Origin of the sequence: Williamsia sp. CHRR-6 (genome assembly GCF_018474015.1) — a bacterium.
GTDB lineage: Bacteria > Actinomycetota > Actinomycetes > Mycobacteriales > Mycobacteriaceae > Williamsia_A.
On the sequence record NZ_JAHCSG010000005.1, the window covers coordinates 115,078 to 345,763 of the forward strand.

Sequence of the window (230,686 nt, forward strand, 5' to 3'; positions counted from 1 at the left end):
GCATCGTCGCCGAGGGCGACCGCGCGCGGGCGGCCGGCGCCGCCGGGCACATCGTCAACCTTGGCCATGGGGTGTTGCCTGCCACCGATCCTGATGTGTTGACCCGAGTGGTCGAGCTGGTGCATTCGCTGTGAGTGGGTCGGAGCCGTCGGTGGCGGTGATCGGCGCTGGCATATCCGGGTCGGTGGCGGCCTACCGTGCCCGCGCCGCGTTGGGTCCGGCCGCCACGATCGACGTCTTCGAGGCCGCATCGCATCCGGGTGGCCTGCTCAGCGCTCGGACGGTGGGCGGCCGCACCGTCGACGCGGGCGCGGAGTCGTTCATCGTCCGCCGCCCCGAGGCTGTCGCGCTGATCGCCGAACTCGGGCTCGATACCCATGTGGTCCGTCCCACCGGTCGCCGGCCGGCACTCCTTGCCACCGGTGTTCTGCGTGAGTTGCCGCGACCGACGTTGATGGGCATCCCCGCAACCGTCGACGCGGTGGACGACGTGATCGCCCCCGCCGACCGGGCGCTGATGGCCGACGAATCTCGACGGCCGCTGTCATGGTCGCCGGGCGACGACGTGGCGATCGGGGAGTTGGTCGCGCGACGCTTCGGCCGTTCGGTGGTCGACCGCAGCGTCGACCCGATGCTGTCGGGGGTGTACTCGTGCCACTCCGACGACATCGGCGTGCGCGCGGCGTTGCCGCAGCTGGCTGCCCGCCTCGATGCCGGTGCCCCGAGCCTGGGGGCGGCGATCAGCTCGCTGCTGCCGCCGCCGTCCTCGGCGCCGGTGTTCGGGGCCATCGACGAGGGCTACCGGCTGCTGATCGACACCCTGCTGGAAACCGCCGGGACACGGCTGCACCGCGAGTGTGCGGTATCGGCGGTCCGCCCGTCGGGTGCGCGCTGGGAGGTGCACTCGGCGACCGACACCACCGTTGCCGACGCGGTCCTGGTCTGTGTTCCGGCGTCGGCGGCGGCGTTGATCCTCGCCGATGGGGTGCCAGAGGTGGCCGCGGCGCTGCGGCGGGTGGAGATCGCCGGGTCGGGGCTGGTGCTGCTGGCGTTACGCGACGATCTGCAGCTACCCGATCACTCTGGTGTGTTGGTGGCCACTGGGGAGGCGACGCGAGCCAAGGCCATCACCCTGTCGTCTCAGAAGTGGAGCCATCTGAGCGGGGGACCTGTCTTGGTGCGGGCGTCGTTCGGTCGTCTCGGTGACCCGATCGACACGATCGACGACGAGACGCTGATCACCTCGGCGGTCGCCGACCTCGACTTGATCAGCGGGCTCTCGGGTGGGCCGTCGATCGGCGCCGAGGATGTGATCGACGCGGTGGTGCAACGGTGGCCGGTGGGGTTGCCGCGATATGCCCCAGGGCATCTCGACATCGTGGCTGCGGTGGCGGCGGGCCGCCCGCGCGGACTCGCGTTGTGCGGGTCGGCCTATGACGGCGTGGGTGTCCCGGCGTGTGTGAAGCGGGCCGATGGGGCAGTTGCCCAGATTGTCGGAGACCTTGCCGCGACGGGGTGAACCGCATGGTCGGCGTGCCCGCGACGGTGGCACCATGGAGTCATGACGCGCCTCGACTATGCCGAAATCAACTCCACGGTCCGCTACCTGATGTTCTCGGTGTTCTCTGTCCGCCCGGGCGAGTTGCCCGAGGACCGGGCCGAGGTGATCGCCGAGACCCGGACGTTCTTCGACAAGCTCGAGACCGGTGACGTGGTGGTCCGCGGGCTTTACGACGTGGCCGGGATGCGGGCCGACGCCGACTACATGATCTGGTGGCATGCCGAGCACGTCGAGGATCTGCAGAAGGCGTACGCCGATTTCCGTCGCACCACAGCGTTGGGCAAGGCCAGCAACCCGGTCTGGAGCAACGTCGCCCTGCATCGGCCTGCGGAGTTCAACAAGAGCCACGTACCGGCGTTCCTCGCCGGTGAGGAGGCCGGCGCCTACATCTGCGTGTACCCGTTCGTGCGCTCCTACGAGTGGTACCTGCTGCCCGACGCCGAGCGTCGAAAGATGTTGGCCGATCACGGAATTGCCGCCCGAGCCTACAAAGACGTCCGCGCGAACACCGTTGCCTCGTTCGCCCTCGGCGACTACGAGTGGCTGCTGGCGTTCGAGGCGCCGGAGTTGCACCGCATCGTTGATCTGATGCGAGACCTGCGGGCCACCGAGGCGCGCTTGCACGTGCGCGAGGAGACCCCGTTCTTCACCGGGCCGCGAGTCCCCGTCGAGCAGCTCGTCACCTCGGTGCCCTGAAGCCGCAGCGGCCGGCGGCGGCTCAGGCTTCGTCGAGGGTCAACGAGATCGAGTTGATGCAGTACCGCAGGTCGGTCGGGGTGTCGTAGCCTTCGCCCTCGAACACATGCCCGAGGTGACTGCCGCAGGCCGCGCACAGCACCTCGACTCGACGCATCCCCATCGAACGGTCCTCGCGTTCGATGATGCGTTCTGCAGCAAGGGGACTGAAGAACGACGGCCACCCGCAGTGCGATTCGAACTTCTGCTCGCTGCGGAACAGTTCGGCGTCACACGCACGGCACCGGTAGACGCCGACGGTGGTGGTGTCGGTGTACTCGCCGACGAACGGAGCCTCGGTACCCGCCTCCCGTAGCACGCGGTACTCCTCGGGCGTCAGCTTCTCGCGCCACTGCTCGTCGGTCAGCTCCACCGGGGTGGGCGCGGCGGAGTCGGTGGGCGCGGCGCCGGATGTGTTCGGTTCTGCGGTCATACCGCCACGGTAGCGCGATCTCGCCGAAGGTCGAGGTAGCGGAACAGCAGCGTGCAGAACACGGCGACCATCAGCAGCGACCAACCCCAGGTGACCTTGTTGTACTCCAGGGCTCGTCCGAACGCCTGCCATCGCGTCGACAGATACGAGTCGAACGCCATACATCCGTACACGCCCAGCCACGCCGGCCATGACCGCATCACCGATCCGGGGCGCACCACCGTCATCAGCAGCGGGAACAGCAGCATCGAGTAGTAGCCCTGGCCCAGCGAGAGGACCAGAAACGACGTCGTGAGCAGCACACCTGATGAGGTCGCCATCCACAGCAGCTCGTCGGACTGGCGGTAGTAGCGGTAGAGGAACCACAGCGAGAACGCCGCCATCAGCACGAAGGCGATGCGCAGCAGATACAGCAGCCAGGGCTGGACCCCGAAGTAGGCGCCGTTGCCCGCGATCGAGCTGTTGTAGTAATCGCGTGCCTCACTCAGATACGGCACTGTGCGGGTGAAGAACGAGCGCGGGTCAGCTGACAGCGGCCAGGCCAGGGCCGTCAACAGCAGTGGTATCCCGACTGCGGTGACGAACACCTTCCACTGACGACTCAGCAGCGGTAACAACAGCAACACACCCAACACGGGTTTGACCGCCAGCGTCAGGCCCAGCGGCACCCCCGCCCACAGGTCCTTGCGCGCCAAGGCGAGCGTCATGAAGAGCAATTCGCCCAGCAGCACGAACGAGTTGAAGTTCGTGAAGATCAGGGTGTGCGCGACGGTCTCGGTGATGAAGAACCCGCCGAGCACCGCCGGGAACGCGACCGAGTGAACGCCGTAGCCGAAGAGGCGGACCAGCAGGTACGCGCACGCCACCAACGCGAGCACCGACACCGCGATGAACACCCACCGAGCGCGTTCAGGGTCGATGTAGGCGATCGGTGCCATCAGCAGGGTGCCCGAGGGCGGGTACAGGTAGTGGGGGTCGACGGTGTCGTAGTTCTCGGTGTAGACCGCGCGGCCGTTGAGGAACGCCAAAGCTGCCTGATAGACCGGGGTGAAGTCGTCGGTGCGGTCGCCGTTCACACCGAGAATGACCGAGCGGTGGAAGATCAACATCAGGCTGATCGGCCACAGTGCCATGGATGCCACCCGAGAGGTGTCCATGGTCGGGAACAGGCGTTTGTCGGCAACCGGCACCCGCGAACCGTACTACGGGCGCACCCCGATCAGCGTCGAGGCACCCCGAAACCGACATCGACGCACAAGTGGAGGCCGGCCCGTGCACGACGCCTTGCGGGCGGCTCAGCTCGGGCAGGCGCCGGAATCGGGCACGGTGGCGCCGGTGAGGTATCGCTCGACGATGCCACCCACACATTCCGAGTGCGCAACGGTGGAGAAGCCGGGTCCGTCGTAGGAGACGGTGGCCGAGGTGGCCCGCACCGCGGCCAGCAGTGGGGTCAGGGCTCCTGATCCGCTGCCGCCGACCACGGTGTCGTAGGCGTTGGTGACGATCAGGACCGGGACGTCGAACCCGGCCGGCCGCGGCATCGCCGGGCCCGCGGCCCACCCGGTGCACCGGGCCAACGACAGTGCCTGGGTCACCCCGGTCACCGGATACTGCGAGCGCCAGGATGCGACGAGCCCGCTGATCTCGTTCTGTCCGACCGGTTGTGCGATGTCGTTGCAGCGTGACACCAACTGTCCGTCGGCATCGCGCAGCTCGCGGGCTCGGGTGGCCGTGGCGCGGAGGGCGGCGGTGTCGCCCGCGATGGCCGCCGACAACTGATCGGCCAGCCCGCGCACGGTGGCCGCGCGCTCGCCGGTGGAGACGGCCAGTGCGGTGGCCATGACGCGCACCACGTCGGTGTCGGACAATCCCGGCAGGCCACCGCTGGCGGCGCGGCCGATGAGACCGATCACCGCTGCGGTCGGGTCGGGACCCAGGGAACAGTTGACCGCCCGACAATCTGTGGCGAATCGCGCGAACGCGGTGTCGAGGCCTGAGGTGATCTGCTGGGCCCGCGTCCGAGCGGAGACGAGATAGGGCGCGGGGGTGTCGAGCACGATGCGGGCCAGCCGATTTCGATATAGCCCGGCGTACGCCAGGGCCACGTCGGTACCCGATCCCACGCCCAGCACCGCGATGCGCGAGACCTTCCACTGCACCCGTAGGCGCTCGAGGTCGGCGGCGGCGTTGGCGGCGGTGTAGTCGAGCTGATGGGGAGTGAGGGTGTCGGTGCACCCGTCGGCTGCTTCGGCTGCGGTCCGTTGGATCAGTTGTTGGCGGGTGCCGGGGTCGGCCGCCGCACCGGTCCCGGCTCCGTTGGTCGCCACCACGGCGCGCTCGGACGCGGTCAGGCAGTCGATGGCGCTGCTGGCGCCGATGCCGCGCCGGTCCACCGCGACAAACGGGTGATCGGCAAGGATCTGGCGGGCGGGACCGATGGCTGTCATCAGTGCGGGAATCGCCGAGGGGAGGTCGGAGCCCGCGGTCACCACCACCGGAGATGCCGCGGCAGGCGTGCTCGACAGACGTACCCGCACTGCGGCGATGGTGATCCCGTCACCACCGCTGGTCCCGGGCGCAACCGAGCTGCGGAAGGTGGCGCAGTCGACGACGACATCTGCGGCCGGCGCCGGCAACCCGTAGGCCGCAGCGCTCTGCGAGGCGTCACACCGCCCCCAGTCCAGATCGCTTGTCGGCGCTGTGAACTCCGGTGGCGGCGGCGGCGTGCGGCTCGACGGCCCTGCTCCGCCGCCCCCGCCCCCGTCGAGGACCAACGACGGGCCGGTGTCAGGTCCGACGGCACACCCGGCGGTGATGAGCAGCAGTCCGGCTGCGCACGCGGCGGTGAGCAGACGGTTGCGGGGCATAGGTGTGAGCCTAATCGTTGTCACGAACCCACCGGGTGAACAGGAATCCGTCGTCATCGGCCAGCACGTGCGCGCGGGTCATCCGGTGCGGCTGCGCCTGCGGGCCGCCCACGATGCGGCCACCGTCGCCGCCGACGACGAGGGGACTGATGGTGGTGCACACCTCGTCGATCAACCCGGACGCAGCCATCGCCCCCAGCAGGCTGGGTCCGCCTTCACACAGGATGCGTCGGCGCCCATGCTCGGCGAGGTGAGCTGTCGCCAGGTTCAGGTCCACCTCGCCGTCGCCGCAGTCGACGAGGGTGGCCCCGGCATCGGTCAGGGCCTGCCGCCGAGCCGGCGGGGCCGCAGCGCAGGTGAGGATGACGGTGGCGGCCGATCCCACGGCTCGCTGAGTGGGTTGCAAGTTCAACCCGGCCGAGACGATCGCAAGCGTGGGTGCGCCCGCGTCGGCGTCGGCAGGTTCGATGGGCCGGTAGTCCTCGGCGGTCACGGTGCCCGATCCCACCAGCACAACGTCGGCGAGGGCGCGTAGCTGGGAGAAGACGGCCAGGTCGCCGGGCCCGCCCAGGCCGCCGGACACGCCGTCGACGGCAGCGGCGCCGTCGATGGAGCTGATCATGTTGGCGCGCACCCACCATCGGTTGCCGACGTCGGGATAGGCGTAGAGCGATGCCAGGCCTGCGTCGTCGATTGTGAGCTGGGTCGCTTTCTGGAGGAGGTGCACAAGCTCGTTTCTACGGCGTCGCTAGTGTCGGCGCATGACCGCACGTCTGAGCGACCGAACTCCGCAGGTTCCGCCGGAGGAATTGGTGGGCCAGATGGTGCCGCCGTCGATGTTCGACGATGTGAGTTTCGACAGCTACATCCCCGATCCGGCGGAGCCGTCGCAGGCGGCGGCAGTCGCGGCGTGTCGACAGTTCGTCGACAAGGCGCGCAACTCACGGGGCAAGAAGAAGTTGTTCGGACGCAGGACACCCGCCCACGGGCTGGGGCTGTATCTCGACGGCGGGTTCGGTGTGGGCAAGACCCACCTGCTGGCCTCGGTGTATCACGAGATGAACGAACCCAAGGCATTTGCCACCTTCGTCGAGGTGACCCATGTGGTCGGTGCGCTGGGCTTCATCGCTGCTGTCGAGCGGCTTTCCGACCACAGCGTGCTGTGCATCGACGAGTTCGAACTCGACGACCCCGGTGACACCATGCTGGTGTCGCGGCTACTCACCGAGCTCACCGCGGCCGGGGTCAACATCGTGGCCACCTCCAACACGTTGCCCGGACAGTTGGGTGAAGGGCGTTTTGCCGCACAGGATTTCCTGCGGGAGATCCGCAAGCTGGCCTCGGTGTTCGAGACCATCCGGGTGGACGGACCCGACTACCGGCACCGTGATCTGCCGCCTGCCCCCGAGCCGCACACCGACGCCGAACTGGCGGAGCTGGCCGCGGCCACGCCCGGTGCCACATTGGACGAATTCGATTCCCTCTGTGCGCATCTGAGCACCCTGCATCCCTCCAAGTACAAGGCCTTGGTGGACGGGGTGTCGCTGGTGTGCATCTCGCAGTTGCATCCCGCACCCGATCAGACCGTCGCGCTGCGGATGGTGGTGCTGGCCGATCGGCTCTACGACGCCGGTATCCCGGTGATGGTGTCGGGCAGCAAACTCGACGAGTTGTTCACCGAGGAGATGCTCGGCGGCGGCTACCGCAAGAAGTATCTGCGCGCGACCTCTCGGTTGCTCGCGCTCTCGCGGTTCGCCGAGTCGCACTCCGACCGATAGTCGGCGAACGTCAGGTCAGGACAGTGGGCGGCTCATCACGTAGTCGCGCTGCTCGTCACCGTTGAGCCAGAACGACTTACGACCCACCACCGTGAACCCTGCCTTGCTGTAGAAGGGTTGGGCCCGGGTGTTGACGCTGCTCACGCCCAGCCACGCCACTGCACTGCCCCGGGCGCGCGCGGTGTCGAGTCCACGATCCATGAGTGCAGCTGCCACGCCGCCACCGTGCACATGTTCTGCGACATACATTTTCGACACCTCCGACACCGGCCGGGCCGTGACGACCGCACACACCTCTGGATCGCTCGGCTCGGCGTGGATCATCAGCGCGTACCCCACCAGTTCGCCACCCGCCCGGGCGGTGATGACGTCCTGGTCGGGTGCGCCCAGGAAGCTCTGAAACCGCTGCGCACTGAGGTGGGTGGCGATGTGGGCGTCGGTGTCAGCTTTGGTCGTCCCGGGTGGGCAGGCCAACGGGAAGGTGGCGGCCGCGATGATCGCGAGTTGATCTGCGATGGCTGGGTCGGATTCGATGGCGACCGTCACGTCGGAAAGCACGAGATCGATCTCAACACATCGAGCGCGCACCGATCATCAGTCGGTGGGTCGCAGGCCGGACCGTCAGTGGTCGTGCGGGGTGAACTCCCACGGCGGCAACGGATCGTCGAATCGCCGCCAGTGCTGCTCGCCGAGGGACAGCTCGTCGTCGGTCAACAGCGCCGGGTCGAGGAGGGCTCGCACGCCGTCGTGATCGAGCTTCACGCCGATGAACACGATCTCCTGACCGGGCTGCTCGTCGGGGATGGAGGACCAGTAGGCGGCCGGTTCGATGACGAGGTTCGGTCCGGCTTGCGACCAGATGGCCACCGTCTCCGGTCGCGACGCCAACCAACAGAATCCCTTGCTGCGCAACACTCTTTTCAGTCCGGAGATGGCCTCGGCGAAGCGAGCGGGGTGGAACGGCCGGTCGGATCGGTAGACCATGGAGGAGATGCCGTACTCCTCGGTCTCGGGGGTGTGACCGCCGGCGAGCTCGGTGGCCCAGTCGGGGTGTGCGGCGGCCAGGTCCGGGTTGAACAACCCGGTGTCCAGGACGCGGTCGAGGGCCACGGTGCCCTTGCTGGTGCGGATGACCTCTGCGGTGGGGTTGAGGCGCCGGACCATGGCCTCCACGGCGCCGGCGACCTGCTCGCTGACCAGGTCGGTCTTGTTGACGATGATGAGGTCGGCGAACTCCACCTGGTCGACCAGTAGATCGGAGATGGTGCGGGCATCGCCGTCGGCGGCCTGCATGTCACGCTCGGCGAGGCTGTCGCCGGTGGTGATCTCGGCCAGGAAGGTCGACGCATCGACCACGGTGACCATGGTGTCGAGTCGAGCGACGTCCCCGAGCCGGGTGCCGTTGTCGAACTCCCACTCGAACGTGGCGGCCACCGGCATCGGCTCGGAGATGCCGGTTGACTCGATGATCATCTGATCGAAACGGCCCTGTGCAGCAAGCGCTCCCACAGATTCGACGAGGTCTTCACGCAAGGTGCAGCAGATGCACCCGTTGCTCAACTCGACCAGCTTCTCCTCGGTGCGATCGAGCGCGCTCTTGCCGCGCGGCCCGTCGATCAGTGAGGCGTCGATGTTGATCTCGCTCATGTCGTTGACGATCACCGCCACGCGGCGACCCTCACGGTTGGCCAACACGTGGTTGAGCAGCGTCGTCTTGCCGGCCCCGAGGAAGCCGGAGAGCACGGTCACAGGAAGCAGGGGAGGAGCGGTCATCCCTAGATGATAATCATTGTCAATAAGGTGGTGAGGTGGGGGTCCGCGGGAGACGCACCGTGCCCTCCAACCACAAAGGCCCCCTCGAGAGGGGGCCTGTCTGGTTGGAGTGGAAATGGTGCGCGATACTGGGATTGAACCAGTGACCTCTTCCGTGTCAGGGAAGCGCTCTCCCGCTGAGCTAATCGCGCGGGATCGGTGCCGGTGCAGCGGCAGGCCACTGCGTCGGACCGTGGAGGCGGCGACGGGAATCGAACCCGTGTGCACGGCTTTGCAGGCCGTTGCCTCACCACTCGGCCACACCGCCACGGTGACAACTGTTCCGTCGAGCGGATGACGGGATTCGAACCCGCGACCCTCACCTTGGCAAGGTGATGCGCTACCAACTGCGCTACATCCGCGTGCAGCGAGTGCCTTGTGGGCTCTCGGTGCGAAGCGCAACACTATCCGAACCACTCGTACGTCAACAAATCCGCAGGTCACTCTCCGGACGCGAGAGCGGTTGGGGAGCCCGGTAGGTCGCGTGATAACGTTCTGCGGTCGTGAGGGCAGGCATTGCCCGACACGGTCCCGTGGCTCAGTGGAAGAGCGTCCCGTTCACACCGGGAAGGTCGCTGGTTCGATCCCAGCCGGGACCACCTCTCGCTCCGCCCCAGGCGGTGTTCTCGGCGTCTCACCCGCAAACTTCCTCCCGAAGTCGGTTCTGTAGCAGCGTGTTCTTTCCGTACTCTCAAGCCCATGACTGAGCAGACCGATGGCGTGAGCAGCCCCGCCACGGCCGAGAAGCAGGCACGTCCGACCGGCATCCTGCCCGACAGCCTGCAGGCGCGACGAGACAAGATCGCCACCCGGCCCACTCTGGACCTCGCGTACCGCATAGGCATCGGGGTGCTCGGCCTGGCCGTACTGATCCTGGGCATCGTGCTCATCCCGTACCCCGGACCGGGCTGGTTGGTGGTCTTCGCCGGGCTGGGCATCCTGGCCACCGAGTTCGCCTGGGCGCATCGCACGCTGGTGTTCGCACGCGGCAAGTACGACCAGTGGTTGGAGTGGATGAAGCGCCAGCACTGGAGCGTTCAGGCCGCGTTCGGCATCGCCACCTTCGCCATCGTGCTGGCCACCCTCTGGCTGCTGGGCGCACTGCACCTCGTCGGTGGGTGGTTCGGCTACGACCCCTCCTGGCTCAAGAGCCCGATCTTCGGCTGAGTTCGGGGTTCATCGCGCGGCGCATCTGCGCCGGGTGGACGGGAAATGCGCCAGCCCGGTGTCGATAGCATGGGCGCCACCGCAGTGTTGGCTGCGTCAACGAATGATCCGAGGAGCCCCGCCGTGCCTGAACCTGCCGTCGTCACCAGCCCCGCCACGATTCGTGTGCCGGCCGGGACCACCGCAGGGACCGCACTGCGGGAGGCCGGGGCCGAGAACAAGGGCCCGCAGGCTGTGGTGGTGGTCCGCGACCCCGAGGGCGCCCTGCGTGACCTGTCCTGGGCGCCGGAGGCCGACACCGACGTCGAGGCGGTGATCGCGGCCAGCGAGGACGGCCGCAGCGTGATCCGGCACTCGTGCGCCCACGTGCTGGCCCAAGCCGTGCAAGAACTGTTCCCCGACACCAAGCTCGGTATCGGACCGCCGATCGAGAACGGCTTCTACTACGACTTCGACGTTGCCGAACCCTTCACCCCGGAGGATTTGACCGCGCTGGAGAAGAAGATGAAGCAGATCATCAAAGCGGGGCAACGGTTTTCCCGTCGGGTCTACGCCGATCAGGACCAAGCCCGGGCCGAGTTGGCAGGTGAGCCATACAAATTGGAGTTGATCGACGACAAGGGCGCAGCGGCCGCCAACCCCGAGGTGATGGAGGTAGGCGGTGCCGAGCTGACCGCCTACGACAACCTCAATCCCCGCACCGGCGAACGGATCTGGGGTGATCTGTGCCGCGGACCGCACGTGCCGACCACCAAGTACATCCCAGCGTTCAAGATCACCCGTAGCTCGGCGGCCTACTGGCGTGGCGATCAGAACAACGCCGGCTTGCAGCGCGTCTACGGCACCGCCTGGGAGTCGACCGAGGCGCTAGACGCCTACCTCACGCTGCTGGCCGAGGCCGAACGACGGGACCACCGGCGCCTGGGTGTGGAGCTCGACCTGTTCAGCTTCCCCGACCAGATCGGGTCGGGGCTGGCGGTGTTCCACCCGCGTGGCGGGATCATTCGTAAAGAGCTGGAAGACTATTCGCGTCAGCGCCACGTCGAGGCCGGCTACGACTTCGTCTACTCCCCGCACGCCACCAAGTCGACGCTGTTCGAGATCTCCGGACACCTCGACTGGTACGCCGAGGGCATGTACCCGCCGATGCAGCTCGACGAGGAACGCAACGCCGACGGCACCGTGCGCAAACCTGCGGTCGACTACTACCTCAAACCGATGAACTGCCCCATGCACAACACGATCTTCGCTGCGCGCGGGCGCTCGTATCGTGAACTGCCGCTTCGCCTTTTCGAGTTCGGCACCGTGTATCGCTACGAGAAGTCCGGTGTCATCCACGGGCTCACCCGTGCGCGTGGCTTCACCCAGGACGACGCGCACATCTACTGCACGCGCGAGCAGATGCGTGACGAACTCACCTCCCTGCTGACCTTCGTGCTCGATCTGTTGCGCGACTACGGGCTCGACGACTTCTACCTCGAACTGTCCACCCGCAACCCGGACAAGTCGGTCGGTTCGGACGAGGTGTGGGCCGAGGCCACCGAAACCCTGGCCGCAGTGGCCCATGATTCGGGTCTGGAACTGATCCCCGATCCCGGCGGTGCGGCGTTTTACGGCCCGAAGATCTCGGTGCAGGCCAAGGACGCGCTGGGCCGCAGCTGGCAGATGTCGACCATTCAGCTCGACTTCAACTTGCCCGAGCGGTTCGAACTCGAATACACCGGCAACGACGGCGCCAAGCATCGTCCGGTGATGATCCACCGGGCCCTGTTCGGTTCGATCGAGCGGTTCTTCGGTGTCCTCACCGAGCACTACGGTGGGGCGTTCCCGGCATGGTTGGCTCCGGTGCAGGTGGTGGGTATCCCGGTGGCCGCCGATTACGGCGACCACCTGCAGTCCGTCGTCGACCGGTTGCGGGTGGCGGGGATACGCGCCGAGGTCGACCACTCCGACGACCGGATGCAGAAGAAGATCCGCAATCACACGACCGGTAAGGTCCCGTTCATGATGTTGGCCGGGGAACGCGACGTGGCTGCGGATGCGGTGAGTTTCCGGTTCCGGGACGGGACCCAGGTCAACGGCGTCGCCGTGGATGTCGCCGTGCCCGCCGTCATCGACTGGGTGAGTGCTCGACGCAACGAATCCCCCACCGAGCAGCTGTTCACGCATCTGGCTCCGACCACCGACTCCGGTGACGCATGAGCGCCGACTCGTGAGCGACGACGCGATCCGCGACAGCGGAGCCGGTGAACCCGATCGGCTCTCGCGGCTGTGGAGTCCGCACCGGATGTCCTACATCGCGACATCGGTGAAACCCGCCGGGTCGTCACAGTCCAACCACCCGTTTCTCGACATCCCGCTGATGTCGGACGAAGACGGGCTGATCGTCGCGCGTGGTTCGGCGGTCTATGTGGTGCTCAACCTCTACCCGTACAACCCCGGTCACTCCATGGTGGTGCCCTACCGGCAGGTCGCCGACCTCGAAGACCTCACCGCGGCCGAGAGTGCCGAGCTGATGGCCTTCACCCAGAAGCTGATCCGCGTCATCAAGTCGGTGTCGCGCCCGCACGCATTCAACGTCGGTCTCAACCTTGGTGCCGCCGCCGGCGGATCGCTGGCCGAACACCTGCACCAGCATGTGGTCCCACGGTGGGGCGGCGACGCCAACTTCATCACCGTGATCGGCGAGACCAAGGTGATGCCCCAGCTGCTACGCGACACCCGAGAACTCCTCGCGAACGCCTGGACGAACCTCGAGGACTGACGATGGCGAAGTTTCTCAGCATCCACGGCCGTGCGTCGATGAGCAGGGTGGTCATCCCGATGGGTCGCGGTCTGCTGCGGATAGGTCTCACGCCTGATGCGATGACCCTGGTGGGCACCACCGCATCGGTGGCCGCAGCGGTCACGTTGTTCCCGATGGGTCAGCTGTTCTGGGGCACGATGGTCATCTGGCTGTTTGTGATGTTCGACATGCTCGACGGCGCCATGGCCCGGGTGCGCGGGGGTGGGACGAGTTTCGGTGCGGTACTCGACTCCACCTGTGATCGGATCGCCGACGGCGCCATCTTCGCCGGACTGGCCTGGTGGGCGGCAATCCGCGAGGACCAACACATCCTGTTCATCGGTCTGATGATCTGTCTGGTCACCTCCCAGGTCATCTCCTACGCCAAGGCACGCGCCGAGGCCAGTGGGCTCAACGGCAACGGCGGTCTGATCGAACGACCCGAGCGGCTCATCATCATCCTGGTCGGATCTGGATTCACCGGCCTGGGTGTCGGATGGTCCATCCACGTGGCGGTATGGGTGCTGGCCGTGGGCAGCGTCGTCACCGTGGCCCAGCGGATGGCGTCGATCGCTCGCTCGCCCGGGGCCCGCGATCTCATCCCCTTCGATCATCCGTCGGCCGGTGGCACCGGAACCGGAGAGATGTCCGCCGACGCCGACGCCACGCGATGACGCTGGGTCAACGTATCGCCGACTGGGGATACGGATTGGGGTGGGCACTGGTGCGGCTACTCCCTGAGACGGTGGCCAACCGCATCTTCGAGTTCTTCGGCAACTGGCTCGGTGGTCGCAACGGCGGTCCGAAACAGCTGCGTGCCAACCTTGCCCGCGTTCTCGCGGTACCGCCGCATGAGGTTCCCGACGAGTTGATGCGGGCGTCCATGCGGTCCTATGCGCGCTACTGGCGTGAGGCATTCCAACTGCCGTCGATGGACGGCGACACGGCGGTGGCCCGAATCCAGTTGGATCCACCCGATTTTGCCCGGTACCAAGAGGCCTGCGCGCGCGGCAAAGGCGTGGTGTTCGCGCTGCCGCACTCGGGCAACTGGGACATGGCCGGGGTGTGGCTGGTGGCGCACAACGGGACGTTTTCCACCGTGGCCGAACGGTTGCAGCCGGAGTCGTTGTTCCGGCGGTTCGTGGCCTACCGCGAGAGTCTCGGGTTCGAGATCTTCCCGCTCAGCGGAGGAGAGCAGCCTCCGTTCGAGTTGCTCGCCGAGCGGTTGCGCGCCGGCGGCGTGGTGTGTCTGCTGGGCGAGCGAGATCTGGCAAAGCACGGCGTGCCGGTGACGTTCTTCGGCGAGCGCACCCGCATGCCCGCCGGACCGGTCAAACTAGCCATCGAGACCGGTGCTGCCCTGCTGGCAGTCCATCACCACTTCACCGAGGGTTTCGGCTCGCAGATCACCTGTCGCGACGAGATCGATGTGAGCGTGGGCCTCGAGGCCGCAACCCAGGCGATGGCCGACGTGTTCGCCCGCAACATCGCCGATCACCCGGCCGACTGGCACATGCTGCAACCGCTGTGGGAATCGGACTGGTCCGAGCAACGCCGCGCGCGCATCGACGGCATCGAGCCCACCGACTCATGAAGATCGGGATGATCTGCCCCTATTCGTTCGACACCCCTGGTGGGGTGCAAGCCCACGTGGTGGAGTTGGCGCAGGTGTTCATCGAGCGCGGTCACACCGTGAGCGTGTTGGCGCCCGCGGGCGACGACATGACGTTGCCCGACTACGTGGTGTCCGTCGGTGCTGCCCTTGCCATCCCGTACAACGGATCGGTGTCCCGGGTGAACTTCGGACCCAAAGCCTATGCGCGACTGCGGACCTGGCTGCATGAGGGAAAGTTCGACGTGGTGCACGTACACGAGCCGAACGCGCCCAGCATCTCAATGCTCTCGCTGATGGTCGCGCAGGGTCCCATCGTCGCCACTTTCCACACCTCGACCACGAAGTCGTTGTGGCTCAGCACTTTCCAAGGGATCTTGCGGCCCTACCACGAACGCATCGTGGGCAAGATTGCGGTGTCGGAACTGGCCCGGCGTTGGCAGATGGAGTCGTTGGGATCAGATGCGGTCGAGATCCCCAACGGCATCGACGTGGCCGCCTTTGCCGACGCGACGCCGTTGCCGGGATACCCGCGCCCCGGTCGCACGATCGTGTTCCTCGGGCGCTACGACGAGCCCCGCAAGGGCATCGACATCTTGATGCGCGCGCTGCCGCGGGTGGTCGCGCGGTTTCCGGACGTGTCCGTGGTGGTGGTGGGCACCGGCAACGAGCAGGCGCTGCGGCGACGTGCGGGGGACCTGTCGGATCGGATGACGTTCCTCGGCCAGGTCGACGACGCGACCAAGGCTCGAGCGTTGGCCTCGGCCGACATCTACGTGGCACCCAATCTGGGCGGTGAGAGTTTTGGCATCGTGCTGGTGGAGGCTATGGCGGCCGGGGCTGCGGTGGTGGCCAGCGACCTCGACGCCTTCCGTCGGGTCCTCGACGACGGTTCGACTGGTCGCCTCACCCGAACCGGTGATCCGACCGCGTTGGCCGATGGGATCTGCGAACTGCTCGGCGACGACACTGAACGCGCCGCCCTGGTCGAGCGTGCGCGGGGGCGGGCCGACCGCTATGACTGGTCCCATGTCGCCGATCAGATCATGCAGGTGTACGAATCGGTGACCGTCGGAGCTCAACCGGTGATGGTCACCGACTGATCAGTTGCTCGCCGCACACCACGTGCCCGGCAACCGCGTCGATCGTGCCGAAAACCTGCGTCGATCGTGCCGAAAAGCCGCGTCGATCGTGCCGAAAATCTGCGTCGATCGTGCCGAAAACCTGCGTCGATCGTGCCGCCTTGGACCTCGCACCAGGGTTGGGCACGTTCGACGCCCTGTTTGGGCACGGTCGACGCTCGACTTCGGCACGGTCGACGCCTTGTTTGGGCACGTTCGACGCCCTGTTTGGGCACGCTCGACGCTCGACTTCGGCACGGTCGATGCCTTGTTTGGGCACGGTCGATGCCTTGTTTGGGCACGTTCGACGCCTAACTTCGGCACGCTCGACGCCTTACTTCGGCACGCTCGACGCGGCTGGCCGCATGGCCTGCTGGGACCGCATACCGCTTGCCCGGCAATCGGATCTGGCACGATCAGTTCCTCGACGCCGGTGCAGTCATGTGCGCCGATCATCCCCACCGAACAACGACCTGTAGACGGAGTGCACCTGATGACAGTTTCAGCCCTGACGGTTCTGGTCGCTGCCGTGGTGGTGGTTGTCCTGGTGGTGGTGGCGGGTTGGGCGTATCGGACCGCCAACCGCCTCGATCGGTTGCACGTGCGGGTCGATCTGGCCTGGCAGGCGCTGGACGCGGCGTTGGCCCGACGCGCCGTGGTCGCGCGGACCATCGGGGCGGGCCTGGGCGTCGACGGACGCGAACTGGTCGCCGCAGCCGATCGGGCTGAACGCGCGCCGCGCGAGGAACGAGAGGCGGCCGAGAACGCACTCTCCGCCCACCTCGCCCACGTCGACACCGGCGCCCTGCGGTCGCAATTGGTGGCCGAGCTGGCCGACGCCGAGACCCGGGTGATGATCTCGCGTCGCTTCTACAACGACGCTGTCCGCGACACGCTCGCGTTGCGGCGGCGGCGGCCGGTGCGCTTGCTGCAGCTCGGCGGCACCGCCCCCCAACCGCGCTACCTGGAGATCGTCGAGCGCGTCGTCGCGTGAGGTGTGTCGAGTACCGCACGCCCGGCCGCAGGTCAGGCGGTCATCAGGGCCTAGAATCGCCCCTGGGGCCACACCACCCGGTGCTCGCCCCGTGGTCGTACCGTCCGTGGTCTTGTGGACATCGGAAGTGTCATGACAGCGTCGTCAAGGAGAACACTGTGAACAGCGTGGGAGTACCGAACAACGACCAGCAGCCCAGCGGTGCCGGTACCGCCCGGGTGAAGCGCGGAATGGCCGAGATGCTCAAGGGCGGCGTCATCATGGACGTCGTCAACGCCGAGCAGGCCAAGATCGCCGAGGACGCCGGTGCGGTCGCGGTGATGGCTCTCGAGCGGGTGCCCGCCGACATCCGCGCCGAAGGCGGGGTGTCGCGGATGAGTGACCCCGACATGATCGACGGCATCATTGCCACCGTCTCCATCCCGGTCATGGCCAAGGCGCGCATCGGCCACTTCGTCGAGGCGCAGATCCTGCAGAGCCTGGGCGTGGACTACATCGACGAGTCCGAGGTGCTCACCCCGGCCGACTACAGCCACCACATCGACAAGTGGAAGTTCACCGTTCCCTTCGTGTGCGGGGCAACCGGTCTCGGTGAGGCGCTGCGACGGATCACCGAGGGCGCGGCCATGATTCGGTCGAAAGGGGAGGCTGGCACCGGCGACGTCTCCAACGCCACCACCCACATGCGCACCATTCGCGACGAGATCAAGAAGCTGACCTCGCTGCCCGAGGACGAGCTGTACGTGGCGGCCAAGGAGCTCAGCGCCCCCTACGAGTTGGTCGCCGAGGTGGCCAAGGCCGGCCGACTGCCGGTGACGCTGTTCACCGCCGGTGGGATCGCCACCCCCGCCGACGCGGCGATGATGATGCAACTCGGCGCCGACGGCGTGTTCGTCGGGTCGGGGATCTTCAAATCTGGGAACCCCGCGCAGCGCGCCGCGGCCATCGTGCAGGCCACCACCTTCTACGATGACCCCGACGTACTCGCCAAGGTCTCCCGCGGTCTCGGGGAGGCCATGGTCGGCATCAACGTCGAGTCGCTACCGGTCGATCACCGCCTGGCCGAGCGCGGCTGGTAGTCCGCATGTGGTCGGGGGCAGTGGAACCGACACGGTCACCCGGGGGGGAAGTGTGCTCGTCAACTCGGAGCAGTGTCGCGAGCAGAACCGGGCATGACCATGGAATCGATTCCCACCGTACGTAATTCGGCGGCCTCCGGGGTCCACGACTTCGACGGGTTCCGCGTCGAATGGTCGGCGGTCAGCGACGTCGGTCTGGTGCGTGAGGCCAACGAAGACGCCGCCTTGGTGGCGCGGCAGCGGTACCTGTTGGCCGACGGGATGGGTGGGCATGATCGAGGCGAGATCGCCAGTGAGGCGGTCCTCGCGGCGCTCGGTGCCGTGGTTCCCGGCGATCTGACGTCGACGCGAGCCGCGGTCCTCGACGCCCTCGATGTCGCCGCAGACGAAATCGACCACATCGACTCTCGTAACGGACGACGGGCTGGGACCACGGTCACCGGGGCGATGGTGGTCACCTATGACGGTGTGCCGCACTGGTTGGTGGTCAACATCGGAGACTCACGCACCTATCGGTGGTCGGAGTCCGAACTCGAGCAGGTGACCACCGATCACTCCCAGGTTCAGGAGTTGGTGGAGGCGGGTTTCCTCACCGCCGAGCAGGCCCGCGTCGACCCGCGCCGCAACGTGATCACCCGCGCGGTCGGGGCTGGGATGGACGCCGAGGCTGACTTCTTCGCGTTCCCGGTGGTCGTCGGCGACAAAGTTCTCATCTGTTCCGACGGTCTGACCGGTGAGCTGCCCGACTCCGAGATCTCCGACATCCTCGCCGACGCGCCCGACGCGGCCGCGGCGGCGTCGGAGCTGATCGCCGGAGCGCTGGCCCTCGGAGCCCGCGACAACGTGACGGTGATCGTCGCGGCCGTGAGTCGACTCGACGACGTCTGACCGGCCCGCCTGCGCGTGACCAGGTCCGACCAGCGTGGGCCGGTGCGCTCACCGTGCGCGGTCGCCGAATAGAGTGCGGTGGCGGTATGGCGGATTTGCGACGTAGAGGAGTCAACAGGTGGCGACCATCGAGGAGATCCTGCAGCTCGAACGGATCGACGACGACATCTTCCGCGGCAAGGCCAAGACCAGTCAGTTGCAGCGCACCTTCGGCGGGCAGGTCGCCGGGCAGGCGCTGATCGCCGCGACCCACACCGTGGAGACTCGCTACGAGGTGCATTCGCTGCACGGGTACTTTCTGCGTCCGGGTGACCCGGACGCGCCGACGATCTATCTGGTCGACCGCATCCGCGACGGCCGGTCGTTCACCACGCGGCGGGTGACCGGGGTGCAGTCGGGTGAGGCGATCTTCAGCATGTCGGCGTCGTTCGCGGTGCCGTCGGAGGGGCTGGTGCACCAGGACACCGTGCCTCCCGCGCCCGAACCCGAGACCCTGCCCAACGAGGTGACGCTGCAGGCCTCGGTCTTCCGGGAATGGGAGAACTTCGATCTGCGGCTGGTTCCCGCGACCGACCTGGTGCGGGCTCCTTCCCTGGCCGCCCAGCAGCGGGTGTGGTTCAAGTACCGACATCCGCTGCCCGACGACCAGGTGTTCCACGTGTGCACGCTGGCCTATATGAGCGACATGACGCTGCTGGGTTCGGCGCGGGTGCCCCACCCCGACGTGATCCCGCAGAGCGCCTCCCTCGATCACGCGATGTGGTTCCTGCGGCCGTTCCGGGCCGACGAGTGGCTGCTCTACGACCAGACCTCTCCCTCGGCCGAAAGTGGTCGCGCACTGACCCAGGGCCGCATCTTCGACACCGCCGGGCGGATGGTCGCCGCGGTCACCCAGGAGGGGCTGGCGCGCACCGGACGCCAGATGCCCACCGACCAATTCGCCAAGTCCGAGGGCGCGTGAGCCGCGAGCAACCGACGATCGGCGTGTTGGCCCTGCAGGGTGATGTCCGAGAACACGTTGCGGCACTGAACGATTGCGGTGCCACAGCGGTGGCGGTGCGCCGGCCCAGTGAGCTGCACGCCGTTGACGGGATCGTCATCCCGGGCGGTGAATCGACCACGATGAGCAGGCTGCTGGAGCTGGTCGGGCTGCTAGATCCGCTGCGGGCCCGGCTGGCGCAGGGGCTACCGGCGTATGGCTCGTGCGCCGGGATGATCCTGCTGGCCTCCGACGTCCTCGACACCCGCCCCGACGCCCATCACCTCGACGCGATCGACATCACCGTGCGGCGCAACGCCTTCGGACGCCAAGTGCAGTCGTTCGAGACCGATCTCGACGTGCGCACGATCAACGGCCCGCCGATGCGGGCGGTGTTCATCCGGGCACCCTGGGTGGAGAGGGTGGGGGCAGGAGTGGAGGTGTTGGCCACCGTGCCCGACGGTCCGGCCGCCGGCCGGGTGGTGGCGGTGCGTCAGGGTGCGGTGTTGGCCTCGTCGTTTCACCCCGAGATGACCGGAGACCGACGGTTGCACGAACTCTTCGTGTCCATGGTGCGGGTAGGATCGGGCGGTTGACGGACACGTGTCGGTGAGAAAGGGGCGACCTCGATGAGCGGCCATTCCAAGTGGGCCACCACCAAGCACAAGAAGGCGGTGATCGACGCCAAACGCGGCAAGATGTTCGCGAAGATGATCAAGAACATCGAGGTGGCGGCCCGTACTGGTGGCGGTGACCCTGCGGGCAACCCGACTCTGTTCGACGCCATCCAGAAGGCCAAGAAGTCCTCGGTCCCCAACGACAACATCGAGCGCGCCCGCAAACGCGGCGGCGGCGAAGAAGCCGGTGGCGCCGACTGGCAGACCATCATGTACGAGGGCTACGGCCCCAACGGGGTGGCCGTGCTCATCGAGTGCCTCACCGACAACCGCAACCGCGCAGCCGGCGAGGTGCGCACCGCCATGACCCGCAACGGCGGCAACATGGCCGATCCGGGATCGGTGTCCTACCTGTTCGCCCGCAAGGGCGTGGTGACCTTGGAGAAGGCAGGCCAAACCGAGGACGACATCCTGATGGCTGTGCTCGACGCCGGCGCCGAAGAGGTCAGCGACCTCGGCGACTCCTTCGAGATCATCAGTGAGCCAACCGATCTCATCGCAGTTCGGACCGCGCTGCAGGAGGCCGGGATCGAGTACGACTCCGCCGAGGCCAGCTTCCGGGCGTCGGTCGAGGTGGCTGTCGACGCCGACGGTGCGCGCAAGGTGTTCAAGCTCATCGACGCTCTCGAAGACTCCGACGACGTGCAGAACGTCTACAGCAACGTCGACATCAGCGACGAGGTCCTCGCCGAGCTCGACGCCTGAGCGGATGCCGATGCGTCTCGACGATTCCGAGAGCCCGATCAGTCGTGGCGACCTCGCACCGATCGAGCGCATGTACGAAGCTGCGCTGCCCACCGCCGTCACCGAGTTCTACCTGGCCAACAACGGGGGATACCCGGCGGGCAATCGAGTCCGAGGCGATGAGTTCATCTTCTCCATCAACGGATTCCATCCCATCAAGCACGGCGCGTTACCGATCGAGCAACTCGCCAGGGACTATCTGGAATCAACTCCGAGCCTTGCCGGGATGTTGCCGTTCGCCTACGACGACGGTGGCAACGGGTTCATGCTCTCACTACGCAGCCACGATCGAGGCCACATCTACCTGTGGCTGCACCAAGAGGACCGGCTGATGTCGGTGTGCCGGGACTTCGACACCTTTCTGGCTGGCGTGTATCTGGACGAATGACGTTCTTGCCGCGCAACTGCGCTCGTGTTGATCACCGAGACCGTCGCGCGTCGCCGCTACAATCTCGAACAATTGTTCGTCTGAGGTGGAGGTGGCGTGTGCGCGTGATGGGTGTCGACCCGGGTCTCACCCGATGCGGAATCGCGCTGGTGGAATCGGGGGCCGGTCGCTCGGTGACCGCGCTGGACGTCGACGTGGTGCGCACCCCCGCCGACATGGACCTGTCCGAGCGGTTGTTGGCCATCCACACCGCAGCCGTGCACTGGCTCGACACCCACGCGCCCGAGGTGGTCGCCATCGAGCGAGTCTTCGCTCAGAATCAGGTGAGCACCGCCATGGGGACCGCGCAGGCCGGCGGCGTGATCGCCCTGGCCGCTGCGCAACGTGGCGTGCCGGTGCGATTTCACACGCCCAGCGAGGTGAAAGCGGCGGTCACCGGCAGTGGGCGGGCCGACAAAGCGCAGGTGACGGCCATGGTCACCCGGATCCTGGGGATGCAGACCGCGCCCAAACCCGCCGATGCCGCCGATGCGTTGGCGTTGGCGATCTGCCACTGCTGGCGCGGGCCGATGGTCGAACGGATGGCCGCGGCACAGGCGCAGGCACGGGCGGCGCGGGCCACCCACCTCGCCCGGGTGGCGGCGGCCCGGGGCGCGCGATGATCGCGTCCCTGCGCGGTCCTGTGCTCGACGTGGCCCTCGATCACCTGATCATCGAGTGCGCCGGCGTCGGCTACCGGGTGCTCGCCACACCGTCCACGCTGGCCGGGGTGTCTCGCGGCGCCGAGACGACGCTGCTGACCACGATGATCGTGCGCGAGGACTCGATGACCCTCTACGGGTTCACCGGCTCTGATGCCCGCGACCTGTTCACGCTGCTGCAGACGGTGACCGGGGTGGGTCCGCGTCTGGCGATGGCCACCCTGGCCGTCCTCGAACCCGACGCGCTGCGGCGGGCACTGGCCGACTCCGACGTCAAGGCACTGTGCACGGTGCCCGGTGTCGGCAAGCGGGTCGCCGAGCGCCTCGTGGTGGAGTTGCGCGACAAGGTGAGTCGGCCCTCCGGGGAGGTGGTGGCGGGCGCACCGGTCGGCACCTCGCTGTCGGTGGCCGATCAGGTGGTCGAAGCGCTTGTGGGACTGGGCTTTCCAGCACCGGCCGCCGAGCGTGCCGTGGCCTCGGTCGTCGCCGGTGATCCCGACGCCGACTCGGCGACCGTGCTGCGGGCGGGCCTGGCGTTGCTGGGCAAGGGGGCACGATGACCGACGCCGACCCAGCCGGGTTCGATCCCGAGGAACGTGATGTGAATCCGTATGCGGTCACCTCAGACGGCGAGCTGGACTCCAGCCTGCGGCCGCGGAGTCTTGGTGACTTCATCGGTCAACCGCGCGTGTGCGAACAGCTGGAGCTGGTGTTGGCCGGAGCGCGGGGGCGCGGCGGGACGCCAGATCACATCCTGTTGTCGGGTCCGCCGGGTCTGGGCAAGACCTCGTTGGCCATGATCATCGCCGGGGAGATGGGCTCAGCCATCCGCGTCACCTCGGGTCCCGCGCTCGAACGTGCCGGTGATCTCGCGGCGATGCTGTCGAACCTGGTCGAGGGTGACGTGTTGTTCATCGACGAGATCCACCGCATCGCCCGGCCAGCCGAGGAAATGCTGTATCTCGCGATGGAGGACTACCGGGTGGACGTGGTGGTGGGCAAAGGTCCTGGCGCCACCTCCATACCGCTGGACGTGGCGCCGTTCACCCTGGTCGGCGCCACCACCCGGTCGGGGTCGCTGACCGGGCCGCTGCGTGACCGCTTCGGGTTCACCGCGCACATGGAGTTCTACGAGCCCGCCGAACTCGAGCTGGTGCTCAGCCGTTCGGCGGGCATCCTCGGGGTTCGCATCGAGCCTGATGCAGGCGCCGAGATCGCCCGTCGATCGCGGGGGACACCCCGTATCGCCAACCGCCTGTTGCGCCGGGTCCGCGACTATGCCGAGGTGCGCGGGGACGGTCTGGTCACCCTGGCCGTGGCGCGCGCGGCGCTGGCCGTCTACGACGTCGACGAGCAGGGATTCGACCGACTGGACCGGGCTGTGCTGACCGCGCTGGTCAAGGGTTTCGGCGGGGGACCGGTGGGCGTGTCCACGCTGGCGGTGGCAGTCGGGGAGGAGCCGGCGACCGTCGAGGAAGTGTGTGAACCGTTCCTGGTCCGTGCGGGCATGGTCGCGCGCACCCCACGCGGTCGAGTGGCCACCGCCGCGGCGTGGCGACACCTCGACCTCACCCCGCCCGCGGGCGCGATGCAGGGGGCATTCGGTGTTCGGGTGCGCGACACCGACACCCTTTTCGACCCCGATCTCTGATGCCGATGGGTGACGTAGGTCTCCTGCAGGGGTGATCGCTCTCGCTCGAGCGTGGCACACTGATGGCGCAGGCGTCGTGCACACCATGCCCGACGCCGTGGCCATCGGCCCCGGTCGATGCCGTCCCGTCTCCGTCATCAACACCCCAAGGACTGTTTTCCACCATGGAGTTGCTCTTCCCCATCCTGCTCGTCGTCCTTGCCGTCTTCATGTTCCTGTCGGTCCGGCGGCAGAAGAAGATGGCCGCCGAGATCCAGGAGATGCAGGACTCGCTACAGCCCGGCGCCCGCGTGCAGACCACCTCGGGCACCTACGCCACCGTGGTCGCCGTCGGGGACGGTGTGGTCGACCTCGAGTTGGCCCCGGGTGTCGTCACCCGGTGGAACCGCCTGGCCGTGCGTGAGGTGGTGCACCCTGATGACGTCGCGACCTCGTTCCCCGGCGTCGACACCAGCGATTACGACGACTACGACGAATCCGACGATCACGATGACGTCGATTCGCGCGTCGAACTGGACAAGAAGGCCGAACGCGACAACTGAGGTCCCCGGGGTGACCTGCGGTGCGCAGCGGTGCCGAGGTGACCACGTAGCCTGTCGTGCGGACCGCCGGGACCATCGGTCGGTCGAGCACAAATCCGAGGAGTCGTAACCAGCGTGGCAACGTCCAAGCGTGAGATCCCGCCGTCACGGCCGTTGATCGCGTTCTTCGCCCTGATGATCATCGTGTACGTGTTGGTGTTCTTCACCGGCAATGGCTCTCTCAAACCGAAACTGGGGATCGACCTTCAGGGCGGGACCCAGGTCACCCTGACCGCTCGTACCCCGGACGGGAAAGCGCCGTCGAAGAGCCAGCTCGACAAGGCCAAACAGATCATCGAGCAGCGCGTGAACGGGCTCGGCGTGTCGGGGTCGGAAGTGGTCACCAACGGCGACAACCTGGTGATCACCGTGCCCGGCAAGGACGGTCGACAGGCCCGGGCGTTGGGCCAGACGGCCCGGTTGTACGTGCGACCGGTGGAGCAGGTCGTGGCCGCCACCCCGCAGAAACCGACCACGCCCCCGCCCGGACAAACCGTGGCCCAGGCCATCGCCGAAGCCAAGAAGCTTCGTCAGGCCCCGAAGACCGCCAAGCCTGATGCTCTGGTAGCGCAGCTGGCCAAGACCGACTGCGATCCGAAGACCGTGGACCCGTTGCAGGGCAACGACGATCCCGAGCAGTACCTCGTCGCGTGCTCGGAGGACGGCAAAGAGGTGTACCTGCTGGCGCCGCAGATCATCGACGGCCGCGACATCGGGGACGCGTCGGCGGGTACCAATCCGCAGTCGCTGGGTGAGTGGATCGTCAACGTCTCGTTCAAGAACAAGGCCAAGGACTTCTGGCCCGACTACACCGGCAAGAACGTCGGCAAGCAGACCGCGTTCACCCTCGACTCCCGAGTGGTCAGTGCCCCACAGATCCAGGGCGCCATCACCACGCCCAGCACCGAGGTCAGTGGGAACTTCACCCAGGCCACCGCCAAAGACCTGGCCAACGTCTTGAAGTACGGCTCACTTCCATTGTCGTTCAAGTCATCTGATGCACAGACCATCTCGGCGACCCTGGGCCTGGCGTCGCTACGGGCCGGCTTGATCGCCGGCGCTATCGGGTTGGTGGCGGTGTTGCTCTACGCCCTGCTCTACTACCGGATGCTCGGCTTCTTGACCATGCTGTCGCTGATCGCCTCGGGTGTGATGGTGTACGGGATCCTGGTCCTACTGGGCCGCTCCATCGGCTTCACCCTCGATCTGTCCGGCATCGCCGGTCTCATCATCGGTATCGGCATGACCGCCGACTCGTTCGTCGTCTACTTCGAACGCATCAAGGACGAGATGCGTGAGGGCCGAAGTTTCCGATCGTCGGTGCCTCGCGGCTGGGTGCGAGCACGCCGCACCATCTGGTCGGGTAACGCGGTCAGCTTCATCGCCGCCGCCGCCATCTACTTCCTGGCCATCGGCCAGGTACGTGGCTTCGCGTTCACCCTCGGTCTGACGACCATCCTCGACCTCGTCGTGGTCTTCCTGGTCACCAACCCGTTGGTGGTGTTGGCCAGTCGGTCGAACTTCCTGTCCCGGCCCGAGGTTGTCGGCCTCGGCGGTGTCGCGCAGGTCGCCAAGGAGCGTCGCCTGGCCGCCAACCGCAGCGCCACCCTGGAGAAGGAGAGCGCTCGATGAGCGACGACACCCGTGCCCGCACCGACGACGCGATCGACACCGCCGAGACCGTGGCCGATGACGCGCGCAACCAGGCTGTGGCCCAACGTCATTCATTGCTCTCGCGGCTCTACACCGGCACCGGTGCGTTCGAGATCGTCGGACGTCGCAAGATGTGGTTCGCGATCAGCGCGGCCATCATGATCGTCTGTTTCGCCAGCATCGGTATCCGTGGGTTCACCCTCGGAATCGATTTCGAGGGCGGCACGCAGGTGTCGTTCAAGGCGTCCTCACAGACCACCAACTCGGCCGTCGAGAAGGCGTTCTCCGACGCCTTGGGCAAGTCTCCGCAGACGGTGCAGACCGCCGGATCAGGATCGAGCAAGACGGTGCAGATCCGCACCGAGACGCTCAACCAGGCCGAGACGGAGAAACTGTCGGCGGCACTTGCGCAGCGGTTCGCTCCGTTGAGGGTCGAGGACGTGAACTCCTCGGACGTCAGCTCCACCTGGGGTAGCGAGATCACCGAGAAGGCACTGCTTGCGCTCGGTGTCTTCCTGATCATCGTGCTGGTCTACATCGCGGTTCGATTCGATCGCGAGATGGCGGTGGCCGCGATGGCGTCACTGATCTTCGACATCGGGTGCACCGCAGGCATCTACTCGCTGGTCGGACTGGAGGTGACGCCGGCGACGGTGATCGGCCTGCTCACCATCCTCGGCTTCTCCCTGTACGACACCGTGGTGGTGTTCGACAAGGTGGAGGAGAACGTCAAGGGGGTGCTCGACACCACCCGGCGCACCTACGCAGAACAGGCCAACCTGGCGATCAACCAGACGCTGATGAGATCGATCAACACGACCGTCATCTCGGTACTGCCGATCATCGCGCTGATGGTCATCGCCGTGTGGCTGTTGGGTGTGGGCACCCTCAAGGACCTGGGCCTGATCCAGCTCGTCGGGGTGATCGTGGGCGCGTACTCGTCGATCTTCTTCGCCACACCGCTGCTGGTGTCGATGAAGGAACGCCGCCTGGACATCAAACGCCACACCACCAAGGTCTTGGCGTTGCGCGCCGGTGCCCCGGTCACCGCATCCGTCGGCGCAGGCAAGCGCGCCGGCACCGCGGTGCTCGATCGCGACGAGCCCCGACCCACCGGCAAGCGGCGCCGGAACTGATGATGTCGCCCACCGATGCGGGCGTCGACCGGGCCGAAGTAGGGCATCGACCGTGCCGAACCCGCCGCACCCGATGACCTCGCCCACCGATGCGGGAGCCGAACTCACGGCTGCGCGTACAGCCATCGAACGCCTGACCCGGCTGGTCGACGACTTCCCCGTATCTGGAGTGGCCTTCAAGGACCTCACCCCGGTTCTCGCCGACGCGGCGGGTCTTGCGGCCGTGACGGCTGCCGTGGCCGCGGCCGGTGGCCCAGTCGATCTCGTCGCCGGGATCGACGCCCGGGGGTTCCTCATCGGCGGAGCCGTTGCCGTCCGGTTGGGCGTCGGAGTGCTGGCCGTCCGCAAATCCGGCAAGCTCCCGCCGCCGGTGCACGCAGCCACCTACGACCTCGAGTACGGCTCGGCGACACTGGAGATCCCCGCGGACGGAATCGACCTGCGCGGCGCCCGGGTACTCGTCGTCGACGACGTCCTCGCGACCGGTGGGACGCTCAACGCCACCCTTGATCTGCTGAGTCGGGCAGGTGCCGAGGTGGTCAGCGCCGTGGTGGTCATCGAGATCGACGGACTGCCCGGGCGCAGCCTGGTCGAACAGGCTCACCCGCATCTGGCCCTGACCAGTCTCACCCTCGGCTGAGTACTACCATCGTTTCTGGGGTCGGGTCCTTGTCGATGTCAGCACATCGCTACCCCTGAGGAGGTGGGCGTGACGGATCAGCCGACGACTCGTGATGTGGCGCAGTCGCAACCAGCGCCCGCGCCGATCCCACCCGGCTCCGATCCCGCGCCCCCCGGATCTCTCGACTCGGCTCCTCTCGTCACCGTCGAGAGCGCCGGCTCAGCTGACACCGCGCCGTTTGCCGCCATCGGACGCGACGAACGGGTGGGCAGCTCCACGTCGGCCTCGCGCCGTGTGCGCGCCCGGTTGGCCCGCCGGATGACGGCCACCCGCAACCCCATTCGGCCGGTCCTGGAACCGCTGGTCACACTGCACCGCGATCTGTATCCCAAGGCCGACGTCAGCGTGCTGCAACGCGCCTACGACATCGCCGATCGCCATCACACCGGACAGTTCCGCAAATCCGGGGATCCCTACATCACCCATCCGCTGGCCGTGGCTACCATCCTCGCCGATCTGGGCATGGACACCACCACCCTGGTGGCGGCCCTGCTGCACGACACGGTCGAGGACACCGGCTACGGCCTGGGTGCGCTGGCCACAGATTTCGGCGACGAGGTGGCGCATCTCGTCGACGGGGTGACCAAGCTCGACAAGGTGGCGCTGGGCAACGCCGCCGAAGCCGAGACGATTCGCAAGATGATCATCGCGATGGCCCGTGATCCTCGGGTGCTGGTCATCAAGGTGGCCGACCGCCTGCACAACATGCGCACCATGCGATTCCTGCCACCAGAAAAGCAGGCGCGCAAGGCGCGCGAGACGTTGGAAGTGATTGCGCCCCTGGCGCATCGGCTCGGGATGGCCACGGTCAAGTGGGAGCTCGAGGACCTGTCGTTCGCCATCCTGCACCCCAAACGCTACGAGGAGATCGTGCGGCTGGTCGCCGACCGGGCGCCCTCGCGGGACACCTATCTGGCCAAGGTGCGTACCGAGATCACCAAGGCGCTCAGCGGATCTCAGATAGAGGCCACCGTCGAGGGCCGACCCAAGCACTATTGGTCGATTTATCAGAAGATGATCGTCAAGGGCCGAGAGTTCGACGACATCCACGACCTGGTCGGCATGCGCATCCTGTGTCAGGAGATCCGCGACTGCTACGCCGCGGTAGGCGTGGTGCATTCGCTGTGGCAGCCGATGGCCGGCCGGTTCAAGGACTACATCGCCCAGCCCCGCTTCGGTGTCTACCAGTCGTTGCACACCACGGTGATCGGCCCCGAGGGCAAGCCGCTGGAGGTGCAGATCCGCACCCACGAGATGCACCGCAACGCCGAGTTCGGCATCGCCGCGCACTGGCGGTACAAGGAGACCCGGGGACGCAACAACTCGCGCGATGACGCCGCCGAGATCGACGACATGGCCTGGATGCGACAGCTGTTGGACTGGCAGCGTGAGGCTGCCGATCCGGGCGAGTTCCTGGAGTCGTTGCGCTACGACCTGGCCGTCAAGGAGATCTTCGCCTTCACCCCGAAAGGGGACGTGATCACCCTGCCCGCAGGGTCCACGCCCGTCGACTTCGCCTACGCCGTGCACACCGAGGTGGGGCACCGCTGCATCGGGGCCCGGGTCAACGGTCGGCTGGTGGCGCTGGAGCGGACATTGGAGAACGGCGAGGTGGTGGAGGTCTTCACCTCCAAGGCGCCTACCGCCGGACCGTCGCGGGACTGGCAGAACTTCGTGGTGTCGCCGCGGGCCAAGACCAAGATCCGGCAGTGGTTCGCCAAGGAGCGCCGCGAGGAGGCGCTGGAGAACGGTAAGGACGCGATCACCAAGGAGGTGCGCCGCGGCGGACTTCCGTTGCAACGCTTGATGAGTGCCGAGTCGATGGCCTCCATTGCGCGCGAGCTGCGCTACCTCGACGTGTCTGCGCTTTACACCGCCATCGGTGAGGGCCACGTTTCGGCCCAGCATGTGGTGGGTCGGCTGGTCGCCGCGCTCGGTGGTGTGGAGGAGGCCGAGGAGGAACTGGCCGAACGGTCCACACCCTCGTCGATGCCCACGCGCACCCGGCCCGCCGGTGATGCGGGCGTGCTGGTTCCCGGCGCCGACAACGTGCTGGCGAAACTGGCCAAGTGCTGCACCCCGGTGCCCGGTGACGAGATCCTCGGCTTCGTCACCCGCGGCGGTGGGATCAGTGTGCATCGCACCGACTGCACCAACGCCGGCTCGTTGCAAGAGCAGTCCGAGCGGATCATCGAGGTCACCTGGGCGCCGTCCCCGTCATCGGTCTTCCTCGTCGCCATCCAGGTCGAAGCACTGGATCGCCATCGCCTGTTGTCAGACGTGACCAAGGTGTTGGCCGATGAACGGGTGAACATCCTGTCGGCCTCGGTGACCACCTCGCGTGACCGGGTGGCGATCAGCAAGTTCACCTTCGAGATGGGTGACCCCAAACATCTGGGCCACGTGCTCAACGTGGTGCGTAACGTCGAGGGCGTTTACGACGTCTACCGAGTCACCTCGGCGAGCTGACCGTCGTCGCGATCAGGCGATGCTGACCTTGGTGAAGGTCAACGGCAACTTGGGGGCGCCGTCACCCGGCGTGGTGGCCACGTCGGTGATCGCTCCGTTCTGGTCGGTGGCGTACTGCACGCGCGGGGTCAAACCGGCGGCGAGCACCTTGTCGACCGCGGCCAGCCCCGTGGCGTCGACCTTGCCCACGACGCTGTAGTACGGGGGCAGCTGGCTGTCCTTGATGACGATGAACAACTGGGCGCTACCGGAGTTCTCGCCGCTGGCCGGTCCACCCTGCTGGCCGGGCTGGTAGCTGTTGGCGATCGCTACCGTTCCGCGCGGGTAGACCACGCTGTTCGGCTGACCGCTGGCCGCCTCCTGCTGGGTCTGCGGCACGATCTTGAGACCGGTGGGGAACTCGTCCGGGCTGGACCACCCGGGTGCGCCACCACCGGTGCCGGTCGGGTCGCCGCACTGCAACACGGTCAGTTTGGCCTCGGGGGTGCCGCCGGTCATCCGGTGGCACGTGGTGTTGTCGTAGTACTTGTTGCGGATCAGTGAGGTGATCGCGGCGACGTTGCAGGCAGCCGAGGAACGGTCGAGGGTGATCTCGAAGTCGCCCTGCGAAGTGGCCAGCCGGGCCGTCACGGTGCCCTTCTTGAGTTCCCGCTTGGACGGCAGCGGGGAGGTGCGCTGCGCGGCTTTACCCTTGTTGAACTCATCGACGGCCTGCTGGGCCTGCCCACGCTTGTCCGGGGTCAACGTGGGGGCGATGGTCAACGCTTTACCGAACGGGTTCTGCTCGGCGGGAGTCGCGGTGTAGTCGCAGGTCTTGTACCGGTTGTTGTTGATCTTGATGCCCACGACGGTGCCGACGGCCGCCACCGCAGCGAGCGTGAGGACGGTGGAGATGGAGATGACGATGATCTGGCGGCGTCGCGCGGCTTGCTGCTGGGTCTGAAGCCGCTGCTCGAGCTTGCGTTTGGCTTCCTGCCGTCGTTGCTCGTTGGTGGCCACAGCCGTGATCCCTTTCTTCACCTACTCCGCGGGGCGTCCACCGCCGTGGCCGCACGCGCGTGCGGCGGACCGGTCAGTTATCCGGTGGACGGTTGAAGTGTGCCAGTCCAGCCTGTGAACCGCCGCGAAGGGGTGGCCGACCATCACCGGTACGGTCGTACAGATCACGTGTTTGCCATGATGGACACGTCCCGACCCGATGAGGAGCCCCGATGTTGATCACCGGTTTCGCCGCAGGCATGTTCGCGACGAACTGCTACGTCGTGGCGCCGGAGGCAGGTGCATCCGCGGTCATCATCGATCCGGGCCAGGACGCGGCCCCCTCGGTCCGGTCGGTCGTCGCCGAACACGGATTGGTCCCGGTCGCGGTGTTGCTGACCCACGGTCACCTCGATCACACCTGGAACGCGTTCGAGGTGTGCGAGGAGTTCGACATCCCGGCCTACATTCACGCTGCCGACCGCGGCATGCTCACCGATCCGGCCAGCGGCATCGGACCGGCGATGTCGGCGATGATCGGCGGGATGACGTTCCGGGAGCCCGCCACCGTCATCGAGTTCGTCGATCGGCAGCCGGTGACTGTCGCCGGGATCGAGTTCGAGGTCGATCTGGCGCCCGGGCACACCCGGGGATCTGTCCTGCTGACCACCGACGTGCCCACCGACGACGGCCCGGTCCCGGTGTGTTTCTCCGGCGACGTATTGTTCGCCGGGTCGATCGGGCGGACCGATCTGCCCGGTGGCAACCACCAGCAGTTACTCGACAGCATTGCCGAGCGGCTGCTCACGCGTCCCGACTCCACCCAGGTGCTACCGGGTCATGGCACCCAGACCTCGGTGGGTGCCGAGCGGGCGAGCAACCCGTTCCTGGTCGGTCTGCCCGGCGTCGATCCCGCTGCCGCGGCGGGTCGCAGGAAAGGACGGAACGGACTGTGAGTTCGGTTTTCCAGGCTCCCCGCGGAGTCCCTGACTATGTTCCGCCGACCTCCACCCGGTTCCTCGCCGTGCGCGACGAACTGACCCGGGCGGCGCGACTGGCCGGCTACTCCCACATCGAGCTGCCGATCTTCGAGGACACGGCGCTGTTCGCGCGCGGCGTGGGTGAGTCGACAGATGTGGTGTCCAAGGAGATGTACACCTTCGCCGACCGGGGCGAGCGCTCGGTCACCCTTCGACCCGAAGGCACCGCCGGAGTGATGCGGGCGGTGCTGCAGCACGGGCTCGATCGGGGGGCGCTGCCGGTGAAACTCAGCTACCACGGCCCGTTCTTCCGCTACGAGAAGCCGCAAACCGGCCGCTACCGCCAACTCCAGCAGGTCGGTGTGGAGGCCATCGGCATCGACGACCCGGCGCTAGACGCGGAGGTGATTGCGGTGGCCGACGAAGGGTTTCGGCGGTGTGGCCTCGCCGGGTATCGACTTGAGATCACCACCCTGGGTGACTCGACGTGCAGGCCGCGCTACCGAGAAGCGTTGCAGCAGTTCCTGTTCGGACTCGATCTTGACGAGGAGACCCGTCGGCGAGCCGAGATCAACCCGCTGCGCGTGCTCGACGACAAGCGACCGGAGATCAAGGCGGCCACCGCCGATGCGCCGCTCATGCTCGACTACCTTTCGGACTCGGTGTCGGAGAACTTCGCGGCGGTGCGCGGGCACCTGGACCGCCTCGGTGTGGTCTACGAGATCAACCCGCGGCTGGTGCGAGGGTTGGATTACTACACCAAGACCACCTTCGAGTTCGTCCACGACGGCCTTGGCGCACAGTCGGGGATCGGCGGCGGCGGACGCTACGACGGACTGATGAGTCAGCTCGGGGGCAAACAGGAACTCTCGGGAATCGGGTTCGGACTGGGTGTCGACCGCACCATGCTGGCACAGGAAGTCGAAGGGGTGGGTACCGCCGAGCCGGCTCGGGTGTTGGTCTACGGGGTGCCGATGGGGGAGCGGGCGCTCGACCGGTTGGTCACGGTGGCCGGGGACCTGCGTGCCCGGGGGGTGGCAGTCGACATCGCCTACGGCGGGCGTGGACTCAAAGGTGCGATGAAGGCTGCCGACAAATCCGGGGCTCGGTTCGCGTTGGTCCTCGGCGACCGGGAGCTCGACGCCGATCAGATCGAGATCAAGGACCTCGCCGACGGCTCGCAGGTCACCGTCGGACTCGACGCGGTGGTCGCTGAGATCAGCTCCCGCGTCTTGTCAGGGTGACGTCGAGCCAGGGTGACGTCGAGGGCCAGTCTTGGTCGAAACACGGGTCGTGGTCACCTCAGACGGAGGCGCAGGGGGCCAATCATATTGCGTTCGAATGACACTGGATCGATCTGTCCGAGAGCACTGTGTCGACGGCGCCGGTCAGCCCGATCGGCATTCCTGTGTTGAGCCAGATCGCAGACGGAGATCACGGAGGGGGCACAACCCTCTCAGAGCCAGGCCCCGGCGCCAGGACCGGCAGGAAGCTACCGAGCCGCCCTCCGTGACTCCTCGCCAGGCTAGAACCCGTAGTGTTCGAACACCCGACGTACGTCCCATACAAGTCGCAAGCCATTCGGTCACGACTCGTGCAGCATTCCGTTGCCGAGATGCCAGCGACGAGTGCTGCGGACGGTGTCGAGCATGCGGCGATCGTGGGTGACCAACAACAGGGTTCCGCCGAATGACTCGATGGCCTGTTCCAGCTGTTCGATGGCCGGTAGATCCAGGTGGTTGGTGGGCTCGTCGAGGACCAGCAGGTTGACCCCGCGCGCCTGGAGCAGCGCCAACCCGGCTCGTGTCCGTTCGCCCGCCGACAGCGTGTGCGCTGGACGTAGCGCGTGCGGGCCGCGCAATCCGAACTTGGCCAGCAGGGTCCGTACCTCGGCATCCGACCAGTCGGGGACGTGGCGGTGCACGGCCTGCGCCACCGAGTCCGCCCCGACGAAGGCGCCACGTGCCTGGTCTATCTCACCGATCTCGACTCCCGACCCCAACGAACTCCACCCGCGATCCGGGGTGATCCGCTTCAACAGGAGGCCCAGCAGAGTGGTCTTGCCCGCGCCGTTGGGACCGGTCACCAGGATGCGATCGCCCGCACCGATCTCGGTGGTGATCGGCCCGAGGGTGAAGGCGTCACGGTGCACCACCGCATCGCGCAGCGTGGCCACCACGCTGCCACTGCGTGGTGCCGAGGCGATCTGCATCTGCAGCTCCCATTCCTTGCGAGGCTCGGCCACCACCTCGAGACGCTCGATACGTCGTTGGGTCTGGCGTGCCTTCGCGGCTTGCTTCTCGGTCGACTCGGCGCGGAACTTCCGGCCGATCTTGTCGTTGTCGGTTGCCTTTCGTCGGGCGTTGCGGACCCCGTGCTCCAGCCAGTTGCGTTGTGTCCGAATGCGATCCTCGAGTCCGGCCTTGGTGTCGGCGAACTCCTCGTACTCCTCGCGGGCGTGCCTACGCGCCACCTCGCGCTCCACCAAATAGGCCTCGTATCCGCCGTCGTAGACCGCGATCTGCTGTTGCGCGAGATCGAGTTCGACGATCCCGGTCACCGTTCGGGCCAGGAACTCTCGATCATGGCTCACCACCATCAGGGCGCAGTCGGTCTCGGTGACGAACCGCTCGAGTCGGCCGAGCCCGGCGAGGTCGAGGTCGTTGGTGGGCTCGTCGAGGAGCAGGATGTCGTAACGCGCCAACAGGATTGCGGCCAATCCGGCTCGTGCGGCCTGCCCACCCGAGAGGGTGGTCATCTCTGCGTCGAGGGAGGTGGTGAGCCCCAGGTCGGCGGCCACGGCTGCGGCACGCTCGGTGAGGTCGGCTCCGCCGAGGCTCAGCCACCGCTCCAACGCCGGGGTGTAGGTGTCCTCGTCCGAACCGGAATCCTCGGCGAGCGACTCTGCGGCCCTGTTCATCTCGTCTTCGGCTGCCGACACTCCGGTTCGGCGGGCCAGGAACTGCGCAACCGTCTCGCCGTCGACTCGCGCGATCTCCTGCGGCAGGTGCCCGATGGTGGCATCGGGCGGCGTCACCGAGATCCGCCCGGTGGTTTCCGCGGTCCCGGTGCCCGCCAGCAGCGACAGCAGGGTCGACTTGCCGGCCCCGTTGGCCCCGATCAGACCGATCACCTCGCCGGGGGACATGGTGAGATCCAAGCCGTCGAAGAGCGTGCGATCACCGTGGTGGGCTGACAGATCGTCCACACGCAGCACGGCGCTCATCGCCGCCGCCCACACGGTTCGGTGGCCAGGATCATCCGGCCGCGAACTCCGATCGCAGGACATCGAGCGACACCCCGCCCAGACGCAATGCGCGCGAATGGAACTCGCGAAGGGTGTGCGTCGGATCGGCGGTCAGGAAGGTGTCTCGCGCCTGCTGCCAGACACGTTGGCCAAGGGCATACGACGGTGCCTGACCGGGCCAGCCGAGGTAGCGGTCGAGTTCGAACCGCAGCACCGAACGTTGCATCGCGACCGCGTCGGTGAGATACGTCCAGGCTTTGTCGGCGTCCCAGGTTCCGCCGCCCACCGCCTCGGGCGCAGGCATCGCGCAGTGCACCCCGATGTCGACGATCACCCGGGCGATACGGAGTCGTTGTGAGTCGAGCATCCCCAGCCGATCGCCGGGATCGTCGAGCCAGCCGAGTTCACCCATGAGACGTTCGGAGTACAGGGCCCACCCCTCGCCATGCCCGGAGCTGAACGACGCCAGCTTGCGCCACCGGTTGAGTTCCGGGGAGATCATCGCCTGCCCGATCTGCAGGTGATGTCCCGGTACCCCTTCGTGGAACACCGTGGTGGTCTCCTGCCAGGTGTGGAAGGTCTGTTGCTGCGGCGGAACCGACCACCACATGCGACCCGGGCGGCTCATGTCCTCGCTCGGGGCGGTGTAATAGATGCCGCCTGTGGCGGCCGGAGCGATGCAGCACTCGAGCCGACCCAGCTCGGCGGGGATGTCGAAATGGGTTCCTGCCAATGCGGTCAACGATCGATCCGAGAGTTCCTGCATCCACGCCGCGAACGCCGCACTGCCCTCGATCAGGTACCGCGGGTCGGCGTCGAGGGCGGACAGCGCACCGCGTACTCCGGCACCGGGAGCGACGATCTCGGCGAGCTGCTCCTGCTCGGCGATCACCGCGGCCATCTGCTCCAGTCCCCACGCGTAGGCCTCCTCGGGGTCGATGACGTCGCCGACGAAGTGCGCGGAGTGCAGCGTGTACCGATCGCGTCCGACAGCGTCGTGATCCACTGCGGTCGGGCCGATCTCCTCCACGAGGACCCTGGCCAGGTCGTCGAGGGCGGTGCGCGCGGCGCCCAACGCCGCGGTGCTCGCGGACTCGAGGTCGCCATCCCGGGCCAGGGCCTCGGCCACCTTCGCGGCGATGCCTGTGATCGCCCGGGGAGCCTGTGCGGCAACGGCATCGACCTGCCGGCGGGCCGGTGCCGGCCCTGCGGCAGCACGAGCCCGCAGCCCGGCGATGATGCCGTCGATGCAGCGCGGTACCGCCGCCACCCGATCCACCAGTGCGGTGCGGTCATCGGCCGAGTCCACCGACATCGCGTCGAAAGCGTCGCGCATGGCCTGCAAAGGTGAGGCGATCACGTTGAGCTCGCCCACACGCAGCCCGGCCTCGTCGATCGCGACGGTTCGATTCAGTTGGGCGGAGATGGTCGCGACACTGATCCGGTCGACCTCGTCGGTGATGGGGGCCGCCGCCAACGCCGACAGCGTGTGGCGCGCCGCGTCGGTGCGGGCTGCGCAGCCGGCGGGGGAGTAGTCGGTGAGTCGGTCGTCGCGGCCGCCGACGCCGATCTCGGTGGCGAACACCGGGTCGAGATCGGCCATCGTCTCCAGGTGCGCATCGGCGATCGCGTCGATCGCGCTGGGGCTTCGGGGTGGGTGGGATGGCGGTGGCGTGGTCACAGCGACCGCGCCGAGAAGGTGTCGCACGATCGGGGATCGCCGCTCTGGTACCCGGTGCTGAACCAGCGCACCCGTTGCGCCGACGAGCCGTGGGTCCAGCCCTCGGAGTCGTTGTTGCCCGACAGCGTGTCGTCGCCGATAGCCTTGGCGGTGACGATGACGTCGGAGATCTGTTGCTGCGTCAGCGGTTCGAGCATCGCATCGGGACCCTTGTCGGCGTGGTACGCCCACACCCCGGCGTAGCAGTCGGCCTGCAGTTCCAGGCGCACCGATCCCGAGGTGGGACCCGCCGACCCGAGCCGCTGGGCCTTGTCCATCGTGCCCATCAGGTTCTGCACGTGGTGACCGAACTCGTGCGCCACCACGTACTCCTGCGCCAGCGGGGCATCGCTGCCGCCGAGTCGGTCGGCCAGGGTGGCGAAGAAGGTGGGATCGAAGTAGGCGGTTTGATCGCCCGGACAGTAGAACGGGCCGACATCCGAACTCGCGGTGCCGCATCCATCGGTGGTGACCGACTGGGCGAAAATGCGTGTCTTGGGCTTGACGTAGCCCTCTATCAGCGTGGGCCACACTCGATCCAGGCTGTTGGTGGTTGCCACTATCCGACAGATCGTGTCGGTGTTGGCCTTGGCGATGGTGCAGCTGCGGATCTGGTTGTCGATCTGTTGATCCGATGTCGACTGGCCGGCCACCGAACTGCCCGATCCGCCACCACCGCCGAGGATGTCTCCGGGGTTGACCCCGAAGAGCACCGCCACGATGGCAACGATGATGCCCACGCCGCCGCCGATCGCGATGCGGCCGCCGCCGCCGCTTCCGGACACCCCGGAGGTGTCCAGTGGTCCGTCACCTCGAAAAGTCATCGCCGAACTCCTTCTCCCGCGCGGAGCGGGTGACGTAGGCGCGCGCAGCAAACGCGGTCGCGTCAGGTTTCACACTCTACGTAGGATGACGAGCGGTATTCGACCCAACCGCCCCCCGATCGAGAGGACCTCCGTGCTGCGCACCCACCAGGCCGGATCACTGCGAAGCGACAGTGCCGGTGCGACCGTCACCGTCGCCGGATGGGTTGCGCGTCGTCGTGATCACGGTGGGGTGATCTTCATCGACCTGCGTGACAGCTCCGGGTTGGTTCAGGTGGTCTTCCGGGACGACGAGGTCGCTGCGGCCGCGCATCGGCTGCGCGCCGAGTACTGCATCCAGGTGAGCGGTGTCGTGGAGACGCGGCCGGAGGGTAGTGAGAACCCGAACCTGGCCTCAGGTGGCATCGAGATCAATGCCGCCGCGCTGGTGGTGCTCAACGAGTCCGCGCCGCTGCCGTTTCAACTCGACGAGCAGCCGGGCGAGGAGGCGCGCTTGCGCCACCGCTACCTCGACCTGCGACGTGAGGGCCCTGCGGCCGCCCTGCGGCTGCGTTCGAAGGTCAACGCCGCCGCCCGCGCCGTGCTTGCCGACCACGACTTCGTCGAGATCGAGACCCCGACGCTGACCCGGTCCACCCCCGAGGGCGCGCGGGACTTCCTGGTCCCGGCTCGGCTGCGTCCGGGAACGTTCTACGCGTTGCCCCAGAGCCCACAGCTGTTCAAGCAGCTGCTGATGGTGGCGGGGATGGAGCGCTACTACCAGATCGCCCGGTGCTACCGCGACGAGGATTTCCGCGCCGACCGGCAGCCCGAGTTCACCCAGCTCGACGTGGAGATGAGCTTTGTCGACCAGGACGACGTCCTCGCCCTGACCGAGCAGATCCTGGTGGCGATCTGGGGTCTGATCGGGGTCACCGTGCCCACCCCCATCCCGCGGATGACCTACGCCGAAGCAATGCGCCGCTACGGCAGCGACAAGCCCGATCTGCGGTTCGGCATCGAGCTGGTCGAGTGCGCAGAGTTCTTCTCCGACACGCCGTTTCGCGTGTTCCAGGCCGAGTACGTGGGTGCCGTCGTAATGCCCGGTGGCGCATCACAACCGCGCCGCCAGCTCGACGCGTGGCAGGAGTGGGCCAAGCAGCGCGGCGCCAAGGGGTTGGCCTATGTGCTGATCGGCGACGACGGCACGCTGGGTGGACCGGTGGCCAAGAACCTCTCCGACGCCGAGCGGGCCGGGTTGGCCACGCACGTCGGCGCCCAGCCCGGTGACTGTGTGTTCTTCGCCGCCGGCGCACCCAAGGCCCAGCGGGCCCTGCTCGGTGCCGCGCGTGGGGAGATCGCCACGCGGCTGGGGCTGATCGACCCCGACGCGTGGGCGTTCACCTGGATCGTCGACTTTCCTATGTTCGAGCCCACCGCCGAGGCCACCGCAAGCGGCGACGTGGCGGTGGGGTCGGGGGCCTGGACCGCACTGCACCATGCGTTCACCTCGCCGACCCCCGAGTCGGCCGCCGCCCTCGACACCGATCCCGGCGCGGCTCAGGCCTACGCCTACGACATCGTCTGCAACGGCAACGAGATCGGCGGCGGAAGCATCCGCATCCACCGCCGCGACGTGCAGGAAAAGGTGTTCGCGATCATGGGTATCGACGCCGCGCAGGCGCAGGAGAAGTTTGGATTCCTGTTGGACGCCTTCGCCTTCGGGGCACCACCGCACGGCGGAATCGCGTTCGGGCTGGACCGGATCACCGCGTTGATCGCCGGGGAGTCCTCGATCCGGGAGGTGATCGCCTTTCCCAAGTCCGGTGGTGGCGTCGACCCGCTGACCGACGCACCCGCGGCCATCACGGCCCAGCAACGCAAGGAATCCGGCATCGACGCCACGCCGCCGGTCGCCGGATCCGCTGCGGGCTCAGGCATGTGAAACCGACCGGGGATTGTCGTGCAGCATCTCCGCATCATCGCGCCCGCAGCGGTCAGTGCCGAAGTGATCGCACATCTGCGTTCTGATCGCGGGGTCACCCACCTGGTGATCCATCACGGTGCGGCAGTGCAGCCGCTCGGTGACCTGATCGAGGCCGACGTCACCCGCGAGGCGGTCGACGAGTTGCTCACCGCGTTGGTCAGCATTGGCGTACCGGCCACCGGGTGCATCACGATGGAAGCCCTGGACACCGTGCTCTCGGCGGCCGCCGACAAGGCCGAGCGCGACGTACCCGGCGATCCCGAGGACGCGATCATCTGGGAAGCGCTCGTGCGGCGCACCCGCGAGGACGCCACGCTGACCGCGACCTTCCTCATCTTCTTGACCCTGGCCACCCTGATCGCCGCGGTGGGTGTCATCACCAACTCGGCCGTCACAGTGGTCGGCGCGATGGTGGTGGGCCCCGAGTTCGGTCCGCTGGCCGGCATCGCGGTCGGCCTGGTGCGTCGACGGCTCGATCTCGCGCGCCGCTCGTTCACCGCGTTGATCGTGGGCTTTCCCATCGCCATGGGGGTCACGTTGGCCGCGACCGCCTTGAGCGAGTGGACCGACCTGGTCACCGTCACCGACGTGACCGCCGCCGATCAGGTCGATTTCATCTACCAGGTCGGGGTGTTCTCATTCGTGGTGGCGGCGCTGGCCGGCGCGGCGGGGATGCTCTCGCTGGTCTCGGCCAAGTCGTCGGCGCTGGTCGGGGTGTTCATCTCGGTCACAACCGTGCCCGCCGCAGGGTACGCCGTGGTGGCGGCGACGCTAGGGCAGTGGCGGGTGGCCGCCGAGTCGGCGGCACAACTGGGTGTGAACATGATCGGCATCGTCGTGGCGGGCATGGTGGTGCTGTGGGTGCACCAGTGGGTCGGCACCCGCCGCCGAGCGGCCCGGCGAGAGTCCGAGATCACCCCACCGTCGGACTCCTGAGGCGGGATGTCTGGCCGAGCCGGGCCGGCTGATCTGTGATGGGATTGGCATGTCGGGTCCTCCCGAGCAGCCATCGCCCCGTCACAGTCTGAAAGGGTTGCTTCCGTTGACCATCAAGGTTGCTCTCGAGCACCGCACGAGCTACTCCTTCGACCGTCCGGTCAAGGTGTACCCGCACGTGGTCCGGTTGCGTCCGGCGCCGCACTCGCGAACACCGATCGAGGCCTACACCCTGACCGTCGAACCGGCCGATCACTTCATCAACTGGCAGCTGGACGCCTTCGCCAACTATCAGGCGCGACTGGTGTTCCCCGAACCGACGACCACGCTGAGCATCACCGTGGGTCTGGTGGCCGACCTGACCGCCATCAACCCGTTCGACTTCTTCATCGAGGACTGGGCCGAGGACTACGGGTTCAGCTACCCCGAGGAGATGCGGACCGATCTGGAGGCGTACCTGCGACCGGTCGCCGCCGGCCCCACCGGCCGGCACGCCGCCGCCGTGGACGCCGACAGTCCATTGGCCGCGGCGTGGGTCGAGCGGCATCGCCCCACCGAGACCATCCGGATCATCGACTTCCTGGTGGCGATCAACCAGGCGGTCCGTGACGACGTCGCCTACACCGTCCGACTGGAGGCCGGCGTGCAGTCTCCACAGGTCACGCTGTCCACCGGGGTCGGATCGTGCCGCGACTCGGCGTGGCTGCTGGTGGACATCCTGCGCCGATACGGACTGGCCGCCCGTTTCGTCTCCGGATATCTGGTCCAGCTCACCTCCGACGTACGCGCCCTCGATGGACCGTCGGGTCCCTCAGCCGACTTCACCGACCTGCACGCGTGGACCGAGGTCTACCTGCCGGGGGCCGGATGGGTGGGCATGGACCCCACCTCGGGACTGTTTGCCGGCGAAGGCCACATCCCGCTGGCGGCCACGCCACATCCCGGTGGGGCTGCGCCGATCACCGGGGCGACCGGCAAATGCCATGCCACGATGGACTTCTCGAACACGGTCACCCGGTTCCACGAGGACCCTCGCGTCACGCTGCCCTATACGCCTGACCAGTGGTCGCGCGTGGTCGACCTCGGGGCCGCGGTGGATGCGCGGATGGAACGGCAGGGGGTGGGACTGACGATGGGGGGCGAACCGACGTTCGTCTCCATCGACAACCAGACCGCGCCCGAGTGGACCACCGCGGCCGACGGTGCGCACAAGCGTCTGCTGGCCTCAGCACTGGCGGGTCGGCTGGCCGAGGTCTATGCGCCGACCGGCCTGGTGCAACGCAGTCAGGGCAAGTGGTACCCCGGCGAGCCGCTGCCGCGCTGGCAGATCGCCCTGATGTGGCGGACCGATGGGCAACCGTTGTGGCACAACCGCTCTCTGCTGGCCGATCCGTGGGCTGACGACGCGGGTGCCGCGCGGTCGATGGCGGTGGTGCCCCCGGACCCGACGGCTGAGACCGCTGCGCGCAGTGCGGCGTTCATGTCAGCACTAGCGCAGGCGATCGGTATCCCGGCCCTTGCGGTTCACCCGGTCTACGAGGACCCGCTGCTCAAACTCGCCGAGGTGTTGCGCCGGCCACCGGGAGAACCGACGCCCGACGATGCGCCCGCCGCAGTCGACGACGACGACCCCACCGCCGGGCGGCGGGGTCGCGGATCCGACATCGAGCCCGACATCGACGGTCCCGACGCGCGGTTGGAACTGTTGGCGCGCTTGGATTCTGCGGTCACCGCACCCACTGGACACGTCCTGCCGATCACGCGCACCGACGACGACTCCGCGTGGACCACGGTCGGCTGGTCGACCCGGCGGGGCCGTCTGGTGCTGACCGCTGGTACCTCGCCGGCGGGTCTGCGGCTCCCGCTGGACTCGCTGTCGTGGGCCGATCCGCCCGCCGCGTTCGAGGCCGATCCCACCGCTCCGGTGGCCCCGCTGCGCCCGTCCACACCCCCCACGGGGGCCATCGGCAGCGCGCCTGAACCCACCGAGGTACGCACGGCGCCCGCGCAACCGGCGGGTGCGGCCACCGCGGCCCCGACCGATCCGGGCACTCCGATTCCGCGCACCGCGATCGTCGCCGAGGTCCGCGACGACGTGCTCCATGTGTTCCTGCCGCCCACACAGCGGCTCGAGGAATTCGTCGAGCTGATCGCCGCCGTCGAGGCCGCCGCCGCCACCTGCGATCAGCCGGTGGTGGTGGAAGGCTATGGGCCGCCGTCGGATTCACGGTTGCAATCGTTGACCGTCACCCCCGACCCCGGGGTCATCGAGGTGAACATCCAGCCGACCGGATCGTTTGCCGAACAGTCCGCGCTCCTCGAGACCCTGTACGAGCAGGCGCGGTTGGCGCGCCTGGGTACCGAGTCGTTCGATCTCGACGGCAGCCACGGCGGCACCGGCGGGGGAAACCACATCACCCTCGGCGGCGCCTCGGCGGCGAGTTCTCCGATGCTGCGCCGACCAGACCTGCTGGTGTCGATGCTGCGGTACTGGCAGCGGCACCCGTCCCTGTCGTATCTGTTCTCAGGTCGGTTCATTGGCACCACCTCGCAGGCCCCCCGCGCAGATGAGGGCCGCGAGAGCGCCCTCTACGAGCTCGAGATCGCCTTCGCCGAGATCGACCGACTCACCGGCGAAGACGGTGGCGCGGCGCCGTGGTTGGTCGACCGCGCGCTCCGGCACCTGTTGACCGACATCACGGGCAACACCCATCGGGCCGAGTTCTGTATCGACAAGCTCTACAGTCCCGATTCCGCGCGCGGACGCCTGGGGCTGCTGGAGCTGCGTGCCTTCGAGATGCCGCCGCATCACCAGATGGCCATGGTGCAGTCGCTGCTGGTGCGCAGCCTGGTCGCGTGGTTCTGGGACGAGCCCTATCGCGGCAAGCTGATCCGACACGGGGCCGACCTGCACGGACGGCACCTGCTGCCGCACTACGTGATCAACGACATCGCAGCCGTCGCCGAAGACCTACGCGAGGCCGGTGTCGACTTCGACACCGCCTGGCTCGACCCGTTCACCGAGTTCCGGTTCCCCCGCCTGGGCACGGTGTCCATCCGTGATCAGGAACTGGAACTGCGGGGGGCCATCGAGCCCTGGAACGTGCTGGGGGAGGAGTCGACCGGGGCGGGTACGGCGCGCTACGTCGACTCCTCCGTCGAGCGCGTGCAAGTGCGCGTACAGGGCAGCGATGACGACCGGTTCATGTTGACCTGCAACGGATGTCCGCTGCCGCTTACCCCGACCGGGCGTCCCGGCGAGCGGGTGGCAGGCATCCGGTTCCGGGCGTGGCAGCCGCCGAGCGCACTGCACCCCACGGTGGGCATCGACTCCCCGCTCACCTTCGATCTCGTCGACACCGCCACCGGGCGGTCTGTCGGCGGTGCCACTTACCACGTGGTGCACCCCGGCGGCCGGGCCTACGATCGCCCGCCGGTCAACGCCGTGGAAGCCGAGTCGCGGCGCAACGGACGCTTCGAGGCCATCGGTCACACGCCGGGGCCCGTCGACACCGCGGCGTTGCGGGAGATGGCAGCCCGACTGGCCACCGATCTCGGGGTGCCGACGATCCTCGACCTCCGGCGGGCGCGTACGGTTCTGCGGTGACCTCGGCTCGTCTGACACCCGCCGGAGTTCCCGCACCGGTCATCGACCGGTACCGGGCCGAACGCTTCGCGCTCTTCGACGTCGACCTGGACGATCCGTCTGTCGGCACCTCGACCCATCCGCACGACGAACTCATCGACGCCGCGGGGAACATCCGTTCGCACTGGTCGGAGCTGGCGACAGCGTATTCACTGGTGGGTGATGAGGGTCTGGCACGGTCGGGCACCCGGCTGCGGACGATGGTCGCCGACGAGGGCATCACCTACAACGTCACCGGCGATCAGATGTCCGACCCGGCCCAGACCGCACGGATCTGGCAACTCGACAGCGTGCCGTTGATCCTCGACGACGCCGACTGGGCCGACGTGGAGGCGGCCGTGGCCCAGCGCGCACGCTTGCTCGACGCACTGCTGACCGACATCTACGGCGACCGACGGACCATCGCCGACGGCCTCGTCCCCGCCGAGATGGTCTTCGGTCACCCTGGCTACATCCGCAAGGCCGGACGGGTGGCCACCGCGGGATCACACACACTGTTCCTGCACGCCGCCGACATCGGTCGGCGACCCGACGGCAGTTTCGTCCTCTGGGGCGACTACACGCAGGCGCCTTCGGGCATCGGCTACGCGATCGCTGATCGACGGCTGAGTTCGCGCAACCTGTCCGGATTGTTCGGGGCGGTGGGTCCGCGGCCCATCACCACCTTCGCGGGCACCCTGCGGCTGGCGCTGTTCGATCACGCCCCTGGGGGCGTCGACGATCCCACCGTCGTGGTGCTGAGCCCAGGGTCGTTGTCGGAGACCGCATTCGACCAGGCCTATCTGGCCTCGATGCTGGGGTTCCCGTTGGTGGAGGCCGCCGACCTGCTGGTGCGCAATGGCGCGGTGTTCATGCGGTTGCTGGGCAGCCTCAAACGGGTCGACGTGATCCTGCGCCGCGTCGATTCACAGTTCTGTGATCCGCTGGACTTGCGCACAGATTCTCGGCTGGGCGTGGTGGGGCTGGTGGAGGCGATCGCGCGCGGCAACGTCAGCGTGGTCAACACCCTGGGCAGCGGGGTGCTGGAGAATCCGGCGCTGCACACCGTGATGGGTCGGCTCGCGCCCGCGCTGATCGACGAGCCGCTGATCCTTCCCACCGTCGAGACCTATTGGGGCGGAGACGATCTGCAGCGCAGTGAGCTGATGGCCCGGACATCGGAGCTGGTGTTCGACAACGTACGCACCGGCGAACATCTCCTCGGCCACCACCTCACCACAGCCCAGGCCGACGCGCTGCGCGCGCGGCTGGCCGAGCAGACCTGGCAGTGGGTGGGTCGACGGCCTGAACACTGGTCGGTCGCACCGTCGATGACACCTGCCTTCGCCGGAGCGGTCGGGCGGCTACGGGCGGCGCCGGTCGCGCTGCGCACGTTTGCGGTCGCGCGCACGGGTGGCTACTCGGTGATGCCGGGCGGATTGGGGATGGTGCTCGGCGCCGGTGCCGATGGCGCCGCGATGGGCGCCATCGCGGCCAAGGACGTCTGGATCACCAGCACCGAACCGATCGGCGACGGGTCGCGGGTCACCGAGTCCAGTGGGCGTATCGAGGCCGTCGCCATCGACGTCGGTCTCGGGGACCCCAACCACTCGGCGCAGTCGCCGCGGGTGCTGGCCGACCTGTTCTGGTTGGGGCGCTACGGTGAACGCGCCGAGCTGACCGTTCGGATGGTTGCAGTGGCCCGAGAACGCTTCCAGGCGCGGGATTCTCGACGGCCGCGACAGGGCGATGCGCTGGGGGTGTACCTGTCCGGGGTGGCCGAGGCCACCACGATGACCGCGCACCTCGGGCTCACCACAGGTGAACCGATCGAACAGGTGATGCCGACGTTGGTCCGCCTCACCATGTCCCGCTCGGCACCGGGTTCGGTGGCCCATGCGGTGGACCGGCTCGTCGCAGCCGCGCGAGCGGTCCGCGACCAGATGTCGACCAGTACCTGGATGGTGCTGGGCACCATCGAACGTGCTTTGGCCGACCTCGCCCACTCGGTCGTCGCCGACACCATGGACCGCTCGGCGTCCTACGGCACCGACCCCGGGATCGGTGAGAGTGCGACCGATCTCGACCGGGTGGACGTCGGTGAGTTGGCCCGCGCCCACGAGGGGATGTTGCACGGACTGCTGGCGTTGGCCGGCTTGCAGGCCGAGTCGATGGTGCACGACCCGGGGTGGATGTTCATGGACATCGGTCGACGTCTGGAACGTGCGATCGCTCTGGCTGAGATGACCCGCGCCGTGCTGGTGCCTCGCCACGATCCCGAGATCGAGCAGGGGTTGCTCGAGGCGTTCCTCATGGCCAACGAGTCGTCAGTGATCTACCGGCGGCGCAACCGGGGGCTGATGCGACTGCGGCCGGTGATAATGCTGAGCATGTTCGACGATTCCAACCCGCGCTCGATGATCTACCAGTTGACCCTGCTGCGATCGGATCTGTCCGGACTACCCGATGCGATCCGGACGGCCGCCGCCGAGCGAATCGTCGAAGACCTCATCTCCGAGTTGCGTCGGGTCGATCTGGGCGATCTGGTCAAGCCCGCCGACACCGGTCGCCGTGAGGAACTGTCGACGTTGATGCAGACCATCGCCTCGGGCGCGCGCGAGGTGTCAGATGTGTTGAACCGCACCAGGTTCGCCCCGCCCAGGGACCTGCGCCCACTGTGGGGCGCACGAACGGCGCTGCCGTGAGCCATCCGCTGGTGCCGGCGACCGCCGGTGATCGGCGCCGTTATCGGGTCACCCACCGCACCGTCTACGACTACGACGACGTGGTGAGCTCGTCCTACGGTCGCTGTTTCCTGTTGCCTCGTGACCTGCCCGGACAACGAGTGATCGAGTCGGCGGTGCTGATCGATCCCGAACCCGCCGATCGTTCCACCGGTGTCGACGTTTTCGGCAACAGCGACACCTACTTCCACGTGCGTACCCCGCATCGCCGACTCGAGGTGGTGGGTTCCTCGATCGTCGACGTCGACCCGGTGGACCTCGAGGCCCTGCGGGCCCCCGGTGCTCTGGCGAACTGGGAATCGGCGCGACCCCGGGTTGCGGGGACCCCGGTCGAGGTGGAGTTCACCCTGGATCTGATGCCGCCGGAGATCTCTCCCGCAGTCCGCGACTACGCCGACGAGATCATCGTGGCGGGTCGACCGATGATCGAGGTGGTGGCCGAGCTGACCACACGCATCCATGCCGACTTCGCCTACCGGTCCGGGTCGACGGCCATCAGCACCCGCGTCGACACCGTCATGAGCCGTCGGGAAGGGGTCTGCCAGGACTTCGCCCGGGTCGCCATCGCGTGTCTGCGGTCCAAGGGTCTGGCCGCGCGATACGTCTCGGGTTACCTGGCCACCGATCCGCCGCCGGGCCGTGAACGGGTGGTCGGCGCCGACGCCAGCCACGCATGGTTGCAGGTCTTCGTGCCCGACGTCGGGTGGATCGGGCTGGATCCGACGAACGACAAGTTCGTCGACGAGCGTTACGTCGTGCTGGCCTGGGGTCGCGACTACGACGACGTGCCACCGCTGCGGGGAGTCATCTATACCGATTCGGCATCGAGCACCATCACGGTGTCGGTGGACGTGGCACCCCAGGACGACACGCCGTCGATGCAGGTCGCACGCTCGGGCTGAGCTCGATTCCGACCCGGTGCGGGTCCAGGTGGACACCTGCACGCCTGCGATCAGCGGTGGTCGAAGTGTCCGGGTTGCCGGTTCCCCTCGACAGCGGGCGGCACGGCTTGGGTAGGTTTGTGGAGAAATGACCGTCATCACTCCGAGCCGCCCGGCACAGGCGGTCCGTGTTGCCGAGCGCGTGTTGTCGGCTCGCGCCGGATCTGCGGTCACCCTGGCCGACCCGATCGACCTCGGTGGCAGTGGACGTACCTCGGTGGTGCGAGCCCGGGTGGCGCAGAACCCGCTCTCACTCGATCGCAGCCTGGTGCTCAAGGTGTTTCCCGCCGACGCACACGATGGCGCGTTCGCCCGCGAGCTCGCGTCCTACAAGTACGCCACCGCCCTGCCTTCTGACTCCCGGCCGGGACCACAGCTGATCGCCTCGGACACCGCAGCGCGGTTGTTGGTGCTCAGCGACCTGGGAGACGGTCGATCGATGGTGGAGCTGCTCGGCAGCACCGATTGGTCCGACACCAGTCATGCCATCAGCGCCTGGGGGCAGGCGTTGGGGCGGATGCATGCCGCCACCGTCGGCGGTGAGGCCGACTTCGCGGCCCTGCTTCGGCACGGTCCGGGTCACGAAACCGTCGAGGCGGTCCGGGTGCCTGCGGGTGCGGCGGTTCAGGTGGCCGCCGACCTGATCGCAGCCGCGGTGGGGGTGCGGCTGCACGCCGAGGTCCTCGAGATGCTGCACCAGTGCCCGCATCTGTTCTCCGACGGAGACCACCGGGCGTTCAGCCCGTCGGACGTGGGGCCGCCGAACATCCTGATCAACGACGACGGCGTGCAGTTCATGGACTACGAGTGGGGTGGCTTCCGCGACGCCACCCTCGACATCGCCTACGCGCTGGTCACCTTCGTGCCCGAGCTGGCGCCCCGGTGGATGGCGCGACGCGACGAGTTGGAGACGGCGTTGATCGACGCCTGGCGATCGGAGATCCAGGCGATCTGGCCGGCTCTGGTCCACGACGGGCAGATGCACCGCAAGGTGTTGGCTGCGCGCACGCTGTGGGTGTGGTTGTCGACCGCCTGGATGCTGGACCCCGATCTCGACGTCGATCAGCGCACCCACGGCCTGGCGGTGCGCAGCAACGATCCTGCCGTGCTGGTGGCGCGGTGGCGCGACCTGTCGGCTGCGGGCCGCCGGATCGGACTGGTCGGGATGGGCGACTCGTGCGCTGAGGTGGCCGATGCCCTCGACGCGGCCTGGCATCGCTGAGACCCATGACCCACCCCGAGGGTGATGGCCTCTTCGCCGCGCCTGATGACCCCGAACCGGTCGCTCCACACCACCCGGGCCTGGGCGGGCCGTTGGCGGTGCGCATGCGTCCGCAGACCGTCGACGAGATCGTCGGGCAACGTCATCTGCTGAGCCCCGGATCCCCACTGCGTCGGCTGATCGAGGGCTCCGGTGCAGCATCGGTGCTGCTCTACGGTCCGCCGGGCACCGGAAAGACCACGATGGCGTCGTTGATCTCCACCGCCACCGGCCGCAGGTTCGAGGCGCTTTCAGCGCTGTCGGCCGGGGTGAAGGAGGTGCGTGCGGTGATCGACGCGGCCCGGCGCCGACTGGTGGAGGGCCGCTCGACGGTCTTGTTCATCGATGAGGTGCACCGCTTCTCCAAGACCCAGCAGGATGCACTGCTCGACGCGGTCGAGAACCGGGTGGTGCTGCTGGTGGCCGCCACCACCGAGAATCCGTCGTTTTCGGTGGTGGCCCCGCTGCTCTCGAGATCGCTTGTGCTGCAGCTGCAGCCGCTCTCCGATGCCGACATCGGGGAGGTACTCGACCGCGCGGTCACCGATGATCGGGGACTGGCCGGTGCGGTGACGATCAGCCCCGACGCTCGCGCCCACCTGATCGCACTGTCCGGCGGTGACGCTCGCAAGGCACTGACCGCGCTGGACGTGGCCGCCGATGTGGCACTCGGGCGCGATGGCCCCGACTCGACGGTGGGACTCGCCGACGTCGAGTCGGCCCTGGACACCGCCGCGGTGCGCTACGACCGCGACGGCGATGCCCACTACGACGTCATCAGCGCCTTCATCAAGTCCATCCGAGGGTCCGACGCCGACGCCGCCGTGCACTACCTGGCGCGGATGATCACCGCCGGCGAGGACCCGCGATTCATCGCCCGCCGCTTGATGATCCACGCCAGTGAGGACATCGGCATGGCCGATCCGACGGCGCTGCAGGTGGCCGTGGCCGCGGCCCAGGTGGTGGCGCTGGTGGGGATGCCCGAGGCGCGACTGGCCTTGACCCAGGCCACCATCCACCTGGCCACCGCACCGAAGTCACCTGCGGTGGTCGCGGCGATCGGTGCGGCCATGGGCGACGTGGCGGCGGGCAAGATCGGCCTGGTGCCCCCACATCTGCGCGATGGCCACTACGCCGGGGCGGCAGCATTGGGCAATGCGCAGGGATATCGCTACCCGCACGATGTCACCGACGGCGTGCTGGCACAGCAGTATCCGCCCGACGATCTCGTGGGTGTCGACTACTACCGGCCGACCGACCATGGGCACGAGCGTGAGATCGCGGCCCGGCTACGACGGCTCCGGTCGATCGTCCGTGGCCTGGGAGGCAGGCGGTAGTGTGGTCACACCGTCAGCCACCGCCGGTGGCGTCGTATCGGCAGTGAGGACCACCAGGTGCAGACCCATGAGATCAGGAAGCGATTCCTGGATCACTTCGTCAACGCCGGTCACACCGAGATCCCCAGCGCGTCGCTGATCCTCGACGACCCCAACCAGCTGTTCGTCGTCGCGGGCATGGTGCCGTTCGTTCCCTACTTCCTCGGCGATCAGACCCCGCCGGCAGCGCGCGCCACCAGCATCCAGAAATGCGTGCGCACCCTCGACATCGAAGAGGTGGGAATCACCACCCGGCACAACACCTTCTTTCAGATGGCGGGCAACTTCTCCTTCGGCGACTACTTCAAGCGCGAGGCGATCGGATTCGCCTGGTCCCTGCTGACCAACCCGCTCTCGCAGGGCGGTTTCGGCATCGACCCGACCCGCCTGTGGCCCACGGTCTATCTCGACGACGACGAGGCCGAGGGGATCTGGCGAGACGAGATCGGCGTACCCGCCGAGCGCATCCAACGCCGCGGCCTCAAGGACAACTACTGGTCGATGGGTGTACCCGGTCCGTGCGGTCCGTGTTCGGAGATCTTCTACGACCGCGGACCTGAGTACGGCGTCGAAGGCGGGCCCGAAGCCGACGAAGATCGCTACATCGAGATCTGGAACCTGGTGTTCATGCAGAACGTCCGTGGTCCGGGCGGAGGCAAGGACGCGTTCGAGATCCTCGGGCCGTTGCCGCAGAAGAACATCGACACCGGGATGGGTGTCGAGCGGGTCGCCTGCATCCTGCAGGGCGTCGACAACGTCTACGAGACGGATCTGCTCAAGCCCGTCATCGACGTGGCGCAGCGGTTGACCGGACGCACCTACGGCGCACCCGACGGCAGCGCCGACGACGTCCGGTTCCGGGTGATCGCCGACCACACCCGCACCGCGGTGATGCTGATCGCCGACGGCGTCACCCCGGGCAACGACGGTCGCGGATATGTGTTGCGGCGCTTGCTCCGTCGGATCGTGCGGGCCTCGCGTCTGCTCGGATCGCAAGAGGTGTCGATGGGCGCCTACGTCGAGTCGGTGCTCGCGACCATGGCACCGTCCTACCCCGAGCTGGCCGAACGGGGCGCCGCGATCACCGCGACCGCGGTGGGGGAGGAGACCGCCTTCCTGGCCACCCTGGCCGCCGGGTCGAAACTCTTCGACGACGCCGCTGTCGCCACCACATCGGCAGGCAAGAAACAGATCTCCGGTGCCGACGCCTTCACCCTGCACGACACCTACGGGTTCCCCATCGACCTCACTTTGGAGATGGCGGCCGAGGCCGGCCTGACGGTCGACGAGCAGGGTTTCACCGAGTTGATGGCCGAGCAGCGGGCCCGGGCCAAAGCCGACGCGACCGCGCGCAAGACCGGGCACGCCGATCAGTCGGTGTACCGCGAGTTCCTCGACCGTGGCCCCACCGAGTTCACCGGCTTCGACGAGCTGGTCTCGGAGGCAACGGTTCTCGGCATCATCGGGGCAGGTTCGTCGCAGCCGGTGGCCACGCCTGGCCAGCAGGTCGAAATCATCCTCGACCGCACGCCGCTCTACGCCGAGGCCGGCGGACAGACCGCCGACGTCGGTTCGATCAGCAGCTCGGCCGGTGCCCGCGCGCAGGTGACCGACGTGCAGAAGATCGCCAAGTCTGTGTTCCGGCATGTGGCCACCGTGCAGGCGGGCGAGTTCGCAGTCGGCGATGTGGTTGTCGCACAGGTCGATCCGCGTCATCGCCGCGGCGCCACCCAGGGGCATTCGGGCACCCATCTCATCGGTGCGGCCTTGCGCCAGGTACTCGGCTCCGGGGCCACCCAGGCCGGTTCACTGAACCGACCCGGCTACCTGCGGTTCGACTTTCGCGCGCAAAGCGGTCTGTCCGACACCCAGCGCGGCGAGATCGAGGAGATCGCCAACGACGCGGTCGAGTCGGACTTCCCGGTCAACACCTTCGAGGCCGGCCTCGACGAGGCCAAGGCGATGGGCGCGATGGCGCTGTTCGGCGAGAACTACGGCGAGCGGGTGCGGGTGGTCGAGATCGGTGGACCGTTCTCGATGGAGCTCTGCGGTGGCACCCACGTCACCTCCTCGGCCCAGGTCGGCCCGGTGACCGTACTGGGAGAGGCATCGGTGGGCTCGGGGGTGCGACGCATCGAGGCGTTCGTCGGCCTCGACGCCTACCGTTACCTCAGCCGGGAACGTGCTCTACTCGCGGCGGTGTCGTCGTCGCTGAAGGTGCCCAGTGAGCAGGTCCCCGATCGGGTGGCCGGCATCGTGGAGCGCCTGCGCGAGGCCGAAAAGCAACTGGAGAAGGTCCGGGCCGACGCAGCCCGCGCATCGGCGGCCACCCTGATCGCGCGTGCCCAGCGGTCCGGGTCGACGCTGGTCGTGGCGGCTAGGCTCGACGACGGACTCTCCGCCGGCGATCTGCGCGGCTTGGCCACCGACCTGCGCGGTCGGTTGGGCAGCGAACCAGGCGTGGTCGCGCTGTTCTCAGCGATGGACGGGAAGGTGCCGTTCGTGGTGGCCACCACCGCCGCGGCTCGCGACCTCGGGCTGGCCGCCGGGTCGGTGTTGGGTGAGGTGGCGCCACTCATCGGGGGTCGCGGTGGCGGAAAGCCGGATCTGGCCCAGGGATCGGGGACCGATGCCGACGCCATCGACGTTGCGCTGCAACGGATTCAGGAGTTGGCCGGGGCGGCCGGGTGAACCCAGCCGACGCCCGGTCGTCGAACGCGCCGCCACCTGAGCGTGGACGGCGGATCGCCGTCGATGTCGGAAGCGTGCGCATCGGCGTCGCATCGTGTGATCCTGACGGGGTGCTCGCCACCCCGCTCGAGACGGTCGCCCGGACAGCTGACGGCCGCGACGCCGACCGGATCGCGGCGCTGGTAGACGAATACGAGGCGGTCGAGGTGATCGTCGGACTGCCGACCACGCTGCGTGGCGAGCACGGTCGCGCAGCTGATGCGGTCGAGGCGTTCGTCGCCGTGCTGGCGCCACGGATCGACCCGGTGCCCATCACGTTGCACGACGAGCGACTGACCACCACCGTGGCCACCCAGATGCTGCGCGCCGGTGGTCGATCGGCCAAGAAGCAACGCGCGGTGATCGATCAAGCTGCCGCGGTCGCCATCTTGCAGTCGTGGCTGGATCTGCGGGCCACCCGACGAGCGGCGAGCGCGAGGCAACTCGGTGACTGATGAACCGCGCGCCTCACGGCGCGGCCGCCACGACGCGGGCGATCCGACCGAGACGCTCCGTCTGCGCCGGCTGCTGGAGAACGCCCCGCCCAACGACCGCCCGCATCGACGGGCCCGACGCGACCCTGTCGAGCCCGAGCGCGACACTCCCGCCTGGATGGTGGGTCGTGGCGATCTCGAGGCCACCGGTCCCGTGGGAGACCCGGTCCCAGAAACCCCGGCCGGTGCACCGCCACCGCCCCGGCGGCAGACCGATCGATCCCGACGCGCCGCGCCTGCGGATCCTTCTCGACGCGCGCGGCAGGCCGACCCGCCGACCGGTCCGATCGACCCCCGCCCGATCGACCCCCGACCGATCGACCCCCGACCGATCGACCCCCGCCCCGTCGAGGCATGGCCGGAGCGGGTGGAGAATCCAGCATCCGAGGTGCGAACCGACCCAGACCGCCGGTCGCCGTGGCCCTCCGACCCCACACCGACGGCAGAGGCGTTGCGGGCCCGGCGCCCCCGACAGGTGGGCGCGGTCTCCGATCCTCGCGCCGTTGACGGCGAGGGTGACCCGGGGTCGTCCAGAGCGATCGCGCCGCGTCGCCGTCGCACCTCGACCGGGCGATCTCGCACCCGCCGACGCGTGACCATCGCACTGGTCATGGTGGTGTTGCTCGGGCTCATCGGGGGCGTGGGATACGCGGGACTGAAGTTCACCGGCTACTTCACCGACGACTCCGACTACTCCAACACCGCGGGTACCGGCGACGTGTTGGTGCAGATCCCGCAGGACGCCACCCTGACCAGGTTCGGGGAGATACTGCACGATCGCGGTGTGGTGGCCAGCGTCGCCGCATTCGTCTCCGCCGCCGACAACAAGCCCATCTCCGCGGGGTTCTACAAGCTCCGAACCGGCATCCCCGCCACTCGTGCGGTGGCCATGTTGGGCGGCGACGACAACCGGGTGGGACGCCTGGTCATCCCGGCGGGACGCCAACTCGACACCAAGAAGACCGCCGACGGCAAGAACACCGTCGGCATCTTTGCGATGCTCGCCGACGCGACCACCGTCACCATCAACGGCAAGAAGACCGGCCCCACGCCCGAACAACTGGCTCAGGCGGCGGCCACGGCCAGCCCGGCCGATCTCGGGGTGCCCGAGTGGGCCACCGCCGACGTGGCCAAACTCACCGGCGACCACCGCCGGATCGAGGGCTTGATCGCGCCGATCGCCTGGGAGAGCATCGACCCGGCCCTGTCGCCGACCGCGATGCTCAAGTATCTGATCGTCGGCAGCGCAAGGTACTTCGAGCAGTGGGGGTTGCTGAACAAGAACCCGACCGGGCTCTCTCCGTATCAGGCGCTGGTCTCGGCGTCGGTGGTGGAGCGCGAGGTGTCCATGACCGCCGACTACGGAAAGGTGGCCCGCGTCATCACCAACCGGCTCGGCCGCAACCAGAAGTTGGAGATGGACTCCACCGCGAACTACACCGCAGCGGTGGTCAACATCGACGTGTTCGGCGACGCTTACACCGCCGAGACCAAGTGGAACACCTATCGGGTGTCGGGCCTGCCGGCCACCCCCATCGGTGCGGTGGGGCGCGACGCCCTGACCGCGGCGTTGGATCCGCCCGCAGGCAACTGGGTCTACTTCGTCACCGTCGACGCCAAGGGCACCACCCTGTTCACCCCGGACTACGAGCAGCATCTACGTAACCGGCAGCTGGCGTGTTCCAACAAGATCCTCACCACCGGATGTCAGTGACGTCGATCCCGACCGGCTCTGCGCCGTCGCGGCACGCGGCTGTGCTGGGTTCGCCGATCGGGCATTCCCGCTCACCTGATCTGCACCTGGCGGCCTACCGTGCCCTGGGGCTGGACTGGGACTATCGGCGTATCGAGTGCGATGAGGCGGCCCTGCCGGGAGTGGTTGCAGGACTGGATGATTCCTGGGTCGGCCTGTCGGTGACCATGCCGGGCAAGGTGGCGGCACTCGCGGTGGCCGACACCGCCACCACCCGAGCGCGGCAGGTGGGTTCGGCGAACACACTCGTCCACCGCGACGGTCGCTGGCACGCAGACTGCACCGACATCGACGGTGTCACCGGGGCCCTGGCCCACGTCGGTGCCGGTCGTCTCGACGGCGCTCCGGCGGTGCTTCTCGGGGCCGGCGGTACCGCGCGTCCGGCCCTGGCCGCATTGTTTGCAGCCGGGGTGGGATCGGTGTCGGTGGTGGTACGTGACTCGGCCCGCGCCGGCGACATCTGTTCTCTCGCCGACGAACTGGGGGTGGCGGTGACGGTGCGTGGGTTCGTGGACGGGCCGGAGTTGGCGGGAGCTGCCGCCGCGGCTGCGGTCACGGTGAGCACGGTGCCCGCCGCGGCAGCAGAGCCGCTGGCCCAGACCTTGAGCCGGACCCCGGCGTTGGTCGACGCGATTTATGCGCCCTGGCCCACCCCGCTGGCTGCGGCGGTCACCTCGCGCGGCGGCCGGGTGGCAGGGGGACTGGTGATGCTGCTACATCAGGCGTTCACCCAGGTCGAACTGTTCACGGGGCAGCCCGCGCCGCAGGCGGCCATGGCGGCCGCGCTGGAGCCCCGGTCCTGACGGTGACGGCCGAACACCACACGGCCACCTGACTTCTCGGTGGTGGTCCACAGGAGCAGCCAGAGCGGGGCCGATGTGGACAACCATCCAGATCGTCGCGTGCGGGGTGATCTGTCACCGCATCATGAGCCGATGTACACCCTCGGACATCCCCTGCTCAGCTGGTCGATCGTGATGTGGCTGGCCGTGCTGAGTCGCCACGACCTCGACACCCGGCGGCTGCCCAACCGGCTGACCCTGATACCCATCGTCGCCGTGTTGGCCTCGGTGGTCAGCACACCCGAGGTGATCGGCGCGGTGATCGTGGCCGCGCTCCCGTATCTCGTGGGTCGCATCATCGGCGGGTGTGGCGGTGGCGACCTTAAGCTGGCAGTGGTGCTCGGTGCTCTGGCCGCAGATCCCGCGCGGGCTGCGGTACTGGTTCTCGCGGCGGTCACCCTGACCCTGGTCGGCATGGCCGTGCGCCGATGTCGGGGGCGAGGCCCCGACGCGGTGGCGCACGGCCCGGCGCTGGGGCTGGCCGCGGTGGCGGTGCTCCCGCTGGCGGTGTGAGGCGTCCCAGGGCAGGAGCATCCGATGCGGCGTGGAAGGATGGGGAATCGTGCTGCGCTGGACAACTGCTGGAGAATCCCATGGTCCGGCCCTCGTCGCCCTTGTCGAAGGGATGATCGCGGGGGTCGAGGTCACCTCTGACCACATCGCCACCCAACTGGCGCGACGCCGGCTCGGCTACGGCCGCGGTGCACGGATGAAGTTCGAGGCCGATCAGGTGACGGTGCTGGGTGGGATCCGTCACGGCCTCACCCAGGGCGGGCCGATCGCGGTGCAGATCGCGAACACCGAGTGGCCCAAGTGGGAGACGGTGATGGCGGCCGACCCGGTCGACCCGGCCCTGCTCGCCGACAGCGCTCGCAACGCGCCGCTCACCCGACCGCGCCCCGGCCACGCCGACTACGCGGGCATGCTCAAGTTCGACTTCGACGACGCCCGGCCGGTGCTGGAGCGGGCCAGTGCGCGCGAGACCGCCGCCCGGGTGGCTGCCGGCACCGTGGCCCGAAACTTCCTGCGGCAGGTGCTCGGTGCCGAGGTGCTCTCGCATGTGGTCTCCATCGGGGACTCGGATGTGATCGACGGTCCGCCACCTGGGCCGCAGGACCTCGAACGCATCGACGCCAGCCCTGTGCGTGCGGCCACCGACGCCGCCGAGGCCGCGATGATCGCCGAGATCGAGAACGCCAAACGCGAGGGCGACACCCTCGGCGGAGTGGTGGAGGTGGTGGTGACCGGGCTGCCGGTCGGCATCGGCAGCTACGTCAGCGGCGAGCAACGCCTCGACGCCCGACTGGCCGGCGCGCTCATGGGCATCCAGGCCATGAAGGGGGTGGAGATCGGCGACGGGTTCGCCACCGCGCGACGACGGGGGAGTCAGGCGCACGACGAGATGGTCCCCGGCCCCGACGGGGTGATCCGGTCGACCAACCGGGCCGGTGGCCTCGAGGGCGGCATGACCAACGGCGCCGACCTGCGGGTGCGGGTGGCGATGAAGCCCATCTCGACCGTGCCACGCGCCTTGTCCACCATCGACCTCGCCACCGGCGACGAAGCCACCGCCATCCACCAACGATCCGACGTGTGTGCGGTGCCCGCGGCCGGGGTGGTGGCCGAGGCCATGGTCGCGCTGGTGGTGGCGCAGGCCGCGCTGGAGAAGTTCGGTGGTGACTCGGTGGCCGAGACAGTCGACAACGTCGCGCGGTACCGCCGCCGCATCGCCGACCGGATGGCCGCCGCCCGCGCCACCTCCGCAGCGGCCGACCCACCGGCACCGTGACCGACGGCTCGACCCCGCGCGGCGGGCCCCTCGCCGTGCTGATCGGTCCGATGGGCGCAGGCAAGACCACCGTCGGACACGCCCTCGCCGATCGGCTCGGCGTGACGTTCGTCGACACCGACGACGAGATCGTCACGCGGACCGGTCGCAGCATCCCCGAGATCTTCGCCACCGACGGTGAATCCGGCTTCCGCGCAATCGAATCCGATGTGGTGGCGCACGTGCTCGATCGTCACCGTGGCGTGGTGGCGTTGGGCGGAGGTGCGGTGACGACCGCCGCGATCCGGCATCGGCTGCGCACCGAGTCGGTGGTGGCGCTCTCGGTTGACCCGGCCGTCGGCTACGCCCGTGCGGCCGGCCCGCAGCGGCCGCTGCTCGACCCCGCCGCCGGTGACCCCGAAGATCGCTACCGCGACCTGATGGCCGCGCGCCTGCCGTTGTACGAGCAGGTCGCCGCCGTCACCATCGACACCACCGACTCCTCGCCGAGCGCACTCGCCGAGACCATCTGCCATCGACTGGACCTGACGGTCCGGGGAGGTCGACCGTTGCCCGAGATCACCGAACCCCTTCGTATCCCTGTCACCGGGGCCGCGCCGTACGACGTGGTCATCGGCCGCGGTCTGCTCGGTGATCTCGTGGAGGCGGCGCGGGGGGTGGACCACGCCGCCATCCTGTTCCAGCCGCCGCTGCTGGCGACCGCCGAGGCCATTCGCGCAGCCCTGGCCGACATCGGGATCGACGCCCATCGCGTGGAGATCCCCGACGCCGAGGCCGGAAAGGATCTGGCCGTCGCGTCGTTCTGCTGGGAGGTGTTCGGGCGTATCGGGATGAAACGCAACGACCTCGTCATCGGACTCGGCGGGGGCGCGGCCACCGACCTCGCCGGTTTCGTCGCCGCCACCTGGATGCGTGGTGTCCCGGTGATCCATGTGCCCACCACCCTGCTGGGTATGGTCGACGCGGCCGTCGGCGGTAAGACCGGCATCAACACCGACGCGGGCAAGAACCTGGTCGGGTCGTTCCACGAGCCGCGCGCGGTGTTCGTCGACACCGCGACCCTGGAGACCGTTCCCCCCAACGAGATCATCGCGGGGCTGGCCGAGGTCATCAAGACCGGGTTCATCGCCGACCCGGTGATCCTCGACCTGATCGAGGCCGACCCGCAGGCTGCCTGCGATCCCACCGGATCTGTTCTGCCCGAACTGATCCGGCGATCAATTCAGGTCAAGGCAGATGTCGTCTCGGCCGACCTCAAGGAGTCCTCGCTGCGCGAGATCCTCAACTACGGACACACCCTCGGGCACGCCATCGAGCGTCGCGAGAAGTATCGCTGGCGCCACGGTGCCGCAGTGTCGGTTGGTCTGGTGTACGCCGCAGAGCTCGGTCGGTTGGCCGGGCGCCTCGACGACGCCACCGCCGACCGGCATCGCAACATCCTGGAGTCGGTCGGACTGCCCACCGGATACGACGCCGACGCGTTCTCGGATCTGTTGCAGGGCATGGCCGGCGACAAGAAGAACCGGTCGGGGATGCTGCGCTTCGTCGTCCTCGACGGGTTGGCGCGGCCCGGCCGACTCGAGGCTCCTGACCCCGGACTGTTGGCTGCGGCCTACTCGGCGGTGGCCCGTCAGGCCCCGGCCTCCGGTGGCGGCGTCCTGCTCTGACGGTTGCGGCGGCTCACGCTCGCCGCACGAGACTCAGACGGTTTCGGGCTGTCGGTCGTGGGTCGCGGCCGAGCGGGCCTCGCGGCGCGCCAGGTAGCGGCCCAGGCCGGCTCCGGTGAAGGCTGGGACGAACACCAGCAGCGCGGTGAACGAGGCTCCGGCGATGAGCTCGATGAAGAAGCTGTTCTGACCCATCCCGGCCAACGCAAAGTTGCTCAGCGCCCAGCAGACGACCCCCGAGATCACTCCGGCCACGAGCCCGGCCTTGAGCCACAGCACGGTGAGGTCGCCGTAGTCGTCCGGGTCGTCGTGCGCCCGGCCGTCGGAGATGCCGTCGATCCCGCCCCAGATGACGGCGATGACGATGACCACCGCGACAGCGATCACTTTCCACCAGGTGCCGTGCAGTGGGGCGTTGACGACGGCGACGCCGAGCAGGATGCGGGCCACGATGTGGACCAGTGCCATCGGTACACCGCGGATCAACCAGGAAGCCATGAGGTCAGAGCGTACCCAACCCGCCGCGTCGTGTGTGCGGCACCACACCGCGCGTGCGTCGGTAGCGTGAGGCGGTGACCACCGACACCTCCACCACCACTGTTGACCATGCCGTTCGGCGAGCCGCGCTGCGTACCCACCTGCAGCACATCGGGGCCGATGTCGCCCTGGTCAGCGATCTGACCAACGTCCGTTACCTCTCCGGTTTCACCGGATCGAACGCCGCGGTGCTCGTCGACGCCACCGAGGCCGACGCCGATCGGATCAGCACCGATGGCCGCTACACCACCCAGGTCGCTGAGCAGGCCCCGGATCTTCCGGTGATCCTCGGGCGAAACTGTCCGGCGGTGCTGCTCGAGCACCTCGCCACCCGCGGGCTGACGGTGGCGGTGGAGGAGCACGTGCTGTCGGTGTCGGCGTGGCGGGCGCTCGAGGCCGCCGCCACGGCCGCGGCGCCGCCCACCCGACTCGTCGACCTCGGGTCGGCGGTGGAGCGACTGCGGTCGGTCAAGGACGAGGTTGAGATCGGATTGCTGCGTGCCGCGTGCGCGGTGGCCGACGACGCGCTGGCCGCGATCATCGAGCGGGGCGTCATCGCCCCCGGTGCCACCGAACGTCAGGTGGCACGCACGTTGGAGTGGGAGATGTTCGCGCGTGGGGCGCAGGCCATCTCGTTCGAGACCATCGTCGCCGCGGGCGCCCATTCGGCTGTGCCGCATCACCGCCCCACCGACGCAGTGTTGGTCGAGGGCGATTTCGTCAAGCTCGACTTCGGCGCTGTCGTGGGTGGCTACCACTCGGACATGACACGCACCTTCGTGCTGGGCGCGGCAGCGCAATGGCAACGCGACATCTACGACCTGGTGGCCACGGCGCAGGCCGCGGGGCGGGCGGCGTTGGCGCCCGGTGCCGATCTGGCGGCGGTGGATGCGGCCGCGCGGTCGGTGATCGATGCCGCCGGACACGCCGACCACTACGTCCACGGCCTCGGACACGGGGTGGGACTGCAGATCCACGAAGCGCCGTCGATCGGGAAAACCGCAGTTGGTACACTGCCTTCCGGTGCGGCTGTCACCGTCGAACCCGGTGTGTATCTACCCGGACGAGGCGGGGTCCGCATCGAGGACACCCTGGTGGTGCGGGCGGGATCGCCCGAGCTGCTGACAACCACCGACACATCATTTTCCGTCATCTGAGCGCGCCCGCGCACTCGTCGATGACGCTGCGCCCGGACGCCGGGTGAGAGGAACGAACACGTGGCCAGTACCGCAGACTTCAAGAACGGGCTCGTGCTCCGGATGGACGACCAGCTGTGGCAGATCCAGGAGTTCCAGCACGTCAAGCCCGGCAAGGGACCTGCGTTCGTGCGCACCAAGATCAAGAACGTGCTCTCGGGCAAGATCGTCGACAAGACGTTCAACGCCGGCGTGAAGGTGGAGACCGCGACGGTGGACCGGCGCGACATGACCTTCCTTTACAACGACGGCACCGATTACGTGTTCATGGACTCGGAGAACTACGAACAGGTCTCGATCTCTCCGGAGACACTCGGCGACGGCTCGAAGTTCCTGCTCGAGAACATGAAGGTGCAGGTCGCCATGCACGACGGCACCCCCCTCTACGTCGAGTTGCCGGTCACCGTGGAGGTGCTGGTGGCCCAGACCGATCCAGGTGTGCAGGGGGATCGCTCCACCGGCGGCACCAAGCCCGCCACTCTGGAGACCGGCGCGGAGATCCAGGTCCCGCTGTTCATCAACACCGGTGACAAGCTCAAGGTCGACTCGCGTGACGGGAACTACCTCGGTCGTGTGAACTCGTGAGCCGTCGGTGGAACTGATCGACCGGGGGTGGTTGTGAAACAGCCCGGCACCCGACACAAGGCTCGTCGCCGCGCCGTGGACCTGCTCTTCGAGGCCGAGGCCAGGGGTGTGTCGCCGGCCGAGTTGATCGATCAGCGGCGCGAGCTCTTCCGACACGACGACACCTTCGGCGACATCCACGACTACACCGCGCAGGTGATCGGCGGGATCGTCGCCGACGGTGATCAGGTCGACGCCGTGCTCAGCTCACACCTGCGGGAGTGGACGCTGGTGCGGCTGCCCGCCGTCGACCGCGCCATCCTGCGGCTGGCCACCTGGGAGCTTTTCCACACCGACGACGTACCGCCCGCAGTGGTCGTCGACGAGGCGGTCTCGCTGGCCAAGGAACTCTCCACCGACGACTCCCCGGCCTTCGTCAACGGGGTATTGGGTCGGATGGTGGGCTTGGCCCCGCAGGTCCGAGCAGCGGTGCGCGCCGAGCCGGTCGCCAAACCGGTCACCGACGCCTGAGGGGCTCCGGGGGGTAAGGAGCCAGGTCCATCCGGCTGTTAAGGTTTGACCGGAAAGACATCCTTTAACGATCCGTCCTGTGAGGCGGAGAAGGAGGTCGACGTGTCGGAACCCGAACACCGGGCCGCTACCTCGAGGTCCCTGCTGGACGCCGGCGATGTGCAGCGCACCATCGATCGGATGGCGCATCAGGTCATCGAAAAGACCGCATTGGGTACGCCGGAGGCCCCGCGTGTGGTGATCATCGGTATCCCCACCCGCGGCACCACCCTGGCCCGCCGGCTTGCCGACCGCATCGCTGAGTTCTCCGGAGTCGACGTCGGCGTCGGCTTCCTCGACATCACCCTCTACCGCGACGATCTGCGCGACAAACCCCACCGTGCCCTCGAACGCACGTCGGTTCCTGTCGGCGGGGTCGACTCGGCGTTGGTGATCCTCGTCGACGACGTCCTCTACTCGGGCCGCACCGTGCGCGCTGCGCTGGACGCACTACGCGACCTGGGCCGGCCCGCGTCGGTCCAGCTCGCGGTGTTGGTCGACCGGGGCCACCGCGAACTACCTCTGCGCGCGGACTACGTGGGCAAGAACATCCCGACAGCACGGACCGAGGACGTCTCGGTCCAACTCGTCGAGCACGACGGCGTCGACCAGGTCGTCATCGCCGAGGGGCGGGCGCGCTGATGCGGCATCTGCTCTCGGTCGCCGACCTCGACCTCGACGCCGCCACCGGACTGCTCGATGAGGCCGAGCGGTTCGAGCAGGCATTGACCGGGCGCGAAGTGCGCAAGCTGCCCACGCTGCGAGGTCGCACCGTGATGACGCTGTTCTACGAGAACTCCACCCGCACCCGGGTGTCGTTCGAGGTGGCGGGCAAATGGATGAGCGCCGACGTCATCAACGTCAGCGCCTCGAGTTCATCGGTGGGCAAGGGCGAGTCGCTGCGCGACACCGCCAAGACGTTGCGTGCGGCCGGAGCCGACGCGATCATCGTGCGACACCCGGCGTCCGGTGCGGCGCACCAGATCGCCCGCTGGACCAACGAGGGCGGCACCGGTCCGTCGATCATCAACGCCGGCGACGGTACCCACGAACACCCCACGCAGGCTCTGCTTGACGCGTTGACCATCCGCCAGCGACTGGGAAGTGTTGCCGGACGGCGGATCGCGATCGTCGGCGACGTGCTGCATTCGCGGGTGGCGCGGTCGAATGCCCATCTGTTGGCAACCCTGGGAGCGTCGGTCGTGATCGTCGCCCCACCCACGTTGCTGCCGGTCGGGGTGCGTGACTGGCCGGTGGAGGTCATCACCGACCTCGACGCCGCTCTACCTGGACTCGACGCGGTGATGGTGCTGCGCGTGCAGGCCGAACGCATGAACGGGGGGTTCTTCCCGTCGGCGCGCGAGTACTCGATCCGCTACGGGCTCAACGATTCTCGGCTCGCAGTGCTTGGTGACGACGCGATCGTGTTGCACCCGGGACCGATGCTGCGGGGGATGGAGATCGGGTTCTCGGTGGCAGATTCGTCGAACGCGACGGTGCTGCAACAGGTGAGCAACGGCGTGCACATGCGGATGGCTGTGCTGTTCCGACTTCTGGTCGGTACCGACGAGGAAGGTGGGGCGTGAGCGTCTCCAACCATCAATTGTTGATCACCGACGTGCGCCTCTACGGCGAAGGCGATCCACTCGATGTGCTGATCGACGACGGCGTGATCAGCGCGATCGATACCGATCTGTCCGCCGGCGTCGAGGAGCACATCGACGGGCGCGGCGGTGTACTGCTCCCGGGCTTCGTCGACCTGCACACCCACCTGCGTGAGCCGGGCCGCGAGGACACCGAGACCATCGAGACCGGTTCGGCCGCAGCGGCTTTGGGTGGCTACACCGCGGTGTTCGCCATGGCCAACACCGACCCGGTCGCCGACTCGCCGGTCATCACCGACCACGTGTGGGCACGCGGGCAGGAGATCGGCCTGGTCGACGTACACCCCGTGGGCGCGGTCACCGTCGGGCTCGCGGGCACCCGACTCGCCGAGCTCGGGGCGATGGCAGCGGGAGCCGGGCGGGTGCGGATGTTCAGCGACGACGGCAAATGCGTGCACGATCCGCTGCTGATGCGACGGGCGTTGGAATACGCGACCGGTCTCGGTGTCCTCATCGCCCAGCACGCCGAGGAGCCGCGACTGACCGTCGACGCCATCGCGCACGAGGGCCCTACCGCGGCGCGCCTGGGACTGGCGGGCTGGCCGCGTTCGGCGGAGGAGTCGATCGTGGCGCGCGACGCGATCCTGGCCCGCGACGCCGATGCGCGGGTGCACATCTGTCACGCATCCACCGCCGGCACGGTGGAGCTGCTGCGCTGGGCCAAATCGCACGACATCGCCATCACCGCCGAGGTGACCCCGCATCACCTGCTGCTCGACGATTCCCGCCTCGTCGGCTACGACCCGGTGCACAAGGTCAACCCGCCACTACGCGAGGCATCGGACTGTCAGGCTCTGCGGGCGGCGCTGGCCGAAGGCGTGATCGATTGTGTGGCAACCGATCACGCACCGCACGCCGAACAGGACAAGTGCTGTGAGTTCGCTCAGGCCCGCCCGGGCATGCTCGGGTTGCAGACGGCGCTGTCGGTGGTGGCGGCCACGATGGTCGCCGACGGTCTGCTGGACTGGCGCGGCGTGGCCCGGGTCATGAGTGAGCGGCCGGCCGCGATCGTGGGCCTGCCCGACCAGGGTCGCCCGATCGCGGTGGGGGAGCCGGCGAACCTGGTGGTCATCGACCCCGACGCCGAGTGGACGGTCACCGCCGAGGAGTTGGTCAGCCGCTCCCGCAACACCCCGTTCGAGTCGATGACCCTGCCCGCCCGGGTGCGCGCGACCGTCCTGCGTGGGCGCGTGACCGCAGTCGAGGGAGAGGTGCGTTGGACATGACCGGAGTGGTGGTCGTCGTGGTGGTGTTGATCGCCTGGGGCGGCATCGTCGCGCTGATGGTGCGCGGCTGGCGCAACCGTGGACAACGTCAACACGACGTGATCGGGGTGTTCCCGGAAGTGCCTGCCGACCCCGGCACGCTGCTGCTGGGCCCGGACACCGGCCTGTACGTGGGATCGACGATCGCTCCGCGATGGATGGATCGAGTCGCCGTCGGCGACTATGGCGACCGCGCAAAGTCTCGGTTCTCGCTGTATGACACCGGCGTGTTGATCGATCGGGACGGTGCCAACCCGATCTGGATCCCGCAGGAGTCGACCATCGCGATCCGCACCGAACGCGGTCTCGCGGGCAAGGTGATGTCGGCCGACGGGTTGATCGTCATCCGATGGCGACTGCCCTCGGGTACCGAGATCGACTCCGGATTGCGCGGTGACGACAAGACGCGCTACCCGCTGTGGGTGTCCCATGATCCACGGCTGGACCCAACACCCGACGACACCACCGCGGGTGGTCAATCGTCATCTACCGCAAATGATTCCACCGATCAGGCGCCGAGCCCCCGGGGCGGCGAGACGAGCGAGGACGAAAGATGACTCCAGCTGTGTTGGTGCTCGAGAACGGACAGGTGTTCTCCGGCAGCGCGTTCGGCGCCCACGGCCAGACGCTGGGTGAGGCGGTGTTCTGCACCGCGATGACCGGCTACCAGGAGACGCTCACCGACCCCAGCTACCACCGCCAGATCGTGGTGGCCACCGCCCCACAGATCGGCAACACGGGGTGGAACACCGAGGACGACGAGAGCCGCGACGGCCGCATCTGGGTGGCTGGTTATGCGGTGCGCAATCCCACGCGGCGCGTGTCGAGTTGGCGGGCCACCTCCACGCTCGAGGACGAGTTGATCCGTCAGGGCGTGGTCGGGATCGCCGGCATCGACACCCGGGCAGTGACCCGGGTGCTGCGCGAACACGGCTCGATGCGCGCAGGCATCTTCTCCGGTCCGGCCATCGCTGTCATCGACAAGCTGCTCGAGCGGGTGCGTTCGGCGCCGTCGATGGCCGGTGCCGACCTCGCACAGGAGGTGAGCACGTCGCAGGCCTACATCGTCGAACCCGACGGTGAGCACCGGTTCACCGTGGCCGCCATCGATCTGGGGATCAAGACCAACACCCCCCGGATGTTCGCCCAGCGCGGGATCCGCGTGCATGTTGTGCCGTCCACGGTCTCTCCCGAGGCCATCTCCGCGCTGGCGCCCGACGGCGTCTTCCTGTCCAACGGGCCGGGTGACCCGGCCACCGCCGACGGTGCCGTCGCCCTCACCCGTTCGGTGCTGGCCGCCGAGATCCCCTTGTTCGGAATCTGTTTCGGCAACCAGATCCTCGGGCGGGCGCTGGGTCGTGGGACGTACAAGATGAAGTTCGGCCATCGCGGGATCAACATCCCCGTGATCGATCACGCCACCGGGCTGGTGTCGATCACCGCGCAGAACCACGGCTTCGCGCTCGAAGGCGAGGCGGGCGAGGAGTTCGACTCCGACTTCGGTCGCGCCCGGGTGAGCCACACCTGCGCCAACGACGGCACCGTGGAAGGCGTGGAACTCCTCGACGGTCGCGCCTTCTCGGTGCAGTACCACCCCGAGGCCGCCGCCGGCCCACACGATGCCGCCTACCTGTTCGATCGCTTCACCACATTGATGCAAGGAGCCCGTGTCTGATGCCCCGCCGCACAGATCTGTCGCATGTCCTGGTGATCGGATCCGGTCCGATCGTCATCGGGCAGGCCTGCGAGTTCGACTACTCCGGTACCCAGGCCTGTCGGGTTCTGCGGGCCGAGGGCTTGCGGGTCAGCCTGGTCAACTCCAATCCGGCCACCATCATGACCGACCCGGAGTTCGCCGACGCCACCTACATCGAGCCGATCACGGCCGACTACATCGAGAAGGTGATCATCGCCGAGCGTGACGCCGGGCACCCCATCGACGCGGTACTGGCCACCCTCGGAGGCCAGACCGCGCTCAACGCTGCTGTCGCACTGCATGATCAGGGCATCCTCGAGCGCTACGACATCGAACTGATCGGTGCCGACTTCGATGCCATCCAACGCGGTGAGGACCGCCAGATGTTCAAGGACATCGTGGCCAAGGTCGGCGGTGAGAGCGCGCGATCTCGGGTCTGCTACACCATGTCGGAGTGTCACGACACCGTCGCCGAGCTCGGCTACCCGGTGGTGGTCCGGCCGTCGTTCACCATGGGTGGGCTGGGCTCGGGAATGGCTTATGACGCAGCCGATCTCGAACGCATCGCCGGTGGGGGACTGGCGGCGTCCCCGACGGCCAACGTGCTGATCGAAGAGTCGATCCTGGGGTGGAAGGAGTACGAACTCGAGTTGATGCGCGACGGCCGCGACAACGTGGTGGTCGTGTGCTCCATCGAGAACGTCGACCCGGTCGGTGTGCACACAGGTGACTCGGTGACCGTCGCCCCGGCGATGACGTTGACCGACCGCGAGTACCAGAAGATGCGCGACCTCTCCATCGCCATCCTGCGTGAGGTGGGTGTGGACACCGGCGGCTGCAACATCCAGTTCGCGATGGATCCCACCGACGGCCGACTCGTCGTCATCGAGATGAATCCGCGTGTGTCGCGGTCGTCGGCGCTGGCGTCGAAGGCGACCGGTTTCCCGATCGCCAAGATCGCGGCAAAGCTCGCGGTCGGTTATCGACTCGACGAGATCGTCAACGACATCACCGGCGAGACCCCGGCCTGCTTCGAGCCGACGCTGGACTACGTGGTGGTCAAGGCGCCGCGTTTCGCCTTCGAGAAGTTCCCCGGAGCCGACGACACTCTGACCACCACGATGAAGTCGGTGGGCGAGGCCATGAGCCTGGGGCGCAGCTTTGCCGAGGCGCTGGGCAAGGTGATGCGGTCGTTGGAGACCAAGGCGGCCGGGTTCTGGACCGAGACAACCGAATACGGCAGCCTCGAGGAGATCTTGGAGTCACTGCGGGTGCCCCGGGACGGACGCCTCTACCGGATCATGGCCGCATTCGATGCAGGCGCCTCGGTGCAGGACGTCTTCGACGCCACCAAGATCGACCCCTGGTTCCTCGCCGAGATCGAGGGTGTGTGTGAACTCGGTGCGCGGATCGCCTCGGCGCAGACCCTCGATGCCCACCTGCTGCTGGAGGCCAAGTCCAACGGCATCTCCGATCGTCAGATCGCGGCCCGCCGTACCGATTTCGCCGACGAGGCGGCGGTGGCACGGTGGCGCCACGAGCTCGGGATCAGGCCGGTGTTCAAGACGGTGGACACCTGCGCGGCGGAGTTCGAGGCCAAGACGCCCTATCACTACTCCACCTATGAGATCGACTCTGCGGCCACCGACGAGATCGCCCCGCAGACCGGTCGGCGCAAGGTGCTGATCCTCGGGTCGGGACCCAACCGCATCGGCCAGGGCATCGAGTTCGACTACTCCTGTGTCCATGCCGCACTGACCCTCACCGAAGCCGGCTACGAGACCGTGATGGTCAACTGCAACCCCGAGACCGTTTCCACCGACTACGACACCGCCGACAGGCTCTACTTCGAGCCGTTGACCTTCGAGGACGTGGTGGAGGTCTACCGCGCCGAGGCCGCATCCGGCGACGTGGTCGGGGTGATCGTGCAACTCGGCGGGCAGACCCCGCTGGGCTTGGCGCGTCGACTCGAAGCTGCGGGCATCCCGATCGTCGGCACGTCGCCGTCGGCCATCGATCTCGCCGAGGACCGCGGCGAATTCGGCAAGGTACTGGCCGACGCCGGACTCCCGGCCGCCAAGTACGGCATGGCGACGACGTTCGACGAGGCGCGTTCGATCGCCTCGGGCATCGGCTACCCGGTGTTGGTACGACCGTCCTACGTGCTGGGTGGACGCGGCATGGAGATCGTCTACGACGAGCCGTCACTGGAGGGCTACATCTCCCGGGCCACCGAGCTCACCCCCGAGCACCCTGTGCTCGTCGATCGCTTTCTCGAGGACGCCGTCGAGATCGACGTCGACGCGCTGTGCGACGGCACCGAGGTCTACATCGGCGGGATCATGGAACACATCGAAGAGGCCGGAATCCACTCGGGCGACTCGGCGTGCGCTTTGCCACCGATGGCGTTGGGGCGCTCAGACATCGAGGCGGTTCGTCGGTCCACCGAGGCGTTGGCGAAGGGGATCGGGGTCAGGGGTCTGCTCAACGTCCAGTACGCGCTCAAAGACGACATCCTCTATGTGCTCGAGGCCAATCCGCGCGCCAGCCGCACCGTGCCGTTCGTGTCCAAGGCCACCGCGGTACAACTGGCCAAGGCATGCGCGCGGGTGATGCTCGGTGAGTCGATCGCGCAGCTGCGGGCCCAGGGGCTGCTCCCGGCCACCGGCGACGGCAGCGCACTGCCCCAGGGTGCACCGATCGCGGTCAAGGAAGCGGTGTTGCCGTTCAACCGGTTCCGGCGCGAGGACGGCACCGGTGTGGACTCGCTGCTCAGCCCGGAGATGAAGTCGACCGGTGAGGTGATGGGCATCGATTCGGACTTCGGTCGCTCCTTCGCCAAGTCCCAGACCGCGGCGTATGGATCGCTGCCGACCTCCGGGGCGATCTTCGTGTCGGTGGCCAACAAGGACAAACGCGCCCTGCTGTTCCCGATCAAGCGGTTGGCCGATCTCGGGTTCGAGATCCTGGCCACCGAGGGGACCGCAGACATGCTGCGACGTAACGGGATCACCTGCACCCAGGTGTACAAGCACTCCGACACCGACGTGCCGCCCGGCGAACAGACCATCGTCGACACCATCCGATCGGGTGCGGTGGCCATGGTCATCAACACCCCGTTCGGCAACTCCGGTCCACGCATCGACGGTTACGAGATCCGCAGTGCCGCAGTGTCGGTGAACATCCCGTGCATCACCACGGTGCAGGGGGCGGGTGCCGCCGTGCAGGGTATCGAGGCGGCGATCGTCGGCGACATCGGCGTGCGGTCGCTGCAGTCGCGCCACGCCGCGATGAACCGGTGAGCGATCCCGGGTCGCCGCGCCGTGATCCGGCTGTCCTCGACTTCGCCGCTCGACACCGGGCAGCGGTGGACGCCCGGGGTCGGCTGTGTGCGGGCATCGACCCGCACCCGCAGCTGCTGCAGCGGTGGGGACTGGGTGACGATGCAGACGGGCTGCGCCGATTCGCCGACATCTGTGTCGAGGCTCTCGGGTCGGTGGCGGCGGTGATCAAGCCGCAGGTCGCCTTCTTCGAGCGCTTCGGTTCCCGCGGTCTGGCCGTGCTGGAGGAGACCATCGGTGCCGCCACCGAGGCCGGTGCGTTGGTGCTGGCCGACGCCAAACGCGGGGACATCGGGACCACGATGGCCGCCTACGCGCACGCCTGGCTCGGTGCGACCTCACCGCTGTGCAGTGACGCGGTGACCGTGTCGCCGTATCTGGGGTTCGGTTCGTTGCAACCGGCGCTGGACCTCGCGACGGCGACCGGGCGCGGTGTCGTGGTGTTGGCCCGCACCTCCAACCCTGAGGGCGGCTCGGTGCAGCTGGCTCAGACGGAGGGGATATCGGTGGCGCAGTCGATCATCGATGCGGTGGTCGCGGTGAACTCGGGACCCGCTGCGGTGGCCGGTGTGGTCGTAGGGGCCACGCGTGACCACGGTCTGGATCTGTCGGGTCTGCAGGCGCCGATCCTGGCCCCGGGCCTCGGTGCCCAGGGCGCCACTGCCGCCGACCTGGCTGCGGTGTTCACAGGCGATCACCGATGGCTGCTGCCCGCCGCGTCGCGGGAGATCTTGGCGCACGGACCGTCGGTGTCGGCGTTGTCGGCAGTCGCGGCACGCCTACGTGACGAGCTCGAGGCAGCCCTGGACTGAACGGCAGCCCTGGATCGGGTGGTCGGTGGCGACGATGCTGTCGTTCGCCCACGTCACAGGCGTGTGACGACACGCGCGGGTCGCAACGAATGTCTCACCGGCCAGGTGTCGACCCACCAGTCACACCTGTCACGGGGGCTGGTCGGCGAGGTTTCCGGGTCGATGGGGTGCAATTTTCGTAAAGCCGTTGTGGGACAGCGTATTGCGCGCTCGGCGCCGGTCGCTCGGCGGCTCGGCCGGCTCGGTCTCGATCGGCGGGGTCCACGCCCTACAACACCGACACCTGCGCAGGTCGACAGGGGGTGGGGCTCGCAAATGCCTGCTCCCGTCGGTACGGTCGCAAGCGCTGCGCCGAACGCAGCACCGCAACGACTCAAGTTCTACGAATACGGAGGAACCCGTGGCCCTTCCCCAGTTGACACCCGAGCAGCGCGCCGCAGCTCTGGAGAAGGCAGCTGCCGCTCGTCGGGCCCGTGCCGAGCTCAAAGAGCGGCTCAAGCGCGGCGGCACCGATCTCAAGCAGGTGCTCAAGGATGCCGAGACCGACGAGATCCTCGGCAAGATGAAGGTCTCGGCGCTGCTCGAGGCCCTGCCCAAGGTGGGCAAGGTCAAGGCCCAGGAGATCATGACCGAGCTCGAGATCGCCCCGACGCGGCGTCTGCGCGGCCTCGGTGACCGGCAGCGCAAGGCTCTGCTGGCCAAGTTCGACCAGGGCTGAGGTCAGCCATCTGCGACGACACCGTCCAGCGGCGCCACGCGGTGCCGGGTGTAGCAGCCCAGGCCGCTGCAACTGAGAAGCGATGACCGCCGCCGAACTGTCCGTGGACCAGAGGGGCCGACTTGTGGTTGTGGTCGGTCCCTCTGCCGTCGGCAAGTCCAGCGTGGTGCGGCGATTGCGAGAACTGTTGCCAGAGCTGGTGTTCAGCGTCTCGGCGACCACCCGGGCGCCGCGGACCGGCGAGGTCGACGGTCGCGACTACCACTTCGTCGACGATGCCCGTTTCGATGCGATGATCGCCGAGGGCGAACTGCTTGAATGGGCCGAGATTCACGGGGGCTTGCAGCGGTCGGGTACTCCGGCAGCACCCGTTCTCGACGCGTTGGCGGCCGGTAGTCCGGTGCTGGTCGAAGTCGACATCGCGGGTGCGCGAGCGGTCGCCCGCCGACTGCCCGAGGCGATCACCGTCTTCCTGGCGCCGCCGAGTTGGGAGGAGCTGGTGCGTCGGCTCACCGGTCGAGGCACCGAGTCCGCCGACGTCATCGCGCGGCGACTGGAGACCGCGCGAGCCGAACTGGCCATGGCCGACGAGTTCGACCACGTCATCGTCAACGACGAAGTCGACCGGGTGGCCCAGACCTTGCTATCCTTGCTGGTCGGGCGTGTGGGCTCGGAAGATGCGGGCCCATCTGATCCCGCCTGACCGTCGCCGTGCGGGCGTTTGTGGCCCGTCCACCAGCAGCGACACCGTGCGAACCCGATCTGGGGGCGCACACCAGAACCGATGAAGTGAGGACTTTGCGTGAGCATTCCGACCAGTGGTGACGTGACCGACGTCGTCGAGACCCCGGCCTACGACACGCCGCTGGGCATCACCAATCCGCCCATCGACGAGCTGCTCGACCGTGCGTCCTCCAAGTACGCGTTGGTGATCTTCGCAGCCAAGCGGGCGCGGCAGATCAACGACTACTACAACCAGCTCGGCGACGGCATCATGGAGTACGTGGGCCCGCTGGTCGAGCCTGGTCTGCAGGAGAAGCCGCTGTCGATCGCGTTGCGTGAGATCCACGCCGACCTGCTCGAGCACACCGAAGGCGAGTAGGGCGCGAACGGCGTACGTCGATGAACGCGACATCGACCCGACGTCGGGTGGTCGTCGGGGTGGGCGGCGGAATCGCCGCCTACAAGGCGTGCGGGGTGATCCGGCACTTCACCGAGTCCGGTCACGACGTGCGGGTGATACCCACCCGTGCCGCATTGAATTTCGTCGGACAGGCGACCTTCGAGGCGCTCAGTGGCAATCCCGCCACACCCGAGGTGTTCGACGACGTCCCCGATGTGCCGCATGTGCGCGTCGGGCAGGGCGCTGATCTGGTGGTGATCGCGCCGGCGACGGCAGACCTGATGGCCCGCGCGGCGACCGGTCGCGCCGACGACCTGCTGACCGCGACGCTGCTGACGGCCCGATGCCCGGTGTTGTTCGCACCCGCGATGCACACCGAGATGTGGGAGCATCCGGCCACCCGTGCGAACGTGGCAACGCTGCGGGCGCACGGCTCGATCGTGATGACGCCCGCGTCGGGTCGGCTCACCGGTACCGACACCGGACCCGGTCGACTCCCCGAACCGGACGAGATCGGATTGCTCGGCGATCTGCTGCTCGAACGCCCCGACGCGCTTCCCCGCGATCTGGAGGGCGTGCGGATCCTGATCACCGCCGGTGGTACCCGCGAACCGCTCGACCCGGTGCGCTACCTGGGTAATCGCAGCTCCGGCAAGCAGGGCTTCGCACTCGCGCGCGCTGCCGTCCAGCGTGGCGCGTCGGTCACCCTGATCGCGGGCAGTGTGTCCGGGGTGTCGGTGCCCGCGGGCGTCGAGATCGCGCCGGTGGTCACCGCAGCCGAGATGGAGCAGGAGGTGACCCGACGCGCTGCAGTGGCCGACGTGGTCATCATGGCCGCGGCCGTCGCAGACTTTCGGCCGGTGGTGCGTGCGGAGTCCAAGATCAAGAAGAACGGCGCCGACCCTGATCCGATCGTGTTGACCACCAACCCCGACATCCTGCACGGGTTGGTGACCGCACGAGCCGCCGGTGATCTCACCGACGAGACCGTGATCGTCGGATTCGCCGCCGAGACCGGCGACGCCGACGGCGGCGTACTCGATCACGGCCGCATCAAACTGGTCCGCAAGGGCTGCGATCTGTTGGTGGTCAACGCAGTCGGCGACGGGCGTGCGTTCGGCACCGACGACAACACGGGCTGGTTGCTGACCGCCACCGGCACCGAGACGGCGCTGCCGATGGGATCGAAAACACTCATGGCGAGTCGAATCCTCGACGCGGTCTCCGAGGTCCGTCGCGACCGGCGCTGACCAAGGTTTCTCCGCGGCCGAACCCTGCGGCCCAGGTCGGCCGCGACCAGCGGATGTGTGTAGGTTGTTCCCTTGGTGCGGGGACCACCACCGGGTCTGCCGCCCAGGTGGCCGCCACCACACCGGGGGCGGGGCCAGGTGGGCGCGGCGATGCGGTGTGTCGCGGCGGGACCCCTTGCCGGCCACGCGGCGGCGCGTTCGCCGCGAGCAATTGACCCGCCCTGCATGACGACCACGTTCGAGAGGAAAAGATGACCACGTCCGCTTCGGGAGCGTCCCGGCTGTTCACCAGCGAATCGGTTACCGAGGGCCACCCCGACAAGATCTGTGACGCCATCAGCGACTCGATCCTCGACGCGCTGCTGCGGGAGGATCCCACCTCCCGCGTTGCTGTGGAGACCTTGGTGACCACCGGCCAGGTCCACGTCGCCGGTGAGGTGACCACCTCGGCCTACGCCGACATTCCGGCCATCGTGCGCGAGAAGGTGCTCGAGATCGGCTACGACTCGTCGTCGAAGGGATTCGACGGCGCGTCCTGCGGCGTGAACGTGGCGATCGGGGCGCAGTCGCCCGACATCGCCCAGGGTGTGGACAACGCCTACGAGGCGCGGGTGGACGGCCAGACCGACGAGATCGACAAGCAGGGTGCCGGCGACCAGGGCCTGATGTTCGGGTACTCCACCAGCGACACCCCCGAGCTGATGCCCCTGCCCATCGCGCTAGCCCACCGTCTCTCGCGCAAGCTGACCGAGGTGCGCAAGAACGGCACCCTGCCCTACCTGCGCCCAGACGGCAAGACCCAGGTGACCATCGAATACGCGGGTGACACCCCGGTCCGGCTGGACACCGTGGTGCTCTCGACGCAGCACGCCGCCGACATCGACCTGGTCAACATGCTCACCCCCGACATCAAGGCCAACGTCGTCGACGCAGTGATCGCCGAAGCCGATCTCGGTGCCCTCGACACCTCGAACGTGCGGCTGTTGGTCAACCCGACCGGCAAGTTCGTCCTCGGTGGACCGATGGGCGACGCCGGCTTGACCGGCCGCAAGATCATCGTCGACACCTACGGCGGCATGGCCCGCCACGGCGGTGGCGCGTTCTCCGGCAAAGACCCCTCGAAGGTCGATCGCAGCGCGGCCTACGCCATGCGGTGGGTGGCCAAGAACGCCGTCGCCGCCGGGCTGGCCAAGCGCATCGAGGTCCAGGTGGCCTACGCCATCGGCAAGGCCGCTCCGGTGGGCCTGTTCGTCGAGACGTTCGGTACCGAGACCATCGATCCGGCGACCATCCAGGCCGCCATCAGCCAGGTCTTCGACCTGCGGCCGGGTGCGATCATCCGCGACCTGGACCTGCTGCGCCCCATCTACGCACCCACCGCAGCCTATGGTCACTTCGGTCGTACCGACGTGGACCTGCCGTGGGAGCGCACCGATCGCGTCGACGCCTTGAAGGCCGCCGCCGGTCTGTGACGACCTGCTCGGATCGCCCGGGGAGATGAGCACACGTGCGGCCTCACGGACGCCGGCTGCTCATCTCCCCGTGGCGTCTGTGCTGCCCATGCTGGGTCTCTCGCACCTCGATCGGCCCTTCGACTACCAGGTCGACACCGACCAGGACGCCGATGCGCGGCCCGGCGTGCGGGTCCGCGTCCGCTTCGCGGGTCGACTGGTGGACGGCTTCGTCGTCGAGCGACTCGACGCCAGCGATCACCCCGGACGGTTGGGCTGGCTGGACCGGGTGGTCTCGTCCGAACCTGTCCTCACCGCCGAGCTGCTGCGGCTCTGCCGTGCCGTGGCCCAGCGCTACGCCGGGATGACGACCGACGTCCTGCGCCTGGCCATCCCGCCACGACACGCCCGCACCGAGCAGGCCGTCGACTCCGGGGCACTCGACCTCGCGACACTCCCGCCGCCGCCGGCACCATCAGATGATGCCTGGGCCCAGTACCGGGCCGGGCGTTCATTGCTGGCTGCGATCACCGCAGGCGGCGCACCACGTGCGGCGTGGCAGGCACTGCCCGGCGAACGCTGGGAAGTCCGGTTGGCCGAGCTCGCAGCCGTCGCCGTGCGCGCCGGACGCGGCGTGATCATCGTGGTGCCCGACCAGCGCGACATCGACCGGGTCGAGGCCACGTGCCGCGCCACCCTGGGTGACCGGGTGGTGGCACTGTCGGCCGGGTTGGGACCCACCGCGCGTTATCGCCGCTGGCTGCGGGTTCTGCGGGGGTGCGCCGACGTGGTCGTCGGCACTCGCTCGGCGGCGTTCGCACCGGTGGTCGATCTGGGGCTGATGGTGGTCTGGGACGACGGCGACGACAGCCTCACCGAACCGCGGGCGCCGTACCCGCATCCGCGCGAGGTGGCCGTGCTGCGTTCGGTCGACTCAGCGTGCGCGCTGGTCATCGGTGGGTTCGCGCGGACCGCCGAGACCCAGACCCTCGTCGATTCGGGGTGGATGCACGAGGTGGTGGCCGATCGCGCGGTGCTGCGCGCGCGGGTGCCGCGCATCGTCGCCATCAGCGACGAGGACCGTCGGGTGGCGCGCGACCCGTTGGCCCGGGTGGCCCGTATCCCCGAAATCGCCTTCGACGCAGCTCGTCAGGCGTTGTCCGCCGACCTGCCGGTGCTGATCGGAGTGCCGCGGCGTGGTTACCATCCGTCGCTGGCCTGCCGCGGATGCCGCACTCGGGTGCGGTGTCGTCGCTGCCACGGACCGATGTCCCTCGACGGCCCGGTGGCCACCGGCGGTGAGACCGACGGGCCGATCACGTGCCGGTGGTGCGGTCGCCGAGAGAACACGTTTCGCTGCGTGGACTGTGGTGACCGGGGTCTGCGCGCGCTGACCACCGGCTCACGACGCACCGCCGAGGAGCTCGGCCGGGCGTTTCCGGGAGTACCGGTGTTGACCTCGGGTGGGGATCGGGTGGTGGACACGATCGGCGGGGGAGCCCGGGTGGTGGTGGCCACGCCGGGGGCCGAGCCTGCCGCTGCGGGGGGTTACGGCGCGGCGGTCCTGCTCGACACGTGGGCGCAGCTCGACCGCGCGGACCTGCGGGCCGGTGAACAGACCCTGCGGCGCTGGCTGGCCACGGCCACCCTGGTCCGACCGGCCGCCGCCGGTGGGACGATGGTCATCGTCGCTGAGGCGTCGTTGCCGGTGGTGCAGGCGACCATCCGCTGGGATCCGGTCGGGTTCGCCGTCGCCGAGGTGGCCGCGCGTGCTGAGCTCTCGCTGCCCCCAGCGGTCACGATGATCGCCGTGGACGGATCGGCAACCGCGGTAGGCGCGTTCATGCAGGCGCTGGAGTTGCCCGACGAGGCACAAACCCTGGGTCCGGTGCCGTTGCCGCCGGGTGCGCGTCCGCCGTCGGGATCAGAATCTGCCGATGATGTCGAACGAATCTTGTTGCGGATCAAACGATCTGGCGGTCGCGACCTGGTGGCCGCACTGCGCCGAGCCCAGGTGGCACGCAGTGCGGCGCGCGACGGCGGGGCGCTGCGGGTTCAGGTCGACCCACCGACCATCGGGTGATCCCGCCGGTCGCGGTGCGAGTCGGGCGCGAGTGACCCCCATAGACTCGACTCATTCGTCTTCTCGTGGAAAGGAACCTGCGGTGGCTGTACTGCCGATTCGAGTGTTCGGTGACCCGGTCCTGCGGGCGCGCGCCGCCGAGGTGACCGAGTTCACGCCCGAGCTGGCCAGACTCGTCGAGGACATGATGGAGACGATGGACGCCCACGAGGGGGCCGGGCTCGCCGCGACCCAGGTGGGTGTGGAGGCGCGCGTGTTCACCTTCTCGTGCGGCGGGCACCGAGGGCACATCATCAACCCGGTCTGGACCGCGGAGGGTACCGAGCAGCAGACCGACTTCGAGGGCTGTCTGTCCATCCCCGGCATCCGCGCGCGATGCACCCGTCACGAACGGGTCACCGTGCGGGGCGTCGACCGCGACGGAGCGCCGATCAGCATCACCGCCGAGGGCATCATGGCGCGGTGTGTCCAACACGAGACCGATCACCTCGACGGCGTGCTGTTTCTGCAGCGGCTCGACGCCCCGGTGCGCAAAGAGGCGATGCGTGCGGTGCGGCACAGCCAGTGGTTTGCCGCCGACATCACCATCACCGACGATCCGGGTTCGTATCCGATCGTGACCGTCGACAGTCCGCAGGTCGCTGCAGCACAACCCGAATCCGCCGAGGCGGCGCGCGGGTGAGGATCGCCTTCGCCGGAACCCCCGAGCCCGCGGTGCCCACCCTGCAGCGGCTGCTGGGCGCCCCCGACCACGACGTCATCGGGGTGATCACCCGGCCCGACGCGGTGGCAGGCCGCGGTCGCACGGTGACCCGGTCGCCGGTCGGGCGGGTGGCCGACGCTGCCGGGCTCGAGGTGTTGACCCCCGAGCGCCTCGCCGACGTCCGCGATCGGCTGGCCGCGTGGGCCCCGGAATGCGTGGTCGTGGTCGCCTACGGCGGGTTGGTGCCCGCATCGATGCTGGATCTGCCGGTGCACGGTTGGATCAACTTGCACTTCTCGCTGCTGCCGGCCTGGCGCGGCGCCGCCCCGGTGCAGGCGGCGATCGCCGCGGGCGACACGTTCACCGGGGCCACCACGTTCCGGATCGAGGCCGGTCTGGACACCGGACCCACCTACGGCACCCTGACCGAACGCATCCGGCCCACCGACACCGCTGGTGATCTGCTCGACCGGCTGTCCAGCGCAGGTGCCGAGCTGATGGTCGCCACCCTCGACGGTCTCGATCGGGGCGACCTGGTGGCCGTCCCACAGCCCGCCGAGGGCGTCAGTGTGGCGCCGAAGGTGAGTACCGCCGACGCCCGGATCCGGTGGGAGCAGCCCGCGCACATCGTGGACCGGCGGGTGCGTGCGGCCATCCCCGCGCCCGGACCGTGGACCCGGTTGGGGGAGCAGCGGCTGAAGATCGGCGTGGTGACACCGGTCCCCGACGCCGATGCGTTGGCGGCTGGCGCTGTGCGCGCAGGCAAGCGTGAGGTGCTGGTGGGTACCGGTTCGACGCCGGTGCGGTTGAGCACCGTTCAACCCCCGGGGAAGAAGGCGATGATCGCCGCGGACTGGGCGCGCGGAGCCCACCTCGACGACGGTGTGGTGCTGCGATGAACCGTCGCGCCGACACCTCCGGCGGCCGTGAGCGCGCAGCGGGCAACCGCCCCGCCCACCTCCGGGACAAGGCTGTCGACCCGGTGCGGGCGACCACCCGGGACGTGTTGCGTGCGGTCCGCGAACGCGACGCCTACGCCAACCTGGTGTTGCCGAAGTTGTTGACTGAACGCAAGATCACTGGCCGCGATGCCGCGCTGGCGACCGAACTCACCTACGGCACCTGCCGTGCGCTCGGGGTACTCGACGAGGTGATCGCCGCGGCGTCAGGTCGTCCGGTCGCCGAGATCGACGGACCGGTTCTCGACGTGCTGCGCATGGGCGCATACCAACTGCTCCGCACTCGGATCGGCGCCCACGCCGCAGTCTCGACCTCGGTGGACCTGATCCGTTCTGAGGCCGGGCAGGGCCCGGCCGGATTCTGTAATGCCGTGCTGCGCAAGATCTCCCAACGCGACGACGAGTTGTGGACCGAGGCGCTGGCGCCGCCGATGGCCCAGGACATGGTGGGTTACCTGGCCTTTCGCTACGCCCACCCGCGTTGGATCGCGCAGGTGTTCGCCGACGCGCTGGGTGGCGGGGCCGGCGAGCTGGCCGCAGCTTTGGCCGCCGACGACGCTCGACCCCTGGTCCACCTGGCGGCCCGACCCGGGCTGATCACGGCCGAGGAACTCGCCTCCGCCACCGGCGGTGAGGTGGGCCGGTTCTCGCCGTACTGCGTGTACCTGTCCGCGGGCGACCCGGGATCGCTGGACGCGGTGCGCGACGGGCTGGCCGGTGTCCAGGACGAAGGCAGCCAGCTGGTCGCGCGGGCGCTGGCCCAGGCGCAGCTCGAGGGTCCCGACACCGGTCGGTGGGTGGACCTGTGCGCTGGTCCGGGCGGGAAAGCCGCGCTGCTGGGCGCCGTGGCCGAGCTCGACGGCGCACACCTCGACGCGGTGGAGCCTTCGGAGCATCGCGCCGAACTGGTCCGGCAGGCGTGCGCAGGCCTGCCGGTGACGGTGCATGTCGCCGACGGCCGCGACAGTCGCCTGACTCCCGGCTACGACCGGGTCCTCGTCGACGCGCCGTGCACCGGGCTGGGTTCGCTGCGCCGCAGACCCGAAGCTCGGTGGCGGCGGCAACCATCGGATGTGCCCGAGCTCGTCGCGCTGCAGCGACAGTTGCTGCGTGCCGCGATCGAGATGACCCGACCCGGCGGCGTGGTGGTCTACTCGACCTGCTCGCCCCACCCGGCGGAGACGGTCGGTGTGGTCGAATCCGTTGTGGCCGAAATGGATTCAGTACAGATCATCGATGCCCGGCCGTTGGTGCCGGTGCCTGATCTGCCCGATTCGCCATACGTGCAGCTGTGGCCGCACCGGCACGGCACCGACGCCATGTTCCTGGCCGCGGTGACCATCGTCGAGCACGGCACCGAGTAGACACACCCGCGGGGTGGCGGTCCGGCGCGCGCATAGGATCTTCAGCCATGTCCTCGCACCGCCCGGCTCAGCCGATGATCGCCCCGTCGATTCTGTCCGCAGATTTCGCCAACCTCGCCGCGGAGTCCGCGGCGGTCGGATCAGCCGACTGGCTGCACGTCGACGTGATGGACGCACACTTCGTGCCCAACCTCACCCTGGGGTTGCCGGTGGTGCAGAGCCTGCTCAAGGCGACCGACATCCCGTTGGACTGCCATCTGATGATCGAGGACCCGGCCCGGTGGGCGCCGCCGTACGCCGAGGCGGGCGCCCACAACGTGACCTTCCACGCCGAGGCCACCGATGATCCGGTCGCGGTGGGCCGTGACATCCGGGCCGCGGGGGCCAAGGCGGGACTGAGCATCAAGCCCGGCACCGCGCTCGACCCGTACCTCGACATCCTCTCCGAGTTCGACACCCTGCTGGTGATGAGCGTGGAACCCGGGTTCGGTGGGCAGTCGTTCATGCCCGAGGTCCTGGCGAAGGTGCGAGCCATCCGAGCCCGCGTCGACGCCCACGACCTGCGGCTCATCGTCGAGATCGACGGCGGCATCAACGCCGACACCATCGAGCAGGCCGCCGAGGCCGGCGTGGACTGTTTCGTCGCCGGATCCGCGGTCTACGGCGCTGCCGACCCTGCGGTGGCGGTCGAGCAACTACGTGCCCAGGCCGTCGCCGCGCGTGGCTGACACGCCGCCGGGCGGAGCGTCGGTCGATCCGGCCGTGCTCGCCGCCATGCGCACGGCGATCGAGGCCTCGATCGGTGCGCGAGGGGTCAGCAGCCCCAACCCCCCGGTCGGGGCGGTGATCCTGGCCGCGGACGGATCGGTTGCCGGTGTGGGACACACCCAACCCGTGGGCGGTCCGCACGCTGAGGTGATCGCGTTGCGCGCCGCCGCCGAGCGGGCCCGTGGGGGCACCGCGGTGGTCACCCTCGAACCGTGCGATCACACCGGCCGCACCGGCCCCTGCACCGCGGCGCTGCGCGCCGCCGGGATCGTACGGGTGGCCTACGCGGTCACCGATCCCGATCCGGTCGCCGGCGGGGGATCGGATTCGTTACGCGCCGCCGGGATCGAGGTGATCGGGGGCGTCCTGGCCGACGAGGTGGCCGCAGGTCCGCTGTGCGAGTGGCTGTTCCGCCGCGCACACGGTCGTCCACACGTGACGGTGAAGATCGCGGCCACCCTCGACGGCAGGATCGCGGCGCCGGACGGCAGCAGTCGATGGATCACCGGTGCGCAGGCCCGCGAACACGCACACCGCGATCGCTCCCAGCTCGACGCCATCGTCGTGGGCACCGGGACGGTGATCACCGACGATCCCGCGCTGACCGCGCGACGCCCCGACGGATCCCTGTATCCGCGGCAACCGATCCGGGTGGCGATGGGCCTGCGGGCGGTGCCGGCGCACGCCCGCATCCGCTCGGACGAGGCGCCCACCCTGATCGTGCCCAGCCATGACCCGCATGCGGTGCTGGCCGCACTCGACGATGCCCTGTCGGTGCTGATCGAGGGGGGACCACGCGTCATCGGTGCCTTCGTGGCCGCCGACCTCGTCGACCGCGTGCAGGTGTACCTGGCACCGTTGATCCTCGGGGCGGGTGCAGCAGCGGTCGAGGACGGCGCCGTGCGGACCCTCACCGATGGTCATCGATTCGAACGGATCGGCGTTCAGACTCTGGGCGACGACGTTCTGCTCACGCTGAAATCAACCCGATGAACTGCACTATCTGCAGGTGAGCGGGCCGATCGGGTGCTGGGTGCTGTGCTAGTTTCGATGGTGGAAGTTCTCAGGGCGGGGTGCGATTCCCCACCGGCGGTGATGGCGAGCGATCGTCGAGCCCGCGAGCGCCCGGGACCGCTGCGGCTGATGCCGCCAGTGTTTCCGGGGTCAGCAGATCCGGTGTGATCCCGGAGCCGACGGTCATAGTCCGGATGAAGCGAGAACGTGCCGCGGTGGTCGCGGTCGTCGTGCCCTGGGTCGAACAGACTCGAGGAGCATCGTGTTCACCGGAATCGTCGAAGAGCGTGGGACCATCGTCTCCCGCGAGGAGCTGCCCGATGCGGCGCGGTTCACCGTCCGCGGCCCTCTGGTCACCTCCGATGCGCGGCACGGCGATTCCATCGCCGTGAACGGCGTATGTCTGACCGTGGTGTCTGCGCCCACACCGGACTCCTTCACCGTCGACGTGATGGCCGAGACGTTACGGCGCAGCTCGCTGGCCCGACTCGACGCGGGCGCCGCGGTGAACCTCGAGCGCGCGATGTCGGCGGGGGGTCGATTCGGCGGTCACATCGTGCAGGGGCATGTGGACGGAGTGGGTCGCATCCTGTCGATCAGTCCCTCACAGAACTGGACTGTCATCCGCATCGCGCTGCCGACCGAGGTGGCGCGTTACGTCGTGGAGAAGGGCTCCATCACCGTCGACGGCATCTCGTTGACCGTCTCGGCTGTGTCCGACCCGAGCGCAGCCGACGCGTGGTTTGAGATCTCGTTGATCCCCACCACACTCACCGTCACCACCCTGGGGGCTGCGGCGGTCGGTGACACCGTGAACCTAGAGGTGGATGTGATCGCGAAATATGTTGAGCGCCTGTCGATCCCGACCCGCGCGGATGGTTCCGTCGTATCTGATGGGCAGGTGGGGTGATGGCGACGCTGGACAGCATCGAGCGGGCGGTGGCCGACATCGCCGCGGGTAAGGCGGTCGTGGTCGTCGACGACGAGGATCGCGAGAACGAAGGCGATCTGATCTTCGCCGCCGAGAAGGCGACTCCCGAGTTGGTGGCGTTCATGGTGCGATACACCTCGGGTTACCTGTGTGTCGCGCTTGAGAGCGCCGATTGTGATCGGCTCGGACTACCACCGATGTTCGCCGTCAACCAGGACAAGCACGGCACCGCCTATACGGTGACGGTGGATGCTCGGGAAGGGATCGGGACCGGGATCAGCGCCTCCGACCGAGCGCAGACCATGCGCCTGCTCGCCAGCCCTGATACCGGTGCGAACGACTTCACCCGGCCCGGGCACGTGGTCCCGTTGCGCGCTCGCGAAGGTGGTGTCCTGCGACGTCCAGGTCACACCGAGGCCGCCGTCGACCTGGCCCGGTTGGCCGGACTGGGCCCGGCGGGTGTCCTGTGCGAGATCGTCAGCCAGAAGGACGAGGGCGCCATGGCCCACACCGAGGAGCTGCGGGCCTGGGCCGACGAACACGGGCTGGCCCTGATCTCCATCGCCGATCTGGTTGCCTGGCGGAGGCGTAACGAAAAGCATGTGGTGCGTGTCGCCGATGCGCGAATTCCCACCGAGCACGGGACTTTTCGTGCCGTCGGGTACACCAGCATCTACGACGACGTCGAGCACGTGGCGTTGGTCATGGGTGACATCGCCGGCGAGGACGGTGCGGGTCATGACGTGTTGGTGCGCGTGCACTCGGAGTGTCTGACCGGCGATGTGTTCGGGTCGCTGCGCTGCGATTGCGGTCCCCAGCTCGATGCGGCGATGGCCATGGTCGCCGCCGAGGGTCGGGGAGTGGTGCTCTACATGCGTGGTCACGAGGGTCGAGGTATCGGGCTACTGCACAAGCTGCAGGCGTATCAGCTGCAGGACAACGGTTCTGACACCGTCGATGCGAACCTGGAGCTCGGATTGCCCGCCGATGCCCGCGACTACGGGCTCGGCGCACAGATTCTCGTCGATCTGGGGGTCTCGTCCATGCGCCTACTCACTAACAACCCCGCCAAGCGGGTGGGACTCGACGGCTACGGGCTGCAGATCACCGAGCGGGTGCCGATGCCGGTGCGTGCCAACGCCGAGAACCTGCGCTACCTGCGGACCAAACGAGACCGTATGGGTCACGACCTGATCGGGCTCGACGAAGCCGTCGAGTCCGACTCCGGCCGCCCGGACGCCACGGATCCCGTGGCTGCCGACCCGGTGTCGGGTGGATCGGCATGAGTGGCGCAGGCGAACCGAGCATCGAACTCGGAGCCGCCGCCGGGCTGCGGTTGGCGATCGTGGCCTCGCAGTGGCACGAGACCATCTGCACCGCACTGCTCGACGGGGCGCTGCGGGTGGCGGCACAGGCGCACATCGACACCCCCACCGTGGTGCGGGTGGCCGGAGCCATCGAGCTGCCTGTGGTGGTGCAGGCCGTCGCCGACACCCACGACGCCGTGGTCGCCCTGGGTGTCGTGATTCGAGGCGACACACCGCATTTCGACTATGTCTGTGACGCTGTGACCGCAGGGCTGACCCGGGTGTCGCTCGATCAGCGGACTCCGGTCGGCAACGGTGTGTTGACCACCCTGACCGAACAACAGGCGCTGGATCGGGCTGGTCTGCCCGGCTCGGCCGAGGACAAGGGCGCCCAAGCCGCCACCGCGGCCCTGGCCTCGGCGATCGCCATCGCGGATCTGCGCGCTCGCGGGTTGGCGGTATGACTGCTCCGAGTGATCGGGGTGGTATCGACCCAGACGACATCTCCGATTGGGAGCTGACCTATCGCGCGGTGCGCACGCCTCGCTACGCCGCGGTGGTGGCCGGTGTGGTGGTCCTCGTCCACGTGGTCATCGGGGTGCTGCTGCGCAGTTCGGACACCGGGGTCGACTTCCGGCTCAGCGACCAGGTGGGCCTGGCGTTGATCGGCGTGGTCATCGGAGGCGTCATCCTGCTGCTCACCCGACCGCGAATCCGGGTGGGGCCACACGGTGTCGCGGTCCGAAACCTCATCGGGGAGCGTTTCTTCGGCTGGGCTGACGTCAACGGGATCTGGTATCCGGACAAGGGGCATTGGGCTCGGTTGGAGTTGCCGGGAGACGACTACGTGCCGGTGATGGCGATCCAGGCCAACGACGGGTTGGCTGCGGTCGGGGCCATGGACTCGTTCCGCGAGTTGCATGCGCGCCACTCTCAGGACCCGGCCGAGCCGGCCTGAGGCAACCACGGCCCAGCCGGCCTGAGGCAACCACGGCCGAGCCGGCCTGAGGCAACCACGGCCGAGCCGGCCTGAGTTTCACACCGGCCGAACCGTCAGGGCGGCGTACTACCCTTGGGATCGTGCCTGACCCGTCCACGTATCGCCCTGCCCCGGGAAGCATCCCGGTCCAGCCGGGTGTGTACAAATTCCGCGACGGTCACGGGCGAGTCATCTATGTGGGCAAGGCGAAAAACCTACGGTCGCGGTTGACCTCGTACTTCGCAGACCTGTCCACCCTGCACCCCCGGACCCGCCAGATGGTCACCACCGCGGCGTCGGTGGAGTGGACGGTGGTGGGTACCGAGGTCGAGGCGCTGCAGCTCGAATACAACTGGATCAAGGAGTTCGACCCGCGGTTCAACGTCCGCTACCGCGACGACAAAACCTATCCGATGCTGGCGGTGACCCTGAACGAGGAGTATCCGCGACTGTTCGTCTATCGGGGACCGCGCCGCAAGGGGGTCCGGTATTTCGGACCGTATTCGCACGCCTGGGCCATCCGCGAGACGCTCGACCTGTTGACGCGAGTCTTTCCCGCTCGCACGTGTTCGGCCGGGGTGTTCCGCCGGCACCGACAGATCGACCGGCCCTGCCTGTTGGGCTACATCGACAAGTGTTCGGCGCCGTGTGTGGGCCGGGTCGATGCCGCCGAGCACCGTGCGATAGTCGAGGACTTCTGCGACTTCCTCGCCGGTCGCACCGACCGGTTGATCAAGCATCTGGACAACCAGATGGCCACCGCGGCAGCCGAACTCGACTTCGAGAAGGCTGCGCGGCTTCGCGATGACATCGGGGCACTGCGGCGGGCGATGGAGAAGCAGGCGGTGGTCCTCGGTGACGGTACCGACGCCGACGTCATCGCGATGGTGGCCGACGATCTCGAGGTGTCGGTGCAGATCTTCCACGTACGCGGCGGGCGGGTACGGGGTGAACGCGGGTGGGTGGTGGAACGGACCGACGTGGTCGACGCCGCCGACGCCGACTCTGCTGCCGAGGCTGCCATGGCCGAACAGGTCGGGCAGTTCCTCACGCAGTTCTACGGAGCGCAGGTCGACCAGGACGCCACGGTCGCCGTCGCAGGCGATCACGCTGCGGCCGAGCCCGTGCCCAAAGAGGTTCTGGTGCCGGTACTCCCGCCCGACCCCGAGGGATTCGTGCGGTGGCTCAGCGAGCTTCGCGGGTCGGCGGTCGATCTGCGTGTGCCGCAGCGGGGGGACAAGAAGGCGCTGTTCGACACGGTGGAACGCAACGCCGGTGAAGCGCTGACCCAGCACAAGTTGCGGCGGGCCGGCGATCTGACCACCCGATCGGCCGCGCTGACCGAGATTCAGGAGACGCTCGGCCTCGACATCGCACCGCTGCGCATCGAGTGCATAGACATCTCCCATGTGCAGGGCACCGACGTGGTGGCCTCGCTGGTGGTCTTCGAGGACGGGCTGCCGCGTAAGTCCGACTATCGGCACTACGCGATCAAGGAGGCGGCCGGTGACGGCCGCTCCGATGACGTTGCCTCGATCGCCGAGGTGACACGCCGCCGGTTCCTCCGGCACCGGGCCGACCCGGACCCCACGCCCGAACACGGTGCGCGGGACGACTCTGGGCCGGGCACTCTTGGATTACCCACCGGCACAACCGCAACCGGGCAGGCCCGGTCCGCTGACGAGGCGTCGTCGGCCAACGGAGGCGATCTCGCCCCGGAGGCGGCACTCGATCCTGCGACCGGTCGGCCCCGCCGGTTCGCGTACCCGCCCAACCTGTTCGTCGTCGACGGCGGCGGTCCACAGGTGCGGGCCGCGGCCGCAGTGCTTGATGATCTCGGCATCACCGATGTCGCCGTGGTGGGATTGGCAAAACGACTCGAGGAGGTCTGGACACCCGATGACGAGGATCCGGTCATCTTCCCTCGTAGCAGTGAGGCGTTGTTCCTGCTGCAGCGGGTGCGCGACGAGGCGCATCGTTTCGCCATCACCTACCACCGCAGCAAGCGCAGCAAACGCATGACCGCCTCGGTGCTCGACGGTGTACCGGGTCTGGGTCAGACGCGCCGGTCGGCGCTGGTGCAGCATTTCGGTTCGGTGGCCCGACTGCGCAACGCCACAGTCGAGGAGATCGCCACCGTGCCCGGCATCGGGGCGGCCACCGCAGCCGCAGTGGCTCAAGCCCTCGCCGATGGAGGTGACCGATGAGCGGTCCCGACACCGACACCAGCGCAACAGAATCCGACGCGCAGGAATCCGACGCACAGGAATCCGACGCAGCCGAATCCGGCACCGAGTCGGGTGGACCGGTCGATGTGTTGTTGGTGACGGGGATGTCAGGTGCCGGTCGCGGCACGGTGGCCAAGCTGCTCGAGGACCTCGGTTGGTATGTGGCCGACAACGTACCGGGGTCGATGATCGCGAGCATGGTCGAGGTGACCCGGGCCGATGACCCGTCGATGACCCGGATCGCCGTGGTGATGCGCGCCTCGGCCAACGCCTTCGCCACGGCGACCGCGTTCGCCGCCGAGGTGGCCGACGTGCGGCGCGACCTCGAAGCCGGTGGACGAGCGCCGCGCCTGCTGTTCCTCGACGCCGACGACGGTGCTCTGGTGCGTCGGTTCGAGCAGGTACGGCGGCGACATCCTCTACAGGACAACGGCACGCTGATCGACGGCATCTCGCGGGAGCGAGCAGTACTCGGTCCGGTGGCCGAGCAGGCCGATCTGGTGGTCGACACCTCGGTGCTGTCGGTGACCGCGTTGCGCGAGATCATCGACAACGCCTTCGCTCAACCTGCCACCACCCGGGTGCGGATCACCGTGGAGTCGTTCGGCTTCAAATACGGATTGCCCATCGACGCCGACCTCGTCGCCGACATGCGATTTCTGCCCAACCCCTACTGGGTGCCCGAACTGCGCGACCTCGACGGCCGCGATGACGCCGTCGCCGACTACGTGCTCGGACAGGATGGTGCGCAGGACTACCTCGCGGCCTACGAGCAGCTGATCCGGCTGACTGCACGCGGCTATCACCGAGAAGGCAAGCGTTACATGACCGTTGCCATCGGATGTACCGGCGGCAAGCACCGCAGCGTCGCCATGGCCGAAGAGATGAGGCGGCGACTGCGTGGACGCGACGGTGCCGCGGTGCTCGACGACGCCGTCGACGACGCACCGGTGCGGGTGGTCCACCGCGATCTGGGGCGCGAATGAGCGGCATCGGTCGCGTGGTCGCGCTGGGTGGCGGCCACGGCCTGTTCGCCACGCTCACCGCGATGCGTCGTATCACCGAGGACGTGACCGCGGTGGTGACCGTCGCCGACGACGGTGGCTCCTCGGGCCGGCTGCGATCGGAGCTCCCGGTGATCCCACCGGGCGATCTGCGGATGGCCCTGGCGGCACTGCTGGCCACCCAGACGCCCGGCGCCGGTGCGGCCCCGGCCGCTGACCCACAACGCTGGGTCACGTTGCTACAACACCGATTCGGCGGGCACGGTGCCCTTGCCGGGCATCCGGTGGGCAACCTGCTGTTGGCCGGACTGTGCGAGATCACCGGCGACCCGGTGGCGGCGTTGGATGCGCTACGGGGACTGTTCGGGGTGACCGGTCGTGTGCTCCCGATGTCCACGGTGCCGCTGGGTATCGAGGCCGACGTGTCGGGACTGGAGGCCGATCCGCGGATAAGTCGAGTGATCGCCGGGCAGGTGGCGGTGGCCACCACGCCGGGCAAGGTTCGTCGCGTGCGACTGGTGCCCGCCGATGCCCCTGCCTGCGATGAGGCGGTGTCGGCGATCATGGCTGCCGATCTGGTGGTCCTCGGTCCGGGATCGTGGTTCTCCAGCGTCATCCCGCATGTTTTGGTGGGACCTCAACTCGAGGCCCTCATCGCGACACCGGCGCGCCGGATGCTGTTCGTCAACCTCGCACCCGAACCCGGTGAGACGAGCGGGTTCTCGGTGGAACGACACCTGCACGTCCTGCACGCGCACGCCGACGCACTCCGGGTCGATGACGTGTTGGTCGATGCGGGTTCGGCGCCGCCGGGGCGCGAACGCGACCACATCGCGCGGGCCGCAGCCCTGTTCGGGGCACGACTGCACGTCGGTGACCTGGGGCGACCGGGTGTCCACGTACACGATCCGGAGAAACTTGCGAGCATGGTGCTCGGGCTGTGCGGCGAGGTGCGCAGTGGCTACGCTGTCGAGGCGGTCGACGGACCGCACGCTCTCGACTAGAGGTTGCGGTCGGTGAGCGGTCCCTCGGCGGTCAACCCGCACGAACTCGCGGTGCAGCCCTGGGCAGGAGGACGACGACCGGTGGCGATGACAGCAGCCGTCAAGGACGAGCTGAGCCGACTCGTGGTGACGCAGATCAGTTGCCGCAAGGCCGAGGTCTCGGCCTTGCTGCGGTTCGCCGGCGGCCTGCACATCGTGGCGGGCCGGGTCGTCGTCGAGGCCGAGGTTGACCTGGGCAACGTGGCGCGGCGGCTACGCAAGGAGATCTTCGACCTCTACGGCTACAACGCCGACATCAACGTGGTGCGCGGCGGCGGGATCCGCAAGGGCGCGCGCTATCAGGTACGTGTCACCAAGGATGGTGAGGCGTTGGCCCGCCAGACCGGTCTGCTCGACCTGCGCGGCCGTCCGGTGCGCGGTCTGCCCGCGCAGGTGGTGGGCGGCGGGATCGCCGACGCCGAGGCCGCTTGGCGCGGTGCGTTTCTCGCGCACGGGTCACTCACCGAGCCGGGTCGGTCCTCGGCGCTGGAGGTCAGTTGTCCCGGACCCGAGGCGGCCCTGGCATTGGTGGGCGCGGCGCGTCGACTCGGGGTGTCGGCCAAGGCGCGTGAGGTGCGTGGCGCCGACCGTGTGGTGATCCGTGACGGTGAGGCGATCGGTGCGTTGCTGACCCGGATGGGCGCGCAGGACACCCGACTCACCTGGGAAGAGCGCCGGATGCGACGCGAGGTGCGTGCCACCGCAAACCGCCTCGCGAACTTCGACGACGCGAACCTGCGTCGCTCGGCGCGCGCCGCGGTGGCCGCAGCCGCCCGAGTGGAACGCGCCCTGGAGATCCTCGGCGACACCGTGCCCGATCACCTGGTGGCCGCCGGTCGATTGCGGGTCGAACACCGACAGGCCTCGCTGGAGGAGCTGGGACAACTGGCCGATCCACCCATGACCAAGGATGCCGTCGCAGGTCGGATTCGGCGGCTGCTGTCGATGGCTGACAAGAAGGCACACACCGAGGGCATCCCCGACACCGAGTCCGCGGTCACCTCCGATCTTCTCGACGACGCCTGAAGCCCGGCGCTGACCTCCCCGACCGTCTGAATCCCAGACCCGGTGAACCCTGGGCCACCGGGTGCCTCGGGTGCCCCGATCTCCTGTTGCCGGGTGAGTGGGGATGCCCAGTCGCCCCACCACTAGTCTCAGTAGCGTCCGCAGTCGCTAGGCTGAGGCCGTCCACGCCGACGGCAGGTGATCACCGGCGGTGCGCCACCCGATCACTCCGACCATCATCAGCAGCAAGAACACTCACCAGCAAGCACTCTCACCAGCAAGGAGCACACTGTGACCGTTCGGGTAGGCGTCAACGGATTCGGCCGGATCGGCCGCAACTTCTTCCGTGCCGTGGAGGCGCAGAAGGCGCTCGGGACCACCGACATCGAGATCGTCGCGGTCAACGACCTGACCGACAACTCGGCGCTGGCCCACCTGCTGAAGTTCGACTCGATCCTCGGCCGCCTCGCCGACGAGGTGAGCGTCGACGGTGATGAGATCGTGGTGGGCAGCCAGCGCATCAAGGGGCTGTCGATCAAGGAAGGCCCGGCCGCGCTGCCGTGGGGTGACCTGGGGGTAGACGTGGTCGTCGAGTCGACCGGCATCTTCACCAAGGCCGAGAAGGCCAAGGGCCACCTCGATGCCGGAGCCAAGAAGGTCATCATCTCCGCGCCCGCCTCCGACGAGGACATCACCATCGTGATGGGCGTCAACGACGACAAGTACGACGGCAGCCAGAACATCATCTCCAACGCCTCCTGCACCACGAACTGTCTCGGACCGATCGCGAAAGTCCTCAACGACGAGTTCGGCATCGTCAAGGGCCTGATGACCACCGTGCACGCCTACACCCAGGACCAGAACCTGCAGGACGGGCCGCACTCGGATCTGCGTCGCGCTCGAGCCGCCGGCATCAACGTGGTCCCCACCTCCACCGGTGCGGCCAAGGCCATCGGCCTGGTGCTGCCCGAGCTCAAGGGCAAGCTCGACGGGTACGCGCTGCGTGTGCCCATCCCGACCGGGTCGGTCACCGACCTCACCGCGCACCTGCGGACCGCAGCCACCGTCGAGGAGATCAACGCGGCGATGAAGGCGGCCGCCGAGGGCAAGCTCAAGGGCATCCTCAAGTACTACGACGCACCGATCGTGTCGTCGGACATCGTCACCGACCCGCACAGCTCGCTGTTCGACGCCGGGCTGACCAAGGTGATCGACGACCAGGCCAAGATCGTCTCCTGGTACGACAACGAGTGGGGCTACTCCAACCGTCTCGTCGACCTCATCGGTCTCGTCGGCAAGTCCCTCTAGGCGGTCGAGAACACCTCATGTCGATCGCATCGCTGAACGATCTGCTCGCGGCTGGGGTCTCAGGGCGCACCGTGCTGGTGCGCTCAGACCTCAACGTCCCCCTCGACGGCACCACCATCACCGACGCCGGGCGCATCATCGCCTCGGCGCCGACGATCGCCGCGCTCGCCGACGCCGGGGCAGCGGTCATCGTGACCGCACACCTGGGCCGACCCAAGGGTGCCCCCGACCCGCAGTACTCACTGGCCCCGGTCGCCGAGCGTCTCGGGCAGGAGCTCGGGCGCAACGTGCAGTTGGCGGTCGACGTGGTGGGCACCGACGCGCTGGCACGTGCCGAAGGTCTCACCGACGGTGATGTGCTGCTGTTGGAGAACATTCGGTTCGATCCGCGCGAGACCAGCAAGGATCCGGCCGAGCGTGAGGCGCTGGCCCAGGCCCTGGTCGAGTTGGTCGGCCCGCACGGCGCGTTCGTCTCCGACGGGTTCGGAGTGGTGCATCGGGAACAGGCGTCGGTCTACGACGTGGCCAAGCTGCTACCGCACTACGCGGGCGGTCTGGTCGATTCCGAGGTGACCGTGCTGCGCAAGCTCACCGACGAGGTGGAGCGGCCCTACGCGGTGGTGCTGGGCGGATCGAAGGTCTCAGACAAGCTCGGCGTCATCGAGTCCCTGGCGCCCAAGGTCGACACGCTGGTCATCGGTGGCGGCATGGCGTTCACGTTCATCGCTGCCCAGGGGTTCTCGGTGGGGGACTCGCTGCTGCAGCAGGATCAGGTCGAGGTCTGTGCAGACCTGCTCGCGAAGTACGGAGACGTGATCCATCTGCCGATCGACGTGGTGGTCGCCCACTCGTTCTCCGCCGACGCGGAGTCGAAGGTCGTCTCCTCCGACCAGATCCCGGACGGATGGATGGGTCTGGACATCGGGCCGGAATCGGTCAAGCGGTTCGCAGCGGTGCTCGGTGGGGCAAAGACCATCTTCTGGAACGGCCCGGCCGGGGTGTTCGAGTTCGACAAGTTCGCCGCGGGCACCCGGGGAGTCGCCGAGGCGATTGCCGCAGCCACCGCAGCGGGTGCGTTCAGCGTGGTTGGCGGCGGTGACTCGGCTGCTGCCGTGCGAACGCTGGGGTTGCCCGACGACGGGTTCTCCCACATCTCGACCGGCGGTGGCGCATCGCTGGAGTACTTGGAGGGCAAGCAGTTGCCCGGACTGACCGTCTTGGAGGACTGAACTCGTGGCCACCCGCAAGCCCTTGATCGCCGGCAACTGGAAGATGAACCTCAACCACCTCGAGGCCATCGCGTTGGTCCAGAAGATCGCTTTCGCTCTGCCCGCCAAGTACTTCGACAAGGTCGATGTGACGGTCATCCCGCCCTTCACCGACATCCGCAGCGTGTCGACCGTCGTCGAGGGCGACAAACTCCTGATCACCTATGGCGCGCAGGATCTCTCGGCCCACGACGCCGGTGCCTACACCGGGGAGATCAGCGGTTCGTTCCTGGCCAAACTGGGCTGCACGTTCGTCGTGGTCGGCCACTCCGAGCGTCGCACCCTGCACGGGGAGACCGACGAGGTCGTGCTGGCCAAGACCTCGGCGGCATTGCGACACGCCCTGACCCCGATCGTCTGCATCGGTGAGGGGCTCGAAATCCGTGAGGCCGGTGATCACGTGGCCCACAACGTGGCCCAGCTCCGGGGCTCACTGGCCGGTCTCGCCGCCGAGCAGATCGCCAAGATCGTGATCGCCTACGAACCGGTCTGGGCCATCGGGACCGGTCGGGTGGCCAGTGCCGCCGACGCGCAGGAGGTCTGCGCCGCGATTCGGGCGACCGTCGCCGAGCTGGCGGGAGCTGACGTCGCCGCCGGTGTGCGCATCCTCTACGGCGGTTCGGTCAACGCCAAGAACGTCGGCGAGATCGTGGGTCAGCCCGACGTGGACGGTGCGCTGGTGGGCGGTGCCTCGTTGAAGTCCGACGAGTTCGCAACCCTTTCGGCGATCGCGGCCGGTGGCCCACTGCCCTGAGCCGGAGCTCCAGGCGCGCGGTGTGCCGCAGCGCGCACCCCGTACGCTAGGCTCGACTGGCCGTCGTGGCCGCCTCTACCGTCGTCGACACCGAAGGACTACCGCTCGTGAAGCTCGCATTGGACATCGGCTTGGTCGTCACCAGCGTGATCCTGGTGGTCCTGGTCTTGCTGCACCGGGGCAAGGGCGGCGGTCTGTCGTCACTGTTCGGTGGCGGTGTGCAATCGAGCCTGTCGGGCTCGAGCGTCGTGGAACGCAATCTCGACCGGCTCACCATCTTCGTGGGCGTCATCTGGTCGATCCTCATCGTAGGCGTGGGTCTCTACATCAAGCTGAGTTGACCTCGGCCTGCCGGACCGGGCCGAGCCCGGGATACTGAGGGCATGACCGACTCCGTCGCCACCTCGAGTACTGACCCCGGCCTTGCCACGTCACCCGCCCACGCGTCGGTCGGCTCGACCGAGACCGGCCGCGCCGCAACCGAACCGCTGCGCGAGGACATCCGTTTCCTCGGCGGTCTGCTCGGTGACATCATTCGCGAACACGCCGGAGAGGACATCTTCGGGCTGGTCGAACGGGCCCGTGTCGAGTCGTTTCGCATCCGGCGCTCGGAGATCGACCGCGACGATCTGGCCGCCTTGCTCGACGGGATCGACATCGGCGCTGCCGTCCCGGTGATCCGGGCGTTCAGCCACTTCGCCTTGCTGGCCAACCTCGCCGAGGACATCCACCGTGAGCGTCGGCGTACGTTGCACATCCGCGCGGGTGAGCCGCCGGTCGACAGCTCCCTGGCCGCCACCTACGCCAAGCTCGCCGCCGCCGATCTCGACGACACCACCGTCGGTGGTGCCCTCGCCGATGCCGTGGTGGTGCCCGTCATCACCGCACACCCCACCGAGACGCGGCGGCGCACCGTGTTCGAGACCCAGCGTCGGATCACCGACCTGATGCGCTTTCGGACACGCACCGAGCTGACCCCGGACGAGGAGGCCGAGGTGGCCGCCGACATCCGCAGGCAGATCCTCACCCTGTGGCAGACCGCGTTGATCCGGCTGCAGCGCTTGCGGATCCAGGACGAGATCGAGGTGGGTCTGCGCTACTACGACGCCGCGTTCTTCGACGTCATCCCAACCCTCAACGCAACGCTGCGCACCCGCCTGCGCGAGCTGTTCCCAGGTGCGGGCCTCGGCGACGAGCCGATCGTGCGGATGGGCTCGTGGATCGGGGGAGACCGCGACGGCAACCCGTTCGTGACCGACGAGATCGTCGCCCTGGCGACCGGTCGCGCCGCAGGCACAGCCCTGAAACATCACCTCACCGAGCTGCGGACCCTGGCCCAGGAGCTGAGCTTGTCGGCCCGGCTGACCACCGTCAGCGACGAGGTGCTGCAGCTGGGCTCTGGCGCCACCCCGCCGTCGGATGAACCTTATCGAGAAGCGCTGCGTCACATACGCTCCCGTCTGCTTGCCACCGCATTCGACCGATTCGGGACCGACGCGCCCATCCTTCTCGACGAGTTCGTGGTGGAAGGTGCCCCGGCGTACTCCACCGCCCCAGAGCTGCTCGCCGACCTCGATGTGATCGACGCGTCACTGCGCGCGAACCACGACGCCGACCTGGCCGACGACCGGTTGCTTCGACTCCGGGAAGCTGTGCGCACCTTCGGGTTCCACCTGTCCGGTCTGGACCTGCGGCAGAACTCCGATGTCCACGAGGAGGTGATCGCCGAGCTGATGCGATGGTCGGGAGTGCACTCGGACTATCGCGGTCTGGGCGAAGCCGACCGCGTGGCGCTGCTGACGCGAGAGCTGACCAACCGTCGCCCCCTGGTCCGGCCCGGCGCACCGCTGGCGAAGCTGGCCGCCAAGGAACTCGCGATCGTCGGCGCGGCCGCAACCGCAGTCGCCCGCTACGGACCGGAATCGGTGCCCAACTACGTGATCAGCATGTGCACCTCGGTCAGCGACATGCTGGAGGCGATGATCCTGCTCAAGGAGGCCGGGCTGTTCGAACCCGACGCCGACGGCACCGGCCCCCGCTGCAGCGTGCGGGTGGTGCCGCTGTTCGAGACCATCGAAGACCTGCAGCAGGGGGCCGCCACCCTGTTGGCGATACTCGACGTGCCGCTGTACCGCGCGTTGATCGAGTCTCAGGGTGGGCTGCAGGAAATCATGCTGGGCTACTCCGACTCCAACAAGGACGGCGGGTACTTGGCCGCGAACTGGGCGCTGTATCGCGCCGAACTTGACCTGGTGGAGGCAGCCGCGCAGGCAGGCATCCGCCTACGGCTGTTCCACGGCCGCGGCGGCACCGTCGGGCGCGGCGGCGGTCCCAGCTACGACGCCATCCTCGCCCAACCACCCGGCGCAGTGCAGGGCTCGCTGCGGATCACCGAACAAGGTGAGGTGATCGCCGCCAAGTACGCCGAACCCGTTCTGGCCAAACGCAACCTGGAGACGCTGCTGGCCGCCACCATCGAATCGACCCTGCTCGACACCGAAGGCCTCGGCGACACCGCCGAGGCGGCCTATGCGGTGATGGACGAGGTCGCCGGACTGGCCCGGGCCGCCTACAGCCGACTGGTGCACCAGACACCAGGCTTCGTTGAATACTTCACCAGCTCCACCCCGTTGTCGGAGATCGGTTCGCTCAACATCGGCAGCCGACCCGCCTCCCGCAAGCAGACCGAGAAGATCTCCGACCTGCGCGCCATCCCGTGGGTGCTGTCATGGACCCAATGCCGGGTGATGCTGCCCGGCTGGTACGGGACGGGGTCGGCGTTCGCCGAATGGGTGGCCGACGACCCGGCCAAGCTGGACACACTGCGCGACCTGTACCGCCGGTGGCCGTTCTTCTCGACCGTGATGTCGAACATGGCGCAAGTGTTGGCCAAGTCGGACCTCGGCCTGGCCGAACGCTACTCACACCTGGTCGCCGACACCGAGCTACGCGAGCGGGTGTTCGGCATGATCACCGACGAGCACCGACGCACCACCGAGATGTACTTCGCCATCACCGAATCAGACGATCTGTTGGCCGACAACCCGGCCCTGGCGCGGTCGGTGTTCAACCGGTTCCCCTACCTCGAGCCGCTGAACCTGCTGCAGCTGGAGCTGTTGAAGCGTTTTCGTGCCGGTGAGGACTCCGATCAGGTGCGACGCGGGATCCAGCTCACCATGAACGGTCTGGCCACCGCACTACGAAACAGCGGATAGGCCCCGCCGCGAGGGCCGGAGGAGCGCTGCCGCGCTGATCAGAGAAGCGCTGCCGCGCTGCGGTCCAGGAACCACACCGTGGCCTCGGTACCCCGCACCGCAGCGCATGGCCACTGCACCGGGTCGCCGCCGTTCACTCCGGCTGCGGTCGCCTCGGCCTTGTCGGTACCCGCCACCAGGAACCACACCTCGCGCGCCTGGTTGACCGCAGGCACGGTCAACGTGATCCGGGCCGGCGGCGGCTTTGGTGAATCGGTCACCGCCACCACGGTCTCGGTGGTCTCGGCGAGGGCGTCGGTGTGGGGGAACAACGAGTTGAGGTGGCCCTCACCACCCATGCCGAGCAGGTGCACGTCGAACCTTGGAACCCGCGCTCCCTCGCTCGCGTGCTCGGCGAGCAGCCGCGCGTAATCGGCTGCCGCAGCGGCGATGTCGTCACCAAAGTCGCCGTCGGAGGGTGCCATGGCGAATACTCGTGCCGGATCGACCCGAACGTGGTCCAGCAACGCCGTCGCGGCCTGTCCGTGATTGCGTTCGGCGTCGTCGTGCGGCACGAACCGGTCGTCTCCGAACCAGACGTCGACTGCCGACCAGTCCACCCCGGAGCTGTGTTCGCGCAACCACTCCAACAGGGCGATGCCGTTGCTGCCGCCGGTCAGGACCACAGACGCCGTGCCCCGTTCGGCCTGAGCTGCCCGCACCGTGTCGACGAACCGGGCCCCGGCCTGCGCCACCAGCTCCGACTTGTCTTCGGCGACAACCACTTCTGGATTCATGAGGGAACCACCGTCACTTCGGCCACGCCCTGGAGGGCGAGGTGGTAGATCTCGTCCGGGTCGAGGCGGCGCAGCTCCTCGGCGATGTGGTCGCGCACACCACGAGCAATCATCGCCACCTTGCCGTCTGGCTTACCCGGATTGGTCAGGACTGCGTTGTTGTTCTGATCCACCGCCAGCACCAGGGTCCCCGACGCCCGTTCCAGCCGCACTTCGAAGCTGCCGATCGTGCGTTCGGTACTCACACCGAGCTGGGCCCGCAGCCAGCCGGCCAACAGGTCGATCGCGGGGGACTGGGCCGGGCCGGAGACCACTGCACGCACCACAGGCTCATGCGGCGGGCGGTCCAGCCCCGAGGTCAGGATGGCACGCCAGTAGGTGATCTGCGACCACGCGAGGTCTGAATCGCCGGGCGCGTAGCCGGCCAGTCGCCCGGCCAGCACCGAGTCCAGGTCGGTGGCCTTGGTGGCGTCGGTGATACGTCGCGTCCCCAGTCGCCCGATCGGATCCTGCGACGGCGTCGCGGGTGCTTCACCAGGCCACCAGGTGACCACCGGGGTGTCGGGCAGCAGGAAGGGCATCACAACGCTCTCGGCGTGCTCGGCCAACTCGCCGTAGAGCCGTAGCACCACCACCTCCGAGGCGCCGGCGTCACCGCCCACCCGTATCTGGGCGTCGAGACGGGTGGCCGCCTCCCGGTTGCCGCGGGAGACCACGATGAGCCGACAGGGATGCTCGCGGCTGGCGGCATTGGCCGCTTCGATGGCGCCCTCGGTCGGCTCACCCTCGTCCGCGCACACGATCAAGGTCAGGACCCGACCGAGGGTGACGGCGCCGCCACTGTCGCGCACCGACACCAGCTTCTTGCTCACGACCTCGGTGGTGGTGGCGGGCAAATCGACGATCATCGCTGAGATTCCTTCGCAGACAGTGGATCCGGGGAGACAGAGTCGGTCACGGCCGACGCCAGGCCCGACCCGTGCGGGCCATCATCTCGTCGGCCGATTGCGGCCCCCACTTGCCGGACTCGTAGGTGTCGGGTTTTCCGGAGGCGGCCCACTCCTCAAGCACGGGATCGAGGATCTTCCACGACAGTTCCACCTCGGCCGACACGGGGAACAACGACGGCTCACCCAGCAACACGTCCAGGATCAGCCGCTCGTAGGCCTCCGGCGACGACTCGGTGAACGACTGTCCGTAGCTGAAGTCCATGTTCACGTCGCGTACCTGCATCCCGCTGCCCGGAACCTTGGAACCGAACCGCAGGGTGATGCCCTCATCCGGCTGCACGCGGATGACCAGCGCGTTCTCGCCCAGCTCCTCGGTCATGGTTGCGTCGAAGGGCAGGTGCGGTGCCTTCTTGTACACCAGCGCGATCTCGGTGACCCTGCGGCCCAAGCGTTTTCCGGTCCGCAGATAGAAGGGCACCCCGGCCCACCGGCGGCTGTTGACCTCCACCGCGATGGCCGCGTAGGTCTCGGTGGTCGAGTCGGCAAAGCCCTCCTCGTCGACCAGGCCCGGAACCTGTTGACTGCCTTGCCATCCCGGCCCATACTGCCCGCGCGCGGTGTTCTCGGACAGGGGCAGGATGTTTCGGGTCGCCGAGAGCACCTTGATCTTCTCGGCCTGCAACTCGCGCGGCTCGAACGACACCGGTTCCTCCATCGCCACCAGCGCCAGCAGTTGCAGCAGGTGGTTTTGGATGACATCGCGGGCGGCGCCGATCCCGTCGTAGTAGCCCGCTCGTCCGCCGAGCCCGATGTCCTCGGCCATCGTGATCTGTACGTGGTCGATGTAGTGCGAACTCCACAGGGTGTCGAACAACTGGTTGGCAAACCGCAGCGCCAGGATGTTCTGGACCGTCTCCTTGCCGAGGTAGTGGTCGATGCGGAACACCGAGTCCTCGGGGAACACACTGTTGACGATCGTGTTGAGCTCGCGGGCGCTGTCGAGGTCGTGGCCGAACGGCTTCTCGATGACCACTCGTCGCCACCGGTTGTCGGCCTGATGCGACAACCCCGACCGACGCAGTTGCCCGCAGACCGTCGGGAACGCCTTCGGCGGGATGGACAGGTAGAAGGCGTGGTTGCCGTCGGTGCCGCGTTGCTCGTCGAGTTCGGTCAACGTGGCGACGAGATGATCGAAGGCCGCATCGTCGTCGAACGAGCCCTGCACGAACCGGAAGCCCTCGGCCAGTCGCTCCCACACCTCCTCGCGGAAGGGGGTGCGCGCGTGTTGGCGAACCGCGTCGTGCACCACCTGACCAAAGTCCTCGTTGTCCCAGTCCCGGCGGGCGAACCCGACCAGAGCGAAACTCGGCGGTAACAGACCGCGGTTGGCCAGGTCATACACCGCCGGCATCAGCTTGCGCCGAGCCAGATCGCCGGTGACACCGAAGATGACCAGGCTGCACGGTCCGGCGATCCGAGGCAGCCTCTTGTCACGCGAGTCCCGGAGGGGGTTGACCCAGTCCGACTCGACTGCACTGGCCACCGCTCAGCCCCGGGACGCGGACTCGAGCTGCTCTGCGGTGGCGGCCAACAGCTCGTTCCATGCCACCTCGAACTTGTCGACGCCCTCGGACTCGAGCACGGCGAACACGTCGTCGAGGTCGATGCCCACGGCCGACAGTGCGGCGAACACCTCCTCGGACTCCGGGCCCCGACCGATCAAGGACTCGGTGTCGAGTCGGCCGTGGTCGGCGAACGCCTGCATCGTCTTCTCCGGCATGGTGTTGACCGTGTTGGGAGCAACCAGCTGATCGATGTAGAGGGTGTCGGGGTAGGCCGGGTTCTTGACCCCGGTCGAGGCCCACAGGGCGCGCTGTGGACGGGCGCCGTCGGCCAACAGCCCCTGGAATCGCGACTCCACCTCAAACACCTGCTGGTAGGCGACGTAGGCCAACCGCGCGTTGGCCAGGCCCGCCTTGCCCTTGAGTTCCACGGCGTCGGGCGTTGCGATCGCGTCGAGCCGGGCATCGATCTCGGTGTCCACACGCGAGACGAAGAACGACGCCACCGAGTGGATGCGAGACAGATCGTGGCCGGCCGCCTTGGCCTGCTCGAGGCCGTCGAGGTATGCGGCCATGACGGCGCGATAGCGCTCGACCGAGAAGATGAGGGTGACGTTGACGCTGATGCCCTCGGCAAGCGTCTTGGTGATGGCCGGTAGCCCGGCAAGCGTCGCCGGGATCTTGATCAGCAGGTTGGGCCGGTCGACGATCTTCCACAACTCGATGGCCTGGGCCAGCGTGGCGTCGGTGTCGTGGGCCAGGCGAGGATCGACCTCGATCGACACGCGACCGTCCACCCCGTCTGATGCTTCGTACTGCGGCGCGAAGATGTCACACGCCTGGCGGACGTCGTCGGTGGTGACCGTGCGGATGGTGGCGTCCACGTCGGCACCGCGCGCAGCCAGTTCTCCGATCTGCGCGGCGTAGCTCTCACCGGCCGACAGTGCGGCCTGGAAGATCGACGGGTTCGTGGTGACGCCCACCACGGATCGGGTGGCGATCAGTTCGGCGAGGTTGCCCGAGGTGATGCGCTCGCGCGACAGGTCGTCGAGCCACACCGACACCCCCGCTTCGGACAGGGCGGCGAGATTCTCGTTCTGGGTCATGGTCATCCCTTCGCAGCAGTGATGGAGCGCTCGGCGGCCGCGACGACGTTGTCCACGGTGAAGCCGTACGCGTCGAACAGGACATCGGCACCGGCGGACTCGCCGAAATGCTCGAGTGAGACGGTCTCGCCGGCGGCACCGACCAGCTTGTGCCACGGCATGGCGATGCCGGCCTCCACCGACACCCGAGCGGTCACCGTCGGCGGTAGCACCGCGTCGCGGTGGTCGGCGTCCTGCGCCTCGAACCACTCGACACACGGCATCGAGACGACCCGCGTACCGATTCCTCTGGCCTCCAATGCTTCTGCGGCAGCCACGGCGACCGACACCTCCGATCCGGTGGCGATGAGGATGACAGCCGGGGTGGCGGTGGACGACTCGACGAGCACGTAGCCGCCCTTGGAGACGCCGTCATAGGACGTGCCCGCGAGAACCGGGACGTTCTGTCGCGTCAGCGCCAGACCGACCGGGCCACCCCCGCCGACCCGCTCGAGGGTGGCGCGCCAGGCGAAGGCCGTCTCGTTCGCATCGGCCGGGCGGATGACCGCGAGGTTCGGGATGGCTCGCAGCGCAGCGAGGTGCTCGACCGGCTGATGGGTCGGTCCGTCCTCGCCGAGTCCGATCGAGTCATGGGTCCAGACGTAGATTGGGTCGATCTCCATCAGCGCGGCCAGTCGCACCGCGGGACGCATGTAGTCGGCGAACTGCATGAAGGTGCCGCCGTAGGCGCGGGTGGGACCGTGCAACACGATGCCCGACAGGATGGCGCCCATGGCGTGTTCGCGGATGCCGAAGTGCAGGGTGCGCCCATATGGGGTGGCAGTCCAATCCTCGGTCGAGATCGACTCGGGGCCAAAGGATTTCTCGCCATCCATGGTGGTGTTGTTCGAACCGGCGAGGTCAGCCGAGCCGCCCCACAGCTCGGGGAGCACCGGGGCGAGCGCGGTGAGCACCTTGCCTGAGGCCGAACGGGTGGCCACGGCCTTGTCGCCGGCGGCCCAGGTGGGCAGCACCTCTGTCCACCCCGCGGGCAGCTCGCGCGCGAGCAGCCGGTCGAGCAGCGCCTTGCGGTCGGGGTTGGCAGCGGCCCAGGCCTCGAACCGCGTGGACCACTGCGCATGTGCGTCGGCCCCACGCTCGGCGAGGGTGCGGGTGTGGGCAATCACGTCGTCGCCCACCTCGAAATCACGCTCGGGATCGAACCCGAGAATCTTCTTGGTGGCCGCCACCTCGTCGGCGCCGAGCGCTGACCCGTGGACGCCGCCGGTGTTCATCTTCGTGGGCGCGGGATAGCCGATGATGGTGCGCACGATGATGATCGACGGCTTGGCGGTCTCGGCTTTCGCGGCCGCGACCGCGGCCTCGATGCCGGTGACGTTCTCACCGCCCTGCACGTACTGCACGTGCCACCCGTAGGCCTCGTAGCGTTTGGCCACATCTTCTGACAGTGCGATGTCGGTGTTGTGCTCGATGGAGATCTTGTTGTCGTCGTAGAAGACGATCAGGTTGCCCAACTGCTGGGTGCCGGCCAGCGACGACGCCTCGGAGGTGACGCCCTCTTGGATGTCGCCGTCGGAGGCGATGACGTAGACGTGGTGGTCGAAGACGCTGTCCCCGATCGGGGGCTCGGGATCGAACAGGCCTCGCTCGCGGCGCGCGGCCATAGCCATCCCCACCGCGGACGCCAGGCCCTGGCCCAGCGGACCGGTGGTGATCTCCACCCCGCGGGTGTGGCGGTACTCCGGGTGCCCCGGGGTCAGCGACCCGCGGGTGCGCAGCGCCTTGAGGTCGTCGAGTTCGAGGCCGAACCCGCCGAGGTAGAGCTGGATGTAGAGGGTGAGACTGGTGTGCCCGCAGGACAGCACGAACCGGTCCCGGCCGATCCATTCGGTGTCGGTGGGATCGTGACGCATCACGCGTTGGAACAGCGTGTAGGCCAAGGGCGCCAGGCTCATGGCGGTACCGGGATGACCCGACCCACACTTCTGCACTGCATCCGCAGCGAGTACCCGAACGGTGTCCACGGCGCGGGTGTCGAGATCGGTCCAACCGTCCGGGTGCTCCGGGCGGGTCAGGTCTCGGATCTCATCTGTCACTGCCACGATGGCGATTCTCCTGTGTGTCGCGAGGGTGCGGATGCAGAGTCGGTAGGTGTCGGTGCGAAGGCCGTCTCCTCCTCAACCCTAGCCGCGACCGCGATCGCGGTGGCGTGACGAGGTCGACCAAATTGCCGATCCGGCGATGTCGGCGTCTACCATTGCCTGTAGTAGAAGCGCACGGGTTCGGCGCGCGGCGACTGGCTCGCGGCGTCTCCCGTCGGCAGATGCCTCGCGGGGCATGATGGGAGACGGAGAGTCAGTGGACATCGGGCACAGCGGTGGAGGACATGGCTCCACCACCACCCACCCCGACTCCACCGTCGACGACAGCCCCCGTTCGCTGCTCCGGCGTGGTGCCGACACCGCGCTGGCCTACCTGGCGCTGACCAAACCCCGTGTCATCGAGTTGCTGTTGGTCGCCACTGTGCCGGTGATGCTGTTGGCCAAGCGCGGCAGCGTCGACATCGAACTCATCGCCGTCACCCTCGCCGGCGGCTGGTTGGGCGCGGCGAGTGCGAACACGCTCAACATGGTGGTCGACGCCGACATCGACCAGAAGATGAAGCGCACGCAGCGACGACCCCTGGCCCGCCATGCCGTGACCCCACGCAGCGCGCTGATCTTCGGGCTCGTCCTGGGGGCCGCCTCGTTCCTGGTGTTGTGGTCAGCTGCAAATCTGCTCAGCGCGGTGCTGGTGCTGATCACCATCGCGTTCTACGTCCTGGTCTACACGATGGTCCTCAAGCGTCGGACCTGGCAGAACGTGGTCTGGGGCGGTGCCGCAGGGTGCATGCCGACGCTGGTCGGATGGGCGGCGGTCACCGGTTCGCTCAGCTGGCAACCGCTGGTGCTGTTCGCGATCATCTTCTTCTGGACCCCGCCGCACACGTGGGCGCTGGCGATGCGCTACAAGGAGGACTACCGCGCGGCGGGCGTCCCGATGCTGCCGGTGATCGCCACCGAGATCCAGGTGGCACGACAAATGGTCGCCTACACCTGGGCCACCGTGGTGGCGACGCTGGCGCTGGTCCCGGCGACCGGGCCGATCTACGCGGTCATCGCGGTGGCAGCCGGGGCTTGGTTCCTGCTCGCAGTCCACAAGCTCTTGCGCAACACCAACAACGGCGAGGAAATCGCGCCACTCAAGGTGTTCCTGCAGTCCAATGAGTACCTGGCCATCGTGTTCTGCGGTCTGGCCATCGACTCGGTGATCAATCTGCCGACCGTCGCCGGCTACTTCTGATCGCGACCGGCCGCAGACGCCGGTTCGAGCACCAGTGAGCCGGCTGTGCGCCGTGCCTCCAGGTCGGTGTGTGCTCGCGCCGCCTCGGTGAGCCGATAACGATGGTCGACTCGGATCGTCAGCGCTCCGGATGCCACTGCATCCATGATCTCTCTTGTGCGCCATATGAACTCGCGCGGCTCGCGGATGAAGTCGGCCAAGGTGGGTCGGGTGACGCTCAACGAGCCCAGGCCGTTGAGGCGTTGGAGATCGAACGGTGGCACCGGCCCACTCGCCGCCCCGAACAGCACCACGGTTCCGCGTGTCGCGGTGGCCGCGAGGCTCTGCTCGAAGGTGTCGGCACCGACGCCGTCGTAGGTGACCCGCACCCCGGCGCCGCCGGTGAGGTCACGGACCTGTTCGGCGATGTCCGGGCCGTAGCGCAACACCGTCTCTGCACCAGCTGACCGAGACAACTCGGCCTTCGCGTCGGTGGACACCGTGGTGATCACTCGGATGCCCCGGGCCGCCGCCAGCTGGGTCAGCACCAAACCCACCCCGCCTGCACCCGCATGCACCAGGATCGCGTCGCCGGCGTTGCCGTCGGTAGGACCGGTCGGATGCGCGCTGCCGTCGAGCAGATAGTGCGCTGTCAACCCTTGCAGCAGCACGCTTGCCGCTGTGGGGTCGTCTACGGATTCGGGCACCGGTACCGCACGGGCGGCAGGAACCGTGACGAGCTCGGCGTAGCTGCCCGGAGCCTCGCACCACGCCACGCGGGTGCCCACCCGGTCGGTGTCGACGTCAGAGCCGACGCCCACCACGACCCCGGCACCCTCGCTGCCGGGCACGTACGGCGGCTGCGAGGGATATCGGCCCGCGCGCAGGTAGGTGTCGATGAAGTTGATCCCCGCTGCGCCCACCCGCACCAACAGTTGACCGGGACCGGGTGTCGGATCATCGATCTCGACGTGCTCCAACACCTCGGGGCCACCGTGACGTGTGACGTGGATTGCATGCATACCTCGTTTCTACCCGCGACTGCGTGCCGCTGGGGCCAGGTGGGAGGCGATATGCTCGAGCCATGGCTGAGAGCAACGACACCGACGCACCGACGACCGCGGCGACGGTCAGTTCTGCGGTGGTGGGATCGGTTCGAGGGTTCGTCTCCCGCACCGGGGGCAGTGCGACCGCGGTCATCTCACCGGTAGGTCGCGCGGGCGTGCGCGTGATGTTGGTCGGCGCCGACGGCACCATGGGCGACCGCGTGGTGGCCGACGTGGCCACCGCGCACGCGTTGATCGACGCGGTGGATGGACTGACTGCGGCGCAATGGGATCGTGAGCTGAGCAGCATCGCAACACCGGCGCCTGGTCACTACGCCAAGATGGCCGGGTGGGTCGCCCGGACCTGATCGGCCTGCCCGAGAACCGACGCGCCGCGGCTGTCGACCGCGACGGGTCGGCAGGGGTCAGTGGCGAACGCCCGGCGCGGCGGCAAGGGTGTCGTCGAGGGTCGTGTCGTCGATGGCCATCCGCGGGCGCATCGACACCCACAGAGCTCCGGTGGCCGCGACACACGCTCCGGCCCCGGCCACATGCGCCACCACCAGCACCGACGGTACGTCGGTCAGGTACTGCACCACGCCGATGAGGCCCTGACCCATCACCAGCCCCACGACTACATAGAGGCGTCGTCGAACCGTGTCCGGGGCACCGACGGCAAGCAACCCGAAGCCCAGTCCGATCAGCAGCGCGAGGTAGCCGACCACCATCTCGGCGTGGAAATGCACCAGCGTGGTGATCTCGATCTTCAGTCGCGGCACCGGTTTGTCGATGCTCTTGTCGCCGGCGTGGGGTCCGGCGCCGGTGACCATCGTCCCGGCGATCAGCACGACGGTCATCATCGCGGCGCTCACGGCGGTGAGCCAGCGCAGCGGGGCCGGTACCACGGCGATGGTGTGCCCGTCGTCGGGCTCACGCACCTTCTCCAGAAGCAGTACGGCCAGCCAGACCATGCCCATCGACAGCAGTAGATGGATCGCGACGGTCCACCACGCCAAACCGGCCAGCACGGTCAATCCGCCGACCACGGCCTGCACCACCGTCGACAGCGGCATCAGCCAGGCGTAGAAGCGCACCTCACGCCTACGACCGGCGCGTGTGACCGCGATGACGATCAGGGCGGCCGTGAGGACCACCGCGAAGGTGAGCATCCGGTTGCCGAACTCGACGGCCTGATGGATACCGGGCACCTCGGTGTGCGGCGTGGGTGTGAAGCTGCCGGGAAAGCACTGCGGCCAGGTCGGGCAACCCAGACCCGAGGCGGTGACCCGAACGATCGACCCGGTGACCGCGATGCCGGCCTGTGAGAGCAGCACCGCGAGAGCGACACCGATCTGCAGCCGCAGGGAGGGCATGGGCAGCCGATTGACGAGGTTGACGAATCCGCGATAGAGCACGACTCGATGGTATCGGGGCGGCGGGATGCGTTCGGCCAGGCTCAGGTGAAGCGGAAGTACTTGACGGCGGCGGCCGCGCCGACGCCGCCCCACACGAGCAACACGAGGAATCCGTACACGTCGACCGAATTGCGCACGCTCTGGTGCAGGACCTCGCTCAACGCGCCAGAGGGAAACGATCGCGCGACCCATTCGACGGCGGACGGTACGTTGTCGCCCGCCACCACGAGGCTTCCTATGCCGATCAGTATGAACCACAACACATTTGCCAAGGCGAGGACGACTTCGGCCTTCAGGGTGCCGCCGAGCAGGAGGCCGAGAGCCGAGAACGCCATGGTGCCCACGGCGATCGCCACCGCACCCAGCACCAGTCCAAGCGCCGTCGGGTTCCAGCCGAAAGCCGCACCGATGGATCCGATCACGATCGACTGCAGCACCACGACGATGGCCACGGCAATCGACTTGCCTGCGATCACGCCCCACCGCGGCAGCGGGGTGGCACCGAGTCGTTTGAGCGCGCCGTACCGCCGGTCGAAGCCGACGGCGATCGCCTGACCGGTGAACGCGGTCGACATCACCGCCACCGTCATGATGGCCGGCACGAATCGGTCGGCCCGGTTCTCCCCGAAAGTGTGGATCGGTAGCAGGCACAGCCCGATGAGCATGGTGATCGGGATGAACATGGTCAACAGCAACTGCTCACCGTTGCGCAGCAGCAAGGTCAGCTCGATCCGTGACTGGGCCAGGATCATCTGCAGCACCGGCGCAGGCGCGGGCGCGGGCGCGAACTGCCCGGGGGTGAACCGGCCCGAGGCGGCGCGGCTGGTCTTGGGTGCGATACCTGTCATCAGCGCAATTCCCGTCCGGTCAGCTCGAGGAACACGTCCTCCAGGCTGCGGGTCTCCACCCGCATGTCGGTGGCGAGGACGTCGATCTGGGCGCACCACGCGGTGACCGCGGCCAACACCTGAGGCGTCACCTCACCCACGACCAGGTAGTGCCCGGGTTGGGTTTCGGTGACCTCGTATTCCTCGGCCAGCGCCGAGACCAACAGGTCGAGGTCGAGACCGCTGGGGGCACGGAACCGCAGTTCGTTCTCGGCGCCGCGGCTGGTCACCTCGTCTGGAGTGCCGCGGGCCACCACCGAGCCCCGATCGATGATCACCAGATGGTCGGCCAGATGTTCGGCCTCGTCCATCAGGTGGGTGGTCAGTACCACCGATACGCCGTCCGCGCGCAGGCGATCGATCAACTCCCACACCAGGATTCGCGCAGCAGCGTCCAAGCCGGCGGTGGGTTCGTCGAGGAACACCAGCTCGGGGCGGCCGACGATCGCGCACGCGAGGGCGAGCCGCTGCTGCTGCCCGCCCGACAGCCGGCGATACGGGGTCCGGACCGCGTCGAGGAGCCCGAGGGTGGCAAGCAGCCAGTCCACGTCGAGCGGGTTGGCGGAGTAGGCCGCGCACAGACGCAACATCTCGCCGGCGCGGGCGCCGGGATAGGCCCCACCGCCCTGCAACATCACGCCGATGCGGGTACGTAGCGCGTCGTTGTCGGCGATGGGGTCCAAGCCCAGGACGCGGACCTCGCCGCCGTCGGCGGCCAGGAACCCTTCGCAGATCTCGATCGTGGTGGTCTTGCCCGCACCGTTGGGGCCGAGAAGAGCCAAGACCTGCCCACGGCGCAACTCGAGGTCCAGACCGTCGACTGCAGTGATGTCGCCGTAGCGCTTGACCAGGCCGCGTACCGACAGGGCCAGTTCCGTGGAGTCGTGATCGACCGGCGCGCTCGGGGACGGTGCGGGATGGATGGGTGCCGACGACGCGACGGATTCGGACGACGGGCTGTTCACAACGTCCAAGAGTATTCGGCCTGCGTCGTGCGCCGCCACGTGGATCGGTCACACCCGACCACCGGAGCATCGGGTGGGGTCATCGGCGATGGTCGCAGGCACCGATCGACGCGCGAGCTCAGACGACGGCCTGCTCGGTGCGCGTCGCCGAGGTGTCGCGTTCGGACGGGGCGCTCACCGGTGGTCGACGCCACGGGATGCGTTCGAAGAACAGGGCCGTCACCAGCGCAACCAGGAAGACCGCAGCGATGATCCCCTCGGCGAGCTGGAACCCGCGGGTGCCTGCGCCTGCGGGCAGCACGACGATGGCGATGATCGCCGAGATGCTGATGGCGCCGATGCGGAACCAGCGTCCGGTGGCCCAGGCCGCCAGTGGGACGACCGCCCACAGCAGATACCAGGGCTGCACGAATGGGAAGAACAGCACCACGGTGGCCATCGACACGCCCAGGGCGCCGATCGGGTGCAGGCGTCCGCCCAGGGCCGCCATCATCCAGCGCACGATCAGTACGGCGGCGGCGAGTTGCGCCACCGGACGCGCCACGTCGAGCATCGCCTGCGTGTGATCGCCCAGACCCATCGCCACACCGACACGGCCGCTGGTGACCGACAGCAGGGTGGGCATCGACATCCACGACCGCACGACGCTGCCGGTGCCAGCCGTACTGGTCCACCCGAAGCCCAGTCCGGTGGCCACGCACAGCAGGACCACCGAAGCGATCAACACCACACCCAGCGCGGAGGCCGCAGCGGTCAGCGCGATCACCGAGTCACGGGATCGCGACCACCACAGGCGCACCGGAGCGTGTCGCAGCGCGGGCAGGGTGGCGCCCCAGCGACGTGCCAACGCGATACCGACGAACGCGAACGCCAGTACCGAGGTGATCTTGATCATCGCCGAGGCGGTGATCACCACAGCTCCGAGGATCAGCAGCCAGCCTGCTCGGCTGGGCAGCCACCGGCGCCAGCGGCCGCCGCTCGCGTCGACCCGGCGTAGCCGACCGGCGCTGTCGATACCCCGGAAGCACAGCTCGATACCGGCCAACATGCCGCCCAACATCATCGCCTCGTTGTGGATGCCCCCGACCAGGTGCAGGATCAGCAGCGGGTTCATCGCGCCCAGCCACAATGCCGCGATCGGTGACACACCGCAGCGGCGCGCCAGCCTCGGTAGGGACCAGACGATCAACGCCACCCCGGCCAATGCGAGCAGACGGTGCATGAGGATGGCGGCGGTGATGTTCTCGCCGGTGAGTCGGGTGATGTTCTCGCCCAGCCACAGGAACAGCGGACCGTAGGGCGCGGGTGTGTCGCGCCACAGGTTGGGTACCGAGCGGGTGAACACGTGGTCCACACCCAGTCCACGCACCGGCGAGATGGTGTACGGGTCCATCCCTCGCTGGGCGATCGCGCTCTGTGCCAGGTAGGAGTAGATGTCCTTGCTCAGCAGCGGAGGCGCCAGCACGATCGGGATGATCCACACCAGCAGCGTGCGGTCAGCCTGCCCGCGGGTCATCCGCCGTGGCGGTGGGGTGCCGTGCGCCAACTCGGTGCGATAGCGACCGATCGCGTAGCGCCCCAAAAGCAACCACGCCAGCACCAGGATGACCGAACCGGCGATGGACAACGTCAGTGCGGTGGTCCACATCCGTGAGGGCAACGACAGCAACCGCACCCCCGAGATCGGGTTCTGCAGCACCGGCACGTTCCCGGTGCCCAGCGAGCCGATGAGAATGAAGATCGACCCCACCGCACCGAACAGGCGGATGCGCACCATCGCCCGGCTCTCCCGGGCATCGAGGTCGCCCACCTCGGGCTCATCGGTGTGGATGCGAGCCATGGTGGCGCCGTAGTCACCGGTTTCGGTGCTCTGCGCGCGGCCGGCGGCGACAGGTCTGCTGATGCCGAGGTAGGTCGTCAGTCGGCGTCCGGCGAGTCGGGCCCGACGGATCGTCGCCGCGCTCATCGACTCGACGTTCGACGCTGCGGGCGGCGCGGCGGTCTCGGGTTTCGCTCCGCCGGACCCGGTCGCGAGCGACTCAGGTGTCGCCGAATCGGCGGCACCGGAGTCGGCGGGTGTGGGAGCGGACACACGAAGACTGTATCCGTGCGGCACCCACATCCGGTGGCCTCGAAGCGGGCCGGTCGGGCCGGGGGAGTGCGCACGTGCGTCGTAGAGCACCCCGGCGAGCCGACTGGGTGACCGCCGCGTGGCTGGGCAAGGTGACCCTGGGTGGCATCGTCGCCGTAATTAGGTAACACTTGTGTTGTGAAAAGCCAGACCCGCAGCTCGACTGCACCCGAGGACACCGGCATCGCCGTCGGTGCGGGTGCGGCCGCGTCGGAGGGTGGGGCCACCGCAGTGGTCGCCGGGGACGGCCAGACCCGATCGGCCGTGGTGGCACTGCTGGTCGAACGTGGCCCGGTGACTGCAGCCGAGATCAGTGACCACCTGCAGATCAGCGGGCCCGGTGTCCGTCGACACCTCGACGCCATGCTCGCCGCAGGCGAGGTGGTCGCCGTGACCACCTCGGCCCGACACTCCCAGCGCGGACGCGGACGCCCGGCGCGGCGCTTCCAGCTGACCGCAGCCGGGCGCGCCAAGCTCCGACACGCCTACGACGATCTCGCCGGTGCCGCGATGCGTCGGCTGCGGGATCTGGGCGGGGAGCAGGCCGTGCGTGACTTCGCCGCTGATCGGATCGAGGCCATCGTCGCCGGCGTCGAACCGGTTCCGCGTGGCGCCGGGGACGACGTGCTGGTGGCCACCGCCGAACAGATCGCCGACTCGTTGACCACGGCCGGCTTCTCGGCCAACACCCGTCGCGTCGGCGCGGGTGTGCAGATCTGTCAGCACCACTGCCCGGTCGCCCACGTGGCTGCTGACTTCCCCGAGCTGTGCGAAGCCGAGACCGCACGGTTCACCGAACTTCTCGGCACACATGTGCAGCGTCTGGCCACCATCGCCAACGGTGACTGCGCGTGCACCACACACGTACCGCTGTCGGCTCCGACCGGCCGCCGCAGCGATCACGACAGCCCGTCGGGCACCGATGCACAGCTCGCATCGGCGTCCGCAACCACACGAGAGGACTCGCGATGACCGTCACCGATCCCCACCCAACCTCCGGGGCGACGTCACCTGTAATGACGCAGGAAGAGACGATCGACTCGTTCGGGACCTACGGGTACGGCTGGGCCGACTCCGATGTCGCCGGTGCCAGCGCGCAGCGCGGCATCAACCCGGCGGTGGTGACCGACATCTCGGCCAAGAAGAGCGAGCCCGAGTGGATGCTCGCCGCCCGTCTCAAGGCGTTGCAGACCTTCGAGCGCAAGCCGATGCCGACCTGGGGCAGCGATCTCGACGGCATCGACTTCGACAACATCAAGTACTTCGTGCGCTCCAGCGAGAAGCAGGCCGCCACCTGGGACGACCTGCCCGCCGACATCAAGAACACCTACGACAAGCTCGGCATCCCCGAGGCCGAGAAGCAGCGTCTGGTCTCCGGTGTCGCCGCGCAGTACGAGTCCGAGGTCGTCTACCACTCGATCCGTGAGGACCTCGAGGCCCAAGGCGTGATCTTCCTCGACACCGACACCGCGCTCAAGGAACACGAGGACCTGTTCCGCGAGTACTTCGGCACCGTCATCCCGGCCGGCGACAACAAGTTCTCCGCGCTGAACACCGCCGTCTGGTCGGGTGGCTCGTTCATCTATGTGCCCAAGGGCGTCCACGTCGACATCCCGCTACAGGCCTACTTCCGCATCAACACCGAGAACATGGGTCAGTTCGAGCGGACGTTGATCATCGTCGACGAGGACGCCTACGTGCACTACGTCGAGGGTTGCACCGCACCGATCTACAAGACCGACTCGCTGCACTCGGCCGTGGTCGAGATCATCGTGAAGAAGGGTGGTCGCTGCCGCTACACCACCATCCAGAACTGGTCGAACAACGTCTACAACCTGGTGACCAAGCGCGCCAAGGCCGAGGCCGGCGCGACCATGGAGTGGGTCGACGGCAACATCGGCTCGAAGGTCACCATGAAGTACCCGGCGGTGTGGATGACCGGCGAGCACGCCAAGGGCGAGGTGCTCTCGGTCGCGTTCGCCGGTCCCGGCCAGCACCAGGACACCGGTTCGAAGATGGTGCACCTCGCGCCGAACACCTCGAGCAACATCGTGTCCAAGTCGGTGGCCCGGGGCGGTGGCCGGGCCTCCTATCGGGGTCTGGTCCAGGTGAACAAGGGTGCGCACGGAAGCCGTTCGACAGTGAAATGTGATGCGCTGCTGGTCGATCAGATCAGCCGCAGCGACACCTACCCCTATGTGGACATCCGCGAGGACGACGTGACGATGGGCCACGAGGCAACGGTTTCGAAGGTCAGCGACGATCAGCTGTTCTATCTGATGAGCCGCGGGCTGACCGAGGACGAGGCCATGGCCATGGTGGTGCGTGGGTTCGTCGAGCCCATCGCCAAGGAGCTGCCGATGGAGTACGCCCTCGAGCTCAACCGCCTCATCGAACTGCAGATGGAAGGATCTGTCGGCTGATGTCGAACGACAACGTCACCGGTACGACCGGATCGAGTTCCGCTGCGACCGGGGTGGTCGCGGCTGTGGCCGGGGAGAACACCCACCCGGTCACCAACAAGGGTCAGCTGTTCACATCGTTCGACGTCGACGCATTCGAGGTGCCGGGCTCGCGTGATGAGGCGTGGCGCTTCACCCCGTTTCGTCGGCTACGCGGGCTGCACGACGGGTCCGCGCCGGCCACCGGATCGGCGCAGATCGCGGTCACCGGAGCAACCGACGGAGTGACCGTGGAGACCGTCGGTCGCGACGACGATCGACTCGGCACCGGCGGCGTTCCGTTCGATCGCATTGCTGCACAGGCGTACTCGTCGTTCAGTGAGGCGACGGTGGTCACGGTGGCCGCCGACGCGCAGGTCAGCGATCCGGTCACGCTGACCATCACCGGCCCCGGGGTCGGCCAGGTCGCCTACGGACACGTCCAGGTGCGCGTGGAGCGATTCGCCCGGGCCGCCGTGGTGATCGATCAGGTGGGCAGCGGAACCTACGCCGAGAACCTCGAGTTCATCGTCGGTGACGGCGCGCAACTCACGGTGGTCAACGTCCATGACTGGGCCGACGACGCGGTTCATGTTGCCGCGCATCATGTTCGGGTGGGTCGGGACGCGACCATCAGACACTTCTCGGTGAGCCTGGGTGGCGAGTTGGTGCGGATCAGTCCGCTGGTGCACTACGACGCACCCGGAGGCAGCGCCGAGATGTGGGGTCTGTACTACGCAGACGCGGGCCAGCACCTCGAGCAGCGGCTGCTCGTCGACCACTCCGAGCCGCACTGCCGGTCGAACGTGGTCTACAAAGGCGCCCTGCAGGGGGAGACCCGCGCCGATGGCGCTCCGGTCGAGAAGGCCCGTGAGGCCCGCACCGTGTGGGTGGGCGATGTGTTGATCCGGGCCACCGCCGAGGGCACCGACACCTTCGAGTTGAACCGCAACCTACTGCTCACCGACGGCGCGCGCGCCGACTCGGTGCCCAACCTCGAGATCGAGACCGGCGAGATCGTCGGCGCCGGACACGCCAGCGCCACCGGCCGCTTCGACGACGAGCAGCTGTTCTACCTGCAGGCGCGGGGTATCCCCGAGGATCAGGCCAGACGTCTGGTGGTCCGAGGGTTTTTCGGTGAGGTGATCGCCAAGATCGGGATCCCCGCGGTCACCGAGCGCCTCGAAGCCGCCATCGAAGCCGAACTGCAGATCGCGGGCGCCTGAACCGGCTCCGCACCGACCACTTTCACCTCTAAGGACGACAATTCTCATGGCAACACTCGAGATCCGCGATCTACACGTCAACGTGGCCCAGACCGACACCGACGCCGAGCCCATCACGATCCTCAAGGGCGTCGATCTGACCATCGAGTCGGGTTCGACCCACGCGATTATGGGGCCCAACGGTTCTGGCAAGTCGACGCTGTCCTATGCAATTGCCGGACACCCCAAGTACGAGGTGACCCAGGGCTCGATCACCCTCGACGGTGAAGACGTTCTGGAGATGACCGTCGACGAGCGCGCCCGCGCCGGGCTCTTCCTGGCCATGCAGTATCCGGTCGAGGTGCCGGGTGTGTCGATGTCGAACTTCCTGCGCACCGCGGCGACCGCCGTGCGCGGCGAGGCCCCCAAACTGCGCCACTGGGTCAAGGAGACCAAGCAGGCGATGGTGGAGTTGGAGATCGATCCGGCGTTTTCCGAGCGCAGCGTGAACGAAGGATTCTCCGGCGGCGAGAAGAAGCGCCACGAGATCCTCCAATTGGGTCTGCTGCGCCCCAAGTTCGCGATTCTCGACGAGACCGACTCGGGTCTGGACGTGGATGCTCTGCGGGTGGTCTCGGCGGGGGTCAACACCTACCGGGAGCGCGGCTGGACCGACGCGACCGGCGCCACGATTCCGGGCGGAGTGTTGCTCATCACCCACTACACCCGCATTCTGCGCTACATCGCACCGGATTACGTGCACGTCTTCGTCGACGGTCGCATCGTGGAGTCGGGCGGCCCCGAGCTCGCCGACGAGCTCGAGACCAACGGGTACGTGAAGTTCACCGGTGCGGCCACCAGCGCCTGATCGGCGCACCGGCCGAACCGTGTCGATCAGAAGGCAGGCGAACCCCGCATGACCACGACCGCATCGACAACCGCGCCGTCGACCTCCTCGTCCGCGGCGTTCGACGTCGAGCAGTGCCGGGCCGACTTCCCGATTCTCTCGCGCACCGTCCGTGACGGAAAACCGCTGGTGTATCTCGACTCCGGCGCCACGTCACAGCGGCCGGTCCAGGTCCTCGACGCCGAGCGCCACTTCCTGACCACCTGTAACGCGGCGGTCCATCGTGGCGCGCATCAGCTCGCCGAGGAGGCCACCGACGCCTACGAGCAGGCCCGTGAGCTGATCGCTCAGTTCGTGGGTGCCGACCCCGACGAAGTGGTGTTCACCAAGAACGCGACCGAGGCCATCAACATCGTCACCCACACCCTCGGCGACGCCCGGGCCGCGCCGGTCCTCGGCGGCACGCCGCTGGGTCCCGGCGACACCGTGGTGGTCACCGAACTGGAACATCACGCCAATCTCGTTCCCTGGCAGAAACTCTGCCGGGTCAGCGGCGCCACCCTGCGGTGGTACGGCGTCACCGATGAGGGTCGGATCGACCTGGACTCGCTTGTTCTCGACGACACGGTGAAAGTGGTGGCCTTCACCCACCAGTCGAACGTGACCGGTGCGGTCACCGATGTCGACGAGCTGGTACGCCGGGCGCGTGCGGTGGGGGCGTTGGTGGTGCTCGACGCATGCCAGTCGGTGCCGCATATGGCGGTCGATTTCCGTTCTGCCGACGTCGATTTCGCTGCCTTTTCCGGACACAAGATGTTCGGGCCCTCTGGTGTCGGCGTGCTGTACGGAAAGCGCGCGCTGTTGGCGCAGCTGCCGCCGTTCATCACCGGTGGGTCGATGATCGAGACCGTCACGATGGAGGCGTCCACCTACGCCGCACCGCCCCAACGGTTCGAGGCCGGTGTTCCGATGACCTCGCAGGTGGTCGGGCTCGGGGCGGCGGTGCGCTACCTGCAGGCGATCGGGATGGATTCGATAGCCGCGCACGAGCATGCCCTCGTCGCCCACACCCTGCACCGCCTCGGCGAGATCGACGGCGTCCGCATAATCGGGCCCACTGATGCCGAGAACCGCGGTGGCGCCGTGGCATTCGTGGTCGAGGGCATCCACGCTCACGATCTAGGACAGGTTCTCGACGACGAGGGAGTCGCCATCCGGGTCGGGCATCACTGTGCGTGGCCGCTGCATCGCCGGTTCGGGGTGGCCGCCACCGCCCGCGCGTCGTTCGCCGCCTACAACACCCTCGCTGAGGTCGATGCGTTGGCCGAGGCGATCGGCACCGCGCAGCGGTTCTTCGGGGTGGAGGCAGGCCGGTCATGAGGATGGAGCAGATGTATCAGGAGGTGATCCTGGACCACTACAAACATCCGCACGGCCGCGGCCTGCGCGAGCCGTTCGGTACCGAGGTGCATCACGTCAACCCGACGTGTGGCGACGAGATCACGTTGCGGGTGGCGCTGTCCGACGATCTGTCGACGGTCGCCGACATCTCCTACGACGGCCAGGGCTGTTCGATCTCGCAGGCCGCCACCTCGGTCCTCTACGACCAGGTGGTCGGGATGAGCGTCGATGACGCCCTGTCGACGGTGGCGTCGTTCAACGAGATGATGACCTCGCGAGGCACCGCCGAGGGCGACGAAGACGTCATCGGCGACGGCATCGCGTTTGCCGGTGTGAGCAAGTACCCGGCGCGGGTGAAGTGTGCGCTGTTGGGATGGATGGCCTTCAAAGATGCTCTCGCACAGACTGTTGCGTGTGAGTCCGCAGAAAGGAACTGACATGAGTGACACGCACACCCCCGCCGAGGTGACCACCTCGCTGCCCTCGGTCGACGACGTCGAAGAGGCCATGCGTGACGTGGTGGACCCGGAACTGGGCATCAACGTTGTCGACCTCGGGCTGGTCTATGGCATCGAGGTCGACGGTGACGCCAAGGCGAAGATCGACATGACGCTGACCTCGGCGGCATGCCCACTGACCGACGTCATCGAAGACCAGTCGCGCGCGGCCGTGGTGGCCAGCGGACTGTGTACCGAGTTGGAGATCAACTGGGTCTGGCTGCCGCCGTGGGGCCCGGACAAGATCACCGACGACGGTCGCGAACAACTGCGCGCCCTCGGCTTCACCGTCTGAGCGGGGCCATCTGCTCATCACTCCCGGGCGCTTACCAGCGCGCCGGTGCGGCGGCGTGGTGGGCCACCTTCAGCCCGATTCGTCGTTCGGCCAGACGCACCATGGCCAGCATCGCCGACATCACCCCGCGTAGATCGGAGCGGTCGCTGAGGTAGGCGCGCTGTGCGTGCGGGGGCAGCCGAAAGAACGCGCCGAAGAAGGCGACGGTCTCGTCGGCGTCGAGCGCGAGGGCGGCGTTGAGACCGCGCCGACGCAGCCGGTGTACCGCTCGGGCACTCTGCGGCCACAGTGCGGCGGCGGGATCGTCGCCCCGGGCAATCGCGTCCACCACCGGGTCGGCGCAGCTCAACGAGGTGGCGACGCTGTAGCCGGTGGCCGGGTGCATCAGTGCTCCGGCGGCGCCGAAGGTCATCGGGGTGTGCCGCCAGGGTCGCGGGCCACCACCGGTGAGCGTGAAGTCGACCTGCTCGACGGCGCGCTGCTCGATGGCGTCGTCGACGTTCAGCCCGTGACGAGAAAGCCTGCTGCGCAAGCGCTCTCGCAACACGCCCAACTTGACCGCCGGATGGGCGGCCAGGCAGGTCTCCTCCATCAGGACCAGCTCGGAGGTGATGGGGACGACATAGAGGAAGCTCGCCGGACCGGTGTCGGAGGGGCCACCGGACCGGTAGTGGGGCCGCCAGTCCATCAAGACGGCCTGATGTGCACCGAGGACTGCAGCGGCCCGTTCTGGCGTGACGAACACCCCGAATGCCGTTTGTTCGGGACCGGGTGTGTTGCGTGATCCCCGCGCATCGATCACCGTGGCCCCGAATAGCACCCGCCCGTCGCGAAGTTCGACGCGGTTGTCCGACACCTCGGCGACGTCACCGGTCACCACCGCGGATTCGGGGATGGCCAGGTGCGTTTGCAGGCCTGGTGAGTCGAGGACCGTGTAGCCACGCGGGATCTGCACCTCGTCGGGTGCGTACACCGCGACCGCGGGCACCGCGGTGGCGGTCACGGTGTCGGGTACCCACGACGGCAGCTCGTCGGTCCAGGCTGCATAGGTGTCGTCCCAGGGGCGATCGGGCCTGCGGTCGACGAGGACGGTGTCCACGCCGGCCACGATCGCTCGATGTGCCAGGCCGCGTCCGGCGGGCCCGGCGCCGATGACGACCAGCTCGGCCTTGCGTGCTGTTGCGTCACTCACGTTCTCGACGGTAACCGAGTGGTGCCGAGCCTTGGTCGTCCGGGCGGGGTCTCGGTGGTCGGGGATCGCATCTGCGAGCGCGTAGTCTTTACCGTCGTGATCACGGCAACCGACCTGGAGGTACGCGCGGGCGTCCGTACGCTCCTCAACGTCCCCGGGTCGGGGCTGCGCATCCAGCCCGGCGACCGGATCGGGCTGGTGGGACGCAACGGCGCGGGCAAGACGACAACGCTGCGGATCCTGGCCGGTGAGGGTGAACCCTACGGTGGCACGGTCACCCATACCGGCGAGATCGGATATCTGCCGCAGGACCCCCGCGAAGGGGATCTGAGCGTGCTCGCCCGCGACCGGGTGCTCTCGGCGCGAGGGCTCGACACGTTGATGCGTGACTTGGAGAAGCAGCAGGCGATCATGGCCGAAGTGGTCGACGAGACCGCCCGCGACAAGGCCGTCAACCGCTACGGGCAGCTCGAGGACCGGTTCTCGGCGCTGGGTGGATATGTGGCCGAGTCGGAGGCGGCGCGCATCTGCAACAGCCTGAGCCTGCCTGATCGGGTACTCGAGCAGCCACTGCGCACGCTATCGGGTGGACAGCGGCGTCGGATCGAGTTGGCGCGCATCTTGTTCGCGGCGTCTGACGGCAGCGGTGGAAAGTCGAACACGACGCTACTGCTCGATGAGCCGACCAACCATCTCGACGCCGACTCGATCTCGTGGCTGCGTAGCTTCCTGCTCAACCACGATGGTGGGCTGGTGGTCATCAGCCACGACGTCGAGCTACTGGCTGACGTGGTGAACCGGGTGTGGTTCCTCGACGCTGTGCGCAGCGAGGTCGACGTCTACAACATGACGTGGAAGAAGTACCTCGACGCCCGCGCCACCGACGAACAACGCCGTAAGCGGGAACGGGCCAACGCCGAGAAAAAGGCGGGCGCGCTGCGGGTGCAGGCGGCGAAGATGGGCGCGAAGGCCACCAAAGCGGTTGCTGCCCAGAACATGTTGAAGCGGGCCGAGAAGATGATGGCTGAGCTCGACGACGAACGGGTGGCCGACCGGACCGCCAAGATCCGATTCCCCGAGCCCGCCGCCTGCGGAAAAACCCCGCTGATGGCCACCAACCTGACCAAGATGTACGGGTCTCTGGAGATCTTCACCGGCGTCGACCTCGCCATCGACAAGGGCTCGCGGGTGGTGATCCTCGGCCTCAACGGTGCGGGCAAGACCACACTGTTGCGTCTGCTGGCGGGGGTGGAGAAGCCCGACACCGGCACGCTGGAACCCGGCCACGGCCTCAAGATCGGGTATTTCGCCCAGGAACACGACACCCTCGACGATCAGGCCTCGGTGTGGGAGAACATCCGGCACGCCGCGCCGGATGCCGGTGAGCAGGACTTGCGTGGGTTGCTCGGTGCGTTCATGTTCACCGGCCCGCAGCTCGAACAGCCGGCCGGGACGCTGTCCGGTGGTGAGAAGACGCGGCTGGCGCTGGCGGGTCTGGTGTCCTCGGCGGCCAACGTGCTGCTGCTCGACGAGCCGACCAACAACCTCGACCCGATCTCTCGCGAGCAGGTCCTCGACGCACTGCGAACCTACTCCGGGGCCGTGGTCTTGGTGACCCACGACCCCGGAGCGGCTGCGGCGCTGGAACCCGAACGGGTGATCCTGCTGCCGGACGGCACCGAGGACCACTGGTCAGATGAGTATCAGGAGCTCATCGAGCTCGCTTGAATCTGTTCTCCTGGCGGAGATGAGCTCCTCGGGGGTGTTGCAGTGCTCATCGAGCTCGCTTGAATCTGTTCTCCTGGCGGAGATGAGTGTGGTCAGCGGTAGGCGGCCACCAGTGTGCCCTTGACCAGCTTGCCGGTTGGGGTGCGGGGCAGCTCGTCGACGAAGTCGTAGGAGCGCGGAACCTTGTAGCCGGCCAACGACTTACGGGCGAAGGCGTCCAGCTCGGCGATCAGTTCGTCTGATGGCGAGTATCCCGCGTCGAGCTGAACGCACGCCTTCACCTCTTCGCCGAACTCTTCGTTGGGCACCCCGATGACGGCGACGTCGAACACGGCGGGGTGTGCGATCAAGACGTTCTCGGCCTCCTGCGGATAGATGTTCACCCCGCCGGAGATGATCATGAACGCTTTGCGGTCGGTGAGGTAGAGGAATCCCTCGTCGTCGACGTGGCCTACGTCGCCGGTGGTGGCCCACAGCGGATGGTCGGGATGTGCTGCGGCCTTGGTCTTCTCAGGATCGTTGTGATACTCGAAGACCTGCGCCTCTCGCTCGAAGTACACCGTCCCGGTCTCCCCGACGGGCAACTCGTTGCCGTCGTCGTCACAGATGTGGATGACGCCGAGCAGGGGCTTGCCCACCGAGCCCGGGTGGCTCAGCGAATCTGCGCTGTTGATGAACGTGCCGCCGACGGCCTCGGTCGAGGAGTAGTACTCCTCGATGACCGGACCCCACCAGTCGATCATCGCTCGCTTGACGTGCACCGGGCATGGTGCCGCGGCGTGTATGGCGGCCTTCATCGAGGACACGTCGTACTTTTCGCGTACCTCAGCCGGCAGCTTGAGCATGCGCACGAACATGGTGGGCACCCACTGGCTGTGGGTCACCTTGTACTCGTCGATCAGCTTCAGGGCGCCCTCGGGATCGAACTTGTCCATCACCACCACGGTGCCGCCAACCGACTGCACCATCCCCGAATACCTCAGCGGTGCAGCGTGATACAGCGGAGCGGGGGAGAGGTAGACGCTGCTGGCGTCGAAGCCGTACATCGGGGCGAAGATCGCGGTGTAGATGTCGGGGATCTTGTCCACCTCGCCCTGGGGCAGCGGCGGTCGAATCCCCTTGGGGCGTCCGGTGGTACCCGAGGAATAGAGCATGTCGTGTCCCCGTGGCTGTTCGGCCAGCGGTGTGGTCGATGCCGCGGCCAGCACCTCGTCGTAGCTCTCGAACCCCTCGATGCCATCGCCCCAGGCGATCCGGTGGGTGAGGCCCGGGATCGTCGCGCTGTCGGCGACTGCCGTGGCGACCGTGCTGGAGGCGAACAGCACCTGGGCGCCGCAGTCGCTGATGATGAAGTTGGCCTCGTCGGCGGTGAGGTTGTAGTTCACCGGGGTGACGTAGAGCCCGGAACGCAATGCGGCCCAATAGACCTCGAACACGCGCAGGTCGTTGGTGGCCGCCAGAGCGATGCAGTCACCGCGGCGCAGGCCGAGGTCGTAGAGGTGGTTCGACAGTCGGATCGATCGCTCGTCGAGTTCGCGGTAGGTGAGGGTCTGCCCGAGTGCGGGTAGGACGGCAGCGGGCTTGTCGGGCGTCGTTGCCGCGAACACTCCTGGGAACATCGATGGCCTTTCGGTCGGTGAGCGCGTCCACACGGCGGGTGCCGTGCGACCTACGTCACGAAAGGGTAATCGAACCTATGGAACAAATCGAGAGAGATGGTTCTTTGGTTCGGTAACGATGCACAAAGCCCAGCTCACGGCCGTGGACGACGCACGGACTCCTCGACCAGATCCAGTACTGCATGTAGCTCACGGCCGTGGTGACCGGTGGCCAGCCGCGTGATGAGTCCGTCCAGGACGAGGTCGAGGTAGGCGACGATCACCTCGGTGGGGATGTCGTCACGGAGTCGCCCTGCGCTGCGCTGCCGTTCCAGCCGAGCCAGGGTGGCCTCGTCGAGCTCACGAGAACGCGCCATCCATTCGGCGCGGAAGTCGGGATCGGTGCGCAGTTTGCGCGCGATCTCCAGTCGGGTGCCCAGCCAGTCGTACTGATCGGGGTGATCGAGCATGTCGCGCATCACCTGCACCAGACCCTGCTCGGCCACTACGTCGGCCATCCGTTCGGCGTCTTCGTGGGCCAGGGCGAGGAACAGGGCTTCCTTGTCCCGAAAATGGTGGAAGATCGCCCCGCGGGAGAGCTCGGTGGCCTCCTCGATACGCCGCACGGTGGCTCCGTCGTACCCGAACTCGGCAAAACAGCGTCGGGCACCGTCGAGGATCTCCCGCCGACGCGCCGCCAGGTGATCTTCGCTGACCTTGGGCACGCGGGTCACCTCTTTCGCTGTGGTCGGAGCGGCCAGGTTCGGGCCGCCTGATGGTGCCGCTCGAACGTGATCGCTACACCGCCGATCCGGCTGGGTGATCGGTGTTCGGGGTGATCGGCTCTGGGGGTCATCGCTGTGGACGCGACGCCATCGGCGTAGATACGACGCACCCCGGCAGTCCGGGGCTCCGGACCACCGGGGTGGACGTCAGCGCGATGTGATCAGGGCTTGATCATGTTGCGCAGCACGTACTGCAGGATGCCGCCGTTGCGGTAGTAGTCGGCCTCGCCGGGGGTGTCGATGCGCACCGTCGCATCGAACTCCACGACGCCACCGTCGGTCTTGGTCGCCTTCACGTGCACCGTCTCGGGGGTGGTGCCGGAGTTCAGCGCCTCGATGCCGGTGATGTCGAAGGTCTCGGTGCCGTCGAGACCCAGGGACTTGTGCGACTCACCCTCGGGGAACTGCAGCGGGATGACCCCCATCCCGATGAGGTTGGAGCGGTGGATGCGCTCGAAGCTCTCGGTGATGACCGCCTTGACACCCAGCAGGCTGGTGCCCTTGGCCGCCCAGTCGCGCGACGACCCGGTGCCGTACTCCTTGCCGCCGAGCACGACCAGCGGAGTGCCCGCAGCGGCATAGTTCTGAGCCGCGTCGTAGATGAACGACTGCGGGCCGCCATCCTGGGTGAAGTCGCGGGTGTAGCCACCGGTGACCCCGTCGAGCAGCTGGTTCTGGAGCCGAATGTTGCCGAAGGTCGAGCGGATCATCACCTCGTGGTTGCCGCGGCGGGCACCCAACGAGTTGTAGTCCTTGCGGGCAACACCGTTGGCGTCGAGGTACTGAGCCGCCGGGGTACCCGGCTTGATCGTCGAGGCCGGCGAGATGTGGTCGGTGGTGACCGAGTCGCCGAGTTTTGCCAGCACGCGAGCACCTGCGATGTCGCTGACCGGAGACGGCTCGATCTGCATGCCCTCGAAGTACGGGGGCTTGCGCACATAGGTCGATTTCGGATCCCAGTCGAAGGTCTTGCCGTCGGGCGTCGCAAGGTTCTGCCACCGGGCATCGCCCTTGAAGACATCGGCGTAGTCGGCCGCGTACTGCTCCGGCGAGATGGACTCGGCGATCGTCTTCTCGATCTCCTCACCCGAGGGCCAGATGTCCTTGAGGTACACGGGGTTTCCGTCGGTATCGGTCCCCAGGGGGTCGGTCTCGAAATCGAAGTCCATGGTGCCGGCCAGAGCGTAGGCGATGACCAACGGTGGCGAGGCGAGGTAGTTCATCTTCACATCCGGATTGATCCGGCCCTCGAAGTTGCGGTTGCCCGAGAGCACCGCGGTGGCCGTCAGATCGTGCTCGTTGATCGCCTTGGAGATCTCCTCAGGCAGCGGGCCCGAGTTGCCGATGCACGTCGTGCAGCCGTAGCCGACCAGAAAGAAGCCGAGCTTCTCCAGATACGGCCACAGGCCGGCCTTCTCGTAGTAGCCCGTCACGACCTGCGAACCCGGAGCCATCGACGTCTTCACCCACGGCTTGGAGGTGAGCCCCTTCTCGACGGCGTTGCGGGCGAGAAGTGCGGCACCGAGCATCACCGACGGGTTGGAGGTGTTGGTGCAGCTGGTGATCGACGCGATCGACACGATGCCGTGGTCGAGGACCATCGTGCCGCGCTCGGCAGACTCCACCAGCACCGGCTTGGACGGACGGCCCTGAGACCCCTTGGCGGCGTTGGGGATCGAGTCGTCATCGGCCCAGGAGAGGGTTGCCGACCCGGACCCGCCGGTCGAAGCGGCGGCGGCCGGTGCCGAGCCCTCGTCGTCGACGTAGTTGTGGATGTCCTTGCGGAACGCGTTCTTCGAGTCCCACAGTTCGATGCGGTCCTGCGGGCGCTTGGGTCCGGCGATCGAGGGCACCACCGTGGCCAGGTCGAGCTCGAGGTACTCGGAGAACTCCGGCTCGTGCTCGCCGTCGTGCCACAAACCCTGCTCCTTGGCGTAGGCCTCGACCAGCGCGAGCTGCTCTTCGGTGCGACCGGTGAGTCGCAGGTACTTCACCGTCTCGGAGTCGATCGGGAACATCGCGCAGGTGGAGCCGAACTCGGGGCTCATGTTGCCGATGGTCGCGCGGTTGGCCAGCGGCACCGCGGCCACACCCTTGCCGTAGAACTCGACGAACTTGCCGACCACGCCGTGCTTGCGCAGCATCTCGGTGATGGTGAGCACCACGTCGGTGGCGGTGACGCCCGGCTTGGTCTCGCCCGAGAGTTTGAAGCCGACGACGCGGGGGATGAGCATCGAGATCGGCTGACCGAGCATGGCCGCCTCGGCCTCGATACCGCCGACGCCCCAGCCCAGGACGCCTAGACCGTTCTGCATGGTGGTGTGCGAGTCGGTGCCGACGCAGGTGTCGGGGTAGGCCTGGACTGCGCCCTCGGAATTGGGGCGGACCATGATCGAGCGAGCCAGGTGCTCGATGTTGACCTGGTGCACGATGCCGGTGCCCGGGGGGACGACCTTGAAGTCGTCGAACGCGCCCTGGCCCCAGCGCAGGAACTGGTAGCGCTCCTCGTTGCGCTGGTACTCGATCTCGACGTTGCGCTCGAAGGCTTGGGCGTTGCCGAAGGCCTCGATGATCACGGAGTGGTCGATGACCATCTCGGCCGGCGCCAGCGGGTTCACCTTGTCCGGGTCGCCGCCGAGCTCCTTGACGGCTTCGCGCATGGTGGCGAGGTCGACGATGCAGGGCACACCGGTGAAGTCCTGCATGATCACACGTGCCGGGGTGAACTGGATCTCGATGCTCGGCTCGGCCGAGGGATCCCAGCCGGCGATCGCGCGAATGTGGTCGGCGGTGATGTTGGCGCCGTCCTCGGTGCGCAACAGGTTCTCGGCCAGCACCTTCAGCGAGTAGGGAAGGCGGTCGGTGCCCTCGACCGCATTGATCCGGAAGATCTCGTAGGAGTTCCCGCCGACCTGCAGGGTTCCCTTGGCACCGAATGAATCTACTGACGAGCTCACGCAACCACTCCACTCTTGCTGTGTCGTCGGCGGGGCGGGGCCGACCTCCCGGTCGGCGAGGGTGCGCCGACACTGATCCGCAGGCGTCCGAGGCTGTCGGACGCACGACGACCACTCTAGCAGTACGCGCGTACTGCTAGTGGGAACACCCAGGACGGCGTGCCGCGAATTCGTGAACCCCGCACAACGGGGATGGCAGCGGGTCCACGCCTCGATTGTGTCGTACTGTGCCCTGTGATGGGGGCTCGATGAGCCTGTTGGTGTGGCCGGATCGGCCCGCCGTGGTCGATGGGAAAGGTGCGCGACGATGGCCCCGATGGTGAACGACTGCGCACAGGTACCGGCCGGACTGTTCGCCCTGCCCGTCGGAGCCGCGCAGTCACCGGGGGGAGTGCTGGGTATGCCCACCATCATCCCCGCCGACATCAGCCTGTCCGACATCGAGCGTGACCTCGCCGACGATCGGGTGTCCGCACCGGCTGCCGATGTTCCCGGCCTGGTGGCGGTCAGCAAGAAGGCCCAGGCCAAGGGGCACGACATGTATTTCGTCGTGCTCGAACAAGACCAGGACAAATTCACCTATCTGCGCGACATCGCCACGGCACTGCAGCACAAGACCGGTGGCACCGTCATCGTCTTCAGTCCCAGCACGCTGGGCACCGCCTCCGACGATTTCTCCCGCGTGCAGCTCGAGCAGGCTCAGGACCGGGTCGCCAACCACAACCCGACGCTGTCGGCGAACCAGATGCTCGACCGGATGACCGAACAGACACAGGTGCCCTGGACCGTGGTCACGCTGGGTCTGATCCTGGTGGTGGTGCTGGGCGCGGTGGGTGCGCGACTGCGTGGCACGCGGCGGAGGTCGGCGGTGACCGACACCAACGCGTCGAGCGCACCGCGCGGTGAGGGGACCGGCCCCGAGGCCGATCCGAGCTAGCCGCTTGCTGCTCGACCCCGTTGGTGCCGGTCCGCGGTGCGCGGTGATCTGCGTTGTCACATCGTCGGTCAGCGATCTGCAACAAATACCCGTCGTGTAGTTCCCGCCCAAAGTCGGCACAGACCCGCAGTTCACCGCATTTCCGCAGGTAATCACACGTTTGTAATTTGTGACTCATGTTTCCACGGGGGCGATTGTGGCGTACGGTTCGACATGTCATCGGTGGTGTCGATGGGGAAGTTGACACCTCCAGTGACACCTTTTTCAGCTCGATGATCAACGACTCCGATCCGCTCGCGGGACGGACCGGAGCCGCTGATCGCTGTATGCGAGCCGCACGCCAGCCATACGAGGGAGTCAATCTGTGAGGCGACGTCAGGCATCCGGCGGTCACCACCGCCGATCACACGCCGCTGTTGCCCGGTCGGGTCGCACCCGGTCGGCATCCAGTTCCGCGGGTCGTCATCGACTCGACGCTGCGCGTCCCCGACACCGGCTGGTCACCGCGTCAGACCGGATGGTCGCGCGCGCCGTCCGGGTGACCGCAGCGGTGACGTTGTCGCTCGTCACGGCAGGAACCCTGCTGGGACTCGGGACCGGAGTGGTGGTGGGTGCGCCGGACCCGGCGCCGCAGTCGGGCCTGGCCGCCCTGATCAATCAGATCGCCGACACCGACCAGCGTCTGGCCGACCTCGACGCCGACGTCGCCATCAAGCGGGAATCGGTCAACCGATCGCTGGTGGATCTACAGAATGCACGCGACCAGCAACGCCTGGCCACGCTCGCGGTCAAGGGTTCCCAGGACGCCGTGACCCGAGCCACCGCAGCCATCTCCGTCGCCCAGCGCGGCTTCGACGACTTCGTGCGCAGCCTGTACCGCCAGGGCAGCAACCCGGCCTCGATGGCCACCTACCTCTCGTCGGCAGATCCGTCGGCGGTCCTGGACCGAGCCGGGATCATCGACCGACTGACCCGCGATCAGCGCGCCACCATCCAACGACTCAAGACCGCGCGCAACGACAAGGCCAACCGCCTCGCCACCGCCACCGTCACCAAGAAGCAGGCGGCCTCGGCTGCGGCGAACGCGCAGAAACACAAGGACGCAGCGATCGCGGCCATCACCGCAGCCACGACGGCAGCGCGCACCGAGGCGGCCCGGCGGAGCTCGCTGATCGCGGCGCGTGACGCCGCGCAGAAGCGGCTCGACGCGCTGCGCGCCCAGGCTGCAGCGGCCCGCAATCAGGCCTCGGCGCCGGCCGCAGCTGCACCTCAGGCGCCCGTCGCCCCCGCACCTCAGGCGCCCGTCGCCCCCGCACCGGTGGGCGCTCCGGCGATTCCTGGTCGCATCCCGGCCGCCGCCCCCACCGACGGCATCGCCCAGGCGATCACCACCGCCGCACAGTCGGCGTTCCAGGTCGCCGCAGCCGCCGCAGCCAAGCTCGCCACCGACGCGGCCCAGAAGCTGCTCGCCGACGTGGTGGCCTCCCTGCAGGGACAGCACACCGACCTCGACGGTGCCGCAGCCGCCGCGGCCCCCCCAGCGGGTGGATCCGGCGGTCCCACCGCCGTCACCCCGGGTGCGACCGGACCGGCCGCAGTGGAGACGGTGGTCAACCGCGCCTTGTCGCAGCTGGGCGTCACCTATGCATGGGGCGGCGGCAACGGCAACGGGCCGACCAAGGGCATCCGTGACGGCGGCGTCGCCGACAGCTACGGCGACTACAACAAGGTCGGGTTCGACTGCTCCGGGCTGATGATGTTCGCGTTCGCGGGCATCGGAATCTCGCTGCCGCACTACACCGGATATCAGTACACCTCGGGCCCGCAGGTCCCCCTGTCACAGATGCAGCGGGGCGACATGATCTTCTACGGGCCCAACGCCAGTGAGCACGTCGCGCTGTACCTGGGCAACAACCAGATGGTCGAGGCGCCGCAGTCCGGCGACGTCGTGAAGATCTCGCCGCTGCGTACCTCCGGTGCGATGCCCTACGTCGTCCGTCTGACCGGATAGCCGCCCCAAAGAGGCCACTGGTCGCCGACTGCCGACCGGTTGCCGCAGCGCGATACGGCTACTCTCGATCGAAAGACCTGCCTCACCCGGCGGGGCAAGCACTTCGGAGAGGATCTCGCGTGGCAGCCACGTACGACGGAAGCACCCTGGGTTCGGGTGGCTCGACCTCGGCAGCCGCTGGTGGCTCCGCCACGGGTACCGCTGGTGGCTCCGCCACGGCAGCAGCGCTGAGCGATTCCGACGTCAAACTGCTCGAACGCACCATGTTCGAGGTCAAGAAGGTCATCGTCGGTCAGGATCAGCTGATCGAACGAATCCTCATCGGACTCCTCGCCCGTGGTCACATCCTGCTCGAGGGTGTTCCCGGTGTCGCGAAGACCCTGGCCGTCGAGACGTTCGCCCGGGTCATCGGGGGCAGCTTCTCGCGTGTGCAGTTCACCCCTGACCTGGTGCCCACCGACCTCATCGGAACCCGGATCTATCGACAGGGCAAGGAGGAGTTCGACACCGAACTCGGACCTGTCGTGGCCAACTTCCTGCTCGCCGACGAGATCAACCGTGCCCCGGCGAAGGTGCAGTCGGCGCTGCTCGAGGTGATGGCAGAGCGGCACCTGTCCATCGGCGGCGTCACCTATCCGATGCCTGACCCGTTCCTGGTCATGGCCACCCAGAACCCCATCGAGAACGAGGGCGTCTACCCGCTGCCCGAGGCGCAGCGCGACCGATTCCTGTTCAAGGTGCTGGTCGGATACCCGACAGTCGAGGAGGAGCGTGAGATCGTCTACCGGATGGGCACCACACCGCCCACCGCTGGTCAGATCCTCGATCCCGAAGCGACGGTGCGCCTGCAGAAGGTCGCCTCCACCGTCTTCGTCCATCACGCGCTGGTCGACTACGTGGTGCGGGTCATCACCGCCACCCGCACCCCCGGTGCGTTGGGCATGACCGACGTGGCCGGGTGGCTGGCCTACGGGGCGTCACCGCGCGCCACCCTGGGCATCATCGCCGCAGCTCGTGCCATGGCCTTGATCCGGGGGCGCGATTACGTCATCCCGCAGGACGTCGTGGAGATCATCCCCGACGTGCTGCGCCACCGGCTGGTGCTCAGCTACGACGCTCTGGCCGATGAGATCGACGCCGACCATGTGATCAATCGTGTGCTGCAGACCGTCGGCCTCCCGCAGGTGAGTGGTCAGGCCATCACGTCGGCACCGTCGACCCCCGCGACACCGCAGAGTCCCAACGGTGCACCCGCCTACGGTCAGCCGGTGTACGGCGCGCCGGACGCACGCGATGGTCGACGCTGACAGGTTGCCGTCGTTCGGTGCGGGAAGTCTCGACGACCCGACCTTGACCGCGGCGTTGAAGACTCTCGAGATCACCGTCCGCCGCAAGCTCGACGGGGTGCTACAGGGCAACCACCTGGGACTGATCCCGGGACCGGGGTCCGAACCAGGCGAGGCCCGCACCTATCAGCCCGGCGACGATGTCCGCCGGATGGACTGGTCGGTGACCGCGCGCACCACCCAGCCGCACGTTCGACAGATGATCGCCGACCGCGAACTCGAGACCTGGTTGGTCGTGGACATGTCGGGGAGCTTGGATTTCGGCACCGTCTCGCACACCAAACGTGATCTCGCGGTCGCGGCGTGCGCGGCGGTCACGCATCTGACCGTCGGAGGGGGCAACCGGATCGGGGCGGTGGTCACCACCGGCGACGCGGTGGTCCGCATACCGGCGCGCAGCGGACGCGCCCACGCGCTGAGCATGCTCAAGGAGATCGCGAGCACGTCGCGCTCGCAGGACGGTGTGCGCGGCGACCTCAACGCCGGGATCGACGCCCTTCGTCGGCCCGAACGCCGGCGCGGGTTGGCTGTCGTGGTCAGCGACTTCCTCGGGCCCATCGACTGGGAGCGCCCGATGCGCGCGGTGGCCGGACACCACGAGGTGCTCGCGATCGAGGTGCTCGACCCGCGCGACCTGGAACTACCCGCGGTGGGCGAGATCGTGTTGCGCGACGCCGAGAGCGGCGCGGTCCGCGAGGTGACCGTCACCGAGCGTGTGCGCGACGATTTCGCCCGCGCCGCCACAGCTCACCAGGCCGAGGTGCAGCGCACGCTGCGTCGTTGTGGCGCACCCGTTCTGGGATTGCGCACCGATCGCGATTGGATCTCCGACATGGTGCGGTTCGTGGTTCGTCGACGGCGCGGACTGGGCGCCGGGACCGGGAGCTGAGGGCAGATGTTCGGACTCGCGACACCGTGGTGGTTGCTGCTGGGGCTGGTGGTCGTCGGACTGGCCGCGGGTTACGTGATCATGCAGCGCCGTCGACACTCCCGGGCGGTGCAATTCGCCAACCTTGACGTTCTCGACCGGGTGGTGCCCAAGCAGACCAATCGGCTCCGTCACGCCCCGATCGCGCTGCTGCTGGTCGGGTTGATCCTGTTGACGATCGCACTGGCCGGTCCACAGGCCGACCGGCGGATTCCACGCAACAAGGCGACGGTGATCTTGGTGATCGACGTGTCGCGCTCGATGAACGCCACCGATGTGGCCCCGAGTCGTATCAAGGCGGCTCAGGTGGCCGCAAAGAAGTTCGCCGACGAGTTGACCGACGGCATCAACCTCGGGCTCATCTCGTTCGCGGGGACCGCGACCACCCTGGTCTCGCCGACGCCGGACCGCAGTGCCACCAAGGACGCGGTGGACAAGCTGCAGCTCGACGACAAGACGGCCACCGGCGAAGGCATCTTCGCCGCCATCCAGCAGATCAAGACCCTCAACGGGGTGCTTGGTGGCGACAAGGGGGCACCACCGGCGCGCATCGTGCTGGAGTCCGACGGCAAGGAGACCGTGCCCGACGACCCCAACGATCCCCGCGGGGCCTTCACCGCAGCACGTAAGGCCAAGGAGGAGAAGATCCCGGTCAGCACCATCTCCTTCGGAACCCGAACCGGCACCGTCGATCTCGAGGGCGATCGCATCCCGGTCCCGGTCGACGACGACTCGTTGCGGCGCATCGCGTCGCTGTCCGGCGGAGACTTCTTCACCGCGAGCAGCCTCGACGAGCTGACCAAGGTCTACGACACGCTGCAGAAGCAGATCGGTTTCGAGACCCGCCGCGGGGACAACTCCCGACCCTGGGTCGTGGCCGGGACCATCCTGGTGGTGATCGCCGCCGCGGGTGCGATCGCGATGAACCGGCGCCTTCCGTGAGGTTCCCCGGCGCCGAGGCGGCGGTAGGTGGATGCGATTGTCCTCCCCGGCTCGTCGAACGATAAGTTGACCGCCATGGCAGACACCACCTCGTCGACCGACGCGTCGACCACCTCCGACGGTCGCACCGCACGGTCGGTCCTGGTGACGGGAGGCAATCGCGGCATCGGACTGGCCATCGCCCGGCGGCTGGCCTCCGACGGTCATCGGGTCGCGGTCACCCACCGCGGTTCAGGCGTACCCGACGGACTGTTCGGTGTGGTGTGCGACGTGACCGACAGTGAGTCCATCACCGCAGCCTTCGCCGAGGTGGAGGCGCACCAGGGTCCCGTCGAGGTGCTGGTGGCCAACGCCGGGACCACCGCCGACACCCTGTTGATGCGGATGACCGAGGAACAGTTCAGCGCGGTCCTCGACGCCAACCTCACCGGTTCGTTCCGGGTGGCCAAGGCGGCGTGTCGCTCGATGTTGCGAAAGCGGTTCGGGCGCTTCATATTCCTCGGTTCGGTGGTGGCCACCATGGGCACGCCCGGCCAGATCAACTACGCCTCGTCCAAGGCGGGACTGATCGGCATGGCGCGTTCGTTGACCCGCGAGCTCGGTTCGCGCTCGATCACCGCCAACGTGGTCGCCCCCGGTTACATCGACACCGACATGACCGCGGCCCTGCCCGACGACTACCGCGATCAAGCGCTCAAACTCATTCCCGCCCAACGCATCGGTACCCCCGAGGACGTGGCTGCCGTGGTGAGTTGGCTGGCCTCCGACGACTCGGCCTACGTGTCGGGGGCGGTCATCCCGGTCGACGGCGGCCTCGGCATGGGTCACTGACCCGCCCGTGCGCCACGGACTGACTCTGAGATGTTCTGTGGCGCATCGCTTCATCCCAGCTCGCCACGCCCCAACCCGACCCACCGCTAGGAGATCATCGTGAGTGGACTGCTCGAGGGCAAGACCATCCTTGTCACCGGCATCATCACCGACTCGTCCATCGCCTTCCATGCCGCTGCGATGGCACAGGAACAGGGTGCCCGGGTGATCATCACCGGATTCGATCGCCTGCGCCTCATCGACCGCATCGCCCAACGGCTGCCCAAAGAGGTCGGCCCGGCCATCGAGCTCGACGCCACCGACGAGGAGCATCTGGCGACCCTGGCCGACCGGCTGCGCGAGGTGGCGCCCGAGGGTATCGACGGTGTGCTGCACTCCATCGCGTTCGCGCCGCGCACACTGATGGGACCCGACGCCAAACCGTTCCTCGACGGCCCAGGACCCGATGCGGCACAGGCCTTTCAGGTGTCGGCGTGGAGCTATGCGGCACTGGCCCGCGCGGTACTGCCGGTGATGAACGAGGGTGGCTCGATCGTGGGCATGGACTTCGACCCGCGCACCGCGATGCCGTACTACAACTGGATGGGTGTGGCCAAGGCCGCGCTGGAATCGGTGAACCGCTACGTGGCCCGCGAGGTGGGTGCGGCCAAGCGGGTGCGCTCCAACCTCGTCGCCGCCGGGCCCATCAAGACGTTGGCCGCCAAGGCGATTGCGGGCACCGCCACCGACGACGCCAAGAAGCTCGATCAGCTCAACGAGTACTGGGACGGTGCCTCGCCCATCGGCTGGGATGTCGATGATCCCTCTGCGGTCGCCAAGTCGATCTGCGCGGTGCTCTCCGATTGGCTTCCCGCCACCACCGGTTCGATCATCTACGTCGACGGCGGCGCGAGCCACAACACGTGGTTTCCCGAGGACGGGCAGTCATGAGTTCGTTCGACGCCCTGCTGTACCTGTCCTTCGGCGGACCCAACGGACCTGATGATGTGATGCCGTTTCTGGAGAACGTCACCCGCGGCCGTGGGATCCCGCGTGAGCGGCTGGAATCGGTGGCCGAGCACTACTTTCACTTCGGCGGTGTCTCACCGATCAACGAGCTCAACCTCGACATCATCGAACGGCTGAAGGCCGCGCTGTCGGCCGAATCGATCGACCTGCCGGTCTATTTCGGAAACCGCAACTGGCATCCGATGATCGAGGACACGCTGGGGAAGATGTACGACGACGGGCACCGCCGGGTACTGGTCTTCCCGACCTCGGCCTGGGGCGGATTCTCCGGATGTGGGCAGTACCACGACGACATCCGACGGGCTTTGGACGCGCTCAACGCCCGCGTCGGTGCGCAATCGGACGTGATGACCCTGCGCAAGCTCCCGCAGTACTGGGACCGGCCCGAGATGGTGGGCGCCTGCGCGGACGCGGTCACCACCGCCATCGCACAGCTACCCGATGACGTTCGCGACCGTGCGCGACTGGTGTTCACCGCCCACTCCATCCCGGTGGCGGCCGACGCCGCCGCCGGACCCCCGGAACTCGGCGGCCACCTGTACAGCAAGCAGGTCGAGAAGGCATCGGCAGCAGTGGCTTCGGCAGTGGGGGTGTCCGACTACGACGTCGTGTGGCAGTCCCGGTCGGGCCCACCGCAGGTGCCGTGGCTGGAACCAGACATCTGTGACCATCTGGAGTCCCGTGCGGGCGCCGGTGATCCGGCGTTCGTCATCTGCCCCATCGGGTTCGTCTCCGATCATCTCGAGGTGGTCTGGGACCTCGACACCGAGGCCCGGGAGGTGGCCACTCGGTTGGGCACCCCGATGCAACGCGCGGCGACGGTGGGCACCGACGACCGGTTCGTGACGATGATCGTCTCGGCGGTGCGCACGCAGCTCGACGGGGTCGATCCCCTCGACGCGGGCCTGGGATGTCGGGAGAACGGCACGCGCTGCGCTCCGGGATGTTGTGTCTCGCAACGCCCGTCGCGTCCCGCCTCGGCCTGAGTGGAGTCAGCCCTGCAGATCGTCGGCGATGCTGAGCAGGGTGTTGACCGCGGTCATCCGGGCCACCCGGGCCAACCCGCGCAGCTGCTCGGCGGCGTGATCGGCGCTCGACTGCGTCGCCGAGGTGAGTCCGAAGGTGGGCGCGCGTTCGGCGACCAGATCGACGATCGCCGCCACCTGGGTGGCCTGCGTCATCACCCGCACCACGCGGTCCTCCGACTGTGGGGGCAGCTCCACCCCGGCCCGCTGCGTGAGCGCCGCCAACCTCAACCGCAGATCAGTTCCGCTGTCGCGGCCCCCGACCTCGATCGAGCCCAGGCTCGCGAACAGGGTTGCGGCGTCCCGGATGCCTTCCCGCAGGCTGTATTCGGTGGCGGCGAGGCTGTCCACCACAATCGGCGGTACCGCACCGAGATCGTGCAGCGTCCAGACGATCGTGTCGAGCCCCGCAGGACGAGCCAACAGGCCGAAGGCGTTGTCGTCCAGTTCGTCTCGCGGCCAGATGACCATGATCTCGCCGGCGTCGAGAGCTTGGTCGAGAACAGGTGACGGCTTGATGCCGTAGGTGGCGCCGGGCGCGGGCAGCACGAGTCGGAGCCGATCTGAGGCCCGCAGCACGCCCAACAGCCCGCCCGCACCCGCCTGCGCTCCGCCCAACGAGAACGTCTCGGCGGCACGGTGATCGGCTGCGACCACCCGGTGGTGCAGTGCGGTATCCGACAGCGAGTCCAGCACGTCGTCGGGCGCACACGACCCCGAGCGCCATAACGCGCCCCAGGTGGACAGTGCCGTCAGTGCGCGTAGGCCGCTCGGTGACGGCTGCTGGGTGGTCTCGGACATCCCCGTCCACGATAGCCGCGGGGATCGATGCCGGACGGGTCGGCGTGGCGGGTCGCACCCGGAGTCGATCGTCTCTAGCGTCGGGACAGTGAGTGTGAGTCGAGGTGACGACCGATACGGGTCGGACGTACTGGCATCCCGAGCGCGCCGACGTGTCCCCGCGGCCGCGACGGTGCCGGCTGAGCGTGGGCTGGTGGTCGAAGACGCGGTCTCTGGGTTCTGTGGCGCAGTGGTCGGTTTCGAGCGGGGTTACGACGGTGAGCACGTCCGGCTCGAGGACCGTGCCGGACGGACGCGGATCTTCGCGATGCGTGAGGCCGCATTCCTGATCGATGGCGTACCGACCACCCTGACCCGTCCCACGGTGGTCTCCGCCCCGGCGCGACGGCTCACCGCGTCGGGGTCGGTGGCGGCGCCGGTGCGTCGTGCCCGTACCGCCCGGGCCAGTCGGATCTTTGTCGAGGGCGTGCACGATGCAGCTCTGGTGGAACGCATCTGGGGCGATGACCTGCGCGCCGAGGGCGTGGTGGTGTGCAGCCTGGACGGGCTGGACAACCTGGCCCAGGTCATGGCCGAGTTCGCCCCTGCCCCGCACCGCCGCGCGGGGATCCTGGTCGATCACCTGGTGGCCGATTCGAAGGAGAGTCGACTCACCGCCGGACTGGGTCCGCACGTGTTGGTGTGTGGTCACCCGTTCGTCGATGTCTGGGAAGCGGTCAAACCCGAGCGGGTGGGCATCACCGCGTGGCCCACGGTGCCGCGGTCGGAGGAATGGAAGGCCGGTGTGTGTCGACGGCTGGGTTGGGGCAGCCCGCAGGACGGGTGGCGCCACATCTACGGCCGGGTGAGCGATTTCCGTGATGTCCGAGTGGAATTGCTGCGCAGCGTCGAAGAGCTCATCGACTTCGTGACCTCAGTGGACACCGACTCCGGCAGGTGAGCCGCCATCGACACCAACCGCTGAGTAGACCCCGCGCGCCGCAACTGATGGTGTCAGGACGTCGACCTTGCCAGTCGGATGTCCGGCGCGCCCGGCATCTGGCACGATGAAGCCATGTCCGCGGCAGTGTGGTTGATCGTGGCGCTGATCCTGTTGGGGGCTGAGGCTCTCGGCGGTGAGTTGGTGCTGCTGATGCTGGCCGGGGGAGCGTTCGCGGCGGCCGCGACCGCGGCCGCCACCGACAGTCCGGTGCTCGTCGAAGGCATCGTCTTCGCCGTCGTCTCGGTGGTGCTCCTGATCACGGTGCGACCGGTCGCCCGCCGACAGCTGAGCAAGCGGCCCGCGTTGGCCACCAACGCGCAAGCCCTGCCGGGCAAGACTGCGACGGTGATCGAGCTCGTCAGCGGCCAGGGTGGGCAGGTGCGGCTCGCCGGTGAGGTGTGGTCGGCGCGGTCGTTGCACCCGGGCGACGAATTCGCACCTGGTCAGGACGTGCAGGTGATGGAAATCGACGGCGCCACGGCTGTGGTGTGGAGAAACTAGGAGTCATTGATGGGAATCGGGCTGATCTTCGCCGTGGTGCTCGCCCTTGTCGTGGTGGTGATCCTGCTCCGATCGGTAGCGCTGATCCCGCAGGCCGAGGCGGCCGTGATCGAACGATTGGGCCGTTTCACGCGGACCGTGTCTGGGCAACTCACCCTGCTCATCCCGTTCGTCGATCGCATCCGAGCGCGCGTGGACCTGCGCGAGCAGGTGGTGTCGTTTCCCCCGCAGCCGGTGATCACCGAGGACAATCTCACCCTCTCCATCGACACCGTTGTCTACTTCCAGGTGACTGTCCCGCAGGCAGCTGTCTACGAGATCAACGACTACATCGTCGGTGTGGAGCAGCTGGCCACCACCACCCTGCGCAATGTGGTGGGTGGGATGACGCTGGAGGAGACCCTCACCTCGCGTGACTCGATCAACGCGCAGCTGCGCGGTGTTCTCGACGAGGCAACCGGACGCTGGGGTCTGCGGGTCGCGCGGGTCGAGTTGAAGAGCATCATGCCGCCGCCGTCGATTCAGGAATCGATGGAGAAGCAGATGAAGGCCGACCGTGAGAAGCGCGCAATGATCCTCACCGCCGAAGGTCAGCGTGAGTCGTCGATCAAGACCGCCGAGGGCAACAAGCAGAGCCAGATCCTCGCCGCCGAAGGTGCCAAGCAAGCGGCCATCCTCGCTGCCGAGGCCGAACGGCAGTCACAGATCCTGCGTGCTCAAGGTGATCGGGCGTCGCAGTACCTCAAGGCTCAGGGTGAGGCGAAGTCGATCGAGCGAGTGTTCGCCGCCATCAAGGCAGCCAAGCCCACCCCCGAGCTGTTGGCCTACCAGTACCTGCAGAAGTTGCCGGAAATGGCTGCTGGTGAGGGCAACTCGGTGTGGGTGGTGCCGTCCGACTTCGGGTCGGCTCTACAGGGCTTTGCCAGGTCCTTCGCTCAGCAAGGCGATGACGGGGTATTCCGCTACCAACCGTCTGGCAACGACGATGCCGTCGCCATCGACGACTCCGACACCGAGGACTGGTTCGATCTGAAGTCCGATCCACACGTCGTCAAGGCCGCCGGCGACGCTGAGGCGGTGGCCCAGAGCCCGATCGACGGGGTGGTCGACCACGCCGACGGTCGAGTCGACCACGCCCCGGACCAGGACTCGCAGAACCAGCCCTGGCCGCCGCCTGCTCCCTAGGTCGATGTTGTCGCACGCCGGTGTTGTCGTGCGACGGTCTGCGCGCAGGTCGGTCTGATGTCAGGTCGTGGTCTGGGTCGCCGGTTGGTTGCCGGCAACATCGTCGCCGATGTCATCGGCGGTCGTCGTGCCGGCGGTGGGTTCGGTCACCGGCAGCCACGCGTCGAGGCCCATCCCGATGAGGCCCAGCGCGACACCGGCCGCTGAGATGATGAGGTTGACGGGGTGGGCGCCGCCGGAGAGCACGCTGCCGAGCAGGACCACCGACACTGTGCCCGGCAGGATGCCTACGAAGGTGGCACACACATAGGGCACCAGACGGATCGGCGAGAGCGCGGCCAGGTAGTTCAGGATCGAGAACGGGACCGGCGCGATCATTCGCAGTGAACCGACTGCCAGCCACCCGCGTCTGTCGAGGCGGCGTGCCACCGCTCGAGCGGCAGGATGAGTGATGCGGTCGGCTACGGCGTGTCCGCCGACCGCTCGGACGAGGACGAACGCCGCAACCGCCGCGGTCATCGTGGCGCCCACCGCGACCGCCAGGCCCAGGATCGGCCCGAACATCACCCCGGAGGCGAGGGTGAAGATCGTGCGTGGGATCGGGGTGATGCAGACCAGTGCGTGCACCACGACGAACACGAGCACGAACCACCCGCCCAACGACGCCGACCACGTACGGAACTGCTCGGTGTCAGGAAGTCCCACCACGGCGGCCACCACGGCGACGGCGGCGAACACGCCCATCATCGCCAGGACCCGCCACCACCGCCGCACCGCCTTGACCACGGTTTTCGACATTACCGAAGACTGGCCACCCGCCTCCCGACCGAGCGTTCACACGGGTGTGACGGGGGTCTCATTCCGAGGTGGGGTACAAGTCATGGATACAGATCGTGCCCACCGTGTCTTCGCAGGCACCGAAACGGTTCCAGCGGTGGCTACGATCACGAGCAATCGGTCACAGCGAATCGTCGCCGGGTCGATCCGAAGTGGTCTCGCCGACCGCGTCGGGTCGGTCGAGCAGCGACGACGATCGCATCGGATCGACGAGCGATGGGAGATCCACCGGTGGCGGACGAGTCGACCTTGGACAGCTCTGCGGCCCGACGGGCCTGGGAGTCGGCGGTGGCCGGGGTGTTGGAGAAGTCCCGTCGCGGGGCCGCCCTCCCCACCCCACCGTCGGCTGCGCTGACCACCACCACCTACGACGGCATCGACATCAAACCGCTCTACGACATCACCGACGAGCTCGGCGAACCGGCGTTGCCCGGGCGGTTCCCGTTCACCCGTGGTCGCGACGCGGCTCGTGACGTCAACCGTGGCTGGCATGTGACCGCCCACTTCGGCGGACGCGGCCAGTCCGCCACCGAGGTCAACGCCGACATCCTCGACTCTCTGGCCACCGGCGTCAGCGCCATCTGGCTGACCAGTCCCGCCGGCGACCTGCCCGCCGCGCTCGACGGGGTGTTGCTTGACCTGGCCCCGCTGACCCTTGACGTCGGGTCTGACACCGAGGTCGTCGCCGGAGCCCTGTTCGACCTGCTCGACGCCCGCCCCGAGGGCTCGGCACCTGCGGTGAGCGTCGCACTGGGAGCCGATCCGTTGACCGCGGCGTTTGCCGGACGCGCCGCGGTCTCCGTCGACGCCGCAATCGGCCTGGCCATCCGGGCCGCGGCTCGGACCGACACCGTGCGCGCCATCACCGTCGATGGACGAGTGTTCCACGATGCAGGTGCCACCGAGGCCCAACAGGTCGGTGCTGCGGTGGCCGCAGGCGTCGACTACGTACGGGCGATGATGGCCGCCGGTCTCGATCCTGCCGCTGCACTGGGCCAGATCGAGTTCCGGTTCGCCGCCACCGACGCGCAGTTCGAGACCATCGCCACCTTCCGCGCCGCCCGGCGGGTGTGGGCGCGGGTGGCCGAACTCTTCGGTGTCCCCGGGGCCGGTGACGCCCCGCAACACGCGGTCACCTCAGCGGCGATGATGACCCGTCGCGATCCGTGGGTGAACATGTTGCGCACCACCCTCGGCGCCTTCGGGGCGGGCGTCGGGGGAGCCGATCAGGTGACGGTGCTCCCGTTCGACGCGGCCCTGCCGACCGGGGCGATCACGGTGTCGCGCACGTTCGCCGACCGGATGGCCAAGAACACGCAGCTGTTGCTCATCGAGGAATCACACCTCGGGCGTGTGATCGATCCGGCCGCCGGGTCTTGGTACGTCGAGAAACTCACCAACGACCTCGCCGCCGCTGCGTGGACGTTCATGCAACAGGTGGAGCGAGCCGGCGGACATCGGGCCGCGCTCGCCGACGGCAGCCTCGCCGAGGCGATCGCCGCGACGCGCTCGGCTCGCGCCTCCGACATCGCCCACCGGCGCGTTCCGATCACCGGGGTGAGCGAGTTCCCCGACGTGTCCGAGGCGCCCCTGTCGCCCGCGGCCGACGACCCTGGGTTGTACCGCTACGCTGCGGCCTTCGAGGCCTTGCGCGACCGATCCGATACACACCTGCGCGCCACCGGCGCCCGCCCGGCGGCGTTGCTCGCGCCGCTGGGCAGCATCGCCGAGTACAACGCGCGAACCACCTTCACCGCGAACCTGCTGGCCGCAGGCGGGATCGTGGCGATCGACCCCGGACCGGCAGCGGGATCGTCTGCGGACCATTTGAATGCCGCTGCCCAGACTGCTGCCGCGTCGGTCGCGGTGATCTGTGGCACCGACAAGCGGTACGCAGACGAGCTCACCGAGGCAGTGGCCACACTGCGCGCCGCCGGAGTGACACGAGTCCTGGTCGCCGGGTCGGCGTCGGTGGCCGCCGAGCTCACCGAGGATCGCCGTCCCGACGGGTTCCTCAGCTCGGGGATTGACGCGGTGGCCGCTCTCACCGACATCCTGGACCTGCTCGCACCTCCAAGCGCCCAATCGCCGGCCACCACCCCGAGTACCGGGTCCACCGCACAGGGAGCATGACCATGACCGATCCCGTCGTCCCCGGCGGCCTTGCCGACGTACCACTGGTCGCATCCGATCAACCCTCGTCTCCGGCGACTGCCGCCGAGCGGGCCGATGTCGATGCGGTGATCGCCGAGGCCGCTGCAGCCAACGGCTACACCACCGAGCAGGTCACCTGGGCCACTCCCGAAGGCATAGACGTGCCATCGGTGTTCGCGGCCACCGATCGCGACAGTGCCGTGGCACAGGGTCATCCCGTCGACAGCTATCCCGGCAGTGCTCCGTTTCTGCGTGGGCCGTACCCCACGATGTATGTCAACCAGCCGTGGACCATCCGCCAGTACGCCGGCTTCTCCACCGCCGCCGACTCCAACGCCTTCTATCGCCGCAACCTCGCGGCCGGTCAGAAGGGGCTGTCGGTGGCCTTCGACCTGGCCACCCACCGCGGCTACGACTCCGATCACCCTCGCGTCCAGGGTGACGTGGGGATGGCCGGGGTGGCGATCGACTCGATCCTCGACATGCGGCAGCTGTTCGACGGCATCGACCTGGGTTCGGTGTCGGTGTCGATGACCATGAACGGTGCGGTGTTGCCGATCCTGGCGCTGTACGTGGTGGCCGCCGAGGAGCAGGGTGTGGGTCCCGAGCAGCTCGCCGGGACTATTCAGAACGACATCCTCAAAGAGTTCATGGTGCGCAACACCTACATCTATCCGCCTGAGCCGTCGATGCGCATCATCTCCGACATCTTCGAGTACACCTCGACCGCGATGCCGAAGTTCAACTCCATCTCGATCTCCGGCTATCACATCCAAGAAGCAGGTGCCACAGCCGATCTCGAGTTGGCCTACACGCTGGCCGACGGTGTCGAGTACATCCGCGCCGGGATCGCCGCGGGTCTCGACATCGACACCTTCGCCCCGCGGTTGTCCTTCTTCTGGGGCATCGGGATGAACTTCTTCATGGAGGTCGCCAAACTTCGTGCGGCCCGGCTGATCTGGAGTGAGCTGGTCGCTCAGTTCGACCCGAAGAGCCCGAAATCTCGTTCCCTGCGCACACATTCGCAGACTTCGGGATGGTCGCTGACCGCGCAGGATCCGTTCAACAACGTCGCCCGAACCTGTGTGGAGGCGATGGCCGCCACCCAGGGTCACACGCAGTCGCTGCACACCAACGCCCTCGACGAGGCGTTGGCGCTGCCGACCGACTTCTCCGCACGCATCGCCCGCAACACCCAGCTGTTGCTGCAGCAGGAGTCTGGGACCACTCGCCCCATCGACCCCTGGGGCGGTTCGTACTACGTCGAATGGCTCACCCACCAGTTGGCCACCCGGGCGCGGGCGCACATCGCCGAGGTCGAGGAGGCGGGCGGCATGGCCGCCGCCATCAGCGAGGGCATTCCCAAGCTGCGCATCGAGGAAGCCGCCGCGCGCACCCAGGCGCGTATCGACTCCGGTCGCCAGCCTGTGATCGGAGTCAACAAGTACCAGGTGGAGTCCGACCAGGAGGTCGAGGTCCTCAAGGTCGAGAACAGCAAGGTGCGCGGCGATCAGTTGGACAAGTTGGCTCGCCTGCGCGCCGACCGGGACGACTCGGCGGTGCGCGAAGCGTTGGGACAGTTGACCCGCGCCGCCGGGTCAGACGACGGCGGGATGGAGAACAACCTGCTGGCCCTGGCCATCGAGGCCGCGCGGCGCCAGGCGACCGTCGGGGAGATATCCGAGGCGCTGGAACTGGTCTACGGACGCCACCAGGCCGAGATCAAGACCATCAGCGGGGTGTATCGACATGAGGCGGGGCAGGTGAGCAACATCGACTCCGCCACCGCCTTGGTCGCCGAGTTCGCCGAGGCCGAGGGGCGTCGACCGCGAGTGCTCATCGCAAAGATGGGACAGGACGGTCACGACCGAGGGCAGAAGGTGATCGCCACGGCGTTCGCCGACCTCGGCTTCGACGTCGATGTGGGCCCGCTGTTCCAGACCCCGGAGGAGGTGGCTCGCCAGGCCGCCGACAACGATGTGCACGTAGTGGGGGTCAGCTCATTGGCGGCCGGTCACCTCACACTGGTGCCTGCGTTGCGCGACGCCCTGGCCGCGGTAGGTCGCTCGGACATCATGATCGTCGTCGGTGGGGTCATCCCTCCCGGTGACTTCGACGAGCTGTACGCCGCCGGGGCCACCGCGATCTTCCCGCCCGGCACCGTCATCGCCGACAGTGCCGTGGAGTTGATCACCAAGCTGGCCGCCGATCTGGGCCACGAGCTGACCGCGGCCACCGGCTGAGCCGGTCGCGACCACATGCCTCGACCCCCGCTCGATCCTGCCGCCCTGGCCGATGCGGTCCGCGCCGATGATCGTCCGCAGCTGGCCCGGGCCATCACACTGATCGAGTCGACCCGCGCCGACCACCGCGCCTCGGCTCAGGAGCTGCTGTTGGCGGTGACACCGGACTCCGGCGGTGCCTACCGCGTGGGCATCACCGGCGTACCCGGCGTGGGCAAGTCGACGACCATCGAGGCGTTGGGCATGTACCTCATCGAGCAGGGCCACAAGGTGGCCGTCCTGGCCGTCGACCCGTCGTCCACCCGCACGGGCGGGTCCATACTGGGTGACAAGACGCGGATGGGTCGACTCTCGGTGCACCCCAACGCCTACATCCGGCCCTCGCCGACCTCGGGGACGCTGGGTGGGGTGGCTCGCGCAACCCGAGAGACCATCGTGCTGATGGAGGCCGCCGGGTTCGACGTGGTGCTCGTGGAGACTGTCGGGGTGGGGCAGTCGGAGGTCACGGTGGCCAACATGGTCGACAGTTTCTGCTTCCTGACCCTGGCCCGCACCGGGGATTCGTTGCAGGGCATCAAGAAGGGTGTCCTCGAGCTGGCCGACATCGTGGTGGTCAACAAGGCCGACGGCAAACATGAGCGGGAGGCACGGTCAGCGGCGCGCGAGCTGTCCGGGGCCATCCACCTGCTCTACCCCCACGACGCCATCTGGACGCCGCCGGTGCTGACGATGAGCGCGCTGGAGAACACCGGTGTCGAGGAGTTCTGGCAGACCGTGCTCCGCCACAAACAGGTTCTCGCCGAGGCCGGCCAGTTCACCGAACGCCGCAGCCGCCAGCAGGTCGACTGGATGTGGACGATGGTGGCCGAGGCGTTGCGTCAGCGTCTGGACACCCACCCGCAGGTACGAGCGGCGCGATCCGATCTCGAGACGCGGGTGCGCACAGGAGAATTGACCCCCGCGCTGGGGGCCGCGGCGGTGCTCGACATCTTCGATCGCGACTGAGTGGTGTCGATGCCGATGTCATCGACATTACGTCGGCGAGCACCCGCTCACGGCGGCTTATTCTCACGGTAACCACCCCGAAATCTGATCCCGGTCAACTGGACGCACGCCGGATCACCGGCCGTCCCGTCGAACTCAGGGATCACCGGAATGACGATTCTCGCCGCCGCGTCTGCGAACTTCACCCGCGACCTCGACCAGAACTACGCGCTGATCGAGTCGCTGGTCGCCCAAGCCCGCTCGGCCGGGGTCGACTTCCTCGCCCTACCCGAAGCCGCGATCGGCGGATACCTGTCGTCGCTGGGCAACCATGGCGACACCGTCAAAACGACCAGCAGGTCGCTGCCGCCGGCCATCACGGTGGACGGTCCCGAGCTGGCGCGGGTGCGCGGCATCGCCCGAGACATGGTCGTGGCCATCGGTTTCTGCGAGCTGGCCGAGGACGGGGTGACCCGGTACAACTCCGCCGCCCTACTCGACGGCGACCAGATCTATGGCAGCTACCGCAAGGTGCACCAACCGCTGGGGGAGGGGATGTCGTATTCGGCGGGCGAGTCCTACAGTGCCTTCGACACGCCGGCGGGGCGCATCGGTCTTCAGATCTGTTACGACAAGGCCTTTCCCGAGGCCGCCCGGGCGATGGCGCTCGACGGTGCCGAGATCATCGCCAGCCTCTCGGCGTGGCCGGCCGCGCGAACGGCCACCGCAGCCGATCTGCAGCAGGACCGCTGGACCTACCGGTTCAATCTCTTCGACATGGCCCGCGCCCTGGACAACCAGGTCTTCTGGGTGGCTTCCAACCAGTCGGGGACCTTCGGCTCCCTGAACTACGTCGGCAACGCCAAGGTCGTCGATCCGGGCGGAAACGTCCTGGCGACAACACTGTTGGGTTCAGGTATGGCGATCGCCGAGGTGGACGTCGCGGGCACCTTCGAGGCGATGCGCGGCGGGATGTTCCACCTGCGGGACCGGCGCCCCGACGTCTACGGCGCACTGATGGCCGACGGGGCTGCGATTGGCGGAGGCCTCACCCATGCCTGAGATGACCTTTGAGGTGCGATGGCCCGACGGACGGGTCGACCGCTGCTACTCTCCGAGCCTGGTGATGCACGATCACCTGGCCGCTCACACCGTCTACTCCATCTCAGATTTCGTGAGTCGGGCCGCCACCGCCCTGGACATCGCCAGCGAGCGGGTACGGGCCAAGTACGGGTTCGGCTGCACCTCGGCGATGGCCACTCTGGAGTTGATCCGTTCGCGGGCAGCACGATTCGGTTCCGATGAGGTCGTCGTCGTCGGTGTGCTGGACCCGACGGTCGACGCGCCCGCACACATCGTTCCCGCCACCCCGCCGGCCGCGACCACCGGCGGCAGGGCCGCGGCAACCGAAGTCGACGACAAGGCGGGGTTCTGATGAGCCTGTCCGTAACCGATCCTGCTGGTGCCGAACATGTCTCGGTGATCATCGTCGGCGCCGGGCAAGCTGGATTGTCGGTGAGCTGGTATCTCGATCGGGCCGACGTCGATCACCTGGTGGTCGAATCCGACACGCCGCTGCACGAGTGGTCGGACACCCGGTGGGACAACTTCACCCTCGTCACCCCCAACTGGCATTGCCGACTGCCCGGATATCCCTACGACGGACCTGATCCCGACGGCTTCATGACCCGTGACGAGGTGGTGGCCTGGTTGAACACCTGGGTGCAGTCGTTCGAGCCGCCGGTTCGGACCCACACGCGGGTGACCCGAGTGGCGCAGTCGGCCTCCGGAGGGTTTGAGGTGACATTGTGCCCCAACGAATCTGGCACCCGAAGCGCCGAGGCGACCGAGACGCTCACATGCGACGAGGTGGTGATCGCCACCGGCGGTTACCCGCTGCCGATCACCCCTGACTGGGCCGATCGGGTGGATCCCGCTGTGCACCAAATACATTCCGAGCAGTACCGCAACGCTGAGCAGTTGCCCGACGGCGCGGTGCTGGTGGTCGGCTCGGGGCAGTCCGGCGCCCAGATCGCCGAGGACCTGCACCTGGCCGGACGTCAGGTGCACCTCGCCGTCGGCAACGCACCCCGGGTGGCTCGCACCTACCGGGGTCGCGACTGCATGACCTGGCTGGCCGACATGGGGCTCTACGACATCCCGGTCCGCCAATATCCCGGTGGTGCCGCCGCCCGGGAGAAGACGAACCACTACGTGACCGGACGCGACGGTGGGCGCGACATAGACCTGCGAGCGTTCGCCCTGGAAGGGATGCGGCTCTACGGGACCCTCGTCGACGGGGCAGGCCGCACACTGCATTTCGCTCCGACACTGAGTGCGGCCCTCGACTCCGCCGACGCCGTGTACAACTCGATATGTCGCGACATCGACGCGCACATCGCGCGTAACCGTCTCGACGCACCACCGCCCACCCGCTATCAACCCGTGTGGGTGCCGTCGGAGGATCCGACCGAGCTCGACCTCGCCGACGCCGGTGTCACCTCGATCATCTGGGCCATCGGATACCGACCGGACTACCGGTGGATCGAGGCCAGCGCCTTCGACGGATCTGGGCGTCCGATGCAGACGCGGGGGCGCACGCTGGTGCCCGGGCTGAGCTTCATCGGTCTGCCCTGGATGCACACCTGGGGATCGGGGCGGTTCCTGGGCATCGATGCTGATTCTCGCCATGTCGCCGAGTCGATCATCGATCGCCACCACGGTTCTGGTGCGCTGCGGCTGGCCACCGGCGGCTGAGCGCACGCGTGGAACAGTCGATCTCCCGCCTGATCAGTCGGCGGGCGCTCACCGATCCCGACGCGGTGATGGTGGCCTGCCTGGGGCCCGCAGGGGAGTCGACGGCGACGATGACCGCTGCGCAGCTCGACCGACACAGCAACCGGCTGACGCGGGTCCTGATCGAGCGTGGGGTGCGGCCCGATGATCTGGTGACGTTGGCCGCCGACACCACGATCGAGTTCGTGTCGTGGTGCGTCGCGATCTGGAAGGCCGGGGCCACCCCACAACCCATCGCGCCCGATCTCGACCCCGCCCAGCGGGGAGCGCTCGAAGCTGTAGTCCGGCCGGCGCTGGCGATCGGTAGTCCACCGGTGGACCCAGAGGTGCCCTGGATTGCGCTGGATCACCCCGCGCACGGCTTCTCCGACGACGAGTTGCCCGATCTGGCCTCGAGGTCGTGGAAGGCCCCGACGTCGTCGGGGAGTACCGGCACGCCGAAGGTCGTCGTGGCCACGGCTGCGGCCCGATTCGACCCCGATCGGGCGATCGCACCGTTCATCCCGCGGGCGGTGACACAGCTGGTGTGTGGGCCGCTGTGGCACTCGGCGACGTTCACCTACGCCATGCGCGGGCTGATGACCGATCACCACCTGGTGTTGCTGCCCCGACCTGATCCCCATGCGGTGCTCACCGCGCTGCGGTCATGGCGTATCGGGTGGACGGTGTGGTCGCCCACCTTGATCCATGAGATCGTCGGGCTCGGTTGCGAACTCGACCGATTCGACTGCCCGGCATTGCATTCGGTGCTCCACATCGGCGCTCCCTGTCCCGCGCAGGACAAGCGCGCCTTGATCGCATGGCTGGGACCGCACCGCGTCGTCGAGGTGTATGCGGGCAGTGAATCCAATGGACGCACGATGATCGACGGCCGAGACTGGCTGGCCCACCCCGGGAGCGTCGGCCGAGGACTGGACGACACCGAGATCGAGATCCGCGGCGTCCACGGCACCCCGCTCGCCCCGGGACACCACGGGACCATCTGGATGCGGAGGCGCGGACCGACTCGCTACCACTACCTTGGCGGCCGGTCACAGCGCACCGTCGACGGCTGGGACACGTTGGGTGACATAGGGTTCTGCGATAAGGATGGATGGCTCACCGTCATCGATCGGGCCGCCGATCGCATCTCGTGTGCCGGCGCCGTCGTCTATCCGGCGGTGATCGAACACCAGATCCTCGAGCATCCCGCAGTGCGCGATGCGGTGGTCTACGCCGTGCCCGACCGCCACGGCACCACCCGGATGTGCGCGGTAATCGACATCGGTGACCACGACGTCGATCTCGCGCAGGTGCGCGCACACGCCCGATCCCGATTGGGCGATGGCTGCAGCCCCGGCTCTGTCACCGTGCAACGGAGTCGAATACGCAACGCCGCGGGCAAGGTCCGCCGCGCCGCGATGGCTCGTGCCGAACCCCGAGACGAGGGGCGGTCTGCCTGATCACGTAACAGATCGTTATTCCGTCAATAACCACAACGCAATTGGGTGCCGATGTACTCAGCGCACACACTGCCGCTCGACAACACCCGCCCGACCACTTCCGCCCGATGATTCACCGACGCACCAGCGAAAGGCACGACATGTCTGAGATCGACGACGCCATCAAGGCCAACATCGAGAAGTCCCTGGCCGAGATCCCACATCCGTCTCTGCCCAAGGGTTCCAACATCTACGGCTCCACCAAGCTGTTCCCCGACTTCAAGGCCGAGGCCGGCGAGACCTACTTCACCCTTGTCCACGGTATCGCCCACGAGTCGTCGGTGAGCTTCGTCGCCGTGCTGCAGGCCACGCGCGCGCTGCGCAAGGGATTCGAGTCGGCCATCTATTTCTACGGCCCGGGCGCGATCAACTGTCTTGCCACCCGCGGCTTTCCGACCACCGGCGACTCGGGCTTCCCGGGCGAGCAGAACATCAACGACTCCCTGGAGACGTTCATCGGCGAGGGCGGCACCGTCTACTGCTGTCGTTTCGGGCTGGCGCTGCACGGGGGCCGCGAGGAGGATCTGATCGGCGGCGTCATCCCGGCACACCCCCTCGACGTCCAGGACGCCCTCATCTACTACGCACGCAAGGGCGCGATCATCAACTCCACATACATGGTCTAGGGGGCGGCGATGTCGGTATCCACGCGGGTCGACCTGGCCCTGCTCGGCATCCGCGGCCAACCACCGGTGTCGCGGTCGGCCGGAGCCGGTCCCAGCGACGACGGTCATCTCGTGATCGACGGGATGAACGCCGCGCTGCCCCGAAACCCGCAGAGCCCGTATGAGTTCGACGGGCAACGGTTGCTCTACGACGGTGTGGACACCGGCCTCGACGTAGCCGTGATCAACCGGCCTCGCTTCTACGATCTGCACACTGCCGACGGCGTCGCCTACGAGCAGATCGCGCGCCTGCACGGGCGAGATGTATTGGCCACCACAGTGGTTCAGACCTGCATCCGCTACGCCGAGGATCAGCGATGCCGATTCTGTTCGATCGAGGAGTCATTGCGGACGGGGTCGACGGTGGCGGTCAAACGCCCCGCCGACCTCGCCGAGGTGGCAGCCGCGGCAGTGCGACTCGACGGGGTGCGTCAGATGGTGATGACCACCGGAACCTCGGCTGGGCGTGATCGCGGGGCTCGACATCTCGCGCGGTGCACGGCCGCGGTCCGTGCGGCGGTGCCGGATCTACCGATCCAGGTCCAGTGCGAGCCGCCCGACGATCTGGCCACCATCACCGAACTGCGTTCGGCCGGGGCCGATTCCATCGGCATCCACGTGGAGTCGATGGACGACACCGTGCGCCGGCGCTGGATGCCGGGCAAGTCGACGGTGCCGCTGGTCGACTACTGGGCCGCCTGGACCGAGGCAGTTCGGGTGTTCGGTCGCAACCAGGTGTCGACGTACCTGATCGTCGGGCTGGGCGAGGACCCCGATGAACTCGTCACCAGCGCCCGTCAGCTCATCGACGCGGGCGTGTACCCGTTCGTCGTCCCCTTCCGCCCACATCCGGGGACCCTCGCCGTCGACGCGGACCGGGTGGGTGCACCCGATCCCGCGCTGGTGGAAAAGGTGTCGCGACAGGTGGCCGAACACCTCACGTTCACCGGGATGCTCGGGGCCGACCAGCGGGCCGGGTGTGCGGCCTGCGGTGCTTGCAGTGTCCTGCAGAACGTAGGCGGCTGAACCGATGCTGTCCGACACGGTTTCGACGCCGTTCGCAGCCGGTCAGATCTCCATCCTGGCCGGGTCACCACCGAGGCTGGGCGGCACCCCTGCCCCTGGCACGGACGGCACTCGGGTCGACTACCTGATCCAGCGAGCCGAATCTGATTCGGTTGTCGCCGAGTATCGGCGCCTGCGACGCGAGGCGTTCGTGGTCGAACAACACCTGTTCACCCGCGATGATCACGACGACATCGACGATGATCCGCGCACCGTCGTTCTGGTGGCGCTCGACCCGGACGGCACGGTGTTGGGCGGGGTCCGTCTGGCACCCTGCACGCCCACCGACATCGGATGGTGGGCAGGCAGTCGCCTGGTGGTCCGACCCGGCGGTCGCCACCTCGGGGCCGGTCCAGCTCTGATCCGCGCCGCCTGCGCGCACGCGCAGGCCCACGGGGTGTTGCGGTTCGACGCTCTGGTCCAGGCCCGCCACCTGTCGATCTTTCGGCGGCTCGGCTGGGTGGCCGCGACCGGCGTCGACCATGCCGACTCATCGGTGGGCGGGGTCGAACACATCGCGATGCGCTGGCCCATCGGCGCGATCCAGGCCACCGCCGACGCGACCAAATCGTTCCTCGGTGCCGCGCTCGCGCCGCTGCGGGCACAGCCCGGCGGTCTCGGACCGGCCGGCTTCACCGGCGACGACGGCGTCCCGGTGCCACGATCGGATGTGATCGCCGCCTGCGACGCGATCATCCCGTCGATGGTCGAACGTGATCCTGAGTGGGCAGGCTGGTGTTCGGTACTGGTCAACCTCAACGACCTGTCGGCCATGGGTGCCGATCCCACGGGTCTGCTCGACGCCGTCGGTGCGCCCAGCCGCTCGCACCTCACCCGCATCATCCGAGGGCTCGCTGCGGCCGCCGCCGCATGGGGGGTACCGGTGCTCGGCGGTCACACCCAACTCGGCGTCCCGTGCGCACTGTCGGTCACCGCGCTGGGCCACGCCGCCGACCCGATTCGCGCCGGAGGCGGTCGCTGCGGCGACGAGATCCGACTGACCGCCGACCTCACCGGTACCTGGCGGCGCGGATATCAGGGCCGTCAATGGGACTCGACAAGTGGACGCGGCGGAACCGACCTGCGAGCGATGGGCGCACTGATGGGGGCCATGCGTCCGGCCGCCGCGAAGGACGTCAGCATGGCCGGCACCGTGGGCACCCTCGGGATGCTGGCCGAGGCGTCGGGAACCGGGGCTGAACTCGACATGGCGTCGGTGCCCCGGCCCGAGGGCACCGACATGGGGGCCTGGCTGTCGTGTTTCCCGGGTTTCGCGATGATCAGCGCAGGCGCGGTGTCCCCGACACCACTGCCTGCGGGTGTGGTCAGCACAGCGTGCGGTCGACTCACCTCGGCGCCAGGGGTTCGACTGCGCTGGCCTGACGGCGAACTGAGCACCGCGATCGGAGCCGGGGTGACCGGCCTGGGTGACGCGTGAGTGCGCCGACCGTGACACGCCCCACCGGTGCGGTGACGATCGGCGCGGTGGCCGCACACTTCGGCCGCGACCTCGATCGCGGACTGAGCAAGATCCGCACCATCATCGCCGGTGCTGCGCGAGACGGCGTGGATCTGCTGGTGCTTCCCGACGCGGCCCTCGGTGGATACCTCGGTGACCTGCGTTCGCCCGACGTCACCGCGCTGCCGCCCACACTGCGGGTCGACGGACCCGAGATCGCGATGGTGGCCGCAGCGGCCGGCCCGATGACGGTCTGCGTCGGCTACGCCGAAGAAGCCGACGGGCGACGGTTCAACTCCGCGGTGTGCGTCAGCGGGGATGGTGTGCTGGGCACCCACCGCAAGGTGCATCAGCCGGCGGGGGAGTCGATCGCCTATGACGCTGGTGACGGGTTCGAAGCTTTCGACACCCCGGTCGGACGGATGGGCATGCTGATCGACTACGACAAGACGTTCCCCGAGGCCGCCCGCACGGTCGCCCTCGACGGCGCCCACGTCATCGCCGCCCTGTCGGCCTGGCCGGCCAGCGTCACCGATCGCGCGTCACGGCTGCCTGCCGATCGACAGTCACGGTTGTTCGATCTCTACGACGCCGCTCGGGCCGCCGAGAACCAGGTGGTGCTGGTGTCGTCCAACCAGACGGGGGTGATGGGTTCGCTGCGCTTCCTCGGACAGGCCAAGGTCGTGGGCCCTGGCGGAGAGATCCTGGCGACCACCCGATCCAAGGGCGGGATGGCTCGGGTGACGATGGACATCAGCGCCGAGATCGCCCGCTCCCGGCGGGTTCTCGATCATCTCGCCGAGCGTCGTGTGGAGACCTACGCCGACGTGCCGTCGGTTCCCGGCACGTGTGCACCGTGACCCGCTCGTTGTCGATCGCGTTGATCACCTACTCGACCAAACCGCGTGGCGGGGTGGTTCACACCTTGCATCTGGCCGAGGCGTTGGCAGCAGCCGGTGCGCGGGTGACGGTGTGGTCGCTGGCGCGGGCCGGTGACGTCGGGTTCTTTCGGGCTGTCGACCCCGCGGTGACCGTCCGACTGGTCGACTTCCCGACCGTCGACGGCGAATCGGTAACCGAGCGAATCGTGCGTTCCATCGAGGGGATGCGGGCAGCGGTGCGCCTCGACGACTACGACATCGTCCACGCACAGGACTGCATCAGTGCCAATGCCGTCGGCACCTGTATCCGGACCGTGCACCACCTCGACACCTTCACCACGCCGATCCTGGTGGAATGCCACGAGAAGGCGATCGTCACCCCGTACGCGCACATCTGCGTGTCGCAGGCGGTGGCCGACGAGGTACACCACGGGTGGGGAGTGTCACCCACCGTCATCCCCAACGGTGTCGCCGCGGGGCGGTTCGCCGCCGCCGCCGCCGACACCGAAGAGGCGACCCGGGCGCGCCGGCGCTGGACCGACCGATTGGGCGACTACGTCCTGGCGGTCGGTGGCATCGAACCTCGCAAGGGGACAATCGATCTGGTGCGTGCTGTCGCTCGCCTGCAGACCATCCGACCTGAGATGTCCCTGGTGATCGCGGGCGGGGAGACGCTTTTCGACTACCGGGATTACCGCAGCGAGTTCGAATCGACCTGTGCCGCATTCAATGTCGATCCGGTGGTGCTCGGTGCGGTCGACGACGACGAACTGCCCGCGCTGGTGGCCGCCTGCCGGGTGTTCGCCTTCCCGTCGACCAAGGAGGGCTTCGGCCTGGCGGCGATGGAGGCCCTGGCCGCCGGGCGACCGGTGGTGGCGCGTGACCTGCCGGTGCTGCGCGAGGTGTTCGGTGACACGGTGCGCTACGCCGGCGATGTCACCGGCCTCGCCCAGGAACTCGGCGACGCATGCCAACACCCGTCGACCACGCGCGATCGTGCCGCGGGCCAGGCGGTGGCTGCGGCCCTCACCTGGGATGTGGCCGCGCGCGCGCACCTGGACTTCTACCGTCGGCACCCGCGGCCCTAGCCCGCGGCCGTCCCGCAATGCTCGTCGGCGATCACTTCAGTCCATCGATGCGGACATCGTCGATGTCGCCGATGAACTGCGGCCCGCCGAGACCTGACAGACCCAGGTAGTTCATCCGGGTGGCACCCAGCGCACTGGGAGCGACACGCAGATCGCGGACCGCCGACACCGGCGTCCCGTCGACGAACATCTGATACTCGACCCGAGAGGGACCGCGGGTGCCGATGGTGACGGAGATGGTCGTCCAGCGCCCCGGTTGCGCGCGGAATGTCGAGTCCAGCTCCTGTTCAGTGGTCGCCGTCGCGATCTGGGTGACCGCGACACCTGGTACCGACAACGGGGTGAGCGAGAAATACGTCTCGTCGGGACCCGTGATGTCGAACAACGGGAACTGATCCTTCTGGCCCACCTGCGATGCGTCGGCACGGAAGCGCATCGAGATGGTGCAGCTGTCGCAGCGACTCAGGATGTTCTCAGGCATGGCGGCGAACGAGTTCAGGGTTCCGTCAAGGTGCAGATGGCTGCCGGTACCGTCGGACCTGATCTCTGAACGGCCGAACAGAAGCAGGTCGTTGCCGTTTCCCGAGGTGTCGGGGACGGTTCGGTTGCGCTGGCTGTCAAAGGTGTAGTGGACCCAGTGCGCCGGCATAGGTGGCCGTGGCCGCACCACCACCGAGACCGAATCGCTACTGCTCAATCGCCCGTCGGAGACCGACAACCGGAACGAGTAGGTCCCGGGCGTGCTCACCGTGACCCGTGGTCGCAGCGAACCCGCGGTGTCGATGCGTGCCGAACCACCGACAGGTGTCGCGGTGACCGTCCAGCGGCTCGCCAGCGTCGCATCACCCGAACCAACCCCGTCGTCACGAGCTGATCCGTGCAACGTGATGGCCTCGGTCCCGAAGGTCACCGTCTGATCGGGGCCGGCATCGACAGCGGGAGCGGTGTTCGGCGGGGTCGCCACGGGGTCGATCGAGAGCCCGAAGCGTCGGGCCGGCGGGGCGTTGAACTCGAATCGGACCGTGGGTGCCAGACCGTTGCGCGGTGGGGCGACGACGACTGTCCGACCAGGTTTCCCGTCCACCGATACCCGATAAGCACCCGACACGAGTCCCGACACCCGGACGGTCCCGGTGTGCGAAGTACCTGCGGTGTTGGCCATGTCCAGTCGCAGCGCGCTGTTGGTGGCGGCCACCGTTGCCTGACGGTATGTGTCGGTGTCCAGCGACACCGACAGCTGTTGGCTCACCATGTTGAGTCGGCGGTTGACCCCGTCGGCCGGGGTGATGGTGGTGGACCGCGCGGTGGCTGTGGATCGCCCGCCGTAGGTGAGGGAGCCGAAGATGGGATCGTCGGTGACGACGTCGGTACTCATGGTCTGCAGGACACCCCACAGCCCGAGGTCACTCTCGCCGCTGCGGCTGCGCCACCCGTTGAGTTGCTCGACGTTTGGGCCACCGCCGTCACCCAGGGTCCCCAGCCGGCCCAACTCGGACTGGTAGGTCCAGGCGGAGGCCCCGATGTTCGCCGGGTCGGAGCTGATCTGACCGGAGTTGACACCGGCCATCAGGGTGGTCTTGGCGGCGTAGTTGGCGCGCTGCAGTTCCGCCCGGCGCGACGGGGTCACGGTGTCGCGACCCGTCTCGGTGGCCGCAGTGTGATTGACGTAGTCGTCCAACGGGTAGCCGGCCAGTGCGACGCTGTATTGCAACTGCCACCAGTTCTCCCCGTTGATGGTGGTGGGTACCACGTCGCGATACCAGACCGGCATGCGTCCTCGGGTGGCCAGCGTCTTGCCCACGATCTGGCGAAATGTCTTCTGCGCGCGTGCTCGGTCGGTCGCCATACGTTGTCGGGCCAGCGTGTAGACCGATTCTTCGCCGGTGTTGTCGTAGCTGTATTCCGAGCCGAAGGGGTATTTCTGCTTGGCGAACGCCTGATATTTGTCGTCGAGGGCGTCGTCGATGTCGTCGGCCTCTGCGGTCATCCCGGCATCGCGAAGGGCCTCCACGATGGTCGGCAGCAGTTGATCGCCCATCAGCCCGGCCTGCGAGTACCCGACGGGACCGCGGTAGAGCTCGCGCATGACGCCGTATGCGGCCTCGAGATACCACTGCGCGGGATGAGCGAACCGGATGATGCCCGGATACTGCTTGGCGATGCGGTACATGTCGAAAAACGTCGTGTAGATGTGCGGGTAGTTGTACCCGCGGTAGATCGGTGTGGTCCCCAGGCGTCCCGGTCGGCCCTGCTCCCAGAAGTTGAAGACCAGGTAGGACGGGTTCGTGCTGTCGGCAGAGTTGCCCATGAGGTTCTGCCAGACCGCCGTGGTCAGGTATCCGTCGAGCGCGCGTATCTGATCGGCGACCGGGTCTATCCGGTTCATCGCGGCGAGGAACTCGGCATGGGTGAAACCCCAGTCGTCGCCGAGCCCGAAGGATCCGGTGAAGTCGTTGTTGCGGCCGCCGGGAGGATTGTCGGAGGTGGGTGCAGATCCGTCGCGGGCGTTCATCAGCCAGTCGTCGAACGTCTGGTCGCGGATGTCGCCGGGCGCGAGTCGGTCCCGTTCGCGGGTCCACTGGGTCTTGGCGACCAGGAACGCAGCGTGCGCGCGGAGCGCCTTCCCGGTCGCGTCCGACACGTACAGCTGGGCGACCGAGGTGTTCATCCGTCCGGCCGGATCTCGCCAGCGTACGGTGATCTGGTTGCGGCCCAGTGCGTTTCGGTTGGGGGTCACGGTGTAAATGCGGTAATCGCCGTTCGCTCTGGAATAGCGGATGGCGGGATCGCTGCGGACTGCCGATTTCAGGTCGTTCCCGGTTCGGGCGCTGACCGAGGTGATGGTGCCTTTGACCCGGACCGCGAGCTGAGCCTGCTGGTCGACCGGCAACACCCACCCGGGCACCATCTGCAGATCCGGTTGCCCCAGCGCGACGAGAGTGTCGCGGCGGGCCACATCGTCGGCGACCGCCGAGATCCGATAGCCGTGTGTGACCGAGGTGCCGGGATCGATGACGGTGGCGGTGTTGTCGAGGTAACCACGGCCCGTCGCGGCAATGGCGGTGGAGTTGCTGTAGAACACGTTGAGGCCCTTGATGTTCGACAGCCCTTCCGGGGACGACGCCCACGCTGTCTGGCCCACTTCTTCGACCCGCCAGCGATCCTGGTACTCGAACCCTGAACCGGTTCCCACGTCGGGGGTGAGCAACAGTGATGGCCCGATGCCACTTGGTCGACCGATCGTGATGAACGAACCGTCTCGTCCTACAAACGAGTGCGCCAACACGCGCGTCTCGTAGATCTCGTCTTTGGGCTTGGTGAAGGTCTCGTTGTTCGGTATCGGCATCCCCCAATCACCGATGGTCAGGCGTCGACCCGAGGTGTTGTCGACGGTTTGAGACCACCGCATCGACCCGTCCGGGGCGAGGGAGTAGCGCTGGGTCACGGTGAAATCGGCGATGCCGCCCGGGGTGCGCGAGTTGCGGTAGGTCACGGTCACCGACGACGCGGTCTGCTCCACTGTGCGTCCGTCGCCGGAGAGGGTGGTCCACGCGCGCTGCCATGGCGTGCCCCCGACACCGCTCGTGGTCGCAGGACCGTCCCCGAGCGCGTAGGAGAACATCAGGTTGCCCAGCCATTGACGTTTGCCCACGTCAGGCTCGGCGGCCTCGTCAGGCGCGCTCACCGGGTTCATCACGTACTGCGTGTCGAAGGTGTCGCCGTTGATTCGCAACGACTGGATGCTGCCGTCGGCGCCGAACCCCACCTTGAGCTGCTTGGACGCCAACCGGTGGGCGATTGCGGGCTCGGTGTCAGCCGACGCGGGGGTGGGCGTCACCGCCATCCCGGTCGCGATCACCGCCAGAGTCGCCATGCAGGCGACGAGCCGCAAACACCCACCCGTCGGTGTCGCGCGACGCGCCGGCTCGGGCCAGAGCAAACCACGATTACGTCTGATCACGTTCAGTGCATCTTCCTCGAGCTGGTGGACCACGACGGTACCCAGTCTCAAGGATGATGGAAAGCCCTGGTGCACTGAGTAATTCGCTGATTCAGTGCATTCTTCACGAATCAGACACCGAGCCTGCCCGGCGGGCCAGGTGGGCGATCCGCTCGATGAGGTCGTCGAAGAAGACATCGGCGTCTGCGGCCACCGCGATGGCGGCGTTGGGGTCGCGACCCCACATGCCGCGCAGGTCGGCCACCGTGGTGCCTCGGGTGAGGGTGCCCCCGAGCTCCACGTCCACGCACGCCGACATGGTCGCGGCGATGCTCGGATCCACGGCAACGGCCGCAGCGAACGGGTCATGCATATGGGCGATGTAGCCCTCGGACTGGTCGGCATGGAACTCGAAGTAGAAGCGCACCGCATCGACGACGGCAGCGACCACGGGATTGCTTGCCACCGAACGAGTTCCGCGTTCGTCGTCGATCCCGGGCTGCTCGATCGGGGAGCTGTCGGCAGCTGCGGCCAACCGCGCGAGATGATCAGGTGTCATCACGATCGTCTCGGTGAGGTCGAGCGGGCAGACGATCGGGGTGGGAGCGCCATCGCGGCCGAACGCGGCGAACACATGCGCTGCGGCCTCGGGATCGACCGCGATGTTCCACTCCGAGGTGGGAGTGGTGTTCCCGGGGTGGTGGAACGCACCGCCCATGATCACCAGACGTCGCAACCGGCTCGGCAGCAGCGGATCTCGTTCGATCGCCAGCGCCAGGTTGGTCAGCGGACCGGTGACCAGTCCGATCACCTCGCCGGGCCGATCGGTGGTGATCTCGATCCAGGCGTCAGCGGCATCGCGTTGCGATCGCGTCGACAGTCCGGTGGGCAACTCGGCGTATCCGATTCCCCACGGGCCGTGAGTGTCCTCGGTGGTCATCAGCTCGGCCACCAGCGGACCCGCTGCACCAAGACAGACCTCCACGTCATCGCGCCCGCAGAGGGCCAGCCAAGCGAGGTTGTTGGCGCACACCACATCTGCGGGAACATTGCCTGCGCTCGAGAGCACGGCCAGCAGATCCACCTCACCGTGGGCCAGCAGATACAGCAGGGCAAGAGAGTCGTCGATTCCGGTGTCGCAGTCGAAGACGACGGGGATGTCTGCAGCCATGTCGTGACCTTAAAGCTGCGCGGAACCGACCAGCACGTCGCGGGTGAGTTCCAGCTGCCCGAGGTGTTGGGCCAGTTCGCGGATCACATGGCTGAGCATCCATTCCGGTGTGGCCGTGGCGATCTGGTGGCGGCGGGTCGATCCGACCCCGCTGCGGTCACGAACGCCCTCGGTGAGCGCGACAGTGACCCACTCGACGATGCGCGCCACGAGGGAGTCGACCAGCTGCTGCAGGTCGGCGACCGAACCGGTGGCGGTGAACTCGGCTGCACGATCGCGCGGAATCTGCTCGCCGCCGATCACGGTCCCGAGCCAGAACCGGGTGGCGGCCACCGAGTGGAAGACGATCACGTAGGGGCTGTTGGCCCCCGGCAGCGCGGGCCGCCGGTTGATCTGGTCGTCGCCGAGTTCTCGGACGATCGCGATCATCGATCGCAGGGTCTCGGTGATCACGTCGTCGGTGGCCGTGATCATCGCCGTCGCATCGGTCACCACGGGTACTTCTGGAAATCCTTGAGAAAGCAGCCGTAGAGGTCGATCCCGTTCTCTCCGTCCACGATCGGGTGATAGACCCGTGCCGCCCCGTCGACGAGGTCGAGGGGGGCACGGAAACCCTCCTCGGCCAGCCGCATCTTGGCCGTGTGCGGTCGCTCGTCGGTGATCCACCCGGTGTCGACCGCCGTCACCAGGATCCCGTCGTCGAAGAGTTTCCCGGCGCTGGTGCGGGTCAGCATGTTCAACGCCGCCTTGGCCATGTTGGTGTGGGGGTGGCCGGGTCCCTTGTAGCCGCGCGAGAAGATGCCCTCCATCGCCGACACGTTGACCACGTACTTGCGCCGGGCCGGCGACGCACGCAACGCCGGCGTGAGTCGGGAGAGCAGGATGAACGGGGCGACGCTGTTGCACAGTTGCACCTCGATCAGCTCCAACGGGTCGACGCGATCGACCGAGGCAACCCAGCTGTTCTCGCTGACCAGGTCGGGAAGCAGGCCGCCAGCATCGACGGCGGTCCCGTCTGCGATCCGCGCCGGCGACGCCGACCCGGCGGTCATCGCCAGCGCGGCCAACGCGGCGGCGGCGGCGTCGGTGTCGGACCCGCCAGCCAGCGCGGTGGGGTGTAGTTCGCTGCTGTTGCCCATCGTGACCGCCGGGATGTCGGCTGCGGCCCCGGTCAACGGTGCGGCCTCGGCATCGATCAATCCGCGGTAGGCGCCGGGGGATCGGCGTACGGTCTGCGCGGCGTTGTTGATCAAGATGTCGAGCCGACCCTGTGCCGCAACGGAATCGGCGAGACCGACCACGTCAGCCGGATTGCGCAGATCGATGCCGACGATCTGCAGTCGATGCAGCCACTCGCCGGAGTCCTGTTGTCGGGCAAAACGTCTGGCCGCGTCGCGGGGGAATCGGGTGGTGATGGTGAGGTGTGCACCATCGCGCAGCAGCATCAACGCGATGTACATGCCGATCTTCGCCCGACCGCCGGTCAACAACGCCCGACGCCCGCTGAGGTCGGTGCGCTGATCGCGGCGCGCACGGTTGGACACCACGCAGTGCGGACACAACTGATGGTGGAAGGCGTTGATCTCGGTGTAGAGCGCCTTGCACACATAACACGCCTGCGGTCGGCGCAGATGCCCGACTACGCCGGTGCCGTCGCCGGAGAGCCCGATCCCGGCGGTCTCGTCGTCGATTCGGTCCGCCGATCCGGTGGCCGTCGCGCCGATCACGGCGCGGTCGGCGTCGATGCGTTCCCGGTTGCGTTCCTTCTTTCGAGTGCGCTTGGCCAGCTTGAACATCCGGCCCACCGCACGTTGTACCTCGATCGAATCGGGATGCTCGGAGTCAAGCGCAGCGGCCTGCTTGAGGACACGGTGCAACACCGCCATGTCCTGCGCATCGATTCCGCCACCCGCCTGTTCCACGGTTGACGATCCTAATGGCTGGATCGGGGCATCTTCCCGCGCGCGGCGTCGTCGCCCTACGCGCGGGACCGGCGTGCTAGACCTGCTTCATGCAACGCGGTGCTCCCGATCGGTCACACGTGTGCGTGATGGGGGTCAGTGGCTGCGGGAAGAGCATTGTGGCCGCGGCCTTGGCTCAGCTGTGTGATCGCCCCTTTGACGACGCCGACGACCTGCACACCGCCGCGAACCTGGCGTCCATGGCCGCAGGTGTGCCGCTGACCGACACCGACCGCCTACCGTGGCTCGACGCGGTGGTGGCGCGCATGGATGCGCGCGCGGCGACGGTGGGTCCGTGTGTGATCGCATGCTCGGCGTTGCGTCGGCGCTATCGAGATCGGTTGCGGCAGGCGGGATCCGGGCTTGTATTCCTACATCTGGTGCTCGACGAGCGGACACTGGCGGAGCGTCTCGAGCGGCGGCGCGGGCATCCGGTGGGAGTGGACCTGCTGGCGTCGCAGCTGGCCACGCTCGAACCGCTGACACCCGACGAACCCGGAGTGTCGATCGCAGCCGACGGACCCGTCGACACGGTGGTCAACTCGGCGATGGGTGCGTTGCGGGCGCTGCGCTGACCGGTGTGGCGAACCGGCAGTGCGATGATGTGTGTCCGGAGGGGGACTTGAACCCCCACGCCCGTTAATAGGGCACTAGCACCTCAAGCTAGCGCGTCTGCCATTCCGCCACCCGGACCTGCGCGACCGCATGCGTCGCGCGAGTGCGCCGCCAACATTAACCGACCCCGTCGCCCGATCCCAAATCATCGGCGGCACCCTGACCTGGCGAGGTGATAGGAATGGATGGGTGACCGACATCCGCACGTCCCGAGCCCGCGACGAAGTCGTCGACCTGGTCAGCCGACTGATCCAGTTCGACACCACCAACACCGGCGAACTGGCCACCACCGTCGGTGAAGAGGCCTGCGCCCGCTGGGTGGGGGAGCAACTGGCCGAGGTCGGCTACGAGGTGACCTACGTGGAATCCGGTGCACCGGGACGCGGCAACGTGTTTGCCCGCTTGCCCGGCACCGATCCCGAGCGCGGCGCACTGCTGGTGCACACCCACCTCGACGTGGTGCCCGCCCAGCCAGAGGACTGGAGCGTTCATCCGTTCTCCGGCACCGTGTCCGACGGATACGTCTGGGGCCGAGGTGCTGTCGACATGAAGGACATGGTCGGGATGGCGTTGGCGTTGGCGCGTCAGTTCCGGCGCGAGGGCACAGTGCCACCGCGCGACCTGCTGTTCGCGTTCTTGGCCGACGAGGAGGCCGGCGGCGCCTACGGTTCACATTGGCTGGTCGAGCACCGGCCCGAGTTGTTCGACGGTGTCACCGAGGCGATCGGCGAGGTGGGCGGCTTTTCACTCACGGTCGACACCCCGTCAGGTGAACCCAAACGCCTCTATCTCGTGGAGACCGCAGAGAAGGGCATCGCCTGGATGCGGCTCACCGCGACCGCCACCGCAGGCCACGGGTCGTTTCTGCACGAACACAATGCGGTGACCATCCTCGCTGAGGCCGTGGCGAAACTTGGTCGACACGAGTTCCCGCTCATCGTCTCCGACTCGGTGGCCGAGTTCATCGGCGCGGTCAGTGAGGAGTCCACCTTGGAGATCCGAGCCGACTCGCCGGACCTCGAGAGCGCGTTGCACAAGTTGGGCCCGCTGGCACGCATCCTCGGCGCGACACTGCGAGACACCGCCAACCCCACGATGCTCGACGCCGGGTACAAAGCCAACGTCATCCCGCAGACCGCCACCGCAGTGGTGGATTGCCGGGTGCTACCGGGCCGCCAAGCACAGTTCGAGGCCGAGGTGGACGCGATCATCGGGCCCGACGTGACGCGCGAATGGGTGACCAAGCTGGAGTCTTACGAGACCACCTTCGACGGTGCATTGGTGGACGCGATGAACGCCGCTGTCCTGGCCTTCGATCCGCAGGCCCGCACGGTTCCCTACATGCTCTCGGGCGGCACCGATGCAAAAGCGTTCGCCAAGTTGGGGATCCGCTGTTTCGGTTTCGCGCCACTACAACTGCCCGCCGATCTCGACTTCGCGGGCCTCTTCCATGGCGTCGACGAGCGGGTGCCGGTGGACGGACTGCTGTTCGGGGTCGACGTGCTCGAACACTTCCTGCTCAACTGCTGATCAGGACGCCTCGGGTCGTCTCCGCCCGGACACCTCGCTGCCCACGGCCTCAGCGAGCGAGGAAAAGCCGTGGCTGCGCAGCCGGGCGGCGATCCCATCGTTGATGTCTTTGACCCACATCGGCCCGCCGTAGATGAAGCCGGTGTAGCCCTGGATGAGGGAGGCGCCCGCACAGATCCGCTCCCACGCCTGCTCGGCGGTTTCGATGCCACCGACCGAGATGAGCACCTGTCGGTCGCCGACCCGGTCGTGGAGCCGACGCAGGACCTCCAGTGATCGGGCTGCCAGCGGCGCTCCGGACAACCCGCCGGGCCCGATCTGCGCCACGGTGTCGGGGGCGGTGTGCAGGCCCTCGCGCGTGATCGTGGTGTTGGTGCAGACGATGCCGGCGAGCCCGAGTTCGACGGCAAGGTCAGCGATCTCGTCGATGTCGGAGTCACTGAGGTCGGGGGCGATCTTGACCAGCACCGGAACCGACACCGCGTCGAGAACGGCCGAGAGCAGCGGACGCAGCGCGGCCACCGCCTGCAGGTCGCGCAGGCCCGGGGTGTTGGGGGAACTGACGTTGACCACCACGAAGTCGGCGAGCGGCCCGAGCAGCCGTGCGCTGGTGAGATAGTCAGCCACCGCATCGGCGGCCTCGACGATCTTGGTCTTGCCGATGTTCGCGCCGATCGGTATCGCAGCAGCACCCATCCGGCGCGTGGCCAGCTTCGCCGCGGCGGCGCCTGCTCCGTGATTGTTGAAACCCATCCGATTGATCAGCGCGCGATCGGCGGGCAACCGGAACAGGCGAGGCGTGGGGTTGCCCGGTTGTGGATGACCGGTGACGGTGCCGATCTCGGCGAACCCGAAACCGATTGGTCCCCAGGCGTTCACCGCCTCAGCGTTCTTGTCGAATCCGGCCGCCAGGCCCAGCGGGGCCGGAAACCGGACACCGAACACCGTCGAGGCCAGAATCGGGTCGTGGCGGGCGAACACCGGACGCAGGACGGCTGCGACCGGCCGCGACGAGCCGACGGTGGCCAACAGCCACGAGACGATGGTGTGGATGCGCTCGGCGGGTACCCGGAACATCAGCCGCAGCACCAGCGGATAGACGACATCGTTGATGCGCTTGATCATTGCGATCCCATCTCGTCGAGGCTCTCACGCGCCCGGCGCTTGCGACGCAGCAGCACCTTGCGGGTGCCGTCGGTGTACAGGCGAACCCGAGATATCTCCCAACCGCCGAACTCGGCCTGGATGGCCAACCGCATGGAGGCGGTCACGCGGGTGACGTCCGGAGGTAATCGCAACGGGATGTACTCGTATTCGTCGGTGTCTGCGCTGGTCCACTCGGGCGGAAAGCCGAGACTGCGCCCACCCCGCGCCGGTGTGTTCAACCCCGCTCCTCTCGCTGCTCGTGCCCTGTCGCTGCCGTCATGAGATGGCTTGTAGCCCTTCCCCTCGCGACGACAGGACGAACACCAGCCCGGATGAGCTGTCCACGACCAACGAATCGGCCTGTCCCACCGTTGCGACCCGACGCTTCTCCACCGGGATGCCGGTGGACAGGTCGTAGGCGATGGCCTGATTGGCCCCGTTGGCCACCACCCACATCAGACCCCGGGTGTCGTCGAATCCTACGGCGTAGGGCCCGGGCGCCACGGGGTAGCGGATCCGCGAGACCAACGGGTCGCCGGCAAACACCACCACCTGATCGTCGCGGGTGTCGCTGGAGAGGAAACGCCCGAAGCGGTCGACGGTGAGTGTGGTGGCTCCGTCGCCCACGCGCAGGGCCACACCCAGGTCGGACTTGTCGACATCGACCATGGTCACCGCCGACTGGGCGCGATCGAGGGCAACCACCTGGTCCTTTTTGCCGGCGCGACGCCAGACCGCGATCGCATCCACCCGAACCAGCCCGGTGATGCGGTGCCGCGCAGCGCCATCGGGGCCGAGGTCGACGATGGTGCCGTCGGCAGTGCCGACCAGCACGGTTCCCGCAGAGGTGTAGGCGATGCTCAGCGGTCTGGACACGGGAACACGTTGTTCGAGCACCGCACCGGTCGCGAGGTCGATCCGCGCCAACACCCCCTCGCCGATCGCACCCACCCGACCGTCACCGAGGTCGGCGATGGCTGCGGCGGGAGTGTTCAACACCACGGTGCGTATCCGAACGGGTTGGGCGGCAGCCGAATACACCTCCACCGAGCGGCCGGCGGCATCGAGTGCGGCGACCTGTCGGGTACGAGCGTCGACGACCAGCCCGCGACCCGCGCTCGCCGGGACCACCGTTCCCGCAGGAACCGCGGTCCCGGGCGGGGCACTCGGTGCGGTCTGCGGCACCGTCGTGGCCACCGACGGCGACGAGGAGGACGATCCACAGCCGACGACCACAGCGACGAGGGTCACGCCGATCACCATCAGGCTCACCGCCCGCACCCGCGACCCCACCCCCACCATCGGGGTGCGGCCGGCGGGCACGGCCCGCTCCACAGTCCTGCGCGTCATCACTCCATAGTGCGGCACCCCGCACCGCGGTCCCCAATCGAGCCGAAAGCGTGCCGCAGATCTGACGTAGGCTCTGCAGCTTGTGACTGATGCGATGACCTGGACCCAGGCTGTGGTGCTGGGTGCTGTGCAAGGCCTGACCGAGTTCCTACCGGTGTCCTCCTCCGGGCACCTGCGCATCGTCTCGGGCGTCTTCTTCGGCGACGACGCGGGGGCCTCGTTCACCGCGGTCACCCAGCTGGGCACCGAAGCGGCCGTGCTGATCTTCTTCCTGCGCGACATCATCAGGATCGTCGGCGCCTGGTTCGTGGGTCTGCGCGATGCCACCCGCCGTGGTCTGGACTATCGCATCGGGTGGTACGTGATCTTGGCGACCATCCCCATCGGCGTCCTCGGCATCGTCTTCAAGGACCAGATCCGTACCGGCGCACGCAATCTCTGGCTGATCGCCACCATGCTGATCGTGTTCTCGGTGGTGATCGTGGCGGCCGAACGCTACGGCACCCGCCGACGTCCGCTGGAGGAGTTGACCCTGCGTGACGGCCTGACCATGGGTGTCGCCCAGTGTCTGGCGCTGATCCCTGGGGTGTCGCGGTCGGGAGCGACAGCCAGTGCCGGACTGTTCCTCGGACTGCAACGAGAAGCGGCCGTGCGATTCTCGTTTCTGCTGGCCATTCCCGCCGTCACCGCCTCGGGTCTGTTCAGCCTCCCCGACGCCTTCGCCCCCAGCGGCAGCGGGCTTCAGGCCAGCGGACCACAACTGCTGGTGGCCACCGTCATCGCGTTCGTCATCGGCTACGCCTCCATCGCCTGGCTGCTCAAGTTCGTGGCCAAGCATTCGTTGAACTGGTTCGTCGCCTACCGCGTGATCGTCGGTCTGGTGGTGCTCGGATTGTTGGCCGGTGGAGTGGTCTCGGCCACCTGAGCCGAGCCGTCAGCGCCGCACACCGGAGGGTGGCTCGAGTCGGCATAGGCTGGTCCGGTGACCGTCATCCTGCTCCGCCACGGCCGTTCGACCGCCAACACCGCGGGTGTGCTCGCCGGACGCAGCGGCGGCGTCGACCTCGACGAGGTGGGCCGCAATCAGGCGTCGAGCATCGTGGAGCGGCTGGCTCATGTGCCGACCATCACCGCGGTGGTCCGCTCACCCCTGCAACGCTGCGCACAGACGATCGGCCCGTTGCTGGGCGCACGTCAGATCGAGGAGATGATCGACGACCGTCTGGTGGAGGTCGACTACGGATCGTGGACCGGCCGACCGATCAAAGAGCTGCTGCGCGAGGATCTCTGGAAGACGGTGCAGCAGCAGCCGTCGGCGGCGGTGTTCCCCGACGGGGAGGGACTGGCCGCCGTCCAGAGCCGCGCCGTGGCCGCTGTCCGTGAGCTCGACGCGCAGTTCGGGGGCTCCGACGGTGGCGGGGTGTGGGTGGCCTGCTCGCACGGGGACGTGATCAAGGCGGTCATCGCCGACGCCATGGGCATGCACCTCGACTCGTTCCAGCGGATCGTCGTCGAACCGGCGTCCATCAGCGTCATCCGCTACAGCTCTGCGCGGCCCTACGTGCACACCGTGAACTCGACCGGCGCGCAACCGGTGGTGCCGGTGCCGCCGCCCGCCGGTACCGTGGCGCCGACCGACACCGGTGACGACGCGGTGATCGGGGGAGCCACCGGTGCGGCGTGAATCACAGGCGTCGCCACGACGTCACCGGAGGGGCACCGACCGCGACATGACTGCACAATCGAGATGACGGCAGCGAGATGACGGCAGAGGAGGTGTGATGCCCAGAGCGATACATGTGTTCCGCAGCCCCGACCGCTTCGTGGCCGGAACGGTCGGTGAGCCGGGCGACCGCACGTTCTACCTGCAGGCCGCCCATGACGCACGGGTGGTCAGCGTGATGCTTGAAAAGCAACAGGTGCAAATCCTCGCCGACCGCATCGACGCGCTGCTCGAGGAGATCCACCGGCGGTTCGGCACACCCTTGCCGCCGCCCACCGACGTCATCAGCGACCTCGACCCGCTGCAGATGCCGGTGGACGCCGAGTTCCGGGTGGGGACAATGGGTTTGGGCTGGGACGCCGAGTCCGAGGCGGTGGTGGTGGAGCTGTTGGCCATCACCGAGGGCGAGTTCGACGAGAGTGTGGTTCTCGACGACACCGACGAGGGTCCCGACGCCGTACGCGTGTTCTTGTCCACCGTCGCCGCCCGCGAGTTCGCGGCGCGCTCCGAGCGGGTCATCGGCGCCGGTCGCGAACCCTGCCCGCTGTGTTCAGCGCCCCTGGACCCGACCGGCCACATGTGCGTGCGCACCAACGGCTTCAAACGTGATGTGGCCCTGGACAAGTCGCTGGAGTTCGTCGATCCGTCGTTGTTCGACGATCCGGAGCTGCGCGACGCCCTCGACGGGGACGACACCGACAGCACGGACCACGACGACACCGACGACGATCTGGGCGAGGACTCCGACGGTCCCGGCGAGTCGCCCGGCGGACGTTGACCGTGGGGCCCACGTCCCGCGAGCCCGATCCGGCCGACGAAACGGCCACAGATGCCAGGGGCATCGACGGCGCCGCCATCGCCGAGGTGCTCGAACACGGCGAGCTGGAGTTGGTCGGTCAGGTGCGCGGAGCCAGTAACGCCACGCTGGTGTGCGACGCGGTCTACCGCGACGACGTGGTTCGCTGCGTCTACAAACCCGTCCGCGGTGAACAGCCGCTCTGGGACTTTCCCGACGGCACCCTGGCCGGTCGCGAGGTGGGCTCGTTCCTGATCAGCGACGCCCTGCGGTGGTCGACCATCCCCACGACCGTGCTGCGGGACGGGCAGTTCGGGCCGGGGATGGTGCAGCGGTGGATCGACGGTCCCGACGACGGCCACGCGGGGGACGACCAGGCGGGGGATGGCGACATCGACGACGGGGTGGCGCACGGTCGGCTCGATCTGGTCGATCTGTGCCGCAGCGATGCCGTCCCCAGCGGTTTCCACCGCGTCATCGAGGCCTACGATTCGCGCGGCCAGGAGGTGACGCTGGTGCACGCTGACGATCCTCGGCTGCTGCGGATGGCCGTGCTCGACGTGGTCATCAACAACGCAGACCGCAAGGGCGGACACATCCTGGCTGGGGCCGACGGTGCGGTCTACGGGGTGGACCACGGCATCTGTCTGCATCGGGAGGACAAACTCCGCACCGTCCTGTGGGGATGGGCTGGGCAGCCGGTGCCCGCCGAGCTCGTGGCCGACCTCGAAGGTCTGCTCGCGCGGCTCACCGACCGAACCGGCGCGCTGCGAACACGCCTGCAGACGCTGATCACCACCACAGAGGTGGCGATGCTGGTGGAACGGATCCGCGCGATCATCGACCGCCCGGTGATGCCCACACCCGATCGGTCCCGACCGATCCCCTGGCCGGCTTTTTGACGCTGCCGAGAACTGCGTTCAGCTGCCGGTTCGAGGGCAATGCTCCCTCAATAGCGGGTCATAGGGCAGTTTTCTGCAGGTAGAGCGGCCGGCCGGCCGGCCGGTCTCACCCGGTTCGCGGGACATCGCGCCGCCTTCCATACAGTGGGCTGCATGCAATCCTGGCCGACGCCCGCGATCCCCACCCTCCCCGGTCGCGGACCACAGTTGCGGCTTCACGACACCTCCGACGCGCAGGTCCGGCCAGTGACCCCAGGGCAGACGGCCACGATGTACGTCTGCGGCATCACCCCCTACGACGCCACCCACCTCGGTCACGCCGCCACCTACGTCACCTTCGACCTGATCAACCGGGTGCTGCGCGACCTAGGTCACGACGTGCACTACGTCCAGAACGTCACCGACGTCGACGACCCACTGTTCGAGCGGGCCGAGCGAGACGGTGTGGACTGGCGCGACCTCGGGGCCCGCGAAACCCAGCTGTTCCGCGACGACATGACCGCCTTGCGTGTCCTGCCCCCGCGCGACTACGTCGGTGCGGTCGAATCGATCGGCGAGGTGACCGACGCGGTCGGGCGACTGCTCGCATCGGGTGCGGCGTACGTGGTCGACGACCCGCAGCACCCCGACGTCTACTTTCGGACCGACGCGACAACGCAATTCGGCTACGAGTCCAACTACGACCGCGCGACCATGGCCGAATTCTTCGCCGAGCGCGGCGGTGATCCTCAACGGGTGGGAAAGCGGGATCCACTCGACGCTCTGCTGTGGCGAGCACAGCGACCCGGCGAACCGTCGTGGCCCTCCGACCAGGGCCCCGGCCGCCCGGGATGGCACATCGAGTGCGCGGCCATCGCCGTCAACCGGTTGGGCGTGCCGTTCGACATCCAGGGCGGCGGCAGCGACTTGATCTTCCCGCACCACGAGTTCTCCGCAGCACACGCAGAAGCGTTGACCGGTGCGCGACGTCTTGCCCGGCACTACGTCCATACCGGCATGGTCGGGCTGGACGGGGAGAAGATGTCGAAGTCGCGCGGCAACCTGGTGTTCGTGTCCCGGCTGCTCGCCGACGATGTGGACCCTGCCGCGATCCGATTGGCACTGATCGCAGATCACTACCGCAGCGATCGCATGTGGGGTGACGACTCGCTGTCGGTGGCCGGTGCGCGCCTGGACCGGTGGCGAGCGGCAGTGGCGCGTGCGAACGGTCCGGCCGCGCAGGACACCATCGCACGGGTACGCCAGCATCTCGCCGACGACCTCGACACCGCGAAGGCGATCACCGCGATCGACGCCTGGGCCGGCGACGCGATCGGCGGGCTGGGATCATCTCCCGACGCCGGACGCGACATCGCCGTCTGCGTCGACGCACTGTTGGGGATCGAGCTGGGCCGCTGAACCACCGGCTTCGCGGGCTTGGCCGCTGGGGCCCTCTCGGGCCGAACGGCTCGGGCCCTCTCAGGCCGAACGGCTCGGGCCCTCTCGGGCCGTGAGATGTCGACCGCCCTTCGGCTCGGTTGCGGTGGACGATCGGTACAGTTCCCCCGTGGCGCATTCGCACGAGCTGGACCCCGACACCACCGATGGTGTGTGGACTGTGGTCACCCGCACCTCGACGTACCTCATCGACTTCGACGAGATGACGTTGCTGCGCGCTCCCGGTGTGGGTGGCAGCACCGACGAGTCGTGGACGGTCAGCAAGTTGCGCCGCGACTCCGAGGACATCCCGCTGCTGGGAGTCAAATCGTGCCGGGTGGGCGAATCCGCGCAATTCTGGGTACGGGCCGCCGACGACCCCGACGTGCGTACCTGGCGCATCACCACTCCGGTCGTGTCCATCGAACGCATCAGCTGACCCGAGTCGAACGCAGGGTGCTGGCGCGACCTGGCCGTGACCGGAGCCTAGCGTCAGCCGCCGAACGAACCCGGACGACGGCGGCGTAGGTACTTCTCGAACTCCGCGGCCAATGCGTCGCCATCGATCGCGGCCATGGCGTCGTCGACGTTGAGCTCGGCGTCGCCGCGTTCCTCGAGGCTGCGCACGTATTCGGCGATCTCCTCGTCGTCCGCGGTCATCTCGGTGACGGCCTGCTCCCATTCGAGCGCCTGGGCGGGCAGGTCGCCCAACGGCACCTCGAGGTCGAGTACCTCTTCGACGTGGCTGAGCAACGCGATCGTGGCCTTGGGGTTGGGCGGAGTGGACACGTAGTGCGGGACCGCCGCCCAGAACGACACCGCGGGTATGCCCGCCCGTACGCAGGCGTCCTGCAGCACCCCGGTGATCCCGGTGGGGCCCTCGTAGCGACTCTCCTGCAGGTTGTATGCCGTGGCCGACTCGGCGCTGTAGGCAGATCCGGTCACCGGAACCGGTCGGGTGTGCGGCGCGTCGGCCAGCAACGCACCCAGGATCACCACGGTCTGGATCTGCAGCTCATGGGCCAGACCGATGATCTCGGCACAGAATCCGCGCCAGCGCATGTTCGGTTCGATCCCGCGCAGCAGGACGATGTCACGGTCGGATCCGGGGGGACTGCACCACGAGATCGATGTCGTGGGCCATTCGATGCGGCGTGTGACGCCGTCGACCTGCCGAATCGTGGGCCGATTGACCTGGAAGTCGTAGTAGTCATCAGAGTCGATGTCAGACAGCGGATCGGCGTCCCAGATGAGCGCGAGGTGTTCGACCGCTCCGGATGCGGCGTCACCCGCGTCATTCCAGCCCTCGAATGCCGCGACGAGGATCGGCGCACGTAAAGTGGGCAGGTCAACGGACCGGTCAGCGTTCACCGATCCAGACTACGACCATCGCTTGCGCAACCGACACCGGCGCAACGCGAAGCCGGGTGACGACGTGTCTGCCGATCGAACACGTGCGACTGAACACAGCGAGACCGAACACCAGTGGGGAGCGATCTACTCTGAGCACCATGTCTAGCCCAAACCGCAACGACGCCTTCGACACGACCTTCATGGACGTGCTGGCCCAACGCGTCCTGGTCGGTGACGGAGCCATGGGGACCATGCTCCAGGCCGCAGATCTCTCGCTCGACGACTTCCTGGGTCTTGAGGGGTGCAACGAGATCCTCAACGACACTCGGCCTGACGTCCTCGCCGAGATCCACCGCGCCTACTTCGCAGCCGGGGCCGACGCCGTCGAGACCAACACCTTCGGCTGCAATCTGTCCAACCTCGGTGACTACGACATCGCCGACCGGATCCGGGAGCTGGCACGCAAGGGCGTCGCGATCGCTCGCGAGGTGGCCGACGAGATGGGACCGACCGAACACGGGACGGCTCGGTTCGTACTCGGCTCGGTGGGACCGGGTACCAAGCTGCCCAGCCTGGGCCACACCACGTTCGAGGTGATCCGCGAGGCCTACCAGGAATGCGCGCTGGGCATGTTGGAAGCCGGCGCCGACGCGATCCTGGTGGAGACATCGCAGGATCTGTTGCAGGTGAAGGCCGCAGTGCTGGCGGCCAAGCGCGCCATGGACCAGTTGGGGCGCCGGATCCCGATCATCTCGCACGTGACGGTGGAGACCACCGGAACCATGCTGCTCGGCTCGGAGATCGGTGCCGCCCTGGCCGCCATCGAGCCACTGGGCGTCGACATGATCGGACTCAACTGCGCCACCGGTCCGGCCGAGATGAGCGAGCACCTGCGGTATCTGACCAAACATGCCCGCATCCCGGTGTCGGTGATGCCCAACGCCGGTCTGCCCGAGCTGGGCCCCAACGGTGCGGTGTACCCGTTGGAGCCGGACAAGTTGGCCGAGGCGGTGTCGGGCTTCGTGGGCGAGTACGGCTTGTCGTTCGTCGGCGGGTGCTGCGGCACCACCCCCGAACACATCCGGCAGCTGGCCACTGCGGTGGCGGGCACCGTGCGTGCCCCGCGGCAACCGCGGCACGAGCCCGAGACCTCGTCGCTGTACTCGGCTGTCCCGTTCAACCAGGACAACAGCTTCCTCATGGTGGGCGAACGGACCAACTCCAACGGGTCCAAGGCTTTCCGCGAGGCGATGCTGTCCGGCGACTTCCAGAAGTGTCTGGACATCGCCAAGGACCAGACCCGCGACGGCGCCCACATGCTCGACCTCAACGTCGACTACGTGGGCCGCGACGGCGCGCAGGACATGACCGCGTTGGCCAGTCGACTGGCCACCGCGTCCACGCTGCCGATCATGCTCGACTCCACCGAGCCCGCGGTGATCAAGGCCGGGCTGGAGTCCCTCGGTGGTCGCTGCGCGGTCAACTCGGTGAACTACGAGGACGGCGACGGACCCGATTCGCGGTTCCACAAGATCATGGAGCTCGCCGTCGAACACGGCGCCGCAGTGGTGGCGTTGACCATCGACGAGCAGGGCCAGGCCCGCACCGCCGACTGGAAGGTGGAGGTGGCCGAGCGGCTGATCGCCGACATCACCGGCAACTGGGGCCTGCACGACGAGGACATCATCATCGACACCCTCACCTTCCCGGTGTCCACCGGGCAGGAGGAGACCCGCCGCGACGGCATCGAGACCATCGAGGCCATCCGACGGATCCACGAGACGCATCCGGATGTGCACTTCACCCTCGGCATCTCCAACATCTCGTTCGGCCTCAACCCCGCTGCGCGCCAGGTCCTGAACTCGGTATTCCTGCACGAGTGTGTCGCGGTCGGGCTGGACACCGCCATCGTGCACGCCTCGAAGATCCTGCCGATGGCGCGGATCCCCGAGGAACAGCGCGAGGTCGCCCTCGACCTGGTCTATGACCGACGCGGCACCGCGGGTGTCCGTAGCGAGGGCCGCGAGGACTACGACCCGCTGCAGACCCTGATGGGGTTGTTCGAAGGCGTCTCGGCGGCCTCCGCGCGCGAGTCTCGCGCTCAGGAGCTGGCCAAGTTACCGCTGTTCGAGCGGCTCGAGCAGCGCATCGTCGACGGCGAGCGCAACGGACTCGAATCCGACCTCGACGACGCGATGAAAGAGGTTCCACCCCTTCAGATCATCAACGAGACCCTACTGTCGGGCATGAAGACCGTCGGCGAGCTGTTCGGCTCGGGCCAGATGCAGCTGCCGTTCGTGCTGCAGTCAGCCGAGGTGATGAAGATGTCGGTCGCCCACCTCGAACCGCACATGGAGGCGACCGGCGAGGACGGTAAGGGTCGCATCGTCCTGGCCACCGTCAAGGGCGACGTCCATGACATCGGAAAGAACCTCGTCGACATCATCCTGTCCAACAACGGCTACGAGGTCGTCAACATCGGTATCAAGCAGCCGATCTCGACGATCCTCGAAGTGGCCGAGGACAAGCGGGCCGACGTGATCGGCATGTCCGGGTTGCTGGTCAAGTCGACGGTGATCATGAAAGAGAACCTGCAGGAGATCAACACCCGGGGCTTGGCGGAGAACTACCCGGTGCTGCTCGGCGGTGCGGCGTTGACCCGCGGGTACGTGGAGAACGACCTGTCCGACACCTACGACGGCAAGGTCTACTACGCCCGCGATGCCTTCGAGGGCCTGCGGTTGATGGACGAGATCATGGCCGACAAGCGCGGTACCGGCACCGCCGCCGATCCCGAGGCCAAGGCCGCTGCCGACGCCAAGACAGCCGAACGCAAAGCCCGACATGAGAAGTCGGCGCGGATCGCGGCCAAGCGCAAGGCCGAGGCACCTACCGTCGAGGTACCGGCCCGCTCGGATGTGGTGGCCGACAACCCGATCCCGTTGCCACCGTTCTGGGGTTCGCGCATCGTCAAGGGCATCCCGGTGGCCGACTACCGCGGTCTGCTCGACGAGCGAGCCCTGTTCCTGGGCCAGTGGGGGCTGCGCGGCGCCCGTGGGGGCGAAGGGCCCAGCTACGAGGAGCTCGTCGAGACCGAGGGTCGCCCACGCTTCCGTGAGTGGTTGGCGCGCTTGGCCACCGGCAACATCCTGCAGCATGCCGCGGTGGTCTACGGATATTTCCCCGCCGTCAGCGAGGGCGACACGGTACATGTGCTGACCGAACCGACCCCCGATGCACCGGTGCGCTACAGCTTCACCTTCCCGCGCCAACAGCGCCCTCGCTTCCTGTGCATCGCCGACTTCATCGCCTCGCGCGAACGTGCGGTCGCCGAGGGCAGGGTGGATGTACTGCCGTTCCAGTTGGTCACCATGGGTCAACCGATCGCCGACTTCGCCAACGAACTGTTCGCTGCCGACTCCTATCGCGACTACCTGGAGGTCCACGGGATCGGGGTGCAGCTGACCGAGGCACTGGCCGAGTACTGGCATCAGCGGGTGCGATCAGAGCTCAGCTTCGGCGACCTCTCGGTCGCCAGCGACGACCCGGACAGCCCACAGGGCTTCTTCGACCTCGAATATCGCGGCGCGCGATACTCCTTCGGCTACGGCGCATGCCCCAGCCTGGAGGACCGGGCGAAGATGATGGACCTGTTGGAGCCGGGTCGGATCGGGGTGGAACTCTCCGAGGAACTGCAGCTGCATCCAGAGCAGTCCACCGATGCGTTCGTCCTGCATCACCCTGAAGCCAAGTACTTCAACACCTGATCGCGTGACCACCGAACGCACCCCCGACGGGTCGGCGGGCGGACTGCCCGACGCTGTCCTGTGGGACATGGACGGCACCCTGCTCGACTCCGAGAAGCTGTGGGATGTCGCGATGATCGAGCTCGCACTCGAGCTGGGCATCGTGATGACCCACGAGTTGCGGCGATCCACCCTGGGCAACTCGATGCGGGGTGCGCTGAGCAAGGTGTTCGATGCCGCGGCGATCGATGAGCCCGCACGTGACTACGACCGGTGGTCGCAGTGGCTGCGGGACCGGGTGTCGGAGCTGTTCGACGGTGCGATCCCGTGGCGACCGGGCGCCGTCGAGGCGCTTGACACCGTGGCGGGTCTCGGTATCGCGATGGTGCTGGTGACCAACACCGAACGTGGGCTGACCGAGCTGGCCCTGCGCACCATCGGCCGCGAACGGTTCACCGCGACCATCTGCGGCGACGAGGTCCCCGCGGGCAAACCCGCCCCCGACATCTATCTCGCCGCGGCTGCGCTCGTCGGCGCCGATCCATCGCGGTGCCTGGCGGTGGAGGACTCACCGACGGGCACGCAGGCGGCCACCTCGGCGGGCTGCCCCACGCTGGTCGTGCCCTCGGAGATGCCGGTTCCCGACGGTCCCCGACGCACCTTCCGGGACGGGTTGATCGGTCTCGACGCGACCGCGTTGGCCCACGCCTTCGGAGTGCGGGACGGTTCGTGGGAGACTGATACCTCGTGAAGACCTTCGACGAGCTGTTCGCCGAGCTCAGTGAACGTGCTGCCACCCGGCCGCAGGGGAGTGGGACCGTCGCGGCGCTCGATGCCGGAGTGCACACCCTGGGCAAGAAGATCATCGAGGAGGCCGGTGAGGTGTGGCTGGCCGCCGAGCACGAATCCGACGACTCGTTGGCCGAGGAGATCTCGCAGCTGATCTACTGGCTGCAGGTGATGATGATCAAGCGCGGGTTGTCCCCGGCCGACGTCTACCGACATCTCTAGCACCGGACCCGTTGCCGGTCGGCTTGCACGCTCACACTCACCACCTTCGATCCAAAGGACCGACACATGTTGCGGGTAGCTGTCCCGAACAAGGGTGCTCTCTCCGAGTCCGCCGCAGACATCCTCAGCGAGGCGGGCTACCGGCGCCGCGGCGACGCCAAGGACCTCACCGTCCTCGACTCGGCCAACGACGTCGAGTTCTTCTTCCTGCGCCCCAAGGACATCGCGATCTACGTCGGCTCGGGCGAGTTGGACCTCGGGATCACCGGCCGTGATCTGGCCGCAGACTCTCTGGCCCCGGTGACCGAGGCGTTGGCGCTGGGGTTCGGTGCGTCGAGCTTCCGCTACGCAGGCCCGGCCGAGGCGACCATGGCTGTCACCGATCTCGCCGGTAAGCGGATCGCCACCTCGTTCGCCAACATCGTGCGTGCCGACCTGAGTCGTCGCGGGATCGTCGCCGAGGTCATCCGGCTCGACGGCGCGGTGGAGATCTCCATCCAGCTCGGGGTCGCCGACGCCATCGCCGACGTGGTGGGCTCGGGACGCACTCTGCGCCAACACAATCTGGTCGCCTTCGGCGAGTCGATGTGCGAGTCGGAGGCCGTGCTCATCCACGGTGCCGACCACGAGCCGTCCAAGGCTGCCCGCCAACTGATCGCCCGGATCCAGGGGGTGGTGGTCGGACAGCAGTACGTGATGATGGATTACGACTGTCCGCGTTCACTTCTCGACCAGGCGGTGGCGATCACCCCCGGCATCGAGTCGCCCACCGTGTCACCGATGGCCGACGACGACTGGGTGGCGGTGCGCGCCATGGTGCCTCGCGGTGGTCACCAGTCGGTGATGGACGAACTCGCCGACATCGGCGCCAAAGCGATCCTGGTGAGCGACATCCGGTCCTGCCGCTTCTGAGTCCGCCTGCTGCCGTTACCGATCCGCGGACCTGCGGTGCGGCGAGGCCGCGCAGTTCAGCTGCGGCGTGCGAGCAGAACCGTCTGCGACGACCGACCAATCAGCCCGGTCTGGTCGAACAGATCAGCGGCGGTGTAGCCGAATCCCGCCGCCCCGGCTTGCAACGTGGCATCGATCCCGAACCAGTCCCCGGCCGGCGAGCCCAGCAGGTGGATGGTCGTGTCGGTGTTCATCCACGTCCAGTCACGCACCGACAGCCCGCTGCCCAGGCCGTTGGCCACGTCGACGACGCAACAGAACCGTTGCAGGGCAGAGGGGTCCTCGTCCTCGACCAATGGCGAGGTGGTGCGCACCCAGGTCACCCCGTCGGGGTTGGGACCGCGATGGAACTGCAGGCCGGCGATGAACCCATCGGTGAGCCATCCCATCCCGCGCCACTCCGGGGGCACCATGGCAGGTGTGTCGAGCGTGGGTGTCGAGTTCACCGATGCCGCGGGTAGCGCGATGTCGGAGGTGTCGGAGGTGGCGAGCAACCACGCGGTGGCCCGGGCGGCGACGCGAAAGGAACCGTCGGCTCCCAGCACGTCGAGTTCGGCCTGCGCCTGGCAGATCTGGCGGCCCGGGCGGATGACCCGCGCACGAATCCTGTTCTCCGACAGCCCCACCGGCCCCAGGATGTCGATGGTCATGCGGGACACGGCCAGACCTGACGGCGCGACGGACTCGATCGCCCGGGCCAGCAGCCCAGACGGCGGACCTCCGTGCTGCATCGTGTCGCTCCACACGCTCAGCGACGCCGAGGTGGGGTAGAGATGTTCGTACCCGTCGGATCCCGACCCCGCGCGCCGGTAGTAGGGCTCGCTCACGAGGCCAGGTAGTCGGCCGCGGTGTCGTCGCCCGGGGCCCCCGGCCAGCCCGGATACTCGGGGATGATGCCACCGAACTCCGGGCACTTGTCCTTGTGATCGCACCACTGACACAGCCGGGAGCGTTTCGGCTGGAAATCACCGGTCGCCCCGGCCTCGCGGATAGCCCGCCAGATCGCGATCAGGGTGCCGGCAAACCGCTCGAGTTCGTCACGTTCGGGGGTGTATCGCAGTTGTTGCCCGTCAGCGAGGTACATCAGCTGGAGGCGGTGCGGCACCACACCGCGCAGCCGCAGGATCGCGAGTGCATAGAACTTCATCTGGAACAGGGCGCGCGCCTCGAACAGCTCACTGGGGCTGCGACCGGTCTTGTAGTCGACCACCCGGACCTCACCGGTCGGGGCCACGTCGATGCGGTCGACGAATCCGCGCAACGTGACGTCGTCGGCGATGTCGACCTCCACGCGCAGCTCACAGGACTCGGCATCGAAGGCGGTGGGATTCTCCATCTCGTAATACCGGTCGATCAGCCGATGAGCCTCGGCCAGGAACGGTTCCACCTGGTCGTCGGGGACCAGGGCACGCATCGCAGGCTCACGTTGACAGATGGCCTCCCACGCAGCGTCGACGAGGATCTCGGCCGAATCGGGGGTACGTAGGTGCGCGGGCATGTCGAAGAGGTTTTCCAGAGCCGAATGGACCACCGTTCCCTTCACCTGCGCGGTCGTGGGGGTCTCCGGGAAGCGGTCGATGGCCCGGTAGCGGTAGAGCAGCGGGCACTGCTTGAAGTCAGCGGCCCGCGACGGTGAGAGGGCAGGTGGCCGTGGCCCCTCGGGCACCGGGTCGACCAGCGCACGCGGGTCGGGCGTGCGCGAGGTCTGCGATGTGGGGGGAGCCGCAGACGGGCGCGGGGACGCGACGGCTGCGCGCGCCGCGGGGTCGGGCTGGTGGTGGATCGCCATCGTCACACCTGGCAGGGTAGGCCCGATGTACGACAGAACACCGCACGACGCGGCGACTCCCGCGCGGTCGCCCCGATGACGGCCGGCGGCTTCGTCGTCGGTGACCGCGTCCAGTTGACCGACACCAAAGGCCGCAAGTTCACCGTGCATCTGGAGACGGGAAAGAACTTTCACACCCACCAGGGCGCCATCGCCCACGATGATCTGATCGGCTCGGCCGAGGGCATCATCGTGACCTCCACCGGCGGGGCGCAGTACCTGGCGCTGCGCCCGCTGCTCGTCGACTACGTGTTGTCCATGCCGCGCGGAGCACAGGTGATCTACCCCAAGGACGCCGCCCAGATCGTCGCCGAAGGCGACATCTACCCAGGCTGCACGGTGCTCGAAGCCGGAGCGGGATCGGGCGCGCTGACGTGTTCGCTGCTGCGCGCGGTGGGCCCGACGGGTCGAGTCATCTCCTACGAGGTGCGCGAAGACCATGCCGAACACGCGGTCCGCAACGTGGAGACGTTCTTCGGGGAGCGACCGGCCACCTGGGAGTTGACCGTCGCCGACGTGGTCGCCTACGCCGCGACCGACGGCGCGGCCGCCTCGGTGGACCGCGTGGTGCTGGACATGTTGGCACCGTGGGAAACCCTCGAAGCGGTGGCCGAGGTCCTGCGGCCCGGTGGTGTGGTGATCATCTATGTCGCGACGGTCACACAGCTGTCGAAGGTGGTCGAGGGCCTGCGCGAGCAACAGTGTTGGACCGAGCCGCGCGCGTGGGAATCGTTGGTGCGAGACTGGAACGTGGTGGGCTTGGCGGTCCGCCCGTCACACAAGATGCAAGGTCACACCGCCTTTCTGGTGACTGCGCGGCGCTTGGCGCCGGGGACGGTGACCCCACGCCCGCAACGACGCCCCAGCAAGGGCTGAACACGATCGACACAACTGCCGGTGACGCCACGTGTCACAGACAGTTAACGCGACATCAACAGCCACTGGCGTGGGACGTGACGCATCAGTTGGCAGTCGCCGGTAGCGTGGTGAAAACGGTGTTGAGCAATTGCGTTCAGCCGCGGAGAGGAGTCAGCAATGACCGAATCTGACCGGAACGAGATCCCAGGCCAGTCGAGAGCGCACGCGCGTTCGGAGATTCCCGCGCCCGACACCGGGACCCGCAGCCCGTTCGGACGACCAGCAGGTTCCGGGGACGCCGATCAGATCGAAGCCCTCACCGCCCGCAACGCCAAGCTCCTCGAGACGCTCAAGGAAGCCCGCCAGCAGCTGTTGGTCCTGCGGGAGGAAGTAGACCGTCTTGGTCAGCCGCCGAGTGGCTACGGCGTACTGCTGGCCACCTACGACGACTCCACCGTCGACGTCTACACCTCCGGCCGCAAGATGCGTCTGACCATCTCGCCCAACATCGAGGTCGACACCCTCAAGCGTGGGCAGACTTTGCGGCTCAACGAAGCCCTGACCGTGGTCGAAGCGTGCGAGTTCGACGTCGTCGGCGAGATCAGCACCCTGCGCGAGGTGTTGGCCGACGGCCAGCGCGCACTGGTGGTCGGGCACGCCGACGAGGAACGTGTGGTCTGGTTGGCCGACCAGCTGACCGGCGAGGTGGATGGCGAGAACGGTAAGCGCCTGCTGCGTCCCGGTGATTCCTTGCTGGTCGACACGAAGGCGGGCTTCGCCTTCGAACGCGTACCCAAGGCCGAGGTCGAAGACCTCGTGCTCGAAGAGGTTCCCGACGTGGGGTACGAGGACATCGGAGGGTTGGGCCGCCAGATCGAACAGATCCGCGACGCCGTCGAGCTGCCGTTCCTGCACAAGGACCTGTTCCGCGACTACGCTCTGCGGCCACCGAAGGGTGTCCTGCTCTACGGTCCGCCCGGATGCGGCAAGACGCTCATCGCCAAGGCCGTGGCCAACTCGCTGGCCAAGAAGATCGCGTTGGCCCGCGGTGACGACGCGCGCGAGGCGAAGTCGTATTTCCTGAACATCAAGGGTCCCGAACTGCTCAACAAGTTCGTCGGTGAGACCGAGCGGCACATCCGCCTGATCTTCCAGCGTGCGCGCGAGAAGGCGTCCGAGGGCACCCCGGTGATCGTGTTCTTCGACGAGATGGATTCGATCTTCCGTACCCGTGGTTCCGGTGTCTCCTCCGACGTCGAGACCACCGTGGTGCCGCAGCTGCTCAGCGAGATCGACGGCGTGGAGGGACTCGAGAACGTCATCGTCATCGGTGCGTCGAACCGCGAGGACATGATCGACCCCGCGATCCTGCGTCCCGGCCGCCTGGACGTGAAGATCAAGATCGAACGTCCCGACGCGGAGTCTGCGATCGACATCTTCTCCAAGTACCTGGTGGAGACGTTGCCAATCCACGCCGACGACATCAACGAGTTCGGTGGCGACCGGTCGGCGTGTGTGGCCGCGATGATCGAGAGCGTCGTGGAGAAGATGTACGCCGAGAACGACGACAACCGGTTCCTCGAGGTGACCTACGCCAACGGCGACAAAGAGATCATGTACTTCAAGGACTTCAACTCCGGTGCGATGATCCAGAACGTCGTCGACCGCGCGAAGAAGTACGCGATCAAATCCCAGTTGGAGACCGGGGCTCCGGGTCTGCGCATCCAGCACCTGTTCGACTCGATCATCGACGAGTTCGCCGAGAACGAAGATCTGCCCAACACCACCAACCCCGACGACTGGGCGCGGATCTCGGGCAAGAAGGGTGAGCGCATCGTCTATATCCGAACCTTGGTCAGCGGCAAGACATCCGGCGCCAGCCGGGCCATCGACACCGAGACCAACACCGGACAGTATCTGTAATCTCGAGCGGCTCGGCGACACCGAGCACACCGCGCCGGGTGGGTCGTCGCGACCCGCCCGGTGTCGGTGCCTCTAGGCTCGTGGGATGCAGCGGATCATCGGGACAGAGGTCGAGTACGGGATTTCGGCGCCAGGGGAGTCGGGGGCGAACCCGATCATGACGTCGACTCAGGCCGTCCTCGCCTACGCCGCCGCGGCCGGGGTACCGCGAGCCAAACGCACTCGGTGGGACTACGAGGTGGAGTCCCCGATGCGCGATGCGCGCGGATTCGATCTGGGCCGCAGTTCGGGTCCGGCACCGATCATCGACGCCGACGAGGTGGGTGCGGCGAACATGATCCTCACCAACGGTGCCCGGCTCTATGTCGATCACGCCCACCCCGAGTACTCGGCCCCCGAGGTGACCGATCCGCTGGACGCAGTCATCTGGGACAAGGCCGGCGAACGGGTGATGGAGGCCGCCGCGCGCCACGTCGCCAGCGTGCCCGGCGCCCCGAAACTGCAGCTGTACAAGAACAACATCGACGGCAAAGGCGCCTCATACGGCACCCACGAGAACTACCTGATGGCTCGCGAGACCCCGTTCACCTCCGTGATCACCGGTCTCACACCGTTTTTCGCCAGCCGCCAGGTGTTCACCGGCTCCGGACGGGTGGGCATCGGACCGTCCGGCGACGACGCCGGGTTCCAGCTGTCCCAGCGCGCGGACTACATCGAGGTCGAGGTGGGCCTGGAGACCACGCTCAAGCGCGGCATCATCAACACCCGCGACGAGCCGCACGCCGATCCCGACCGCTACCGCCGCCTGCACGTCATCATCGGCGACGCCAACCTGGCCGAGACAGCCACCTACCTGAAGGTGGGCACCACGTCCCTGGTCCTCGACCTGATCGAGGCCGGGATCGACTTCGCCGATCTTGAGTTGGCCCGACCGGTGCATGCGGTGCACCAGATCAGCCACGACCCCACCCTGGCGGTCGCGGTGGCACTGGCCGACGGTAGGGAGATGACCGCGATCGCCCTGCAGCGCGTCTACCACGAACGGTGCGCCCGGTTCCACGCCGAGCGCGGGGTGGACGATGCGCGGGCCCAGCATGTGCTGGACACCTGGATCGACGTCCTCGACAAGTTGGATCGCGACCCGATGGAGTGTTCGGACCTACTGGACTGGCCGGCGAAACTTCGGATCCTGGAAGGGTTTCGCAATCGGGAGGGTCTGGCGTGGTCGGCCCCGCGGCTGCAGCTGGTCGACCTGCAGTACTCCGACGTGCGCCTCGACAAGGGCCTGTACAACCGGCTGGTGGCGCGCGGCTCGATGCAGCGGATGACCACCGAGGCGCAGGTCTCCCAGGCCATCTCCACGCCGCCGGAGAACACCCGCGCCTACTTCCGGGGTGAGTGTCTGCGCCGTTTCGGCGCCGACATCGCCGCAGCCAGTTGGGATTCGGTGATCTTCGACCTCGGTGGCGACTCGCTGGTGCGCATCCCGACCCTGGAACCCCTGCGCGGCAGCAAGGCTCACGTCGGCGCGTTGCTGGACTCGGTCGATTCGGCCGCAGAACTGGTCGATCAGCTCACCACCTGACCCCTCGCCGACGTCGGCGGACCCGCACCGCGCCAGACCCTGCCGGTAGGGTGTTCCTACGGACCTCGTCCCGGACACCCGGGGTGAGATCGCTCGTTGAAGGAGACACCGATGGCGCAGGAACAGACACGGCGTAGTGGCGGCGGAGACGACGACTCCGGCTCGGGCCCGGACACCAGCGCGGGCCAGGAGCGGCGAGAGAAGATCGCCGAGGACACCGATGACCTGCTCGACGAGATCGACGACGTGCTCGAGGAGAACGCCGAGGACTTCGTGCGCGCCTACGTCCAGAAAGGCGGCCAGTGAGCGACCACGTCACCTCGCTCGGTCGTGATCTGTCCTCCTTTTCCGACTACCTGCGCCGGCACGCTCCCGAACTGCTTCCCGATCCGGCGGTCGAGGTGACCGGCGCCGAGAACATCCCCCACGGCACCACCATCGTGGCGGTGAGCTTTCCCGGCGGCGTGCTCATCGCCGGTGACCGCCGCGCCACGGCGGGCAACATGATCGCCAGCCGTGACATCCGCAAGGTCTTCGTCACCGACGACTACTCGGCGGCCGGCATCGCCGGGACAGCTGGGATCGCGGTGGAGATGGTGCGACTGTTCGCCGTCGAGCTCGAACATTACGAGAAGATCGAGGGTGTCCCACTGACGTTGGACGGCAAGGTGAATCGGCTCGCCGGGATGGTCCGTTCCAACCTCGGCGCAGCCATGCAGGGCTTGGCGGCGCTGCCGATGCTGGTCGGGTACGACACCGACGCATCCGACCCCCGCCGCGCTGGACGCATCTTCTCCTTCGACATCGCCGGAGACCGCCACGAGGAGTTCGGTGGTTTCCAGGCGATCGGGTCGGGGTCGGTGTTCGCCAAGTCTGCCCTCAAGAAGTTGTGGCGTGACGACCTCGACGCCGATGCAGCGGTGCGCATCGCGGTGGAGTCGCTCTACGACGCCGCCGACGACGACTCGGCCACCGGGGGACCTGACATGGCCCGTGGCATCTACCCGACTGCGGTGATCATCGACGCCGACGGCGCGCAGGAGGTCACCGCCGATCGGATCGAGACCGCCGCGCGCGCGGTGATCGCCGACCGGACCGCCGCGTACGAGGCCTCCGCCGGCCGGACCACAGAGGGCAGGACCATGAGGGGCAGGACGCAGCCATGACATTCCCGTACTACGCCAGTGCCGAGCAGATCATGCGCGATCGCTCGGAACTCGCCCGTAAGGGAATTGCCCGGGGCCGCAGCGTCATCGCCTTGACCTACGCCGACGGGGTCCTTTTCGTGGCCGAGAACCCGTCGAACACCCTGCGCAAGATCAGTGAGATCTACGATCGCATCGGTTTCGCGGCCGTCGGCAAGTACAACGAGTTCGAGAGCCTGCGCAAGGCCGGGATCCGACACGCCGACATGCGCGGTTACAGCTACGACCGGGCCGACGTGAGCGGGCTGTCGTTGGCCAACGCCTACGCCAACACGCTCGGTGCGGTGTTCACCGAGCAGCCCAAGCCCTACGAGGTGGAGCTGTGCGTCGGCGAGGTCGGACGAGCCGGGTCGACGCGTCCGTCGACGCTGTATCGGATCACCTACGACGGGTCGATCAACGACGAGACCCGCTTCCTCGTGATGGGTGGGGCGACCGAGTCGATCGCCACCGCGATGGGTGAGACCTACACCGAGGGTGCCGATCTGAAGACCGCATTGACCGCAGCCGTCGCCGCACTGGGCACGCCGCCTACGCCCAACGGGTCGAGCACTGCCGCAGCCGCCGAACCACGGGTTCTCAGCGCCGGTGACCTCGAGGTCGCCATCCTCGATCGCAACCGTCCACGGCGTGCGTTCCGGCGGCTCAGCGCCGAAACACTGACCGAGTTGCTACCCGAGCAGGTGGAGCCCGAGCACCCTGCAGGCGAGGACAGCAGCGCGCAGAACGGGGCCGACTCGCCCCCGTCCGGTGAGACCTCGGCGTCCACCGACCCCTCGCCGGGACCCCTCGACGACGCCGGCTGAGTCGGTCACGTTGTCCGGTCCCGTCCCGCCCCACCGGTAGGGTTGGGGTGTGGACCGACGAATCATGGGAATCGAGACCGAGTTCGGTGTGACCTGCACCTTTCATGGGCACCGTCGGCTCAGTCCCGACGAGGTGGCGCGGTATCTGTTCCGTCGCGTCGTGTCGTGGGGGCGTTCGTCGAACGTCTTCTTGCAGAACGGCGCTCGGCTCTACCTCGATGTCGGCTCGCATCCGGAGTACGCGACCGCCGAGTGCGACAGCCTGGTGCAGTTGATCGAACACGATCGCGCGGGTGAGCTGGTCCTCGAGGAACTGCTCATCGACGCCGAGCGGCGCCTGGCCGACGAGGGCATCGGCGGCGACATTTACCTGTTCAAGAACAACACCGATTCGGCAGGCAACTCCTACGGCTGCCACGAGAACTACCTGGTCGTGCGGGCGGGCGAGTTCTCCCGAATCTCTGATGTGCTGCTGCCGTTCCTGGTCACCCGCCAACTCATCTGCGGCGCCGGCAAGGTGCTGCAGACCCCGAAGGCTGCCACCTACTGCCTCTCGCAGCGCGCTGAACACATCTGGGAGGGTGTCTCCTCGGCCACCACGCGCTCGCGCCCCATCATCAACACACGCGACGAGCCGCACGCCGACGCCGAGAAGTACCGCCGCCTGCACGTCATCGTCGGCGACTCGAACATGGCCGAGACCACCACTCTGCTCAAGGTCGGTTCAGCCGCACTGGTGTTGGAGATGATCGAGGCCGGCGTGCCGTTCAAAGACTTTGCCCTGGACAACCCCATCCGTGCCATCCGAGAGGTCAGCCACGACACCACCGGACGGCGCCCGGTACGCCTGGCCGGTGGACGCCAGGCCAGCGCGCTGGACATCCAGCGCGAATACCATTCGCGCGCCGTCGAACACCTGCGTAACCGTCGACCCGATCCGGAGATGGACCGCGTGGTCGATCTGTGGGGTCGGATGCTGGATGCGGTGGAGACCCAGGACTACTCGTCGGTCGACACCGAGATCGACTGGGTGATCAAGCGCAAACTGTTCGACCGCTACGTCGAGAAGTACTCGATGGATCTGTCGGACCCGAAGATCGCCCAGCTCGACCTCGCGTATCACGACATCAAGCGGGGTCGTGGGGTGTTCGATGTGCTGTCGCGCAAGGGGCTCGTCGCGCGCGTGACCACCGACGAGAAGATCAAGGCCGCCGTCGACGAACCGCCGCAGACCACCCGCGCCAAACTGCGGGGCGACTTCATCGCCGCCGCGCAGAAGGCGGGCCGCGACTTCACGGTCGACTGGGTGCATCTCAAACTCAACGACCAGGCCCAGCGAACAGTGCTGTGCAAGGACCCCTTTCGCAATGTCGATGAGCGCGTCGATCGGTTGATCGCCTCGATGTAGCAGTTGCTGGCCTAGTCTTTTGTCCGTGAGCATCAGCAAAGTGGAACGGCAGCTGAACCTGGTCATCTGCCTGCTCTCCACCCGCCAGTTCATCTCCGCCGAACAGATTCGGTCCAGTGTCGCCGGGTACGGGGAGTCCGCGCCCGGGGCAGCTTTCAACCGGATGTTCGAGCGCGACAAGGCCGACCTTCGTGAGCTCGGCATCCCATTGGAGACCGGAACCACCCCCGGCGGTACGGCCGGCGATGGCTACCGGATCAACCGGGACGACTACGAGCTGCCCCCCATCGAGTTCGACCGCGACGAGGCCGCCGCAGTCGCCATGGCCGCGGCGCTGTGGGACAGCCCCGAGATGGCGAACGCGGCTCAGTCGGCTCTGCTCAAACTGCGCGCCGCCGGCGTGGACCTCGACAACGACGCCCTGGCCGACATACACGCCTCCTCGCCGCGGGGCATCGGTTCAGAATCGGTGCTCAACGCGCTGCTCTCGGCGGTGAACCGCCGTCGTGCCGTCACCTTCCGACACCGTTCAGCCTCCAATCAACCGTGGGCTGTCCGCACCCTGGAGCCCTGGCGGGTGGTCACCGCCAATGGTCGTTGGTATGTCGTCGGACGCGACCGCGACCGCGACGAGACCCGCACCTTCCGCCTGTCCCGTATCGGTGAACCGGTGGAGCTGATCGGCTCCGACGGCGACGTCGTCGCCCCCGACACCGACATCACCGCCATCGTCACCGCCGCCATCTCCCGCAGTGAGCAGAAGGAGAATGCCGTCCCCGCGCGCATCTGGCTGGCCGCCGATCGGGCGGCGGGGCTGCGTCGAATCGCCTCGCGCGTCATCCCGGGCGATCGGGCCGGTCGGGCTGGCGACGTCGCGGAATTCGACACCTGGTCGCGGGAGCGGCTCGCCAGACTGGTCTTGGGTGCCGGGGAGGATGCAGTGGTTCTGGAACCCGACGAGTTGCGTGACCATGTCGTCGCCGCGCTCCGCGATCTGGTAGCCGCGCGATGAGCGGCGGATCGAGCGCTGACCGGCTCAACCGCCTGCTGGCACTGGTCCCGTACCTGTTGGCACATCCCGGGGTACACAAAGGCAGGGCCGCCGAGGAGCTCGGCGTGACCCGTGACCAGCTCGACAAGGACCTCGACCAGCTGTGGATGTGTGGGCTGCCCGGGGGGTACCCCGACGATCTCATCGACCTGTCCTTCGGACCCGACGACACCGTCACCGTCACCTTCTCGGCAGGTATCGACCGGCCGTTACGGCTCACCGCGGCCGAGGCGTCGGTGCTGCTGATGGCGTTGCGCGCGTTGCTCGACGTTCCGGGTCTCATCGACACCGACGCCGCACGACGCGCTGCGGCGAAAGTGGACCAGGCGTTCGGGACCCCCGCAGGCGACTCGGCGAACACCACGTCCGGCGTATCGCCCGACCGAACGACACCGGATTTCTCGGCGACCGTGCGAGATGCGGTCACCTCACGCCGTGCCCTGAGGATCCGGTACTACTCGGCCTCACGCGACGCTGTCTCTCAGCGCACCGTCGATCCGGTTCGGATCCAGTCGGTGGACACCTTCAGCTACCTCGAGGCGTGGTGTCGCGACGCCGAGGCCATCCGCTTGTTCCGGCTCGATCGGATCGAGAACGCCGAGTTGCTCGACGAACCGGCAACCGTCCCGGCCGTCCCCGAGGTGGGGGAGAGCCTGGCGCTGTTCCACTCCGACCCGTCGTTGCCGACGGTGACCTTGGAGATCGATCCAGACGTGGCGTGGGTGATCGACTACTACCTGATCGAGCCGCTGACGGCAGCGGCCGACACCGCGCCTGAACAGCCGATCATCGCGACGATGACCTACGGCTCGACCGAATGGTTGATCCGTTTCCTGCTCGGGTTCGGCGGCCAGATCCGGCTGCAGAGTTCACCAGAGATCTCTGCCGAGGTCGCCGCCCGTTCATCGAAAGCCCTCCAGGCGTACGGCTCCGCCGACAACACTGCGTGACCGCAGACGTGTGCTGCAGCAGCGATCGCCGGGTCTCGCGGTCTGGGCTGTCCGCGGGACGAGGTCACAGCGACCAGGTCCGGTAGCATCAACTACGAATCAACCCCCGGAGGTAGACATGGGCGCCATCCAGCCTTGGCACATCATCGTCGTGGTGATCGTGTTCCTGATCCTGTTCGGATCGAAGAAGCTCCCGGATGCGGCGCGCGGCCTGGGCCGGTCGATGCGCATCTTCAAAAGCGAGGTGCAGGAGATGCAGAACGACGGCAAGCGTTCCGACGCCTCGACGTCCGACGACGCGACCCGACAGATCCCCGCACCCAGCCCCACCGACGCGGCCCGCACCACCGACGGGGTCCCCGACAGTGAGCGGCGTTCGGCCTGAGTCGACGTCGGCGGCGCCCGCAACAGTCGGCGTCGTCTGCGCGGCCTGGTGACCTGGCCGCGCTGGAGTTCTCCGCACCCTGAACCGAGAGCAGACCGTGCGCATCCCGTTTGATCCGCGCCGCCGGAAACGCAAGCTCAACCCCGACGGCACCATGTCGCTCGTCGAACATCTCTACGAGCTTCGGACTCGTCTGCTCATCTCGGTGTTCGCCATCTTGCTCACCACGATCGTCGGGTTCATCTGGTACTCCCACGGCTTCTTGCGGGTCGAATCCCTCGGTGAACTGCTGCGCGGTCCGTACTGTCAGCTGCCCGAGAGCGCGCGAGCGACGATCACCGCCAACGATGAATGTCGGCTGCTGGCCACCGGGCCGTTCGACCAGTTCATGTTGCGCCTCAAGGTGGGTCTCACCGCGGGCGTCGTGCTGGCCTGCCCCATCTGGTTTTACCAACTGTGGCAATTCATCACCCCGGGCCTGCACAAACACGAACGTCGCTTCGGTCGCTACTTTTCCGGCGCCGCGGCGCTGCTGTTCGTCTCCGGTGCGATCCTGGCCTACATCGTCGTCGCCAAGGCTTTCCACTTCCTGCTCACGGTGGGCGACAACGTCCAGGTGACCGCGTTGGCCGGCGACCAGTACTTCAGCTTCATCCTGCACCTACTGATCATCTTCGGCGTCAGCTTCGAACTACCGCTGCTGGTCGTCGCCCTCAACCTCATCGGGGTCCTCACCTATGCGCGCCTCAAGGCATGGCGCCGAGGACTGATCTTCGGCCTGTTCGTGTTCGCCGCGGTGGTCACGCCCGGGTCCGACCCGTTCACGATGGTGGCCCTGGCGGGCGCGATGACGATTCTCTTCGAGTTCGCGGTGCAGTTCGCCAGGATCCACGACCGCCGCAAAGCGCGTCGCGACGGAGAATACTGGGGTGACATCGCCGACGATGAGGCCTCGCCGTTGAACCTGACGCCGTCGACAGTCGGGGCGACGTCGCAGGTACGAGCGTCGGGACCGGTCGCTGCCTCGCCACTGTCCACTGCCGGCTCCACCCGCTCAGGCCGGGTAGACGAGTTCGATGACATCCTCTGAGACAGAAGTCCATCCTCAGCTAGCCGCTTTCACCGACCGCCTGGAGTTCTCCCTCGACGACTTCCAACGCCGGTCCTGTGCAGCGTTGGAGGAGGGTCATGGCGTACTGGTCTGCGCGCCCACCGGCGCGGGCAAGACCATCGTCGGCGAGTTCGCGGTGCACCTGGCGTTGGCGGCGGGTACGAAATGCTTCTACACCACCCCCATCAAGGCGTTGAGCAACCAGAAGTACGCCGATCTCGTCGCCGTACACGGACCCGACTCGATCGGCCTGCTGACCGGAGACAGCTCGATCAACCCCGGCGCGCCCGTCGTTGTGATGACCACCGAGGTGGTCCGCAACATGATCTACGCCAATTCCTCTGCCCTGCAGGGACTCTCCCACGTGGTGATGGACGAGGTGCACTTCCTGGCCGACCGCTTTCGCGGCGCGGTCTGGGAGGAGGTCATCTTGCATCTCGAACCGGAGGTGCGCGTGGTCAGCCTGTCGGCCACGGTCAGCAACGCCGAGGAGTTCGGCGAATGGATCCAGACGGTGCGCGGCGACACCACCGTCGTCGTCGACGAACACCGTCCCGTCCCGCTGTGGCAACACATGATGGTGGGCAACCGCATCTTCGATCTCTTCGATGGGCGGACCCGACCCGACGAGCGACCCCAGGTCAATCCGGAACTGACTCGATTCATCAAGCAGCGGTTGGTGATCGACGATCACGATAGATCGCACGGGCGCCGTGGGCGTGGGCGACCCACCCACCGTGGGCGCGCACCGGGAGTGGTGTCACGACCTGATCTGATCGCTCGACTCGACCGCGAAGGACTGCTGCCCGCCATCGGGTTCATCTTCTCGCGTGCGGGATGTGAAGCAGCACTGGAACAGTGCACGCGGTCAGGTCTCAACCTGCTCGAACCCGATCAGGCCGACACCGTCGCCGAGATCGTCGACCGCTACGTCGGCGATCTGGGGCCGGCTGACCGCGAGGTGTTACGCGTCGACAGTTGGCGGGCAGGATTGATGCGGGGCCTGGCTGCCCACCACGCCGGCATGCTGCCCGCGTTCCGCCATGCCGTCGAGGAGTTGTTCGTACGCGGCCTGGTGCGTGCGGTGTTCGCCACCGAGACCCTGGCCCTGGGCATCAACATGCCCGCGCGGTCGGTGGTCCTGGAACGGCTGGTGAAGTACAACGGCGAGGCGCACGTCGACCTCACCCCGGGAGAGTTCACCCAGCTGACCGGTCGCGCCGGGCGTCGCGGCATCGACGTCGAAGGTCACGCCGTGGTGGTGTGGACACCAGAGCTCGATCCCACCCGGGTGGCGGGACTGGCCGGGGCGCGCACCTTCCCGCTGCGCAGTTCCTTTGCGCCGGAATACAACATGGCGATCAACCTGATCGGCCGCTTGGGTCTGACCGGGGCCAAGGAGCTGTTGGAGCGGTCGTTCGCGCAGTTCCAGACCGATCGTTCGGTGGTGGGTCAGAACCGCAAGATCGACAACGCCCGGCGAGCCCTGCGACGCATCGACGTCGAGGTGACCGGGCGAGCCGAGCGTCTGGGGATCGATATCGAATCCGACGATCTCGACCCCGGTGCGGGCGACCTCGGCACCGACACCACCGGCACCGGGGACACCGCCGCCGACGGCTCGGGATCCGGGGGCGCGCAATCGGGGTCGTTCGTCGGGTTCCTGGGCTACATGCGGTTGCGGGAAGAGATCCGCACCCGTGAACGCGAGTTGAAGTTCACGCGCCGTATGCAGTCCCAGTCCAGCATCGTCGAGGAGCTGGTCGCACTCAAACGTGGTCACGTCATCGCGCTGCACGCCGGTCGCCACCGGGGGTTGGCGGTGGTCCTCGAGCCCGCCACCGATCGGCGTGACCCGATGCCGATGGTGCTGTGCGAAGACGCCTGGTGTGGCCGGGTGGGCAGTGGCGACTTCCTGAACCCACCTGAGGTGCTGGGCGACATGCGTCTGCCCAAACAGCTCGACCGGCGTACTGGCCGGGGTCGGCGCGATCTGGCTGCGTCGTTGCGCAACACCGGCATCGTGATGCCGCGCGGTCGACAGTCGCGGCGCGCGGCTGCCGCCGATGACCGTGAACTGGCGTCGCTGCGGGCCCGACTCCGGGCGCATCCGGCGCATCGCCTACCCGCCGGCGACGAACTGTTCCGCCTGGCCGAACGCCGGACGCGGGCCATACGAGAGATCGACTCGCTGGTCTCGGCGGTCGACAAGCGGACCTCCACCCTCACCGTCACGTTCGATCGGATCGTCGGCGTGCTCACCGAGCTGGGGTACCTGTTGGCCGCTCCCGCATCGCCATCGCCGTCGGCCACGGTGACGGTGACCGACTCCGGTCGCACGCTCAGCCGGGTCTACAGCGAGAGCGACCTGCTGATCTGCGAATGCATCCGGGCCGGCGTGTGGGAGGAACTGGCACCACCAGAATTGGCCGCGGTGGTGTCCTCGGTGGTCTACGAATCCCGCCGAGACGCCTACACCGGTCCCGACCTGGTGACCGGCAATGCCACCCTGCGCGATGCGTTGGGCGCCACCCACCGCCAGTGGCGGGCCCTGACCGCGCTGGAGAACCGCCATCAGGTCTCGCCCACACGCGAGCCTGACGCCGGCTTCGCCACCGCGATGTACTGCTGGGCCGCGGGCCGGTCGTTGAGCGAGGCGTTGGCTGCGGCGGGCGAACGGGGCCGGCCGCTTCCGGCCGGCGATTTCGTACGCTGGTCGCGTCAGGTGATTGATCTGCTCGAGCAGATCCGCATGTGCACCGGCGGCGAAGGGCGGCTGGCACGGTCGGCGAAGTCGGCCATCGGATGCATCAAACGCGGAGTGGTGGCCGCAGAATTGGGATGAGCAGCAATCCCGCACGGCTCGTGCGGGATTCGTCCGATTCGACGCGATGGCAGCATCCGACACCCCAGACCAGCGCACCGATGTGGTTCGGCTGGTGGGGTATCTTCGACGCACGAGGTCGGCGTCACATGTGGGCCGATCGTCATGTGCCGACCGCGGAGGACCGATGACCGACCCGCAGAATCCCGAGCAGGGTGACCGGAATCCGGGGACCTACACGTCCAACCCGTGGGCCCAGCAGCCTGATGCCCCCACCCAGGCCCAGCCGTGGAACCAGCCGCCCGCGCCGCAGGCGTGGGGCCAGCCGCAGGGCGTCGGTGGAGTTGCACCCAACCCGGGCAATTACGACCAGTCAGGTCAGTACGGTCAGCCCGATGCGTCTGGGGCCGCCGGATACGGGTACGGGCAGGGCTACCCACAGCAGCCGCAGACGTTCGGGCAGCAGGGCTTCGGCACCGGCTACACGCCGGATTACTCCACAACCGATGGCTCCCAGGCCGTTTCTGGCCAAGGCGGCTATGGCGGATACGGCAACCAAAACCCCTATGGCGCACAGCAGTTCGGGGTTGCGCAGCCGAGTGGATTCGGCGGGCCGGGCCAGGATCAGTTCGCTTCGATGAACCGCCCGCTGCGCGACCGCAAGCCGCTGTTGATCTCGATCGGCGCCGGTGTCGTCGCGGTCATCGTGGCGGTGCTGGCCGTCACCGCGTTCTGGATCCCCGGCTTCGCGGTCACCAAGAAGCTGTCACAGTCTGCCGTCGAGTCGGGCGTGAAGTCAGTGCTGACCAAGGACTACCAGGCCACCGACGTCACCGAGGTCTCCTGTCCGAGCGGGCAGAAGGTGAAGAAGGGCGACACCTTCGACTGTTCGGTGACCATCTCCGGCGCCAAGCAGAAGGTCACCGTCACCTTCCTCGACGACGACGGCGCATACGAGGTGGGGCGACCCAGCGCGAACTGATCGGCGGCGAGCCCGTTCAGAACCGCTCGTCCCACCGCAGGGCGGTGGCGAGTCGGTTCAACGACGAGCCGATACCGAGTTCGTTGCCCAGTGCGCGCAGCGCGTCGGGATCTGCGGGGGCAGTGGGCATCACGTCGTCGACACGATCGAACTCGACTGGGGCATCGGTGCGCACGAACACGACTGTGCGGGCGGCCTGCAGGTAGTCGACGGCACCGCTGATCGCAGCTCGGATCCGTGGTGTCATCGAGTCCGACCCCTGGGCCGCGGCCGACTCGACCTCGGCCAGAGTCCCGAACTGCTGCAACAACTTCGACGCCGTCTTCTCACCCACCCCGCTGACGCCGGGCAGTCCGTCGGAGGGATCGCCGCGCAGCATCGCCAACTCGGCGTAGGCGGTTCCTGGTCGCTTCGACGGGACACCATAGGTCGCGGCCACCTCACCGGGACCGAACTTCTCCGCGCGATTCACCCCACGTCCCACGTAGAGCACCCGGACGGGAACCGGGTCGTCGGACACCACCTGCAGCAGGTCCCGATCGCCACTGACCACCACAACCGGGTCGGTGCCCTCTCCGTCGGCCAGTGTGCCGATCACGTCGTCGGCCTCACATCCCGGTGCGCCGGCCGACGCGATGCCCGCCGCGGACAACACATCTGCGATCATCGCGACCTGCGGGGTCAGCGTGTCGGGAACCTCTTCCACCGAGACCGCCCCACCGTCGCTTCCGCCGACGAGTTCGGCCACACGATGGGCTTTGTAGGAGGGGATGAGTTCGGTCCGGAAGGCGGGCCGCCAATCCAGGTCGAGGCACACCACCAGTCGGTGGGGCCGCTCGCGCTCCACGAGCACTGCGATCATGTCGAGGAATCCGCGCAGTGCGTTGACCGGACGCCCGTCGGGCGCGGTCAGCTTCTCGGGCAGACCGTGAAAGGCACGAAACCACAGGCTCGCACCGTCGAGCAGCATCACCGGGGCTGTCATGGGCCAACTCTAGCGAGGACCGTGATCGATCAGACCCAGGACCGTGACCAGAATGGGCGCGCGCGTACGTGCAAACGCCGTGACCAAACACCTACGGTGGAGTCATGACCGACCAACGGTTCACCACAGCGGTGTACTCCGAACGCCTGGCCCGCGTTGCCGAACTCGCCCGCGAGTCCGACGTCGACGCTGTGATCGTGGGACCGGGCCCCGATCTGGAGTACCTCACCGGCTCGACGGCAAGCACCTTCGAGCGCCTGACCTGTCTGGTCGTCCCGACTGCCCGAGCCCCGTGGGTGGTGGTTCCGCGGATGGAACTCGCGGCCCTACGCTCGTCGGCGGTCGGCGACCTCGACCTGGAGACACGCGACTGGGTGGACGGGGAGGACCCGTACACGTTGGCACTCAAGGGAATCGGTGCCGGTGTCACGGCTGTGTCAGATGCCCTGCCGGCCTTACACCTGCTGCCGTTGGCCGATCGGCTGCCGGTGGTTCCGCAGCTGGCCACCCCGATCCTGCGCCGGCTGCGAATGGTCAAGGACGCCGCCGAGATCGACGCGTTGCGCCGCGCCGGTGCTGCGATCGACCGGGTACACGCCAGGATGCACGAGTTCCTCGCCGTCGGCAGGACCGAGCGCGAGGTGGCCGACGACATCGCGGCCGCGATGATCGTCGAGGGTCACACGCGAGCCGAGTTCGTCATCGTCGGTTCGGGCCCCAACGGCGCCGATCCCCATCACGAGGTATCCGACCGGGTGATCACCGCCAACGATGTCGTCGTCGTCGACATCGGTGGACCGGTGGCGCCGGGGTACAACTCCGATTCCACACGCACCTACTGTCTCGGTGATCCCGGACCCGAGGTCGTCGCGCAGATCGAGATCCTGCAACGGGCTCAGCGGGCCGCATTCGAGATGGTCGCTCCCGGGGTCACCGCGCACGCCGTGGACGCCGCCGCCCGCGATCTGTTGACCGCAGAAGGGTTGGGCGACAGGTTCATCCATCGCACCGGCCACGGCATCGGGTTGTCAGTTCATGAGGAGCCCTACATCGTTTCCGGTGGCGACACCGTTCTGGAGGCGGGCATGGCCTTCAGCATCGAGCCGGGGATCTATCTCGAAGGTCGATGGGGTGCGCGCATCGAGGACATCGTGGTGGTGACCGCCGACGGTGCCGAGTCGGTCAACCGGCGCCCGCACGGACTGACCCAGTTGTAGGGCTATTCAGTCGCCTCGTCATCTGGTGCGGGTGGCGTGAACAGCGACTGTGATCCCAACACTCGGGTCACCTCGATCTCGATGACCACCCGACGCGGGTTCTCCTTGGGCTGACGATAGCGAGCGGCGTAGCGCGACACCGCCTCGGCGATGTCGGCGGCGTCACGACTGACCCGCACAGGACCTTCGAGTGTCAACCAGCGCGGACCGTCCACCTGAGTGACAGCCGCGTGTCCACCGCGCTCGGCGTTGCGCACCTTCTGGCTGCCCTCGAAGGTGATCACCCGCGCCAGCGTGCGATCGGGGTCGTAGGTGACGCCGACGGCCACCGAATGCGGCGTGTGATCGCGGCGCATCGTGGTCAGGCTGGCCAGGTGGCGATCAGTCAGAAACTGCAGAGCGGCGGGCGTCAGATCAGCGGCGGTACGAGGCACGTGGTCGAGGGTATCGCCACCGCCGATGCGACAATCTGGCCATGGGTGTGCGCCGACGTCGACCGGATCTCTCGGGTGTGGTTGTGCTGTTCGGCGGCCGCAGCGAGATCGGGCTGGAGGTGGTGAGACGAATCGCACGCGGTCGGGTGGTGGTGTTGGCCGCACGGCGACCTGACGACCTCGCCGAACAGGTGCACCTGGTGCACGAGGCCGGCGCCGCCGCGGTCCACACGATGCACTTCGACGCCGACGACACCGACTCGCATCCAGCCCTGATCGCCTCGGTGGTCGCCGACCACGGCCCGATCGGTACCGCTGTCGTCGCGTTCGGCATCTTGGGCGATCAGGCGCGCGCAGAGCGGGACGTCGCCCATGCCCTGCAGATCGCGCACACCGACTACCTCGCTCAGATCAGCGTCCTCACCCCGCTGGCGACGATGATGCGCGCCCACGACTCGGGTGACATCATCGTGTTCTCCTCGGTAGCCGGCGTACGGGTACGCCGAGCCAACTACGTTTACGGCTCCACCAAGGCCGGGCTCGACGGGTTTGCCTCCGGGCTGTCGGATGCGCTGCACGACACCGGAGTCCATCTGCTGTTGGTGCGTCCTGGATTCGTCATCGGTGCCATGACCAAAGAACTGATGGATTCCGGGGTCTCGCCCGCGCCGATGTCGAGCACACCGGATCAGGTCGCCGAAGCGGTGGTCCGAGCGTTGCACCGCCGACGACGGACCGTATGGATCCCGTGGGCCATCCGACCGGCGTTCGTGGTGATGCGGATGCTGCCGCAGGCCATCTGGCGCCGGATGCCGCGATGAGCGCGCCCCACTCCGATGTGGTGGTGGTCGGGATCGGCGCCGACGGGTGGTCCGGTTTGACCGACCTCGCCCGCGCCGAACTCGCCGGGGCCACACTCATCGCAGGGTCGGCGCGCCAGCTCGCGTTGCTGCCGGATCTGCCCGCACAACACCACAGGTGGGCGTCGCCGATGATGCCCGACCTCTTCGCGCTGCTCGACGCCCCGCCGGCACGCCCGGTGCATCTGTTGGCATCAGGCGACCCGCTGATGCACGGGCTGGGAACCACCGTGATGAACCGGCTGGGAGCGCACCGGGTCAAGGTGATCCCCACGGTGTCCAGTTGTTCTCTCGCCGCAGCCCGGCTGGGATGGGACCTGTCGACGACGAGGGTGTGTTCGCTGCTCACCGATCATCCGAGCACCATCCTGCGCTGGGTCGATCACGACCAGCGGCTGCTGATCCTCAGCCGTGATGCGAGCACCCCTGCACTCGTGGCCGCGGTCCTCACCGAATACGACTACGGATCGTCGGTGATGACCGTCCTCGGTGACCTCGGCGGAGACCGCGAACTGATCATCGCCGCACCGGCCAACAGCTGGGGACATACCGACGCGCCGGCGCTCAACATCGTCGCCGTGCACTGCCAGGGCCCGCGGCGGCCCCTCGGATTCGGCCTGCCCGACAACAGCTTCGAATCCGACGGTCAGCTCACCAAGTCGGCGGTGCGCGCCCTGACCCTGTCGCTGCTCGCACCTCGAGCCGGACAGCGGTTGTGGGATGTCGGGGGTGGCGCCGGGTCGATCGCCATCGAATGGTCGCGCGCCGACAAACGGTGCACGGCTGTGGTCTTCGAGTCCGACCCGGACCGGCGCGACCGAATCCGACGCAACGCCCAAGCGCACGGGGTGATCGAGAACCTCACCGTGAAAGGCAGTGCTCCCGAGGCTTTCGCCGACACCGATGTTCCCGATGTGGTGTTCATCGGCGGCGGTATCTGCACACCGGGTGTCCTCGAGGGGTGCTGGGATGCGCTCGGCGATGGTGGCCGGCTGGTGGCCAATGCGGTGACCGTGGAGTCGGAGTCGGTGGTCCTCGACCGTGCTCGCCGCTGGGGCGGGGACCTACGCCGAGTGCACATCGATCAGGCTGCACCGCTGGGGTCGATGACGACGTGGCGACCCATCCTGCCCGTCACCCAGTACTGCGTGACGAAAAGCGTTGCACCAGAGAATGACAGGGGACAGACGTCGTGACCGTTTACTTCATCGGGGCCGGCCCCGGAGCAGCGGACCTGATCACACTGCGCGGTGCTGCGACTCTGGCGCGGTGTCAGACGTGTCTCTACGCCGGATCGCTGGTGCCCGCCGAGATGCTGTCACACTGCCCGCCCGAGGCGGTGTTGATCGACACGGCTCGAATGCCGTTGAGCGACATCGTCGATCACATCACCGCCGCACACACCGCCGGCCATGACGTGGCACGTCTACACTCCGGTGATCCGTCGTTGTACTCGGCGGTCGCCGAACAGATCAGGCTGCTCGAGGCGGTGGGGATCGACCACGTGATCGTGCCCGGCGTGCCGGCGTTCGCAGCTGCAGCAGCATCTTTGGGACGTGAGCTGACTGTCCCGGGAGTGGGGCAGTCACTACTGATCACCCGAGTTTCCACCCTGTCCACCGACATGCCGGCGGGGGAGTCGCTGGCTGAACTGGCGAGCACCGGCGTCACGTTGGCGCTGCACCTGGCTGCCCATCGCGTCGAGGCGATCGTCGCGGATCTGTTGCCGCACTACGGCGGCGACTGCCCATGCGCGGTGGTGGCCTACGCCGGACGCTCCGACGAGCAGATCGTCCGCTGTGACCTCGCCCAGCTCGCGCTACAGACCACGGCCGCCGGGATCACCCGCACCGCAGTCATCTTCGTCGGTCGTGCACTGGCCGCCGAAGGGTTCCCCGACAGCTACCTGTACTCGCGTGCCCGCATCGCCAAGCTCCGGCGATGAACCTTGATCCTGCGATGACCGACCCGGCCCCGATCCTGATCCTCGGCGGCACCGGGGAGGCACGCGCCCTGGCACAGGTGCTCCACGCCGAGCGCATCCCCTGCGTGTCATCGCTGGCCGGGCGCGTGAGCGACCCCGCGCTACCCGCCGGTGACGTGCGGTCGGGCGGTTTCGGCGGGGTCGACGGACTGATCGCATGGTTGCGTGCCCACCGATGCACCACTGTCGTCGACGCGACACATCCGTTCGCCCAGCACATCTCGGCCCACGCGGCACAGGCGTGCACGCGACTGGGGATCCGACTGATCGGTTTGCAACGTCGCGCGTGGTCACAGGTTCCCGGTGATCAATGGATCAGCGTGCCCGACCTCGCCGAGGCGGCGGACTGGGTCGGTCAGCACGGCCGCCGTGTCTTCCTCACCACCGGACGCCAGGACGTCCACGAGTTCGCACATCTCACCGAGCCCTGGTTCCTGATCCGGGTGGTCGATCCGCCCACCTGCAATCTCCCTCGCCGGCACCACATCCTGCGCAGCCGCGGACCCTACGTGCTCGACGCTGAGCGAAAGCTGATGGTGGACAATGACATCGACGTTCTGGTGACCAAGAACAGCGGCGGTGAACTGACGGCGGCCAAACTGGCCGCGGCCCGCGAGCTCGGTCTGCCGGTCGTCATGGTGCAGCGCCCACCGCAGGTGCCGGTCGACGTGGCCGTCGACTCGGTCGACGACGCGGTCAGTCTGTTGCGTACCGCCGCGAGGTGAACACAGCGGTGCCCGCGGCGCGGGCCACGACCGCAGTGGTCGACGACCCTACGATGAGCAGGGTGCGCATGTCGACCTGCGCCGCCACCAGCGCACCTGCGGTGGTGACGGTCACCGACTGCTCAGGGCCACCGACATCGCGACCCACCATCACCGTGCGATCGGGTCCCACGCGGTCGATGATCAACTCGCGCAACGCCTCCACCTGCCAGGTCCGGCTGGCCGAGCCCGGGTTGTAGATCGCGATCACCAGATCGGCGTCGAGGGCGGCCTGCAACCGGGACTCGATGATCGACCACGGCTTGAGTCGATCTGACAACGAGATGACCGCGTAGTCGTGGCCCAGTGGGGCACCCACCGCCGCAGCCACGGCGTTGGCTGCGGTCACCCCGGGCACCACCCGCACCCGAACGTGCGCCCACCGGTCCTCGGCAGCCATCTCCAGCACCGCTGAGGCCATCGCGAACACCCCCGGGTCACCGGAGGAGACGACCACCACCTGAGCACCGGTGGCTGCGAGATCCAATGCCATGCAGGCCCGTTCGGATTCCACGCGATTGTCGCTGCGGTGCACCCGCTGATCCGGACGGGCGACCACCCGATCGAGGTAGGTGGTGTAACCCACGAGGTCGGTGGCCCGCTCGATCTCTGCGGTCACCTCCGGGGTCGTCCATCTCGAGGCGCCCGGTCCAAGCCCCACCACCACCACCTCGCCGGGAGCGGCGGCGGCATCAGCTGCGGGACTGCGTACCGCGTTGCGGGGTCCGGGCACGATGATCATCGAGAAGTAGGGCACGGCAGCGGGATCCACGTCGCGCACCGGCAGCACCCGCTGAGCCGACGTGGATGCCCGCTCGACGTAGAGGGCACGATCGGCCAACCCCGCATCGTCCAACGCAGCGAGCACCGTGGGAAATGTCCTGCCCAACTTCATGATCGCGATCGCCTGATCGCCGCGCAGCCGCGCCACCAGTTCGGCGCGCGAGAGGGTCCCCGGCAGCACGGTGGTCACCTCGTCAGCCTCCACCCACGGGATGCCGACGGCCGCAGTGCTGGCGCTGACCGAGGTGACGCCGGGGATTATCTCGGTCTCGAACTCCTCGGCCAGCCGTTTGTGCATGTGCATGTAGCTGCTGTAGAACAGCGGGTCACCCTCGGCGAGCAACGCCACCGTTCGGCCCGCTCGCAGATGCTCGGCCAGACGCTGCGCCGCGTCGGTGTAGAACTCGTCCATCGCCGCGCGGTAGCCGCCGGGGTGATCGGTGCTCTCGGTGGTCACCGGGTACATCAGCTGCTCCCGGATCTGGCCGTCCCGCAGGTACGGTTGCGCCACCGACAGTGCGATGCTGCGTCCGTGTCGAGCGCAGTGATACGCCACCACGTCGGCCTCGCCGATCATCCTGGCCGCCCGCACCGTGACCAGGTCACTGTCGCCGGGACCGAGGCCGATGCCCAGAAGCCGCCCGCGCGTCTGCGTCATTCGACCGAGCTCGCCAACGCGTTGAGGGCTGCGGCGGTGATCGCCGACCCGCCGCGCCGCCCCAACACCGTGATGAACTCCAGGTCGGTTCGATTCGCAAGCGCGGCACAGGATTCCGCGGCACCGATGAACCCGACGGGGGCACCCACGATCGCTGCCGGGTGCGGGAAGCCCTGGTCGATCAACGTCAACAACTCGAACAACGCAGTCGGTGCATTGCCCACCGCGACCACTGCCCCGGCGATGTGCGGTTCCCACAGATGCACGGCCGCAGCGGTTCTCGTCGTGGCGAGCTGGGCGGCGAGCTCTGGAGTGCGCGGATCGGACAGAAAGCAGCGGACCTCGTTGTCGGCGGGCAACCGTCTGCGGGTCACCCCGGCTGCCACCATCGTCGCATCGCACAGGATCGGAGCACCCGCGGCAAGCGCTGAGCGCGCCGAGGACACCACCGCAGCGGTGGCGATCACGTCGTCGGTGAGATCGGTCTGCCCGCACGCGTGGATCATCCGGACCACCACCGTCTCGGTGTCGGGATCGAACGCCGACAGGTCGGACTCGGCGCGGATGGTGGCGAACGACTGCCGGTAGATCTCGGCGCCGTCACGGATGTAGTCGTACATGTCGGGGCTCACGATAGCCGCGGACGTTCCACGGCCTGTCGCTCGTACCCGTCAGACCCGGCGAGCACCCGTAGGTGATGGGTGCCCGGGCTGCCACAGCCGCGTGCGCACCCGACCCAGTGTTCGCGTGTGGTCGGCGGTTCACCGTCGACGACTCGGGCCTCGAGATCAGACCGCACGTCGGCGGCCGAGCTCGCGCATCCTGGCGCCCCCACACACGAGGACACCTGCACCCACGGCGACGCTGCGTCGAAGATCACCCCCATCGGTGCCAGCACCCGGACCACCGTCTCGGCCACCCCCTCCTCGAGGTCGCACAGCACCACCTCACGGTCGCCGGTGACGATCACCGGCGCGTCGACGGCGGCGAAGAACTGGGCGGTCCGAGCGGGGACCCGACCATGCGGCAACGTCGATCCCAGCATCACCCGACCATCTGACTGGTCGAACCATCCGACGAGCGGGCTCAGATCGCCGCGACGCTGTTCGCGACCGTCCCCACCGGTCGAGACGACGTTCGGCCCGGCCGTCGCCGCGATCCTTTGGGTCAGAGCGTGTCGTCGCGTCGCATCGAGGTCGGCGATACGCCAGTGGTCGGTGCGGTGGTCGGTGAACCAGCTCGCCGCGTCGAGGATGACCGCCGGTGCGTGGCGCGCCGGGATGACCAGCGAGGTGCCCCGACCCGCCACCACCACCTCCACCAGCTCGTCATCGCGGGCGATCACCCCGAGGTCGGGGCCGTGGACGGTGATGTCACCGCCGCCGTCGTCGAAACCGAACAGGAACCGACCGGGCAGCCTCGCCAGCTGCGGGTCGGCGAGAAGGCCTGCCTCCACCGCGACGGCCACCGGCCACAGGTCCGGGTGTCCGGAAACCCGACCCGACCGTGGCGAGACCATCAGGTTGCGCACCCGATCATGGGCGGGGGAGGGAACCAGCCCCGCCTCGACCAAGCCGTGGGGGTCGACGTCGGCGGACAGACCACGAACCTGCAGGTTCGCGCGTCCGGTGATCTCGAGATGGCCATCGCCGTGGGCGAGCGCGAACTCGGCGAGCGCCGCCAGCTCCGCGGGGTCGAGTCGGCCACCGAGCAACCGGATCCGCGCCACGTGTCCATCGGCGCCCGGATGGGTGGTGAACACCCCCGGGCAGCGGTCGGTCGGTCGATCCATGACCCCCAGGCTAGGGTGAGCGCACGCGATCAGGTGTAGAAGCCGGTGTGAGTCCGGCGCGGTCGCGCCACTGTGTCGAGCAGCTCCGCCCCGGGGGCCGGCTCGGAGCCAGACCTACGCCTGACCGACGACCCGACCTCCGGGCGCGAACACCCGGCGAGGAGAAGCCCGTGATCCTGCTGCTGTCCACCTCCGACACCGATCTGTCCAGCGCCCGCCACAGCGGCGGTGACTACCGCTGGGCCAACTGCAATCGGATCAGCGTGGCCGAGGACCTCCCGGACATGCTGGCCGCTGCCGATCTGGTGGTGGTGCGCATCCTCGGTGGCCGCCAGATGTGGAACTCCGGAGTGACCGCGGTACTCGCCTCGGGCATTCCCGTGGTGATGTTGGGCGGCGAGATCACGCCCGACGCCGCACTGATGGAGCTGTCGACGGTGCCCGCGAACGTCGCCGCCCAGGCCCACGCGTACTTCGCCGAGGGCGGCCCGGCGAACCTGTTGCAGCTCAGTTGGTTTCTGTCCGACACCATCATGCTGACCGGCCACGGATTCGACCCGCCCCAACCCACACCGACCTGGGGGATGCTCGCGCATCGGGGTAGCGGGCTCGAGACCGGCTCGATCACCCCAAGTCGTCCGACGGTGGCCGTGTTGTACTACCGCGCCCAGCATCTGGCGGGCAACACCGGCTACGTGGAGGCCCTGTGCGACGCCCTCGTCGATGCCGGAGCCCGACCACTTCCCATCTTCTGTGCCTCGTTGCGTGCTGCGCCCGCCGACCTCCTGACCGCGCTGCGCCAGGCCGATTCGATGGTGGTGACCGTGCTGGCGGCCGGCGGCACCGCGCCGGCGGCCGTCGGCGCGGGCGGGGACGACGAGGCATGGAACGTTGCTGAACTCGCGGCGTTGGACATCCCGATCCTGCAGGGCCTGTGTCTGACCAGTAGCCGGGCGACGTGGGCCGACGGCGACGATGGCATGACGCCGCTGGATGTGGCCACCCAGGTGGCGGTACCCGAGTTCGACGGTCGGATCATCACGGTTCCCTTCTCGTTCAAGGAGATCGACGCCGAAGGGCTGAGCACCTACGTGCCCGACCCAGAACGCTGTGCCCGGGTGGCCGGGATCGCCACCCGCTACGGTCGACTGCGCCACATCCCGACCCGCGACAAGCGCGTGGCCCTGATGCTCTCGGCGTACCCGACCAAACATGCCCGGATCGGCAACGCGGTCGGCCTGGACACTCCCGCCAGCACCATCGCGCTACTGGAGGCGATGCGAACAGCCGGCTATGACCTGGGACCCGAATCCGGAGCAGGAGCGGTACCCGGCCTGGCGGCCGGTGACGGAGATGCCCTGATCCACGCCCTCATCGAGGCCGGGGGCCAGGACCCCGACTGGTTGAGCGCAGAACAGTTGCAGCGCAACCCCGTCCGCATCTCCGCCGTCCGGTACCGGCGCTGGTTCGACACCCTGCCGCACGACTTCCGCGATCGAGTGGTCGAGCACTGGGGTCCACCGCCGGGTGAGCTCTACGTGGACCGCTCAGCAGACCCCGACGGCGAGATCGTCATCGCCGCACTGCAATTCGCCAATGTGCTGCTGATGGTGCAGCCGCCGCGGGGGTTCGGCGAGAACCCCATCGCGATCTACCACGACCCCGATCTGCCGCCCAGCCATCACTACTTGGCCGCCTACCGGTGGGTCGGGGCGGCTCGAGACGACGGCGGTTTCGGAGCCGACGCTCTGGTCCATATCGGCAAACACGGCAATCTCGAATGGCTGCCCGGCAAAACCCTGGCCATGTCGGCATCCTGTGGCACCGACGCTGCGCTAGGTGATCTGCCGTTGATCTACCCGTTCCTGGTCAACGATCCCGGCGAGGGCACCCAGGCCAAGCGGCGCGCGCACGCCACCCTGGTCGACCACCTCATCCCGCCGATGGCGCGTGCCGAGAGCTACGGCGACATCACCCGCCTGGAACAACTTCTCGACGAACACTCCAACATCACCACGCTGGACCCGGTGAAACTGCCGGCCATCCGTCAGCAGATCTGGACGCTGATGACCGCCGCGCAGATGCACACCGACCTCGGCCTCGAGGAGCGACCGGCCGAAGAGGTCTTCGACGACATGCTGCTGCACGTCGACGGCTGGCTCTGTGAGATCAAGGACGTACAGATCCGCGACGGGCTGCACGTGTTGGGGCGCGCACCCCGGGGCGACGCCGAGGTGGACATGGTGCTGGCCATGCTGCGCGCCCGGCAGATGTGGGGTGGCGAACGCAGTGTGCCTGGCCTGCGAGAAGCGTTGGGGCTCAGCGAGGACGGTGACGAGGTACGCGACCGGGTCGATGAGATCGAACAACAGGCACGCACCCTGGTGTCGGCGATGGCCGACGCGGACTGGTCGGCGGACGCGGTCGCCGAGGTGGCCGCCGGACACGGCGACACCGTGGCTCGGATCCTGGAGTTCGCGGCCACCGAGGTGGTGCCCCGGATGCGTCAGACCAACGCTGAGATCGACGCGGTACTGCACGCGTTGGCCGGCGGGTTCATCCCGTCCGGCCCCAGCGGCTCACCGCTGCGTGGCCTGATCAACGTGCTGCCCACGGGACGCAACTTCTACTCCGTCGACCCCAAGGCCATCCCGTCGCGGTTGGCGTGGGAGACCGGTCAGCTGATGGCTGATTCGCTCGTCCAGCGCTACCTCGACGATCACGGCGAGTACCCGCGATCGGTGGGCCTGTCGATCTGGGGGACCAGCGCGATGCGTACCTCCGGCGACGACATCGCCGAGGTGTTCGCGCTGCTCGGGGTGCTGCCGGTGTGGGACGAGGGATCGCGCCGGGTGACCCGACTCGAACCGATCGGCCTGTCCGAACTCGGCCGACCCCGCATCGACGTGACCGTGCGGATCAGCGGCTTCTTCCGCGATGCGTTTCCCCACGTGCTGGCGATGCTCGACGACGCTGTCGCGTTGGTCGCCGGACTAGACGAACCCGCGGCCGACAACTACGTGCGCGCCCACGTGCAGACCGACCTGGCCGAACACGGCGATCACCGCCGCGCCACCACCCGCATCTTCGGATCCAAGCCGGGCTCGTACGGGGCGGGCCTGCTACAGCTGATCGACAGCAAGAGCTGGCGCAGCGATGACGATCTGGCGCAGGTCTACACCAGCTGGGGAGGGTTTGCCTACGGCCGTGGACTCGACGGGGTTCCCGCCGCCGACGACATGCGCAGCGCGTATCGCAGGATCGCGGTGGCGGCCAAGAACACCGATACCCGCGAACACGACATCGCCGACTCCGATGATTACTTCCAGTACCACGGCGGGATGATCGCGACCGTGCGCGCACTGACCGGATCATCGCCGCAGGCCTACATCGGCGACAGCACCCGGCCCGAGTCGGTGCGCACCCGCACGCTCACCGAGGAGACTGCGCGCGTGTTCCGTTCGCGGGTGATCAACCCTCGCTGGCTCGACGCGATGCGCCGCCACGGTTACAAGGGCGCCTTCGAGATGGCCGCAACCGTGGACTACCTGTTCGGATACGACGCGACCACCGACGTGGTGCAGGACTGGATGTATGAGAAGCTCGCCGAGACCTACGTCTTCGACGAGACCAACCGCAAGTTCATGGCCGAGTCGAATCCGTGGGCGCTGCACGGTATCGCCGAGCGGCTCCTGGAGGCGGCCGGCCGCGAGGGAATGTGGCGCCACCCCGGCCCCGACACCCTGGAGCGCCTGCAGCAGGTGTTCCTCGAGACCGAGGGCGATATCGAGGGCGGCTGACCCGCACCGACGATCAGCCCCCGGTGGTGCCGGGAGAAAAATCGGCGACCCGATCGTTGTCTGGTCAGACACGCTCGACCCGACACGCCACAGGGACTGATGATCATGAAGCTGTTCGCCTTTCTCACCTACGTCGTCGTGGAAATCGGCGCGTTCATCGGCCTGGTGTACGGGATCGGGTTCTGGTGGACGGTCGTGGCGACCGCCGCCGCCTTCGTGATCGGGCTGATCCTGCTGCGCCGACAGGGGGCACGGGTGTTCACCGAGGTCCGCGCGGCGGCCGAAGGACGAACCGATTCACTGCGACCCATCACCGACACCGCGCTGTTGGCGGTTGCGGTGTTCCTGCTGTTCATCCCAGGCCTGGTCAGCACGGTGCTCGGCATCGTGTTGATGTTGCGACCCACCCGTGCGGTCCTGCGACCGGTGGTCACCAGAGTCGGTGCCGCTCGTATCGCGACGACGGTCGGCCGGTTCACCCCGGCCTCCGGGTGGGGGACCGTCGTCGAGGGCGAGGTCGTCGATGCCGATGGGCATCGGCCGGGCGTCTACGGCATCACCCGCGACCCCCGCGTCTGAACTACACCCGACCCGGACCGATCCTGACACTCAGGGCAGACTCGGTAGGCGTGGGCACACAACTGTTCGTGGGCGGACACGTCTACTCTCCGCAGGCTTTCGACGCCACCTCGATGGCGGTCACCGACGGCGTCATCTCGTGGATCGGTTCGGACCAGGTGGGTCGGGCCCTGCATCCGCAGGTGCCGGTCACCGATCTCGACGGCGCTTTCGTGGCGCCTGCGTTCGTCGACTCCCATGTCCATCTCACCTCCACCGGGCTGTCGCTGAACGGTCTGGACCTGTCGGATGCGACCAGCCGTGCCGACTGCTTGACGCGGCTGCGTGAGTACGCCGCGACCACACCGCCAGGGGAACTGATCTGGGGGCTCGGCTGGGACGACTCGACGTGGACCGATCACGCCAGTCCCACCACCGACGACGTCGACGCCATCGTGGGGAACCGACCGGTCTACCTCGCGCGCATCGACGAGCACTCCGCAGTGGCGTCGACAGCCCTGCGCACGATCGCCGACAAGGCCGCCGACGCAGCCGGTTTCGACCCGCAACAACCGTTGACCGCCGAGGCCCACCACCTGGTGCGGGCCGCAGCGCGCGGTCTGTTGACCGCCGAGCAACGCACCCGGGCCCAGCGACGAGCCCTCGACGAAGCAGCGGCGAACGGGATCGTGGCGGTCCACGAGAACGGTGGACCCGACATCAGCGGTCTGGCCGACTTCGTCGCGATCGGCGCGTTGGATCATGCGGTGCAGGTGCGTCGCTACTGGGGGCAGGCGGTCACCGACGTCGACGCGGCCCGGTCGTTGCTGGCCGCCACCGGGGCCGACGGGCTCGGCGGCGATCTGTTCATCGACGGAGCAATCGGCTCACACACGGCGTGGCTGACACACCCCTACGCCGACGACCTGCACAACCACGGCGTGTCCTACCTCGACGAGGACGCGGTGATCGCACACCTGCGGGCCTGCACCGAAGCCGAGGTCCAGGCCGGTTTCCATCTCATCGGAGACGCCGCCACCGACTGCCTGACCCGCGCGCTGCGGGTGCTGCTCGCCGAGTTCGGCAGCGCCCGCGTGGCCCGCTGTCACCACCGCATCGAACACGCCGAGATGGTCGGTCCCGATGCTGCCGCAGTCTTCGCCGACGCCGGCATGACCGCCAGCATGCAGCCCATCTTCGACGCGTTGTGGGGTGGCCCGGGGCAGCTGTACGAGCAGCGGCTCGGTGGCGCGCGCGCTGCGGGCCTCAACGATTTCGCCGGGCTCGCCCGCGCCGGAGTCAACCTCGCCTTCAGCTCCGACTCGCCGGTGACGGCCATGAACCCGTGGCAGCAGATCAGAGCAGCGGTCAACCACCACAATCCTGACAGCGCGGTGTCACCGCGAGCAGCGTTCGCCGCCGTCACCCGAGGAGGCTGGCGTGCCGCCGGGGTCGCCGACGGCACGCGTGGTGTCCTGATGCCGGGTGCGCCCGCCGACTACGCGATCTGGCGGGTCGAGAACCTGGTCACGGCCGGCTCCTCGGAGAAGGTGCAACGCTGGTCGACCGATCCGCGTGCGCGTGTGCCCGCGCTGCCCGACATGAGCCCGGGCGCTGCACTGCCGGTCTGTGTGCAGACCGTCCGGGCTGGACAACCGATCCACCTCGGTGCCACGTGACACAGGTGCCCGACCTGGCCGCGCTCGGCAAGGATCCACGGGTGCTGCGCACCCTGGTCGCGGTTCTCGGTGGCGTGTCGATGTGGGGAGGGTTCCCCCCGCGCAACCACTTCCTGCTGGGCATTCTCGGAGTCGCCCTGCTGTACGCCGTACTGGCGTCGGACATGTCCACCGCACGCCGATCCGCCTGGTACGGCTTCACGTTCGGGCTGGGACTGTGGTTACCACTGATCCCGTGGGTAGGCGTCTATGTGGGCCCGGTGCCCTGGATCGCCCTGTCGGTCGTCTTGTCGATCTACCTGGCCCTGTTCGGCGCGCTGGCCACGGTGATGATGCGCCTGCCCGGTGCACCGGTGTGGTTCGCCCTGACCTGGACCACCGTCGAATGGGCCCGATCATCGTTTCCGTTCGGCGGGTTCCCCTGGGCAGCAACGGCGTTCGGCCAGATCAACAGCCCGCTGGTCTCGATCGCCGCGCTCGGTGGCGCACCGCTGCTCACCTTCGCGGTGGCGCTCACCGGTGCCGGCGCAGCTGGGCTGGTTCTCGCAGCGGTACGTGCCCGCGCCGCGTGGCCGACCGCGGTGCGTCCGGCCGCCGCGGCCGCGGTGATCACCGTGATCGCGCCGGTGACCGCGGCAATGATGTGGCCGTCGGTGCACGCGGCCACCCGCGCACGCGATGCACCTGGGTCCACCCTGACCGTGGCCGCCGTCCAGGGCAACGTTCCCCGACTGGGCCTGGACTTCAACGCGCAGCGGCGCGCGGTCCTGGACAACCACATCCGCGAGACCCTCGTGTTGGCGGCATCGATCAAGGCCGGGAGACAGCCCCGACCTGACGTGGTCCTGTGGCCGGAGAACGCCTCGGACATCGACCCGCTGGACAACCCTGATGCCGCTGAGGAGATCACCGCCGCGTCGGTGGCGGTCGGCGCGCCGATCCTGGTGGGAACGCTGATCGACAACGAGGACAACCGGCCGACCAACACGGTGTTGGTGTGGAACGGCAACGACGGCGCGATAGGCCGCTACGACAAACACATCATCCAACCGTTCGGTGAGTATCTGCCGTGGCGATCGTTTTTTCGCCTGTTCTCCTCGTACGCCGATCGGGCCGGCAACTTCCGACCCGGGTCGGGCCCGAGTGTGGTGCAGGTTCGCACCCCCCGCGCCGGGTCGCCGTCGGTGACGATCGGAGTGTCGACGTGCTGGGAGGTCGCCTTCGACCGCTCACCACGATCGGCGGTGCGCGCCGGCGCCCAACTGTTGTACGTGCCCACCAACAACGCCACCTTTGGTCGCACCGAAATGACCTATCAGCAGCTCGCGATGTCACAGATCCGTGCCGTCGAGCACGGCCGCAGCGTGGTGGTCGCGGCCACCACCGGGGTCAGCGCGATCGTCGAACCCGACGGGCGACTGCGATCGCGCACCAGCTTCTTCACCCCCGCCACTCTGGTGGCGCGGATACCGCTGCACACCGATCAGACTGTCGCCACCCGGATCGGACCGCTGCCCCAACACCTGGCGGTCGGACTCACCCTGATCGGCTTTTTGGTCAGTGTTGGCCGACGTATTAGGTTGAACCGACATCTGGCCGCATCGGGGTCCGATCGGTCGGTCGGTGACTTGTCGCCCACCGACCCTGACCCCACCGATGCGAACAGCCCTGACTCCCGTGTCACCACCCCTGGCACGCACGCCGAACCGGAGGAGACCGATGGCACCGCAGACACCTGACGCGGTGGGCGGCGCATCGCGTCCGGTCGGTCCCGCAGGCGCAGGCACGCTGGTGATCATCCCGACCTACGACGAGCGGGAGAACCTTCCGTCCATCGTCGATCGTCTGCGCACGTCGCTGCACGACGTGCATGTCCTTGTGGTCGATGACAACAGCCCCGACGGCACCGGCGACCTGGCCGACGCGCTGGCCGCAGCCGACGATCGCATCCACGTGATGCATCGCACCGAGAAGAGCGGCCTCGGCGGGGCCTACCTCGCCGGATTCGCGTGGGCGCTGGAACGCGAGTACGCGGTGATCGTGGAGATGGACGCCGACGGCAGCCACGCACCCGAACAGCTCGCGCGGCTGCTCGAGCGGATCAACGCCGGCGCCGACCTGGTCATCGGATCGCGGTACGTGCCCGGCGGCAAGCTGGTGAACTGGCCCACCAGACGCAAACTGCTCTCCCAGGGCGCAAACACGTATTCGCGGCTGGCGCTGGGGGTCCGGGTGCGCGACATCACCGCCGGCTACCGTGCGTACCGACGTGAAGTGCTCGAGAAGATCGATCTCGCCTCGGTCGAGTCAGCCGGGTACTGCTTCCAGATCGACCTTGCGTGGCGCACCATCCAGGCCGGCTTCAGCGTGGCCGAGGTGCCCATCACATTCACCGAACGTGCAGTCGGTGAATCCAAGATGAGCGGCGAAGTGGTGAGCGAGGCGTTCTTGAAGGTGGCCGAGTGGGGTTGGCGCCACCGGATGGACAAGCTACGTCGCCGACATCACTGACCGGACCCAGCTGCCGGGCAACGACCAACAGGCCGACGGACAAGGCCGCCACCCCTGTCCGAGGTGACGGCCTTGGTGTCAGATGGTCGCCGTATGCGACCGGTTCGGTCAGCTGCTGACGCCCCGTCGACGCTGCTTGAGCAGTTCGAGACGCTCGTTGAGCAACTCCTCCAACTCGGCCTCACTGCGCCGTTCGAGCAGCATGTCCCAGTGGGTGCGCGGCGGCTTGACCTTCTTCTCCTCGGGCTCGGCACCCTCGAGGATGGTGCCCTCCATACCGTTCTTGCACGGCCACTTGGACGGGACCTCAGCGTCGTCGGCGAACGGGACATCGAAGATCTCGCCGTTGTCGGTGCGGTACTGCACGATCCGCCGTGGGGCGAGGTCGTGATCACGGTCGGTCTCGTAGCTGACCGCACCCAGGCGGCTACCTCGAAGTACTCGATCTGCCATATGTGTCGTCCTCTCTTTGCATAGCCCTCCCGGCCGCGTGAACGGCAGTGGGCTCCGACCGGCAATCGCTGTCACCAATCGGTCAACGAGCCAGAACAATCCCATGCTACCTGCGCGTTGGGCACCGGTCACACACCACGCGCGGCGGTACCCTGCCCGGATGGACGTCCAATCGGCTGCGACCAGCTCCGGGGGCACCCGCCGCCGCCCGTACGCCTGCGCGTGGTGCGGCCGTCCAGTCGTGGACTCCGAGACCGGGCGGCGACGCAAATACTGCAAGCAGGCGTGCCGGCAACGCGCGTACGAACAACGTGCGCAGACAGAACGCACGTCACTGCCACCGGGTTCGGTGGTGCTGAGCACAGCCGAAGCCGAGCAACTCAGCGACCGGCTTTTCGAATTACGTTGTGCTGCAGAAGATGTCGCGACCGCAGTTGGGGAACGGGCCGAACATCAGGAACTCGACGCGTTGTGTCGCACACTGCTGCGCCTGGCGGTCGACGCCGAGCGGCTACGTTGAGGCCACCATCGAACGGGCCGGTGACACCGGGGACCGCGACGATGGTGGCCGAGGCGTCGGCCACTGGTCACAGGAAGCGTGTCACCTGCTTGGCGGCCTCACCGGGGTGACGGGCCGCCATCCCCTCGCCCATGGCCTGCAGCTTCCAGCCGTCGGGCGCACGTAGCACCTTGGCCATCACGATCCCGGTGAACGGCATCCCGCCGGCGAGGGTGAACCGCGCCAGCTCGGCACCGCCGCCGGCCTCGTCCACCAGACGGCAGAACGCATTGTCGACCTGCTCGAACGTCTGACCCTGATAGGAGGTGACGATGAAGAGGATCTGATCGACCTTGCCCGGAATCCGGGTGAGATCGACGTCGATCACCTCGTCGTCGCCGTCGCCGGCTCCGGTGAGGTTGTCCCCGTGATGTCGGACCGAGCCGTCTTTGCTGACCAGCTGCCCGTAGTAGGCCAGGTCGAGCAGAGTCTGGCCGGAGAACAGCATCGCCGAGGCGTCCAGGTCGATGTTCGACCCGCCACGCGACCCGAACAAGCCCTTCTTGGTGACCGGATCCCAGCCCAACCCCATGCGGATGCGGGTGAGCGCCACCCCGCCTTCCTTCTTCAACGACACCCGCTGCCCCTTGGCCAGGCTCACCGGTCGGCTCTTGGTGAGGCTGACCTCTCCGGTCGATGGCGCCGGCCACTCCGGGGCCACCGGTGCAGCGCCCGGGGGTGGGTAGGACGGGGCCGGGTGTGACGGGGGCGGGTACGAGGCCTGCGGAGGAGCCGGTGGGGGAGTCGGGGCGACCGGGGGAGTCGGGGTGACCGGGGGAGTCGGGGTGACCGGGGGCTGTGATCCCGGGGCTGGTGACGCCGGAGTCGGAGAGGGCGCGTCGTCGACAGACACCCCGTGGTCGGTGACCAACGCCGCGAATCCGCCGGCATAGCCCTGTCCGACCGCCCGAACCTTCCATTCGGTGTTGCGGCGATACACCTCCAGGGCGATGACGATCGACTCCGACGACAACCCGTCGATGGCGTAGTCGAAGACCGCGACGCCGCCACTGCGCACATGCGCCACCGGAGCCGCCACCGCGCCAAATGTTCCCGACTCCAGCGTGATGACCGCGCGGACCTGCGCGATGTCGGCGGGTACGGCAGCGAGATCGAGCTGCAGGATTCCGATACCGCTGCCCGTGCGCAAGGTGACCCCGGGACCGGAGGGTTGGTTGTAGAACACGAAGTCGGCGTCGGTGCGCACCTTGCCGGTGTCGGTGACGAGCAGCGCCGAGAGATCCCCGGCGGCCGCGAGATCCACCGAGATCTCCACATCGGGGCCGGTGAGGGGTCCGTTTTGTCCCTTGGTCAGCGTTGTCGCCATCATCTCGTCTCTTCGTCAGGGGTCGGCTCGCGCACCCAGATCAGCAGCGTCTCCAACAGCTCGGCTCCGGCATCGAGCCCGGACGCCTTCGTAACCGACAACGTCGGGTGATGCCAGGAGAGTTCCTCGAGCTCGCCGTGGCGGGGCCGGATCGCCCGGTCGGCAGCCTCGAGCATCGGGCGATCGAGCACCCCGTCACCGGTGGCGAAGAAGCGGCCGCCGGTCAGGTCGTGACGGCACCGAATCTCGGCGATCGCCGCCGACTTGGTCAGCGGATCAGGCATGACATAGACCTTGCGGCCCTGGCGAGAGACGTTCCAGCCGCGCTCACCGGCCCAGCCGCGCCACTCGTCGATCAGCGTCGCAGGCATGCTCGCGAGATCGACCACGGCGTAGCAGAACAGGCCCTGCGCCACCCGTAACGACCGTACCCAGGGGTCCGCCTCATGGCGCCACAGGCGTTCGGTCACCTCCGCCAGCGGCGCGCTCCCCGCCGCCACGCGGGTGTCCACCTCGCGTCGCCAGTCCACGTCGGGCACGCCGTCGAGGAGGATCTCGCCGCCATTGGCGGCCACCGCCAGACGAGGGCGTCGGCGATCGCGTGGAATCGGCAACTCGACCCGGCTGAACTGCTCGATGGTGCGCGTGGTGGTCGGGACCACGACCGCTGACCGATCGAGTTCGATGAGCAATTCCACCGCACGCGGGCTCATGAAGGACTGCGGACGACCGCGGTACATCTCCACGCACTGCACGCTCTGCGCCCACATCTCGGTGGCAGCGATCTCGGTGGCAGCGTCCTGGGTGGGAACAGCTGCGATGGGAGCAGCTCCGGTGGCAGCAGTTTCGATGACTCCGGCCGCGGCCGCCGAGTAGATGAGGGTGCGGTCGAGATCGGTGGCAACCAGCGCGTCGAGCGCGCGCCCGAGATTCATCGCAGTTCCTTGATCAGGCCCATGCAGGCGTAAGGGAGATCAGGGACCACCTCCACCTCGACGCCACGGTCGGCCGCCAAGGCCAGGATGTGCCGCAGGTCGGCGGAGTTGCGGTCGCGCACCAGGATCCGCCAGGGGACCCGGCGCAGCAGCACGCGGGTGGTCTCGCCGACACCGGGTTTGACGAAGTTGACCGAGGTGATCCCGTAGCGCTGTCGAACCTGCTCAACTGCTGTCCATCCCACCCAGGTCGGCGCGCGATCGCTGCCGCGAACCCGGACCACGTCGGCTTCGACATCAGGTGCCACGGCGTCGAATTGCCCCGACACCGTGTCCAGCAGCCGATTGGAGACATCCACCGCGGCCAGGTCGGCGTAGAACTTGGCACCGTGGAACTGACCCTCGCCGATCAGGCGGTCGTTGAGCACGGTACGCGACACCAGCCCGGACACCGTCGAGTTCAGACACGCTGAGGCGATCAGGAAGTCCGCGCGCGTGCCGAAGGTCGACACGCAGTGCCCGGGGTCGGCGAGGACGGCGAGGTCGGGGTCGAATCGTGGACCACCGGCTGCGGCCACGTCGTCGAGGGCCGCAGCGAGCTCACGGGCGATGGCTCCCTTGCCGGTCCACCCGTCGACGAAGACAACGCTCGCCGGATCGTGATGGCGCGCCAGGTGATCCAGTGCCACCCGGTCGATGCCGCGATCCCGCACGATGGAGACCGCATAGTGCGGTAGCGACAGTCCGTGGCGCAGCGCCCAGCGTCGCATCAGGATCCCGATCGGGGTTCCGGCGCGGGCCAGCGAGGCCAACACCACATCTTGGCCCCGTTCGGCGAGCACGATCTCGGTGACCACACCCACCGCATGCGCCAGCCGAGCGGCGGTGGTCGCCAACACCTCGTCGAACAGGGCCCGGTAGGCAGCGTCGGGTTGGTACTCGACCGGCAGCGACTCTGCGTAATGCGCGGTGCCGGCCTGGATCGCTCGTTCTCGTTGCACCACATCGGCTTCGAGGTCGACATGGGAGAGGTCGGTCATCAACCAGGCCACCTCGTCGGCGGCGTAACTGCCGAACTGCGGGCCGTACAGCGGGGGAGGACACGACGTCACGGCCGATCACCTCGCTGCCGGCGCGCAGCACACAACGCCGCGAAATCCGTTCCCCCGTGCCCGGTGCCGCCCACGACGACCAGCAGCAGATCGCGGCCGCTGTCGGTGAGCGCGGCCACCACCGAATCGTCGGCGACGAGGGCATCGGTGTCGGCGGGACCGTCCACCATCAGCACCCGCTGAACCTGTGGTGCCTCGATCGCCGCGTTGTACAGATACCGCACCGCGGTGTCCGAGCCGGCCAGCACCTCCGGTCCGATAAATGAGACGCCATGGCGCAGAGGGTAATCCGGTTCATCGCAGACGTAGGCCGGTGATCGGGTGGTGGTCTGGGTGGTCACCGACGGCCAGTCACCTCGACGCTCGAGCTCGGCGGCCACCCGCATCGGCAGGTACATGAACTCCTCATGTCCCAGCACCAGGACCGGGCGGCCGGCCGCGAGGTGCACCGCCAGCACCTCGGTCACCGCGATCACCGCCGCGTCGAACCGGTCGCGCTCGCCGGCCAACACCCCGTGGCGACCACCGTCGGGCAGATCGGTCGGCCAGTCGGCCATCAGCTTCACCACCTCACCCGCGCCGGGCGTGTCACGCCGATGACTCGAGGAGGGCGCGGTTTCCGGAAGGGCACCGACCCGGGCCACGAGGTCGGCCGGCACCTCGGCGATCCCGATCGCCAGCGCCACGAAATCAACCCGCACCCCAAGGGCCGCAGCAGCTTTGGCGCACCGCTCCCGATCGGCGGCTGATCGCAGGTCCACCAGCGATGCGACCACGTAATGGTCCCGTGGCGCGAAGGCGTGCAGGTTGGCGATCGCATCGAGTGCCGTTGCCCCCGTAGAGATCTCGTCGTCGACCAGCACGATCGGGCAGCGGTCGGTCAACAGCTGCACCGACGTGGGCTGAATGAGGTGATCGGTGGCGTGGGAATGCCCCTCCTGAAAGACAGCGGCGGTGGGCGCCGGTGGGGAGACCCTGCGGGTGGAGTGCAGGTACACCGATGCATTCAGCGCGTGGGCCACCACATGCCCAAGACCTGTAGCCGTTTCGGCAAAACCGAACACCACGCAGTCGCTCGCCGGCCGCGGCTGCAGACACTGTGCCACCACCGCGGCGAGATCGGTTCCGGCGGCGATGATGCGTGAGGCAGGCACCGGGATGTGTTTGCCCAGCACGGTGGAGACCCACAGGTGCGCACGCCGCGGATTGCGCCGCAACCCGGGCACGATCAGCTCATCGGTACTCCAGCCGGCGCCCCCCACCGGCACCGCCCGCAACCCCAGTTCACGTGCGGCCCACCACCGGTCGGATCCGGCCGCATCGGTCACCGGTCGACCACTGCGGTCAGCAACTCGATGACACCGACATCGGGTCGGGTGACCCCGAAGGCCACGGCCCGGTCGAGGGTGCGGTGTGCCCAATTACGGTGTGGGCGGCGCTCGTTCATCTTGTTGCGATACACCGACGGCAGCACCCCACCGGTGTCCGAGGTGGATGGATCGGTCGCGGCGGTGTCATCGGTGCGGCCGAGCACCGCCAGGGCGTCGACGTACTCCTCATGCGAGACCGCACACACCGAGTGAACGACGTTGACGTGGGTGGGATGGATGACCGTCTTGCCCTGCAGTCCGTTGGCCCGGTCGAGCACCAGCTCACGCAGCAGCCCGTCGAGATCGCGGCTGACCAGGCGATTACGGAACCGCACCGCATCGATCTCCTGGAAGGGGGTGTTGCGCAACAGCGGTCGGAACATCCGCTCATGAGCGTTGTAGTACTCCCACACGGGCCCGGTGATCACGAACCCGGTGCCGTCCATCCGGCCCAACACGTTGACGATGGCCGCGATCACCGATGCGACCGGGTGGACGTCGTAGATGGTGAGGTCGGGGTCGCGTCGGATGCCGAAGGCACCGCACAGGTCGGTCGCGCCGATCCGAACGGCCAGAACAGAATCGGCGTAGGCCGCCAGCAGCACGCCGATCCCGCGCAACTCGGCCTCGCGGGTCTCGATGTGCAAGACCTGCCGACTCTCGATGATCGGCATCACGTAGAGCCGACGACCCACGGCCGCCGACGCCAGCTCGATGCGGCGCAGATGATCAGCCCCGGTCGACGCCGAGAACTTCGGAATGACGAAGCCGACCAACGCAGCGGCGCTGGTCGTCGAGCGTTCGATCACGGCGTCGATCTGCTCAGGTTGACGCACCCGGATGAACACCATCGGACAGCGCGGCACCGACGCCAGATCGTCGATCGCGGCGATCGCAGCCGACAGCCCCCGACTCACCTCGTCGTCGGGGACGGCGTCCTCGAGGTCGATCACCACCGACACCGACCCCGCCGCCTGAGCCTTGACGACCAGTTCGACCAGGTTCTCCCGCACCGCGGGAATGTAGAGGGTCGCCCCCAGCGCGGTCGCCAACAGCGAACGGTCTCCGTCGAGGTCGACGGAGGTGGGAGGTCGATGGAAGAGGCGATCGATCTCCTCGGAGTGCAGCATGGGGAAGTGCGTCACCACTCGCTGCAGTGCGCTCACCGTCGGGAGCCGCCTTTCATCTTCTCGACCACACCGGCGACGAAGTCGGCGATGTCATCGAGCTCACGGGAATAGCCCCAGTAGTCCGGGTGCGTTCCCTCCAACGCCTGCACCGCCCGCTCGAGGCGGGCCGAGGCGGCGTCGAGGACTGATCCGAACTGCCCGACCACACCCCGGTTGACGGCAAGCAATTGGGCATCACGGATCTGGAACCGCACCTTACCCGCGACCGCGACCGGATCGGCTCGGATCTCACGCAGGCGGACCAGCCGGTCGGTCACGGAGTCGACGCGGTCTTCGGCGGCTGCCAGCGCCTCACGCGCGGCGGCGATCGCGACCGCAGCGGCGTCGGGGTCGGAGTGTAGGGACTGAGCAGCGGCGGCGATGTGTTCACCTGCGGCCGCAAGGAGTCGAGCGCCCTGCTGATCCAGACCGGCCAGGTCGTCAGAACACTTCGACGAGAACTCGCGCAGCAGAGCCGAGTACGCGCCGGGCAGGCGTTCGACTCGAGTCTGGACGGCCGCCGAGCGCGTGCGTACCGACGCCAACGCACGGGTCACCTCGGCGATCCGGGACGGGGCAGCCGCAGTCACCGATGTCAATCGAGTGGTCGCCTCGACCAACTCGTCGCGCGCGCGCGCGAGGGCAGCTGTGCGACCGGCGGCTCGCGCGGCATCGAAATCGGCACGCACCTGCTGGTGGTGATCGATCGCCGCACGCACCGACGAGTAGGACCGCAGTTCATCAGGCAGGGCCTGCGCCGCGGCGAGCGCGGCGTCGGACTCCGCGGCGGCCGCCACCGCCTGGGTGGGGACAGCGGCCTGGTTCGCGCGGGCATTCTCCACGGCCACCGCATGCGAGGTGTAGAACCGATCGAGAGTGGCGATCGAATCCCGCAGAGCCGTTGAGCACGAGGAGAATTCGGCAGCCGAGCGCGGAATCGGCGCCCCCGTCGAAGAATCCGGCTCGGCGCTCAACGCAAGGTAGCGATCGATCGCGGCGTAGACCGTGTCCCGAACCGATGCGAAGTCGGCGACGAGTTGGGGATCGGTTCCGAGTTCGCTTGCCGCGTCGACCCCCTCGGTGATGATCGACAGTCGGGTATCGAGCTCGAGGAAGTCGCGGATCATCGCCTCACGCGCAGCAGCCTCTGGTCCCGACGGCAGCCGCGCACCCGATTGAGGTCCTCTACGAAACCACCCGGCGGTCACCGACGCGATGGTAGTCGTCGGCGGTGTGCGGGGTCGGCCCTGCTCAACCGAAGGGATGAACTCACAGCCACCGACCCGGAGTTCCCGTACCGTGGTCGACAACGGCCACCGGGGTCAAGCGACCCCGGAGCCGACATCACCACCGACGCATCAGCGAGAAAGGACTGACATGGGAGTCAGTTTGAGCAAGGGCGGCAACGTTTCCCTCACCAAGGAGGCCCCCGGTCTCACCGCGGTGGCGGTGGGTCTCGGCTGGGACATCCGCACCACGACCGGCGTGGACTTCGATCTCGACGCCAGCGCGATCGGGACGGGCACCGACAAGAAGGCGTTGTCGGACAAGCACTTCGTCTTCTTCAACAACCTCACCTCGCCGGACGGCTCGATCGAGCACACCGGAGACAACACCACCGGTGAGGGTGACGGCGACGACGAGGTCATCAAGGTCAACCTCTCGGCCGTGCCGCCAGAGGTCGACTCCATAGTCTTCCCTGTCTCGATCTACGACGCCGAGGCGCGCTCGCAGTCGTTCGGGCAGGTCCGCAACGCCTACATCCGGGTGGTGAACCAGGCCAACGGCACCGAGATCGCCCGCTACGACCTCAGCGAGGACGCATCGACCGAGACGGCCATGGTCTTCGGCGAGCTGTACCGCAACGGCGCCGAGTGGAAGTTCCGCGCGGTCGGACAGGGCTACGCGTCCGGGCTCGCGGGCATCGCTCGCGACTTCGGGGTCAACGTCTGATCCACATCACACCGTCACGACCCCCGCGAGGCGAGATCTCGCGGGGGTCGTTGCGGTTGCACTAGGCTGTGGGCTCGTTCCTCGCCCACGCGACCGGGTCGGTCGCGACACACCGCTCGACATGGCCCACGTCGTGCGCAACGCAACGGAAAGGCCACCCATCGTGGTTGTTCGGATCTTCGGGGTGTCGGTTCTCGTCACCATCGGCTCGCTGATCGCGGCCTTCGTCTACGACAGCTGGCAGGGCGTCGCCCTGTGCGCCATCCTCGGCATCCTGGAAGTGTCCCTCTCATTCGACAACGCCGTCATCAACGCGACCGTGTTGGAGCGGATGAGTGAGTTCTGGCAGAAGATCTTCCTCACCGTCGGCGTCCTGATCGCCGTGTTCGGTATGCGCCTGATCTTCCCGCTGGTGATCGTCTGGGTGACCGCGGGACTCAACCCGGTACGCGCGTTCGACCTGGCGCTCAATCCCCCCGCGAACGGCGCCGAACGTTTCCCCGACGGATCGCGCAGCTACGAGACCATCCTCACCGACGCCCACCCGCAGATCGCCGCGTTCGGTGGGATGTTCCTGTTCATGCTGTTCCTCAACTTCATCCTCGCCGAGCGCGACACGGTGTGGCTGGCGTGGTTCGAGAAGCCGTTGGCCCGCCTGGGCAAACTCGACCAGCTCGCGGTCATCATCGCCGGCGGGTCGCTGGTGCTGATGGCCGAGTTCCTGGCCGAGGACAAGGATCGTTCAACGGTCCTGGTCGCCGGCATCCTCGGGCTCATCACCTACATCGCCGTCGACGGCCTGGGTTCGTTGTTCCACACCGAACAGTTCGAGGAGAGCGCAGACGGCGGGCCGTCGAAGCTGGTGAAGGCGACCGGTAAGGCTGCGTTCTTCCTGTTCCTCTACCTCGAGGTCCTCGACGCATCGTTCTCCTTCGACGGCGTCATCGGCGCGTTCGCCATCACCGCCGACCCGATCATCATCGCGTTGGGCCTGGGCTTCATCGGTGCCATGTTCGTCCGATCCATCACCGTCTACCTCGTTCGCGCGGGCACTCTGTCCGAGTATCGGTACCTGGAGCATGGCGCGCACTGGGCCATCGGCGCCTTGGCGGTCATCCTGTTCGTGTCGGTGCGCTTCCACATCAACGAGGTGGTCACCGGTTTGATCGGCGTCTTCTTCATCGGCGCGGCGTTCTTGACGAGCGTCCTGGCCAACAAGCGAGACGACGGCGACTCCGATGCTGCCACCGGCTCCCGAGTCACGCAGCCCGCAACTGCGGACTGACCCTCCCGCACCCCCGATGGCGAGTCCGGCGACTCATTGTGCGCGTTCCGGTTTCGCTCACGTGTCGATGAGTATGATTCGGTTCAGAACACTCGTTCACTGACAGACGCGGCACGAGGGAGCGACGTGGACCTGCTCAAGTGGAGCAAACGACCGGCGGCCGGGGTGCAGGCCACCCGGCCCCAGGCGAACATCGTCCGTGGCCTGATCGCTCGGGCCACTACACCGTTGCTGCCAGACGACTACCTCCACCTGATCAACCCGTTGTGGTCGGCGCGCGAACTACGCGGCCGGATCGTGTCGGTGCGCAAGGAGACCGAGGACAGCGCCACCGTCGAGATCGAGACGGGGTGGGGTTTCTCGCACACCTACCAACCGGGTCAGTACGTGGGCATCGGGCTGCAGGTCGACGGGCGCTGGCATTGGCGCTCGTACTCACTGACCTCGTTCGGTGAACCGCAGCAGAAGAAGCGGATCACCGTGACGGTCAAGGCGAACCCGGACGGGTTCCTCTCGACCCACCTCGTCGACGGGGTGAAGCCCGGCACCATCATCCGGCTCGCCCCGCCGCGGGGCGACTTCACCCTGCCGCATCCGGCGCCGGCACAGATCCTGTTCATCACCGCAGGCAGTGGCATCACCCCGGTGATCTCGATGCTGCGCGGGCTCCGGGCTCGGGGCGAGACCCCCGACATCGTGCACATTCATTCGGCACCCACCCGCGAGGACGTGATCTTCCTCGACGAGATCGAGCAGTTGGCGGCTGCCGACGTCGGATACACGCTGCACCTGCAGCTCACCCGCGAGATGGGCAAGGTCGATCTCACCGATCTCGGGTCGCAGGTGCCCGACTGGACGTCACGCTCCACCTGGGCCTGCGGTCCGGTCCAGATGCTCGACGACGTGGAAGCCGTGTGGACCAGCGCAGGCATCGCCGATCATCTGCACATCGAGCGTTTCGCCATCGCGCGCACGGACAAGGGTGGCGAAGGTGGCACCGTCACCTTCGCCAAATCTGGCAAGTCTGTCGAGATCGATGGCGCCACAACACTTCTCGAAGCGGGGGAGAACCTCGGGATCCAGGTCCCGTTCGGTTGTCGAATGGGAATCTGCCAAACCTGCGTAGTTCAGCTCACCGAGGGCTATGTTCGGGATCTGCGCTCCGGCGACGAACGTCGGGAGGGGGATCGCATCCAGACGTGCATCAGCACGGTGTCTGGAGAATGCACGCTTGACCTGTGAGTCCGAGCGCCACACCCGGCGCCTGGATTTCCACCACGAACGACGGAAGTGGCCATGGCAATCACCGACATCGACAAGTACGCCCACCTCACCGACGCCGACGTCGAAGCGCTCGGACGTGAACTCGACGCGATCCGCCGTGACGTCGAAGATTCCCGTGGCGAGGACGACGCCCGCTACATCCGGCGCACCATCGCGTTCCAGCGCGGCTTGGTGGTCAGCAGCCGGATCCTGCTCATGTTCAGCAACCGCACACCGGCGTGGCTCGCCGGCACCGCCATGCTCGGCGTGGCCAAGATCGTCGAGAACATGGAGATCGGCCACAACGTCATGCATGGGCAATGGGATTGGATGAACGATCCCGAGATCCATTCCTCGGCGTGGGAGTGGGACACCACTTGCCCGAGTGTGGGATGGAAGCATTCGCACAACTTCGTGCACCACAAGTTCACCAACATCGTGGGCATGGACGACGACGTGGGCTACGGCATCATGCGCGTCACCCGGGACCAGAAGTGGAACCCCGCCTACCTCGCCAACCCGCTGGTGAACATCATGCTGGGCACCTTGTTCGAGTGGGGCGTGGCCCTGCATCACCTAGAACTGGAGAAGGTGCGCAAGCGGCAGAAGTCGTTCGGTCAGGTGCGACGCGACCTACGCATCATCGGCCAGAAGGTGGGCAAGCAGGTCGCCAAGGACTACGTCATCTACCCGGCGTTGGCGGGCCCCAACTGGCGGACCACGATGTCGGCAAACGCCGTGGCCAACCTCATCCGCAACTACTGGTCCTACATGGTCATCTTCTGCGGACACTTCCCCGACGGTGCCGAGAAGTTCACTCCTGAGGAATTCGAGACCGAGGATCAGGCGCGCTGGTACCTGCGGCAGATGCTGGGTTCGGCGAACTTCACCGCCGGACCGGTGATGCGCTTCATGAGCGGCAACCTCAGCCACCAGATCGAACACCACCTGTTCCCCGACCTGCCCAGCAACCGCTACGAGGACATCGCGGTCAAGGTGCGGGCTTTGTGCGAGAAGTACGACCTGCCTTACACCACCGGGTCGATCGTGCATCAGTACGCGCTCACCTTCCGCACCATCGCCAAGCTCGCACTCCCGAACAAGCTGCTCAAGGGCACTTCCGACGACGCCCCGGAAACGGCCTCGGAACTGCGGTTCAACGTGCGTGAGGGCATGCGTGACACCTTCGTCGACCCCGCTACCGGCCGTCGCCGCGGATTGCGGACCGCGTTGCGGGAGTTGAAGTCCGGCGCGGTCGCCTGATCGGGGGCCGGTGACCGACCCCGATTCACCGTCCTCGGCACCCGATGGAACCGAGCGGTCCCCGGAGAGCCCCAGTGGGGTGGGGTCTGGCCTGCACCGGGCCAAGGTGGTTCTCGGTCGCGTGGACGGCTCGCCAGCCGTGGTGCGCGTGGTTCGGTCGGCTCGGCGAGCTGCTCCAGGTGATCTCGACCTCGATCGTGACCACGGCATGCCCCGACGGCTCAGCGACCGCTTGGCCCGACTGATCGGGGGGTCGAGCGCCGAATCCCCCAGTGCCCTACGTGAACTCGGGTTGACCGCGGTGCAGATCTGGCAGTCGCTGGCCGAGCGGAGTTCTGGTGGCTCCACCGAGGTGGCAGAGGTGACCATCCTCTTCACCGACCTGGTCGGCTTCTCCAGCTGGGCGCTGCGCGTCGGCGACGACCACGCCGTCGATCTGCTCCGCCAGGTCACCGACACCACCACTGCGATCGTCGTGGATCGGCGTGGGCGGGTGGTGAAGTCGCTGGGGGATGGACTGATGGCGGTGTTTCTCGACGGCAGCGATGCGATCGAAGCCGCACATGAGGCGGCCGTCGCGGTGAGCGCGATGACCGTCGCGGGGTGGCGCCCGGCCCTGCGCGCCGGACTCCACACCGGACGGCCACGACGCGACGGCACCGACTACCTCGGCGTCGACGTCAACATCGCTGCCCGCGTGGCCGACGCCGGAGCGGGGGAGAGGTGCTGGCCACCGCCGCCACGCTGGCGGCCACCGATCCCGAGAAATACCTGCGACGGCGCAAGCGTTTTCGGGCCAAAGGCGCGCCGCGCGACCTTGAGGTGTTCGCCGTGGTCCCGCGCTACGAACAGCGCTGAACCCGCGCAGGAATTCATCGCTGTTCGACAGGTGTTGCGCTGACTGCCATCTCGCCGACATCGGCGACCCCGCAGGCGATGTGACAATTCCGACCATGCGCATCGCCGAGGTCGCGAACTTCTACGGCCCACGCTCGGGCGGGTTACGGACCGCGGTCGACCAACTCGGTCAGGGATATGCCGCCGGGGGCCACGAGGTGGCGCTGGTGGTCCCAGGCGCCCGAGCCGCCGAGGAGACGCTCGACTCCGGCGTCACCCGCATCACCGTTCCCGCGCTGGAGGTTCCCGGAACCGGTGGCTATCGGGTTGCTGACCCGTTCCAGGTGATCGATGTGCTGCGTGGCCTGCGTCCCGACGCCGTGGAGATCTCGGATCGACTGACCTTGCGTGGCATCGGACCCTGGGCGCGGCGCCACGACATCGCGTCGGTGATGATCTCCCACGAGCGCCTGGACCGGCTGCTCGGTCAGGTGCTGCCCACACCGTGGGCGCGTCGCGCCGCCGACCTGGCCAACGCCCGCACCGCAGCCACCCATGACGCCGTGGTGTGCACGACCGGTTTCGCGACCGCCGAGTTCGAGCGGATCGGAGCCACCAACGTCCACCGCGTACCCCTGGGCGTCGACCTCGACCTGTTCCACCCCCAACGACGCTGCCCTGATCGCGGTGACGCGTGGCGTGCAGGTGCCGCACACCTGTTGGTCCACTGTGGCCGACTGTCGGTGGAAAAACACGTCGAACGCAGCATCGACACCTGCGCCGAGCTGGTCGCCTCCGGTGTCGATGCGCGACTGGTCATCGCCGGGGACGGGCCGCGCCGGCCCGCGCTGACCAGACGCGCCGCCGGTCTACCCGTCGAGTTCATCGGCTTCGTCGACGACCGGACCGAGGTGGCCGCGTTGCTTGCCTCCGCCGATGCGGTGATGGCACCGGGCCCACACGAGACGTTCTGCCTGTCGGCGCTGGAATCGTTGGCTGCGGGCACGCCGGTGGTCGCGTCTCGGACCTCGGCGGTCGCCGAGGTCATCAGCCAGGACTGTGGTGCCGTGGCCGACAACACCACGACGTCTTTCGCCGACGGCGTGCGCTCGGTGCTCGCGCTGCCTGGTGGCGGACGAGTTCGGGCCCGCTGCCGCGCCGAGGATTTCGGGTGGCCGGCCTCGGTGGACGGGATGCTCGCCGTGCTCTCGGCCTAGCCCTACTCACCCGCCCGACTCACGCACACGGCCCGGACGCGACATCGCATCCGGGCCGTATCGGTGAACGGGAGACCTACTTCGCGCAGGTGAACTGCATGACGTCGATGTAGCCCTTACGGAAGAAATCCGCGCACCCGGTCAAGTACTTGATGTAGGTGTTGTAAGTCTCCTCCGAGGCGATCCGGATCGCGTCGTCGCGACGCTCCTCGAGTGCGGCAGCCCAGAAGTCCAGGGTCCGCGCGTAGTGCTGCTGCAGCGGCTGGATGCGCTCGACCGTGTAGCCCGCAGCCTGCGCTCCGTTCTCCACCTCATGCGGCTCGGGCAGCTCGCCACCGGGGAAGATCTCCTTGGCGATGAACTGGCCGAACTCGAGCACCGAGCGGTTGACCGGAAGGCCCTTCTCACGCAGCGTGTGCCGGTGGAATTGCACGATGGTGTGCAGCAACATCCGGCCGTCGGACGGCATCAGACTGTAGCTCCGCTCGAAGAACGCCGCCCACCGCTCCTTTTTGAAATGCTCGAAGGCACCGATGCTGACGATGCGATCAACCGGCTGATCGAACTCTTCCCAGCCCTGCAGGCGAACCTCAGCGGTCCGCCCCTCGGGGGTGGCCTCGGCCAGCGATGCGTTGACCAGCTCGTACTGGTTCTTGCTCAGCGTCAGACCGATCACGTTCACGTCGTACTTCTCCATGGCACGCTTGATGGTGGTGCCCCAGCCGCAGCCGACGTCGAGCAGCGTCATGCCCGGCTCGAGGCCCAGCTTGCCCAGCGACAGGTCGACCTTGGCGTACTGCGCCTGCTCGAGGGTGTAGTCGTCCTTCTCGAAGTAGGCGCAGCTGTACATGCGAGACGGATCGAGGAACAGGTCGAAGAAGTCGTTGGACAGGTCGTAATGGGCCTGGACTTCTTCGTAGAACGGGTCGAGCTCGGTCATGAGAGATGGATACCTTCCGTTGCGGTCGCGCTCATCATGGCTGCCCAACGCCCCCTGCGCTCGGGCGTGGAGCACATGTGTTCCGCACGACAGTACCGCGCGAACCATCGGCAGCCCTCACGGGAGGATCGCAGAAGCGCTTGCCCGCCACGTCAAGGCCGACCTGGTGTCAACGCATGGTCTGACCTACCGTCTCTCGCCATGGGAGTCCTCACCCCGCTGGCCGTCAGGCTGGGGTCCACCGCCTGGATGCCGCGACTGCTGCCGGTCATCGAACGCACCGACTCCAGCCTGCAACGGCTCACCCGAGGCCGGATCAGCCTGCTCGACCTGGCCGGGCTGCCCAACCTGATGCTGCGGGTGCCGGGCCGCTCGACGGGGATCATGCGCGCGACCCCGCTGCTCGCGGTTCGTGGGCAGACCGAGGCACACACGAGCTGGCTGATCGCCGGTTCATACTTCGGCAATGCGCGCACACCAGCCTGGGTGCACAACCTGCGCGCCGCCATCGCCGACGATCGCACCGCTGACATCACCATCCGGGGCAAGACCACCACCGTGCAGGCCCGCGAGCTGTCGGGACACGAACGCGCCGACGCCTGGACCGCCCTGCTGGCGATCTGGCCGAACTTCGCGCTCTACGAACAACGCACCAGCCGCGTCATCCCCGTCTTTCGCCTCACCGCGGCCTGACTCACACGCCGGCTCGC

Annotated in this window: 200 protein-coding genes, 5 tRNA genes, 2 pseudogenes and 2 riboswitches (1 of these 209 cut by a window edge); of the genes and pseudogenes, 153 read left to right on the top strand and 54 right to left on the bottom strand. The window is 67.8% G+C overall.

The annotated features are described in order from the left end of the window. The 3 genes in view from hemE to hemQ are tightly spaced (at most 42 nt apart) and all read left to right on the top strand, a layout consistent with a single transcriptional unit that may run on beyond the window. Positions 1-134 carry the end of a uroporphyrinogen decarboxylase gene (hemE, locus tag KIK15_RS14365; protein ID WP_214245406.1) on the top strand. It extends 940 nt beyond the left edge of the window, so 134 of the gene's 1,074 nt are visible here — the last part of the coding sequence; its start codon lies off the left edge, out of view; the stop codon is at positions 132-134. Continuing rightward, positions 131-1,519, top strand: a complete 1,389-nt coding sequence (locus KIK15_RS14370) for an FAD-dependent oxidoreductase (RefSeq protein ID WP_214245407.1) — start codon at positions 131-133, stop codon at positions 1,517-1,519. Before hemE ends, KIK15_RS14370 begins: the two co-directional genes overlap by 4 nt. A gap of 42 nt (positions 1,520-1,561) precedes the next feature. After that, on the top strand, positions 1,562-2,257 hold the full coding sequence (gene hemQ / locus KIK15_RS14375) for a hydrogen peroxide-dependent heme synthase (protein ID WP_214245408.1): 696 nt from the start codon (positions 1,562-1,564) through the stop codon (positions 2,255-2,257). A 22-nt stretch (positions 2,258-2,279) separates the two neighbouring features. Here hemQ and msrB read toward each other — a convergent pair whose 3' ends face one another. From msrB to KIK15_RS14395, 4 genes are all read right to left on the bottom strand, one after another. Next, the gene (gene msrB / locus KIK15_RS14380; protein WP_214245409.1) at positions 2,280-2,729 is read right to left on the bottom strand and encodes a peptide-methionine (R)-S-oxide reductase MsrB; all 450 of its coding nucleotides are present in this window, start codon (positions 2,727-2,729) and stop codon (positions 2,280-2,282) included. Further along, positions 2,726-3,886: a glycosyltransferase family 87 protein gene (locus KIK15_RS14385; RefSeq protein ID WP_250324737.1), complete on the bottom strand. Its 1,161-nt coding sequence runs from the start codon at positions 3,884-3,886 to the stop codon at positions 2,726-2,728. Before KIK15_RS14385 ends, msrB begins: the two co-directional genes overlap by 4 nt. A 138-nt stretch (positions 3,887-4,024) precedes the next feature. Continuing rightward, positions 4,025-5,596: an alpha/beta hydrolase gene (locus KIK15_RS14390; protein WP_214245411.1), complete on the bottom strand. Its 1,572-nt coding sequence runs from the start codon at positions 5,594-5,596 to the stop codon at positions 4,025-4,027. A gap of 10 nt (positions 5,597-5,606) precedes the next feature. Further along, positions 5,607-6,323, bottom strand: coding sequence for a dihydrofolate reductase family protein (locus tag KIK15_RS14395; protein WP_214245412.1), 717 nt, complete (start codon positions 6,321-6,323; stop codon positions 5,607-5,609). 34 nt (positions 6,324-6,357) lie between these two features. Here KIK15_RS14395 and zapE point away from each other — a divergent pair, with 34 nt between their 5' ends. Beyond that, a complete protein-coding gene (gene zapE / locus KIK15_RS14400) occupies positions 6,358-7,374 on the top strand; it encodes a cell division protein ZapE (protein WP_214245413.1) in 1,017 nt (338 codons plus the stop codon). A 15-nt stretch (positions 7,375-7,389) separates the two neighbouring features. Here the strand turns inward: zapE and KIK15_RS14405 are convergent, their stop codons facing one another. The 5 genes from KIK15_RS14405 to KIK15_RS14425 form a co-directional block, all read right to left on the bottom strand. Beyond that, complete coding sequence (locus KIK15_RS14405; RefSeq protein ID WP_307851900.1) at positions 7,390-7,932, bottom strand: GNAT family N-acetyltransferase; 543 nt, start codon at positions 7,930-7,932, stop codon at positions 7,390-7,392. 63 nt (positions 7,933-7,995) lie between these two features. Then, positions 7,996-9,147: a GTP-binding protein gene (locus tag KIK15_RS14410; RefSeq protein WP_214245414.1), complete on the bottom strand. Its 1,152-nt coding sequence runs from the start codon at positions 9,145-9,147 to the stop codon at positions 7,996-7,998. Between the two features lie 116 nt (positions 9,148-9,263). Then, positions 9,264-9,338: transfer RNA gene (locus KIK15_RS14415), tRNA-Val, on the bottom strand. A gap of 42 nt (positions 9,339-9,380) precedes the next feature. Continuing rightward, a tRNA-Cys gene (locus KIK15_RS14420) sits at positions 9,381-9,454 on the bottom strand. Positions 9,455-9,475: 21 nt separating this feature from the next. After that, a tRNA-Gly gene (locus KIK15_RS14425) sits at positions 9,476-9,548 on the bottom strand. A gap of 165 nt (positions 9,549-9,713) precedes the next feature. On the opposite strand from KIK15_RS14425, the gene KIK15_RS14430 reads away from it, so the two are divergent. The 22 genes and pseudogenes from KIK15_RS14430 (at position 9,714) to KIK15_RS14535 (ending at position 30,493) form a co-directional block, all read left to right on the top strand. After that, positions 9,714-9,785, top strand: a tRNA-Val gene (locus tag KIK15_RS14430). Between the two features lie 100 nt (positions 9,786-9,885). Continuing rightward, positions 9,886-10,353 carry a TIGR02611 family protein gene (locus KIK15_RS14435; protein WP_214245415.1) on the top strand — a complete coding sequence of 156 codons (468 nt, stop codon included), beginning with the start codon at positions 9,886-9,888 and terminating at the stop codon, positions 10,351-10,353. 123 nt (positions 10,354-10,476) lie between these two features. Beyond that, the gene (gene thrS, locus KIK15_RS14440) at positions 10,477-12,555 is read left to right on the top strand and encodes a threonine--tRNA ligase (protein WP_214245416.1); all 2,079 of its coding nucleotides are present in this window, start codon (positions 10,477-10,479) and stop codon (positions 12,553-12,555) included. Positions 12,556-12,565: 10 nt separating this feature from the next. Next, the gene (locus KIK15_RS14445; RefSeq protein ID WP_307851901.1) at positions 12,566-13,117 is read left to right on the top strand and encodes an HIT domain-containing protein; all 552 of its coding nucleotides are present in this window, start codon (positions 12,566-12,568) and stop codon (positions 13,115-13,117) included. A gap of 2 nt (positions 13,118-13,119) precedes the next feature. Next, positions 13,120-13,812 carry a phosphatidylinositol phosphate synthase gene (gene pgsA, locus KIK15_RS14450; RefSeq protein WP_284150011.1) on the top strand — a complete coding sequence of 231 codons (693 nt, stop codon included), beginning with the start codon at positions 13,120-13,122 and terminating at the stop codon, positions 13,810-13,812. Further along, positions 13,809-14,732 (top strand): phosphatidylinositol mannoside acyltransferase, encoded by a 924-nt coding sequence (locus KIK15_RS14455; RefSeq protein WP_214245417.1) that lies wholly within the window; start codon positions 13,809-13,811, stop codon positions 14,730-14,732. The genes pgsA and KIK15_RS14455 overlap by 4 nt, the downstream gene beginning before the upstream one ends. Further along, a complete protein-coding gene (locus KIK15_RS14460; protein WP_214245418.1) occupies positions 14,729-15,853 on the top strand; it encodes a glycosyltransferase family 4 protein in 1,125 nt (374 codons plus the stop codon). Before KIK15_RS14455 ends, KIK15_RS14460 begins: the two co-directional genes overlap by 4 nt. Before the next feature lie 511 nt (positions 15,854-16,364). Continuing rightward, positions 16,365-16,853: pseudogene (locus KIK15_RS14465) on the top strand (exopolyphosphatase); the annotation flags it as partial. Positions 16,854-17,032: 179 nt separating this feature from the next. After that, complete coding sequence (pdxS, locus tag KIK15_RS14470) at positions 17,033-17,944, top strand: pyridoxal 5'-phosphate synthase lyase subunit PdxS (protein WP_214245649.1); 912 nt, start codon at positions 17,033-17,035, stop codon at positions 17,942-17,944. A 93-nt stretch (positions 17,945-18,037) separates the two neighbouring features. After that, on the top strand, positions 18,038-18,832 hold the full coding sequence (locus KIK15_RS14475) for a PP2C family serine/threonine-protein phosphatase (RefSeq protein WP_250324686.1): 795 nt from the start codon (positions 18,038-18,040) through the stop codon (positions 18,830-18,832). 118 nt (positions 18,833-18,950) lie between these two features. After that, positions 18,951-19,793 (top strand): acyl-CoA thioesterase II, encoded by an 843-nt coding sequence (locus KIK15_RS14480; RefSeq protein ID WP_214245419.1) that lies wholly within the window; start codon positions 18,951-18,953, stop codon positions 19,791-19,793. Further along, a complete protein-coding gene (pdxT, locus tag KIK15_RS14485) occupies positions 19,790-20,407 on the top strand; it encodes a pyridoxal 5'-phosphate synthase glutaminase subunit PdxT (protein ID WP_214245420.1) in 618 nt (205 codons plus the stop codon). Before KIK15_RS14480 ends, pdxT begins: the two co-directional genes overlap by 4 nt. A gap of 33 nt (positions 20,408-20,440) precedes the next feature. Further along, positions 20,441-21,193 (top strand): YebC/PmpR family DNA-binding transcriptional regulator, encoded by a 753-nt coding sequence (locus KIK15_RS14490; protein WP_214245421.1) that lies wholly within the window; start codon positions 20,441-20,443, stop codon positions 21,191-21,193. A 10-nt stretch (positions 21,194-21,203) separates the two neighbouring features. Next, positions 21,204-21,620 carry an SMI1/KNR4 family protein gene (locus KIK15_RS14495; RefSeq protein WP_214245422.1) on the top strand — a complete coding sequence of 139 codons (417 nt, stop codon included), beginning with the start codon at positions 21,204-21,206 and terminating at the stop codon, positions 21,618-21,620. Between the two features lie 98 nt (positions 21,621-21,718). Beyond that, positions 21,719-22,282, top strand: coding sequence for a crossover junction endodeoxyribonuclease RuvC (gene ruvC, locus KIK15_RS14500; RefSeq protein ID WP_214245423.1), 564 nt, complete (start codon positions 21,719-21,721; stop codon positions 22,280-22,282). After that, the gene (gene ruvA / locus KIK15_RS14505; protein WP_214245424.1) at positions 22,279-22,881 is read left to right on the top strand and encodes a Holliday junction branch migration protein RuvA; all 603 of its coding nucleotides are present in this window, start codon (positions 22,279-22,281) and stop codon (positions 22,879-22,881) included. Before ruvC ends, ruvA begins: the two co-directional genes overlap by 4 nt. Further along, the gene (ruvB, locus tag KIK15_RS14510; protein WP_214245425.1) at positions 22,878-23,972 is read left to right on the top strand and encodes a Holliday junction branch migration DNA helicase RuvB; all 1,095 of its coding nucleotides are present in this window, start codon (positions 22,878-22,880) and stop codon (positions 23,970-23,972) included. The genes ruvA and ruvB overlap by 4 nt, the downstream gene beginning before the upstream one ends. A gap of 164 nt (positions 23,973-24,136) precedes the next feature. Next, positions 24,137-24,514 carry a preprotein translocase subunit YajC gene (yajC, locus tag KIK15_RS14515; protein ID WP_214245426.1) on the top strand — a complete coding sequence of 126 codons (378 nt, stop codon included), beginning with the start codon at positions 24,137-24,139 and terminating at the stop codon, positions 24,512-24,514. 174 nt (positions 24,515-24,688) lie between these two features. Further along, positions 24,689-26,185, top strand: coding sequence for a protein translocase subunit SecD (gene secD / locus KIK15_RS14520; RefSeq protein WP_214245651.1), 1,497 nt, complete (start codon positions 24,689-24,691; stop codon positions 26,183-26,185). Next, on the top strand, positions 26,182-27,342 hold the full coding sequence (gene secF, locus KIK15_RS14525; RefSeq protein WP_214245427.1) for a protein translocase subunit SecF: 1,161 nt from the start codon (positions 26,182-26,184) through the stop codon (positions 27,340-27,342). Before secD ends, secF begins: the two co-directional genes overlap by 4 nt. Positions 27,343-27,415: 73 nt before the next feature. Beyond that, positions 27,416-27,982, top strand: coding sequence for an adenine phosphoribosyltransferase (locus KIK15_RS14530; RefSeq protein ID WP_214245652.1), 567 nt, complete (start codon positions 27,416-27,418; stop codon positions 27,980-27,982). 126 nt (positions 27,983-28,108) lie between these two features. Beyond that, positions 28,109-30,493, top strand: coding sequence for a bifunctional (p)ppGpp synthetase/guanosine-3',5'-bis(diphosphate) 3'-pyrophosphohydrolase (locus tag KIK15_RS14535; protein ID WP_374222867.1), 2,385 nt, complete (start codon positions 28,109-28,111; stop codon positions 30,491-30,493). Between the two features lie 12 nt (positions 30,494-30,505). Here KIK15_RS14535 and KIK15_RS14540 read toward each other — a convergent pair whose 3' ends face one another. Further along, positions 30,506-31,513 carry a peptidylprolyl isomerase gene (locus KIK15_RS14540; RefSeq protein WP_307851903.1) on the bottom strand — a complete coding sequence of 336 codons (1,008 nt, stop codon included), beginning with the start codon at positions 31,511-31,513 and terminating at the stop codon, positions 30,506-30,508. A 191-nt stretch (positions 31,514-31,704) separates the two neighbouring features. On the opposite strand from KIK15_RS14540, the gene KIK15_RS14545 reads away from it, so the two are divergent. Further along, positions 31,705-32,427 carry an MBL fold metallo-hydrolase gene (locus KIK15_RS14545; RefSeq protein ID WP_214245428.1) on the top strand — a complete coding sequence of 241 codons (723 nt, stop codon included), beginning with the start codon at positions 31,705-31,707 and terminating at the stop codon, positions 32,425-32,427. Beyond that, positions 32,424-33,695, top strand: coding sequence for a histidine--tRNA ligase (hisS, locus tag KIK15_RS14550; RefSeq protein ID WP_214245429.1), 1,272 nt, complete (start codon positions 32,424-32,426; stop codon positions 33,693-33,695). Before KIK15_RS14545 ends, hisS begins: the two co-directional genes overlap by 4 nt. 341 nt (positions 33,696-34,036) lie before the next feature. On the opposite strand, the gene KIK15_RS14555 is transcribed toward hisS, so the two are convergent. From KIK15_RS14555 to KIK15_RS14565, 3 genes are all read right to left on the bottom strand, one after another. Beyond that, positions 34,037-35,677 carry an ABC-F family ATP-binding cassette domain-containing protein gene (locus KIK15_RS14555; protein ID WP_214245430.1) on the bottom strand — a complete coding sequence of 547 codons (1,641 nt, stop codon included), beginning with the start codon at positions 35,675-35,677 and terminating at the stop codon, positions 34,037-34,039. 31 nt (positions 35,678-35,708) lie between these two features. Continuing rightward, positions 35,709-37,301 carry a DUF885 domain-containing protein gene (locus KIK15_RS14560; protein WP_214245431.1) on the bottom strand — a complete coding sequence of 531 codons (1,593 nt, stop codon included), beginning with the start codon at positions 37,299-37,301 and terminating at the stop codon, positions 35,709-35,711. 74 nt (positions 37,302-37,375) lie between these two features. Beyond that, positions 37,376-38,242, bottom strand: coding sequence for a neutral zinc metallopeptidase (locus KIK15_RS14565; RefSeq protein WP_214245432.1), 867 nt, complete (start codon positions 38,240-38,242; stop codon positions 37,376-37,378). A 133-nt stretch (positions 38,243-38,375) separates the two neighbouring features. Between KIK15_RS14565 and aspS the strand changes: the two genes are divergently transcribed. From aspS to aroB, 15 genes and pseudogenes are all read left to right on the top strand, one after another. Beyond that, the gene (gene aspS / locus KIK15_RS14570; protein WP_214245433.1) at positions 38,376-40,166 is read left to right on the top strand and encodes an aspartate--tRNA ligase; all 1,791 of its coding nucleotides are present in this window, start codon (positions 38,376-38,378) and stop codon (positions 40,164-40,166) included. A gap of 18 nt (positions 40,167-40,184) precedes the next feature. After that, positions 40,185-41,144 carry a DUF389 domain-containing protein gene (locus KIK15_RS14575; protein ID WP_214245434.1) on the top strand — a complete coding sequence of 320 codons (960 nt, stop codon included), beginning with the start codon at positions 40,185-40,187 and terminating at the stop codon, positions 41,142-41,144. Positions 41,145-41,250: 106 nt separating this feature from the next. Further along, a complete protein-coding gene (locus tag KIK15_RS14580) occupies positions 41,251-44,751 on the top strand; it encodes a DUF2126 domain-containing protein (protein WP_214245435.1) in 3,501 nt (1,166 codons plus the stop codon). Continuing rightward, positions 44,748-47,474, top strand: a complete 2,727-nt coding sequence (locus KIK15_RS14585; protein WP_307851904.1) for a circularly permuted type 2 ATP-grasp protein — start codon at positions 44,748-44,750, stop codon at positions 47,472-47,474. The genes KIK15_RS14580 and KIK15_RS14585 overlap by 4 nt, the downstream gene beginning before the upstream one ends. Further along, a complete protein-coding gene (locus tag KIK15_RS14590) occupies positions 47,471-48,415 on the top strand; it encodes a transglutaminase family protein (protein WP_307851905.1) in 945 nt (314 codons plus the stop codon). Before KIK15_RS14585 ends, KIK15_RS14590 begins: the two co-directional genes overlap by 4 nt. A 127-nt stretch (positions 48,416-48,542) precedes the next feature. Beyond that, on the top strand, positions 48,543-49,676 hold the full coding sequence (locus KIK15_RS14595; protein ID WP_214245436.1) for a hypothetical protein: 1,134 nt from the start codon (positions 48,543-48,545) through the stop codon (positions 49,674-49,676). Between the two features lie 5 nt (positions 49,677-49,681). Beyond that, complete coding sequence (locus KIK15_RS14600; protein ID WP_214245437.1) at positions 49,682-51,052, top strand: replication-associated recombination protein A; 1,371 nt, start codon at positions 49,682-49,684, stop codon at positions 51,050-51,052. Between the two features lie 57 nt (positions 51,053-51,109). Continuing rightward, positions 51,110-53,782, top strand: a complete 2,673-nt coding sequence (gene alaS, locus KIK15_RS14605; protein WP_214245438.1) for an alanine--tRNA ligase — start codon at positions 51,110-51,112, stop codon at positions 53,780-53,782. Then, positions 53,779-54,276, top strand: a complete 498-nt coding sequence (gene ruvX / locus KIK15_RS14610) for a Holliday junction resolvase RuvX (RefSeq protein WP_214245439.1) — start codon at positions 53,779-53,781, stop codon at positions 54,274-54,276. The genes alaS and ruvX overlap by 4 nt, the downstream gene beginning before the upstream one ends. Before the next feature lie 631 nt (positions 54,277-54,907). Further along, on the top strand, positions 54,908-56,029 hold the full coding sequence (gene mltG / locus KIK15_RS14615; protein ID WP_307851906.1) for an endolytic transglycosylase MltG: 1,122 nt from the start codon (positions 54,908-54,910) through the stop codon (positions 56,027-56,029). Then, complete coding sequence (locus tag KIK15_RS14620; RefSeq protein ID WP_214245440.1) at positions 56,020-56,871, top strand: shikimate dehydrogenase; 852 nt, start codon at positions 56,020-56,022, stop codon at positions 56,869-56,871. Before mltG ends, KIK15_RS14620 begins: the two co-directional genes overlap by 10 nt. Before the next feature lie 132 nt (positions 56,872-57,003). Continuing rightward, positions 57,004-57,423, top strand: coding sequence for an A24 family peptidase (locus KIK15_RS14625; protein WP_214245441.1), 420 nt, complete (start codon positions 57,004-57,006; stop codon positions 57,421-57,423). 49 nt (positions 57,424-57,472) lie between these two features. Then, positions 57,473-58,699 carry a chorismate synthase gene (gene aroC, locus KIK15_RS14630; RefSeq protein ID WP_307851907.1) on the top strand — a complete coding sequence of 409 codons (1,227 nt, stop codon included), beginning with the start codon at positions 57,473-57,475 and terminating at the stop codon, positions 58,697-58,699. A 50-nt stretch (positions 58,700-58,749) separates the two neighbouring features. Next, positions 58,750-59,208, top strand: a pseudogene (locus KIK15_RS18465) (shikimate kinase); the annotation flags it as partial. Positions 59,209-59,256: 48 nt separating this feature from the next. Beyond that, on the top strand, positions 59,257-60,366 hold the full coding sequence (gene aroB, locus KIK15_RS14635; RefSeq protein ID WP_307851926.1) for a 3-dehydroquinate synthase: 1,110 nt from the start codon (positions 59,257-59,259) through the stop codon (positions 60,364-60,366). Positions 60,367-60,399: 33 nt separating this feature from the next. Here the strand turns inward: aroB and KIK15_RS14640 are convergent, their stop codons facing one another. Beyond that, positions 60,400-60,864 carry a B-4DMT family transporter gene (locus KIK15_RS14640; protein WP_214245443.1) on the bottom strand — a complete coding sequence of 155 codons (465 nt, stop codon included), beginning with the start codon at positions 60,862-60,864 and terminating at the stop codon, positions 60,400-60,402. Positions 60,865-60,938: 74 nt separating this feature from the next. Here KIK15_RS14640 and KIK15_RS14645 point away from each other — a divergent pair, with 74 nt between their 5' ends. The 34 genes from KIK15_RS14645 to ppc all read left to right on the top strand — a co-directional run bounded on the left by KIK15_RS14645 (position 60,939) and on the right by ppc (position 98,486). Continuing rightward, positions 60,939-62,060, top strand: coding sequence for an aminopeptidase P family protein (locus KIK15_RS14645; RefSeq protein ID WP_214245444.1), 1,122 nt, complete (start codon positions 60,939-60,941; stop codon positions 62,058-62,060). A 60-nt stretch (positions 62,061-62,120) separates the two neighbouring features. Then, positions 62,121-62,684, top strand: coding sequence for an elongation factor P (gene efp, locus KIK15_RS14650; protein WP_214245445.1), 564 nt, complete (start codon positions 62,121-62,123; stop codon positions 62,682-62,684). 33 nt (positions 62,685-62,717) lie between these two features. Continuing rightward, the gene (nusB, locus tag KIK15_RS14655) at positions 62,718-63,194 is read left to right on the top strand and encodes a transcription antitermination factor NusB (protein ID WP_214245446.1); all 477 of its coding nucleotides are present in this window, start codon (positions 62,718-62,720) and stop codon (positions 63,192-63,194) included. Positions 63,195-63,296: 102 nt separating this feature from the next. Next, positions 63,297-63,875, top strand: coding sequence for a bifunctional pyr operon transcriptional regulator/uracil phosphoribosyltransferase PyrR (pyrR, locus tag KIK15_RS14660; RefSeq protein ID WP_214245447.1), 579 nt, complete (start codon positions 63,297-63,299; stop codon positions 63,873-63,875). After that, entirely contained in the window at positions 63,875-64,819 is a 945-nt protein-coding gene (locus KIK15_RS14665) for an aspartate carbamoyltransferase catalytic subunit (protein ID WP_214245448.1), read from the top strand. Before pyrR ends, KIK15_RS14665 begins: the two co-directional genes overlap by 1 nt. After that, entirely contained in the window at positions 64,816-66,123 is a 1,308-nt protein-coding gene (locus tag KIK15_RS14670) for a dihydroorotase (protein ID WP_307851908.1), read from the top strand. Before KIK15_RS14665 ends, KIK15_RS14670 begins: the two co-directional genes overlap by 4 nt. After that, on the top strand, positions 66,120-66,719 hold the full coding sequence (locus KIK15_RS14675) for a transporter (RefSeq protein ID WP_250324687.1): 600 nt from the start codon (positions 66,120-66,122) through the stop codon (positions 66,717-66,719). The genes KIK15_RS14670 and KIK15_RS14675 overlap by 4 nt, the downstream gene beginning before the upstream one ends. Beyond that, the gene (gene carA / locus KIK15_RS14680; RefSeq protein ID WP_214245449.1) at positions 66,716-67,837 is read left to right on the top strand and encodes a glutamine-hydrolyzing carbamoyl-phosphate synthase small subunit; all 1,122 of its coding nucleotides are present in this window, start codon (positions 66,716-66,718) and stop codon (positions 67,835-67,837) included. The genes KIK15_RS14675 and carA overlap by 4 nt, the downstream gene beginning before the upstream one ends. After that, entirely contained in the window at positions 67,837-71,160 is a 3,324-nt protein-coding gene (gene carB / locus KIK15_RS14685) for a carbamoyl-phosphate synthase large subunit (RefSeq protein WP_214245450.1), read from the top strand. Before carA ends, carB begins: the two co-directional genes overlap by 1 nt. Continuing rightward, positions 71,157-72,011: an orotidine-5'-phosphate decarboxylase gene (gene pyrF, locus KIK15_RS14690; protein ID WP_214245451.1), complete on the top strand. Its 855-nt coding sequence runs from the start codon at positions 71,157-71,159 to the stop codon at positions 72,009-72,011. The genes carB and pyrF overlap by 4 nt, the downstream gene beginning before the upstream one ends. Before the next feature lie 400 nt (positions 72,012-72,411). Then, positions 72,412-72,729, top strand: a complete 318-nt coding sequence (mihF, locus tag KIK15_RS14695) for an integration host factor, actinobacterial type (protein ID WP_214245452.1) — start codon at positions 72,412-72,414, stop codon at positions 72,727-72,729. A gap of 82 nt (positions 72,730-72,811) precedes the next feature. Then, the gene (gene gmk, locus KIK15_RS14700; protein ID WP_214245453.1) at positions 72,812-73,432 is read left to right on the top strand and encodes a guanylate kinase; all 621 of its coding nucleotides are present in this window, start codon (positions 72,812-72,814) and stop codon (positions 73,430-73,432) included. A 99-nt stretch (positions 73,433-73,531) separates the two neighbouring features. Beyond that, entirely contained in the window at positions 73,532-73,831 is a 300-nt protein-coding gene (rpoZ, locus tag KIK15_RS14705; protein WP_214245454.1) for a DNA-directed RNA polymerase subunit omega, read from the top strand. A 20-nt stretch (positions 73,832-73,851) separates the two neighbouring features. Further along, on the top strand, positions 73,852-75,102 hold the full coding sequence (gene coaBC / locus KIK15_RS14710) for a bifunctional phosphopantothenoylcysteine decarboxylase/phosphopantothenate--cysteine ligase CoaBC (RefSeq protein WP_214245455.1): 1,251 nt from the start codon (positions 73,852-73,854) through the stop codon (positions 75,100-75,102). A 251-nt stretch (positions 75,103-75,353) separates the two neighbouring features. After that, the gene (gene metK / locus KIK15_RS14715) at positions 75,354-76,574 is read left to right on the top strand and encodes a methionine adenosyltransferase (RefSeq protein ID WP_214245456.1); all 1,221 of its coding nucleotides are present in this window, start codon (positions 75,354-75,356) and stop codon (positions 76,572-76,574) included. Between the two features lie 25 nt (positions 76,575-76,599). Next, complete coding sequence (locus KIK15_RS14720; protein ID WP_214245457.1) at positions 76,600-78,636, top strand: primosomal protein N'; 2,037 nt, start codon at positions 76,600-76,602, stop codon at positions 78,634-78,636. 82 nt (positions 78,637-78,718) lie between these two features. Continuing rightward, positions 78,719-79,318, top strand: coding sequence for a peptide deformylase (gene def / locus KIK15_RS14725; protein ID WP_214245458.1), 600 nt, complete (start codon positions 78,719-78,721; stop codon positions 79,316-79,318). Beyond that, positions 79,315-80,238, top strand: coding sequence for a methionyl-tRNA formyltransferase (gene fmt / locus KIK15_RS14730; protein ID WP_214245459.1), 924 nt, complete (start codon positions 79,315-79,317; stop codon positions 80,236-80,238). Before def ends, fmt begins: the two co-directional genes overlap by 4 nt. Beyond that, complete coding sequence (locus KIK15_RS14735; RefSeq protein WP_214245460.1) at positions 80,235-81,662, top strand: RsmB/NOP family class I SAM-dependent RNA methyltransferase; 1,428 nt, start codon at positions 80,235-80,237, stop codon at positions 81,660-81,662. Before fmt ends, KIK15_RS14735 begins: the two co-directional genes overlap by 4 nt. A gap of 74 nt (positions 81,663-81,736) precedes the next feature. Further along, positions 81,737-82,390, top strand: a complete 654-nt coding sequence (rpe, locus tag KIK15_RS14740) for a ribulose-phosphate 3-epimerase (RefSeq protein ID WP_214245660.1) — start codon at positions 81,737-81,739, stop codon at positions 82,388-82,390. 46 nt (positions 82,391-82,436) lie between these two features. After that, a complete protein-coding gene (ribD, locus tag KIK15_RS14745; protein WP_214245661.1) occupies positions 82,437-83,423 on the top strand; it encodes a bifunctional diaminohydroxyphosphoribosylaminopyrimidine deaminase/5-amino-6-(5-phosphoribosylamino)uracil reductase RibD in 987 nt (328 codons plus the stop codon). A gap of 62 nt (positions 83,424-83,485) precedes the next feature. Next, positions 83,486-83,655: riboswitch (FMN riboswitch) on the top strand. Between the two features lie 51 nt (positions 83,656-83,706). Then, positions 83,707-84,354, top strand: a complete 648-nt coding sequence (locus KIK15_RS14750; RefSeq protein WP_214245461.1) for a riboflavin synthase — start codon at positions 83,707-83,709, stop codon at positions 84,352-84,354. After that, positions 84,354-85,661, top strand: a complete 1,308-nt coding sequence (locus KIK15_RS14755; protein WP_214245462.1) for a bifunctional 3,4-dihydroxy-2-butanone-4-phosphate synthase/GTP cyclohydrolase II — start codon at positions 84,354-84,356, stop codon at positions 85,659-85,661. Before KIK15_RS14750 ends, KIK15_RS14755 begins: the two co-directional genes overlap by 1 nt. Beyond that, positions 85,658-86,146, top strand: a complete 489-nt coding sequence (gene ribH / locus KIK15_RS14760) for a 6,7-dimethyl-8-ribityllumazine synthase (protein WP_214245463.1) — start codon at positions 85,658-85,660, stop codon at positions 86,144-86,146. The genes KIK15_RS14755 and ribH overlap by 4 nt, the downstream gene beginning before the upstream one ends. Beyond that, positions 86,143-86,640: a PH domain-containing protein gene (locus KIK15_RS14765; protein ID WP_214245464.1), complete on the top strand. Its 498-nt coding sequence runs from the start codon at positions 86,143-86,145 to the stop codon at positions 86,638-86,640. The genes ribH and KIK15_RS14765 overlap by 4 nt, the downstream gene beginning before the upstream one ends. Before the next feature lie 122 nt (positions 86,641-86,762). After that, positions 86,763-88,868, top strand: coding sequence for an excinuclease ABC subunit UvrC (uvrC, locus tag KIK15_RS14770; RefSeq protein WP_214245465.1), 2,106 nt, complete (start codon positions 86,763-86,765; stop codon positions 88,866-88,868). Next, complete coding sequence (gene rapZ / locus KIK15_RS14775; protein WP_214245466.1) at positions 88,865-89,875, top strand: RNase adapter RapZ; 1,011 nt, start codon at positions 88,865-88,867, stop codon at positions 89,873-89,875. The genes uvrC and rapZ overlap by 4 nt, the downstream gene beginning before the upstream one ends. Beyond that, on the top strand, positions 89,872-90,897 hold the full coding sequence (gene yvcK / locus KIK15_RS14780) for a uridine diphosphate-N-acetylglucosamine-binding protein YvcK (protein WP_214245467.1): 1,026 nt from the start codon (positions 89,872-89,874) through the stop codon (positions 90,895-90,897). The genes rapZ and yvcK overlap by 4 nt, the downstream gene beginning before the upstream one ends. A gap of 87 nt (positions 90,898-90,984) precedes the next feature. After that, complete coding sequence (gene whiA, locus KIK15_RS14785; RefSeq protein WP_214245662.1) at positions 90,985-91,962, top strand: DNA-binding protein WhiA; 978 nt, start codon at positions 90,985-90,987, stop codon at positions 91,960-91,962. A gap of 270 nt (positions 91,963-92,232) precedes the next feature. After that, positions 92,233-93,249: a type I glyceraldehyde-3-phosphate dehydrogenase gene (gap, locus tag KIK15_RS14790; protein WP_214245468.1), complete on the top strand. Its 1,017-nt coding sequence runs from the start codon at positions 92,233-92,235 to the stop codon at positions 93,247-93,249. A 17-nt stretch (positions 93,250-93,266) separates the two neighbouring features. Further along, positions 93,267-94,478: a phosphoglycerate kinase gene (gene pgk, locus KIK15_RS14795; RefSeq protein WP_214245469.1), complete on the top strand. Its 1,212-nt coding sequence runs from the start codon at positions 93,267-93,269 to the stop codon at positions 94,476-94,478. A 4-nt stretch (positions 94,479-94,482) separates the two neighbouring features. Continuing rightward, positions 94,483-95,271, top strand: coding sequence for a triose-phosphate isomerase (gene tpiA, locus KIK15_RS14800; protein ID WP_214245470.1), 789 nt, complete (start codon positions 94,483-94,485; stop codon positions 95,269-95,271). Positions 95,272-95,378: 107 nt separating this feature from the next. Further along, positions 95,379-95,612: a preprotein translocase subunit SecG gene (gene secG, locus KIK15_RS14805; RefSeq protein WP_214245471.1), complete on the top strand. Its 234-nt coding sequence runs from the start codon at positions 95,379-95,381 to the stop codon at positions 95,610-95,612. A gap of 42 nt (positions 95,613-95,654) precedes the next feature. Next, positions 95,655-98,486: a phosphoenolpyruvate carboxylase gene (gene ppc / locus KIK15_RS14810; protein WP_214245472.1), complete on the top strand. Its 2,832-nt coding sequence runs from the start codon at positions 95,655-95,657 to the stop codon at positions 98,484-98,486. A 38-nt stretch (positions 98,487-98,524) separates the two neighbouring features. Here the strand turns inward: ppc and pgl are convergent, their stop codons facing one another. Genes pgl through tkt form a run of 5 tightly spaced genes read right to left on the bottom strand, consistent with a single transcriptional unit; the run spans position 98,525 to position 104,982 of the window. Next, on the bottom strand, positions 98,525-99,262 hold the full coding sequence (gene pgl / locus KIK15_RS14815; RefSeq protein ID WP_214245473.1) for a 6-phosphogluconolactonase: 738 nt from the start codon (positions 99,260-99,262) through the stop codon (positions 98,525-98,527). Next, complete coding sequence (locus KIK15_RS14820; RefSeq protein WP_214245474.1) at positions 99,259-100,170, bottom strand: glucose-6-phosphate dehydrogenase assembly protein OpcA; 912 nt, start codon at positions 100,168-100,170, stop codon at positions 99,259-99,261. The genes pgl and KIK15_RS14820 overlap by 4 nt, the downstream gene beginning before the upstream one ends. A gap of 46 nt (positions 100,171-100,216) precedes the next feature. Next, a complete protein-coding gene (gene zwf, locus KIK15_RS14825) occupies positions 100,217-101,755 on the bottom strand; it encodes a glucose-6-phosphate dehydrogenase (RefSeq protein ID WP_214245475.1) in 1,539 nt (512 codons plus the stop codon). A gap of 3 nt (positions 101,756-101,758) precedes the next feature. Then, complete coding sequence (gene tal / locus KIK15_RS14830) at positions 101,759-102,880, bottom strand: transaldolase (protein ID WP_214245476.1); 1,122 nt, start codon at positions 102,878-102,880, stop codon at positions 101,759-101,761. A gap of 2 nt (positions 102,881-102,882) precedes the next feature. Then, positions 102,883-104,982: a transketolase gene (tkt, locus tag KIK15_RS14835; protein WP_214245477.1), complete on the bottom strand. Its 2,100-nt coding sequence runs from the start codon at positions 104,980-104,982 to the stop codon at positions 102,883-102,885. Positions 104,983-105,238: 256 nt separating this feature from the next. On the opposite strand from tkt, the gene KIK15_RS14840 reads away from it, so the two are divergent. Further along, complete coding sequence (locus KIK15_RS14840; RefSeq protein WP_374222860.1) at positions 105,239-106,222, top strand: heme o synthase; 984 nt, start codon at positions 105,239-105,241, stop codon at positions 106,220-106,222. On the opposite strand, the gene KIK15_RS14845 is transcribed toward KIK15_RS14840, so the two are convergent. Beyond that, complete coding sequence (locus tag KIK15_RS14845) at positions 106,213-107,223, bottom strand: quinone oxidoreductase (RefSeq protein ID WP_214245478.1); 1,011 nt, start codon at positions 107,221-107,223, stop codon at positions 106,213-106,215. The genes KIK15_RS14840 and KIK15_RS14845 overlap by 10 nt on opposite strands. 62 nt (positions 107,224-107,285) lie before the next feature. Between KIK15_RS14845 and KIK15_RS14850 the strand changes: the two genes are divergently transcribed. Beyond that, positions 107,286-107,615, top strand: a complete 330-nt coding sequence (locus tag KIK15_RS14850; RefSeq protein ID WP_214245479.1) for a hypothetical protein — start codon at positions 107,286-107,288, stop codon at positions 107,613-107,615. A gap of 57 nt (positions 107,616-107,672) precedes the next feature. On the opposite strand, the gene KIK15_RS14855 is transcribed toward KIK15_RS14850, so the two are convergent. The 4 genes from KIK15_RS14855 to mptB all read right to left on the bottom strand — a co-directional run bounded on the left by KIK15_RS14855 (position 107,673) and on the right by mptB (position 112,480). After that, on the bottom strand, positions 107,673-108,620 hold the full coding sequence (locus KIK15_RS14855) for a heme A synthase (RefSeq protein WP_214245664.1): 948 nt from the start codon (positions 108,618-108,620) through the stop codon (positions 107,673-107,675). Positions 108,621-108,703: 83 nt separating this feature from the next. Beyond that, the gene (locus KIK15_RS14860) at positions 108,704-109,510 is read right to left on the bottom strand and encodes an ABC transporter permease (RefSeq protein WP_214245480.1); all 807 of its coding nucleotides are present in this window, start codon (positions 109,508-109,510) and stop codon (positions 108,704-108,706) included. Then, positions 109,510-110,472, bottom strand: a complete 963-nt coding sequence (locus KIK15_RS14865) for an ABC transporter ATP-binding protein (protein WP_214245665.1) — start codon at positions 110,470-110,472, stop codon at positions 109,510-109,512. Before KIK15_RS14865 ends, KIK15_RS14860 begins: the two co-directional genes overlap by 1 nt. A gap of 160 nt (positions 110,473-110,632) precedes the next feature. After that, positions 110,633-112,480 carry a polyprenol phosphomannose-dependent alpha 1,6 mannosyltransferase MptB gene (gene mptB / locus KIK15_RS14870; protein WP_214245666.1) on the bottom strand — a complete coding sequence of 616 codons (1,848 nt, stop codon included), beginning with the start codon at positions 112,478-112,480 and terminating at the stop codon, positions 110,633-110,635. Positions 112,481-112,783: 303 nt separating this feature from the next. Here mptB and KIK15_RS14875 point away from each other — a divergent pair, with 303 nt between their 5' ends. Genes KIK15_RS14875 through KIK15_RS14905 form a run of 7 tightly spaced genes read left to right on the top strand, consistent with a single transcriptional unit; the run spans position 112,784 to position 119,331 of the window. After that, the gene (locus KIK15_RS14875) at positions 112,784-113,617 is read left to right on the top strand and encodes a metalloregulator ArsR/SmtB family transcription factor (RefSeq protein ID WP_214245481.1); all 834 of its coding nucleotides are present in this window, start codon (positions 112,784-112,786) and stop codon (positions 113,615-113,617) included. After that, a complete protein-coding gene (gene sufB, locus KIK15_RS14880) occupies positions 113,614-115,068 on the top strand; it encodes a Fe-S cluster assembly protein SufB (RefSeq protein ID WP_284150013.1) in 1,455 nt (484 codons plus the stop codon). The genes KIK15_RS14875 and sufB overlap by 4 nt, the downstream gene beginning before the upstream one ends. Next, the gene (sufD, locus tag KIK15_RS14885) at positions 115,068-116,312 is read left to right on the top strand and encodes a Fe-S cluster assembly protein SufD (RefSeq protein WP_214245482.1); all 1,245 of its coding nucleotides are present in this window, start codon (positions 115,068-115,070) and stop codon (positions 116,310-116,312) included. The genes sufB and sufD overlap by 1 nt, the downstream gene beginning before the upstream one ends. Before the next feature lie 46 nt (positions 116,313-116,358). After that, positions 116,359-117,159: a Fe-S cluster assembly ATPase SufC gene (gene sufC, locus KIK15_RS14890; RefSeq protein ID WP_214245483.1), complete on the top strand. Its 801-nt coding sequence runs from the start codon at positions 116,359-116,361 to the stop codon at positions 117,157-117,159. A 48-nt stretch (positions 117,160-117,207) separates the two neighbouring features. Next, on the top strand, positions 117,208-118,518 hold the full coding sequence (locus KIK15_RS14895) for a SufS family cysteine desulfurase (protein ID WP_214245484.1): 1,311 nt from the start codon (positions 117,208-117,210) through the stop codon (positions 118,516-118,518). Continuing rightward, entirely contained in the window at positions 118,515-118,976 is a 462-nt protein-coding gene (sufU, locus tag KIK15_RS14900; protein WP_214245485.1) for a Fe-S cluster assembly sulfur transfer protein SufU, read from the top strand. Before KIK15_RS14895 ends, sufU begins: the two co-directional genes overlap by 4 nt. Before the next feature lies 1 nt (position 118,977). Further along, positions 118,978-119,331 carry a metal-sulfur cluster assembly factor gene (locus KIK15_RS14905; RefSeq protein ID WP_214245486.1) on the top strand — a complete coding sequence of 118 codons (354 nt, stop codon included), beginning with the start codon at positions 118,978-118,980 and terminating at the stop codon, positions 119,329-119,331. A gap of 31 nt (positions 119,332-119,362) precedes the next feature. Here the strand turns inward: KIK15_RS14905 and KIK15_RS14910 are convergent, their stop codons facing one another. Next, positions 119,363-120,523, bottom strand: a complete 1,161-nt coding sequence (locus tag KIK15_RS14910) for a lycopene cyclase family protein (protein WP_214245487.1) — start codon at positions 120,521-120,523, stop codon at positions 119,363-119,365. Between the two features lie 96 nt (positions 120,524-120,619). Between KIK15_RS14910 and KIK15_RS14915 the strand changes: the two genes are divergently transcribed. Beyond that, a complete protein-coding gene (locus KIK15_RS14915; RefSeq protein ID WP_214245488.1) occupies positions 120,620-122,251 on the top strand; it encodes an ABC-F family ATP-binding cassette domain-containing protein in 1,632 nt (543 codons plus the stop codon). A gap of 92 nt (positions 122,252-122,343) precedes the next feature. Here KIK15_RS14915 and KIK15_RS14920 read toward each other — a convergent pair whose 3' ends face one another. The 3 genes from KIK15_RS14920 to acnA all read right to left on the bottom strand — a co-directional run bounded on the left by KIK15_RS14920 (position 122,344) and on the right by acnA (position 127,591). Further along, positions 122,344-123,870 (bottom strand): acyl-CoA synthetase, encoded by a 1,527-nt coding sequence (locus KIK15_RS14920; RefSeq protein WP_214245489.1) that lies wholly within the window; start codon positions 123,868-123,870, stop codon positions 122,344-122,346. A 134-nt stretch (positions 123,871-124,004) separates the two neighbouring features. Then, positions 124,005-124,574, bottom strand: coding sequence for a TetR/AcrR family transcriptional regulator (locus KIK15_RS14925; protein WP_214245490.1), 570 nt, complete (start codon positions 124,572-124,574; stop codon positions 124,005-124,007). A 221-nt stretch (positions 124,575-124,795) separates the two neighbouring features. Then, on the bottom strand, positions 124,796-127,591 hold the full coding sequence (gene acnA, locus KIK15_RS14930; RefSeq protein WP_214245491.1) for an aconitate hydratase AcnA: 2,796 nt from the start codon (positions 127,589-127,591) through the stop codon (positions 124,796-124,798). A 307-nt stretch (positions 127,592-127,898) separates the two neighbouring features. Here acnA and KIK15_RS14935 point away from each other — a divergent pair, with 307 nt between their 5' ends. The 8 genes from KIK15_RS14935 to KIK15_RS14970 all read left to right on the top strand — a co-directional run bounded on the left by KIK15_RS14935 (position 127,899) and on the right by KIK15_RS14970 (position 136,580). Next, a complete protein-coding gene (locus tag KIK15_RS14935) occupies positions 127,899-128,528 on the top strand; it encodes a DUF6676 family protein (RefSeq protein WP_214245492.1) in 630 nt (209 codons plus the stop codon). A 517-nt stretch (positions 128,529-129,045) separates the two neighbouring features. After that, complete coding sequence (locus KIK15_RS14940) at positions 129,046-130,539, top strand: NlpC/P60 family protein (protein WP_214245668.1); 1,494 nt, start codon at positions 129,046-129,048, stop codon at positions 130,537-130,539. Between the two features lie 146 nt (positions 130,540-130,685). Further along, a complete protein-coding gene (locus KIK15_RS14945) occupies positions 130,686-131,846 on the top strand; it encodes an AAA family ATPase (protein WP_374222868.1) in 1,161 nt (386 codons plus the stop codon). Further along, complete coding sequence (locus KIK15_RS14950; protein ID WP_214245493.1) at positions 131,833-132,774, top strand: DUF58 domain-containing protein; 942 nt, start codon at positions 131,833-131,835, stop codon at positions 132,772-132,774. Before KIK15_RS14945 ends, KIK15_RS14950 begins: the two co-directional genes overlap by 14 nt. Before the next feature lie 6 nt (positions 132,775-132,780). Further along, complete coding sequence (locus KIK15_RS14955) at positions 132,781-133,755, top strand: VWA domain-containing protein (RefSeq protein ID WP_214245494.1); 975 nt, start codon at positions 132,781-132,783, stop codon at positions 133,753-133,755. 75 nt (positions 133,756-133,830) lie between these two features. Beyond that, entirely contained in the window at positions 133,831-134,586 is a 756-nt protein-coding gene (gene fabG1, locus KIK15_RS14960; RefSeq protein ID WP_214245495.1) for a 3-oxoacyl-ACP reductase FabG1, read from the top strand. A gap of 99 nt (positions 134,587-134,685) precedes the next feature. Beyond that, positions 134,686-135,516, top strand: a complete 831-nt coding sequence (inhA, locus tag KIK15_RS14965; protein ID WP_214245496.1) for an NADH-dependent enoyl-ACP reductase InhA — start codon at positions 134,686-134,688, stop codon at positions 135,514-135,516. Beyond that, the gene (locus KIK15_RS14970; RefSeq protein WP_214245497.1) at positions 135,513-136,580 is read left to right on the top strand and encodes a ferrochelatase; all 1,068 of its coding nucleotides are present in this window, start codon (positions 135,513-135,515) and stop codon (positions 136,578-136,580) included. The genes inhA and KIK15_RS14970 overlap by 4 nt, the downstream gene beginning before the upstream one ends. A 6-nt stretch (positions 136,581-136,586) precedes the next feature. On the opposite strand, the gene KIK15_RS14975 is transcribed toward KIK15_RS14970, so the two are convergent. After that, complete coding sequence (locus KIK15_RS14975) at positions 136,587-137,420, bottom strand: hypothetical protein (protein ID WP_214245498.1); 834 nt, start codon at positions 137,418-137,420, stop codon at positions 136,587-136,589. Positions 137,421-137,508: 88 nt separating this feature from the next. Here KIK15_RS14975 and KIK15_RS14980 point away from each other — a divergent pair, with 88 nt between their 5' ends. The 3 genes from KIK15_RS14980 (at position 137,509) to KIK15_RS14990 (ending at position 140,088) form a co-directional block, all read left to right on the top strand. After that, positions 137,509-138,360, top strand: a complete 852-nt coding sequence (locus tag KIK15_RS14980; RefSeq protein WP_214245499.1) for a DUF3097 family protein — start codon at positions 137,509-137,511, stop codon at positions 138,358-138,360. Positions 138,361-138,474: 114 nt separating this feature from the next. Next, a complete protein-coding gene (locus KIK15_RS14985) occupies positions 138,475-138,903 on the top strand; it encodes an NfeD family protein (RefSeq protein WP_214245500.1) in 429 nt (142 codons plus the stop codon). Positions 138,904-138,912: 9 nt separating this feature from the next. Then, positions 138,913-140,088 (top strand): SPFH domain-containing protein, encoded by a 1,176-nt coding sequence (locus KIK15_RS14990; RefSeq protein WP_214245501.1) that lies wholly within the window; start codon positions 138,913-138,915, stop codon positions 140,086-140,088. 60 nt (positions 140,089-140,148) lie between these two features. On the opposite strand, the gene KIK15_RS14995 is transcribed toward KIK15_RS14990, so the two are convergent. Next, entirely contained in the window at positions 140,149-140,886 is a 738-nt protein-coding gene (locus KIK15_RS14995; protein ID WP_250324689.1) for a TVP38/TMEM64 family protein, read from the bottom strand. Between the two features lie 255 nt (positions 140,887-141,141). Between KIK15_RS14995 and KIK15_RS15000 the strand changes: the two genes are divergently transcribed. The 12 genes from KIK15_RS15000 to KIK15_RS15055 all read left to right on the top strand — a co-directional run bounded on the left by KIK15_RS15000 (position 141,142) and on the right by KIK15_RS15055 (position 155,741). Next, complete coding sequence (locus KIK15_RS15000; RefSeq protein WP_214245502.1) at positions 141,142-143,058, top strand: methylmalonyl-CoA mutase family protein; 1,917 nt, start codon at positions 141,142-141,144, stop codon at positions 143,056-143,058. 2 nt (positions 143,059-143,060) lie between these two features. Then, positions 143,061-145,322 (top strand): methylmalonyl-CoA mutase, encoded by a 2,262-nt coding sequence (scpA, locus tag KIK15_RS15005; RefSeq protein WP_374222861.1) that lies wholly within the window; start codon positions 143,061-143,063, stop codon positions 145,320-145,322. A 15-nt stretch (positions 145,323-145,337) separates the two neighbouring features. Next, positions 145,338-146,327, top strand: a complete 990-nt coding sequence (gene meaB / locus KIK15_RS15010) for a methylmalonyl Co-A mutase-associated GTPase MeaB (RefSeq protein WP_214245504.1) — start codon at positions 145,338-145,340, stop codon at positions 146,325-146,327. A gap of 150 nt (positions 146,328-146,477) precedes the next feature. After that, positions 146,478-147,368 carry a carbon-nitrogen hydrolase family protein gene (locus KIK15_RS15015; RefSeq protein WP_214245505.1) on the top strand — a complete coding sequence of 297 codons (891 nt, stop codon included), beginning with the start codon at positions 146,478-146,480 and terminating at the stop codon, positions 147,366-147,368. Next, the gene (locus KIK15_RS18790; protein WP_214245506.1) at positions 147,361-147,741 is read left to right on the top strand and encodes an MSMEG_0570 family nitrogen starvation response protein; all 381 of its coding nucleotides are present in this window, start codon (positions 147,361-147,363) and stop codon (positions 147,739-147,741) included. The genes KIK15_RS15015 and KIK15_RS18790 overlap by 8 nt, the downstream gene beginning before the upstream one ends. Then, complete coding sequence (locus KIK15_RS15025) at positions 147,741-149,063, top strand: MSMEG_0569 family flavin-dependent oxidoreductase (protein ID WP_214245507.1); 1,323 nt, start codon at positions 147,741-147,743, stop codon at positions 149,061-149,063. The genes KIK15_RS18790 and KIK15_RS15025 overlap by 1 nt, the downstream gene beginning before the upstream one ends. Positions 149,064-149,071: 8 nt before the next feature. Continuing rightward, positions 149,072-150,544, top strand: coding sequence for an AMP-binding protein (locus tag KIK15_RS15030; RefSeq protein WP_214245508.1), 1,473 nt, complete (start codon positions 149,072-149,074; stop codon positions 150,542-150,544). 140 nt (positions 150,545-150,684) lie between these two features. Next, positions 150,685-151,209 carry an MSMEG_0572/Sll0783 family nitrogen starvation response protein gene (locus KIK15_RS15035; RefSeq protein WP_214245509.1) on the top strand — a complete coding sequence of 175 codons (525 nt, stop codon included), beginning with the start codon at positions 150,685-150,687 and terminating at the stop codon, positions 151,207-151,209. Positions 151,210-151,218: 9 nt separating this feature from the next. Beyond that, positions 151,219-152,274: an MSMEG_0568 family radical SAM protein gene (locus tag KIK15_RS15040; RefSeq protein ID WP_214245510.1), complete on the top strand. Its 1,056-nt coding sequence runs from the start codon at positions 151,219-151,221 to the stop codon at positions 152,272-152,274. Positions 152,275-152,278: 4 nt separating this feature from the next. Next, positions 152,279-153,751 carry an MSMEG_0567/sll0787 family protein gene (locus KIK15_RS15045; RefSeq protein ID WP_214245511.1) on the top strand — a complete coding sequence of 491 codons (1,473 nt, stop codon included), beginning with the start codon at positions 152,279-152,281 and terminating at the stop codon, positions 153,749-153,751. 32 nt (positions 153,752-153,783) lie between these two features. Beyond that, positions 153,784-154,632: a carbon-nitrogen hydrolase family protein gene (locus tag KIK15_RS15050; RefSeq protein WP_214245671.1), complete on the top strand. Its 849-nt coding sequence runs from the start codon at positions 153,784-153,786 to the stop codon at positions 154,630-154,632. After that, positions 154,629-155,741 (top strand): MSMEG_0565 family glycosyltransferase, encoded by a 1,113-nt coding sequence (locus tag KIK15_RS15055; RefSeq protein WP_307851910.1) that lies wholly within the window; start codon positions 154,629-154,631, stop codon positions 155,739-155,741. Before KIK15_RS15050 ends, KIK15_RS15055 begins: the two co-directional genes overlap by 4 nt. A 31-nt stretch (positions 155,742-155,772) precedes the next feature. On the opposite strand, the gene KIK15_RS15060 is transcribed toward KIK15_RS15055, so the two are convergent. From KIK15_RS15060 to KIK15_RS15075, 4 genes are all read right to left on the bottom strand, one after another. Next, positions 155,773-159,615 carry a DUF5695 domain-containing protein gene (locus tag KIK15_RS15060; protein WP_214245512.1) on the bottom strand — a complete coding sequence of 1,281 codons (3,843 nt, stop codon included), beginning with the start codon at positions 159,613-159,615 and terminating at the stop codon, positions 155,773-155,775. A 190-nt stretch (positions 159,616-159,805) separates the two neighbouring features. Beyond that, complete coding sequence (locus KIK15_RS15065) at positions 159,806-160,852, bottom strand: nucleoside hydrolase (RefSeq protein ID WP_250324690.1); 1,047 nt, start codon at positions 160,850-160,852, stop codon at positions 159,806-159,808. Positions 160,853-160,861: 9 nt separating this feature from the next. Further along, positions 160,862-161,344 (bottom strand): DUF664 domain-containing protein, encoded by a 483-nt coding sequence (locus tag KIK15_RS15070; protein WP_307851911.1) that lies wholly within the window; start codon positions 161,342-161,344, stop codon positions 160,862-160,864. Then, positions 161,341-162,738 (bottom strand): SDR family NAD(P)-dependent oxidoreductase, encoded by a 1,398-nt coding sequence (locus KIK15_RS15075; protein WP_214245675.1) that lies wholly within the window; start codon positions 162,736-162,738, stop codon positions 161,341-161,343. The genes KIK15_RS15070 and KIK15_RS15075 overlap by 4 nt, the downstream gene beginning before the upstream one ends. 164 nt (positions 162,739-162,902) lie before the next feature. Here KIK15_RS15075 and KIK15_RS15080 point away from each other — a divergent pair, with 164 nt between their 5' ends. After that, positions 162,903-163,388 (top strand): gluconokinase, encoded by a 486-nt coding sequence (locus KIK15_RS15080; protein ID WP_214245513.1) that lies wholly within the window; start codon positions 162,903-162,905, stop codon positions 163,386-163,388. Between the two features lie 32 nt (positions 163,389-163,420). Here KIK15_RS15080 and KIK15_RS15085 read toward each other — a convergent pair. Beyond that, a tRNA-Leu gene (locus KIK15_RS15085) sits at positions 163,421-163,506 on the bottom strand. Positions 163,507-163,626: 120 nt separating this feature from the next. Between KIK15_RS15085 and KIK15_RS15090 the strand changes: the two genes are divergently transcribed. Next, positions 163,627-164,958 carry a M20/M25/M40 family metallo-hydrolase gene (locus KIK15_RS15090; RefSeq protein ID WP_307851928.1) on the top strand — a complete coding sequence of 444 codons (1,332 nt, stop codon included), beginning with the start codon at positions 163,627-163,629 and terminating at the stop codon, positions 164,956-164,958. Here KIK15_RS15090 and KIK15_RS15095 read toward each other — a convergent pair whose 3' ends face one another. Genes KIK15_RS15095 through KIK15_RS15105 form a run of 3 tightly spaced genes read right to left on the bottom strand, consistent with a single transcriptional unit; the run spans position 164,959 to position 167,454 of the window. Beyond that, complete coding sequence (locus KIK15_RS15095) at positions 164,959-166,083, bottom strand: quinone-dependent dihydroorotate dehydrogenase (protein ID WP_214245515.1); 1,125 nt, start codon at positions 166,081-166,083, stop codon at positions 164,959-164,961. Further along, positions 166,080-166,343, bottom strand: coding sequence for a DUF5703 family protein (locus KIK15_RS15100; protein WP_214245516.1), 264 nt, complete (start codon positions 166,341-166,343; stop codon positions 166,080-166,082). The genes KIK15_RS15095 and KIK15_RS15100 overlap by 4 nt, the downstream gene beginning before the upstream one ends. Before the next feature lie 37 nt (positions 166,344-166,380). Continuing rightward, complete coding sequence (locus KIK15_RS15105; protein ID WP_214245517.1) at positions 166,381-167,454, bottom strand: hypothetical protein; 1,074 nt, start codon at positions 167,452-167,454, stop codon at positions 166,381-166,383. 82 nt (positions 167,455-167,536) lie between these two features. Between KIK15_RS15105 and KIK15_RS15110 the strand changes: the two genes are divergently transcribed. The 6 genes from KIK15_RS15110 (at position 167,537) to KIK15_RS15135 (ending at position 172,730) form a co-directional block, all read left to right on the top strand. After that, complete coding sequence (locus KIK15_RS15110; RefSeq protein ID WP_214245518.1) at positions 167,537-168,379, top strand: undecaprenyl-diphosphate phosphatase; 843 nt, start codon at positions 167,537-167,539, stop codon at positions 168,377-168,379. Between the two features lie 57 nt (positions 168,380-168,436). Then, positions 168,437-169,138 carry a histidine phosphatase family protein gene (locus KIK15_RS15115; RefSeq protein ID WP_214245519.1) on the top strand — a complete coding sequence of 234 codons (702 nt, stop codon included), beginning with the start codon at positions 168,437-168,439 and terminating at the stop codon, positions 169,136-169,138. Between the two features lie 97 nt (positions 169,139-169,235). After that, positions 169,236-169,955: a DUF3090 domain-containing protein gene (locus KIK15_RS15120; protein ID WP_214245520.1), complete on the top strand. Its 720-nt coding sequence runs from the start codon at positions 169,236-169,238 to the stop codon at positions 169,953-169,955. A 62-nt stretch (positions 169,956-170,017) separates the two neighbouring features. Then, entirely contained in the window at positions 170,018-170,875 is an 858-nt protein-coding gene (locus tag KIK15_RS15125) for an SCO1664 family protein (RefSeq protein WP_307851930.1), read from the top strand. Between the two features lie 153 nt (positions 170,876-171,028). Next, positions 171,029-172,273 (top strand): cysteine--1-D-myo-inosityl 2-amino-2-deoxy-alpha-D-glucopyranoside ligase, encoded by a 1,245-nt coding sequence (gene mshC / locus KIK15_RS15130; RefSeq protein ID WP_214245522.1) that lies wholly within the window; start codon positions 171,029-171,031, stop codon positions 172,271-172,273. 148 nt (positions 172,274-172,421) lie between these two features. Next, entirely contained in the window at positions 172,422-172,730 is a 309-nt protein-coding gene (locus KIK15_RS15135; RefSeq protein WP_214245523.1) for a hypothetical protein, read from the top strand. Positions 172,731-172,783: 53 nt separating this feature from the next. On the opposite strand, the gene KIK15_RS15140 is transcribed toward KIK15_RS15135, so the two are convergent. Then, positions 172,784-173,662 (bottom strand): PAC2 family protein, encoded by an 879-nt coding sequence (locus KIK15_RS15140; protein ID WP_214245524.1) that lies wholly within the window; start codon positions 173,660-173,662, stop codon positions 172,784-172,786. A 140-nt stretch (positions 173,663-173,802) separates the two neighbouring features. Between KIK15_RS15140 and metH the strand changes: the two genes are divergently transcribed. The 4 genes from metH (at position 173,803) to hisG (ending at position 179,313) form a co-directional block, all read left to right on the top strand. After that, entirely contained in the window at positions 173,803-177,411 is a 3,609-nt protein-coding gene (gene metH, locus KIK15_RS15145) for a methionine synthase (RefSeq protein WP_214245525.1), read from the top strand. A gap of 4 nt (positions 177,412-177,415) precedes the next feature. Beyond that, the gene (locus tag KIK15_RS15150) at positions 177,416-178,141 is read left to right on the top strand and encodes an HAD family phosphatase (protein WP_307851912.1); all 726 of its coding nucleotides are present in this window, start codon (positions 177,416-177,418) and stop codon (positions 178,139-178,141) included. Beyond that, a complete protein-coding gene (locus KIK15_RS15155) occupies positions 178,138-178,401 on the top strand; it encodes a phosphoribosyl-ATP diphosphatase (RefSeq protein ID WP_214245527.1) in 264 nt (87 codons plus the stop codon). Before KIK15_RS15150 ends, KIK15_RS15155 begins: the two co-directional genes overlap by 4 nt. Positions 178,402-178,467: 66 nt before the next feature. Next, positions 178,468-179,313: an ATP phosphoribosyltransferase gene (hisG, locus tag KIK15_RS15160; protein ID WP_214245528.1), complete on the top strand. Its 846-nt coding sequence runs from the start codon at positions 178,468-178,470 to the stop codon at positions 179,311-179,313. A gap of 56 nt (positions 179,314-179,369) precedes the next feature. Here hisG and KIK15_RS15165 read toward each other — a convergent pair whose 3' ends face one another. Both KIK15_RS15165 and KIK15_RS15170 read right to left on the bottom strand, forming a co-directional pair. Further along, the gene (locus tag KIK15_RS15165; RefSeq protein WP_307851913.1) at positions 179,370-180,179 is read right to left on the bottom strand and encodes a thioesterase family protein; all 810 of its coding nucleotides are present in this window, start codon (positions 180,177-180,179) and stop codon (positions 179,370-179,372) included. Then, positions 180,176-181,141, bottom strand: coding sequence for a RecB family exonuclease (locus tag KIK15_RS15170; protein ID WP_214245677.1), 966 nt, complete (start codon positions 181,139-181,141; stop codon positions 180,176-180,178). Before KIK15_RS15170 ends, KIK15_RS15165 begins: the two co-directional genes overlap by 4 nt. Before the next feature lie 75 nt (positions 181,142-181,216). On the opposite strand from KIK15_RS15170, the gene KIK15_RS15175 reads away from it, so the two are divergent. From KIK15_RS15175 to KIK15_RS15235, 13 genes are all read left to right on the top strand, one after another. Further along, on the top strand, positions 181,217-182,056 hold the full coding sequence (locus KIK15_RS15175) for a tRNA (adenine-N1)-methyltransferase (RefSeq protein ID WP_214245529.1): 840 nt from the start codon (positions 181,217-181,219) through the stop codon (positions 182,054-182,056). 159 nt (positions 182,057-182,215) lie between these two features. Further along, entirely contained in the window at positions 182,216-183,961 is a 1,746-nt protein-coding gene (gene arc / locus KIK15_RS15180; protein WP_214245530.1) for a proteasome ATPase, read from the top strand. Positions 183,962-184,046: 85 nt separating this feature from the next. Beyond that, positions 184,047-185,546 carry a depupylase/deamidase Dop gene (gene dop / locus KIK15_RS15185; protein WP_214245531.1) on the top strand — a complete coding sequence of 500 codons (1,500 nt, stop codon included), beginning with the start codon at positions 184,047-184,049 and terminating at the stop codon, positions 185,544-185,546. Positions 185,547-185,657: 111 nt separating this feature from the next. Beyond that, entirely contained in the window at positions 185,658-185,852 is a 195-nt protein-coding gene (locus KIK15_RS15190) for a ubiquitin-like protein Pup (RefSeq protein WP_214245532.1), read from the top strand. Beyond that, complete coding sequence (gene prcB, locus KIK15_RS15195) at positions 185,849-186,712, top strand: proteasome subunit beta (RefSeq protein ID WP_214245533.1); 864 nt, start codon at positions 185,849-185,851, stop codon at positions 186,710-186,712. The genes KIK15_RS15190 and prcB overlap by 4 nt, the downstream gene beginning before the upstream one ends. Then, positions 186,709-187,557 carry a proteasome subunit alpha gene (gene prcA / locus KIK15_RS15200; RefSeq protein ID WP_214245534.1) on the top strand — a complete coding sequence of 283 codons (849 nt, stop codon included), beginning with the start codon at positions 186,709-186,711 and terminating at the stop codon, positions 187,555-187,557. Before prcB ends, prcA begins: the two co-directional genes overlap by 4 nt. Positions 187,558-187,606: 49 nt before the next feature. Beyond that, the gene (gene pafA, locus KIK15_RS15205; RefSeq protein ID WP_214245535.1) at positions 187,607-188,965 is read left to right on the top strand and encodes a Pup--protein ligase; all 1,359 of its coding nucleotides are present in this window, start codon (positions 187,607-187,609) and stop codon (positions 188,963-188,965) included. A 25-nt stretch (positions 188,966-188,990) separates the two neighbouring features. Continuing rightward, on the top strand, positions 188,991-189,977 hold the full coding sequence (locus KIK15_RS15210; RefSeq protein WP_214245536.1) for a YafY family protein: 987 nt from the start codon (positions 188,991-188,993) through the stop codon (positions 189,975-189,977). Continuing rightward, positions 189,974-190,966 carry a YafY family protein gene (locus KIK15_RS15215; RefSeq protein ID WP_214245537.1) on the top strand — a complete coding sequence of 331 codons (993 nt, stop codon included), beginning with the start codon at positions 189,974-189,976 and terminating at the stop codon, positions 190,964-190,966. Before KIK15_RS15210 ends, KIK15_RS15215 begins: the two co-directional genes overlap by 4 nt. Before the next feature lie 118 nt (positions 190,967-191,084). Then, the gene (gene tatA, locus KIK15_RS15220) at positions 191,085-191,351 is read left to right on the top strand and encodes a Sec-independent protein translocase subunit TatA (RefSeq protein ID WP_214245538.1); all 267 of its coding nucleotides are present in this window, start codon (positions 191,085-191,087) and stop codon (positions 191,349-191,351) included. A 97-nt stretch (positions 191,352-191,448) separates the two neighbouring features. Further along, a complete protein-coding gene (gene tatC / locus KIK15_RS15225) occupies positions 191,449-192,441 on the top strand; it encodes a twin-arginine translocase subunit TatC (protein ID WP_214245539.1) in 993 nt (330 codons plus the stop codon). Then, positions 192,428-195,307 (top strand): RNA helicase, encoded by a 2,880-nt coding sequence (locus KIK15_RS15230; protein WP_214245540.1) that lies wholly within the window; start codon positions 192,428-192,430, stop codon positions 195,305-195,307. Before tatC ends, KIK15_RS15230 begins: the two co-directional genes overlap by 14 nt. 166 nt (positions 195,308-195,473) lie before the next feature. Next, positions 195,474-196,268, top strand: coding sequence for a DUF4333 domain-containing protein (locus tag KIK15_RS15235; protein ID WP_214245541.1), 795 nt, complete (start codon positions 195,474-195,476; stop codon positions 196,266-196,268). 16 nt (positions 196,269-196,284) lie between these two features. Here KIK15_RS15235 and KIK15_RS15240 read toward each other — a convergent pair whose 3' ends face one another. Next, a complete protein-coding gene (locus KIK15_RS15240) occupies positions 196,285-197,238 on the bottom strand; it encodes a 5'-3' exonuclease (protein ID WP_214245678.1) in 954 nt (317 codons plus the stop codon). Between the two features lie 119 nt (positions 197,239-197,357). Here KIK15_RS15240 and KIK15_RS15245 point away from each other — a divergent pair, with 119 nt between their 5' ends. After that, positions 197,358-198,470, top strand: coding sequence for a Xaa-Pro peptidase family protein (locus KIK15_RS15245; RefSeq protein WP_214245542.1), 1,113 nt, complete (start codon positions 197,358-197,360; stop codon positions 198,468-198,470). A 2-nt stretch (positions 198,471-198,472) separates the two neighbouring features. Here KIK15_RS15245 and KIK15_RS15250 read toward each other — a convergent pair whose 3' ends face one another. Continuing rightward, positions 198,473-198,904 (bottom strand): pyridoxamine 5'-phosphate oxidase family protein, encoded by a 432-nt coding sequence (locus tag KIK15_RS15250; protein WP_214245543.1) that lies wholly within the window; start codon positions 198,902-198,904, stop codon positions 198,473-198,475. Between the two features lie 41 nt (positions 198,905-198,945). Here KIK15_RS15250 and KIK15_RS15255 point away from each other — a divergent pair, with 41 nt between their 5' ends. Genes KIK15_RS15255 through KIK15_RS15270 form a run of 4 tightly spaced genes read left to right on the top strand, consistent with a single transcriptional unit; the run spans position 198,946 to position 202,473 of the window. Continuing rightward, positions 198,946-199,725, top strand: a complete 780-nt coding sequence (locus tag KIK15_RS15255; RefSeq protein ID WP_214245544.1) for an SDR family NAD(P)-dependent oxidoreductase — start codon at positions 198,946-198,948, stop codon at positions 199,723-199,725. Further along, a complete protein-coding gene (gene cbiE / locus KIK15_RS15260) occupies positions 199,722-200,960 on the top strand; it encodes a precorrin-6y C5,15-methyltransferase (decarboxylating) subunit CbiE (protein WP_214245545.1) in 1,239 nt (412 codons plus the stop codon). The genes KIK15_RS15255 and cbiE overlap by 4 nt, the downstream gene beginning before the upstream one ends. Then, positions 200,957-201,709 carry a precorrin-4 C(11)-methyltransferase gene (gene cobM, locus KIK15_RS15265; RefSeq protein ID WP_214245546.1) on the top strand — a complete coding sequence of 251 codons (753 nt, stop codon included), beginning with the start codon at positions 200,957-200,959 and terminating at the stop codon, positions 201,707-201,709. The genes cbiE and cobM overlap by 4 nt, the downstream gene beginning before the upstream one ends. Further along, positions 201,706-202,473 (top strand): cobalt-precorrin-6A reductase, encoded by a 768-nt coding sequence (locus KIK15_RS15270; RefSeq protein WP_250324693.1) that lies wholly within the window; start codon positions 201,706-201,708, stop codon positions 202,471-202,473. Before cobM ends, KIK15_RS15270 begins: the two co-directional genes overlap by 4 nt. On the opposite strand, the gene KIK15_RS15275 is transcribed toward KIK15_RS15270, so the two are convergent. The 3 genes from KIK15_RS15275 to KIK15_RS15285 are packed head-to-tail and all read right to left on the bottom strand — an operon-like array spanning position 202,445 to position 205,745. After that, positions 202,445-203,953: a precorrin-2 C(20)-methyltransferase gene (locus tag KIK15_RS15275; RefSeq protein WP_214245547.1), complete on the bottom strand. Its 1,509-nt coding sequence runs from the start codon at positions 203,951-203,953 to the stop codon at positions 202,445-202,447. The two genes, KIK15_RS15270 and KIK15_RS15275, sit on opposite strands and share 29 nt — an antisense overlap. Beyond that, the gene (locus KIK15_RS15280) at positions 203,950-204,573 is read right to left on the bottom strand and encodes a precorrin-8X methylmutase (protein ID WP_214245680.1); all 624 of its coding nucleotides are present in this window, start codon (positions 204,571-204,573) and stop codon (positions 203,950-203,952) included. The genes KIK15_RS15275 and KIK15_RS15280 overlap by 4 nt, the downstream gene beginning before the upstream one ends. A gap of 8 nt (positions 204,574-204,581) precedes the next feature. After that, a complete protein-coding gene (locus KIK15_RS15285) occupies positions 204,582-205,745 on the bottom strand; it encodes a precorrin-3B synthase (protein ID WP_214245548.1) in 1,164 nt (387 codons plus the stop codon). 41 nt (positions 205,746-205,786) lie between these two features. After that, positions 205,787-205,858, top strand: a riboswitch (cobalamin riboswitch). A gap of 57 nt (positions 205,859-205,915) precedes the next feature. Between KIK15_RS15285 and cobN the strand changes: the two genes are divergently transcribed. From cobN to KIK15_RS15310, 5 genes are all read left to right on the top strand, one after another. Then, positions 205,916-209,545 (top strand): cobaltochelatase subunit CobN, encoded by a 3,630-nt coding sequence (cobN, locus tag KIK15_RS15290; RefSeq protein WP_214245549.1) that lies wholly within the window; start codon positions 205,916-205,918, stop codon positions 209,543-209,545. A gap of 105 nt (positions 209,546-209,650) precedes the next feature. Then, positions 209,651-210,124: an FxsA family protein gene (locus KIK15_RS15295; protein WP_214245550.1), complete on the top strand. Its 474-nt coding sequence runs from the start codon at positions 209,651-209,653 to the stop codon at positions 210,122-210,124. A gap of 50 nt (positions 210,125-210,174) precedes the next feature. Continuing rightward, a complete protein-coding gene (locus tag KIK15_RS15300) occupies positions 210,175-211,782 on the top strand; it encodes an amidohydrolase (protein ID WP_214245551.1) in 1,608 nt (535 codons plus the stop codon). An 80-nt stretch (positions 211,783-211,862) separates the two neighbouring features. After that, positions 211,863-213,521 (top strand): apolipoprotein N-acyltransferase, encoded by a 1,659-nt coding sequence (lnt, locus tag KIK15_RS15305; RefSeq protein ID WP_214245681.1) that lies wholly within the window; start codon positions 211,863-211,865, stop codon positions 213,519-213,521. Further along, on the top strand, positions 213,502-214,293 hold the full coding sequence (locus KIK15_RS15310) for a polyprenol monophosphomannose synthase (RefSeq protein ID WP_214245552.1): 792 nt from the start codon (positions 213,502-213,504) through the stop codon (positions 214,291-214,293). The genes lnt and KIK15_RS15310 overlap by 20 nt, the downstream gene beginning before the upstream one ends. A gap of 108 nt (positions 214,294-214,401) precedes the next feature. Here KIK15_RS15310 and KIK15_RS15315 read toward each other — a convergent pair whose 3' ends face one another. Next, positions 214,402-214,746 (bottom strand): RNA polymerase-binding protein RbpA, encoded by a 345-nt coding sequence (locus KIK15_RS15315; RefSeq protein WP_214245553.1) that lies wholly within the window; start codon positions 214,744-214,746, stop codon positions 214,402-214,404. Between the two features lie 160 nt (positions 214,747-214,906). On the opposite strand from KIK15_RS15315, the gene KIK15_RS15320 reads away from it, so the two are divergent. Next, entirely contained in the window at positions 214,907-215,266 is a 360-nt protein-coding gene (locus KIK15_RS15320; protein WP_214245554.1) for a hypothetical protein, read from the top strand. A 67-nt stretch (positions 215,267-215,333) separates the two neighbouring features. Here KIK15_RS15320 and KIK15_RS15325 read toward each other — a convergent pair whose 3' ends face one another. Genes KIK15_RS15325 through KIK15_RS15350 form a run of 6 tightly spaced genes read right to left on the bottom strand, consistent with a single transcriptional unit; the run spans position 215,334 to position 222,426 of the window. Continuing rightward, a complete protein-coding gene (locus tag KIK15_RS15325; protein ID WP_214245682.1) occupies positions 215,334-216,632 on the bottom strand; it encodes a TerD family protein in 1,299 nt (432 codons plus the stop codon). Further along, positions 216,632-217,567 carry an HAD family hydrolase gene (locus KIK15_RS15330; protein ID WP_214245555.1) on the bottom strand — a complete coding sequence of 312 codons (936 nt, stop codon included), beginning with the start codon at positions 217,565-217,567 and terminating at the stop codon, positions 216,632-216,634. Before KIK15_RS15330 ends, KIK15_RS15325 begins: the two co-directional genes overlap by 1 nt. After that, on the bottom strand, positions 217,564-218,679 hold the full coding sequence (locus KIK15_RS15335; protein WP_307851915.1) for a cysteine protease StiP family protein: 1,116 nt from the start codon (positions 218,677-218,679) through the stop codon (positions 217,564-217,566). Before KIK15_RS15335 ends, KIK15_RS15330 begins: the two co-directional genes overlap by 4 nt. Continuing rightward, entirely contained in the window at positions 218,676-220,007 is a 1,332-nt protein-coding gene (locus KIK15_RS15340; protein ID WP_307851916.1) for a phosphoribosyltransferase family protein, read from the bottom strand. Before KIK15_RS15340 ends, KIK15_RS15335 begins: the two co-directional genes overlap by 4 nt. Next, positions 220,004-221,179, bottom strand: coding sequence for an HpcH/HpaI aldolase/citrate lyase family protein (locus KIK15_RS15345; RefSeq protein WP_214245685.1), 1,176 nt, complete (start codon positions 221,177-221,179; stop codon positions 220,004-220,006). Before KIK15_RS15345 ends, KIK15_RS15340 begins: the two co-directional genes overlap by 4 nt. Positions 221,180-221,211: 32 nt before the next feature. Then, on the bottom strand, positions 221,212-222,426 hold the full coding sequence (locus tag KIK15_RS15350; protein ID WP_214245556.1) for a hypothetical protein: 1,215 nt from the start codon (positions 222,424-222,426) through the stop codon (positions 221,212-221,214). Positions 222,427-222,595: 169 nt separating this feature from the next. On the opposite strand from KIK15_RS15350, the gene KIK15_RS15355 reads away from it, so the two are divergent. From KIK15_RS15355 to KIK15_RS15380, 6 genes are all read left to right on the top strand, one after another. Then, positions 222,596-223,171: a TerD family protein gene (locus KIK15_RS15355; RefSeq protein WP_214245557.1), complete on the top strand. Its 576-nt coding sequence runs from the start codon at positions 222,596-222,598 to the stop codon at positions 223,169-223,171. 163 nt (positions 223,172-223,334) lie between these two features. Further along, complete coding sequence (locus KIK15_RS15360; RefSeq protein ID WP_214245686.1) at positions 223,335-224,456, top strand: DUF475 domain-containing protein; 1,122 nt, start codon at positions 223,335-223,337, stop codon at positions 224,454-224,456. A 126-nt stretch (positions 224,457-224,582) separates the two neighbouring features. Further along, entirely contained in the window at positions 224,583-225,698 is a 1,116-nt protein-coding gene (locus tag KIK15_RS15365) for a ferredoxin reductase (protein WP_214245558.1), read from the top strand. A gap of 54 nt (positions 225,699-225,752) precedes the next feature. After that, positions 225,753-226,982: a fatty acid desaturase gene (locus tag KIK15_RS15370; protein ID WP_214245559.1), complete on the top strand. Its 1,230-nt coding sequence runs from the start codon at positions 225,753-225,755 to the stop codon at positions 226,980-226,982. 10 nt (positions 226,983-226,992) lie between these two features. Next, positions 226,993-227,883 (top strand): adenylate/guanylate cyclase domain-containing protein, encoded by an 891-nt coding sequence (locus KIK15_RS15375; protein ID WP_307851918.1) that lies wholly within the window; start codon positions 226,993-226,995, stop codon positions 227,881-227,883. 52 nt (positions 227,884-227,935) lie between these two features. Continuing rightward, a complete protein-coding gene (locus tag KIK15_RS15380) occupies positions 227,936-229,036 on the top strand; it encodes a glycosyltransferase (protein WP_214245560.1) in 1,101 nt (366 codons plus the stop codon). A gap of 76 nt (positions 229,037-229,112) precedes the next feature. On the opposite strand, the gene KIK15_RS15385 is transcribed toward KIK15_RS15380, so the two are convergent. After that, positions 229,113-229,976 carry a cyclopropane mycolic acid synthase family methyltransferase gene (locus KIK15_RS15385; protein WP_214245561.1) on the bottom strand — a complete coding sequence of 288 codons (864 nt, stop codon included), beginning with the start codon at positions 229,974-229,976 and terminating at the stop codon, positions 229,113-229,115. A gap of 201 nt (positions 229,977-230,177) precedes the next feature. Between KIK15_RS15385 and KIK15_RS15390 the strand changes: the two genes are divergently transcribed. Continuing rightward, positions 230,178-230,669 carry a nitroreductase family deazaflavin-dependent oxidoreductase gene (locus tag KIK15_RS15390; protein WP_214245562.1) on the top strand — a complete coding sequence of 164 codons (492 nt, stop codon included), beginning with the start codon at positions 230,178-230,180 and terminating at the stop codon, positions 230,667-230,669. The last annotated feature ends 17 nt before the right edge of the window (positions 230,670-230,686 follow it).

What these genes read in the sequence shown, in the direction of transcription:
- hemQ (WP_214245408.1), top strand. Translation starts at nt 1,562, where the DNA reads ATGACGCGCCTCGACTATGCCGAAATCAACTCCACGGTCCGCTACCTG.
- msrB (WP_214245409.1), bottom strand. Translation starts at nt 2,729, where the DNA reads ATGACCGCAGAACCGAACACATCCGGCGCCGCGCCCACCGACTCCGCC.
- KIK15_RS14385 (WP_250324737.1), bottom strand. Translation starts at nt 3,886, where the DNA reads ATGGACACCTCTCGGGTGGCATCCATGGCACTGTGGCCGATCAGCCTG.
- KIK15_RS14390 (WP_214245411.1), bottom strand. Translation starts at nt 5,596, where the DNA reads ATGCCCCGCAACCGTCTGCTCACCGCCGCGTGCGCAGCCGGACTGCTG.
- zapE (WP_214245413.1), top strand. Translation starts at nt 6,358, where the DNA reads ATGACCGCACGTCTGAGCGACCGAACTCCGCAGGTTCCGCCGGAGGAA.
- KIK15_RS14410 (WP_214245414.1), bottom strand. Translation starts at nt 9,147, where the DNA reads ATGACCGCTCCTCCCCTGCTTCCTGTGACCGTGCTCTCCGGCTTCCTC.
- KIK15_RS14435 (WP_214245415.1), top strand. Translation starts at nt 9,886, where the DNA reads ATGACTGAGCAGACCGATGGCGTGAGCAGCCCCGCCACGGCCGAGAAG.
- pgsA (WP_284150011.1), top strand. Translation starts at nt 13,120, where the DNA reads ATGGCGAAGTTTCTCAGCATCCACGGCCGTGCGTCGATGAGCAGGGTG.
- KIK15_RS14455 (WP_214245417.1), top strand. Translation starts at nt 13,809, where the DNA reads ATGACGCTGGGTCAACGTATCGCCGACTGGGGATACGGATTGGGGTGG.
- KIK15_RS14460 (WP_214245418.1), top strand. Translation starts at nt 14,729, where the DNA reads ATGAAGATCGGGATGATCTGCCCCTATTCGTTCGACACCCCTGGTGGG.
- KIK15_RS14475 (WP_250324686.1), top strand. Translation starts at nt 18,038, where the DNA reads ATGACCATGGAATCGATTCCCACCGTACGTAATTCGGCGGCCTCCGGG.
- KIK15_RS14490 (WP_214245421.1), top strand. Translation starts at nt 20,441, where the DNA reads ATGAGCGGCCATTCCAAGTGGGCCACCACCAAGCACAAGAAGGCGGTG.
- KIK15_RS14495 (WP_214245422.1), top strand. Translation starts at nt 21,204, where the DNA reads ATGCGTCTCGACGATTCCGAGAGCCCGATCAGTCGTGGCGACCTCGCA.
- ruvA (WP_214245424.1), top strand. Translation starts at nt 22,279, where the DNA reads ATGATCGCGTCCCTGCGCGGTCCTGTGCTCGACGTGGCCCTCGATCAC.
- ruvB (WP_214245425.1), top strand. Translation starts at nt 22,878, where the DNA reads ATGACCGACGCCGACCCAGCCGGGTTCGATCCCGAGGAACGTGATGTG.
- yajC (WP_214245426.1), top strand. Translation starts at nt 24,137, where the DNA reads ATGGAGTTGCTCTTCCCCATCCTGCTCGTCGTCCTTGCCGTCTTCATG.
- secD (WP_214245651.1), top strand. Translation starts at nt 24,689, where the DNA reads ATGATCATCGTGTACGTGTTGGTGTTCTTCACCGGCAATGGCTCTCTC.
- secF (WP_214245427.1), top strand. Translation starts at nt 26,182, where the DNA reads ATGAGCGACGACACCCGTGCCCGCACCGACGACGCGATCGACACCGCC.
- KIK15_RS14530 (WP_214245652.1), top strand. Translation starts at nt 27,416, where the DNA reads ATGACCTCGCCCACCGATGCGGGAGCCGAACTCACGGCTGCGCGTACA.
- KIK15_RS14545 (WP_214245428.1), top strand. Translation starts at nt 31,705, where the DNA reads ATGTTGATCACCGGTTTCGCCGCAGGCATGTTCGCGACGAACTGCTAC.
- KIK15_RS14555 (WP_214245430.1), bottom strand. Translation starts at nt 35,677, where the DNA reads ATGAGCGCCGTGCTGCGTGTGGACGATCTGTCAGCCCACCACGGTGAT.
- KIK15_RS14560 (WP_214245431.1), bottom strand. Translation starts at nt 37,301, where the DNA reads ATGGCCGATCTCGACCCGGTGTTCGCCACCGAGATCGGCGTCGGCGGC.
- KIK15_RS14565 (WP_214245432.1), bottom strand. Translation starts at nt 38,242, where the DNA reads ATGACTTTTCGAGGTGACGGACCACTGGACACCTCCGGGGTGTCCGGA.
- KIK15_RS14595 (WP_214245436.1), top strand. Translation starts at nt 48,543, where the DNA reads ATGACCGTCATCACTCCGAGCCGCCCGGCACAGGCGGTCCGTGTTGCC.
- KIK15_RS14600 (WP_214245437.1), top strand. Translation starts at nt 49,682, where the DNA reads ATGACCCACCCCGAGGGTGATGGCCTCTTCGCCGCGCCTGATGACCCC.
- KIK15_RS14620 (WP_214245440.1), top strand. Translation starts at nt 56,020, where the DNA reads ATGTCAGTGACGTCGATCCCGACCGGCTCTGCGCCGTCGCGGCACGCG.
- KIK15_RS14625 (WP_214245441.1), top strand. Translation starts at nt 57,004, where the DNA reads ATGTACACCCTCGGACATCCCCTGCTCAGCTGGTCGATCGTGATGTGG.
- KIK15_RS14640 (WP_214245443.1), bottom strand. Translation starts at nt 60,864, where the DNA reads ATGGCTTCCTGGTTGATCCGCGGTGTACCGATGGCACTGGTCCACATC.
- KIK15_RS14665 (WP_214245448.1), top strand. Translation starts at nt 63,875, where the DNA reads ATGCGGCATCTGCTCTCGGTCGCCGACCTCGACCTCGACGCCGCCACC.
- KIK15_RS14675 (WP_250324687.1), top strand. Translation starts at nt 66,120, where the DNA reads ATGACCGGAGTGGTGGTCGTCGTGGTGGTGTTGATCGCCTGGGGCGGC.
- carA (WP_214245449.1), top strand. Translation starts at nt 66,716, where the DNA reads ATGACTCCAGCTGTGTTGGTGCTCGAGAACGGACAGGTGTTCTCCGGC.
- carB (WP_214245450.1), top strand. Translation starts at nt 67,837, where the DNA reads ATGCCCCGCCGCACAGATCTGTCGCATGTCCTGGTGATCGGATCCGGT.
- gmk (WP_214245453.1), top strand. Translation starts at nt 72,812, where the DNA reads ATGACCGCCGCCGAACTGTCCGTGGACCAGAGGGGCCGACTTGTGGTT.
- coaBC (WP_214245455.1), top strand. Translation starts at nt 73,852, where the DNA reads ATGAACGCGACATCGACCCGACGTCGGGTGGTCGTCGGGGTGGGCGGC.
- metK (WP_214245456.1), top strand. Translation starts at nt 75,354, where the DNA reads ATGACCACGTCCGCTTCGGGAGCGTCCCGGCTGTTCACCAGCGAATCG.
- KIK15_RS14720 (WP_214245457.1), top strand. Translation starts at nt 76,600, where the DNA reads ATGAGCACACGTGCGGCCTCACGGACGCCGGCTGCTCATCTCCCCGTG.
- KIK15_RS14735 (WP_214245460.1), top strand. Translation starts at nt 80,235, where the DNA reads ATGAACCGTCGCGCCGACACCTCCGGCGGCCGTGAGCGCGCAGCGGGC.
- rpe (WP_214245660.1), top strand. Translation starts at nt 81,737, where the DNA reads ATGATCGCCCCGTCGATTCTGTCCGCAGATTTCGCCAACCTCGCCGCG.
- ribD (WP_214245661.1), top strand. Translation starts at nt 82,437, where the DNA reads ATGCGCACGGCGATCGAGGCCTCGATCGGTGCGCGAGGGGTCAGCAGC.
- KIK15_RS14755 (WP_214245462.1), top strand. Translation starts at nt 84,354, where the DNA reads ATGGCGACGCTGGACAGCATCGAGCGGGCGGTGGCCGACATCGCCGCG.
- ribH (WP_214245463.1), top strand. Translation starts at nt 85,658, where the DNA reads ATGAGTGGCGCAGGCGAACCGAGCATCGAACTCGGAGCCGCCGCCGGG.
- KIK15_RS14765 (WP_214245464.1), top strand. Translation starts at nt 86,143, where the DNA reads ATGACTGCTCCGAGTGATCGGGGTGGTATCGACCCAGACGACATCTCC.
- rapZ (WP_214245466.1), top strand. Translation starts at nt 88,865, where the DNA reads ATGAGCGGTCCCGACACCGACACCAGCGCAACAGAATCCGACGCGCAG.
- yvcK (WP_214245467.1), top strand. Translation starts at nt 89,872, where the DNA reads ATGAGCGGCATCGGTCGCGTGGTCGCGCTGGGTGGCGGCCACGGCCTG.
- whiA (WP_214245662.1), top strand. Translation starts at nt 90,985, where the DNA reads ATGACAGCAGCCGTCAAGGACGAGCTGAGCCGACTCGTGGTGACGCAG.
- pgk (WP_214245469.1), top strand. Translation starts at nt 93,267, where the DNA reads ATGTCGATCGCATCGCTGAACGATCTGCTCGCGGCTGGGGTCTCAGGG.
- ppc (WP_214245472.1), top strand. Translation starts at nt 95,655, where the DNA reads ATGACCGACTCCGTCGCCACCTCGAGTACTGACCCCGGCCTTGCCACG.
- pgl (WP_214245473.1), bottom strand. Translation starts at nt 99,262, where the DNA reads ATGAATCCAGAAGTGGTTGTCGCCGAAGACAAGTCGGAGCTGGTGGCG.
- KIK15_RS14820 (WP_214245474.1), bottom strand. Translation starts at nt 100,170, where the DNA reads ATGATCGTCGATTTGCCCGCCACCACCACCGAGGTCGTGAGCAAGAAG.
- tal (WP_214245476.1), bottom strand. Translation starts at nt 102,880, where the DNA reads ATGACCCAGAACGAGAATCTCGCCGCCCTGTCCGAAGCGGGGGTGTCG.
- KIK15_RS14845 (WP_214245478.1), bottom strand. Translation starts at nt 107,223, where the DNA reads ATGCATGCAATCCACGTCACACGTCACGGTGGCCCCGAGGTGTTGGAG.
- KIK15_RS14850 (WP_214245479.1), top strand. Translation starts at nt 107,286, where the DNA reads ATGGCTGAGAGCAACGACACCGACGCACCGACGACCGCGGCGACGGTC.
- KIK15_RS14855 (WP_214245664.1), bottom strand. Translation starts at nt 108,620, where the DNA reads ATGCCCTCCCTGCGGCTGCAGATCGGTGTCGCTCTCGCGGTGCTGCTC.
- KIK15_RS14860 (WP_214245480.1), bottom strand. Translation starts at nt 109,510, where the DNA reads ATGACAGGTATCGCACCCAAGACCAGCCGCGCCGCCTCGGGCCGGTTC.
- mptB (WP_214245666.1), bottom strand. Translation starts at nt 112,480, where the DNA reads ATGAGCGCGGCGACGATCCGTCGGGCCCGACTCGCCGGACGCCGACTG.
- sufB (WP_284150013.1), top strand. Translation starts at nt 113,614, where the DNA reads ATGACCGTCACCGATCCCCACCCAACCTCCGGGGCGACGTCACCTGTA.
- sufD (WP_214245482.1), top strand. Translation starts at nt 115,068, where the DNA reads ATGTCGAACGACAACGTCACCGGTACGACCGGATCGAGTTCCGCTGCG.
- sufC (WP_214245483.1), top strand. Translation starts at nt 116,359, where the DNA reads ATGGCAACACTCGAGATCCGCGATCTACACGTCAACGTGGCCCAGACC.
- KIK15_RS14895 (WP_214245484.1), top strand. Translation starts at nt 117,208, where the DNA reads ATGACCACGACCGCATCGACAACCGCGCCGTCGACCTCCTCGTCCGCG.
- sufU (WP_214245485.1), top strand. Translation starts at nt 118,515, where the DNA reads ATGAGGATGGAGCAGATGTATCAGGAGGTGATCCTGGACCACTACAAA.
- KIK15_RS14905 (WP_214245486.1), top strand. Translation starts at nt 118,978, where the DNA reads ATGAGTGACACGCACACCCCCGCCGAGGTGACCACCTCGCTGCCCTCG.
- KIK15_RS14920 (WP_214245489.1), bottom strand. Translation starts at nt 123,870, where the DNA reads ATGTTCCCAGGAGTGTTCGCGGCAACGACGCCCGACAAGCCCGCTGCC.
- KIK15_RS14935 (WP_214245492.1), top strand. Translation starts at nt 127,899, where the DNA reads ATGGCCCCGATGGTGAACGACTGCGCACAGGTACCGGCCGGACTGTTC.
- KIK15_RS14940 (WP_214245668.1), top strand. Translation starts at nt 129,046, where the DNA reads ATGGTCGCGCGCGCCGTCCGGGTGACCGCAGCGGTGACGTTGTCGCTC.
- KIK15_RS14950 (WP_214245493.1), top strand. Translation starts at nt 131,833, where the DNA reads ATGGTCGACGCTGACAGGTTGCCGTCGTTCGGTGCGGGAAGTCTCGAC.
- KIK15_RS14955 (WP_214245494.1), top strand. Translation starts at nt 132,781, where the DNA reads ATGTTCGGACTCGCGACACCGTGGTGGTTGCTGCTGGGGCTGGTGGTC.
- fabG1 (WP_214245495.1), top strand. Translation starts at nt 133,831, where the DNA reads ATGGCAGACACCACCTCGTCGACCGACGCGTCGACCACCTCCGACGGT.
- KIK15_RS14970 (WP_214245497.1), top strand. Translation starts at nt 135,513, where the DNA reads ATGAGTTCGTTCGACGCCCTGCTGTACCTGTCCTTCGGCGGACCCAAC.
- KIK15_RS14975 (WP_214245498.1), bottom strand. Translation starts at nt 137,420, where the DNA reads ATGTCCGAGACCACCCAGCAGCCGTCACCGAGCGGCCTACGCGCACTG.
- KIK15_RS14985 (WP_214245500.1), top strand. Translation starts at nt 138,475, where the DNA reads ATGTCCGCGGCAGTGTGGTTGATCGTGGCGCTGATCCTGTTGGGGGCT.
- KIK15_RS14990 (WP_214245501.1), top strand. Translation starts at nt 138,913, where the DNA reads ATGGGAATCGGGCTGATCTTCGCCGTGGTGCTCGCCCTTGTCGTGGTG.
- KIK15_RS14995 (WP_250324689.1), bottom strand. Translation starts at nt 140,886, where the DNA reads ATGTCGAAAACCGTGGTCAAGGCGGTGCGGCGGTGGTGGCGGGTCCTG.
- KIK15_RS15000 (WP_214245502.1), top strand. Translation starts at nt 141,142, where the DNA reads ATGGGAGATCCACCGGTGGCGGACGAGTCGACCTTGGACAGCTCTGCG.
- scpA (WP_374222861.1), top strand. Translation starts at nt 143,061, where the DNA reads ATGACCGATCCCGTCGTCCCCGGCGGCCTTGCCGACGTACCACTGGTC.
- meaB (WP_214245504.1), top strand. Translation starts at nt 145,338, where the DNA reads ATGCCTCGACCCCCGCTCGATCCTGCCGCCCTGGCCGATGCGGTCCGC.
- KIK15_RS15015 (WP_214245505.1), top strand. Translation starts at nt 146,478, where the DNA reads ATGACGATTCTCGCCGCCGCGTCTGCGAACTTCACCCGCGACCTCGAC.
- KIK15_RS18790 (WP_214245506.1), top strand. Translation starts at nt 147,361, where the DNA reads ATGCCTGAGATGACCTTTGAGGTGCGATGGCCCGACGGACGGGTCGAC.
- KIK15_RS15025 (WP_214245507.1), top strand. Translation starts at nt 147,741, where the DNA reads ATGAGCCTGTCCGTAACCGATCCTGCTGGTGCCGAACATGTCTCGGTG.
- KIK15_RS15035 (WP_214245509.1), top strand. Translation starts at nt 150,685, where the DNA reads ATGTCTGAGATCGACGACGCCATCAAGGCCAACATCGAGAAGTCCCTG.
- KIK15_RS15040 (WP_214245510.1), top strand. Translation starts at nt 151,219, where the DNA reads ATGTCGGTATCCACGCGGGTCGACCTGGCCCTGCTCGGCATCCGCGGC.
- KIK15_RS15045 (WP_214245511.1), top strand. Translation starts at nt 152,279, where the DNA reads ATGCTGTCCGACACGGTTTCGACGCCGTTCGCAGCCGGTCAGATCTCC.
- KIK15_RS15060 (WP_214245512.1), bottom strand. Translation starts at nt 159,615, where the DNA reads ATGGCGACTCTGGCGGTGATCGCGACCGGGATGGCGGTGACGCCCACC.
- KIK15_RS15065 (WP_250324690.1), bottom strand. Translation starts at nt 160,852, where the DNA reads ATGGCTGCAGACATCCCCGTCGTCTTCGACTGCGACACCGGAATCGAC.
- KIK15_RS15075 (WP_214245675.1), bottom strand. Translation starts at nt 162,738, where the DNA reads ATGGCGGTGTTGCACCGTGTCCTCAAGCAGGCCGCTGCGCTTGACTCC.
- KIK15_RS15080 (WP_214245513.1), top strand. Translation starts at nt 162,903, where the DNA reads ATGGGGGTCAGTGGCTGCGGGAAGAGCATTGTGGCCGCGGCCTTGGCT.
- KIK15_RS15095 (WP_214245515.1), bottom strand. Translation starts at nt 166,083, where the DNA reads ATGATCAAGCGCATCAACGATGTCGTCTATCCGCTGGTGCTGCGGCTG.
- KIK15_RS15105 (WP_214245517.1), bottom strand. Translation starts at nt 167,454, where the DNA reads ATGACGCGCAGGACTGTGGAGCGGGCCGTGCCCGCCGGCCGCACCCCG.
- KIK15_RS15120 (WP_214245520.1), top strand. Translation starts at nt 169,236, where the DNA reads ATGCCCAGAGCGATACATGTGTTCCGCAGCCCCGACCGCTTCGTGGCC.
- mshC (WP_214245522.1), top strand. Translation starts at nt 171,029, where the DNA reads ATGCAATCCTGGCCGACGCCCGCGATCCCCACCCTCCCCGGTCGCGGA.
- metH (WP_214245525.1), top strand. Translation starts at nt 173,803, where the DNA reads ATGTCTAGCCCAAACCGCAACGACGCCTTCGACACGACCTTCATGGAC.
- hisG (WP_214245528.1), top strand. Translation starts at nt 178,468, where the DNA reads ATGTTGCGGGTAGCTGTCCCGAACAAGGGTGCTCTCTCCGAGTCCGCC.
- KIK15_RS15170 (WP_214245677.1), bottom strand. Translation starts at nt 181,141, where the DNA reads ATGGCGATCCACCACCAGCCCGACCCCGCGGCGCGCGCAGCCGTCGCG.
- KIK15_RS15175 (WP_214245529.1), top strand. Translation starts at nt 181,217, where the DNA reads ATGACGGCCGGCGGCTTCGTCGTCGGTGACCGCGTCCAGTTGACCGAC.
- arc (WP_214245530.1), top strand. Translation starts at nt 182,216, where the DNA reads ATGACCGAATCTGACCGGAACGAGATCCCAGGCCAGTCGAGAGCGCAC.
- dop (WP_214245531.1), top strand. Translation starts at nt 184,047, where the DNA reads ATGCAGCGGATCATCGGGACAGAGGTCGAGTACGGGATTTCGGCGCCA.
- KIK15_RS15190 (WP_214245532.1), top strand. Translation starts at nt 185,658, where the DNA reads ATGGCGCAGGAACAGACACGGCGTAGTGGCGGCGGAGACGACGACTCC.
- prcA (WP_214245534.1), top strand. Translation starts at nt 186,709, where the DNA reads ATGACATTCCCGTACTACGCCAGTGCCGAGCAGATCATGCGCGATCGC.
- KIK15_RS15215 (WP_214245537.1), top strand. Translation starts at nt 189,974, where the DNA reads ATGAGCGGCGGATCGAGCGCTGACCGGCTCAACCGCCTGCTGGCACTG.
- tatA (WP_214245538.1), top strand. Translation starts at nt 191,085, where the DNA reads ATGGGCGCCATCCAGCCTTGGCACATCATCGTCGTGGTGATCGTGTTC.
- KIK15_RS15230 (WP_214245540.1), top strand. Translation starts at nt 192,428, where the DNA reads ATGACATCCTCTGAGACAGAAGTCCATCCTCAGCTAGCCGCTTTCACC.
- KIK15_RS15235 (WP_214245541.1), top strand. Translation starts at nt 195,474, where the DNA reads ATGACCGACCCGCAGAATCCCGAGCAGGGTGACCGGAATCCGGGGACC.
- KIK15_RS15240 (WP_214245678.1), bottom strand. Translation starts at nt 197,238, where the DNA reads ATGCTGCTCGACGGTGCGAGCCTGTGGTTTCGTGCCTTTCACGGTCTG.
- KIK15_RS15245 (WP_214245542.1), top strand. Translation starts at nt 197,358, where the DNA reads ATGACCGACCAACGGTTCACCACAGCGGTGTACTCCGAACGCCTGGCC.
- KIK15_RS15255 (WP_214245544.1), top strand. Translation starts at nt 198,946, where the DNA reads ATGGGTGTGCGCCGACGTCGACCGGATCTCTCGGGTGTGGTTGTGCTG.
- cbiE (WP_214245545.1), top strand. Translation starts at nt 199,722, where the DNA reads ATGAGCGCGCCCCACTCCGATGTGGTGGTGGTCGGGATCGGCGCCGAC.
- KIK15_RS15270 (WP_250324693.1), top strand. Translation starts at nt 201,706, where the DNA reads ATGAACCTTGATCCTGCGATGACCGACCCGGCCCCGATCCTGATCCTC.
- KIK15_RS15275 (WP_214245547.1), bottom strand. Translation starts at nt 203,953, where the DNA reads ATGACGCAGACGCGCGGGCGGCTTCTGGGCATCGGCCTCGGTCCCGGC.
- KIK15_RS15280 (WP_214245680.1), bottom strand. Translation starts at nt 204,573, where the DNA reads ATGTACGACTACATCCGTGACGGCGCCGAGATCTACCGGCAGTCGTTC.
- KIK15_RS15285 (WP_214245548.1), bottom strand. Translation starts at nt 205,745, where the DNA reads ATGGATCGACCGACCGACCGCTGCCCGGGGGTGTTCACCACCCATCCG.
- KIK15_RS15295 (WP_214245550.1), top strand. Translation starts at nt 209,651, where the DNA reads ATGAAGCTGTTCGCCTTTCTCACCTACGTCGTCGTGGAAATCGGCGCG.
- lnt (WP_214245681.1), top strand. Translation starts at nt 211,863, where the DNA reads ATGTGGGGAGGGTTCCCCCCGCGCAACCACTTCCTGCTGGGCATTCTC.
- KIK15_RS15310 (WP_214245552.1), top strand. Translation starts at nt 213,502, where the DNA reads ATGGCACCGCAGACACCTGACGCGGTGGGCGGCGCATCGCGTCCGGTC.
- KIK15_RS15315 (WP_214245553.1), bottom strand. Translation starts at nt 214,746, where the DNA reads ATGGCAGATCGAGTACTTCGAGGTAGCCGCCTGGGTGCGGTCAGCTAC.
- KIK15_RS15320 (WP_214245554.1), top strand. Translation starts at nt 214,907, where the DNA reads ATGGACGTCCAATCGGCTGCGACCAGCTCCGGGGGCACCCGCCGCCGC.
- KIK15_RS15325 (WP_214245682.1), bottom strand. Translation starts at nt 216,632, where the DNA reads ATGGCGACAACGCTGACCAAGGGACAAAACGGACCCCTCACCGGCCCC.
- KIK15_RS15330 (WP_214245555.1), bottom strand. Translation starts at nt 217,567, where the DNA reads ATGAATCTCGGGCGCGCGCTCGACGCGCTGGTTGCCACCGATCTCGAC.
- KIK15_RS15345 (WP_214245685.1), bottom strand. Translation starts at nt 221,179, where the DNA reads ATGCTGCACTCCGAGGAGATCGATCGCCTCTTCCATCGACCTCCCACC.
- KIK15_RS15355 (WP_214245557.1), top strand. Translation starts at nt 222,596, where the DNA reads ATGGGAGTCAGTTTGAGCAAGGGCGGCAACGTTTCCCTCACCAAGGAG.
- KIK15_RS15370 (WP_214245559.1), top strand. Translation starts at nt 225,753, where the DNA reads ATGGCAATCACCGACATCGACAAGTACGCCCACCTCACCGACGCCGAC.
- KIK15_RS15380 (WP_214245560.1), top strand. Translation starts at nt 227,936, where the DNA reads ATGCGCATCGCCGAGGTCGCGAACTTCTACGGCCCACGCTCGGGCGGG.
- KIK15_RS15385 (WP_214245561.1), bottom strand. Translation starts at nt 229,976, where the DNA reads ATGACCGAGCTCGACCCGTTCTACGAAGAAGTCCAGGCCCATTACGAC.
- KIK15_RS15390 (WP_214245562.1), top strand. Translation starts at nt 230,178, where the DNA reads ATGGGAGTCCTCACCCCGCTGGCCGTCAGGCTGGGGTCCACCGCCTGG.